This is a genomic window from Arenibacter flavimaris, assembly GCF_030291335.1.
Classification (GTDB): Bacteria; Bacteroidota; Bacteroidia; order Flavobacteriales; family Flavobacteriaceae; genus Arenibacter.
The window spans coordinates 288,358-519,043 of the sequence record NZ_JASWIM010000001.1 but is presented as its reverse complement, the minus strand read 5'-3'; the positions used below and the strand labels follow the sequence as shown (position 1 = coordinate 519,043).

Annotated in this window: 191 protein-coding genes, 1 tRNA gene and 1 pseudogene (2 of these 193 running past the window's edge); 82 read left to right on the top strand and 111 right to left on the bottom strand. The window is 40.1% G+C overall.

Annotated features, from left to right (window positions below; all coding sequences use genetic code 11):
- On the bottom strand, positions 1-682 hold the 5' portion of the coding sequence (locus QSE00_RS02055; RefSeq protein ID WP_110354396.1) for an acyl-ACP desaturase. Its footprint begins 317 nt before the window's first position; only the first 682 of its 999 coding nucleotides appear in the window; the start codon lies at positions 680-682; the stop codon falls past the left edge of the window.
- A 63-nt stretch (positions 683-745) separates the two neighbouring features.
- Positions 746-1,471 carry a metallophosphoesterase gene (locus tag QSE00_RS02050; protein ID WP_110354395.1) on the bottom strand — a complete coding sequence of 242 codons (726 nt, stop codon included), beginning with the start codon at positions 1,469-1,471 and terminating at the stop codon, positions 746-748.
- 408 nt (positions 1,472-1,879) lie between these two features.
- Between QSE00_RS02050 and QSE00_RS02045 the strand changes: the two genes are divergently transcribed.
- The gene (locus QSE00_RS02045; protein WP_286104704.1) at positions 1,880-4,432 is read left to right on the top strand and encodes an adenosylcobalamin-dependent ribonucleoside-diphosphate reductase; all 2,553 of its coding nucleotides are present in this window, start codon (positions 1,880-1,882) and stop codon (positions 4,430-4,432) included.
- 119 nt (positions 4,433-4,551) lie between these two features.
- The gene (locus QSE00_RS02040; RefSeq protein WP_286104703.1) at positions 4,552-5,499 is read left to right on the top strand and encodes a carbohydrate kinase family protein; all 948 of its coding nucleotides are present in this window, start codon (positions 4,552-4,554) and stop codon (positions 5,497-5,499) included.
- 19 nt (positions 5,500-5,518) lie between these two features.
- Here the strand turns inward: QSE00_RS02040 and QSE00_RS02035 are convergent, their stop codons facing one another.
- Together QSE00_RS02035 and QSE00_RS02030 are read right to left on the bottom strand one after the other, a co-directional pair.
- The gene (locus QSE00_RS02035) at positions 5,519-6,655 is read right to left on the bottom strand and encodes an ATP-binding protein (protein WP_110354393.1); all 1,137 of its coding nucleotides are present in this window, start codon (positions 6,653-6,655) and stop codon (positions 5,519-5,521) included.
- Complete coding sequence (locus QSE00_RS02030) at positions 6,652-7,425, bottom strand: SDR family NAD(P)-dependent oxidoreductase (RefSeq protein ID WP_286104702.1); 774 nt, start codon at positions 7,423-7,425, stop codon at positions 6,652-6,654. The genes QSE00_RS02035 and QSE00_RS02030 overlap by 4 nt, the downstream gene beginning before the upstream one ends.
- Positions 7,426-7,971: 546 nt before the next feature.
- Here QSE00_RS02030 and QSE00_RS02025 point away from each other — a divergent pair.
- The 20 genes from QSE00_RS02025 to QSE00_RS01930 all read left to right on the top strand — a co-directional run bounded on the left by QSE00_RS02025 (position 7,972) and on the right by QSE00_RS01930 (position 31,281).
- Complete coding sequence (locus tag QSE00_RS02025; RefSeq protein WP_110354391.1) at positions 7,972-8,973, top strand: AAA family ATPase; 1,002 nt, start codon at positions 7,972-7,974, stop codon at positions 8,971-8,973.
- An 88-nt stretch (positions 8,974-9,061) separates the two neighbouring features.
- Positions 9,062-9,928, top strand: a complete 867-nt coding sequence (locus QSE00_RS02020) for a DUF58 domain-containing protein (protein ID WP_110354390.1) — start codon at positions 9,062-9,064, stop codon at positions 9,926-9,928.
- Between the two features lie 5 nt (positions 9,929-9,933).
- On the top strand, positions 9,934-11,589 hold the full coding sequence (locus tag QSE00_RS02015) for a hypothetical protein (protein ID WP_286104701.1): 1,656 nt from the start codon (positions 9,934-9,936) through the stop codon (positions 11,587-11,589).
- Positions 11,590-12,588 (top strand): vWA domain-containing protein, encoded by a 999-nt coding sequence (locus QSE00_RS02010; RefSeq protein WP_286104699.1) that lies wholly within the window; start codon positions 11,590-11,592, stop codon positions 12,586-12,588.
- Positions 12,589-12,639: 51 nt separating this feature from the next.
- The gene (locus tag QSE00_RS02005; protein ID WP_110354387.1) at positions 12,640-13,677 is read left to right on the top strand and encodes a VWA domain-containing protein; all 1,038 of its coding nucleotides are present in this window, start codon (positions 12,640-12,642) and stop codon (positions 13,675-13,677) included.
- A 13-nt stretch (positions 13,678-13,690) separates the two neighbouring features.
- Positions 13,691-14,548: a tetratricopeptide repeat protein gene (locus tag QSE00_RS02000; protein WP_110354386.1), complete on the top strand. Its 858-nt coding sequence runs from the start codon at positions 13,691-13,693 to the stop codon at positions 14,546-14,548.
- Between the two features lie 5 nt (positions 14,549-14,553).
- Entirely contained in the window at positions 14,554-16,332 is a 1,779-nt protein-coding gene (locus tag QSE00_RS01995) for a BatD family protein (protein WP_286104698.1), read from the top strand.
- Positions 16,333-16,335: 3 nt separating this feature from the next.
- Positions 16,336-17,094 carry a tetratricopeptide repeat protein gene (locus tag QSE00_RS01990; protein ID WP_110354384.1) on the top strand — a complete coding sequence of 253 codons (759 nt, stop codon included), beginning with the start codon at positions 16,336-16,338 and terminating at the stop codon, positions 17,092-17,094.
- Positions 17,095-17,152: 58 nt separating this feature from the next.
- On the top strand, positions 17,153-17,449 hold the full coding sequence (locus tag QSE00_RS01985; protein WP_110354383.1) for a hypothetical protein: 297 nt from the start codon (positions 17,153-17,155) through the stop codon (positions 17,447-17,449).
- A gap of 81 nt (positions 17,450-17,530) precedes the next feature.
- Entirely contained in the window at positions 17,531-19,123 is a 1,593-nt protein-coding gene (locus QSE00_RS01980; RefSeq protein ID WP_110354781.1) for a SulP family inorganic anion transporter, read from the top strand.
- A complete protein-coding gene (locus QSE00_RS01975) occupies positions 19,123-19,974 on the top strand; it encodes a universal stress protein (RefSeq protein WP_286104697.1) in 852 nt (283 codons plus the stop codon). Before QSE00_RS01980 ends, QSE00_RS01975 begins: the two co-directional genes overlap by 1 nt.
- A 15-nt stretch (positions 19,975-19,989) precedes the next feature.
- Entirely contained in the window at positions 19,990-20,619 is a 630-nt protein-coding gene (locus QSE00_RS01970) for a carbonic anhydrase family protein (RefSeq protein WP_110354381.1), read from the top strand.
- Between the two features lie 119 nt (positions 20,620-20,738).
- On the top strand, positions 20,739-22,619 hold the full coding sequence (locus QSE00_RS01965) for a SulP family inorganic anion transporter (protein ID WP_286104695.1): 1,881 nt from the start codon (positions 20,739-20,741) through the stop codon (positions 22,617-22,619).
- 78 nt (positions 22,620-22,697) lie between these two features.
- The gene (gene pheS, locus QSE00_RS01960; RefSeq protein WP_110354379.1) at positions 22,698-23,717 is read left to right on the top strand and encodes a phenylalanine--tRNA ligase subunit alpha; all 1,020 of its coding nucleotides are present in this window, start codon (positions 22,698-22,700) and stop codon (positions 23,715-23,717) included.
- Positions 23,718-23,861: 144 nt separating this feature from the next.
- Entirely contained in the window at positions 23,862-24,257 is a 396-nt protein-coding gene (locus QSE00_RS01955; protein WP_286104694.1) for a hypothetical protein, read from the top strand.
- Between the two features lie 180 nt (positions 24,258-24,437).
- The gene (locus QSE00_RS01950) at positions 24,438-24,941 is read left to right on the top strand and encodes a GbsR/MarR family transcriptional regulator (protein ID WP_110354377.1); all 504 of its coding nucleotides are present in this window, start codon (positions 24,438-24,440) and stop codon (positions 24,939-24,941) included.
- Positions 24,942-24,954: 13 nt separating this feature from the next.
- Positions 24,955-26,091: an efflux RND transporter periplasmic adaptor subunit gene (locus QSE00_RS01945; protein WP_110354376.1), complete on the top strand. Its 1,137-nt coding sequence runs from the start codon at positions 24,955-24,957 to the stop codon at positions 26,089-26,091.
- A 25-nt stretch (positions 26,092-26,116) separates the two neighbouring features.
- Positions 26,117-29,254 carry an efflux RND transporter permease subunit gene (locus tag QSE00_RS01940; protein WP_286104693.1) on the top strand — a complete coding sequence of 1,046 codons (3,138 nt, stop codon included), beginning with the start codon at positions 26,117-26,119 and terminating at the stop codon, positions 29,252-29,254.
- A gap of 5 nt (positions 29,255-29,259) precedes the next feature.
- A complete protein-coding gene (locus QSE00_RS01935; RefSeq protein WP_286104692.1) occupies positions 29,260-30,672 on the top strand; it encodes an efflux transporter outer membrane subunit in 1,413 nt (470 codons plus the stop codon).
- Between the two features lie 18 nt (positions 30,673-30,690).
- A complete protein-coding gene (locus QSE00_RS01930) occupies positions 30,691-31,281 on the top strand; it encodes a TetR/AcrR family transcriptional regulator (RefSeq protein ID WP_286104691.1) in 591 nt (196 codons plus the stop codon).
- On the opposite strand, the gene QSE00_RS01925 is transcribed toward QSE00_RS01930, so the two are convergent.
- The 3 genes from QSE00_RS01925 to QSE00_RS01915 are packed head-to-tail and all read right to left on the bottom strand — an operon-like array spanning position 31,273 to position 32,952.
- Positions 31,273-31,776 carry a YciI family protein gene (locus QSE00_RS01925; protein WP_286104690.1) on the bottom strand — a complete coding sequence of 168 codons (504 nt, stop codon included), beginning with the start codon at positions 31,774-31,776 and terminating at the stop codon, positions 31,273-31,275. The two genes, QSE00_RS01930 and QSE00_RS01925, sit on opposite strands and share 9 nt — an antisense overlap.
- Positions 31,764-32,237, bottom strand: a complete 474-nt coding sequence (locus tag QSE00_RS01920) for a CYTH domain-containing protein (protein ID WP_286104689.1) — start codon at positions 32,235-32,237, stop codon at positions 31,764-31,766. Before QSE00_RS01920 ends, QSE00_RS01925 begins: the two co-directional genes overlap by 13 nt.
- A 22-nt stretch (positions 32,238-32,259) precedes the next feature.
- Complete coding sequence (locus tag QSE00_RS01915; protein WP_286104688.1) at positions 32,260-32,952, bottom strand: Rossmann-fold NAD(P)-binding domain-containing protein; 693 nt, start codon at positions 32,950-32,952, stop codon at positions 32,260-32,262.
- 60 nt (positions 32,953-33,012) lie between these two features.
- Between QSE00_RS01915 and dinB the strand changes: the two genes are divergently transcribed.
- Positions 33,013-34,110, top strand: a complete 1,098-nt coding sequence (gene dinB / locus QSE00_RS01910; RefSeq protein WP_110354369.1) for a DNA polymerase IV — start codon at positions 33,013-33,015, stop codon at positions 34,108-34,110.
- Positions 34,111-34,176: 66 nt separating this feature from the next.
- Here dinB and pyk read toward each other — a convergent pair whose 3' ends face one another.
- The 5 genes from pyk to QSE00_RS01885 form a co-directional block, all read right to left on the bottom strand.
- Entirely contained in the window at positions 34,177-35,619 is a 1,443-nt protein-coding gene (gene pyk, locus QSE00_RS01905; protein WP_110354368.1) for a pyruvate kinase, read from the bottom strand.
- Positions 35,620-35,623: 4 nt separating this feature from the next.
- A complete protein-coding gene (locus tag QSE00_RS01900) occupies positions 35,624-36,088 on the bottom strand; it encodes an IPExxxVDY family protein (RefSeq protein ID WP_110354367.1) in 465 nt (154 codons plus the stop codon).
- A gap of 175 nt (positions 36,089-36,263) precedes the next feature.
- Positions 36,264-37,007 (bottom strand): ribonuclease III, encoded by a 744-nt coding sequence (gene rnc, locus QSE00_RS01895; RefSeq protein WP_286104687.1) that lies wholly within the window; start codon positions 37,005-37,007, stop codon positions 36,264-36,266.
- Positions 37,008-37,015: 8 nt separating this feature from the next.
- Positions 37,016-38,266 (bottom strand): beta-ketoacyl-ACP synthase II, encoded by a 1,251-nt coding sequence (gene fabF, locus QSE00_RS01890; RefSeq protein ID WP_286104686.1) that lies wholly within the window; start codon positions 38,264-38,266, stop codon positions 37,016-37,018.
- A gap of 111 nt (positions 38,267-38,377) precedes the next feature.
- Positions 38,378-38,611, bottom strand: coding sequence for an acyl carrier protein (locus QSE00_RS01885; RefSeq protein ID WP_008269813.1), 234 nt, complete (start codon positions 38,609-38,611; stop codon positions 38,378-38,380).
- Between the two features lie 159 nt (positions 38,612-38,770).
- Between QSE00_RS01885 and purN the strand changes: the two genes are divergently transcribed.
- The 4 genes from purN to QSE00_RS01865 all read left to right on the top strand — a co-directional run bounded on the left by purN (position 38,771) and on the right by QSE00_RS01865 (position 42,932).
- Positions 38,771-39,340, top strand: coding sequence for a phosphoribosylglycinamide formyltransferase (gene purN / locus QSE00_RS01880; RefSeq protein ID WP_286104685.1), 570 nt, complete (start codon positions 38,771-38,773; stop codon positions 39,338-39,340).
- Positions 39,340-39,975: a ribonuclease H family protein gene (locus QSE00_RS01875; RefSeq protein ID WP_286104684.1), complete on the top strand. Its 636-nt coding sequence runs from the start codon at positions 39,340-39,342 to the stop codon at positions 39,973-39,975. The genes purN and QSE00_RS01875 overlap by 1 nt, the downstream gene beginning before the upstream one ends.
- 87 nt (positions 39,976-40,062) lie before the next feature.
- Positions 40,063-40,989, top strand: a complete 927-nt coding sequence (locus tag QSE00_RS01870; protein WP_110354362.1) for a PfkB family carbohydrate kinase — start codon at positions 40,063-40,065, stop codon at positions 40,987-40,989.
- Positions 40,990-41,033: 44 nt separating this feature from the next.
- A complete protein-coding gene (locus QSE00_RS01865) occupies positions 41,034-42,932 on the top strand; it encodes an amidophosphoribosyltransferase (protein ID WP_110354361.1) in 1,899 nt (632 codons plus the stop codon).
- Between the two features lie 1,386 nt (positions 42,933-44,318).
- Here the strand turns inward: QSE00_RS01865 and QSE00_RS01860 are convergent.
- Positions 44,319-44,909 carry a carboxymuconolactone decarboxylase family protein gene (locus QSE00_RS01860; RefSeq protein ID WP_286104683.1) on the bottom strand — a complete coding sequence of 197 codons (591 nt, stop codon included), beginning with the start codon at positions 44,907-44,909 and terminating at the stop codon, positions 44,319-44,321.
- 55 nt (positions 44,910-44,964) lie between these two features.
- On the opposite strand from QSE00_RS01860, the gene QSE00_RS01855 reads away from it, so the two are divergent.
- The 3 genes from QSE00_RS01855 to recJ are packed head-to-tail and all read left to right on the top strand — an operon-like array spanning position 44,965 to position 49,041.
- Positions 44,965-45,387 (top strand): OsmC family protein, encoded by a 423-nt coding sequence (locus tag QSE00_RS01855; protein WP_110354780.1) that lies wholly within the window; start codon positions 44,965-44,967, stop codon positions 45,385-45,387.
- 19 nt (positions 45,388-45,406) lie between these two features.
- Entirely contained in the window at positions 45,407-47,317 is a 1,911-nt protein-coding gene (locus tag QSE00_RS01850) for a peptide-N-glycosidase F-related protein (protein WP_286104682.1), read from the top strand.
- 5 nt (positions 47,318-47,322) lie between these two features.
- Positions 47,323-49,041: a single-stranded-DNA-specific exonuclease RecJ gene (gene recJ / locus QSE00_RS01845; RefSeq protein WP_286104681.1), complete on the top strand. Its 1,719-nt coding sequence runs from the start codon at positions 47,323-47,325 to the stop codon at positions 49,039-49,041.
- Positions 49,042-49,193: 152 nt separating this feature from the next.
- Here the strand turns inward: recJ and QSE00_RS01840 are convergent, their stop codons facing one another.
- The 3 genes from QSE00_RS01840 to QSE00_RS01830 are packed head-to-tail and all read right to left on the bottom strand — an operon-like array spanning position 49,194 to position 51,680.
- Entirely contained in the window at positions 49,194-49,970 is a 777-nt protein-coding gene (locus tag QSE00_RS01840; RefSeq protein WP_181422793.1) for a UDP-2,3-diacylglucosamine diphosphatase, read from the bottom strand.
- An 11-nt stretch (positions 49,971-49,981) separates the two neighbouring features.
- A complete protein-coding gene (locus QSE00_RS01835; protein ID WP_286104680.1) occupies positions 49,982-50,431 on the bottom strand; it encodes a 6-pyruvoyl trahydropterin synthase family protein in 450 nt (149 codons plus the stop codon).
- Between the two features lie 40 nt (positions 50,432-50,471).
- Entirely contained in the window at positions 50,472-51,680 is a 1,209-nt protein-coding gene (locus QSE00_RS01830; protein WP_286104679.1) for a CehA/McbA family metallohydrolase domain-containing protein, read from the bottom strand.
- A 196-nt stretch (positions 51,681-51,876) separates the two neighbouring features.
- Between QSE00_RS01830 and QSE00_RS01825 the strand changes: the two genes are divergently transcribed.
- On the top strand, positions 51,877-52,521 hold the full coding sequence (locus QSE00_RS01825; protein WP_286104678.1) for a 2OG-Fe(II) oxygenase: 645 nt from the start codon (positions 51,877-51,879) through the stop codon (positions 52,519-52,521).
- A 158-nt stretch (positions 52,522-52,679) separates the two neighbouring features.
- Here the strand turns inward: QSE00_RS01825 and QSE00_RS01820 are convergent, their stop codons facing one another.
- The 4 genes from QSE00_RS01820 to QSE00_RS01805 all read right to left on the bottom strand — a co-directional run bounded on the left by QSE00_RS01820 (position 52,680) and on the right by QSE00_RS01805 (position 55,928).
- Positions 52,680-53,156 carry a DUF4199 domain-containing protein gene (locus tag QSE00_RS01820; RefSeq protein WP_110354354.1) on the bottom strand — a complete coding sequence of 159 codons (477 nt, stop codon included), beginning with the start codon at positions 53,154-53,156 and terminating at the stop codon, positions 52,680-52,682.
- Between the two features lie 3 nt (positions 53,157-53,159).
- On the bottom strand, positions 53,160-53,930 hold the full coding sequence (locus tag QSE00_RS01815; RefSeq protein ID WP_286104677.1) for an enoyl-CoA hydratase/isomerase family protein: 771 nt from the start codon (positions 53,928-53,930) through the stop codon (positions 53,160-53,162).
- A gap of 150 nt (positions 53,931-54,080) precedes the next feature.
- Positions 54,081-55,415: an MATE family efflux transporter gene (locus QSE00_RS01810; protein ID WP_286104676.1), complete on the bottom strand. Its 1,335-nt coding sequence runs from the start codon at positions 55,413-55,415 to the stop codon at positions 54,081-54,083.
- 12 nt (positions 55,416-55,427) lie between these two features.
- Positions 55,428-55,928: a GNAT family N-acetyltransferase gene (locus QSE00_RS01805; protein WP_110354351.1), complete on the bottom strand. Its 501-nt coding sequence runs from the start codon at positions 55,926-55,928 to the stop codon at positions 55,428-55,430.
- A gap of 261 nt (positions 55,929-56,189) precedes the next feature.
- On the opposite strand from QSE00_RS01805, the gene QSE00_RS01800 reads away from it, so the two are divergent.
- Positions 56,190-56,987 carry a universal stress protein gene (locus QSE00_RS01800; RefSeq protein ID WP_110354350.1) on the top strand — a complete coding sequence of 266 codons (798 nt, stop codon included), beginning with the start codon at positions 56,190-56,192 and terminating at the stop codon, positions 56,985-56,987.
- 72 nt (positions 56,988-57,059) lie between these two features.
- Positions 57,060-57,136: transfer RNA gene (locus QSE00_RS01795), tRNA-Ala, on the top strand.
- A 329-nt stretch (positions 57,137-57,465) separates the two neighbouring features.
- Here the strand turns inward: QSE00_RS01795 and QSE00_RS01790 are convergent.
- The gene (locus QSE00_RS01790) at positions 57,466-58,377 is read right to left on the bottom strand and encodes a helix-turn-helix domain-containing protein (protein ID WP_286104674.1); all 912 of its coding nucleotides are present in this window, start codon (positions 58,375-58,377) and stop codon (positions 57,466-57,468) included.
- A gap of 188 nt (positions 58,378-58,565) precedes the next feature.
- Between QSE00_RS01790 and QSE00_RS01785 the strand changes: the two genes are divergently transcribed.
- From QSE00_RS01785 to QSE00_RS01720, 14 genes are all read left to right on the top strand, one after another.
- A complete protein-coding gene (locus QSE00_RS01785) occupies positions 58,566-59,303 on the top strand; it encodes a carboxymuconolactone decarboxylase family protein (RefSeq protein ID WP_286104673.1) in 738 nt (245 codons plus the stop codon).
- A gap of 7 nt (positions 59,304-59,310) precedes the next feature.
- Positions 59,311-60,375: an alpha/beta hydrolase gene (locus QSE00_RS01780; protein ID WP_286104672.1), complete on the top strand. Its 1,065-nt coding sequence runs from the start codon at positions 59,311-59,313 to the stop codon at positions 60,373-60,375.
- Complete coding sequence (locus QSE00_RS01775) at positions 60,372-60,857, top strand: cupin domain-containing protein (RefSeq protein ID WP_286104671.1); 486 nt, start codon at positions 60,372-60,374, stop codon at positions 60,855-60,857. The genes QSE00_RS01780 and QSE00_RS01775 overlap by 4 nt, the downstream gene beginning before the upstream one ends.
- A 64-nt stretch (positions 60,858-60,921) precedes the next feature.
- The gene (locus QSE00_RS01770) at positions 60,922-61,938 is read left to right on the top strand and encodes an alpha/beta hydrolase (RefSeq protein WP_286104670.1); all 1,017 of its coding nucleotides are present in this window, start codon (positions 60,922-60,924) and stop codon (positions 61,936-61,938) included.
- Positions 61,939-61,951: 13 nt separating this feature from the next.
- On the top strand, positions 61,952-62,371 hold the full coding sequence (locus QSE00_RS01765) for a putative quinol monooxygenase (RefSeq protein ID WP_286104669.1): 420 nt from the start codon (positions 61,952-61,954) through the stop codon (positions 62,369-62,371).
- Positions 62,372-62,403: 32 nt separating this feature from the next.
- On the top strand, positions 62,404-62,844 hold the full coding sequence (locus QSE00_RS01760) for a nuclear transport factor 2 family protein (protein ID WP_286104668.1): 441 nt from the start codon (positions 62,404-62,406) through the stop codon (positions 62,842-62,844).
- Positions 62,845-62,895: 51 nt separating this feature from the next.
- Complete coding sequence (locus QSE00_RS01755) at positions 62,896-64,524, top strand: carboxylesterase/lipase family protein (RefSeq protein ID WP_286104667.1); 1,629 nt, start codon at positions 62,896-62,898, stop codon at positions 64,522-64,524.
- Positions 64,525-64,568: 44 nt separating this feature from the next.
- Positions 64,569-65,723 carry an aldo/keto reductase gene (locus QSE00_RS01750; RefSeq protein ID WP_286104666.1) on the top strand — a complete coding sequence of 385 codons (1,155 nt, stop codon included), beginning with the start codon at positions 64,569-64,571 and terminating at the stop codon, positions 65,721-65,723.
- A gap of 474 nt (positions 65,724-66,197) precedes the next feature.
- Positions 66,198-66,467 carry a helix-turn-helix transcriptional regulator gene (locus QSE00_RS01745; RefSeq protein WP_286104665.1) on the top strand — a complete coding sequence of 90 codons (270 nt, stop codon included), beginning with the start codon at positions 66,198-66,200 and terminating at the stop codon, positions 66,465-66,467.
- 86 nt (positions 66,468-66,553) lie between these two features.
- Positions 66,554-67,759 (top strand): primase-helicase family protein, encoded by a 1,206-nt coding sequence (locus QSE00_RS01740; protein ID WP_286104664.1) that lies wholly within the window; start codon positions 66,554-66,556, stop codon positions 67,757-67,759.
- A 208-nt stretch (positions 67,760-67,967) separates the two neighbouring features.
- A complete protein-coding gene (locus tag QSE00_RS01735; RefSeq protein WP_286104663.1) occupies positions 67,968-68,927 on the top strand; it encodes a toprim domain-containing protein in 960 nt (319 codons plus the stop codon).
- Entirely contained in the window at positions 68,924-69,220 is a 297-nt protein-coding gene (gene mbpA / locus QSE00_RS01730; protein WP_286104662.1) for a mobilization protein MbpA, read from the top strand. Before QSE00_RS01735 ends, mbpA begins: the two co-directional genes overlap by 4 nt.
- Entirely contained in the window at positions 69,217-70,086 is an 870-nt protein-coding gene (locus QSE00_RS01725; protein WP_286104661.1) for a relaxase/mobilization nuclease domain-containing protein, read from the top strand. The genes mbpA and QSE00_RS01725 overlap by 4 nt, the downstream gene beginning before the upstream one ends.
- A 12-nt stretch (positions 70,087-70,098) precedes the next feature.
- Positions 70,099-70,572: a DUF6730 family protein gene (locus QSE00_RS01720; protein ID WP_286104660.1), complete on the top strand. Its 474-nt coding sequence runs from the start codon at positions 70,099-70,101 to the stop codon at positions 70,570-70,572.
- 115 nt (positions 70,573-70,687) lie between these two features.
- Here QSE00_RS01720 and QSE00_RS01715 read toward each other — a convergent pair whose 3' ends face one another.
- Positions 70,688-71,905 (bottom strand): site-specific integrase, encoded by a 1,218-nt coding sequence (locus QSE00_RS01715; protein ID WP_286104659.1) that lies wholly within the window; start codon positions 71,903-71,905, stop codon positions 70,688-70,690.
- A gap of 645 nt (positions 71,906-72,550) precedes the next feature.
- On the opposite strand from QSE00_RS01715, the gene QSE00_RS01710 reads away from it, so the two are divergent.
- From QSE00_RS01710 to QSE00_RS01700, 3 genes are read left to right on the top strand one after another with little or no spacing between them, the layout of a single operon-like run.
- Positions 72,551-74,761 carry a SusC/RagA family TonB-linked outer membrane protein gene (locus QSE00_RS01710; protein ID WP_286104658.1) on the top strand — a complete coding sequence of 737 codons (2,211 nt, stop codon included), beginning with the start codon at positions 72,551-72,553 and terminating at the stop codon, positions 74,759-74,761.
- Positions 74,762-74,808: 47 nt separating this feature from the next.
- Positions 74,809-75,756, top strand: a complete 948-nt coding sequence (locus QSE00_RS01705) for a SusC/RagA family TonB-linked outer membrane protein (protein WP_286104657.1) — start codon at positions 74,809-74,811, stop codon at positions 75,754-75,756.
- Between the two features lie 11 nt (positions 75,757-75,767).
- The gene (locus QSE00_RS01700; RefSeq protein ID WP_286104656.1) at positions 75,768-77,273 is read left to right on the top strand and encodes a RagB/SusD family nutrient uptake outer membrane protein; all 1,506 of its coding nucleotides are present in this window, start codon (positions 75,768-75,770) and stop codon (positions 77,271-77,273) included.
- A gap of 699 nt (positions 77,274-77,972) precedes the next feature.
- Here the strand turns inward: QSE00_RS01700 and QSE00_RS01695 are convergent.
- Both QSE00_RS01695 and QSE00_RS01690 read right to left on the bottom strand, forming a co-directional pair.
- A complete protein-coding gene (locus QSE00_RS01695) occupies positions 77,973-80,582 on the bottom strand; it encodes a sodium:solute symporter family protein (protein WP_286104655.1) in 2,610 nt (869 codons plus the stop codon).
- A 25-nt stretch (positions 80,583-80,607) separates the two neighbouring features.
- Positions 80,608-81,771 carry a n-acyl-d-glucosamine 2-epimerase gene (locus QSE00_RS01690; protein WP_286104653.1) on the bottom strand — a complete coding sequence of 388 codons (1,164 nt, stop codon included), beginning with the start codon at positions 81,769-81,771 and terminating at the stop codon, positions 80,608-80,610.
- 154 nt (positions 81,772-81,925) lie between these two features.
- Here QSE00_RS01690 and QSE00_RS01685 point away from each other — a divergent pair, with 154 nt between their 5' ends.
- Positions 81,926-82,639, top strand: coding sequence for a FadR/GntR family transcriptional regulator (locus QSE00_RS01685; RefSeq protein ID WP_286104652.1), 714 nt, complete (start codon positions 81,926-81,928; stop codon positions 82,637-82,639).
- A gap of 6 nt (positions 82,640-82,645) precedes the next feature.
- On the opposite strand, the gene QSE00_RS01680 is transcribed toward QSE00_RS01685, so the two are convergent.
- From QSE00_RS01680 to QSE00_RS01670, 3 genes are read right to left on the bottom strand one after another with little or no spacing between them, the layout of a single operon-like run.
- A complete protein-coding gene (locus tag QSE00_RS01680; protein ID WP_286104651.1) occupies positions 82,646-83,368 on the bottom strand; it encodes a creatininase family protein in 723 nt (240 codons plus the stop codon).
- Between the two features lie 6 nt (positions 83,369-83,374).
- Positions 83,375-84,358 (bottom strand): aldo/keto reductase, encoded by a 984-nt coding sequence (locus QSE00_RS01675; protein WP_286104650.1) that lies wholly within the window; start codon positions 84,356-84,358, stop codon positions 83,375-83,377.
- A 29-nt stretch (positions 84,359-84,387) separates the two neighbouring features.
- Positions 84,388-85,170, bottom strand: coding sequence for a phytanoyl-CoA dioxygenase family protein (locus tag QSE00_RS01670; protein WP_286104649.1), 783 nt, complete (start codon positions 85,168-85,170; stop codon positions 84,388-84,390).
- A 136-nt stretch (positions 85,171-85,306) separates the two neighbouring features.
- Between QSE00_RS01670 and QSE00_RS01665 the strand changes: the two genes are divergently transcribed.
- On the top strand, positions 85,307-86,158 hold the full coding sequence (locus tag QSE00_RS01665; protein ID WP_286104648.1) for an AraC family transcriptional regulator: 852 nt from the start codon (positions 85,307-85,309) through the stop codon (positions 86,156-86,158).
- Positions 86,159-86,234: 76 nt separating this feature from the next.
- Here QSE00_RS01665 and QSE00_RS01660 read toward each other — a convergent pair whose 3' ends face one another.
- From QSE00_RS01660 to QSE00_RS01630, 7 genes are all read right to left on the bottom strand, one after another.
- Complete coding sequence (locus tag QSE00_RS01660) at positions 86,235-87,383, bottom strand: sialidase family protein (protein ID WP_286104647.1); 1,149 nt, start codon at positions 87,381-87,383, stop codon at positions 86,235-86,237.
- A gap of 44 nt (positions 87,384-87,427) precedes the next feature.
- A complete protein-coding gene (locus QSE00_RS01655) occupies positions 87,428-88,198 on the bottom strand; it encodes a creatininase family protein (RefSeq protein ID WP_286104646.1) in 771 nt (256 codons plus the stop codon).
- 65 nt (positions 88,199-88,263) lie between these two features.
- Positions 88,264-89,169 (bottom strand): dihydrodipicolinate synthase family protein, encoded by a 906-nt coding sequence (locus tag QSE00_RS01650; RefSeq protein ID WP_286104645.1) that lies wholly within the window; start codon positions 89,167-89,169, stop codon positions 88,264-88,266.
- Between the two features lie 588 nt (positions 89,170-89,757).
- Positions 89,758-92,199 carry a TonB-dependent receptor domain-containing protein gene (locus QSE00_RS01645; RefSeq protein WP_286104644.1) on the bottom strand — a complete coding sequence of 814 codons (2,442 nt, stop codon included), beginning with the start codon at positions 92,197-92,199 and terminating at the stop codon, positions 89,758-89,760.
- Positions 92,200-92,439: 240 nt separating this feature from the next.
- Positions 92,440-92,943: a YybH family protein gene (locus tag QSE00_RS01640; RefSeq protein WP_286104642.1), complete on the bottom strand. Its 504-nt coding sequence runs from the start codon at positions 92,941-92,943 to the stop codon at positions 92,440-92,442.
- A 124-nt stretch (positions 92,944-93,067) separates the two neighbouring features.
- Entirely contained in the window at positions 93,068-94,123 is a 1,056-nt protein-coding gene (locus QSE00_RS01635; RefSeq protein WP_286104641.1) for a class I SAM-dependent methyltransferase, read from the bottom strand.
- A gap of 349 nt (positions 94,124-94,472) precedes the next feature.
- Positions 94,473-96,497 (bottom strand): helix-turn-helix domain-containing protein, encoded by a 2,025-nt coding sequence (locus QSE00_RS01630; protein WP_286104640.1) that lies wholly within the window; start codon positions 96,495-96,497, stop codon positions 94,473-94,475.
- Between the two features lie 388 nt (positions 96,498-96,885).
- Between QSE00_RS01630 and QSE00_RS01625 the strand changes: the two genes are divergently transcribed.
- The 4 genes from QSE00_RS01625 (at position 96,886) to QSE00_RS01610 (ending at position 101,346) form a co-directional block, all read left to right on the top strand.
- Complete coding sequence (locus tag QSE00_RS01625; RefSeq protein ID WP_286104639.1) at positions 96,886-97,392, top strand: RNA polymerase sigma factor; 507 nt, start codon at positions 96,886-96,888, stop codon at positions 97,390-97,392.
- On the top strand, positions 97,389-97,970 hold the full coding sequence (locus QSE00_RS01620; protein ID WP_286104638.1) for a hypothetical protein: 582 nt from the start codon (positions 97,389-97,391) through the stop codon (positions 97,968-97,970). The genes QSE00_RS01625 and QSE00_RS01620 overlap by 4 nt, the downstream gene beginning before the upstream one ends.
- Before the next feature lie 20 nt (positions 97,971-97,990).
- Positions 97,991-99,313 carry a serine hydrolase domain-containing protein gene (locus QSE00_RS01615; protein ID WP_286104636.1) on the top strand — a complete coding sequence of 441 codons (1,323 nt, stop codon included), beginning with the start codon at positions 97,991-97,993 and terminating at the stop codon, positions 99,311-99,313.
- Between the two features lie 182 nt (positions 99,314-99,495).
- The gene (locus tag QSE00_RS01610) at positions 99,496-101,346 is read left to right on the top strand and encodes a sulfatase-like hydrolase/transferase (protein ID WP_286104635.1); all 1,851 of its coding nucleotides are present in this window, start codon (positions 99,496-99,498) and stop codon (positions 101,344-101,346) included.
- Between the two features lie 116 nt (positions 101,347-101,462).
- Here the strand turns inward: QSE00_RS01610 and QSE00_RS01605 are convergent, their stop codons facing one another.
- Positions 101,463-102,041: a peroxiredoxin-like family protein gene (locus tag QSE00_RS01605; RefSeq protein WP_286104634.1), complete on the bottom strand. Its 579-nt coding sequence runs from the start codon at positions 102,039-102,041 to the stop codon at positions 101,463-101,465.
- An 83-nt stretch (positions 102,042-102,124) separates the two neighbouring features.
- Entirely contained in the window at positions 102,125-103,072 is a 948-nt protein-coding gene (locus QSE00_RS01600; RefSeq protein WP_286104633.1) for a L,D-transpeptidase, read from the bottom strand.
- A gap of 163 nt (positions 103,073-103,235) precedes the next feature.
- On the opposite strand from QSE00_RS01600, the gene QSE00_RS01595 reads away from it, so the two are divergent.
- From QSE00_RS01595 to QSE00_RS01585, 3 genes are read left to right on the top strand one after another with little or no spacing between them, the layout of a single operon-like run.
- Entirely contained in the window at positions 103,236-104,018 is a 783-nt protein-coding gene (locus QSE00_RS01595; RefSeq protein WP_110354339.1) for an MlaE family ABC transporter permease, read from the top strand.
- A 1-nt stretch (position 104,019) separates the two neighbouring features.
- Positions 104,020-104,802 carry an ABC transporter ATP-binding protein gene (locus tag QSE00_RS01590; RefSeq protein WP_110354778.1) on the top strand — a complete coding sequence of 261 codons (783 nt, stop codon included), beginning with the start codon at positions 104,020-104,022 and terminating at the stop codon, positions 104,800-104,802.
- Positions 104,803-104,806: 4 nt separating this feature from the next.
- A complete protein-coding gene (locus QSE00_RS01585) occupies positions 104,807-105,781 on the top strand; it encodes an MlaD family protein (protein ID WP_286104632.1) in 975 nt (324 codons plus the stop codon).
- Positions 105,782-105,831: 50 nt separating this feature from the next.
- On the opposite strand, the gene QSE00_RS01580 is transcribed toward QSE00_RS01585, so the two are convergent.
- The 3 genes from QSE00_RS01580 to QSE00_RS01570 are packed head-to-tail and all read right to left on the bottom strand — an operon-like array spanning position 105,832 to position 108,224.
- A complete protein-coding gene (locus QSE00_RS01580; RefSeq protein ID WP_286104631.1) occupies positions 105,832-107,052 on the bottom strand; it encodes a metallophosphoesterase in 1,221 nt (406 codons plus the stop codon).
- Between the two features lie 14 nt (positions 107,053-107,066).
- A complete protein-coding gene (locus QSE00_RS01575; protein ID WP_286104630.1) occupies positions 107,067-107,663 on the bottom strand; it encodes a CDP-alcohol phosphatidyltransferase family protein in 597 nt (198 codons plus the stop codon).
- 51 nt (positions 107,664-107,714) lie between these two features.
- Positions 107,715-108,224, bottom strand: coding sequence for a hypothetical protein (locus QSE00_RS01570; RefSeq protein ID WP_110354336.1), 510 nt, complete (start codon positions 108,222-108,224; stop codon positions 107,715-107,717).
- A gap of 350 nt (positions 108,225-108,574) precedes the next feature.
- Between QSE00_RS01570 and QSE00_RS01565 the strand changes: the two genes are divergently transcribed.
- Positions 108,575-109,429, top strand: coding sequence for an OmpA/MotB family protein (locus QSE00_RS01565; RefSeq protein ID WP_286104629.1), 855 nt, complete (start codon positions 108,575-108,577; stop codon positions 109,427-109,429).
- 464 nt (positions 109,430-109,893) lie between these two features.
- Positions 109,894-110,286 (top strand): DUF302 domain-containing protein, encoded by a 393-nt coding sequence (locus QSE00_RS01560; RefSeq protein WP_110354335.1) that lies wholly within the window; start codon positions 109,894-109,896, stop codon positions 110,284-110,286.
- 3 nt (positions 110,287-110,289) lie between these two features.
- On the opposite strand, the gene QSE00_RS01555 is transcribed toward QSE00_RS01560, so the two are convergent.
- Positions 110,290-110,745, bottom strand: coding sequence for a DinB family protein (locus QSE00_RS01555; protein ID WP_110354334.1), 456 nt, complete (start codon positions 110,743-110,745; stop codon positions 110,290-110,292).
- A 153-nt stretch (positions 110,746-110,898) separates the two neighbouring features.
- Positions 110,899-111,168 carry a hypothetical protein gene (locus QSE00_RS01550; RefSeq protein WP_286104628.1) on the bottom strand — a complete coding sequence of 90 codons (270 nt, stop codon included), beginning with the start codon at positions 111,166-111,168 and terminating at the stop codon, positions 110,899-110,901.
- Between the two features lie 251 nt (positions 111,169-111,419).
- On the opposite strand from QSE00_RS01550, the gene QSE00_RS01545 reads away from it, so the two are divergent.
- Both QSE00_RS01545 and QSE00_RS01540 read left to right on the top strand, forming a co-directional pair.
- Positions 111,420-112,262, top strand: a complete 843-nt coding sequence (locus tag QSE00_RS01545) for a universal stress protein (protein ID WP_286104627.1) — start codon at positions 111,420-111,422, stop codon at positions 112,260-112,262.
- Between the two features lie 216 nt (positions 112,263-112,478).
- On the top strand, positions 112,479-113,192 hold the full coding sequence (locus QSE00_RS01540; RefSeq protein ID WP_286104626.1) for an SDR family oxidoreductase: 714 nt from the start codon (positions 112,479-112,481) through the stop codon (positions 113,190-113,192).
- A 2-nt stretch (positions 113,193-113,194) separates the two neighbouring features.
- Here the strand turns inward: QSE00_RS01540 and QSE00_RS01535 are convergent, their stop codons facing one another.
- The 3 genes from QSE00_RS01535 to QSE00_RS01525 form a co-directional block, all read right to left on the bottom strand.
- Positions 113,195-115,945: a PD-(D/E)XK nuclease family protein gene (locus QSE00_RS01535; RefSeq protein ID WP_286104625.1), complete on the bottom strand. Its 2,751-nt coding sequence runs from the start codon at positions 115,943-115,945 to the stop codon at positions 113,195-113,197.
- 316 nt (positions 115,946-116,261) lie between these two features.
- Positions 116,262-117,602 carry an OmpA family protein gene (locus tag QSE00_RS01530; protein ID WP_286104624.1) on the bottom strand — a complete coding sequence of 447 codons (1,341 nt, stop codon included), beginning with the start codon at positions 117,600-117,602 and terminating at the stop codon, positions 116,262-116,264.
- Between the two features lie 425 nt (positions 117,603-118,027).
- The gene (locus QSE00_RS01525) at positions 118,028-121,147 is read right to left on the bottom strand and encodes a UvrD-helicase domain-containing protein (RefSeq protein WP_286104623.1); all 3,120 of its coding nucleotides are present in this window, start codon (positions 121,145-121,147) and stop codon (positions 118,028-118,030) included.
- Positions 121,148-121,266: 119 nt separating this feature from the next.
- Here QSE00_RS01525 and QSE00_RS01520 point away from each other — a divergent pair, with 119 nt between their 5' ends.
- A complete protein-coding gene (locus QSE00_RS01520; protein WP_110354327.1) occupies positions 121,267-121,875 on the top strand; it encodes a superoxide dismutase in 609 nt (202 codons plus the stop codon).
- Between the two features lie 561 nt (positions 121,876-122,436).
- On the opposite strand, the gene QSE00_RS01515 is transcribed toward QSE00_RS01520, so the two are convergent.
- The 3 genes from QSE00_RS01515 to QSE00_RS01505 form a co-directional block, all read right to left on the bottom strand.
- Positions 122,437-123,015: a uracil-DNA glycosylase family protein gene (locus QSE00_RS01515; protein WP_286104622.1), complete on the bottom strand. Its 579-nt coding sequence runs from the start codon at positions 123,013-123,015 to the stop codon at positions 122,437-122,439.
- Positions 123,015-123,686: a 16S rRNA (cytidine(1402)-2'-O)-methyltransferase gene (gene rsmI / locus QSE00_RS01510; RefSeq protein ID WP_110354325.1), complete on the bottom strand. Its 672-nt coding sequence runs from the start codon at positions 123,684-123,686 to the stop codon at positions 123,015-123,017. Before rsmI ends, QSE00_RS01515 begins: the two co-directional genes overlap by 1 nt.
- A 101-nt stretch (positions 123,687-123,787) precedes the next feature.
- On the bottom strand, positions 123,788-124,474 hold the full coding sequence (locus QSE00_RS01505) for a hypothetical protein (RefSeq protein WP_110354324.1): 687 nt from the start codon (positions 124,472-124,474) through the stop codon (positions 123,788-123,790).
- 203 nt (positions 124,475-124,677) lie between these two features.
- Between QSE00_RS01505 and QSE00_RS01500 the strand changes: the two genes are divergently transcribed.
- The 7 genes from QSE00_RS01500 to arfB all read left to right on the top strand — a co-directional run bounded on the left by QSE00_RS01500 (position 124,678) and on the right by arfB (position 131,947).
- A complete protein-coding gene (locus tag QSE00_RS01500) occupies positions 124,678-125,322 on the top strand; it encodes a thymidine kinase (RefSeq protein WP_286104621.1) in 645 nt (214 codons plus the stop codon).
- Positions 125,315-126,421 carry an alanine racemase gene (gene alr, locus QSE00_RS01495; protein ID WP_286104620.1) on the top strand — a complete coding sequence of 369 codons (1,107 nt, stop codon included), beginning with the start codon at positions 125,315-125,317 and terminating at the stop codon, positions 126,419-126,421. The genes QSE00_RS01500 and alr overlap by 8 nt, the downstream gene beginning before the upstream one ends.
- 145 nt (positions 126,422-126,566) lie before the next feature.
- A complete protein-coding gene (gene mscL, locus QSE00_RS01490) occupies positions 126,567-126,968 on the top strand; it encodes a large conductance mechanosensitive channel protein MscL (protein WP_110354321.1) in 402 nt (133 codons plus the stop codon).
- A gap of 232 nt (positions 126,969-127,200) precedes the next feature.
- Complete coding sequence (locus QSE00_RS01485) at positions 127,201-128,190, top strand: aspartate-semialdehyde dehydrogenase (RefSeq protein ID WP_110354320.1); 990 nt, start codon at positions 127,201-127,203, stop codon at positions 128,188-128,190.
- A gap of 118 nt (positions 128,191-128,308) precedes the next feature.
- Positions 128,309-130,468, top strand: a complete 2,160-nt coding sequence (locus tag QSE00_RS01480; protein ID WP_286104619.1) for a prolyl oligopeptidase family serine peptidase — start codon at positions 128,309-128,311, stop codon at positions 130,466-130,468.
- A 92-nt stretch (positions 130,469-130,560) separates the two neighbouring features.
- On the top strand, positions 130,561-131,535 hold the full coding sequence (locus QSE00_RS01475; protein ID WP_110354318.1) for an ABC transporter ATP-binding protein: 975 nt from the start codon (positions 130,561-130,563) through the stop codon (positions 131,533-131,535).
- 7 nt (positions 131,536-131,542) lie between these two features.
- Positions 131,543-131,947: an alternative ribosome rescue aminoacyl-tRNA hydrolase ArfB gene (gene arfB, locus QSE00_RS01470; RefSeq protein ID WP_286104617.1), complete on the top strand. Its 405-nt coding sequence runs from the start codon at positions 131,543-131,545 to the stop codon at positions 131,945-131,947.
- A 21-nt stretch (positions 131,948-131,968) separates the two neighbouring features.
- Here arfB and QSE00_RS01465 read toward each other — a convergent pair whose 3' ends face one another.
- The 9 genes from QSE00_RS01465 to pdxA all read right to left on the bottom strand — a co-directional run bounded on the left by QSE00_RS01465 (position 131,969) and on the right by pdxA (position 139,619).
- Entirely contained in the window at positions 131,969-132,667 is a 699-nt protein-coding gene (locus QSE00_RS01465; RefSeq protein ID WP_110354316.1) for a cyclase family protein, read from the bottom strand.
- 53 nt (positions 132,668-132,720) lie between these two features.
- A complete protein-coding gene (locus QSE00_RS01460) occupies positions 132,721-133,176 on the bottom strand; it encodes a 3-oxoacyl-ACP synthase (RefSeq protein ID WP_110354315.1) in 456 nt (151 codons plus the stop codon).
- A 54-nt stretch (positions 133,177-133,230) separates the two neighbouring features.
- Complete coding sequence (locus QSE00_RS01455) at positions 133,231-134,346, bottom strand: NAD(P)/FAD-dependent oxidoreductase (protein WP_110354314.1); 1,116 nt, start codon at positions 134,344-134,346, stop codon at positions 133,231-133,233.
- A 187-nt stretch (positions 134,347-134,533) separates the two neighbouring features.
- Positions 134,534-135,886, bottom strand: a complete 1,353-nt coding sequence (gene accC / locus QSE00_RS01450) for an acetyl-CoA carboxylase biotin carboxylase subunit (protein WP_110354313.1) — start codon at positions 135,884-135,886, stop codon at positions 134,534-134,536.
- Between the two features lie 91 nt (positions 135,887-135,977).
- Positions 135,978-136,463 (bottom strand): acetyl-CoA carboxylase biotin carboxyl carrier protein, encoded by a 486-nt coding sequence (gene accB / locus QSE00_RS01445; RefSeq protein WP_110354312.1) that lies wholly within the window; start codon positions 136,461-136,463, stop codon positions 135,978-135,980.
- Positions 136,464-136,496: 33 nt separating this feature from the next.
- Positions 136,497-137,492 carry a beta-ketoacyl-ACP synthase III gene (locus QSE00_RS01440; protein ID WP_110354311.1) on the bottom strand — a complete coding sequence of 332 codons (996 nt, stop codon included), beginning with the start codon at positions 137,490-137,492 and terminating at the stop codon, positions 136,497-136,499.
- Between the two features lie 174 nt (positions 137,493-137,666).
- On the bottom strand, positions 137,667-137,864 hold the full coding sequence (rpmF, locus tag QSE00_RS01435) for a 50S ribosomal protein L32 (RefSeq protein WP_031445940.1): 198 nt from the start codon (positions 137,862-137,864) through the stop codon (positions 137,667-137,669).
- An 8-nt stretch (positions 137,865-137,872) separates the two neighbouring features.
- Positions 137,873-138,406 carry a YceD family protein gene (locus QSE00_RS01430; RefSeq protein ID WP_110354310.1) on the bottom strand — a complete coding sequence of 178 codons (534 nt, stop codon included), beginning with the start codon at positions 138,404-138,406 and terminating at the stop codon, positions 137,873-137,875.
- 160 nt (positions 138,407-138,566) lie between these two features.
- On the bottom strand, positions 138,567-139,619 hold the full coding sequence (gene pdxA / locus QSE00_RS01425) for a 4-hydroxythreonine-4-phosphate dehydrogenase PdxA (RefSeq protein ID WP_286104616.1): 1,053 nt from the start codon (positions 139,617-139,619) through the stop codon (positions 138,567-138,569).
- A gap of 70 nt (positions 139,620-139,689) precedes the next feature.
- On the opposite strand from pdxA, the gene QSE00_RS01420 reads away from it, so the two are divergent.
- Both QSE00_RS01420 and QSE00_RS01415 read left to right on the top strand, forming a co-directional pair.
- Complete coding sequence (locus QSE00_RS01420) at positions 139,690-140,280, top strand: riboflavin synthase (protein ID WP_286104615.1); 591 nt, start codon at positions 139,690-139,692, stop codon at positions 140,278-140,280.
- A gap of 99 nt (positions 140,281-140,379) precedes the next feature.
- Positions 140,380-141,108: a DUF3784 domain-containing protein gene (locus tag QSE00_RS01415; protein WP_286104614.1), complete on the top strand. Its 729-nt coding sequence runs from the start codon at positions 140,380-140,382 to the stop codon at positions 141,106-141,108.
- 323 nt (positions 141,109-141,431) lie between these two features.
- Here QSE00_RS01415 and QSE00_RS01410 read toward each other — a convergent pair whose 3' ends face one another.
- Together QSE00_RS01410 and QSE00_RS01405 are read right to left on the bottom strand one after the other, a co-directional pair.
- Complete coding sequence (locus tag QSE00_RS01410; protein ID WP_353477429.1) at positions 141,432-142,526, bottom strand: acyltransferase family protein; 1,095 nt, start codon at positions 142,524-142,526, stop codon at positions 141,432-141,434.
- Positions 142,527-142,563: 37 nt separating this feature from the next.
- On the bottom strand, positions 142,564-144,375 hold the full coding sequence (locus QSE00_RS01405; protein ID WP_286104613.1) for a sodium:solute symporter family protein: 1,812 nt from the start codon (positions 144,373-144,375) through the stop codon (positions 142,564-142,566).
- Between the two features lie 83 nt (positions 144,376-144,458).
- On the opposite strand from QSE00_RS01405, the gene QSE00_RS01400 reads away from it, so the two are divergent.
- Positions 144,459-145,214 carry a sulfite exporter TauE/SafE family protein gene (locus tag QSE00_RS01400; protein ID WP_286104612.1) on the top strand — a complete coding sequence of 252 codons (756 nt, stop codon included), beginning with the start codon at positions 144,459-144,461 and terminating at the stop codon, positions 145,212-145,214.
- A gap of 372 nt (positions 145,215-145,586) precedes the next feature.
- Positions 145,587-147,395: a hypothetical protein gene (locus QSE00_RS01395; RefSeq protein WP_286104611.1), complete on the top strand. Its 1,809-nt coding sequence runs from the start codon at positions 145,587-145,589 to the stop codon at positions 147,393-147,395.
- Positions 147,396-147,521: 126 nt separating this feature from the next.
- On the opposite strand, the gene QSE00_RS01390 is transcribed toward QSE00_RS01395, so the two are convergent.
- The 20 genes and pseudogenes from QSE00_RS01390 to QSE00_RS01295 form a co-directional block, all read right to left on the bottom strand.
- Positions 147,522-149,117, bottom strand: a complete 1,596-nt coding sequence (locus QSE00_RS01390; RefSeq protein WP_286104610.1) for a fibronectin type III domain-containing protein — start codon at positions 149,115-149,117, stop codon at positions 147,522-147,524.
- Between the two features lie 74 nt (positions 149,118-149,191).
- Positions 149,192-150,556, bottom strand: a complete 1,365-nt coding sequence (gene pbfA, locus QSE00_RS01385) for a (R)-1-hydroxy-2-aminoethylphosphonate ammonia-lyase (protein WP_286104609.1) — start codon at positions 150,554-150,556, stop codon at positions 149,192-149,194.
- Complete coding sequence (locus QSE00_RS01380; protein WP_258364744.1) at positions 150,543-151,799, bottom strand: ComEC/Rec2 family competence protein; 1,257 nt, start codon at positions 151,797-151,799, stop codon at positions 150,543-150,545. The genes pbfA and QSE00_RS01380 overlap by 14 nt, the downstream gene beginning before the upstream one ends.
- 27 nt (positions 151,800-151,826) lie before the next feature.
- Positions 151,827-153,542 (bottom strand): alkaline phosphatase family protein, encoded by a 1,716-nt coding sequence (locus QSE00_RS01375; RefSeq protein ID WP_286104608.1) that lies wholly within the window; start codon positions 153,540-153,542, stop codon positions 151,827-151,829.
- A gap of 302 nt (positions 153,543-153,844) precedes the next feature.
- Entirely contained in the window at positions 153,845-155,326 is a 1,482-nt protein-coding gene (locus QSE00_RS01370; RefSeq protein ID WP_286104607.1) for a SusD/RagB family nutrient-binding outer membrane lipoprotein, read from the bottom strand.
- A 13-nt stretch (positions 155,327-155,339) separates the two neighbouring features.
- A complete protein-coding gene (locus tag QSE00_RS01365; protein WP_286104606.1) occupies positions 155,340-158,483 on the bottom strand; it encodes a SusC/RagA family TonB-linked outer membrane protein in 3,144 nt (1,047 codons plus the stop codon).
- Between the two features lie 233 nt (positions 158,484-158,716).
- Complete coding sequence (locus QSE00_RS01360) at positions 158,717-160,006, bottom strand: DUF5690 family protein (RefSeq protein ID WP_286104605.1); 1,290 nt, start codon at positions 160,004-160,006, stop codon at positions 158,717-158,719.
- Between the two features lie 164 nt (positions 160,007-160,170).
- Positions 160,171-162,672, bottom strand: a complete 2,502-nt coding sequence (locus tag QSE00_RS01355; RefSeq protein WP_286104604.1) for a heavy metal translocating P-type ATPase — start codon at positions 162,670-162,672, stop codon at positions 160,171-160,173.
- A gap of 73 nt (positions 162,673-162,745) precedes the next feature.
- Positions 162,746-163,309: a helix-turn-helix domain-containing protein gene (locus QSE00_RS01350; RefSeq protein ID WP_286104603.1), complete on the bottom strand. Its 564-nt coding sequence runs from the start codon at positions 163,307-163,309 to the stop codon at positions 162,746-162,748.
- 242 nt (positions 163,310-163,551) lie between these two features.
- Complete coding sequence (locus tag QSE00_RS01345; RefSeq protein ID WP_286104601.1) at positions 163,552-164,133, bottom strand: RidA family protein; 582 nt, start codon at positions 164,131-164,133, stop codon at positions 163,552-163,554.
- A 30-nt stretch (positions 164,134-164,163) separates the two neighbouring features.
- A complete protein-coding gene (locus QSE00_RS01340; RefSeq protein ID WP_286104600.1) occupies positions 164,164-165,378 on the bottom strand; it encodes a selenocysteine synthase in 1,215 nt (404 codons plus the stop codon).
- 52 nt (positions 165,379-165,430) lie between these two features.
- Complete coding sequence (locus QSE00_RS01335; protein WP_258364743.1) at positions 165,431-166,684, bottom strand: amidohydrolase/deacetylase family metallohydrolase; 1,254 nt, start codon at positions 166,682-166,684, stop codon at positions 165,431-165,433.
- Positions 166,685-166,728: 44 nt separating this feature from the next.
- Positions 166,729-168,405: a PQQ-dependent sugar dehydrogenase gene (locus QSE00_RS01330; protein ID WP_286104599.1), complete on the bottom strand. Its 1,677-nt coding sequence runs from the start codon at positions 168,403-168,405 to the stop codon at positions 166,729-166,731.
- A gap of 372 nt (positions 168,406-168,777) precedes the next feature.
- Entirely contained in the window at positions 168,778-169,473 is a 696-nt protein-coding gene (locus QSE00_RS01325) for a carbohydrate-binding family 9-like protein (RefSeq protein WP_181422792.1), read from the bottom strand.
- Positions 169,474-169,595: 122 nt separating this feature from the next.
- A pseudogene (locus tag QSE00_RS01320) lies at positions 169,596-170,613 on the bottom strand (LLM class flavin-dependent oxidoreductase).
- A 418-nt stretch (positions 170,614-171,031) separates the two neighbouring features.
- The gene (locus QSE00_RS01315) at positions 171,032-172,744 is read right to left on the bottom strand and encodes a DUF4998 domain-containing protein (RefSeq protein ID WP_110354291.1); all 1,713 of its coding nucleotides are present in this window, start codon (positions 172,742-172,744) and stop codon (positions 171,032-171,034) included.
- A gap of 27 nt (positions 172,745-172,771) precedes the next feature.
- Entirely contained in the window at positions 172,772-173,977 is a 1,206-nt protein-coding gene (locus QSE00_RS01310; RefSeq protein WP_110354290.1) for a DUF5000 domain-containing lipoprotein, read from the bottom strand.
- A gap of 37 nt (positions 173,978-174,014) precedes the next feature.
- Positions 174,015-175,943: a RagB/SusD family nutrient uptake outer membrane protein gene (locus tag QSE00_RS01305; protein WP_286104598.1), complete on the bottom strand. Its 1,929-nt coding sequence runs from the start codon at positions 175,941-175,943 to the stop codon at positions 174,015-174,017.
- A 115-nt stretch (positions 175,944-176,058) separates the two neighbouring features.
- The gene (locus tag QSE00_RS01300; RefSeq protein WP_286104597.1) at positions 176,059-179,559 is read right to left on the bottom strand and encodes a TonB-dependent receptor; all 3,501 of its coding nucleotides are present in this window, start codon (positions 179,557-179,559) and stop codon (positions 176,059-176,061) included.
- 167 nt (positions 179,560-179,726) lie between these two features.
- Complete coding sequence (locus tag QSE00_RS01295; protein ID WP_286104596.1) at positions 179,727-180,860, bottom strand: FecR family protein; 1,134 nt, start codon at positions 180,858-180,860, stop codon at positions 179,727-179,729.
- Between the two features lie 166 nt (positions 180,861-181,026).
- On the opposite strand from QSE00_RS01295, the gene QSE00_RS01290 reads away from it, so the two are divergent.
- Positions 181,027-181,608 carry an RNA polymerase sigma factor gene (locus tag QSE00_RS01290; protein WP_110354288.1) on the top strand — a complete coding sequence of 194 codons (582 nt, stop codon included), beginning with the start codon at positions 181,027-181,029 and terminating at the stop codon, positions 181,606-181,608.
- A gap of 96 nt (positions 181,609-181,704) precedes the next feature.
- Here QSE00_RS01290 and QSE00_RS01285 read toward each other — a convergent pair whose 3' ends face one another.
- The 14 genes from QSE00_RS01285 to QSE00_RS01220 all read right to left on the bottom strand — a co-directional run bounded on the left by QSE00_RS01285 (position 181,705) and on the right by QSE00_RS01220 (position 200,663).
- Positions 181,705-183,111, bottom strand: a complete 1,407-nt coding sequence (locus tag QSE00_RS01285) for a c-type cytochrome domain-containing protein (protein WP_286104595.1) — start codon at positions 183,109-183,111, stop codon at positions 181,705-181,707.
- A 5-nt stretch (positions 183,112-183,116) separates the two neighbouring features.
- Complete coding sequence (locus QSE00_RS01280; RefSeq protein ID WP_110354285.1) at positions 183,117-184,061, bottom strand: beta-propeller domain-containing protein; 945 nt, start codon at positions 184,059-184,061, stop codon at positions 183,117-183,119.
- 26 nt (positions 184,062-184,087) lie between these two features.
- The gene (locus tag QSE00_RS01275; protein WP_258364742.1) at positions 184,088-185,533 is read right to left on the bottom strand and encodes a DUF1501 domain-containing protein; all 1,446 of its coding nucleotides are present in this window, start codon (positions 185,531-185,533) and stop codon (positions 184,088-184,090) included.
- Positions 185,533-188,508: a PSD1 and planctomycete cytochrome C domain-containing protein gene (locus tag QSE00_RS01270; RefSeq protein ID WP_286104594.1), complete on the bottom strand. Its 2,976-nt coding sequence runs from the start codon at positions 188,506-188,508 to the stop codon at positions 185,533-185,535. The genes QSE00_RS01275 and QSE00_RS01270 overlap by 1 nt, the downstream gene beginning before the upstream one ends.
- Before the next feature lie 596 nt (positions 188,509-189,104).
- A complete protein-coding gene (locus QSE00_RS01265) occupies positions 189,105-189,749 on the bottom strand; it encodes an HAD family hydrolase (RefSeq protein ID WP_286104593.1) in 645 nt (214 codons plus the stop codon).
- A 27-nt stretch (positions 189,750-189,776) separates the two neighbouring features.
- Positions 189,777-190,781 (bottom strand): Gfo/Idh/MocA family protein, encoded by a 1,005-nt coding sequence (locus QSE00_RS01260; RefSeq protein ID WP_286104592.1) that lies wholly within the window; start codon positions 190,779-190,781, stop codon positions 189,777-189,779.
- Positions 190,782-190,919: 138 nt separating this feature from the next.
- Positions 190,920-192,695, bottom strand: a complete 1,776-nt coding sequence (locus tag QSE00_RS01255) for a purple acid phosphatase family protein (protein WP_286104591.1) — start codon at positions 192,693-192,695, stop codon at positions 190,920-190,922.
- A 68-nt stretch (positions 192,696-192,763) separates the two neighbouring features.
- Positions 192,764-193,582 (bottom strand): glycerophosphodiester phosphodiesterase, encoded by an 819-nt coding sequence (locus QSE00_RS01250; RefSeq protein ID WP_286104590.1) that lies wholly within the window; start codon positions 193,580-193,582, stop codon positions 192,764-192,766.
- A 57-nt stretch (positions 193,583-193,639) separates the two neighbouring features.
- On the bottom strand, positions 193,640-194,923 hold the full coding sequence (locus tag QSE00_RS01245; RefSeq protein WP_286104589.1) for a DegT/DnrJ/EryC1/StrS family aminotransferase: 1,284 nt from the start codon (positions 194,921-194,923) through the stop codon (positions 193,640-193,642).
- Positions 194,924-194,952: 29 nt separating this feature from the next.
- Positions 194,953-196,047, bottom strand: a complete 1,095-nt coding sequence (locus QSE00_RS01240; protein ID WP_286104588.1) for a sialidase family protein — start codon at positions 196,045-196,047, stop codon at positions 194,953-194,955.
- A gap of 54 nt (positions 196,048-196,101) precedes the next feature.
- Positions 196,102-198,675: a glycoside hydrolase family 2 protein gene (locus tag QSE00_RS01235; protein WP_110354276.1), complete on the bottom strand. Its 2,574-nt coding sequence runs from the start codon at positions 198,673-198,675 to the stop codon at positions 196,102-196,104.
- A 10-nt stretch (positions 198,676-198,685) separates the two neighbouring features.
- The gene (locus QSE00_RS01230; protein WP_110354275.1) at positions 198,686-198,919 is read right to left on the bottom strand and encodes a hypothetical protein; all 234 of its coding nucleotides are present in this window, start codon (positions 198,917-198,919) and stop codon (positions 198,686-198,688) included.
- Between the two features lie 18 nt (positions 198,920-198,937).
- Positions 198,938-199,153: a hypothetical protein gene (locus QSE00_RS01225; RefSeq protein WP_110354274.1), complete on the bottom strand. Its 216-nt coding sequence runs from the start codon at positions 199,151-199,153 to the stop codon at positions 198,938-198,940.
- A gap of 1 nt (position 199,154) precedes the next feature.
- On the bottom strand, positions 199,155-200,663 hold the full coding sequence (locus QSE00_RS01220; RefSeq protein ID WP_110354273.1) for a sodium:solute symporter family protein: 1,509 nt from the start codon (positions 200,661-200,663) through the stop codon (positions 199,155-199,157).
- A gap of 476 nt (positions 200,664-201,139) precedes the next feature.
- Here QSE00_RS01220 and QSE00_RS01215 point away from each other — a divergent pair, with 476 nt between their 5' ends.
- The gene (locus QSE00_RS01215) at positions 201,140-204,553 is read left to right on the top strand and encodes a SusC/RagA family TonB-linked outer membrane protein (RefSeq protein WP_286104586.1); all 3,414 of its coding nucleotides are present in this window, start codon (positions 201,140-201,142) and stop codon (positions 204,551-204,553) included.
- 30 nt (positions 204,554-204,583) lie between these two features.
- On the top strand, positions 204,584-206,278 hold the full coding sequence (locus QSE00_RS01210; RefSeq protein WP_286104585.1) for a SusD/RagB family nutrient-binding outer membrane lipoprotein: 1,695 nt from the start codon (positions 204,584-204,586) through the stop codon (positions 206,276-206,278).
- 249 nt (positions 206,279-206,527) lie between these two features.
- Here QSE00_RS01210 and QSE00_RS01205 read toward each other — a convergent pair whose 3' ends face one another.
- The 19 genes from QSE00_RS01205 to QSE00_RS01115 all read right to left on the bottom strand — a co-directional run bounded on the left by QSE00_RS01205 (position 206,528) and on the right by QSE00_RS01115 (position 225,505).
- Positions 206,528-206,734, bottom strand: a complete 207-nt coding sequence (locus QSE00_RS01205) for a YgaP family membrane protein (protein ID WP_110354270.1) — start codon at positions 206,732-206,734, stop codon at positions 206,528-206,530.
- 20 nt (positions 206,735-206,754) lie between these two features.
- Positions 206,755-207,060, bottom strand: coding sequence for a carbohydrate kinase family protein (locus QSE00_RS01200; protein ID WP_110354269.1), 306 nt, complete (start codon positions 207,058-207,060; stop codon positions 206,755-206,757).
- 109 nt (positions 207,061-207,169) lie between these two features.
- Positions 207,170-210,367 carry an efflux RND transporter permease subunit gene (locus QSE00_RS01195; RefSeq protein ID WP_286104584.1) on the bottom strand — a complete coding sequence of 1,066 codons (3,198 nt, stop codon included), beginning with the start codon at positions 210,365-210,367 and terminating at the stop codon, positions 207,170-207,172.
- Positions 210,368-210,578: 211 nt separating this feature from the next.
- Complete coding sequence (locus tag QSE00_RS01190) at positions 210,579-211,658, bottom strand: efflux RND transporter periplasmic adaptor subunit (protein WP_286104583.1); 1,080 nt, start codon at positions 211,656-211,658, stop codon at positions 210,579-210,581.
- A 166-nt stretch (positions 211,659-211,824) separates the two neighbouring features.
- Positions 211,825-213,129, bottom strand: a complete 1,305-nt coding sequence (locus QSE00_RS01185; protein WP_110354266.1) for a TolC family protein — start codon at positions 213,127-213,129, stop codon at positions 211,825-211,827.
- Positions 213,130-213,227: 98 nt separating this feature from the next.
- Positions 213,228-213,857 carry a DUF2202 domain-containing protein gene (locus QSE00_RS01180; RefSeq protein ID WP_286104582.1) on the bottom strand — a complete coding sequence of 210 codons (630 nt, stop codon included), beginning with the start codon at positions 213,855-213,857 and terminating at the stop codon, positions 213,228-213,230.
- A gap of 226 nt (positions 213,858-214,083) precedes the next feature.
- Positions 214,084-214,221 carry a hypothetical protein gene (locus tag QSE00_RS01175; RefSeq protein ID WP_181422789.1) on the bottom strand — a complete coding sequence of 46 codons (138 nt, stop codon included), beginning with the start codon at positions 214,219-214,221 and terminating at the stop codon, positions 214,084-214,086.
- A 72-nt stretch (positions 214,222-214,293) separates the two neighbouring features.
- Positions 214,294-215,751, bottom strand: coding sequence for an NAD(P)/FAD-dependent oxidoreductase (locus QSE00_RS01170; RefSeq protein ID WP_286104581.1), 1,458 nt, complete (start codon positions 215,749-215,751; stop codon positions 214,294-214,296).
- A 192-nt stretch (positions 215,752-215,943) separates the two neighbouring features.
- The gene (locus tag QSE00_RS01165; protein ID WP_110354264.1) at positions 215,944-216,681 is read right to left on the bottom strand and encodes an LOG family protein; all 738 of its coding nucleotides are present in this window, start codon (positions 216,679-216,681) and stop codon (positions 215,944-215,946) included.
- Positions 216,681-217,802, bottom strand: a complete 1,122-nt coding sequence (locus QSE00_RS01160; RefSeq protein ID WP_286104580.1) for an ABC transporter permease — start codon at positions 217,800-217,802, stop codon at positions 216,681-216,683. The genes QSE00_RS01165 and QSE00_RS01160 overlap by 1 nt, the downstream gene beginning before the upstream one ends.
- A 68-nt stretch (positions 217,803-217,870) precedes the next feature.
- Entirely contained in the window at positions 217,871-218,977 is a 1,107-nt protein-coding gene (locus QSE00_RS01155; RefSeq protein ID WP_286104579.1) for an ABC transporter permease, read from the bottom strand.
- Between the two features lie 10 nt (positions 218,978-218,987).
- Positions 218,988-219,722 carry an ABC transporter ATP-binding protein gene (locus tag QSE00_RS01150; protein ID WP_286104578.1) on the bottom strand — a complete coding sequence of 245 codons (735 nt, stop codon included), beginning with the start codon at positions 219,720-219,722 and terminating at the stop codon, positions 218,988-218,990.
- Positions 219,723-220,634 (bottom strand): ABC transporter ATP-binding protein, encoded by a 912-nt coding sequence (locus QSE00_RS01145; RefSeq protein WP_286104577.1) that lies wholly within the window; start codon positions 220,632-220,634, stop codon positions 219,723-219,725. It abuts the gene before it with no gap.
- Positions 220,635-220,686: 52 nt separating this feature from the next.
- Complete coding sequence (locus QSE00_RS01140; RefSeq protein WP_286104576.1) at positions 220,687-221,583, bottom strand: HlyD family secretion protein; 897 nt, start codon at positions 221,581-221,583, stop codon at positions 220,687-220,689.
- A 22-nt stretch (positions 221,584-221,605) separates the two neighbouring features.
- Complete coding sequence (locus QSE00_RS01135) at positions 221,606-222,871, bottom strand: TolC family protein (RefSeq protein ID WP_286104575.1); 1,266 nt, start codon at positions 222,869-222,871, stop codon at positions 221,606-221,608.
- An 86-nt stretch (positions 222,872-222,957) separates the two neighbouring features.
- Positions 222,958-223,560 carry a TetR/AcrR family transcriptional regulator gene (locus QSE00_RS01130; protein WP_110354257.1) on the bottom strand — a complete coding sequence of 201 codons (603 nt, stop codon included), beginning with the start codon at positions 223,558-223,560 and terminating at the stop codon, positions 222,958-222,960.
- Positions 223,561-223,804: 244 nt separating this feature from the next.
- On the bottom strand, positions 223,805-224,821 hold the full coding sequence (locus QSE00_RS01125) for a c-type heme family protein (RefSeq protein ID WP_286104574.1): 1,017 nt from the start codon (positions 224,819-224,821) through the stop codon (positions 223,805-223,807).
- Between the two features lie 19 nt (positions 224,822-224,840).
- Positions 224,841-225,113, bottom strand: coding sequence for a heavy-metal-associated domain-containing protein (locus QSE00_RS01120; RefSeq protein WP_286104573.1), 273 nt, complete (start codon positions 225,111-225,113; stop codon positions 224,841-224,843).
- 47 nt (positions 225,114-225,160) lie between these two features.
- The gene (locus tag QSE00_RS01115) at positions 225,161-225,505 is read right to left on the bottom strand and encodes a rhodanese-like domain-containing protein (RefSeq protein WP_286104572.1); all 345 of its coding nucleotides are present in this window, start codon (positions 225,503-225,505) and stop codon (positions 225,161-225,163) included.
- Positions 225,506-226,055: 550 nt separating this feature from the next.
- Between QSE00_RS01115 and QSE00_RS01110 the strand changes: the two genes are divergently transcribed.
- The 4 genes in view from QSE00_RS01110 to QSE00_RS01095 are tightly spaced (at most 44 nt apart) and all read left to right on the top strand, a layout consistent with a single transcriptional unit that may run on beyond the window.
- Positions 226,056-227,279 carry a hypothetical protein gene (locus QSE00_RS01110; protein ID WP_110354252.1) on the top strand — a complete coding sequence of 408 codons (1,224 nt, stop codon included), beginning with the start codon at positions 226,056-226,058 and terminating at the stop codon, positions 227,277-227,279.
- Positions 227,280-227,299: 20 nt separating this feature from the next.
- Positions 227,300-227,995 (top strand): formylglycine-generating enzyme family protein, encoded by a 696-nt coding sequence (locus QSE00_RS01105; protein ID WP_286104571.1) that lies wholly within the window; start codon positions 227,300-227,302, stop codon positions 227,993-227,995.
- A gap of 44 nt (positions 227,996-228,039) precedes the next feature.
- Positions 228,040-230,382 carry an alpha-glucuronidase family glycosyl hydrolase gene (locus QSE00_RS01100; protein ID WP_286104570.1) on the top strand — a complete coding sequence of 781 codons (2,343 nt, stop codon included), beginning with the start codon at positions 228,040-228,042 and terminating at the stop codon, positions 230,380-230,382.
- 1 nt (position 230,383) lies between these two features.
- Positions 230,384-230,686, top strand: partial view of a dihydrodipicolinate synthase family protein gene (locus QSE00_RS01095; RefSeq protein WP_286104569.1) — the 5' portion only. The gene runs 630 nt beyond the window's last position; 303 of the gene's 933 nt are visible here — the first part of the coding sequence; the start codon lies at positions 230,384-230,386; the stop codon falls past the right edge of the window.

Below are 230,686 nucleotides of genomic sequence, written 5' to 3'. Positions count from 1 at the left end.
TATCGGCAAAGGCCAACATCATCTGGCTTGGGTCGTTTTCAAAAATCACCTTAACAAATTCCCTATAGGCCAAATGATGGCGCATTTCATCTCCAGCAATAATGGTACACATTTTCCCAAGAAGCGAATTACCACCCTTTTTGCACATTTGACCCACCCTTTTGTGTGATATATTGGTGGCCAACTCCTGAAAAGAGGTATAAACAAAATTCTTATAGGGATCTCTATCGGTTCCAATATCAAAACCATCGGCAATCAAATACTGGGTAGTAATTTCCACCTCCCTCATATTGACCCTTCCGGCCAAATAAAGGTATTTATTCAGCACATCGCCATGCCTATTTTCCTCAGCCGTCCAATGACGTACCCATTTGGACCAACCATTCTTGTTTTCTCCGTGCTGATCTATTCCTTCAACATCCATTAGCCAAGATTCGTAAGTAGGGAGTGCCTCCTCCGTAATCGTATCCGCCACTAAGGTAACCCATAGATCATATCCCAGTTCCTTGGCTTCCTCACGTATCTGATTTACGTGATCCATAAAGCCTTCACTTTGTGTATCCGGTAAAAAATCTGTGGGTTGCCAAATGTCCTGTATAGGTATAAGGTACTGGTCTATAAAACCATCCACCTTATCCTCAATGGACTTCATTACTTCTATTCTAACGTTCTTATTAGACATTCTTCAAATTTTATGTAAATATCCTTAATAATCTTGATAATCCGTCCCTACGGACTGTAAAATTTAGTTTCTTCCCATTTCGGAGGGATAAAACAAATACACCGGATCACTTTGCCAGTATTCCTTAGATCCAACATCCATAATAGTCAAAGGACCTCTGAAGGCCGCCCCTGTATCTACATTCCAAATATTGGCAGCATTCTTCGGAGTTGTCCTCCCAATCCTTGTCACCGGCGTATGGCCAATAAAAATCTCCCTATAATGTGTTAACCTTTGAGGATAAAATTTATCCTCTTCAGTCAGTAATGGATCCAATGACAAGGCCATTTCCCAAAGTGTTCTATCCCAATAATAGGTTTTGGAAAAATACTCGTGGCCCACACCCCTTAAGTTAGTAAATCCCGCGTGGATATACAAGCGATTTTCAGTGTCCAGAATATAATTCTCCAAATTATCGAAAAATTGTATGTGGGCTTCCTTTATTTTATCGTCCACCAACCGATAAGAATTTTGGGTAGCACTCCCTCCATGTTGCAACCAAAGTGTATTATTCTCTCCACTTTTCAACCAATCATTGCAAAGTTCATCGTGATTTCCCCTGATAAACGAGCATTTGTGGGTCTGCCTAAGCTCCATTAAAAAATTTACCGTATTCACAGCATCACTCCACCCATCCACATAGTCCCCCAGAAATATAAGGTGGTCACTAGGACTCACTTTTGCCCTTTCCAATACCTGCTCCAAAGCCTTTAACCCAGAATGAAGGTCTCCGATTACCAATGTTCTCATTTTACAAAAATCGCAAATACCCCTCTAATATCCATGGTAAAAAGAACTAAAATTTAGATTAACCAGGATAATTTAAGTACAAATCCGGATCCATTGTAACCCCATACCAATTGGAAGCGCTTTGATCAAAAATCAACCAGGTAGAAACATCTCGTCCAAAATTTAAATCCTTCCCATTTCCAGATCCAGAATCCCTTTAAAATGATAGGTTAATAAAATTAAATTAAAAAAAAGTATAATTTATTTGTTAACTTTTTACTGTTAATAATTACCTACTTTGTTGATTTTAAGTATTTAAACTCAATTTTCTTGCAAACTTTCATGATAATTATCATGTTTTTCCTTCCATTTTTTTTAATACTTTTGTTCTTTATTCCAATTGTTACAACAACCCTTAAAAAACATTATATGCCAACTAAAATCGCCCAAGGGCCACAAAAGACCTACAGTCAGGAAGAAGCCTTTAATGCTTCTTTAGAATATTTTAAAGGTGATGACCTTGCGGCCAGGGTATGGGTAAACAAATATGCCCTAAAAGATTCCGAAGGGAATATTTATGAGCTCACCCCTGATGATATGCACCACAGGATAGCCAAGGAGATTTCCAGAATTGAACAAAAATATCCAAACCCCCTTAATGAAGATCAAGTTTTTAGCCTGATAAAAAACTTTAAATATATAGTCCCCCAGGGTAGCCCAATGGCGGGTATTGGCAATCCTTTTCAAATTGCATCCCTGTCCAATTGCTTTGTTATAGGCAATGACGGCCAGTCCGATTCCTATGGGGGAATCTTGAAAATAGACCAGGAACAGGTACAGCTTATGAAACGCCGCGGTGGAGTTGGCCACGATCTATCCCATATACGGCCCAAGGGGTCGCCCGTAAAAAACTCGGCCCTGACCTCGACCGGCCTTGTACCGTTTATGGAAAGATATTCCAATACAACCAGGGAAGTGGCCCAAGATGGCAGAAGGGGGGCCTTAATGTTATCGGTCTCCATAAATCATCCTGATGCGGAAGATTTTATAGATGCCAAAATGGAACAGGGTAAAGTAACGGGAGCCAATGTCTCCGTTAGAATGGACGATGATTTCATGAAAGCTGTTGAGAGTGGAAGCCCTTACACCCAAAAATTTCCTGTCCAAAGCCCCAACCCCAGAGTTTCCAAAACTATAGATGCCCAAAAACTTTGGGGCAAAATAGTCCACAACGCTTGGCAATCGGCAGAGCCCGGTATTTTGTTTTGGGACACCATTATAAAGGAATCCGTACCGGACTGTTATTCAGATCTGGGTTACAAGACAGTGTCCACCAATCCCTGTGGCGAAATTCCACTATGTCCTTATGACTCCTGTCGCTTGTTGGCCATTAACCTCTTCTCTTATGTGGATCAACCATTTACAGACAAGGCGACATTTAATTTTAAACTATTTAAAGAACATATTGCGGCAGCCCAGCGTATTATGGACGATATTATAGACCTTGAATTGGAAAAGGTAGATGTGATCCTGGAGAAAATAAAAGCCGATCCGGAATTGGATGACACAAAAGCCGTGGAATATAATTTATGGACCAACATCAAAGAAAAGGCCCAGCAGGGAAGACGAACAGGAATAGGCATTACTGCCGAAGGAGATATGTTGGCGGCACTTGGCTTGCGTTATGGAAGTGAAGATGCCAACAAATTTTCAATTGAAGTACACAAGACCATTGCCCTGGAAGCCTATAGGGCCTCTGTACATACGGCCAAAGACAGAGGAGCCTTTGAAATTTTTGATGCCGAAAGGGAAAAGAACAACCCCTTTATCCTAAGACTAAAGGAAGCCGATGATAAACTGTACTATGAAATGTTGGAATACGGCCGAAGAAATATTGCGTTATTGACTATTGCACCTACAGGCACCACAAGTTTGATGACCCAAACCACCTCCGGCATTGAACCGGTTTTCCTACCAGTATACAAACGCCGTAGAAAAGTTAATCCCAATGACAAGGATGTCCGCATTGATTTTGTGGATGAAGTAGGGGATTCTTGGGAAGAGTACTTGGTTTTCCATCATAAATTTAAACAATGGATGTCCGTCAAAGGAATTGATACCGAAAAAAATTATTCCCAAGAGGAATTACAAAAAATTGTAGAAAATTCCCCGTACTACAAAGCTACCTCCAATGATGTGGATTGGTTGAGCAAAGTCCGTTTACAAGGTGCCGTTCAAAAATGGGTTGACCATTCCATAAGCGTCACCATAAACCTTCCGAACGAGGTATCGGAAGAATTGGTCGGCAAACTCTATTTGGAAGCTTGGAAAGCCGGGTGTAAGGGTGTAACCGTTTACCGGGATGGTTCCAGATCCGGTGTACTGATCTCCAATGAATCAAAAAAATCGGATAATGAGGAATCCCTTACCCATTTCCCCACAAAACGCCCCCAAATTTTAGAAGCCGATGTAGTGCGACTACAAAACAACAAAGAAAAGTGGATCGCCTTTATTGGCCTGATCAACGACCAGCCCTATGAAATTTTTACCGGTATGGCCGATGATGAGGACGGTATTTTAATTCCTAGATGGGTAAACAACGGTGTAATTATAAAAAGTAGAAACGAAGACGGCTCCTCCCGATATGATTTTCAGTACAAGAACAAAAGAGGTTACAAAACAACCATAGAAGGACTATCCCATAAATTTAATCCCGAATATTGGAACTATGCCAAATTGATTTCCAGTACGCTACGTCATGGCATGCCAATAGAAAAAGTGGTAGACCTTATCAATAGCCTACAACTGGATAGTGAATCTATCAACACTTGGAAAAATGGCGTTGCAAGAGCGCTCAAAAGATATGTAGCCGATGGCACGGAGGCCAAGGGTCAAAAATGTGATTCCTGTAATTCAAAGAATCTGATTTACCAAGAGGGATGTCTTACATGTAAGGACTGTGGTTCGTCCAAATGCGGGTAAGCCATTGCAAACACCAGTTAAATTCTAAAAGTTACGTCCCCAAATTCATACATTTGGGGACGTTTTTAGTATTACTGCATTTTTCTATCTATTTTAGATAGATCAATTAAAACCAAAGGATGAAAAACGTTTTCTGTATAGGGGAATTATTAATAGATTTTGTAGCGGAAAAGCAAGGTAACGACCTGGCAAAAGCCAACAATTTTACAAAAAAAGCTGGTGGTGCCCCGGCAAATGTGGCCTCGGCAATATCCAAACTTGGAGGCAAAAGTTATTTCATTGGATGTGTTGGCAAAGATCCCTTTGGCACTTTTTTAATCAATACCTTAACAAAAGGACAGGTGGACGTTTCCCTGGCACAGCGGTCCGATACTTTTACTACCCTGGCCTTTGTTTCGTTAGCAGAAGATGGCGAGCGCGATTTTGTTTTTAGCCGTGGAGCGGACAAAGAATTAACATACGATCGCCGCCTTAGCAAACTATTCAAGGATCAGATTGTGCATTTTGGGGCCGCCACCTCCTTTTTGGGGGGCAGTCTGGAGGATGCTTATTTGCGTTATCTTCAAGAAGCCACAACCAACAATAGCTTTATATCCTTCGATCCTAATTTTAGGGCAGATCTTTGGAAAGGAACAGAAAACATTTTTGTACAAAAATGTATCCCTTTTATTGAAAAATCCCAACTCTGTAAATTTAGTTTGGAAGAGGCACAATTACTTTCCGGAAAGCAAAACATAGAGGAAGCATGTTCTTTTTTGCATCAACTGGGCACCAAAATCATTACGGTTACACTAGGTGGTGAGGGTACCTATTTAAGCACGCCTTCAATTCAAAAAATAATTCCGAGCATTAAGGTAAGTCCCGTCGACACCACGGGTGCAGGCGATGCATTTATTGGATGCTTGTTGAAACAACTTGCCCTGGCCACCAACTTGGACACCCTTTTGTCCAATTCCGGACCTTTGGAAAACATGGTACAACTAGCCAATAAGGCCGGTGCAATTACGACCACAAATTACGGGGCCATAGAACCTCTGCCCACGCAGCAGCAATTGGACCAGTTATAAATATTATGGCCGATAACCCCTAATTATACTTCATCTTCCTAATGATGCGAAGGGATTCTTTTATGGATTGATACACCGGAAGGTCGTACTTTTTCATTACCGGCTTGGCATCTTCCATAATATCCTTGGCTTCCTCAAAGCCATTGACATAGCAAATTAAAAACGTATCGGACAACAAGTCCAAGTCCTTTTCCTCATTTGGGGTCAAAGGAACTTTCTTTTCAATTTTCTTAAGGATTGCCACATTGGTGTTATATATATGATGTAGCGTTTTTTTATCGTATAAGGGAGGTTCAAATATCAAATCGCTTTGAATGGTATAGGTGCCATTATCAGAAAAGGTTATTACCACTTTTTCCAACGGATAATATTTTTGTTGGCTGCTTAACCCCAGCTGCACATATTCTATGGTAGTAAAGGAATTTTCATCATAAGTTATCGTAATTTCATCAAACTCCGAAAAAAACAACTTCACCTGTTCATTGATCAATTCAATATCCACACGGGAATAATAGGTTTCATCCTTTACTTTTTTCTGATGCCCCGCCCAACAAACTACAAATTGCTCCTTAAAAACCTTATAATTACTGGTCAGATCCTTATGCCTTTCGTTTAAAAAATCGATTACGCCATCCAAGGTAAGTTCAATATTGTTTTTGGCATGCTTTTCAATGGTTGCCACAACATCTGCATTTACATCCGTCAACTCAATCCCATAAGCCTTTGGCATACTTATGCTGCCGTCCCTAAAAAATACCGATCCCCCATAATACTTCCAGATATTTTTTCGCAATGAACAAACTTTCCCATTCGACCTGATAGTTACCAAGCCAACCACTTTGCCCATAGGCAAATGCGGAAATGGAATATTTTCATAAGTAATCCGTGGGGGATTGTCCAAGTAGGCGTTTACTAGGTTCTGGATCTTGCTGTCATCAAAAAAATCGACCCCCACAATTTCATTGTCTACATCCTCTACCCCAATTACGATAAAGGAATTATTCTGAGGGTTGCTATTGGCAAGAGCACAGACATGTTTCAAAAATTTGGCCTTCCCCTCCCTTTGTCCTATATCTATAAAACGCTTTTTATCATAAAAGCTATTCTCATCATTATGGGCCAATAGGTTTTTTACGAGCAGGCGTTTATTGATCATAATTTCTTATTGACAATAGTAGCACTCGCTTGTGCCGTAGGCAAAATTAATAAATCTGCAATATTTACATGGGAAGGCCTGGTAACCATAAAATGGATAACATCCGCAATATCTTCAGGTTGCAACGGCTCATAACCCTTATAAGTTGCCGAGGCCCTGCCATTATCGCCCTTAAACCGGACCTTACTGAATTCCGTTTCCACCAATCCCGGATGAATGGCCCCAACCCGAATACCGTATTTGTTTAAATCTATTCTCATCCCCTGGTTCAAGGCATCCACAGCGTATTTACTGGCGCAATACACATTGCCCATGGGATACACTTCCTTACCCGCAATGGAGCCAATATTTATAATATGGCCCGACTTCTTCTGGATCATTTTCGGCATTATGGCCTTGGAAACATATAAAAGGCCCTTGACGTTAATATCGATCATTGCCTCCCAATCATCCACACTTCCTTCCTCTATGGAATCCAGGCCATGGGCATTGCCTGCATTATTGATTAGAATATCAATATCGGAAAACTCTTCCGGAAGGGAAGCAATTGCTTCAAAAACTGCTTTTTTATCCTGTACATCAAATTCCAAAGTAAAAACCTTCGTATGTCTGGACAGTTCCTTTTTAAGCTCGCTCAGGCGCTTTTCCCGCCTGCCGCAAATAACTAAATTAATCCTATTGGAAGCAAAAAGTTTGGCGGTTGCAAGTCCTATTCCGCTTGTAGCCCCCGTTATAAATGCTGTTGGTTTCTCATTACTGGTAATACTCATAAAATTAGCTCTTTATTTTATTTCCGTCAATGCGGTTGGTCCGCATTTAAAACGTCCTATTGTCTTATTCCCCTAGCCAATTGAAAAAAAAATTCCCCCAAAAATGGGCTATAGCCAAGGCCTTCATTACCGCATCCGTCAGATTGGAAAAGGAGGCAATTTAAGGCCAAATTGTCCATGAACTATTTCTGCAGAATAAGAGGTGTTTTCATAAACCGATAAATTGCCAAGTGAGCCATAAATATCAGCTTAATTGGCAGTGGTATTCCTCTGTACCTTTGAACGACCAGTTAATATAGATCCTTTCCCTGCAGCAAGCCCGCTACCTCAATTGCCACACGTAATTGTACCTATAAGGAATTTAAAATAAGATGTTTTATTTTTCATATGTTTGTGAAATTATGAATAATTCCCTTAAATAGTTCATAAAACTGGACCCATTGCTTAACTTTTAACCATACATTAACAGCCAATAACTAAATAAATTTTCAATTTGCATCCACTTTTGGTGTTAACCATTGTAAACAAAACAAAACAAAGGATTATATGGAAGAAAATACTTCGGTAGATATCAGTGCCGTGAACGAGAAAATTGCCCAAGAGAGTGCTTTTATCGACCTACTTATTTTAGAAATGAACAAAGTAATCGTAGGACAAAAACATATGGTGGAGCGATTGCTTATTGGACTTTTAGGGCAAGGCCATATTCTATTGGAAGGTGTTCCAGGTTTGGCAAAAACCTTGGCGATAAACACCTTGGCGAAAGCAGTACAAGGAAGCTTTAGCAGAATTCAATTTACACCAGATCTTCTGCCGGCAGATGTTGTTGGTACCATGATCTACAATATGAAATTGAACGATTTTTCCATTAAGAAAGGGCCCATATTCGCCAATTTTGTTTTGGCCGATGAAATTAACCGTGCCCCTGCCAAAGTGCAATCGGCCCTTTTGGAAGCCATGCAGGAAAAGCAGGTTACCATAGGTGATGAAACTTTTGTGTTGGACAAGCCTTTCTTGGTTATGGCTACACAAAACCCGGTGGAACAAGAAGGAACTTACCCCTTACCGGAGGCGCAAGTGGATCGATTTATGCTAAAGACAGTTATAGATTACCCTAAACTTAGCGAGGAGCAATTAATTATCAGACAAAACCTTAAGGGCGCATATGAAGAGGTAAAACCCGTTGTTAGCGTTAAACAGATTCTCAGTGCCCAGAAGGCGGTAAGGGATGTGTATATGGACGAGAAAATTGAAAAATATATTCTCGATATTGTTTTTGCCACCCGATACCCGGAAAAATATAATTTAGAAAGCCTTAAACCTTTGATTAGTTTCGGAGCCTCGCCAAGGGGTAGCATCAATTTAGCCGTAGCTGCCAAATGCTACGCCTTTATAAAAAGAAGGGGCTACGTTGTTCCGGAAGATGTAAGGGCAGTAATCCATGACGTTTTGCGCCATAGGATCGGTATTACCTATGAGGCCGAGGCAGAAAACATTACTTCGGAAGAAATAATAAACAAGATCGTAAACGAAATTGAAGTACCTTAATCAGTCTACAGTTATCCGACTACAGCTTATGGACTTTAATCCTTAAAACTGTACCTGAATACTTTTTACTGCAAACTGCAAACTGAAAATGGATACCAAGGAATTATTAAAAAAAGTTCGCAAGATCGAGATAAAGACGAGGCGTCTTTCCGACCATATTTTTGGAGGGGAATACCATTCGACTTTTAAGGGTAGGGGTATGACTTTTAGCGAAGTACGCCAATATCAATTTGGCGATGATGTTAGGTCCATAGATTGGAACGTAACCGCACGCTATAACGAACCCTATGTAAAAGTATTCGAGGAGGAAAGGGAACTTACCATGATGTTAATGGTAGATGTGAGTGGTTCAGAACTTTTTGGCACCAGCAATCAATTTAAAAAGGAAGTCATTACAGAAATTTCCGCTACGCTGGCATTTTCGGCACTTCAGAACAACGATAAAGTTGGACTCCTTTTGTTTACGAATGAAGTGGAACTTTACATTCCCCCTAAAAAAGGAAAAAGTCACGCCCTTAGAATAATACGGGAATTACTGGAGTTTACGCCCAAGAGTACTAAGACCAATTTGGGCGCTGCGCTTAAATTCCTGACCAACGTAATGAAGAAGAAAGCCATTGTTTTTGTACTCTCGGATTTTATTACCGATGATTACCTACAAACCTTGCGTATTACTGGTAAAAAGCACGATCTTACCGGAATTAGGGTCTTTGATGAAAGAGAGGAAAACATTCCCAATATAGGCATGGTGCAAATGCAGGATGCCGAAACGGGAGCAATTCAATTGGTAAATACCCAATCCAAAAAGGTAAGGTTGGCCTATGGCAAACACTATAGTGAGCGTGTTGCCTATTTTCAGGAAACTTTTACCAAATCAGGTTGTGGCGTATTGAGCTGTAGGGTAGATGAAAGTTATGTAAAGAAATTATTGGGCTATTTTAAGAGAAGAGGTTGATTTAAATGAGGAACTTAAATTTGAGCATTATAAATAGTTATTCGTATTTTTTGCGATATATTGCATTGTGTCTGCTATTTGCTTCGACACATGGATTTTCCCAGAACACCCCCACCATTGTGTCCGGGGTGGATACGACCTATATAAAGATTGGTGAGCAGATTAATTTTAAGGTCACCGTGGAAACAGATTCAACCGCCCAGGTAATCTTCCCGGAAGGCCAAACCTTTTCCCCTCTGGAAACCGTAGAGACCCTAAAGACCGATACCGTTAAAAAATTGGATAGGATGACCTTACAGAAGATCTATGCCCTTACCCAATTTGATTCAGGCTCCTACACCCTGCCAAGACAACAGATTATGATAAACGGAAAACCGTTTTTCACGGATTCCATAAAAATTGATGTTGCTACAGTACCGGTAGATACCTTGGCACAGAAGATGTACGATATAAAGCCCATTATCAATGTGGAAAAATCCAACGGGGCACTTTGGAGAATTCTCCTTTGGGTACTAGGTTTTTTGATACTGGCCGGGGCGGCCTTATATTGGTTCGTTTTCAGGAAAAAGCCATTGAGCGAAGAGGAAAAAGTAGCCCTATTGCCTCCTTTTGACCGTGCTATCCTTGGTTTAAAACAATTGGAAAAATCAAAATATTTAATCCAGGACGATTATAAATCCTATTATTCCGAATTAACGGACATTGTTCGTTCCTATCTGGAAGAAGATGTTCATGTCACTGCATTGGAAAGCACTACGGACCAATTGATAGATAAATTGGAGATGATGAAGGATGCTGGTCAGTTGAAACTGGACCAGGAGACCATACAACAGTTCAAAAAAGTTTTACAGACCTCCGATTTGGTGAAATTTGCAAAATCCAAGCCAGAGTCCTCCGTAGCCGAACAGGATAGAAAATCTGTGGAGCAGATTGTAATCAAGACCAAAGAGGCCATTCCGGAGCCCACTGAAGAGGAATTGTTGCAACAGGAAGAATATTTGGAAGAGTTGGAACGCAAGAAACACAAGAAAAAATTGGTGATCATTGCTGTCACTACGGTCCTTGTGCTGTTATTTTCAACTGTAGCGGCAATAGGTTACTACGGATTTGGACAGGTAAAAGATACGGTTTTGGGACACCCGACCAAAGAATTATTGGAAGGGGAATGGGTACAAAGCGATTACGGTTACCCACCCATTAGTCTATACACCCCAAAAGTCCTGTTGAGACAAGCCGTAAAACTCCCACCAGAAGCCAAAGCTTCTATCAAGGAAATGCAGGGATTTGCCTATAGGAGCTCCATTGGACTGTTTACCATTGGTGCCACCTCCATTACCCTGGCACAACCGGAGGAACCTGATTTTGAAAAGGCCTCCGAACAGATATTGAAAAATTTTGAAAATCAGGGCGCCAAGAACATCACTACCAAGCAAGAAGCTTTTACTACCCTCTCAGGGGTTAAAGGGGTTAAACTGTACGGAAGTGGAAAATTTGCCGTGCCCGAATCCAAGGAATTGATCTCCGGGAACTATGTGGTCCTATTTTTTGGCGGTAAAGGTTTTCAGCAAAATATAATCTTGACATGGTTGGCAGATGACAATTATGCAGACCAGATAGTAGACCGAATTTTGAACTCAGTAGAAGTAAAAACGAGCTTATAGATGTTTGAGAATATTTCCTTTGCGAACCCACAGTTTTTCTGGTTGTTATTATTACTTCCAGTGGCAATGCTTTGGTATTTCTTTAAAAGAAAGGAACAGACCGCTTCTTTAAAAATTTCGAGCATCAAGGGCTTTCCCAAAGGCAGCATATTGCCCAAATTAAAACCGGCGTTGTTTGTTATGCGCTTGTTGGCATTGGCGGCGATCATAGTTGCCATGGCGAGACCACAGACCGAGGATATCTCCACCAGGACCAAAACTACAAAAGGAATCGATATTGTTATGGCCATCGATGTTTCCTCAAGTATGTTGGCAAAAGATCTAAAGCCGTATAGATTGGCAGCGCTTAAAAAAGTAGCGGCCGATTTTATTAACGAAAGACCAAACGATAGGATCGGCTTGGTGGCTTATGCAGGCGAAAGCTATACCAAAACACCTATTACTAGTGATAAATCCATAGTTTTAAGGGCTTTGGACGAAATAACTTATGGGCAATTAAATGATGGAACAGCTATTGGGATGGGACTTGCCACCTCGGTAAATAGACTGAAAGAAAGTAAAGCCTTGAGCAAAGTAATAATACTACTCACGGACGGAGTAAACAATTCGGGGTTTATAGAGCCCCAAACTGCCGCAGATTTGGCAGTGGAATTCGGCATCAAAACCTACACCATTGGTCTTGGGACCAATGGAAACGCCATGTCTCCCATAGCATATAATGCCGACGGATCTTTCCGATATGGAATGCGGGAAGTGGAAATAGATGAAAGCCTTTTGAAATCTATTGCCGAAACAACCGGCGGGCAGTATTTTAGGGCTACCGACAACAAAAAACTAGAGGCTATTTACGAAGAGATAAACAAGTTGGAAAAAACTGAGGTAGAAGAGTTTAAATACTACAAATACGAAGAAAAATTTAGACCTTGGGTCTATTTGGCAGGGGTTTTGCTCTTGTTGGAATGGCTGGCAAGGAACACCCTGTTCAGGAGTTTTATCTAATAACAAGGAACTAGGTTTCCGGGGAATTGATTTAAAAAGGAAGAATACAAAATGATTCAGTTAGACGAAAAATCATATTTATATCTGTTATCCATCATTCCAGTGATGGTAGTTCTCTTTGTACTCCTTCAAATTTGGAAAAAAAGTACACAAAGAAAATTTGCCGATCTTTCTCTTTTAAAGCGATTGACTCCGGACAGGTCCAACTTTAAATCCACCTTAAAATTAATTTTTATTTTATTGGGATTAGCCTCTTTAACCATGGCCTTGGTCAACCCAAAGATCGGAACCAAATTGGAAACGGTTAAGAGGGAGGGGGTCGATATTGTATTTGCCGTAGACGTTTCCAAAAGTATGTTGGCCGAGGATATAGCCCCCAATAGATTGGAAAAAGCAAAACGTTTGGTCTCAGAAATCATCAATCAATTGGCGAGTGACAGAATTGGAATTATAGCGTATGCCGGACAGGCATTTCCCCAACTTCCCATAACAACCGATTACGGGGCTGCCAAAATGTTTTTGCAAAACATGAATACCGATATGCTTTCCTCCCAAGGAACGGCCATTGACCAAGCAATCGAATTGGCATCGACCTATTATGACGATGAGGAACAAACCAACCGTGTGCTTTTCATTATCTCGGACGGAGAAGACCATTCCGAAGGCAATGTGACCAATGCTGTTGAAGATGCTACCAATGAAGGAATAAGGGTTTTTACCATTGGGGTAGGAAAAACAAAGGGAGCTCCCATACCCCTTAAAAGAAACGGTATTGTTGAAAGCCTAAAAAAAGACAGCCAAGGTGAAGTGGTCATTACAAAATTAAATGAAGAGGTACTTCAAGAAATCGCCGACGAGGGCAATGGGGAATACATAAACGGGGAATACACGGAAGAAGCGGTTGCCTTCATCAAGGAGCAATTGAACCAGATGGACAAGAAAGAATTTGAGGCCAAACAATTTGCCGAATACAAAGATCAGTTCCAATGGTTTTTGGCCGCAGGGCTTTTATTCTTATTTTTAGACATTTTTGTCCTGGACAGGAAAACCAAATGGCTTAAAAAATTGAATCTGTTTAACGAGCGATAAGCGTAGAAGGATTATGAAAAAGATAGCATTTATCATTATATTGATCGGAGGCCTTGTCCAAGCTCAGGAAGTGGATAAGGAAAAAGAGAAATCCCTTAAAATTGCCAACAATTTTACTTGGGAAGGAAACAAAGACCTTTCCGAAAGTGATTTTGTAAATGCCGAAGCCAATTATAGGAGGGCCATCTCCAAGAATGCGGAAAGTAGTATTGCACCCTATAATTTGGGAAATGCCTATTATGAAAACGAAACCTATAGCGAAGCCTTTGGCAGGTTTAAGCAGGCAGGAGAAAATGCCACCAACAAAAAAGACAAGCACAGGGCCTACCATAACATGGGCAATGTCTTTATGAAGAACAAAGAGTACCAAAAAGCGGTAGATGCCTATAAGGAAGCTTTGAGAAATGACCCTACGGATGAGGAGACCCGTTACAATTTGGCTTTGGCCAAGGAAATGCTGAAAAAACAGCAGGAAGAAGAACAAAAAAACGACCAGAATAAGGACGACCAGAACCAGGAAGACCAAAAAGATCAGAAGGACCAGAACGAGGATAAAAAGGAAGGGGACCAGAACGAAGACAATAAAGGAGACCAAAAAGAGGACCAGGACGACAAGAATAAAGAGGAAGGTGATAAGGGAGAAGAAGAGAAAGAAGACAATAAAGAAGGTGAAGGAGAGGATGAAGAGAAAAACGACGAGCCTTATAAGGCAGAAGAGCAGAAGCAACAACAACCAAGGCCTAACCAATTATCTCCCCAACAAGTGAAAAATTTGTTGGAGGCCATGCAGAACGAAGAGAAAAAAGTACAGGAAAAAATTGATGCACAAAAAGTAAAGGGTGCAAAAATTCAAAATGAAAAAGACTGGTAATACACGTGAACATTAAAAGATACATATCGTTATTTTCATTGTTGTTCCTCGGCCTGTTCTTGCATGCCCAGAATAATGAAACCGTTACCTTCGAAATGAATCTCAGCAAGGATGTGTTGGGCATTAACGAACGTCTCAGGGTAGACTTTACCATGAACAGGGATGGGGATAATTTTGTTCCTCCCGATTTTGAGGGGTTCAGGGTACTTATGGGACCATCACAGTCCATTAGTTCCTCCTGGGTAAACGGAGTAAGGAGCTTTTCCAAAACATACACCTATACCTTGGCACCTACGGCAAGGGGGAAATTCACTATAAAGCAGGCCACCATTGTCATCAAGGGGGAAACCTACAAATCGCTCCCCAAGGAGGTAGAGGTTACCGCTGCCGTTGAAAGACCGGACGGTGAAAAAACGGTGGATGATGTTGCCGATGAAAGTTTACATCTAGTAGCCGAAATATCCAAAACCAGCCCATATTTAAATGAAGCGGTTACCGTGGTATATAAACTATACGCAAGTCCTTCCATAGACGTAACCAACTTTAGGGCGCTGGACAACCCAAAATACAACAATTTTTGGAGCCAGGATATTCCGGTCACCAAATACGATGTACAGAATACTACCTATGACGGCAAATCCTATAGATCCGTAATCTTGAAAAGGGTAGTTTTATATCCACAGAGAACGGGAGAATTGGAAATTGAACCGCTTTCCCTGGATGTAAGTCTTCAGGTCCCTACCAACAAACGGGATTTCTTTGGAGGAAGAATATTTGCCCAAACCAACAAGACCGTATCCGCAGGCAATAGGACCATTAATGTGAAACCTTTGCCTACACAAGGCAAACCTGCCGATTTTAGTGGTGCAGTAGGAGAATTCCAATTTTCGGTGACCACCAGTAAAACGCATCTTAACGCATCCGAATCCCTTCAGGCCAAAGTAGCCATAAGTGGTAAGGGAAATTTAAAACTTTTCGAAATTCCAAGTTTGAATCTCCCAAGTTCCTTGGAAGTATATGACCCGGAGTTCAATGAAAGTGTTCGTACTACCCTATCTGGTATGGAGGGAAATGTAAGCAATAGCTATACGGTTGTTCCTACATTTAAGGGCAAATATCCCATTCCCAGTATAGCCTTTAGCTTTTTCAACCCAAAGACTGAAAAATATCAAACCCTAAGCTCCGGAGAAATTATGATCAATGTTCTGGAAGGCCCCACTAGCGCAGCCGCAGACAACAATGGTCCTATTTCCCATAATAAACAAAGGGTTGTGGCTACGGGAGATCAATTTGTATTCAATAAGATAAAACCAAATCTATCAGCCATCAACAATCAAAACTTTTTTGGGTCTACCAACTTTTTTCTTTGGTTGCTGCTTCCGGTTTTATTAATTCCCCTGGCAATCTTCCTTGGTAAAAAAAGAGAGGCCATTGCCAGTGATGTGGAAGGAAACAAAATTAAACGCGCCAATAAACTGGCAAAGAAATACCTTTCCGCAGCCAAAAAAGCCTTAGGATCCAAAGAATCATTTTATGTGGCCTTGGAAAAGGCGCTGCACAATTATTTGAAGGCCAAACTTAAAATAGAGACATCAGAATTCAGCAAGGATAAAATAGCCTCTTTATTAAATGAAAAAAATGTGGACGAAACTACCAGGGAGGGTTTCTTAGGCTTACTACAAAATTGCGAAATGGCTAGATATAGCCCATTCTCTGATGTCCAAATGCAACAGGATTACAATAAAGCGAGCGAGGTTATTTCACAACTCGATAAACAAATTTAAGAAATGGTACGTGTATTAACTATTTTAACCTATTTGGTATGTACCTTGGGATTTTCCCAAAACGAACAACTGTTTAACGACGCTACTACATTTTACAACCAAGGAGAATATACAAAAGCTGCTAACAATTATTTAAAGATATTGGAAAATGGGGAGCATTCGGCAGAACTCTATTTCAATTTGGGAAATACCTATTACAAACTTAACAAAATTGCCCCCAGTATCTATTACTACGAGAAGGCGCTATTATTAAAACCAAATGATAGCGACATTAAGAATAATTTGGCCTATGCACAAAATATGACTTTGGATGCCATTGAGCCCCTTCCCCAGACCGCAATTTCCAAATTGTACAAAAAATTTATTACATATCTCTCATTTGACCAATGGGCCTATGTGGCAGTTGGCTTTATGATGCTCTTTGTATGCTGTTATATCGCCTTTTATTATTTCACATTTTCTTCCCAAAAAAGAATAGCCTTTATATGCAGCCTTATTTTTCTTCTGTTGACAGTGCTGGCAGTAATAGTGGCCTATTTACAATTCTCTAATTTTCAATCGGAACAACCTGCCATAGTTTTTTCGGAAGAAGTTGGCATTAAATCCGAGCCCAACGATAGAAGTCAGGCCATTTTTAATTTACATGCCGGTACCAAGGTAAATGTACTGGAACAATTAAATGACTGGAAAAAAATTGAAATTTCCGATGGCACCACGGGTTGGATTCCAGCAGAGGATATAAAAATCCTTAAGGATTTTTAGTATTTCTTTAACGTCTAATAAAACCGTTGGTGTTATATTTGCCATAAGTTGTAATTCTATGAAAGTTTTTGCCCGTATACTTTTACTATCCCTTTGGCTATTTGCCATAGTGGCTCCGAGCGCAATCACTTTACTAGATGTTGACAATCCCGTTATTGTTACCAACCTTAACGAAGAGGAACAGCAGGAAACGGGTAAGAAATCTCCCTTACAGGAGAAATTCGTTAACGATAGTTCCACAGATTTTTCTTTAATAGCCCTGTCCCAAAAATCTACAATGGGTATATATTGCCCCATGGGACATATTAACTTCACCCAAAAAATTCTACTACCTCCCCCTGAACATATTAGTTAATCCTATCAGTTAAGTTAAACTTTTTCGATTAATTAAAACGTGTCCTTGATTTCCATTAAGGACCAAATTATTTTTTTATATATGTTCAAAAATTTTAAAAGCGACCTTCCCGCAAGTGTCGTTGTATTCTTTGTTGCGTTACCCCTTTGTTTGGGTATTGCCCTTGCCAGTGGGGCCCCTTTATTTTCAGGTTTAATTGCCGGTATAATCGGCGGTATTGTTGTTGGAGCGCTAAGTGGCTCCAAAATTGGTGTTAGTGGACCAGCCGCTGGTCTGGCCGCCATAGTATTAACGGCCATTGGTGCATTGGGAGGTTTTGAAAACTTCTTGGTCGCGGTGGTACTGGGTGGAATTATTCAGTTGGTATTCGGAATTCTAAAAGCTGGAATTATTGGATATTATTTTCCTTCATCTGTAATTAAAGGTATGCTGACAGGTATAGGTATTATTATAATACTAAAACAAATTCCTCATTTTTTTGGTTACGATCCGGACCCCGAAGGGGATTGGGCCTTTTTTCAAGTAGATGGAGAGAACACCTTTTCAGAAATCCTAAATACCGTAAACAATATTAGCCCCGGAGCAACGCTGGTAGCCATTGTTGGTTTATCCATATTATTGTTATGGGATAAGGTACTTTCCAAAAAAGGAAAGATTTTCCAGCTTATCCAAGGGCCTTTGGTTGCCGTTGCAGTAGGCATCATATTTTTTGTTTTAACGCAAAACAGTACCTATTTGGCAATTTCTTCCGATCACTTGGTAAGTGTACCAATCCCAGAAGATGCCGCTTCTTTTTTCGGGCAGTTCAGTTTTCCAAATTTCGCGGCAGTAACGAACCCTGACGTATGGATAACCGCATTTACCATTGCTCTGGTTGCCAGCCTTGAGACACTATTATGTGTTGAGGCCACCGATAAGTTGGATCCTGAAAAAAATGTTACACCGGCCAACCGCGAACTGCTTGCACAAGGTACGGGGAATATTATATCCGGATTAATTGGAGGCCTGCCCATTACCCAAGTAATCGTTAGAAGTTCTGCCAACATCCAATCAGGTGGAAAATCAAAACTATCCGCTATATTTCACGGCTTCCTATTACTTATTTCGGTTATTCTTATTCCAAAATTATTGAATATGATACCTCTTTCTGTTTTAGCGGCCATACTCTTTGTCGTGGGCTTTAAATTGGCCAAACCGGCACTTTTTACGAAAATGTACAAATTGGGTTGGAAGCAGTTTGTGCCATTTTCGGTTACCGTATTTGGTATCATTTTTACAGATTTACTTGTTGGCATAAGTCTTGGCCTTGTGGTAGGCATTGTGGTTATCCTATTGAAAAGCTATCAGAACTCCCATTTTCTTCATATGGAAGATGTAAGTAATGGAAAGCACAGGATAAAAATGACCCTTGCAGAAGAAGTAACCTTTTTTAATAAAGGTGCCATTCTTAAAGAATTGGATAGCCTGCCAAGGGACACCTATCTAGAGATAAATCTCCTAAAGACAAGATATCTAGATCTTGATATTATTGAAATTCTAGACGATTTTTCGGTTAAGGCGAAAGAGCGCAATATAGACATTCAACTCATCTCCAAGCGCGGGGTAGTTGAAAACCCGCTAAGTTTTACAGAGTTCTTTAAAACAAGACCCAAATCTAATTTAAGTTTAAGCTAATGGACACGAAAACAAACAAACACAAAATAGCTTTATTCACGGATTTACAAGAAGATATATCCTGCCTATTAAAGAGTGCCATTAGTTTAGCCCACATGATCAATGGGGAAATTGAAGTGTTTACCGTAACAAAGCCCACGGCGGTTATGGAGAAAGAAAATCAATTATCGGCCATGCGCTCCTTAAATCGTGAATATATGCTGGCCAATAAACGTATGAAGGACATATTATCGCCCATAATTAAAAATTACGGGGTACCTGTTAATTATTCCAGTACCTTTGGCAATATTAGAAATGAGATTGATAGGTATCTACACGAAAATAACCCTGACGTAATAGTTTTGGGAAGGCACAAGAGCAAACATTTTAATACGGCTGAAAATAGAACCATAAACTTTGTCCTAAGTGTTTTTAAGGGCACTGTCTTGATCGTTCCACATGACAAAGGCCTGGAACCAGGTATGAAGATAGGCATAGGCTCCATAAATTGTTCCGAAACATTATTTAATGGGCCTTTTACAGAAGAACTCTTTTTACATGCAAAAGGTGCTATGAAATCGTTTAACATAGTTGAATCTTCAAACGATCTACCACAAACTGAAAATTCATTAGGGCTCAAGACCATTCAATATGTCTTTGATCTGAATGAAAATACAGTAAATAATCTTCCTGTCTATTTATCCAAAAGTAATATCGATCTCTTGTTTTTGGATGGAGTAAATAAGGAAAAAGAAAATCTTTCCAGACTGTTGAATATATATGATATGGTAAGAAAATCAGATATTAACCTTTTGGTAACCGGGGAAAAACACACCCATTACAGTTTTAACACAACACTAAAAATCGCATAATTAAAATAGATAAATATGAAAGCACATACAAGAGAAACCCAAGCAACAATGACACCGAACAAGGCGTTGCAATATTTGAAAGAGGGCAATCAAAGATTTCAAGGTAATTTAAAAGCCAATAGAAACCTACTGGAACAGGTTAACGATACAAGTGAAGGTCAATTTCCTTTTGCAACCATTTTGAGTTGTATCGATTCCAGGGTTTCTGCCGAATTGGTCTTTGACCAAGGTCTTGGTGATATTTTTAGCATTCGAATAGCCGGTAACTTTGTCAACGAAGATATTTTAGGGAGTATGGAGTTTGCCTGTAAACTAGCAGGAACCAAACTGATCGTTGTTTTGGGCCACACAAGCTGTGGTGCTATAAAAGGAGCTTGTGATCATGCAAGATTGGGTAATCTTACCGCATTGATCAATAAGATAGAACCTGCAGTAGAGGCAGTTACAGAGCCTTCCGATGAGAATTTAAGAAATTCCAAAAACCTTGATTTTGTAGACAAAGTGGCTGAAAAGAATGTGCATTTAACTATGGACAATATACGTAAGCACAGCCCTGTTCTAACTGAAATGGAAGAAAATGGCGAAATAAAAGTTGTTGGCGCCATGTATGATGTTTCCAATGGTGAAGTTGTTTTTTACGAATAATACCCCAATGACAAAGAAGGCCAATGTTATCAAATTGGCCTTCTTCCTATTGAAACCAAAGGTTGGTTTCAATCTTTTGTAACTATTGCTTAAACTAACCTAGCATTAAATTCAATATTATGAAAAATCTTTTTTCAAATTTTAGAGGAGACCTTTTTGGTGGCATTACAGCAGGTATTGTAGCTCTTCCATTGGCTTTGGCCTTCGGTGTAAGTTCCGGACTTGGACCAAGTGCCGGACTGTACGGAGCAATATTCATCAGTTTTTTTGCAGCACTTTTTGGAGGAACCAACACTCAAATATCTGGACCCACAGCTCCAATGACCGCTGTAAGTATGGTGGTTATTGCAGGTATTGTGGCACTTAATGACGGTAGCATAGAAAAGGCACTTCCCGCCATTCTTATTGTGTTTTTATTGGCCGGCCTTATGCAAATTGGTCTTGGGCTTATGGGGATAGGTAAGTACATTCGCTACATCCCCTATCCTGTAGTTTCCGGTTTTATGACGGCAATTGGGGTCATCATTTTGGTTACCCAAATTTTACCGTCCATAGGGTATTACCCAAAAGAGGACGCCGAGTTTGTGTCACAATACAAACCCCTGGCTGAAGAAATTATCTTAGAAAACATTCTCAAGGAAGAGGCAGGGGAAGGCATATTGGTTTTGGAAGATTTTGAGGAAACCATAGCACGTTCAGAGGAAATTACCCAAGATGATATAAACAAAGAAGCCAGCACCTTGGCAAAAACTGAGGCATCAGGGGTTTTCGGCACTATAAAAGTCCTTCCCAGGGCCATGCAAAACATCAATTGGCTGGAACTTATCCTGGCCCTATCAACAATTGCAATTATATACGGCTTTAAAAGAATTACCACTGCCATCCCAAGCGCATTGGTAGCCCTTATCGTTGTTTCGGGAGTGGCATACGGCTTTGGACTCAACTATCGTCCTATTGAAGAAATACCTAGTGGTTTCCCAGTGCCCAACCTTGAAATATTCACCGCATTTGAACTCGGATCGGTAACGCCATATATCTTTACAGCCCTAACATTGGCCTTATTGGGGGCCATAGATTCGCTTTTGACGTCTGTAGTAGCGGATAACATGACCAAAACAAAACATCAACCCAATAAGGAACTGGTAGGTCAGGGTATTGGCAATAGTATAGCCGCTATTTTTGGAGGAATCCCCGGAGCCGGAGCCACCATTCGTACAGTGGTAAATATAAATGCTGGGGGGAAAACCAAATTATCGGGTATGGTTGCAGGTGTACTGTTATTGATCATTCTCTTAGCTTTGGGACCAGTGGCGTCGCAAATACCAGCCGCCGTACTTGCAGGAATATTGGTGACCGTTGGTATAGGTGTAATGGATTATAAAGGTTTAAAAGCCATACCAAGTTTACCTAAGGACATGAGCCTGGGTCCCATTAAGTTAAGTTCTGAAGTTATTATAATGCTTGTGGTACTTGTTCTTTCCTCCGTATGGAATTTGGTATATGCCGTAGGCGTTGGTCTAGTAATTGCCTCTTTGATGTTTATGAAAAAAATGGGGGATCTTACCGCAGAAAGGTCCGATGTAAAAACCTTGGAACATGAAAAAGGATGGGCAGATGAAGCCAATTTCCCGAAACATTTGAAAGAAAAGGTTTTTATAAAACATATTAAAGGTCCTCTATTCTTTGGTTCCACAAGTGAATTTCAGGCTTTGGCAAACCAAATTCCAAGAACGGCACAGACGGTTATAATTCGTATGGACCGAATGCAGTATATGGACCAATCCGGTCTCTACACCTTGGAGGATGTACTTATAGATTTACTTAATTCCAAGATCGAAGTATTATTGGTAGATGTTCTGGATCAACCACGTTACATGATGGAGCGCGTAGATCTAATACCTGATTTAATACCAAAGGAACACATATTCAACACTTTTGATGAATGTATTGCGTACTTAAACAAAATGCCAGTTGAACAAAAGGTGGAGGCTTTGGCTTAGGTTCTTATCCAATTTATGACGAAATATGTAGTCGGTAATGCCGTAATTATCTTAAATTTGCGGCATTAGCCGAATAACATGATCGATACCATAAAAAAGCATATAACCGAGGTAGAAAATTTTTCTTCTACCGATATGGAGGCCATAGAGGCATTCCGAATAAAGTACCTGGGAAAAAAAGGGTTGTTCAATCAATTTTTTTCTGATTTTAAAAATGTTCCCAACGAGCAGAAGAAAGAGTTTGGACAAACCGTAAACCTACTAAAAACCGCTGCTACCGAAAAAGTAAATGCTTTAAAGGAAGCCCTTGAAAACAAGAAAGAGGAAAAAGGAATTTATGGGGACTTAACCAGACCGGGAGAGCCCTTGGGACTTGGAACGCGCCATCCGATCTCGATCGTTAAAAATCAGATCACCGACATCTTTTCCCGAATTGGGTTCAATGTTTCCGAAGGACCGGAAATAGAAGATGATTGGCATAATTTTACCGCTCTAAACCTTCCGGAATACCATCCGGCAAGGGATATGCAGGATACGTTTTTTATACAAACCGATCCTGATATTTTGTTGCGTACCCATACCTCATCGGTGCAAGTGCGCTATATGGAAAATAACAAACCTCCCATAAGGACTATTTCCCCGGGCAGGGTTTACAGGAACGAAGCTATATCCGCTCGCTCCCATTGCTTTTTTCATCAGGTAGAGGGACTCTACATAGACAAGGATGTGTCTTTTGCAGATTTAAAGCAAACCTTACAATTTTTTACGACCGAACTATTCGGAAAATCCAAAATAAGGCTAAGGCCGTCCTACTTCCCATTTACCGAGCCCAGTGCCGAGGTAGACGTTTACTGGGGACTGGAAACCGAAACGGATTACAAAATGACCAAGGGTACCGGATGGTTGGAAATCATGGGTTGTGGTATGGTAGATCCCAATGTACTTACCAATTGTGGTATCGACGCCAATGAATATTCCGGTTTCGCTTTTGGCATGGGCATAGATAGAATTGCGCTATTGCTCCATCAAATTTCGGATATTCGACTATTGAGCGAAAATGATGTACGCTTTTTGGAGCAGTTTAAAAGTGCTTTTTAAATGAAATCACGGCATACCGGCCAATGGGACAATCCTACATATAGAGCACCCTTTTTTGGAAAGGTGCCTACCTTTAAAACTTAGTATTAATAAAATTTCATCAACTACTCTAGTTGGAAGGATGCTGAATTATTTTCTGTACAATTGAAAAAAGATATAGAAATTCCGATCGCGAAAAACGTTCATGTTGCCATTGTCCCTGAATGGAACGATGAATTCCTGGAAAAAAATTGGAATGCCTACCTCATCAACGATAGGGACAGCAAGATTGAAGCTGTCATAGCTGTTTCAAATGGTTACGAAGGAGACCGTAAAACTTCTACCATGAGACATGGACTAGGCGATATTCAGGCCAAAAACTTTCGAAAAATTGAAATACTCCAAGAAGATTTATTGGCCTTCAACAATGAATTCTTTGTTACTTTTTTCGCCGATGACAAACTATACGAAAAGCGCTTCCTTTTCGAAAAGAATTCTATAAGTGAAGCCAAACTAGGGCCTATTCCGGTTATGGAATTGGAGGGAATACTGGCCAAATAGACCACTAATAATTACTACAGAACTCCCGGGCTCCGAATAAGCCCTTAAGGTCTCTTATCAATTTAACAAAACTTTAATTTCGTTTAGTTCGGTTTGTTCAGAACCAATAAGTATATTTGCGCCTTATTTTACTGAATACAAATAATTTTTGTTCCAAAAACAGTAATAAAGCTATTCAAAATGAAAAACAACATCTGCAAACAGAAAATGGCCCTGGTTGAAAAACTGGGCGTTCATTTAGAGGGCAGAGAGCAATTGGCTCCTGTTGCTGCACGTATTATGGCATATATAATCCTAACTGGAAAGAAAGGATCCACTTTTGAAGATATGGTAACTATACTATGTGCAAGTAAAAGTACAATTTCCACACATCTTAATCATTTACAAGATTTAAATAAAATTGAGTATTACACAAAGACAGGAGACCGTAAAAAGTACTTTATAATCAATAAAAATACAATTATTCAGCATGTAGATAGAATGATCAGCCATTGGAATGCAGAAAGGGCCATCCATTTAGAAATTAAAGCATATAAAGAAAACCAAAACAAATTAAAAATTGAAAATGACGACGAAAAGTTCGATTTAAGCTTTCATAATGATTACGTCAAGTTTGTAGATGAAGCTACATCTTCAGTTAAAGAATTAAGAGAAAAATTAATTAGCAACAAATTCCATATCTAAACTCAACTAAAAAATGAAGAATAATAAATTATATACCATTCTAGGACTAAGTTTATTCTTAGTTATTGTGAGCTGTGGCAGCAAACAAGAAAACGCTGCTGCGGCACAACAAGCCCCGCCATTACTACCTTTTCCGGTATCACAAGTGGAACATAAGACCGTAACAGGATATATAGATTATCCCGCAACCATTGAGGGTAGGGTAAACAGTGATGTAAGGGCCAAAACCTCGGGATATATTGAAAAAGTATACGTAGATGAAGGTCAAAAAGTAAAAAAGGGACAAGTGCTTTTTAAATTGGAAACACAAGCTTTAAATCAAGATGCGGTTGCGGCAAAAGCACGTGTTAATGTAGCACAAGTGGAGGTAGACAAATTGATCCCCCTTGTAGAAAAAAACATTATTAGTCCAGTTCAGTTGGAAACCGCCAAAGCCAATTTAGCACAGGCCAAGGCCAGTTATAGCGGAGTTTCAGCAAACATTGGCTATGCCACCATTAAAAGTCCTATTGATGGTTATGTTGGTGCCATAAACTTTAGAGAAGGTGCCTTAATAAGTCCAAATGACGCTACCCCGCTAACAACAGTTAGTGAAATTGACCAGGTATATGCATTTTTTAGTTTCAATGAAGCACAATACATAGACCATTTACAAAATTCCGAAGGAAAAAGTAAAGCAGAACGTATTAAAAATTCCCCAGATTTAAGTCTGGTTTTGGCCAACGGTAAAATTTATTCGGAAAAAGGACGTATTCAAACCAGTACAGGCCAAGTAAATCAAAGTACCGGAACCATAAAAATTAGAGCCGCTTTTAACAATCCAAACGAAATCTTAACCAATGGAAATAGCGGTAAAATAAGATTCCCTATAGAATATAAAGACGCTATAGTAGTACCTCAATCAGCCACTTTTGAGCAACAAGGAAACATAATGATATTTAAGCTTGGGGCCGACAACAAGGTAGAAACTTCCATTGTAAAAATAAAGGGAACGGTAGGTAACTTATATGTTGTTGACTCTGGTGTAGATGACAATGACAAAATTATAGTATCGGGTGTAGGCAAACTAAGAAACGGAATGGCCATTATCCCTCAAGAAACTTCTTTTGAAGATGCCATTCAACCCGTAGCAACATTATTTAAAAACTAGTCCCCAACTAACAAAAATAGTAGCCATGTTAAAAACATTTATTGAAAGACCCGTTCTTTCAACGGTAATCTCTATTATCATAGTTTTACTAGGAATTATAAGTATTACTAGCTTACCCATAGAGGAATACCCGGATATTGCGCCACCAACTATTAAAGTTACTGCCAATTATACTGGAGCCAATGCCGAGACCGTTTTGGAAAGTGTCATTATTCCAATTGAAGAACAGATTAATGGTGTGGAAGGTATGACCTACCTAACCTCTACCGCATCCAATACAGGTGCTGCAGAAATTACCGTTTATTTCAATCAAGAAATTGATGCAGATATTGCAGCCGTCAATGTGCAAAACCGTGTAGCAAGGGCAACCCCTTTATTACCTCAAGAGGTAACCCAAACCGGGGTAACAACACAAAAGCAAGAAACGAGTGCATTAATGTTTATTTCCATGTATTCTGAAAGCGAAGATTATGATGCTACCTTTATTCAGAATTACCTTAAAATTAACGTTATTCCGGCAATGCAGCGTATTAGTGGTGTTGGAGATGTTAGTGTGTTCTCACAACAGGACTATGCCATGCGAATCTGGCTAAATCCAGAAAAGTTAGCATCTTATGGTTTAATTCCTTCAGATATTTCTGCAGCATTGGCAGAGCAAAATTTAGAAGCGGCCGCTGGTTCCTTAGGTCAGAATAATGGCGAATCGTTTTCATATACATTAACCTATAGCGGACGTTTTAAGGACGAAAGCCAATACAGCGATATTGTAATCAAAGCATTGGGAGACGGGGAGTTTTTACGTCTAAAAGATGTTGCTACCATTGAACTGGATGCACAATCCTACGCGGCGAATGCGATGAGCAAGGGCCATCCAGCCGTGTTCATGGGAATCTTTCAAACAAAGGGTTCCAACGCCCAAGAAATTATTGAGAATATTAAAGTTACTTTGGAATCGGTTAAAAGTGACCTTCCTGAAGGCTTGGACATTTTTGTACCCTACGACACAAGTTTATTCTTAAATGCGTCTATTGATAAGGTAGTAACCACCTTATTGGAAGCCTTTTTATTGGTTTTCTTAGTGGTATTTATCTTCTTACAAGATTTTCGTTCTACGCTAATTCCAGCAATTGCAGTACCGGTTTCCATTATTGGTACCTTCTTCTTCTTGAATGTTTTTGGCTATTCCATCAACTTATTAACACTATTCGCCTTGGTACTTGCCATTGGTATAGTGGTAGATGATGCCATTGTTGTTGTTGAAGCTGTTCATGCCAAGATGGACAACGGGGAACACAATCCCAAAAAAGCGACCCTAACAGCCATGAACGAAATTTCAGGAGCCATTATTTCAATTACCCTTGTAATGGCTGCGGTATTTATTCCGGTGACATTTGTAACGGGGCCAACAGGTGTATTTTATGAGCAATTTGGTGTTACCTTAATTATTGCCATCCTTATTTCTGCAGTAAATGCTTTAACATTAAGCCCGGCATTGTGTGCCCTATTACTAAAAGGACACAAGGGGGACGAAGAATTAAAGGGAAAAAGTCCTTTAAAACGCTTTTACACTTTATTCAATCGTGGCTTTAATGCCACAGTAGATAGATATGGTAAATCACTTCAGTTTTTATACAAAAGAAAATTTGTTTCTGTTTTACTATTGATCATCGCGGTTGTTGGTATTTATTGGGCATCAACAACAACTCCAACAGGTTTTGTCCCTAATGAGGATAGAGGGATTATTTTCGCAAATATTGAATTACCACCAGGGGCTTCTTTGGATAGAACAGATGCCGTTGCAAGAAAATTATTCGACAAAATAGACGGTATGGATGGTATTGTAGCCGTTAACTTTATTAAAGGTAGAAGTATAATTAGTGGATCGGGAAGTAACTTTGGGTTTGGGATTATAAAACTTAAGGATTGGGGCGAACGTAAGGATGAAGCCTTATCTGCACAGGCCATTACAGGAAAATTATTTGGTATAGCAGCCACTATTCCTGATGCCAATATTATTTTCTTTTCACCACCTAGTATCCGCGGTTTTGGTAACTCCGCAGGTTTCGAGATAAATTTATTGGATAAGTTTGGAGGAGAGTTTTCGGATTTGGATAAGGTTAAAAATGATTTTACCATGGCCTTAATGCAACGGCCGGAAATAAAATACGCAACCTCTGCATTTAATACCAATTACCCCCAATACGAAATGGAGGTGAATGTACCCTTAGCAAAAGAAAAGGGAGTTTCCATAACCAGCATCTTTTCCACGCTACAAGGATACATTGGAGGAATTTATGCATCGGATTTTTCACGATTCGGAAAACAATTTAGGGTCTACATACAGGCCTTACCAGAAGACAGGGCAGATGAAAGTGCCTTGAACAGTATGTACGTGAGAACCAACACGGGGGAAATGACACCAATTACACAGTTTGTAAATCTAAAACGTGTTTATGGACCCCAATCGGTAACGCGTTTCAACTTATTTAATTCCACCAGTATCACAGGTGCAACAAACCCCGGATTTAGTACAGGTGATGCCATTAGGGTTATTGAGGAGGAGGTTGCAAAACTTCCCAGTAATTATACCGTTGCCTATTCCGGTTTAACACGCGAAGAGGTGAATGCAGGAAACCAAACCACCTTTATTTTTATATTAAGTATTCTATTTGTGTATTTCTTATTGAGTGCACAGTACGAAAGCTACTTATTACCATTTGCAGTAGTTTTATCATTACCCTTCGGTGTATTTGGCGCCTATATAAGCACGAAGTTTTTTGGACTTGAAAATAATATTTACTTCCAAATTGCCTTAATCATGCTAATAGGATTGCTGGCTAAAAACGCCATCCTAATTGTAGAGTTTGCATTACAAAGACGAAAAAATGGCGAGAGTATTGTTGATGCCGCTATCCACGGAGCCAAGGCCCGTTTACGTCCAATATTAATGACCTCATTTGCCTTTATCCTAGGATTAATGCCATTAGTATTGGCAAATGGCGTAGGGGCAGAAGGAAACAATTCTATTGGTACCGGTGCTGCAGGAGGCATGCTAATAGGAACCATTTTAGGTGTCTTTGTAATCCCAATACTATTTATATTATTTCAGTGGCTACAAGAAAAAGTTTCTAGTAAACCCGCAGTACAAACTTTAGAAGATTAAGAACAATGAAATCAATTATATCACATAAAAATTTAGGTAAAGGCACACTTTTACTATTAGTTGCCATCACATTACAAAGTTGTTTTGTTGCACGGGATTATGTAAGGCCGGAGATAGAAACCAAAGCGCTTTTTAGAACCGAAAACCTTCCAACAGATAGTGTTTCCATAGCAGACCTATCTTGGAAAGATTTGTTCAAAGATCAATATCTTGAACAATATATAGAGGAGGGTCTGCAAAACAATATGGACATTCGAATCGCTATTCAGCAAATGATAGCTGCCGAAGCCTACGCAAAACAAGGGAAAGCAGGTTATTTGCCAACATTGAGTGCGGGTCCCAACTATACCCATCAGGAATATTCAGAGAACAGTCAGTTCGGTTCTATATTTAGTGGAGGTTTGGACACTTACGATATTACTGCCAAGTTATCTTGGGAAGCCGATATTTGGGGAAAAATAAGAAGCAATAAAAGAGCATCACAGGCAGATTATCTACAAAGTGTTGCTGGACATCAAGCTGTAAAAACACAATTGATTTCCAACATTGCAAATACCTATTACAACCTATTGGCTTTGGATGCACAGTTGGAGGTAACAAAGCAAACCATAGCAACCAGGAAAAGTGGTGTTGAAACCATTAAAGCCTTAAAAGAAGCCGGACAAGTAACCCAGGTGGCAGTAGACCAAAACATAGCGCAGTACAATAGCGCCAGAGCCCTACAAATAGATATTGAGGCCGCTATTTTCAAAGCAGAAAATACATTGAGCATTTTACTTGGTAAAGCACCCCAAGAGTTTGAAAGAAGTAGATTGGACAATCAAAGTATTGATCAGGAAATAGAGCTGGGTGTACCTGGGAGATTGCTAAGAAACAGGCCGGACGTTATGGCTGCAGAATATGCCCTAATTAAAGATTTTGAGTTGACCAATGTGGCCAAAAGTAGCTTCTATCCTTCCCTGACCCTAACTGCTTCAGGAGGTTTGCAAAGTTTGGAGTTAGACAATCTACTTAATGCAAACTCACTATTTGCAACAGTAGTTGGCGGATTAACACAACCACTTTTAAACCAAAGAAAACTAAAGACACAAAAAGAAGTGGCTCTTGCGAATCAAGAAAGTTCCTTCTTAAATTTTAAGAAAACCTTATTGGTAGCAGGTAGCGAAGTGTCCAATGCGTTGTTTTCGTATGAAGCTGAAACCAAGAAATTCGAGTTTAGAAAAAATGAAGTGGAAGCCTTGCGCAAAGCAGAAAGTAATTCTGAAGAGTTGTTAAAAAATGGTTACGCCAACTATTTGGATCTGTTAACAGCTAGACAAAGTGCATTGAGTGCCGAATTAAATCTTATTACCAATAAACTATTCCAATTATCGGCTACAGTAGAATTGTATCGCGCCTTGGGTGGTGGCTGGAAATAGAAGGCAAATTTACAGGCCATGGAGAATCAGGAAGAATTTTTAGAATTTGCCATTTCCAAATTTTTAAAATTTGGAAGCAAACGATTTACCCTGGATGACCTGGCCCATGAAATGGGCATCTCAAAAAAAACGATCTATAGGTATTTTTCGAGCAAGGAAGAAATTGTTCAGGAAAGTCTCAAATACCTATTGACAGGTGTACAGACTGAGATAACAGAGGCAAGAAAAAGAGAAAAAAACAACCCTATCCAAGGTGTTATTTCAATTTACCGGATAGGGTTGAATAATCTTAAAAAGTTCAGTCCGTCATTTTTATTGGGTTTACAAAAATACTATCCACGTGCCAATGAACTATTCAATGAATTTAGGGTAAAGGAAATACATGATTGCGTTTTTGATCTGTTACAACAGGCTCAAATTAAGGGGCAAATAAGAATGAACGTCAATTTGGAACTAACTTCCCTATTATATTTAAACCGACTGGAATACGTGCTTTTTTCAAGCAACAATCTCTTTGACAAGTACAGCAGTACGGAACTTTTGGAACATCTTGTCATTAACAATCTTAGAGGTATAGCAACCCAAGCTTATGCCTCCAAACTATCTTAGTTTATATCCCTTTGCTGCCCACCATGGGTGTATTTCTATCGCCAAGCGTCCTGACTTGACCATGGGGTCCATATTGGCCAGACTATCTGCCATTTCTTGGGTCGGCACATTGTAGATGGTAATACCACGTATATCCCCATTATCACCAAAAGGACCGGAAATATCGGCATAGCCCTGCTCGTACATACTTCCCAAATGGGCTAAATGCAAGGCCTGTAGACTATCTGCCTCTGCCTTGGATTGGGAGCGATTTGGACCACTCTTTAAAAAGGCTATAAAATATTGCTGCATCAAGATGGTGTCCATGGTTTTTTCATCTATATAATTGAAAGTCTGAAACCCTTGTGCTTCCAAACGCTTCTTCAATTGGGCCACGGGAAGCTCTGATTCAGCAAGTTGCTGGTCTATTTTTACACTTGCCACCTCTCCCGAGGCTTTACAGGAAAATAACAGTCCCAATAACAAAATAACACATAAGAACCTTATTTTTTCCATGTCTTAAAAGGGTTTTTGCTCAACTGTGAATTGTAATATTTGATATCTGCCGTAACCTCCTGTCCTAGCCAACTTGGCTTTAAAAAGTCCTCAGCCTCGTCTTCCAATTCAATTTCCGCAACTATCAATCCCGAATTGTCCCCTAGGAATTCATCCACTTCATAAATGTGCCTCCCTACTTCAATATAGTACCTCACCTTATCTATGACCCCAGGTTCCGATAATAGTATCAAGGCATCGGCTTCTTTGACAGCTATTTCCTTTTCCCATTCAAAACGCGTGGTTCCACTTTGGTTGCCCTTTCCCTTCACTGTAATAAACCCCTTGTCTCCCTTGATTCTGACCCTTACAGTTCTTAGGGGGTCCGTATTTAAAAACCCTTGAACAATTCTTTCATTTTTAATAGCGTCCGATTTGAAATCTTCCGACTTCACTAAAAATTTTCGCTCTATTTCTATCATTTATAAAAATTGGTTAACTAGCTCACTTTGAAAGTTCCTGGTAAATATTCCTAATTTCATCGGACTGGATTCTTGTTTTTTCATAGTTATTGTTGGCCAACCAAACCATGGCAGTAGCAATAACTTCTGGATCTATGGATCTATATTTTTCCAAAGGTCCTACAAGTATATAATCAAGAACTTTCATAAACTGTTTGGCAATCCATTCCCCTATCCGTTTCTCGTCCCGCTTGCCACCTATCAACGATGGCTGTAAAATATAGGTGTTGGGGATGCCACACTTTAAAACAGCCTCTTCCATTTCCCCTTTTATCCTATTGTAGTTAACACCGCTTTTGGAATTGGCTCCCATAGCAGAGATGACCAAAAATGTATTAATACCTTTATCCCTACAAATTTTGGCTGCCGTAACAGGTATCCCAAAATCTATTCTCCTGTACATTTCGGTATCGGGGGTTTTTGCTTTGGTAGTACCAATACAACAAAAGACCTCATCCGCTAGAAAATCATTCTTATAACTTTCCAATGTAAGAAGGTCTACTATATGCTCCTCCAATTTTGGATGGGAAAATCCAATACTGCTTCTGGTAAATAGTTTTATTCTTATATAGCGTTCATCCTTGAGCAACATCTGCAACAAAAACCCTCCTGTTAAGCCAGTAGCGCCCAATATAATGGCGGTTTTCTCCTTTAATCCAAATTGTTCCTTACCCATTTAGGATGTTTAACATTTTAGTTGGGGCCATATAGCGCCAACTTGTTATAAATTTACGTTATGAAATTGGATTTCCCACAACGAAAAATAATCCATGTGGATATGGATGCGTTTTACGCCTCCGTGGAACAAATGGACAACCCTGCTTTAAAGGGAAAGCCTGTGGCAGTTGGCGGGGCCGAAAAAAGGGGGGTGGTTTCGGCCGCCAGTTACGAGGCCAGGAAATTTGGGGTGCGCAGCGCCATGAGTGGTTATTTGGCCAAAAGGAACTGTCCTGACCTAATATTTGTACCACCTCGTTTTGAACGTTATAAAGAGATTTCCCTTAAAATTAGAACTATTTTTTTCGATTATACAGATTTGGTGGAACCCCTTTCCTTGGATGAGGCCTATTTGGACGTAACCACCAATAAAAAAGGCAATCCCTCGGCTTCGCTTATAGCAATGGAAATAAGACAGCGCATTTTTGACGAAGTGGGCCTTACCGCATCGGCAGGAATATCCATCAATAAATTCCTGGCCAAAGTTGCCAGTGATTACAACAAGCCCAATGGTCAAAAAACGGTGAATCCAGAAGAAGTTATATCTTTTTTGGAAGACTTGGAAATTAGAAAATTTTATGGTGTAGGGAAAGTCACGGCCGATAAAATGTATCATCTCGGTATTTTTACAGGGAAGGATCTTAAGCTGAAGTCTGTGGAATTTCTAAAGGAGAATTTTGGCAAAAGCGGGGATTACTATTACCATGTAGTTAGAGGAATACACAATAGTGAGGTAAAACCCAATAGAATCCCGAAATCGGTGGGTGCGGAACGTACATTTGAGGAAAACCTGAGTAGTGAGGTCTTTATGCTCCAGCGGTTGGAGAATATTGTCACAGAATTGGAAAAGCGCCTAAAGAAATCAAAGTTATCAGGAAAAACGGTTACCTTAAAGATAAAATATAGCGATTTCACCCTTCAAACACGGAGTAAGACCCTTCCCTATTATATTGCTGATAAATCCTTGATATTGGAAACTACCCAAGAATTGCTCTATCAAGAAAAATTGGAAAATTCCGTGCGTCTATTAGGAATTTCCCTGTCCAATTTAAATACGGAAAAAAATGAACCCTTGGAACAAAAAGAACTTACCGTACAACTAAAATTCGACTTATAGCGATAAAAAAAGACCTGTCCGGTTAAAAAACAGACAGGCCCTATAAAATATGGTCGGAATTAAGTTCTAAAAATCGCAGCTTTCTATTTGTGATACACGTAGGGTATTTACCATACCTTTATCCTTTATAGGCATGGCCGCCAAACTTATCAGCATATCCCCTACCTCTAAAAACCCTTTCTGACATGCCATCTTATTGACATCCTCAATTGTTTCGTCCGTAGACACGTATTTATCATAATAAAAGGCCTTTACTCCCCACAACAGGTTAAGTTGCGTAAGGATCCTCTTATTGGAGGTAAATACCAATATATGGGCCTTAGGTCTCCACGCCGATATTTGAAAAGCGGTATAACCACTATTGGTCAAGGTAGATATTGCCTTGGCCTTAATTTCATTGGCCATATTGGCGGCATGGTAACAAATGGATTTGGTAATATATCTATTGGTTCTAACCTGTGGTGGCTCATGTGGTACCTTAATCAATTCTGAATTTTCCACACTTTCCAGGATGCTGGACATTTTTTGTATAACCTGAACAGGATAATTTCCAACGGAAGTCTCCCCGGAAAGCATTACGGCATCTGCACCATCCATTACCGAGTTGGCAACATCATTCACCTCCGCACGGGTAGGGGTAAGACTTGTAATCATTGTTTCCATCATCTGGGTGGCAATAATTACCGGTATTCTCGCTTTTTTGGCTCTTAACACCAATTGTTTTTGAATTAGGGGCACCTCCTGAGCCGGAACCTCCACACCCAAATCTCCTCTAGCAACCATCAATCCATCACAATAGGCAACAATCTTATCAATGTTCTCTACTGCTTCCGGCTTTTCAATTTTTGCAATAATTGGAATTTTGTGCTCAGAATGTTCCTTGATAATATTCTGTAGGTCTATTAAATCCTGACTAAACCTTACAAAGGAAAGTGCTATCCAATCCACATCTTGTGATACCGCAAAAATAGCATCCTTAATATCCTTTTCCGTTAGTGCCGGTAAAGAGATGTTGGTGTTGGGTAGGTTCACCCCCTTTTTGGACTTCAAAGGCCCACCTTGGATCACTTTAGCCCTAACTTCATCTTTGGAATTGGTTGAAATTACTTGGAACATTAACTTTCCATCATCCAATAAGATTCGTTCACCCGCTTTAACATCTTTTGGAAAATTGGTGTAGTTCATATACACCTTCTCCGCATTTCCTTCAAAAGGTTTCCCTGTAACAAAAGTTATTTCGTCCCCTGGGGCAACTACCACTTCACTGGCCATTACCCCAACCCTTAATTTTGGTCCTTGTAAATCGGCCAGAATAGAAGTATAAGTACCCAATTCCTCGTTCAACTCCCGGATCATCTGTATACGTTCTGTAACGTCCTTATAATCGGCATGGGAAAAGTTTATCCTAAAGACATCCACTCCAGCCTCAATCATGTCCTTAAGAACACTCTTCGTACTAGTTGCTGGTCCTAGGGTTGCTACTATTTTTGTCTTTTTATTTATTGGCATTATTTTAAAATATTAAATTATTTTTAGATTTTAGTTTACTTGCATCCACTAAATAGGCCGTGATGACCTTCGGGATAGTTAGTACAGACTTTAAAATTGTTTCTTCCACATCCAATTCGTCGTGTTCTATTTTTAAAAAATAGTCCACATCCTTATATTCAGGAACCAAATGATATTTTGTGAATGTTGGCTGATCCTGAAATAGGTTTCCTACACTAGACACTTCTTCCTTTACATCATTATTACTGACAAATGTGTAATTGCGATCATTTACTTCGTCTCTCCAATCAAAAATTGGGAAAGAGCCACTTTGCGATAAATCCAAATCGTTCACAGACCTCTTCAACTTCGTTTTAAGACAAGAATTAAGTGCGTATACCAGCATAAAATCTTCTATACTGCTGTGCAAAGCGATTAAAGTAAAGGTTTCTTCATAAAAATCTTCCGAAATTTTGTGTATCGCTGCCATACTTTCCGTGAAAGCCGTAAATATAGGATTAATAACGAAACTAGCCTATCCATTCCAAGTATAAAACGTTGTTCAGACTACGAAAACGTTGGAGTTTAATAAAATTTTAGAACCCTAAGCCAATTGTCCGGTTTTCTATCCAAATTTTAACATTGATCCGTTAATTTCCGGTTTTTCACTCATTGGATTTGTCCATTTTATCCTGTAAGGCAAAATAAGCTCTTTTGGAAGCCCGTTCTTCTGCCTTTTTTTTGGAGGTTGCCCTAGCTTTGGCCACAATTTTGCCCCCAATGGACAATTTAACGGCAAAATGTTTAACAACATCATTTCCCGTGTCCTCGTAAATATCGTAATTAAAGGATTTTTTTTGTTTTTGGCACCATTCTATTACCAAGCTTTTATAGCTTATAACCTTACCCTCCAATTGTTCAATGTCCACATAAGGTTCTATAATTCTTTTGTTTATAAACTTTTCACAGTATTTATACCCTCTATCCAAATAAATGGCCCCTACCAAAGCTTCAAAAACATTTCCGTGGATATTGTCGCCAAAGCGCGATTTAGGAATTCTACTCTCCACAAAATCGATTAGTCTAAGATCCTTCCCCAGTTCATTGAGGTGCTCCCTACTTACAATTTTAGATCTCATTTTGGTGAGGTATCCCTCGTCCCCGTCCGGAACAATACTGTATAAATGTTTGGAGATTATGGTTCCCAACATGGCATCCCCTAAAAATTCCAGACGCTCATAATTCATTGGGAAACCCGCTTTATCCTTCCTGTTGGCGGAACGATGTACGAACGCTTTTTGATAAACCTCTAGGTTTTTGGGCTTAAAACCCAAAATTTTTTTCATTCCCAAAAAAAAATCCCCATCCTTTTTTGAATGGGAATTAAATAAATTGGAAAGAGCGTTCATAATATGAATTAGCTAATTTTTTTAAAAATTACACATGCATTATGCCCCCCAAATCCGAAAGTATTGCTCAGTGCAACATTTACCTCTCTTTTTTGTGCCTTGTTAAGGGTAAGGTTTAATTTAGGGTCGATATTCTCATCTACCGTAGAATGGTTAATGGTTGGGGGTACCAAACCATGTTCCATGGCCAAAATGGAGGCAATGGCCTCAATGGCGCCTGCAGCACCTAAAAGATGCCCTGTCATAGATTTGGTAGAATTTATATTAATGTCGGGCGCATGCTTTCCAAAAACTTTGGATATGGCCTTTAATTCGGCTACATCACCTAAAGGTGTAGAGGTTCCATGGGTATTTATACTATCCACATCCTCTGGTATTAACCCTGCATCCTTTAAACAATTCTCCATTACACGTACCACCCCAATTCCATCCGGATGCGGTGCCGTCATATGATATGCATCACTGGACAGTCCACCACCAGCAACTTCGGCGTATATTTTAGCTCCTCTTGCCTTGGCATGCTCATATTCTTCAAGTATCAAAGCTCCCGCTCCTTCCCCAAGAACAAAACCGTCCCTTGTGGCATCAAAAGGTCTGGAAGCCGTTTCAGGGCTTTCATTACGAGTGGAAAGTGCATGCATTGCACCAAAACCTCCCATTCCGGCAATGGTTACCGCTGCCTCACTTCCCCCAGTGACCACCACATCACAATACCCCAAGCGAATAGTGTTCAAGGCATCGATAATAGCGTTGGCAGAGGATGCACAAGCCGATACTGTAGTGTAATTGGGACCCATAAAACCATGTTTTATAGAAATATGTCCAGGGGCAATATCCGCAATCATTTTTGGGATAAAGAACGGGTTAAACCGTGGTGTACCATCACCCGCCGCAAAATTTAGAACTTCGTTCTGAAAGGTTTCCAATCCCCCAATACCTGCTCCCCAGATTACTCCCGTCCGAAACTTATCTATCTTGTCAAGATCCAATCCTGAGTCCTTTATGGCCTCATCGGAAGAAATAAGCGCATATTGGGCAAACCTATCCAACTTACGGGCCTCTTTTCTATCAAAATAATCTTCGGCATTATAGTTCTTTAATTCGCATGCAAATTTTACTTTAAACTTCTCTGTATCATAATAAGTAATAGGGGCCGAACCACTTTTTCCGCTCTTCAGGCCTTCCCAATACTCTTCTATATTATTGCCAATAGGTGTCAAAGCCCCTAGACCAGTAACTACAACTCGCTTTAATTGCATTGAACTAAAATTTTGTTTAACTTCTTAAGTTAGGTGTAAATTAAAAAAAATTATCCATGCAGCGTCTTTACCACATGGATAATTTTGAAACTTGTTCAAGAAATCATAAAATTACTTGGCTTCTTCTATATAACTTATAGCTTGACCAACTGTAGCAATGTTTTCTGCTTGATCGTCCGGAATTTGAATATCAAATTCTTTTTCGAACTCCATTATCAACTCAACAGTATCCAATGAATCTGCCCCTAGGTCGTTGGTAAAGCTAGCCTCGGTTACAACTTCGTTCTCATCAACACCTAATTTATCTACGATGATAGCTTTTACTCTTGATGCAATGTCTGACATAATAATATCGGTTTTAAAAATTTAAATTGAAGGCAAAAATAAAAAACTTTGGTTTAATAACACTATTTGTCGTTAAAATGTGATGTAATTTAATAAAATTAAATACAAGAGTACTATTTTAGCCCAAAATAATTTTCTGCCATAACCCCAAAATAATACATGAAAAGGATTGTCCTATTTGCTTCCGGATCTGGTTCCAACGTTGAAAATATAGAGCAGTATTTTCGTAAAAACCTTGAGGTATCCATAAGCTGTGTGCTATCCAATAAAAAGGATGCCAAAGTTTTTGAAAGGTGTAACCGATTAAATTTGAGCGCCTTGTACTTCAACAGGCATTCCTTTTATGGTTCGGACTGCGTTCCAAACATCCTTAAATCCCTAAACCCAGACCTTATTGTTCTGGCAGGATTTCTGTGGAAAATTCCAGATAATCTTATAAGCAGTTTTCCCAATAAAATTATTAACATTCACCCCGCATTACTTCCCAAATACGGCGGTAAAGGAATGTACGGTATGCATGTACATGAAGCGGTAAAAAACAATAATGAAACGGAAACGGGCATAACCATTCATTATGTAAACGGGAATTATGACGAAGGAGCCATCATTAAACAGGCCAAGGTTGGTTTGGACCCTACCGACAGTCCGGCGATGATAGCCGAAAAGGTGCATCGTTTGGAATATGAGCATTTCCCTAAGGTGATAGAACAGGTTTTAATGGAAACATAATGGCCAAAAAAGATAAATTCTACACCGTTTGGAAAGGAAGTCGACCGGGAATATACACTAGCTGGAAAGACTGCAAAGCGGCCATCACCAACTACAAGGGGGCACAGTACAAATCGTTCACAACATTTGAGGCTGCAAAAAAGGCCTACAACGGCAAGTATGAAGATTATAAGGGCAAAAAAATTACTTCCTCCACGCTCAGCAAGGAACAAATTGATAAAATAGGTAAGCCCAATTACCATTCCATATCGGTAGATGCCGCCTCAAGTGGTAATCCAGGTATTATGGAATACCGAGGGGTAGATACCAAAACCAAAAAAGAGCTCTTTAAGCAAGGGCCGTTTAAGCAAGGCACCAATAATATAGGCGAGTTTTTGGCCCTGGTACATGGACTGGCTTTTTTGAAGCAACAGAATAGCGATAAAATAATTTATACGGATTCCAAAACGGCCATGAGCTGGGTCCGAAAAAAAAGCTGCAACTCCAAATTACCCGAGACCCCCGAAAACAAAGTGGTATTCGATTTGGTTAGGCGCGCCATTTCCTGGCTCGAAAAAAACACTTACAGCACAACCATAGTTAAATGGGAAACCAAGGCCTGGGGTGAAATTCCTGCCGATTTCGGAAGAAAATAGGAATATCATCATTTTTTAAAATTTGATTTCCAATGCTGTGGAATTGGCAGTTCAAAAACATATCTTTGCTGCAAATTTCGAAATTTAATGGGCAAACTTTTAATCGTAGGAACCGTTGCATTTGACGCTATAGAAACCCCTTTCGGCAAGACCGATAAAATTTTGGGAGGGGCAGCCACCTTTATTGGTTTGGCCGCTTCCCAATTTAAGGTGAAATCGGCCATTGTTTCTGTAGTAGGTGAAGATTTTCCGCAAGATTATTTGGATCTTTTAACCAAAAAAAATATAGATATCTCCGGCTTACAAGTCATTAAAGGTGGCAAAACCTTCTTTTGGAGCGGCAAATATCACAACGATCTTAATTCCAGGGATACCTTATCTACCGAACTGAACGTACTTGCCGACTTTGCCCCGGTAGTTCCCGACAATTTTAAGGACGCGGAGGTGTTGATGTTGGGGAATTTGCATCCAGACACCCAGCTGAGTGTAATTAATCAGATGGCAGAACGACCAAAGTTGATAGTATTGGATACCATGAACTTTTGGATGGACCATGCCCTTGAAGAGTTGAAGGAAGTTGTAAAACATATAGATGTAATCACCATTAACGATGAGGAAGCCAGACAGCTGACCGGAGAGCACTCCTTGGTAAAAGCGGCTGAAAAAATACAATTAATGGGCCCTAGATTTGTGGTGATTAAAAAAGGGGAGCACGGAGCTCTGCTATTTCATAAATCCCAGGTGTTTTTTGCACCAGCATTGCCATTGGAGGAAGTTTTTGATCCAACAGGTGCGGGAGATACTTTTGCAGGAGGTTTTGCCGGATATCTGGCGGAATCCAAAAACTTAAGTTTCAACAACTTGAAGAGTGCGGTTATACACGGTTCCAATTTGGCTTCCTTCTGTGTTGAACGTTTTGGAACCGAAAGAATGGAACAATTAGATAAGAAAGAGGTCAACAACAGGTTGCTCCAGTTTAAGGAGCTTACCCAATTTGATATTGAATTACAATAAATATATGCCCTAATTTTACAGGGCATTTTTAATTTAGAGCTACCATGAGCGACGCTATTAAGCATGAATGTGGAATTTCCCTGATTCGGTTATTGAAGCCGTTGGAATATTATCAAGAAAAGTACGGTTCTGCCTTTTACGGGGTAAACAAAATGTACTTGATGATGGAAAAACAGCATAACCGTGGCCAAGACGGTGCCGGGTTTGCCAGTATTAAGTTGGATATGGAGGCGGGCGAACGGTATATGAGCCGTGTACGATCCATAGACCAACAACCCATACAGGACATCTTTGCCCAAATAAATGACCGTATCAATACTTCATTCAAGGAAAATCCGGAATATATCAATGATGTAGCCAAACAAAAAAAGCATATTCCTTATATAGGGGAAGTACTTTTGGGTCACGTGCGATACGGAACCTTTGGCAAAAATAGCATTGAGAGTGTACATCCCTTTTTAAGACAAAACAATTGGATGCACCGAAACTTGATCGTTGCCGGAAATTTTAACATGACCAATGTCAACGAACTTTTTGACAACCTTGTACAAATTGGGCAACATCCCAAGGAAAAGGCCGATACCGTAACGGTCATGGAGAAAATTGGACATTTTCTGGACGATGCCGTTGCACAGCTCTATAAGGATATTAAAAAAGAAGGCTTTAACAAGAGAGAGGCCTCTCCATTGATCGCCGAAAGACTAAATGTTGCCAAGATATTAAGAAGGGCAGCCAAAAACTTTGACGGAGGTTATGCCATGGCCGGTCTTTTGGGACACGGTGATTCCTTTGTTCTAAGGGACCCTGCTGGAATTAGGCCTGCATATTACTACAAGGACGATGAAATAGCAGTGGTGGCGTCCGAAAGGCCGGCAATTCAGACTGTCTTCAACGTTAACTTTGAAGACGTTAAGGAATTGGATCCCGGGCACGCCATCATCATCAAAAAAAATGGCAAGGTCAAAATCAAGAAAATTTTAGAACCTACCGAAAGAAAAGCCTGTTCTTTTGAACGTATTTATTTCTCCAGAGGAAGTGATAAGGAAATTTATCAGGAAAGAAAAATGTTGGGGAAACTACTTTTCCCACTGATCCTGAAATCAATAGACAACGACATTAAAAATACCGTATTCTCATATATTCCCAATACTGCAGAAACTTCCTTTTTCGGAATGGTAATCGCGGCACAGAATTATATGAACAAGAAGAAGGAAGAGCAGATTCTTTCTATTGGCAGAAAAATTACACGGGAAGAATTACACGAGATTTTGGAAGTTAGGCCTAGGATAGAGAAAGTGGCCATAAAAGATGCCAAATTGCGGACCTTTATAACCCAGGATAGCAGTAGGGATGATTTGGTTGCACATGTCTATGATATCTCCTACGGATCTGTGAAGGAAAATGACAATTTGGTAATCATAGACGATAGCATCGTTAGAGGAACAACCCTTCAAAAGAGTATCCTTAGAATTTTGGACCGACTATTACCTAAAAAAATTATAGTGGTCTCTTCCGCACCACAAATCCGTTATCCTGATTGTTACGGAATAGATATGGCAAAACTGGAGGATTTTGTAGCATTTAAAGCGGCTTTGGCCCTTCATGAAGAAAGGAACTCAATGCACCTTGTGGAGGAAATCTACAAAAAATGTTTGCAACAAACCAACTCACAGGATTCTGAGGTTGTAAATTACGTTAAGGAATTTTATTCCCCTTTTACAGCAGATGAAATTTCCGATAAAATTGGGCAATTATTAAGTCCGCCCGATATCAAAGCACAAGTTCAGGTCATTTATCAAAATATTGAAAACTTACATGAGGCCTGTCCTAAAAATTTGGGAGATTGGTACTTTACCGGCAATTATCCTACTCCTGGGGGTAACAGGGTAGTAAACCGGGCATTTATTAACTTTTTCGAAGGTAAGAACGAACGCGCATACTAAGCATTTCATCGATGAAGGGTAGGTTTTTATGCACTTCATCGATGAAATACACTCTTTAACGTCTTTTTGATCAAAAACCTGCTGTGCACATGTACATTAGTAGTGCCATAGCATAAGTAGGTTAAGTTCATGGTAAGATTTGGGGCAAAAAAGGTGGAGACTTCTCCACCTTTTTTATTGGTACCAATCCTACATACAGCCCCCTCCGTATTACATCCTATATAAATTACTGTTTATCGAATAGGACGTATTTCAACTTATTAAAGAGACATTCATCTAAAACCTTTTTCCCGAAGCTTATATTACTATACTTTTGGAGGACCATAGCATAAGTAGGTTAAGTTCATGGTAAGATTTGGGGAAAAAGGTAGAGCTATGCTCTACCTTTTTATTTTTGGTCAAATCTGTAAAGATCAACTGTAATTTCCAATACCTTATTTGTGGATTCCAATAGGATCAGGAACAATTGTTGTGTTTATGAAAAAAAGGGATTAATTTGATCAGTCGTGTTTTTTTGAGCAACAGTTTTAATTAATAGGAGCAATTTAGTAAAACCAATGATTAAATTATTCTTTCATTTTACTCAAGTGGTTTTTATAGTTTTTTAATGGTTTTCGTGAATCTTCGATTTCTTTGCTTGTCCAATGAAACCGACCTAGGAGGTTCATGAATACCTTATTATAAAATAAAAAGGCAATGAATAAAACGAAACAAAAGAAAAGACCCTTCTTCGCTAGGTGGTCCCTAAAATCTCTGGATTTTAAAGACCGATGCCATGGCCTAAATTATTTCCAAGGCTTCAATAATTCTTAACGGCCATGCCATCTCCACGACGGAAGAAGAACGACCAAACCATAGACCTTGAGGGCAATGCCAAAGGTTTTTAATAACGGAAAATGACTTATCCCCACATGAAGGTTGACGCAACGAAAGGACTGGCCTATTTTCAATTTACTTAAGTGGTTATTATTGCCTGCCTTCGGCAGACAGGTTTTTTATAGGTTTTCGTGAATCTTCGATTTCGTCTTAAATCAAGTGGTTTTCACATTGGAAGGTGGAAGGCGTCCATAGAGCATTTCACCCAAGTGAAAGCGGCCTGGACGCCGGGGCAGTGGAAAGTGCGTAGATTTAAAGAAATTTAAAATCAGCCTAGCGTTTTTTGGTTCGTTTTTTGGGCGATGCAAAAAATGAACAGAACACAAAAATGAGATAGTAGATTATTTCTTTTTCTAATTCACACACAACTTTTGGGATTGATCCTTCCAATAGCCTCACATAGCGCCATAAAAGTGTACAAACTATTCCGTAAAATAGCCAGCCCGGACCTTCGAAAGTCGATTTGGAATTGATATAAAGCCATCTACATCGCAACAAATAATATTTCCCCTAAATGTGCTTTCCCTTTTCCCATCCATATTTTTCAAGATACTGCTCACCACTCTCTATTGCACCCTCCTCCAAGCTGGTAGCCATGGTATCGTTCCAACGATTTAAAAAGCCGAACAAGGAAATAACCCCCAGCATTTCCACAATCTCTCCTTCGTCCCAATACTTATACAGAGCCTTCTCAATTTTCGGATTCATGGTATTAGGTATTTGGGAAGCCGCCAATGCAAAGTCTAGCGCTGCCCGTTCTGCCTCTGAGAATGCAGAATGTGTCCTGTATTCCCATATATTATCCAGTTGTTCCTGTTCCGCCCCATATCGTTCTGCAGCACGTATAGCATGTGCTTGGCAATAACGACATCCGGTGGCGTTACTGCTTACCCAGGCCATCATTCTTTTCAATGCGGAACTAACCCTCCCTTCATTTGTCATCACCGCCATATTCAAATTTATAAAAGCCTTGGAAATAGCAGGCCGATGTTGCATCGTCAATACAGAATTGGGACAGAAACCCAACGTTTCATTAAAAAATTCGGCCAACTTTTTAGTATCGGCATCATGTTCGGAATCTAAGGGAGCTACAAGGGACATGGTTCGTGAATTATGTGTATTTTTGGCCTATAAAAGTAACGAAAAAAACACCTCCATGACAAATCAAATCACTACCAAATGGCTTGGTAATATGGCCTTTGAAAGCAATAATCCCTCAGGGAACAACCTAGTTATAGATGTAGCACCTGAAAATGGGGGAGAAGGTATGGGCTATAGACCAAAAGCACTCATGCTGACCGCTCTAGCCGGTTGTTCGGGACTGGATGTGGCCTCCCTTATTAAAAAAATGAAATTGGAGGTTGAAGAGTTTAAAATTGAAACTATTGCCAACCTAACGGAGGAGGACCCCAAATACTATGATAAGGTGTCAATAGAATATCATTTTAAAGGCATCAACCTGAATGAAAAAAAATTGCAGCGTGCAGTTGACCTTTCCGTTGAAAAATATTGTGGAGTAATGGAAATGTTCCGACACTTCTCAAAATTGGAGATCAAAACATATTTCAATAAAGAATAATTACGCTTACCATTTTCCCATGACCAAAAAAGTACTATTCCTATTAAGTGGTTTCTTATGGCCCCTTCAAAATGTTCAAGCCCAAAATACGGAAAACATTATTTCCCACAATCAGGAAACCATTGTTACCGATCCCTCAAAGGGGGAAAACAGTTATAAGCGATGGACTACCTTTCCTTCCAAGGATAAGGAAATAAGACAAATTTGGCTAAATCTTACTTTTGAGTGCCCGGACAATATGCGCTGCGCGGATTGGGATTATGTGGACCACATTAAAGTGAGACCAAAAAATGACACGATCAGTTATGAGATTGCCAGAATGCTGACCCCATATGGAGGAAGATTTCAAGAAGATTGGCGATTTGACTGGAAGGTGGACATTACCGATTTTAGCCCCATTTTAAGGGATAGCCTAGAAGTAGATTATATACATACAGGCTACGAAGACAATAAAAGCCGCGGATGGAAAGTTACCGTAGATTTTGAAATTACCTACGGAACACCTGTTGCCGAGCAACTGGCCTTACATAAAATCTACGATGGCAATTACAGCTATGGGGATAAAAGCAACCCTATAGAAAATCACCTGCAACCCATATCCCTAAAGGCCCACACCAAATCCACTTTCGGTAAAGTAAAAATTCATCAGACAGGACACGGAATGGATGCCAATGGTTGTGGGGAATTTTGTGACAAATACCGGGAAATTCTGAACAACGGCAATGTGATCGATAGAAAACAATTATGGATGGAATGTGGAGATAATCCTTTATATCCACAAGCCGGAACCTGGATCTTTGACCGCGCCAATTGGTGCCCCGGTTATTTACTACAGCCAGATGAAGTGGAATTTAAGCTAAATGCGGGTAAGGAATATACCATTGATCTCAATATGGAGCCCTATGAAACGGAAAAGCCCAGTGCCAAGGAGCTTTTAGTTGCCTATGTATTGGAATATGGAGAAATAAATGCAGAAAATGACGTTAGTTTAGTGGATATAATATCTCCTTCCAATGAGAAAATCCATAGTAGAAAAAATGAAACGGGAGCTTTAGCGGTTATCCGGATAAAAAATAATGGCAAGGACAATTTGAAATCCTTTGTGGTCAAGTATTACTTGGAAGGGCAAAAGCCTAAAAAATATAATTGGAATGGCAATGTGCCATTTGGGGAAACTGCCTTACTAACATTACCTGAAGAAATAGTCGGTGATAAAGAATCGGCCCGCTTTTTTGTGGAATTAAAAAGGCCGAATGGCAAAAGGGATGGATTTATAGCGGATAACACCAAGAGTTCGGTCTACACCAGACCCAATATTTTACCGGAATCCTCTATTATTTATTTTAAGACCAACAACAAACCGGGACAGAATTCCTATTCCGTTTCCAATAGCTTTGGAAAAGAGGTGTTTAAAAGGGATAGTTTGGAACTTAAACCAAATACCGTGTATTTGGACACCCTAACGCTACAGGAGGGTAACTATACATTTAAGATAACCGACAAGGGAGGAGATGGACTTGAGTTTTGGTTCAAGGCAAAAGATGGTAATGGAAGCGTTAAACTTTTGGATACCTTAGGGCAGGCCATAAAACATTTCAATTCCGACTTCGGGAGCCATATAATTTATAACTTTAGGGTAAAACCCGGTGTTGGCTATCATTTGGACAACGAACCGTCCATTAACATGTTCCCGGCAAGAACCCAGGGCCCGGTAACGTTGGATTATTTTGCCAACCACGAAAAAGATGTACAGGTCATTATTACCCAGCAAGAGGATGAGAGCAAAATAGTGGAGACCCATACTTATTTAGGTTTTAAAAAAGGTATTTTTACTTACGACCTCTCTTATTTGCCCAAAATGCGCTACTATCTCAAAGTTGTTGTTGATGGCCAAGAAGTATTCAAAAATAGAATTAGGCTAAAGGAGTAATTACCATGCGATGGACCATTAAACCAAAACCCGAACAAGCACAAATAGATGCTTTGGCAACTGTGTTAAATGTGGAGGATTTGGTTGCGCAACTATTATTGCAGCGGGGTATAGCCAACTACGATGATGCCAAAAGGTTTTTCAGGCCCCAGCTTTCCCATCTTCATGATCCCTTCCTAATGAAGGATATGGACAAGGCTGTGGAACGGATCGAAAAGGCTATAGCCCAAGAGGAAAATATTTTGATTTATGGGGACTATGACGTGGATGGAACTACAGCGGTAGCCCTGGTATCCTCCTACTTGGAAAGTTCGTATTCCAACATAGCCACCTATATTCCGGATCGCTACAGTGAGGGCTATGGAGTCTCCTTTAAAGGTATTGATTTTGCCGAGGACAATGGGTTTTCCTTAATAATTGCTCTGGATTGTGGTGTTAAGGCCATTGACAAGGTTGAATATGCCAAAGAAAAAGGCATCGATTTTATTATATGTGACCACCATAGACCTGGAAATACATTACCCGATGCGGTAGCTGTATTGGATGCCAAAAGAGCGGATTGCTCCTATCCTTATGATGAATTGTGCGGTTGTGGGGTGGGGTTTAAATTGATTCAGGCATTGGGAAGCAGAAAAGGGGAAACTATTGAGGATTTAGTTCCCTATCTCGATTTGGTGGCCACAGCCATAGGTGCGGATATTGTCCCTATTACCGGAGAAAATAGGGTGTTGGCCTATTGGGGACTTCAAGTAATCAATCAAGACCCTAGAGCCGGATTCAAGGCTATCATCAATCAGATAAAAAAACAGGTACTTACCATTACCGATGTAGTTTTTATAATTGCACCACGTATTAATGCAGCAGGAAGAATGGAGCACGGGCAACACGCCGTTAATCTGCTAAAGGAAACCGATTTGGAACGTGCCCAATTTTTTGCCACCGAAATAGAGAAATACAACACAGACCGAAGAAACCTGGACCAGATCATTGCCCAAGAGGCACTGCTACAGATCCAAGAAAACAAAGAAGAAGAAGGTTTTACTTCGGTCGTATATAATGAAACCTGGCATAAAGGGGTGATAGGAATTGTAGCCTCGCGCCTCATTGAAACCTATTACAGGCCCACTTTGGTCTTTACAAAGAGCGGCAATAAATTAGCGGCCTCGGCCAGATCTATTAAAGGTTTCGACGTTTATGAGGCCTTGGAAGGTTGTTCGGATATCATTGAACAGTTTGGCGGGCATATGTATGCTGCCGGACTCACCTTACTTGAAGAAAATTACGAAGCCTTTAAATCCAAATTTGAGGAGGTGGTTGCCAACACCATGGATCCAAAGCTGATGTCTCCAGAAATTATGGTGGATGCAATTATCGGCTTGGATCAAATTACTCCGAAATTAATGCGCATCATTAAACAATTTGCTCCTTTTGGTCCAGGAAATATGACCCCTGTCTTCATGACAGAAAATCTAAACGATACTGGTTATGCAAAAGTAGTTGGCCAAGAAGGAAAACATTTAAAATGTAAACTTTTTGACAAGAATAATGGCTCCAAGAGGTCGGCAATTGACGCGATCGGATTTAATTTGGGCAAACATTTACCTACAGTATCAAGTAAGACCGTTAGTGCTGTTTTTACAATGGATGAAAACGAATGGCAAGGTAAAATAGCCCTTCAAATGAAGTTAAAGGACCTAAAAGAACACAATAGTTATCATATTTAATTTATTGATGCCTGTTGGGCATCAATAAAAAACAACTTTAACAGGCCCAAACTACAAAATATAGTAGCCCATTCCTTACTTTTTGAGCGTGCAGTAAGATAGGTTAAAAATATTGCGATCTTTCTGGGGTGTTTTATATAATCCGTTCCGTTTCAGCTCTGGGAAGGATCAAATTTTTTAAGGGACAAGCTAGAACCGTCAAACTCGCCATAAGTGAAATAGGAAATCCAATCCCCCAAATTTACGTAGGTAGATTTTTCGTTTAAAGGTATTTCCAATGGCAGGTGCCGATGTCCAAAAACAAAATAATCATAGTGCTGCTGCTCCAGTTTTCTCCTGCAGTACAATACTAGCCATTCGTTCTCCTCACCCAAAAATTTTATATCCTCATCGCCGGAAATCATTTTGTTCTTCACTGAAAGATACTGGGCCAATTTTACCCCAAAATCTGGATGCAACCAATTGTAAAGCCATTTGGATACTGGGTTGGTGAATACCTTTTTCATCCGTTTGTATCCCTTGTCCCCAGGTCCTAGACCATCCCCATGCCCAATTAAAAACAACTTTCCGTTGAGAAGAAAGGATTGAGGTTGGTGATAAACAGGAATATTCAGCTCCTCTTCAAAATAGCCGTTCATCCATAAATCATGGTTCCCCACAAAATAGTACACCGGAATGCCCGAATCTGTGATTTCCGCCAATTTCCCAAAGGTACGGGTAAAGCCTTTGGGCACTACCGTTTTGTATTCGAACCAAAAATCAAATAGATCCCCTAGGAGAAAAATAGCGGCAGCATCTTCTTTAATAGTATCCAACCACGCTACAAACTTCTTTTCCCTTGGAAAACTAAGCTCCTTGCTAGGAGCCCCCAAATGATTATCACTGGAAAAGTAGATTTTTTTGCCCGCGGGAACATCAATAGTTTTCATCCAGGGCCTTTTTAATTATCTGAAGCATACCATTCCGCAAAAGAAGAGTCGGTTTCTTGAAGCTTTAAAGAATGTAGGCTGATATTTTTTGGCAACCTGGCCCTAATTCTATCTGCAAAATCCAAAACCATATTTTCACTGGTAGGTTGATAGTCGGCCAGTATTACATTGTGCCCCCTATCCATTAGTTCCTGGGCCAATTCCACATGCGGGGTATTTTTATTAAAAACCGTAGCGTGATCAAATTGGTCCACAATCTCCTCCTTCACAATTTTCTTTAAATCGCCAAAATCGATAACCATTCCCAGTTTTACGTGGGCAGTATCGGTAATAGGCCTCCCAATTACCGTTACGGAAAGCTTATAACTATGGCCATGTACATTTCTACATTTACCATCATAACCGAACAAGGCATGTCCAGTTTCAAAATTAAACTGTTTGGTAATACGAATGTTGCCCATATTATTTATTTGGACTGCAAAGGTAATTTATTCTACGAAACTAATCGTTTAGATAAGGCTGGGTCCAAGCAGTTTCGTATTTTATATCCTCTATAGGGTTTTCCTGTAGCTTGGTAGAAGTAATTTTGCTCCTTACAAAGAGTATGTCATCCGTAATCTCAAAATTGGTGGCACTGCCTTCCACAGTCTTTAATTCCTTGACCTCCGTCTCCCCTTTTAGACAGCCAAGAAAGGTTATGGTATAGTTGACCCCTGCTTCCGGTTCCACTTCCACCTTTATATTCTTATCGTCAATGTCCAAGGTTTTAAGGGTAACCCCTGTGGTGGAATAAAAATCGCCCCTTTCCATGGCCTCTATCAATGCCGGAGCCGATAAGGTATCGGACTTCACCACTACCCATCCCCTTCCGGAATTGCTCCATTTTCTGCCCCATTTATGGTAACTATGGGAATCATCGGTCGCCAATCCATACATCAGGGGCTTTCTGGCCGCTATATAGGATATGTTGATCTGATCCCACATTTCCTCAGTAGAAATATGGGTGGAATCTCCCATATTGTGCACCGCGGGATGTCCGTTGTACACTTCAAAAAAGCGCTCTCCCTTCAACGATATCATATCTTCAAGGCTTATGCTGTAATAAAAATTGGGGTGATTAATGTGCGGCATAATAGGAACTCCCGTTTCTTTCCTTTGTTTAAGTACTGCATCCAAGTTGTTTTGCATTACTTCAGAAATACTATTCCCTCCCTGGGGGTCTATTTTTTCCTGAATATTTGTAGCGTTCATATGTACATGCTTACCCTCGAACCTATCCGTTATTTCTTCCGAATGAATAACCAAAAATTCCTCGGGTTTTTCAAAAAGATCCCTATACTCGGCATAGGTCTTTAACTTTACATGTACTTTTCCAGAGTCCGTTTTATAATCTACCCAATCCTCCCCATAGGTTGCCAAATAGTTCTTAAAGCTATTCTGATAAATAGAATCTTCCCTAACCTGTACCCATTTTTCTTCCATAGAAATAGTATTATGGTCCGATAAGGCTATAAATTGGTAATCGTTGGACCTGTACCAATCCAAAATAGTCTCAGGAAACTCATCCCCATCGCTCCAAAAGGAATGGGTATGTAAATTCCCTTTATACCATTTTTTATTTGTAGCTTCTTTGGTACTTTTATTTTTATCACCGCAACTTCCGATCAAAAAGGTTAAAATCAATACAATACAAGGTAAAATATGTCTCATTTTTAGGTTTGTTTGGAAATTAAAGCACAAAAGTTACTGAAAATGTATTAAAAATCAGGGATTAAGTCAATAATCAACAATAAATATGACAATTATATAATATTTCGGTTCGGGACAATTAAGATCCACTTTACACACTGTGTGAAACCAATTGCATTTTGGTCTATTTTTGTCCGATTTTTAAATTCAAACCAACTTGGCCGAACTATTTGAACAACTGGAGTTTAAGGAGAATCCACTTTTTGAAAAAGTGATAGAGGATATCCTGTTGCAGAAATACAGTATTGTGGACGAATTTTTCTCGCAGGAAGATGTAGCCCAATTGCGGGATTCCCTACTGACCAAATATGAAGAGGACCAGTTTAAAAAAGCAGCGATCGGGAATCGTGCCAACTCATTGATTATAAAGGCCATCCGCGGTGATTTTATCCTATGGATGGATGAAAGCAGTAAGGATGTCCTGGAACAACAATTTTTTCTAAAGATTAATGAATTGGCCAATTATCTGAACAAGACCTGTTTTATGGGAATCCTGTTCAAAGAATTCCACTATGCCATCTATCCTGAAGGTACTTTTTACAAAAGACATTTGGATACCTTTCAAAATGACGATAGGCGTAAACTCTCCATGGTGTGTTATCTAAATGAACCAGACTGGAAGCCGGAAAAAGATGGAGGGGAATTGGTCCTATACTTACCTAGGGAAAATGGTGAAGAGGCAAAACATATTACCCCCTTTCCGGGAAGGGTCGTTATTTTTGAAAGTCAGGAATTGGAGCACGAGGTAAAACCTGCCCATCGCGAACGCCTGAGTATTACTGGCTGGTTAAAGACCAGGTAACCAACTTATCTTTTATATCTTCTATTGTTTCTAATTCGATTTACGAAATATACCACCAATAAAACCAAGGCTAGTAAGGGGAAAACAAAGTTCCCGTTTAAAAACGATAAAATATCCATTGCAAAAGTTTAAAATAATAAAACGGTGAACCTTACCAGTTATTGCTTCTTTACAAAAAACGCCACGATCGCCGATGTAACGATTCCCATGGTCAATGCACCAAAAAGACTTTGAAGTATATAGCTTTTCAAATTAAAATAGCTCTCCGCGGCCTCTTGATCCATTTTTCCCGAATCCACCACAAAATTAATGATATTTGTAAAATATTCCGGAGTAATGTAGGTATTGGTAATATATTGGGTTAGCGGACTTATCAAGGCGATGATCACACTTAAAATAATACCACTGATAAATCCCTGTTTCCAATTCATTTTACCATTATAATCCACTTTTCTTTTGTCCAATAAGGCCAATACATATACTGCAATGGCTATAGCGGCAAAAAAATTGGTATAAATGGCGTGCTTTTCAATTAGTACATCGTGCCACCCCATAGATTTCTCAAAGACCATCCAAAGTAGGGTAGCCAATGCAAAAATAATGGCCCATTTAATTTCAATACGGAACTTGCTCATAATCTATTTATTTTTAAATTTATCCAATGCTTTCTTAGTTTCTTCAGAGATTGCCAAACGCCCTGTAATTTCTGCCCGGTTGGTTAGTAAGGTCTCCCAATGCCCGGTCCCTTCCCAAAGTACTTTTTTCCATTCCTCCAAAGCCTCCGGATTATACTTGGCCAATTTTTCAGTAAATATTTCCAGCTCCCTATCCATTTCTTCCTGTTTATCAAACACCTTGGAAAACAACCCCTTTTCCTGTGCCCAATACGCAGTTTTCCATTCATTGGGAGAAAGCGAGAGTTCAGACAGTGCGGCAACCCCAATTTTTCGTTGAACCGCTGGTGCAATCACCAAGGGTGCAATGCCTATGCTTAGTTCGGATAAGCGCATAGAGGCGGCCTCAACGGCAAATACATAATCGCAGGCAGAAATAATTCCAACCCCGCCACCAACGGCCTTACCCTGCACCCTTCCCACGATAAGCTTTTTACAGGTCCGCATGGCATTGATAAGGTGTGCAAATCCGCTGAAGAGTATTTTCCCCTTGGACAAATTGTCCACTTCCATTAATTCATCAAAGGAAGCCCCGGCACAGAAAGCCCTATCCCCTTCAGATTTCAATACAATTACAGATACCTCCGTATTATTGGATAATTCCAACAAAGTATCTGTGAGTCTTTCCAATAGTTCCAATACAAATGAATTACTGGCAGGGTGTCCAAATTCTACCGTGGCAACCCTATTTACAATATTGGTATATAAACTTCCATTTGATCGGGTAGTGCCCATTTTGTTATAGTTTGTTGTTATTATTCCCAAATTTTTTTCCCGTGTTCCACATCTATGGACTAAAAGACTAGATGCCCCAAATACAAAGTCTATCTGTACCTCAGCTTTTTACCCTTTGTAAAATACAAATCTTAGGGTAGTATTTCAAATTTACACGTTTTGAAGAAGCGGGCGAAACTTTCGCCTAAATTTCCATACCAAAGCCCCACCCCTTATTATCATCCAAAGGGTAAAAGCAATCCAGATTCCATAAAGGCCCCATCCCAGGAACTTACCAAGGAAAAGCACAGGAACAAAACCAAGGAAAGTAGCCGTCAATAAGACATTTCTAAGGTATTTCATTTCTCCCAAACCTTTAAAAAGTCCGTCGAACACAAATGCCACCATATTCATTGGAATTCCAAGAATAAGGATAAAAAATATGGAATAGAAAGCTTGCAATACCGTTATGTCATTTGAAAATATACGGCCAATAGGCCTATAGAACAGGAAACCCATAGAAGCAAGTATCAAACTAATAACAAAACCGTACAACATTATCTTTTTTGCCAATTCCCAGAGTCCGTCGTAATTTTTGGCCCCCAATAGCTTACCGCCCATAATATTCCCGGCGGCACCATAGCCATCAATAAAAAAAGCAGAAAAAAGCCAAAGGTTTATAGCAATGGTATGTGCCCCAATATATCTGTCCCCCAAAGCGGTTGCCTCCCTTACCGCCAAAATCAGGGCAATGTTTAAGGCCAGTGCCCTTACAAAGAGATTCAAACTCATGACCACCAACCTACCCAATTCCGGATGAAGGGGAAATGTAAGGGCCAAACTGATATCTGTTTTCGTAATCAGCAGTACAAATGCCATTAAAGCCATAATACCTTGGGCAATTAAACTGGCCCAAGCCGCCCCTTCCAAATACATAGGGGTAATTATCCCTTCCACGCCATAAACCAAAATAAAATCCAATACTATATTTAAAACAGCCCCCGTAATGGCGATCAACATAGGGTAATAGGTATTCTGTAAACCTCTAAAAATGCCCATAACAGCAAATACAAATAGGGTTAGCGGAAAACCCCAGACCCGTATGGAATAATAAGAAATACAGAGTTCCAGAATTTTGCCGGAGGCGTTGAGCAAAACAAATATTTCCTCCACTACAAAAACCGTGGAAAGGAGGATCACAATACTTAGCAGAATGTTTAAGAATATGGCTTGTGCCGGCAGCGTTTTGACCCTTTCCAACTTCCCAGCACCCAAATATTGGGAAATTATAGCAGAGATGGCACTACGCGTCTGACCTAATATCCAAATCAACATGGACAAAAATGAACCTACTATTCCGGCTGCCGCCAAGGATTCCATCCCATCTTGGGGTATGTTGCCTACAATGGCCGTATCGGTTATGGAAAGAATTGGTTCGGCTATACCAGCAATAGTAGCGGGAATGGCCAGGTTATTAATCGTTTTAAAATTTATTGGGGTCTTCAAAAACAGAATATTTTATAAAATTAATTCATAACAGTAAAAGGGAAACCTACTTTGTTTGGTGAAATAGATATCCCCAACAGCCTTGTAACCCCGTGCCCGATATAATTTATTATTGCGGCCATTTTTACTGAAAGTATCAAGCCTAACAGAAATAAACCCACCTTTACGGGCATAATCCTCTGCGAAATCCATTAATTCCTTGGCATAACCCTTTTTTTGTTCTTGCGGATCCACTGCCAAACGGTGAATATAAATATTGTTTTTATTGGGCGTTAACCAGCTAATTGAATCATATTCTTTATCCATGTGCGTAGACACTACAATTGTTCCAATTATTTTATCATTTTCCTCCAAAACATAAAGTTCCTTGCGGGCAACATCCTTTTCAAAGGCTTCCCTTGAAGGATAAAACTCGTTCCATTGATAAATGCCCTGATCAATCATGCTTTTTGAGCAGGCCTGTGTAATAGTAAGAATATCGGGAATTTCCAATAACTTTGCCAATCGAATCATGCACGGTTCAATTTAATTTGTAAATTTATGCTATTCATGAACAATTGAATTATTAATAGGGAAAGAATTACCCTATTTACGATAACCAAAATGTTGAATTTCGCCATGTCTGACCAACAAACAAATAGAGGCGTTTAAAACAATTAATACTGAACTTATGAAATGGGCCATGACAGTTTTGGATGCTTACCGAAATGATTGATATGGCCAATTATTCCCGATAGTTATAGGGATGACCAATAATTAAACAAATTTAAACCGATGAAAAATATCCTAGTTCCAATTGGAACCTCTGAAAATGCCCATGAAACCTTACAGTATGCGGTTGATTTCGCTACCGAATTTAACGCCAATATTTATGTAATGGAAGTATTTAGTGTAAGTTCCAGTGCCAGCAGTTTGGCCAATATTAGGGAAAAACTTGATGAACGTACCAAGGAGCACATGAAAGGGGTTATTGACAAGGTGAATGCGAGGAATATTAATATAAAGATAGCTACCTACAACGGTGACATTGTTGATGGACTTAAAGATATTGATAGGGATTTAGGGATTGATCTGATCATTTTGGCACCAAGAAGTAATGACATCCAAGAAGAATATTATCTAGGAAACACCTCCGGAAAAATTGTAAAACAAACAGATATACCTACCCTTATTGTACCAAAAGGGACTGTTTTTAAACCGTTTAAAACAATATTGACAGCCTTTAAATCGGGAGTATTAAAGCAGAAGAGTATTTTAAACCCCTTGGTTGAAATTAAGAAAAAATTCGAATCCAAAGTGAGTCTTTTATTTGTAAAGACCCCGGGCTATACCAAGGATGATCTTAAAATAAACATGTCTTTAATGGGTCTAAGTTCTGAACTTACCCAATCTGAAAACCCATCTACCTATTTAGGGGTATTACAGCATTTTGAGGCCAAACATCCGGACTTATTATGTGTATTTAGGAGAAAAAGGGGATTCTTTAAAAAATTATGGGAACGGAACACTATTCTTAAATCGGAATTTTATGCCCCGGTACCTGTTTTGGTCCTAAGTGTAAAGAAAGACTAAGAAATTTGGAATTAGCTGAAATTGTGCTTTGATTATGTTGGAAAAAGTATTTTCTTTGCGGCAGCCAAATTTGGGGGATTAGCTCAGCTGGCTAGAGCGCTTGCCTGGCAGGCAAGAGGTCACCGGTTCGACTCCGGTATTCTCCACCAAGTTTTATAGGGCTTCAAGAGTTTTTGACTTTTGAAGCTTTTTTAATTTGCACGCAATTTGCACGCAAAACAGATTATTATTTAAGCTTGGTACAAATTGGCTTAATTTGATATTTCTTCACTATCACATTCGGTAATTTAAGTCCCATAAAAGGTTAATTAACGAAACTACCAAAAGAGAACACAAATGGGACACTATGGGAATAAGTCTTGTGATTTTATAAAGTAGTCCCTTTAAAAGGCCGTTTTAAGGGACTCATTGTTTGTTATAGTGGTTCCAATGTAATAGAATTTGTTTTCTGTACGCCTTATTCGAAACTAATCAAAACTCAATTCAGCGTCCGAAACTCACTTGGCGAATGCCCTACCCGTTGTTTAAAGAGCCTTGTAAAATGCTGTGGATATTTAAATCCAAGTTCATAGGCAATCTCACTTACCGATTTATTGGGGTCGAATACCCGTTCTTTAGCCTCTTCGATCAATTTGTTCTGAATGTATTCCTGAGCGGACTTCCCTGTCTCTTTTTTAACCAAATCCCCAAAATAATTGGAAGATAAATGCAACTGGTCGGCAAAATACCCCACCGAAGGTGTACCGTGTTTTTGAGGTTTATCAGATTTGAAATAGGTGTTCAATAAATCGTTAAACTTTTCCAAAGAACCTTGGTTTTCCAGTTCACGGGTCAGGAATTGGCGGTCATAGAAACGCACACAATAATTCAAAAAGAGTTCGATGTTAGCAACTATCAATTTTTTGCTGTGCTTATCTATGGTTTGTTCCAATTCAAATTGAATCTTTTCCAACAAACTCAAAATCACTTTTCGTTCTTTGGCCGAAAGGTGAAGGGCCTCATTGCTTGAATAGGAGAAAAAACTGTAGCTATGTATTTTCTTCCCCAGTTCTGTGCCCAACAACAAATCGGGATGAAATAGCATCGCATATCCCTTGGGTACGTAATCCGGAGCGAAACCGCTTAGTTCGATGGTCTGGTCTGGAGCCATAAAGACAAGGGTCCCCTCATCATAATCATAGGGTTTGCCCCCATAATGCATTTTGCATCCCTTGGCATCCTTCAAGAAAATAGCATAGCAGTTATAATGGAAGGCATCATAATCTTTGTTCTCATAGCCTTCCTTGTTTACGTCCTCAAAATCAACAATACCCACCAAAGGGTGCAACACCTCTTGTTTTCTCAAATTAAGGTAATCCCCTACGGTATCGATGTACAGTACATTTTTCATTGACCTCTAATTTTTGTTAAAGATAAGCCATTGATTACCAGTAATTCAAACGGTTATTGTAAAATCCGTAATAGTGGTAGGTATATCCGTAATTTGGGTAAGCCATTTAGGTTTTTATCCTACTACTTTTGTGTAGAACTTAAACGGCCAATAAAAATAGCTTAAAATAGAAATCAATAGTTAAAAAGATGAAACAGCTGAAAACAATTGTTCTTACGATAATGACTACCGTGTTTCTTGGAGTTACCAACAACATGATGGCACAATCCGATACTGGCAGTGCTATGAACTTGGATACAAAACAAAGTGCTATTATTTCAATTGCTTCACTGACTGCGAAAGGCGATTTGGAGAAACTGGAAACGGCTTTGGTGGATGGTCTGGAAGCAAACTTGACCATAAACGAAATCAAGGAGGTCATGGTGCATCTGTATGCCTACTGCGGATTTCCACGGAGCCTACGGGGATTACGGACTTTTATCAAAGTATTGGACGAACGCAAGGCAAAGGGTATTGAGGACCCAACAGGTGCGGAAGCTTCCCCTATTGAGGATTCGCAATCCAAATACAATCGGGGCAAAGCGAATCTGGAAGCATTGGTAAATATGGAGTTGGATGGCCCACCGGCCGACTATGCACAGTTCACCCCCATTATTGAAGTCTTTTTGAAAGAACATCTGTTTGCCGATATTTTCGATCGGGACATTTTGGACTATCAGCAAAGAGAACTGGTCACGGTTTCCGTTCTGGCAACGATCGGCGGAGTAGAACCCATGCTGCGTTCGCATATGAACATCTGTTTGATACAGGGCATCACACCGGAACAATTAAAGGAATTGGTCCATGTGGTCGGAAAAAATGTAGATCAGACAAAAATCGAATCGGCCAAAAAAGTATTGAACGAATTATTGGAATCTAAAAAATAGTAAGGAAATGAAATATATAGGATTATTTATTTTAATGAATATGCTAGCATTAAATCAGACGATTACGGCACAAAGCGAGAAAAACCCCTTTACCTTGGTATATGAGGGAGCAATAACAGAAAATGTAGATGGAAAAGTCAACATACATCCTGTTACGTACAAACTAAACGGATTGCAAATTGCGGCAAACGTTTATACTCCTGCCAATTACAATGATGCCGAGAAATATCCAACGGTAGTCGTCGCCCATCCTAACGGTGGGGTAAAAGAGCAGGTAGCTGGTCTGTACGCGCAGCGATTGGCGGAAGAAGGCTATATTACCATTGCGGCCGATGCCGCTTATCAGGGTGCCAGTGGCGGTATCCCACGCAACGTGGACATCCCTCAAAACCGAATTGAGGATATTCACGGTATGGCGGATTTTATTTCCCAATACCCCGGGGTCGATAAGGCCGAACTCGGTCTACTGGGCATCTGTGGCGGGGGTGGTTATTCCTTAAAGGCGACCCAGTCCGACAAACGGTTTAAAGCTGTTGCAACATTAAGTATGTTCAATTCGGGCGTGGTTCGCCGAAACGGATTTATGAACTCACAATTGAATACTATCCAAGAACGATTGAAGCAAGCATCGGATGCAAGAGCTCAAGAAACTGGCGGAGGAGAAATAATATACGCGGCAAATGGCCCTATGGTTACAGATGAAGAAGCTTTGGACAAAATTCCATTTGACCTCTATCGTGAAGGGTATTTGTACTACGGAAAAACCCACGCACATCCGAATTCGACTTTCCGTTATACGATGAGCAGTTTATTGTATTTAATGACATTTGACGCAGCTTCGAATATGGATTTGATAGACCAACCCCTATTAATGATTGCAGGGAGTAAAGCGGATACCTATTATATGACTGATGAAGCTTTCAAAAAAGCCACCCACGCAAAAACCAAAGAATTATTCCTTATTGAAGGTGCATCGCATATAGAAACCTATTGGAAGCCTGATTATGTGAATCAAGCAGTAAACAAATTGGTGGACTTTTACCAAAACAATCTTTTAACCACGAACCTATGAACGGCAAAAATCTTTTAGCGATTATATTGATCGGAACGCTGATATTTTCCTGTAAACAAGCAGCCGATAAAAATCAGGCCATCGATGCATATACACAACAAGAATTGATTTTCCCGAAAGGGGAAAAAGTCACGAACAACAATTTCATTGGCGATGTTTGGGTGCACATGCAAGTGAGGGCCGATAGTGTGAACCAAAATTCGGTTGGAACCGTAACGTTTGATCCCGGGGCAAGGTCCAATTGGCATTCGCATCCCAACGGACAAATTATAATGGCTTTGGATGGCGAAGGCTACTATCAGGAAAAGGGAAGTGCGAAAAAAATCCTTTATAAAGGCGATGTGGTCAAATGCCCTGCAAATACTCCTCATTGGCACGGGGCAAGTGCCGATACCGAGTTTATCCAAGTTGCCATAACAAGCCGTGTCGACGGACCTACGGAATGGCTTGAAGCCGTTACCGATGAAGAATACATGAATTAGAAATCGATAAAAACAAATGAAACACTCAAAAGCAACAATTCTATCCATTGGCATCTCGATGGTCATGGTAGCCAACACAATTGCCCAAAAAGAGCCCATGGTCATTCAAGATCAGGGCAGTTTTGCGGTCGGCGGCAGCGTTATCGAGAATCCAGGCACCTTCGATGCCATCAAGAGGACTCCCGAAGGCCAGACCTTTCATGGTGACCATGCCTATATTTTTTATCAGATTCCTGTGAATGCCCGAAAATACCCCTTGGTCATGTGGCACGGGTTTGGCCAGTTTTCAAAAACATGGGAGACCACGCCGGATGGACGCGAGGGCTACCAGAACATTTTTCTGAGGCGCGGTTTCAGCACCTATATCATGGACCAGCCCAGACGGGGAAGGGCGAGTAAGAGTATGTCCGAAGCAACGATAACCCCGACGCCCGATGAGCAGTTTTGGTTCAACATATTTCGGGTCGGTGTTTGGCCCGATTATTTTGCCGGGGTACAGTTTGCCCAAGACGAGGAAACGCTTAACCAATATTTCCGTCAAATGGCGCCCAACATTGGTGGATTCGATACGGAGGCCATTACCGATGCCGCATCCCAACTTTTTGATAAAATAGGCAATGCTATTCTGGTCACACACTCGCATTCAGGAGGATTTGGTTGGGTGACCGCCATGAAAAACAATAACGTCAAGGGCATTGTCTCCTATGAACCCGGATCGGGTTTCCCTTTTCCCGAAGGGGAAGTGCCGGCACCGATTGAAAGCTCCGCAGGGGCCCTTGAAGCGGTTGGCGTGGCGAAAGAAGACTTTTTGGGGCTGACCAAAATCCCCATTATCATTTATTATGGAGATTTTATTCCTGAAAAATACGACACCAATCCCGGAACGGACGGCTGGCGTGTACGCCTTGAAATGGCGAGAAAGTGGCGTGACGCAGTTAACAAATATGGGGGTGATGTTACCGTAGTTCACCTTCCAGAAATCGGAATCAAGGGAAACACCCATTTCCCATTTTCAGATTTAAACAATGTGGAAGTGGCCAACCTGATGTCGAAGTGGTTAAAGGAAAAAGGACTGGACTAAAACTAGAGAAAGTATGGGATTTCCAAAAATAAGTTTGCTTTTTCTGTTGATGTTTTTGTCCATCAATTCCTATAGTCAAGAATCTAATCCCGATTCCACCCAAAGTAAAATGATGGTACGAATCGCTGCGATTGAAATCGATTCCAGTTATATCAATGAATACATTGCTATTCTAAAAGAAGAAGCGGAAGCATCGGTCCGACTTGAGCCAGGGGTCATTTGTATTTATCCGATGTTTCAAAAAGAGCATCCGACACAAATCAGGCTCTTGGAGGTTTATGCCAACAAAGAAGCCTATGAATCACATTTACAAACTCCACATTTTAAGCACTATAAAGAGGCAACGCTAAAAATGGTCAAAGACTTAAAATTGATTGATATGAATGCCATTGACACTGAGTCCATGCCCGATATTTTTAGAAAATTGAATTGAAAACGGAATTATAATTTTTAAGAAACAGTCAAATGAGAACATTACTGATCGGAATCTTTTTAATCGCAATAAGCGCAACCTCCTTCGCGCAAGAAGCAACCATTCAACAGGAAATCAAAGAACTCTCCGAACTAAAATGGCATTGGATGGCCGATAAAAATGCCGATAGTCTGGCTGTACTTTTCCACGACAAGGCCAAGTTTGTGCATATGGGCGGTACCTGGGGGAAAGACCGTGAGGTGGACATCATAAGAAGCGGTCGCATCCATTACAAGAAGGTCGATATCCATGAAGTGATGGTAGAAGTGCTGAATGAGGGCACCGCTATCCTTTGGAACCGAATCACCTTGCTGGCCGTAGTTGGCAGAAACGAAGTGACCAACCCTTTTATGGTGACCGAAGTATATGTCAAAGAGAACAACGATTGGAAATTGGCCGACTTGACATTTAGCAAGCTTCTCAGTAGGGATTGATACTAAGAGTGGTTGTCAAACAATTTGCATCATGAATTTAATATTAGAAAAATGAGAATATATATTTCAGCATTTGCTTTGATCTTTAGCTTGTCATTATCTGCACAAGAAATTGTTGACAACGCTACAAAAGTAAAAACCGAATTGGGTGTTATTCGTGGTGTAAATGAAGGTGATGTTGATAGTTTTAAGGGAATTCCTTATGCTGCTCCCCCGGTAGGAGCGTTTCGCTGGCGTCCCCCACAACCCCTGACCCCCTGGGAGGGTGAACTGGATGCAAGTGAATTCGGTTCAAATTGTGCCCAGTCAGGTTGGGGCGCAGCCCCGGGAACCATTAGCGAAGGCTCGTCAGAAGATTGTCTATTCTTAAATATATGGCGACCGACAAATGCCACTGTTGAATCTCAAATTCCGGTAATGGTATGGATCCATGGCGGAGCTTTCGTTGGTGGTAGTGGCTCTAGTCCTGGCAATGCAGGAAATGAATTTGCCAAAAAAGGGGTTATCCTGATCACGATCAACTACCGTTTGGGGCGGCTAGGCCATTTTGCATTCCCTGCTTTAAGTGCTGAACATCCTGGGGAACCAAAAGGCAGTTACGCCTTTATGGACCAGATTGCGGCACTTCAGTGGGTTAAAAAGAATATTGCTGCCTTTGGGGGTGATCCAGATAATGTAACGATTTTCGGTTTTTCTGCTGGTGGGGTATCGGTGCATTCACTCATGACCATACCCAATGCGAAAGGTCTTTTCCATAAAGGCATCAGTCAATCTGGGGGCGGAAGGGACGGCGTTCTTACCGCACGGCCCATCAGTGAAGAAAATGCGGATTCCTTCTACAAAGTTTCTGCTGAAACCATTGGTGTCAACTTTGCCAAAAAACATGGAATAGATGGTACGGATGCCGAAGCCCTTACCAAGCTTCGTGCCCTGAGTGTTGAGGAAATAGTGGACGGAGGCCAAGAAAATGATGGCGAAGGAGGTCCTAGAATCTATTCCGGACCGATTTTGGACGGCAAATTGGTGACGGAAACTGCCGAAAGTGCTTACAATGCCGGTAGACAAATGCAAATACCATTGATCATAGGGTCTAATAGTGCCGAAATAGGGGGTAGTTTTGTCAACAACAGTAAAACAAAAGAAGAACTGTTTTCACTTTTTGGCGATTTTATGGAGGAAGCGAAAGCGGCCTATGATCCTGATGGCGGCAAAGAATTTGAAGAGGTGATTATCAAATTCAATACCGATTGGATCTGGGGCGAACCCGCACGTTTTGCCGCCAAGTCTTTTGTCAAGCAGGGAGAACCTGTCTTTATCTACCATTTTGGTTTTGTACCGGAACCTATGAGGGAAAGAATGAAATACGGTGCCGGACATGGCTCCGAAGTGGGATATGTATTCAATAATCTTGACACACGTTGGGGCAATCCCGAGACTACTCCAGAGGATAAAAAAGTGGCCGAAATCATGAATGCCTATTGGGTAAACTTCGCCAAAAACGGAAATCCTAATGGAGAGGGATTACCAAACTGGCCCGTTTACAACCAAGCCGGTGGTGCCATCTTAGATATTGAATTAGATGGTGAAGCAGTTAGAAAACCAGATCCAAGAAAAGCGAGATTAGATGTCATTGAAAAGGCCTTTGAATTAAGGACTCAATTGCAATCACGGGGTATTTAACGGGAAGTACAAGAATTAAGAATTGAAAAATAGGAGTAATTGCCATGGATAATAAGATTGAAAATTCAAATTTGGACAAAAAAGTAATCAAATCGGTCAATAGAAGGGATTTCCTCACAAAATCAGCACTATTGGGGGCAGGAATTGCAACCACCCCATTGACATTTGCCAATGCAAATAATTCATCAGGAATAGAGGTTATCAAAAACCCTGTTCCCAACAAAGAAATACGAATGTTGGGGACGCTTGAGGTCTCGGCAATCGGGCTGGGCTGTATGAGTATGAAAAGTGGTAGCTACAATCCACCACGGGACACGAAGGAAATGATACCTGTAATCCGTGGTGCATTTGATCTTGGCGTTACCTTTTTTGATACAGCCGAGGTGTATGGGCCTTTTACTGATGAGGAACTGGTTGGTGAAGCCCTGGCGCCTATACGTGACCAAGTGGTCATAGCAAGTAAATTCGGATTCGAATTCTCCAATGGTAATAGAGCCGGTCGCAACAGTAAACCTGAACATATCAAACAAGCGGTCGAGGGGATGTTAAAACGGCTCCGAACAGATCGTATAGATCTGTTGTATCTACATCGCTTAGACCCAAATGTTCCTATAGAGGATGTTGCTGGAACTATTAAGGATTTAATCAAGGAAGGCAAGGCACTACATTTTGGTCTATCGGAAGTTTCACCTACTACGATACGAAAGGCTCATGCAGTACAACCCGTTTCGGCCCTTCAAAGTGAATATTCCTTGATACAACGTGCCCTTGAAAATGAGGTCATCGATACCTGTGGGGAACTCGGTATCGGTTTTGTGCCATGGGGACCCGTTTGTCGTGGATTTTTAGGTGATAAGTTCAACGAATACAGTCGTTTTTCCGAAGATTCTAGATTTGTGGCGGTTCCTTATTTTACACCAGAAGCAATTAAAGAGCACATGGAGGTACTCGTACTTGTTCGCGAGTGGGCACGTAAGAAAGATGCCTCTCCAGCTCAAATAGCATTGGCTTGGGTCATGGCGCAAAAACCCTATATCGTACCGATTCCCGGTACCACAAAATTGCACCATGTGAAAGAGAATGTGGGGGCACTTAATGTTACTTTTTCCGATGCTGAACTGAAGGAATTCCGTAAGGCGTTGGAAAAAATAGAATTGGTCGGGGTGCGTGGACCGGAAACGGCTTTGGTTGACCAATAATAAATATGGCTTTAAATCCATTCCGATGAAAAGCTCTAGTCCAGTTCCCTAAAACCAACGTTTTTTTAAAACAGTATTTTTCAGAAGAATGAAAAGCTTTCTTCAAATAGTTTTAAAGTGTCGGACTACACTTGAATCAATCCGAACATTAAAATCTCCCTTTGTAAAGTAGATATTTTCCAATTCTTTCAGTTTTAATTGTTGATAACCCCGTTTTCCTTCATTAAACCGCTATTTGGCAATGTTAAAAACAGTTCCATTTGGTATCAAACGGAACCAAGTAAAATTAATGGCTCTTGAACCGTATTTCGTTTGATGGTTTTTAATCTAATTTACTGTATATCAATTATTTGTGAATAACTATTTGTTGTTTCCCACTTCTCTGTTTGCCCATTTTCATACATTTATCCCATAACAATATTGAAAGAAAGCAAAAGCGCTTTTGTTCATTTCACATCCCTAAGAAGAAACAAAATGGACAATTTTTTAATACTCGAACGGCTAGACCGTTTGGAAAGACTGTTGATCGCCAATAAAGAGGTATTGACCTTCGAGGAAACCTGTGACTACACGGGTATATCCAGGAGCTATCTGTACAAACTTACCGCTGCGGGAAATATCCCGCACTCGAAGCCCAATGGGAAACTGATTTTTTTTGAAAGGAAAAAAATCGTTGATTGGCTGCTCCAGAACGAACGGAAATCCATACAGAAAATCGAAACGATAGCGGAAACTGTTCGTTAGGTATTGCCAGACATTATCATTTCCGGATTTTTTATCAATTCACTGCAACGCCTTGGGAATCCCCTTGGTGTTCAAAACGTCATTCTATGAAAACAGTACCGTACTTACGAGTAGGCACTTCGTACTATAAACTGGTGCAGGCACCAACCATCGCCGGACATTTCAACGAGATCCTGGTGCATTGGAATATCGAGACCATACGTCAGGACCATGGAAAGGATTACCTGAGTAAAGTACCGAAGTACGATGGTTTTACCTGTATCCCGAGCCATATCGATTTCAAACAGGAATATCAAGGTTTCTATAATACCTATTCTCCGTTGCCTGCCATCCCCAAAGAAGGGGAATGTAAAACGTCATTGGCTTTCATCGAACACATTTTCGGGAAGCACCAGGAACTGGGACTGGATTATCTACAATTACTGTATGCAAAGCCGGTTCAGGTATTGCCCATTCTGTGCCTGGTCTCCAAGGAACGTTCCACGGGAAAGAGCACTTTTCTGAAATGGTTGAAGGCCATATTCGACAACAACCTGACCTATCTCACCAACGACAGCTTCAGCAGCCAGTTCAATGCGGATTGGGCGAACAAACTGCTCATCTGTATCGACGAGGTACTTTTCAACAAGGAAGAGCTTACCGAACGCATCAAATACCTGAGCACGACCAATATCAATAAACTGGAGGCCAAGGGAAAGGACAAACGGGAGGTGGAGTTTTTTGGCAAGTTCATCCTCTGCAGCAACAACGAGGACAACTTTATCAAGATCGACGGGAACGAGACCCGTTTTTGGGTCTTGAAAATACCAGTACTCAAAAAAGAGAAAACGAATTTCCTTCATCAATTGATATCGGAAATCCCAGGTTTCCTGTTCCATCTACAACAAAGACAATTATCGACCGAGCACGCCACTAGAATGTGGTTTACCCCAAAACAGATAAAGACCCCTGCCCTGAAAAGACTGGTACAGAACAATCGAAACCGGGTGGAAAAAGAACTTGCAACGATTCTTTTGGGTGCCATGGAACAGTTCGATAGCAATGAAATACACCTTTGCCCTTTGGATGCATTACAGTTGTTGAACAGGACACGAATAAAGACAGATTTGACACAACTCAGAAGATTGCTAAAAAGGGACTGGAAATTGGAGAACAAAGACAATTCCCTGAGCTACCAAAAATTGGTCATCTGGCAGGATGCTTCCATGCAATTGCTGGATGCCAAGGGACGCTATTTTACCGTGGAAAAATCCTTTTTGCTTGACAATTTCGATGAATCGATGACAGATTGAGCTGTTACTAATACCTATCGATGCTTAGGCTGTCATCATTATATCATCATTTGTTCATCAAAATAAAAAACGATGACAGGAAAACAAGGAAAAAATATCAAAACGATGAATCGATGAAGAAAACGATGCTCTGAAAACCTAAATAAATAAAGGCTTTCCAATGGTTTTTCATCAAAACATCAAAAATTTTCCTAAAACTATTTGGCTTATGAAAAAAGAAAGAACAATCAACTTATCGTGTGAAAGAGCCCTTAACGTTTGCATCGTTGCCACGATGGCAAAGTTAGGGCACTTTCCGACCAGATCGAACGAGAAAGAAGCTTGGTTCCTGAGCCCTTTCCGCACAGAAACGCAAGCCTCTTTCAAGGTAAGCAAGAAACTGAACAGATGGTACGACCATGGAGCGGGAAAAGGGGGTAATGTGATCGACCTGATCTGTGAGATCAATAAATGCCCGGTCAAGGAAGCTTTAAAAATAATCGAACAGGACCAGACCTCTTTTTCTTTTCAGCAGCATCCGACTTTTAGAAAGGAAGAAGACGGGCCTAAGATAACAATCACCAAAATCAGAGAGTTTACCCATTTTGCTTTGAAAGAATATCTGAAATCCAGGAATATCGAACTGAAAACCGCCTTGAGGTATTGTAAGGAGGTGCATTACAGTTTTAAGGGAAAAAGCTATTTCGCCATCGGTTTGGAAAACGCTTCAGGAGGATGGGAACTGCGGAACAAATACTATAAGAACTCCAGTTCGCCAAAGGACATCACCCATATCAAAATCGGAACTAACAAGCTCATCATCACCGAAGGGATGTTCGACCTGCTATCGATTCTTGATTGGAATAAAAGCTTGGAACTGGAATATGATTTTCTGGTATTGAACTCCATAGCCTTTATCCAAAAAGCGATGAAGATCATGGAGGATTATACAGGTATCGAGCTCTATTTGGACAACGATTCAACAGGGAAACGAACGATTAAAAAGCTGATAAAATATTCTAAAAACTGTAAGGACAGATCAGGACTTTATACAGGATTCAAGGATGTCAACGAATGGCTCATACATAGGACTAAAAAGGGACTTGGGCAGGAAACGCAAGATGTGTTTTTGTTGCCACAAAAACAAACTTGCTTTGCTCCCGATGGTTGCAAAGAAAAAAAGAAATGAAAAGGACCTACATCAAATTCCGGTGTTCCATTTACGAGAAGAAGCTGCTCAGAAAAAGGGCGGAACGGGCAGGTCTTTCCCTATCCGAATACTGCCGTAGTTCCGCTTTTGGAAATCCCATCATCGAACGTCTGACAGAGCAGCAGATGGCCCATTATAAAATGTTGGTCAAGTACAAGAACAACTTTACCAGTATCGGTAATATGTTCAAGAAACACAATCCAAAACTGGCCAGCGAGGTCGAGAAATTGGCAGAGGAAATACGCACACATCTTTACAACTTCAGGAAATGATAGGAAAAGGAAAAGCCATCGCGAACACGGGAGTATGCATACAATACGGATGGAACCCACAGAAAGATGCGGAAGTGGTCTTTGGCCAACATCTGGCAGGGGACAATGCGAACCAGGTCACCGAGGAGTTCAGGTTGATCCAGGAACAGAACACTCGTTGCCAAAAGAACACCCTGAGTTTCATACTCAGCCCTACCCCAGAGGATGGCAGGAACCTGGACATGGAGCAACTAAATGAACTGACCCAAAGGTTCATCAAGGAAATGCAATTGAGGGAACACCAGGCCATCGCTTTCGTCCACAGGGACAAGGCACATACCCATGTGCATCTGTACGTGAACCGGATAGGTTTCGATGGCAAGGCCTACAATGACAGCTTTATCGGCAAGCGAAGCCAGTTGGCGGCCGAGAACGTCGCCAAGGAAATGGGGCTGACCACGGTCAAGGAGGTGCAGTTCGAAAAAGAGATGGATTCCATACATACCCGTCTTGAGATAAAGAACATACACCAAAGGGTCATGGAGGAACAAAAACCAAGAACCCTCGATGATTATATGAAGGCCATGAAAGCGCAAAATGTGGAGGTCATCCCTAGTATCAACAAAGCCAACAAGTTGCAGGGGTTCCGATTAGAATACCAAGGGCACAATTTCAAGGCGAGCCAGGTGCACCGCTCCATGTCCGGAGGGAAGATCATCGGGCAACTTTCACAGAATAAAGGCATGGGAAATCCCATAGTGGCCGGCAAGTCCGTCCAGATATTGGGGAAAGCCATGAAATTGGGCACCAACCTTGCTGCCAGCATTGCCAAAAATGCAATAAAAAAAACAATCAAAAGGGCCATCGATATGGGAATCGGATTTTAAAAGAAAAATACAATGGGATATAAAAAATTGGATGAGATCATGGAACTACTGAATGATGAGCTCGACGGGTTCAACAGGTCGTTGGACAAGCTGGAGAAACTGACCATGAATGTGGACAATATCAAAATAAGGTCGGATACTTCGCAAATCGAGTATTTGCTCAAGGAACATCTGGATTCGGCGAAGACAAATAATTCCAAGCTTCAAGAATCCGTTACGAATATTACCGAGCAGATTTCAAAAGCAAGATTGATTCCAAAATCACAACTATGGCTCCACTATTCGATTTGGATAACTTCCTTGATTATTATCGGCTATTTAGCTTTCAAAGTATCTCAATTAGATGATACGAAAGAAAAGGCCTTTACCGAGGGTGAGCAAGAAGTAATTTTAAACCTAAAAGGATATTTTGACCAAAACCCAGAGCATTATCAATCGTACCTAAAATGGATAAAAAAAGAGGATAGAGTTCCAAATCAAGAGTAGGGTGCGCCCTATGGGATTTTTGCTTAACGCTTATCTGCCGGAACACTACAAAAATTCCACAGGATCCAAACGCAGTTAAGTTATGGTAAGATTTGGGACAAGCCAAAAACCTATTCTATAGCTCAACTAACTTTTTATTATAACTATCAAGTATATCATTTGGCAAGGACTTCAAGTAAATTTGAGTAGTTGACAATCGATTATGCCCAAGCATGGCGGAGATTGCTTGTAAAGGAACATCTTGTAACATGGCTTGAGTTGCGAAGCTATGACGGGATACATAGGATGTCAACCGTTGTTCTATATTACATTTGTTGGCGATTTCTTTCAACCCTTTATTGTATCTTTTTCTAGCCCATACTACATCTTTATATTGAAGCTCGAAGGTCTCTCTTTTAATTATTGGAAATATATACTCTGATTTTTCTTTATCCTTGAGATAGTATGAAAGTATCTCCTTAAGCTGGGGTGTAATACTGATATCGTAGGGCTTATACGTTTTCTTTCTCTGGAATTTGATACGACGATCAATGATATTCTGAACCTTTAAAAAAGCCAGGTCCATAAACGAAATACCATAAAGCATATAGGATGCCAGGAAGAAGTTTCTATAGTGAAATAAACTATCGGTTTTTTCTAATTTTAAAAGCATTATAGATTTCATGCTATTGATATCAAGAGCTCTTTTTTCGGTGGGGGTCGTCTTAATTCTGTAATGGGTAAAGGGGTAAGCTTCCCTTGAAACAACATCAGATTTAATAGCCTTATTAAAAATTGCTTTTATTGTTCTCATATATGCCGAAAGACTGTTAACGGAATTCCCTCTGGAAAAATGCCAGCTTTCAAATCTTTTAAGGAAATCATAATTAACTTCGTTGAATTTGATATCATTCCCACCATTAAATCTTTCCAATACCTTAGTCACGGCATAATATGTATTGGCATTACCGAAATGTTCCGCCCTCTTTAGATCCTTCACGATACTCTTACTATATTCTAAAAATGAATCGAACGAAGCAGTTTTTACAATTTTGCTTTTGAGCTGAAGAATTGATAAAAAGTTGAGCTCATCTTTTTCATAAAGCTCATTTACTATGTCTACTGCTCGAGTCTTTTCTTTCAAAAGCTGATTATTCAATTTGCTAACTGATGAAGTGCCTTTAAACGCTCTTTTTATTCTTTCGTTTTTATCGTCCCAGTATTCTTTTTGAACAGATTGTCCCAAACTTATCGATGTAGTTTTGCGTAAATGACTCAAACGTAAAATAATTGGGTAAGAGGTATCTTTTTTTTGCCTCCGTGTATCTAAAGAAAGTTTTACATTGGTGTTCATGAAAAATAAAGGTAAGAAAAATTTGCACGCAATTTGCACGCAGATTCTTGAATTCAATTGATATCAAACAAATTCATATTTACTTATATATCTGATATACAATTATTTATGCATTAGTTTGATTAGTTATGGTAGCCTAATCCTTATTCTGGCAGGCAAGAGGTCACCGGTTCGACTCCGGTATTCTCCACCAGTAAATTCAGAGCTTCAAGAGTTTTTAACTCTTGGAGCTTTTTTTATTTGCACGCCAGACTTGGGCAAATCGAGAACCGGATGGCTTTTAGTGCTTTGTTCAAAAATTTGCCACTATCTATTCATTAAGATCATTAAGATCTCCTATTCCACTATAATGTTATACATAAAACAAAATCACCCATGACAATATGGTTTATAGTTTACTGCTTACCTACCTAGTACTAATATTATTATTTGATTATTGGAGGTTTTGATTATGCCAAACTGTCAAAGATTGCTGTAATCTAACTTAACAGTGAATTGCATAAAGACTATTAAATAGCACAGTTTAAGGAGTATATCTTTAATTAGACATAGAAAATTTAACATAAAAAAACAATGCAAAATTTGTGGAACACTAGTTTTTTATTTAATATTGAATTATGTAATACATAATAACAAACTAATACAATGAAACAAAAAACCAAAATTCTTAATCATTCATTGATTTTAATGACATTTTTACTCTTTTCAAGAGTATATGGTCAGGAAAGAATAGTTAGGGGAACCGTTTATGATGATTTGAACCAACCTCTGCCAGGAGCCAATATATTGGTAAAGGGTTCAACCAATGGTGTCCAAACTGATTTTGATGGAAACTTTTCCATAAATGTTGACGCAGGAGATACTTTAGTGATAAGCTACCTGGGATTCTTATCAAAGGAAGTTCTGACGGAAAATCAATCCGTTGTTTCTGTTATCCTATTAGAAGATACATCACAACTGGATGAAGTAGTGGTTGTTGGATATAATTCTCAGAGCAGAAATACACTGGCCACTTCTGTATCAAAATTGGACACCAAAATTTTGGAAACATCTACACGTTCAAATGCAGCCACGGCCCTCCAAGGAACCATTGCTGGGCTCAGTGTGGTTAATAATAGTGGTCAGCCGGGATCTACCCCATCAATAGTATTACGGGGTGGAACCACATTCAATGGAGGCGGATCTCCTTTAATATTGGTTGATGGTGTACCTTCAAGTTTTTATGGTTTAAATTCTGATGATATTGAATCCATAGAGGTGTTAAAAGACGCAGCTGCAACTGCCATATACGGAGCTAGGTCAGCAGACGGGGTCATTTTGATAACCACAAAAACTGGCAAAATAGGAAAGTCGAGTTTCAATTACCACTCTCGTTATAGTATTAACCAAAAAAGGGAAACAGCGGACTATCTTAAGGCTGCAGATTTTATTAGATTTAATAGACAGGCCGTTGCATACTATAATGAGGCTTCGGGCAGAAACAATTATGATGCTACCTTTTTGAATGGTCCAACAGCTTTTGGTACTGGTAACAATACAACTGATTCCCCTTTCACCACTCAGTATTTGACTGATGATAATCGCTATTTGTTAAATCATCCTGGATGGGAGACAATCTCTGACCCCCTAGATTCTTCAAAGCAGATATTATTTCAAGAAAATCGCTTTGATGATCTTATTTATCAAAACAGCTATTCAACAGATCATTATGCATCTTTTGACGGTGGAAATGAAAAAGGCAAATTTTATCTAGGACTTGGTTATTTAGATAATGATGGTATTATCCTGGAATCCGGCTTTAAAAGATATTCGGGAAAATTAACAGGGTCATATAAGGTACGCGATAATCTTGAGGTCTCTGCCACGGTCAATTACATTCATTCCAATTTGAATAACAGCCCGCTTGGTTCAAATGATTTTATTTTTAGAAGGTTTGCAGGTCAAGCACCTACCAACAGGATTTATATAAATAATCCTGACGGCTCATTAAGTAGCAACTTAAGTCCTGGAACCAATTCAGGTTTTGGAAACCCCTTGTATTATGTAAATAAATATGTAAGAAAAAATTTGGAACAAAGATTATCGGTAGCTCTAGCCCTAGATTGGGATCCCATAGAGGATTTACGTTTTACGCTAAGGGGAAGTTATTTCACTATCAATAATCACAATGAGGCTTTCAATAAAGCATTTCTCTCCGGTGGAAACTTGAACACCTCTAGAAATGCTAGTGCCAGCTTGGAAAGGACTTTGAGAAACCAATTGACAGGTTTGGTAAATTATAAGAAAACCCTAGGTGAAAATCATAATTTCAATCTACTATTTGGGGCGGAAATTTATAAGAATAATGAATTCTTATTCTCTGCAGGGACAAGGAATTCGCCAACGGATTTGATAACAACCTTAAACGCTGGCAGCGAGGCGAACGGTATTCCAAGTTCATCGGAATCCGACGATGTGTTAACATCTGCTTTTGGACAGCTAACCTATAATTATAATCAAAAGTATTTGTTGGGACTAACTTTCAGGAATGATGGTTCCTCCAGGTTGGGCAATGACAAATTTGGCTTTTTCCCAGGGGCATCTTTTGGCTGGAATTTGCATAACGAAAAATTTTATAAAAATACCCGTCTTGCCAAAGTGGTCAACAATTTTAAACCCAGGATTAGTTATGGTGTTAATGGTAAGGTTTCGACACTTGGCCTCTATGAGGTATATGGAGCCTATGGGTCTCAGGGTATATATGATGGACAGACAGGATATGCTAACACGGGTTTACCGACCTTAGATTTAAGATGGGAACGGTCTACTACTTTAAATACAGGATTGGACTTAGGGTTATTCAATAATAGGATTTAATTATAGGGGAGTATTTTGTGAGGGATGTAAAGGATAAAATTGCGGATTTGACATTACCTATCTGGACAGGATTCAACTCCATTACCACAAATAATGGTACTCTTAGAAATAAAGGTTTGGAACTTACCCTAAATACTAAATTAATCAACAGTGAAAATGTACATTGGAACCTATCAGGTACCTATTCCAAAATAAGGTCTTATGTGCAGAAACTTCCGGAAAATGACAACGAGCTTAATAGACAAGGAGGAACGCAGATTTATGATCCCGAAAAGGGAGAATTGGTTTGGGTAGGTGGATTGCAGGAAGGACAGCGTTTAGGATCTGATGTTGTTGTTGCTTATGTACAAGACTATATATATCGAGATCAGGCCGAGGTGGATGAACATGCAAATAGGGAAGATGTATTACTTCCCAATCCAACCTTAAGATTTCCTGGCGATGTTGCCTGGAGAGACATTAATAATGATAATGTCATCGATTTTCAGGATCAAAAAGTGATGGGTAGAACGACGCCTGATTTTATAGGAGGATTATCCTCTTACTTGACCATAAAGCGTTTTAATTTTTACGTTAAAACCGATTTTGCCTTTGGCCATCTCGTTAGAAACCTTGCTAGGGAAAGGGGATTGGCACAAAACCAAGGTAACCTAAACTCCTATACCGAATTATTGGATTCCTGGACACCTGAAAATAGGGATACTGACGTACCAAGGTTTGTGTTTATTGACTATCAAAGGAATATTTTGAGAGGTAGTTCACGACTTTGGGAAAAGGGGGATTATTTGGCTATCAGGGAAGTGACTTTAAGTTATGATTTGGATACCAATCTGTTGAATGATAATTTTTTAAAAGCGATGAAAATTTATATCACCGGCTCCAATCTGCATTATTTCAAAAGTACCACAACGCCAACACCTGAGCTTGGTGGATTAAGGGCAGGAGATTTTCCCATGCCAGTAACATTCACCTTGGGAATTGATATTACTTTATAAAAAAAAACATTATGAAAAAAATACTATACATTATAAGTTGTTCATTGATACTTGGTTCTTGCCAACAAGAATTGGATATAACATCACCAAGTACCTTAACCTTTCAAGGGTTCTGGGATTCCGAAGATGGTGTGCGGGCAGCACATACAGGTCTTTATTCAAATTTTAGGTCAAACGCCGGTAATTTTTGGATCATGGGGGAGGTTAGAAGTGATATATATGGCGGTAATACCTTCGAAACACCGAGCAATGTGGGTTATATTGAATCCAATATTAGTTCCACAATTGTACCATTTGACAATTGGGCTGGACTATATACCAGCATACATAGGTTGAATGATTTCATAGCAAATGCCCCCAACATTGTTTTTGACAATCCCAATGAACAGTCACATATGCTCGGCCAAGCCTATGGCATACGGGCATTTTATTATTATACCCTTTTAAAAACTTGGGGAAAAGTTCCCATTTCCATTGAACCACTGATTAATGTTGATCCGGCAAATATGAGTAAAGCAAGGTCTTCTAAAAATGAGGTGATGCAATTAATAAAAGAGGATTTGGCCACTTCACTATCATACTTTGGTTCAGATGGATCTTATTGGAACAATAAACGTATTTACTGGTCAAAAGCGGCCACTTTAGCTTTGAAAGGTGATGTGTACATTTGGTCTGGAAATATCTTGGAAGGTGGAAATGCCGACTTTGAAGAAGCTATTGTTGCGCTCCAGCAAATTGCAGGCTTGAATGTTGCCCTTGAAACTAATTTTGCAGACGTTTGGGATTATACAAATCAGGAAAACAATGAATTTATCTTCAGCTTTGATTACGAGCAAGATGAAGCAACAAATTTTTACAGTCTTTTGACTGGGCGAGGTACTGAAATTCAACCCCAATTTGATCAGTATGGAAACTCCATGAGCGATTTTACCGTAAATGGGAATAATCGATACGGTCCTTCTGAAAAAATGTTACTTGCTTTGGACGACCCCTTGGATAGTAGAAGTACCGAAACTTTTATAAAGCTCTACAAAGATGATAATGGTGGTGCAGGGTATCCAAATTACGACAGCAATGCTTATGCCGGAGCAATGACCAAAAAGTTTATCGGTACTGTTACCGCAGGAGCTAGGCTTACAACAAACGATATCCCTTTATACAGGTATGCCGATGTCCTTTTGTTGATTGCGGAAGCTAAAAATTTATTGGGAGAAGATCCTTCAGCTGAAATAAATGCTGTTCGTGCCAGAGCTTATGCAGGCAATTATGACAATGTAGTTCATGGGTATACCAATGCATCCAAGTCTGAAAATACCGAAGCCATTCTTGAGGAAAGGTTTAAGGAATTTGCAACAGAAGGAAAAAGATGGTGGGATTTGAGAAGAGCAGGGGATAATTATGTCATTGATAACAACGACTATATATCCTCCAACGAAAGTTACCTGTTGCAATTGCCAATTTCGATTGACATGATAGGTAGAAATCCGTTGTTGGAGCAGACAGAAGGGTACCAGTAGCTTCCTGGATAAATCTACCAAGTAAAGATATCATGAAATCATCACCGAATTTTGGACTTATTATCTAGACTCATTAGTTGATTGAATATGGAGCATTGAAAGATGGAAACAATACAGCTGATTATAAAAGTTAAAATTGTGGTTGAAAAACTGATAAAGGAATTGAAGTTGGGCTTGGAATAATTCAGATTTTTCACTTGGGCAAATTAATAGAAAAACGATTGGCCAATAATGAACAACAGAATCCGATAAAATTAAACATTTAAAATATTTTTGTCCGTTGCCATATCTATAACTTTCAGCACATCGGAAGCTTTCTTCAAGGGGCTATAAGTTAAACAATATGCATATAACCCATATTTGAAGCAGTTAGTTTAGTTAATTTGAGTTAGTCGAAAAGGGAAGGTGTAATACCTTCCCTTTGTGATAATGTTCATTTGGTTATAAATTTCCAACCCTACCCATTAAGGATTCAAGATCATTTTATAGGGATGTTTCCTTGCCCTGCAAACTTTATCCAAGTAGAAAGGGTTTTGGTCACTTTCTGGAGAAGATAGGAATAACTTTGGATATGCTTCCACAACTCTGCTTGTCCTTTTTGACCATCATATTTGTGCCCCCTTTGCCACATAGCTTAACGGGAATATATGGGCAGGTAACACTTAAAAAGTGAACTCCTTTTCTTTTTGAATTAGTAGTCTAGGAATTCTTATCCTTTATAAGGAGACTGAAGATATAACCAAGAATAAAACAAGTGCCGACACCGATCAACGAGTACATCAGAAAATTAATGGATGTGTAGCTGACCACATACCACAAAATTAGGGTACTTAACAGAAGACCGATCAAAGCACCTTTGGGGTTGGCACGTGTGCTGAGCATTCCCAACAGGAACATACCTCCCAATCCCCCAGTGAACAATCCTAAAAACCTATAAAACTGATCCCAGAGCGATTTGATATTGGAATTGGCCATCCATAGGGCAAGCAATACCCCAAAAATTCCAGCAAACACTGTTATAGTTCTAGCAATCCCCAGTAATTTTTTATCAAATACATTTGGGTGAAACCTCTTGTATAAATCATTGCAGAAGGCCGTAGAAACTGAATTTAAGCTGCTACTGATACTGGACATGGCCGCGGAAAAGATCCCTGCTATCAATAAGCCGGATACACCCATTGGAAGTTCTTTCACAATATACCAAGGAAATATGGAGTCATTATTGACAATAGCCGGGGATAGTTTTGCGGGCATTTCCGAATAAAATATGAACAATAAGGTCCCTATCCCAAAAAAAATGATCGTGGCAGGTAAGGTTAGCAATACATTTGTATAAAATGTTTTTTGTGAGTCTTTCACGCTGCTGCTTGTCAAGAATCTCTGCACTACAGTTTGATCGGTCCCTTGCGTGACCATGGCAGAAGCCAAGCCTCCTATAAAAACCACCCAAAATGTGGGCTCCGTAAAATTAAGGTCAAAATTTAAAATGTTGAACTTTTCCATTTCCGAGGAATAGACCAACATTTCTTTGAATGAAGAACCCGTATGTATTAGAATCCAGATGATGGCCACTATACTCCCCCCCATTAGAACAATCACTTGCATCACATCGGTCCATATTACCGCCTCTATACCTCCAAAAGTGGTATAGACCACACATAGTACACCCATTATGAGGATACATATTTCAACTGGGATAGCTGTAACAATCGATATTGCCAAGGATGGCAGCAATAGTACTATCCCTATTCTTCCCAGCTGAAAAAGAATAAAGGAAATGCTTCCAAGAGCTCTGGCAAAATAATTGAATCTTCTCTCTAAATATTCATAGGCCGTTGAGATGTTCAAACGATTAAAAAATGGAATGAATACGTAGGCTATTAGGGGTGAGATAGCAATCCCTGCAATGTTCAGCATAAAGAATGACCAATCCGTTGTAAATGATTTTGCGGGAATCGCCATAAAAGTGATGGCACTCAACAAGGTGCCAAAGACACTTAACCCTGAGGCCCACCATGGAATTCTACCCCCTCCAAGGAAATAATCTTCCGTTGATTTTTGTTTACAGGCAAAATATACCCCAATAAGTAGGGAAACCAACAGATATAAAATTAATACTATATAATTGAGGAAACCAAAGGCATGGGTGGCGTCCATATCTTCAAACATATATACCTTTGGTGTTCGAATTCCAGGAGAGACCTCGCCAGAAACAAGTAAAAAGCTATCATCTTTTTTAACGCCAAGCGAAGTGACAGGTATTTTAATATCCAAAGAATCGAAAACAAACCATTTATGGGTTATGGTATTATAGGCCAATACTTCATTGCTGAACCCTGGGTGGTTTAAAAGGATCTCTTCTTTTTCTTCTATCAAGGTTTCTACTATGCTGTCATTTTTGGCCGACTTTATTTGTATTTCCAATTCTTCCAGTTTTTGGAACAGTATTTCATCAGACCCACCATATACCAAGATATGCATAGACCCCGATGGCTCGGCAGCTGCACCCATGACTACTCTTTTGGAACCCTTTACGAGTAAGTCGCCTTCATTATTCCATATTTGTTTTTGAATGTCATAGGAGAGAAAACTTTTGGGAAACGTGGATATTTGTTCCTTACTTTGGTTTCTCCCACCTATAACGAAAATACTTTTGGAACCAGATGTTTCCTGTACGGCCATGGAGTGCAACGATCTTGGCTCTCCTGGAAAATCCAGAAGTTTTTCCCATTGAACTTTTTTCTGAAGATTTATTCGGTAAAAGGAATTTGTGCTCGAATCAGTATTTAGACCTCCTGCAACGTAAACATACCCATCTACATAAACCGCTTTGGTGTATGCCAAGGGTTCTGGAAGATCTGGATAACGGCTTAATTCAATTTCTTTTATGGATGAATTATAAATGACCAAAAAAACCTTATCACTTGTAATGTCTTCATTGTTCCCCCCAATCAATAAAACACCATTTGGAGTGGATACCGAGGCTCCGTAGGCTAATGGTTCTGGTAAAGATCGTGTAGAGCGTTTCCATATACCATTATCCAACCAATAGATGGAATCATACCATTTTTTTTGGCCTCCCTCCCATGGAAGGGCTTTGGGGAAGTTGGCACCACCCGCTACAATGACTATGTCATCATATACACCACCCATCATTCCGGCATAGCCCATAGAATTGTTCCCACTATCCAAAGGAGGAATTTCAGACTCAAGATTAACCTGTAAAGTTGAGATGTTCTGTGAGAAAAGTAAGCGGATACTGCAGAATAAGATAAGAACTGATAAACGAGGAGGACTATGTAATTTCATTGGAATCTGATTGTGCCTTGTATATTTATAAATTGGAGTTCTCTATCTGCTCAAAACATTTCCAGCATTGGTATAAGGACCTCGGCACATGAAAACATCCTTTCCATTTCCCTCCTTTTAAAGTATTCAAAGACTTTCCTTGTCTATTAAGATATCCAAACCACTCGCCATTATCTGCGTCAGGAAAGTTGTTCCATGTATAGTTATGAACCTTTTGGTACCATTTAAAAACTTTTTCATTACGGGAATGTTGGTAGGCTTTGGCCAAAGCCACCAATGATTCTAAATGCACCCACCACAACTTCTGGTCCCATTCCAACTGTTGTAACGGTTTCCCTTTGGCATCCATAAAATAGAAGATACCTCCATACTTTTTATCCCAGCTATATTCCAATATATTGAGTATAACCTGGGTTGCCTTTTCAATTAGATCAAGGTCGTTTTTCCTGGCACCTATATCAATCATGAACCACATGGCCTCAAGACCATGGCCTGGATTTAATAAGCGGCCATTAAAACTGTCTTCCAATTTACCTTTCAGGCTTACATATTCATAAATAATCTCGGGTTCCCCTTGTAAAAAATCACCCATTACCTCCTTAATACTATGGTTTATGGTTTTTTCAACTTCCTCCGGATCCAATACATCTTCGAGTTCCAAAACCAAGTTGGATAGTATCATTGGTAAAGCGAACCCTTTGAGGGGCCTTATGCCCGTTGATTTCTCATAAACCCCTTTAGGAGCATCCTTTTTTCTAAGAATATTATGATAAGTTTGATTAGCGAGAGATTTTATTTTCCCATCACCTGTAGCCCTCGCATACTGGCCAAAAGCTATGGCGGCAAAACAATCAGAAAAAATATTGTAGGGTTGTACCAAGGGTTGACCTTCTTCGGTTACGGAAAAATAAAAATTTCCATCGCTGTCCATACCATATTCTCTAATAAAATCAATCCCTAACTTCGAAATTTCCAGCCATTTTTCATTTTTTTCCACATTGTTGTAGAGCATTGAAAACGTCCATGATTGCCTACCCAGAAGCCATATAAATTTATCGGTATCGTACACTTGTCCCTTTCTATCCAAACAGGAAAAGTAACCACCGTTTTGACGGTCAATAGAATACTTTTGCCAAAATGGAATTACGTCCTTCAGCAAAGCATCCTTATAAATTTTTGAATATTTCATCTTAATATGTAATACATAATACGAATATATAATTTTTTTAGTATATTCGAGTGTTTTTTTTAACAAAACACTTTTGATTTCGGAAAAAAGTATAACATTAGTACATTTGTTACCGGTCAATTTGTAAAAATTGATAAACTAGATTTATTTTTTTATGAAGAAACGCACGACAATACAGCCTATAGAAACATCCTCTTTAGTAGATAAAGTAGAGGCTCGTCTGTTGGAATATATAAAAGAAAATCAACTCCAAGCTGGGGATGCTATTCCAAAAGAGCTGGATTTCGCTCAATCTTTAGGGGTAAGTAGAACCGTTGTACGGGAGGCAATCTTGAGGTTACGCACCTTTGGTCTTATCGAATCAAAGAAGCACAGGGGTATGATCCTTACCAATCCAAATATTATGGATAGCATCCAACGAATGATGGACCCAACCCTGTTGGCATCGGACACGCTTAAGAATTTGTTCGAATTGCGACTGATCATGGAAATGGGAATGGCCGACTTTCTTTTTGAGCATAAAACTGAGAAAGATATGGTGGAATTGGAAAAAATTGTGGTGGCAGAGGAAGAGACTTCGTTTGAGAAAACGGTATTCTCCATGGAAAAGGAAATAGCATTTCATGGGAAACTCTATGAAATGTCCAACAATGAAACCATGAGAAAATTCCAAAACCTCCTTCTACCGGTATTTGAATATGTTTATTCAAACCGTTCCTTGGAAAAGGGCTATAAGTACTCCAGTGGACAATTTGTAACACACAGAATGTTGATGGACAACCTGAAGGTGGGTACCCCTGAGACCTTTAGAACAGCTATGAGAAGACATTTGGAGCCTCACTTTGACCAAATATTCAAAAAAATATAAAAGTGGCTAAATGGATTTTATCAGCCATTGGATAATATGTTGAAATAGGATCTCTGCATTATGCTTGTCGTAATTTCGTGGGTCATCCCCTAATATCCCAAAGAGCACATTGTCTCGGTCGCGTCTGTGAACTCCTTTGCTGTTCCCGTCCATATCATTGGCGGGGAAAAGTTCTTTGGAGGGTAAGTTTTGCAATTTTACCAATTTGGGATGCATTTCTCCTAAAATTGAGGTTTCAAAAATGGCCCCATGGTCTGCCTCCATCCCAGCCGAGGGACAGTCGGAAATAGAAAATATTCGCAATTCCATCAATTTACCCATGGTTCTCCATTCCTGTTTTAAGGCATCCAATGCCTGTAATTGCTTCAAAGAAAAGTGCCCAGTAAAAATTACCGCTTTTTGTACGCCACTTGCTTCCAAGCGGGTCAATGTAATTTTCAATATTTTACGAAAAATTTCCTCTTCCTCAATCAGTATGGTAAAGGGATGATGCCATATACTGGCCGACATACCATAATAGAGCGGTGGCAAAACAAGTCCCCCGGTTTTATAAGCCACCCTAAGGCAAATTCCATGGGAAGTTAAACCATCTAATCCTATGGGCAGATGCAATCCATGCCATTCAATGGCTCCCAACGGAATAAATACCAATGACCGCTGGCCCAGGGCCTTTTCAATTTCGAGTGGATTTAATCTCTCTATTTGCAACTGTTCAAACTGTTCTGTCATCGTTTATTAACTATAAAATTCATGTTTCCATCGATGGGGCCTCAACATGTCTACAAGTTTTGGATTAAATTTCATTCCATCCGAAATGGCTATATTAAGGTCAACTTCCTTTTTGTTGCGCATTCCCGGGATGACCACAGAAACTTCCTTCGGGTATAAGGAATACCGCAAGGCTGCTTCTGCCAATGATTGATAATTTGGGGTGCATATTTTTTTTATCTCCTCAACCCTGCGCAAGGTTTCCTTGAACCTATCGCCTCTGTACATTGACCGCCTCTTATCGGTTTCAGTCCATTCCTCCCTTGTGTTTTCCATCCAAGTGCCCGTCAAAGCACCGGAATCCAATGGTACTCTGACTATAATGGCCGTTCCAGTTCTATGACTTTCTGGGAAAAGGGCATCTGCAGGCTCTTGTTCAAACATATTGAAAAGAACTTGTATGCTATCCACCCAACCGGTTTTTGCCAGTTCCAAGCCTTGTTCAGGTCTAATATCGGCCAATGACACGCCAATTTTATCAATCTTTCCTTCAATTTTAAGCGTAGTAAGTGTTTGTAGCCATTCTAAGTTGGTAATTCCATCCTCAAACCATAAGTGAAGTTGTATCAAATCCAATCGTTCCGTCCCCAATCGTTTTAAACTTCCTTCAACAATTTCCTTTATATGCCAATCGGGGTAGCAATCCATGATTGAATGATTTGGTTGTTGGCTTTTGGATTCGATTTTATCTAGCAAAGGGGTGATCTTGGTGGCCACATAGATTTTTTCGGAATTCCATTGGCCCAATGCTTTTCCAATGACTCTTTCACTATGTCCGTTTCCGTATGCAAAGGCGGTGTCTACAAAATTAACTCCATTTTCAAAGGCATACAAAAGGGTTTCTATGGAATTTTTGTCATCTACATTTCCCCAAGTGCCTCCCAATTGCCAACCACCAAAGCCAATTTCACTTACTTTCCAATCCGATCTTCCAAATTTTCTATATTCCATTGGGTCAACGCGCTAAGAATAATTGGGGTCTATATCTTTTTGTCCTCGGCCAGTTCTTTGGCCAAATGTTGGGCATAGGTTTCATGGGCAGCTTTGTCCTCTTTCGCTTTCTCGGCGTAGTAAATAAACCCTAGGGCCTTTCTAGTACGTTCACTTGGATTGCCATCTGCTCTATGAATCGTCAACGAATGGTGAACCAGTAAATCACCAGGCTGTGTTGGGAAAAATACTTCATTGGCAATGTCATTGGGACACCCAAAATCCATTATACCCTGGGAAAACCCCAAAGTACCGGTTCTGCCATGACTACGGATCCCGTACATATGGGAAGATTTTACATACCTAATGCAACCGTTTTCTTCATCCACCGGTTCCAATGGCATCCACATGGTGACGGCTTCATTAGGCGTCAGCATAAAATAGTAACCATCTTGGTGGGGAGGAGTGGGCTTCCCTATTCTGGAGGGCTTGTTGAAATATTGCATGTTTTTACCCACCACATTGTCATCCAACAAAACGGATGCCAATTTCTCGAATCGACTGCCAAACACCATATCAAAGAAGAAGGGGTCGTAATCAAATAGTTTCTGCAACTGTTTTAGCGTATCTTTGTGGTCGATATCCTCATAGTATACTTCTGTGGCTGGCATAGCGCTGACCTTTGTTCTGATAAATTCCTGGATTTTTTTATTGACCAATTCAATTTCATCCAGCTTAAGAAATTTGGGGAACAAAATATAGCCGTCCCTTAAAAAGTCTTGCCTTAGCTGAAAGCAAAAAGTCTTATCGTTTAAAATTTCCGTGGGTTTCATTTTACGGGGATTAAAGTTGTTTTTACAAAGTTGGGTAGATTGGAACCGTTGTGCTACATCAATATGATGCAATATTGCCACTATATTAACTTAGTGTATATAAAAAATGGTATATTAATGTTATTTTTGAGGCAATATGAAACCCCTTTATCAAAAAATAGAAATAGAGAAAGAGCGGCTATTTGTTGTAAAAAACAATAAGGTTCCCCGTTTTGATGGCCTTTTCCATTTTCACCCCGAATTTGAACTTACCTATATCCATCAGGGCTGTGGACAGAGCCTTGTTGGAGACCGGATGGTACCTTTCAAAAGTGGAGATCTGTTTTTTTTGGGCCCCAATCTGCCCCATTCATGGGAAAGCGCACATCATTTTAACCAGCCCTCCCAATCCTTGGTGATCCAATTGAACCGAAACTTGTGGAAGGGGGATTGGTTGCAGGGAGAAGAACTTGCTGTCATGAACCAGCTTTTTAAAAAATCATTGCGAGGTATAAAATTTACGGGTGATGGCAATTCCCTCATCGCCGAGAAGATGTTTCTAATATCCAGGGGTTTGAATCCAATGAAAAGTGTTGTGGAAATCCTTTCCATTTTTGAGATACTGGGTAGAAGCTCCTCTAATGAATATATAACAAGCCCGGCCTATTTACCCAATTATAGGGAGAATGATTATGTAAAAATTAATACCATATATAATTTTGTACATTCCAATTTTAATAGGGAAATTTCTTTGACCCAGATAGCTGGTCTTGTTAATATGACCAACCAAGGGTTTTGCAGGTATTTCAAAAAAATGACCAGAAGGACCTTTTTTGTATATTTAAATGAATACCGTACAGGATATGCTTGCAAGCTTTTAGGTAAAGGCCAGTTGAATATTACGGAAGTGGCTTTTAGAAGTGGCTTTCAGAGCATTTCCAACTTCAATAAACAATTTAAGTCAGTAATAGGTTACAGTCCCAGTGAATACGTGAAACATTTGAAGTAACCAAAAAACTAGACTTGAAGAAACTTAAAATCACATAAAATCCTGTACAATATTGAAATAACGTATGATAAAACTATTAGGATTTCACCTTTCCTTTTTTTGAAGGTTTTTTCCATTTGTCCTTTCCTTCAGTCAACCATTTTAATGAAAAGCTTACAAACCCATTTTGAGTGTAATCATCTTTTTCAAAAAACAAACCAATATCGCCATTCTCTAGAATGGTCATAGAGGAGTAGGCGGAACCACCAGTATAAATAGTTTTACTGTGGGTCCAAGTTTTACCCTCATCATAGCTAATGTGAACTGTCATATTTACTCTTTTGTTGGCCGATTTTGCATTGGAAAAAAGAAGACGGTTTTTATTATGGCCATTTTCTATGGAAGTATATCGAATAATACTAGCGTTACAGGCGGGGTCTACCAGTTCAGGTACAGGTGAAGTGACCCATGTTTTCCCATTATCGCTTGAAATATGCACATAACGCATTCCTGCCTTGCTGACCCTTACATTTACCATCCAACGTCCGTCCGCTAACTCAACTATCTTTGATTCATCCCCGGGAACAAGGGTTTTATCTATAAGGTTCCAGGATTTTCCATGATCATTACTTTCAATAAGATGTAACCCATTTTGTACGTTAACCAAGGTGTGCAAAAGCTTTCCAGACTTTGTTTGAATACCTCGACCTGAGGTAATGAACTTGTGGTCATTATGCCACTCGGGCTTGGCGATTTGAGAGGTGATATCAATAGGTTGACTCCATGTTTTCCCATTGTCTGAGCTTTTTACCATATGCAAATAAATAGCGTCTTTTTCCTTGTTCAAGTCCATATAATTGTAGAACAATAAAATTTGCTTGGTATCCCTGTCAACAATCATTGAGGGGTCTGATGCCGTTTGACCTAGAGGGAAGTCGACCACGGTCTCAATTGGTGACCAAGTCCTCCCATTATTACTGCTCCTTCTTACTACAATATTGATGTTGGGATTGTATTTAACATCGTTACAGGAAGGTACCCGCTCATCAATTGCCGCTATGATGTCACCATTGGGAGCCGTTATAATAGAAGGTATTCTGTAACAAGCTACTCCTTCCTTCATGGATGAATTAAACAAATCTTGATATACTTTCACACCTTCGGAAATCTCATGTTCTTCCTTTTGTGCTACTGTAAAAAATCCGGAAATCAAGAATAATCCAATGATAATGTTCTTCGTTTTCATATATTTTGGGTATTTATTATGTAATGTTTTTTATTATTATGATATTACTCATAAAAATCCTCCATATCACTATGATAAAGCTCTTCCAAGAATTCACTTATATTTTTAACGGAATGCTGAAAAAATAGCTTTCCTTTACCTGGGTTGGCGTTTCTTGGGTTGCCAACTCCAGTATCTTCAGTTACTTCTGTCCATTTTCGTTGTGCTTTGACCCACCCTTGTTTTAGCCCTTTTAATTTAAATGATTTGGCAGAGCCGGACCCTGCTTCCATTAGTGGTAATACCAATTCTGAGGAAATGTGCATCATTACTGAGGTCTCCAGTTCACCCGCGTGATCCCCGGGCTCTTCAAAATAAATGTTAGCATCCAAACTACGCCACCAATTAAGTGCGCACACGAACACTTTGGGAAAATTTAAGCTCAACTCCCTAATCATTTGTTTAAAATCGTTTCCCCCATGTCCATTTATGATAACCAGCTTGTGAATTTCATGAAAATCCAGTACTTGCACAATGTCTTTAAGAATTGCAAACTGGGTACTCGGATTGATGTTCATGCACAACTTAATATCCATTTGCCCGGTATTTACCCCATAAGGAACTGTGGGAAGCACAGCCAGCCTGACTCCATTTTCCCAAGCCAGTTTGGCGCTTTCAATTGCGACACTTTCGGATAAAATGTTGTCAGTGGCATAAGGCAAATGGAAGTTGTGGGCTTCTGTAGCCCCCCATGGAAGTACTGCTAAGGAATACCCGGTCTTTTTAATGGATTTCCAATTATTTTCCGCTATAATATATGGTCTAGGACCTCCCATTTGTAAAATTTTAATGTTCTTTTAGGAATCGATTTTCTTGATGCTAAATCCGAATTAAGATACTATCATTTTAGTTTACTCAAGTATGGTGTGATACCAAGGATTTGTAATTCTTTATTAATTTCTTCAATTTGATGGTCTGTAAGTGTAATATGCGGAAATCTACTAGGTCCACAATCTATACCGAGTACTTTCATGAAAGATTTAGCGGTCCCGTTGAACCCTCCCTTGGCATTTAATAGATCTACAAACCTCATGGATTTCTGTTGTAAGGTTGCTGCAAGATTATGATTACCATTCTTAAAGGCATTTAATATGGATAGATATAATGGAGCTAAATGATTGTAGGTACTGCCTACCCATCCATCGGCACCAAAAGGTAGGCTGGCAAGAAAAATCTCATCAAACCCAAATAGGATATTTGCGCTGCCATTATTAAAGTCTTTGGCATATTGATAGTCCACTATATTGTTATTGGTGAACTTGATTCCTCCAAGATTAGGTATTTGGGGGGTGGCCAATTTAAGGAAATCTACCATTGAAAATGTGGCTCCGGATAATTCAGGCAGGTGATAATAGTAAAAGGGAATTTTTGGGGCGCAACCCGCTATCTCTTTACAATATTCAACCAATTTTTCTAAGCTTGACAACCTAAAATAAAATGGTGCAATGGCTGCAATACCGTCTACCTTACTGGCTGAGTGCACTGCTAGTTCCTTGGCTACGTCTATATTTGTATGCCCCACATGATTTATTACAAAAAGGTTTTGGGATTTCACTTCTCCCCATGCGTTTGTCAATGTCTTTCTTTCTTCTGTAGTGAGGGATGCAAAGTCTCCAGTTGACCCATTGATAAAAGCACCCTTAACTCCATTCTGTATTAGGAATTTCCCATATTGGGGAATAATGTCTAGGTTTAGCGATTTATCCTCGTGCATTGGGGCGTAAGTAGCCGCAATTAATCCATTCATATATTATTATTATGTATTACATAATGCTAATATATATAAAATCATTTTATATGGCAACTTATTTTTTATTATTTCTTTTTACAGACTCATTTAAGATGCACAGTCCAGGGCCTTTAAATTAGGGCATTTTGGATTATGAGTGAGATTCAATTCTACCAAGTTAAGACTCCAGATATGGTCCTATAAGACGCATATATTATTATGCTTAAGAATGAATGTGTAAAGGGGTTGAATAAAAGGGTGGTTATTGAAGATTTATTTAACGCTGTTCACCATTGTGTAGTTATGACATCGTCTTATTATCAACCTTTCTCAATTAAACATATAATTACTTGCTTTCTAATAAAGAAAACTTTTTGAAATAAAAGGTATTAAACCTCAGGGCAAGCCTGCCGACAAAGGCAGGCCCTGAACCCAATAATAGGAATCGACCCTAGGGTAGAGGTATTGAACCTAGATCCCGCCGAAAATGGCGGGTTTAGTTCAACTTGCAATTTTAAGTGCGTCTTACGGACTTCTCAATATTGAGTTTCACTAATAAAAACCGTTAAACCAATAGCGTTTTTTTACCCCAAACATTTAGTCATCTTACATCCTATTGCGTTCCTCTTGGGATCCCGTTTCCCGTTTTCTAGTTTCCTTTACTTTTTTATTCCCGAAGGGAAAAGAATAGGTTAGCTGAAATACCCTTTCGGACCAATCGTTATTACCATAGGTCTTTATGCCCAATTCGGGCTGGTCGTATTCCCATTCTATGATACCGCTAGTGGCAGTGATATCCTGTATACTGAAGGTAAGGGAACTCTCGTTCCTAAATTTCTTGCTGATCCCAAAGTTAATGTAATGACGCAAGTACTGCTCTTGGTCTCCGGATATGTACGGACTCATATACCTGCCATCTATGTTGGCGGTCCATGAATTCCCCAGTTCAAAAACGTTGGCCAATTGGGCCGTAACGGTAAATAACCCTTTTTCAAAAGGTAGGGGACGGTTGGAGGCATCCTTTACTTTCTTATAGGCACCGTCCAAATTCCAATTCATTTTCCACATCTTACTAATTTTTATGGGGAAGCTCATATTTAGTAGGAACCCGTCCATCCGATCAAAATTAATGGGGATACTTGTCTGCAGGTTCTTTTCCTTATCAACCGTGTTATAGAAAGCGATGGCACCCTTGGTCCTGTTTATTTCCATCGAGATCAAAAAAGAACCCTGGTTGTATGCCAGCCTTACCGCATTGGTAAACGATGGCCTAATCCGCGTGTTTGAAGTGGCGAACAATGACGGGTCTATTAAAACGTAGTAACCCGCCAAACTAAAATAAGACGGACGCTCAATACGGCGGTTAAAGGATAAAGTCAGCGACTTGGTCGAATCAATAGCATAGCTGGTCCTGACGACCGGAAAAATATTATTGTAGGTAACGCTAAAGTCGTTTTCTCCAACGGTATCGTCAAGTTCATAATTATAGTGCTCCAGTCTAAGGCCCAGATTACTTTCCCATTTCCCGTTCCATTGTTTATGAAATGAAGCATAGGCAGCCAAAACCTTTTCCGCAATATCATCGTTCATTGTGAATGCTTCGTCCACTTCCCAAACACCAGATGTTCTGTTCCGGATCTGTGATTCGGTGTTGGAGTTATTAAACGTGCCTTTGAGACCTGTTTCCCATTTGTTGCCCGCTTCGGACTCCCATTCAAAATCGGCCTTTGCCGTTTTGATTTCAAATTGTGATTCACGACCTACTTCTGTTCTTTCAATAGCTTCCGCAGAATCAAGATTGGAAAGTACGGAAGAATTTTGCACATCCAGTGTCACCCTATCCACATCGATATTTAAAGAAGCATTAGCTCCTATTTTTCGAAAATAGTTTAGATTTATAAAGGTGTTGCTGTTAGGATTGTCAACATCAAGGAGGAATTCCGAATCGGTATTGGGCACCGAATTTATTGAACCACTTGACCTACTAGTATAATCATGCCCCAGTTCATTATTTTTGGAATACCCAAAAAGCCCCCCCACAATGTTGTTTTTATCAATTTCAAAATCGGCCCCCAATGTAAAGCCCAATGAATTACTGCTAGGATTTTCAAATTTCAACTTGTTCTCGTAATAGTAGTAATCTCCCTCATAATCATATTCCCTAAAATGATTTATCAATAACTGGGGAGATCTGCTATGAAAGCCAGTGGCATTGCCATAAATGTTCAAACTGTTGTTGCGATAATTAAAGTCGGTACTTCCGTTTAATTTTTCCCTTTGTCCAATACCAGCGGTAAAACTAGCGTTACCGTTAAAACCATAAAGATTATTTTCCTTCATGACAATGTGGATAATACCGGCGGCATTATCAGCATCATATTTGGCCGAGGGCTGATGTATAAGTTCTATACGATCAATGCTTTCTGCACGCATACCCTTTAACTGCTGTATCAAGTTGCTCTTGGGTACGCGTGATACCCTGTCGTTTATCATAATCAGCACCTCCCCCTTATTGTTTAGACTGATGCTGTTCGAATTCTCCTGTACCATTACCCCAGGTGCCTTTTGAAGCACTTGCAGGGCATTGTTACCACTAAAAGTAGGCAGGGACCCAACATTCAATATCAACCTATCGCTCATTTGCTGGAATAAGGCCTTACGCCCAACCACCTGAACGCCTTGCAACTGTTCGCTCATAGGCGATAATTGGATATTTTCCGTAGAATGCTCTTTTAAATCGGTCAGTGCTATAGATCTGTAGTAAGGCTCATATCCCAGGAGGGAAATATTGAGTAAATAATTGCCAACTGCCAATCCTTCCACCGCGAAACGACCCTCTGTATCGGTAGTAACCCCCTTCACCAATACAGAATCCCGTTCTTGCAAAAGAAGTACATGTGCAAAGGGCATAGCTTCCTCATTCTCATCATGAACTTTGCCTGTCAGCGAAGCGTTCTGTGCATTTAAGACCTCTCCTGCTCCCATAAGCAGAAGGACCAACACTAAACCATAATTGTTGAGTTGACGCATTGTGTGTATAATTTTCATTTTTTATACATTAAGTGAAATTTGAATGCTCCGGCGCCTGTCTATCGACAGATGGCTCTACCCTTAGGTATAGACTTTGGGGAAGTGCTATGGATCCTAAAACACTATGATCGTAGGTGGGGAAATGAAAATATATCACTCCCACCTTTATGAATCAATGTTTGTACAGATGGTTTATTAAATGGGTGTAAACCGTAATCCAAGCAAGCTCTTGCCAATATTCATTGTTGTGGAGCACTTTTAACTATCTGTTTTTGCCAAGGGTGAATGATGTTCGTGAACCATTTTCCATCCATTGTTAGTCTTTACGAACAACAATGTTATTTGGTCATTAACCACCACTAGTTCCTCTCCAAATTTCAAGTGAAAATCCGAGTGAAAGGTTAAATTGGCCACATCGCCATAAACGGCAATTTGTAAATCCTTGGCATCGAACTTTACTACCTCGGAAACAGCACCAAAAACACTTCGTTCATGAGCTTCATTGGCAGCACCCCCATTTCTTGGTTCTCCATTTTTGAATTCCGTAAACTTGGGACTATAGGCGTGGAAGGAAATTAATTTATCCATATCCCCATCTTTAATACTTTGTGCAATTGCACCAAAAGTCTCCATCACTTCTTGTTTCGCCTCCGGAAACTCATCATTTATCAAATCGATCCTATCTACTTCTGCTCGTTGTGCATATCCTGAAATTATAATTCCGAAAATCATAATTATTGAAAGTGACATCTTAGTATTCATAATATTATATTTATATGGTTAATAGTTTATTTTTTATGTGTCCGATATTTGCCAGTAAGGATTGTTTTAATCCTTATTGGCATAAAATCAAAATGGTTGTATCTCCTGGCAAGAATAAAAAAATCTAGGCCCTTGCCTCCAAAATCAGATTAAACGGTGTTTCCGTAGCTCTTTTAAACCTAGTAAACCCTCCTGCGGTTGCAACTTCCCGTAAGCGTTTTTCCCCTGCCTGGGCACCTAGGGCAAGACCTACCTCCTGGTTTAAGGAACAGGGTGTACATAGTGTAGTGGAAAATGCATAAAAAGCTCTCCCGACAGGGTTAAGGTTTTCCTCCAAAGTATCATTTGCAAAAGGTTCCACGATCATACAGGTACCGTCCGGTTTTAAGGCTTTTTTTACATGGGCACAGGCGCCAACGGGGTCGCCCATATCATGCAGGCAATCGAAGAAGGCAATAAAGTCGTAATCGCTTCCAGGAAAATCCTTGGCCAGGGCCACTTCAAAAGAAATATTGTCCAAACCAGCGGCGGCGGCACTTTCCCTAGCATGTTCTATAGATTTAGGATGATAGTCATACCCTATAAAAGTGGAGTTGGGATAGGCCTTGGCCATAATAATAGTTGACGCTGCATGGCCACAGCCAATATCCGCTACCTTGGCCCCACTCTTTAATTTGGCCTCAACACCGTCCAAAGATGGAATCCAGTGATTCACCAAATTATTCTCATAGGATGGACTGAAGAATTTTTCGGTACCGCAGAACAAACAGGTACTGTGATCTCCCCAAGCAACGCCTTCACCCGATTTAAACGCTTTTTCCATCTTGGGTGCATCGTTGTAGACCGATGTAATGGCATAAAATGCTCCGGTCATGAAAACAGGACTTTCTTCATCGCCAAAAACAGCGGCCTGTTCAGGGGTCATTGAAAAGCTATTGGTAGTGGCATCATAGCTTACATACCCCGATGCCGCCTGGGCCGATAGCCATTCGCGGACATATCTTTCCGCCGTATTTGTTTCATCGGCCAATTCGGTCGAATTCATCGGCCCCAATGCCGCCAAAGATTTGAAAAGTCCCAATTTATCCCCCAATAAGATTAAGGGTCCATTGGCAGCAGCTCCCATTTCGGTAACTACTTTTCCCAGTAACTCGTTTAATTTTGCTTCATTTAATTCCATAGTTCTAATTTTAAGTGAACAATTACTATTATTTATGAAGGGGAACTATTTTTTACTCCAACACTTAAGTAGGATTCTTATCCAAATTCCCGCCCGATGCTAACGGGGTTTTATTTGGATTAATTGACTCTTAAGATTAGGATAATTTCTGCGGAACGGACTTTCGCTTTTACACTAAAAAGAAGGAATATTTCCACTGATCCCACAATTAATCCTCTACTTAAAAATTGATGTGGTCAAAGATGGATATAAACGTAAAGTGCTGCTTAACAGCTATGTTGCAAACTTGTTAAATTTTTGTACAGGCCTTCAACTTATGGTGCGCAACCTTTAAAAAATGTTGAAAATCCTAGTTGGAGCTATTAATTTCTGAAGAAGTTTTTATAGGTATCCCTATACTTGAAAATCCAACTTTATCATAAAGACTTATGTATCGTGGATCATTTCTAAGCGGGGCAAGAAGTGGCTCCTCCCTTAACCAGGTCATTTCAACCTCATGCCTCTCGTACGACCTTTGTAGCCATTCAAAGGTCTTCTCATAATTTTTTTGAGTACTATAAAAGAGTGCTATAAACCATGCCGGACTACCGGAAGAGCGATTTTCATACTTGCTTTCCAACTCCACCAAATATTTAGAAGCATCTACAGTATCACCATCCATTTGGGCATAGACGGCATTAAGCCACATCAAAATTGGTGGATAGTCCGGAAATTGGGTCAGTAATTTATGAAGTTGTTTTTTTGATTTTTGATATTCCTTTAGATAGTAATTAAGTTTAGCGGACTCCCTTAGGTAAAACCAATTATCACTATGCAAAGAATAGGTATTGTTTAAGAGCTCCAAAGCTTCTTCAGTTTTTCCAAGAAAAAATAAGGCTTCGGCCTTGAAGAAGAAAAGAAAGCCACTTGATGAATCGGTCAAAATAACTTCATTCATTGCATTGAGGGCATTTTGATACCTTCCTGTTTTTATGGCATAATCTGCATTGATAGAGGGTGTATTGTCTATGAAGGAATCCTTCAAAATTCTTTGATAATACTTCTCTACCTCTTCAAAACGCCAATCGTAAAAAAAGTACCCACTGTATAATTCTTCTTCTACTTCCTTATTGGTCGGATCTAATTTCAGTGCCTTCTCCAGTAATTTTTTTGCATTTCTCCAAGCTTCTTGTTCATCATATATGCCCCAGACCAATCCTCCGAAGCTCCATACCGTAGCCTGGCCTCTATAGGCATCTATAAAATTCGGGTCTATAGCGATAGCCTTTTCATATAAGGCAATAGCATTGGAGTACGATAGTTCATTGGCCTTATTCTTTTGAAACTCGGCTTGAAGGTAATAGGAATAGGCCTGTTTACTTTTTGTGGGCACTTTTTGAATATTATCAAGCTCATTGTCGGCAATAACAGCATTCATGTTGGCGGCAATACCTTCTACCACTTCGGTCTGCATTTTAAAAATTTCATCACTTCTCCATTCCCTTACGTATTCTTCCGACCATAAGTGGTCGTTGGTTCTACTGTCTATCATTTGCAGGTTTATTTTGATTTGTTCTCCTGAAATCTGAAGATTGCCCTGCAAGAGGTTGGTCACCCCCAATTCGGTCGCAATTTCTTGGGTAGACCTATTCGTTTCCTTGTATTTTATAGTAGATGTAAAGGGAATAACTTTATCAATGGAATTAATTTTGGTAAGTCTAGAGATAACGGCATCTGTCATTCCATCACTAATATATTCCAGATTTGGATCTCCCGTCCAATTTTTAAAGGGCAGTACGGCAATAGATTTTTCCTCAATTAGGTTTTCCATTCCTTTGGTTTCAACATTTTTCTTTGAAGTAGTACTATAAAGAAAAAAGGCCGTTGATACTACTGCAATTAGCAAAACAGACAAGATCAATGATTTATTATAGTTTCCCTTTTGTCTTTTTGATAGGGCAACGTGGGATGGCATTCCTTGGTTTATTTCTAAAATGGATGGTTCACTCCCCTCAACAAGTTCATTGGCATCTCTGGATTTTACCTCCCCTGGGGTATACCCGTAAAACTTATGGAAAGAAGTGCTAAAGTATGTGGCACTGCTGAACCCCACCCGATAAGCAACTTCTGAGGCCGTAATATTCCCTTCCCTTAACAGTTCCAAAGCCCTCTTTAATCTGTATTCCCTGATGAACTGGCTTGTAGAGACCCCAACCATTTTGTGCAGTTTGCGATGTAGACTGGAACGGCTCATTCCCACCGCTTGGGCAAGACTATCCACGCCGAATTGATCGTTATTTAAATGCGCCTCAATTTCTTTGGTAAGTTTCTCAACCAAAGTACCTCCCATTGATTTTTCTTGGAATTCTTTGTCCAAATTATTGTCCGAACTCATTTATATATTCAATTTCTTTAGGGGAAGTAGTACAAGTTAAGCAATTTTAAAAAAATTTGAGGAGCAACTTTAAGGCAACTAACCCAAAGTTCTGCATTAACCCCCTTTGAAGCCCCTTAAAAAATTATAAATTCTTACAAGTAATGGACCTCTTACACCGGTCTTATGACCACTACTATCCAAATACCGAACACCTTTAATTCATGAAGGATATACTTAGGTAACCAATTTATATTGCCACCGGTAAAAATGGAGTTTGGGCAAGCTGGCAATAATAGTTGTCATGGACGATCTGACTTCAAATTGGAATATGTCTGAAACATTTAATGGATAAGTTGTCATATTTTTAAGACTCCTGTAACTAAAGTAGTAGAGACAAGATATAAGAATGGGCAAAGAACTTGAAAACACTTTTCTGGAGGCATTGGAACAAAATCAACAAAAGTTACTTAGAATTTGTTCCGTTTACGCCAAGGATGCCGAAGATACCAAAGACCTTCTTCAAGAGGTACTGATCCATATTTGGCAATCAATGCCCAATTTTAAGTCCAACTCCTTACTATCTACCTGGATGTTTCGCATCACCTTGAATGTTTGTCTTCGTTTTCGTTCCAAGAAAAGCAAGAAACAAAAACGTTTCCTTCATATGAATAGCATTGCCATGGCAAACCTTCCATCCGAGAGGGAATATAATGAACAGCCAACGCAACTGGTACAACTAAGAAATTGTATTAAAGTACTAAACGAAGCCGACAAGGCCGTGATTACACTCTACCTTGAAGAGCTCCCCTACAAGGAAATTTCAGGGATACTTGGTCTCACGGAAAATTCAGTAGCAGTTAAGGTAAAAAGAATTAAAAAGAAATTGTTGAACTGTATAAACCAAGTGTCATGATGGAAGATGAATTGATAAAGATTTGGCAGACCTCCCCAAATCAGGAGAAGATAAAATTTGAGAAATCAAGATTGATGCTGGATGTACAGTCGAGCTTAGACCACTTTCATAAATCAATAAAATATAGGGATATAATGGAAACAATCCCCGCAATTTTTATAATTCCATTCTTGGTCCGTATTGCTTACACTATTCCCTTTACGCTTTCAAAAATTGGCGTAATTTGGATTATACTTAGCATTATTTATATCATTATTAGGTTGCAAATTACAAAAAGACATAAACCAAGTGCCTTTACCGAAACATACCATGACTATTTATATAAAACAAAGGCGTATCTCAACATACAAAAAAAGCTATTGGACACCGTTTTGTTCTGGTATTTTTCACCTATTGCAATTGGGGTAGTACTATTCTTTGTAGGATCAATTACAGACATGCAAGAGTTGTTTTTAAAGCTTACCCTCCTAATCGGGCTAGGGATAATTGTTTATTATTTGAACAAAAGAGTGGTTAAAAAACAAATAACCCCTAGATTGAAAAAAATTGACGAACTTATTCAAGTAATGGAAGAGTAACGACTACTAAATTAAAGAAGATGAAAAATTTACTACTATTGATCACCATTGTACTAAGCACAAACTTGTCCGCCCAGGATTTCGACAGGCAAAAAATGGACAGTCTTTTCACCCTTATCGAATCCAATAAAAAAGGCATGGGGAGTATTTCCATTTTTGAAGAAGGAAGGGAAGCCTACCAGCATTCGTTCGGCTATGCCAGCAAAGAAGGGAATATAAAGGCCACAGATAAAACCAAATACCGTATCGGCTCCATTTCCAAAACGTTTACCGCCTCCATTATCATGAAATTGATCGAGGAAGGCAAATTAAGTTTGACCACCAAGCTTTCGGAATACTATCCGGAAATCGAGAATTCCAAAGAAATAACTATAGCACAATTGTTAAAACATCGGAGCGGTATATTCAATTTTACCAATGCCGAAGATTTTACATCCTGGATGGAACAGCCTATATCAAAAGCAGATTTGGTTAAAAAAATAGCAGCAAATGGGAGTGTATTTGAGCCCAATGCCAAATTTGAATATTCCAACTCCAATTATGTGCTGCTTTCCTTCATTGCGGAAAAAGTAGAAAATAAGGCCTTGGCACAGCTGATAAAAGAGATGGTGTGTATGCCCTGCGCCTTGGAAAACACCTATTATGGCTCTAAAATTTCAACAAAAAATAATGAAGCGAAGTCCTATATTAAATCCAGCGAATGGCAATTGGCCCCTGAATCCGATATGTCCATTCCCCAAGGTGCCGGTGCCGTTGTTTCCACCCCTCAGGAACTAAACAAATTCTTAAACTGCCTTTTCAACAATAAAATTGTTTCGGAGAAAACGGTGCAAGCAATGATGGAAATCGAAGATGGCTATGGCCTAGGGATGTTTCAAGTCCCATTCTATGATAAAAAGGCTTATGGACACAACGGAGCAATAGACGGTTTTCAAGCCAATGCCTACTATTTTCCAGTAGAAAACGTGTCTGTGGCATTTACGGCCAATGGCCTGGCCATGCCCATAAATGATATCATGATCGGGGTATTGAGCATCTATTTTGGAAAAGAATACAGTCTGCCTGAGTTTAAGGAAACAAAGGCCTTGGACCTAAAGTCGGAAGATTTGGATAAATATCTCGGTGTGTATTCGAGTCCAGGTTTTCCTTTAAAAATAACCATAACCAAAAAAGATAATATACTTATAGGTCAGGCTACCAATCAACCTTCATTTCCCTTAGAAGCCTATGAAACTGACAAGTTTAAGTTTGAGCAGGCCGGATTAGTATTGGAATTTAGCCCATTAGACCATAAAATGATATTGAAACAGGGAGGTGGGAAATATGAACTAAGCAAAGAGTAGTTTCTGCCAGTTTTAAGACGCTACAAACAACAGCTAAAAAGAACCAATTTGTGGAAAAATCGATTATAGATCAAAATTATTTTCTGAGCAGGTATAAATGATGTTTATCGATGGCCCTGGAAAGTCTATAATATTCGTTAATTTAAGGTCCTGATACAAAGGCAATTAATCCAGACCCAAAAATGACAAAATATCCAAGTCCCAGAATTGTGGCATTAATTTTAATGATGGTTTGTTTAAGTCTAGTACAAGCTCAGGAAAGACCTAATATTCTGTGGATTACCAGCGAGGACAACAGTGCTTTTCTGGGTTGTTATGGTGACGAATTTGCCAATACCCCCAATCTTGACAAATTGGCAAGTGAAGGTTTTTTGTACACACATGCCTATGCCAATGCTCCGGTTTGTGCTCCTGCCCGTAACACCATTATTTCGGGCATCTATGCCAATTCTGGCGGGCACTCCAATATGAGAAGTAATTATCCTAGGGGTAAGCATGTGAAATTCCATGTGGAAGCCATGCGGGAATTGGGATATTATTGCACCAATTCGGTTAAAACCGACTACAACACCAATGTTGATAAGGAAGTATGGGATGAATGCAGTTCGGATGCCCACTATAAGAATGCGCCAGAAGGAAAGCCTTGGTTTGCCATATTTAATACCACCATTACCCATGAAAGTAAAATTCACGAGCAGTTACCTCTAAGTGAGTTGGGTCATGACCCCAAAAAAGTCCCTATTGCCCCTTACCATCCGCGTACCCCGGATATGGAACGCGACTGGGCACAATACTATGACCGTGTTCAACAAATGGATGCTTTTGTAGGCGAACGATTAAAAGAATTGGAAGACTCTGGAATGGCCGATAATACCATTGTTGTTTATTACGGTGACCATGGCGGCGTATTGGCAAGAAGCAAAAGATATGTGTACGAGACTGGTACAAGGGTACCTTTTATTGTGCGCATCCCTGAAAAATATAAAAATTTCTGGCCTGCCAAGGAGCCTAATTCAAGAATAGACCGTTTGATCAGCTTTGTTGATCTGTATCCTACCTTACTAAGTTTGGTGGGAGCGCAAATTCCGGAACAGTTACAAGGAGAAGCCTTCTTAGGAGAAAACATAAGCCCCGATCCAAAATATGCATATATGTTCCGTGACCGTATGGACGAGTGGTACGATATCAGCAGGGCGGTTAGAAGTAAAAAATACCGCTACATCCACAATTACATGCCACACAGAATGTATGCTTTGCCAATAGAGTATTTGTTCAGGGCCAAGTCCTTGCAATCATGGCAAACAGCCTATGAGAATGGTGAATGCAACGAAATTCAGAGTGCCTTTTGGAATTCGAAGCCAGTGGAAGAATTATATGACACAGAAAACGATCCATGGGAAATAAACAACCTTGCCAACAGCCCAAAATACGCCGATATTTTAGAGGAAATGCGTACAGCCAACCGCAAGTGGATAATAAAAATTAAAGATACCGGGTTTATGCCCGAGGATGAACGCACCATAGAAGCAAAAGATCAGGCTATTTTCGATTTCTTTCAAAGTGGTGGGGTACCCATAAAAGAAATTATTGAAGCGGCTGAGCTGGCCTCCTTGGGCAAGGTTGAAAATAAACAAAAGATGGTAGAATTCCTTAAATCCAAAGAATCTGCAATCCGCTACTGGGGCGCAACGGGTTTGCTCCTCCTTGGGGAAAAAGGAAAATCTGAAATTACCGCTTTAAAAAAAGCCGTTGATGACCCTTCGGTGAGTGTAGCAGTGGTAGCTGCAGAATCGCTGTACAAACTTGGGGAGAAACAAGAAGCTTACAAGGCTTTTATAAGGGCTTTGAAAACCGACCGTGAATTTGCCCAAACCCAAGCGATGAATTCAATTTATTTGATAGATGACAACAGCCAATTGCTAAAGAATGAGGTATTGGGAACACTACAGAGAATGAAGACCGCGGATCGTAACAAATACAATTACCGGGCTGCCATGAACTTGGTGAACAAATGGGAATTGGTCCTTAATTAAAGGAAGCCAAAATAGAATACCCAGCTCATTAAGTTTAGTGAAAGTTACAACTCATATTCTTCAGATAATGGTCCCTTCTTCCCTCTAACCCAAAGGATCATCGATTCCTTGGCAAACTATTTTTCCCTTTTTGCCATCCTTTCAAGTACATGGATAATTTCCAAGGGCCCCATTCGTTGAGTATAATTTGCCTCAACATGCGCTGCTTCAATGATTTGGTTAGTATTGATTATGAAAGTAGCCGGAACCGGTAAGGTTTTTAAACCCTCACCATTCAATACCGTTAAATCCCGACGCTGGTGGTAATCCTCTCCCGGATCAAATTGAAGGTTGTACGCTTTTATCACATCCTGATCAGCGTCACTAAGTACTTCGAATTCAAGTTCGTTTTTTTGTATGGCCGTCAATGCATCATCTGGCCTTTGGGGACTAATGGCCAATAAGGTGGCCCCAAGCGACTTAATCCGAGGTAAATAATTCTGTATTTCCCTAAGATCCAGATTGCAAATAGGACACCACTCCCCTCGATAGAACTTTATAATTACAATTCCTGATTTTAACGCTTCATATAGTGATACTTTTTTACCAAAAGCATTGGGCAAGTTAAAATCGGGCGCCCTATCTCCCACAGAAAGTCCTTTTACTTCAGCGGCATTGGCAATGACCAACTTTTGGAAATCTTGTAATTCACCCATAACATATTGTTTGAAGTGCAAACTAATAAAAAGTATGATCAGCCTACAACTATAAATAATAATTTACCAATAATTTGGGAAGACTACTTATAAATATTCTCTAGTTCCCTTTTTTCACCCTTATCATCCAAAATAGTTAGATCGTATCGTATTTGGATAGGGGTATTTAAGGGGGCGTGGTAATAAATAATCCATGCATCGGATTCGGCTACACCTATACAACCGTTGGAATATGCCCTTCCCAGGGTTTCTGGATTGGTGGTGGGATGTATCATTTGCCCATTGCGAATACCATTTATTTCTGTTTCAATCCATGGGATAATAGGCATTATGGTAGTTTTTTTATCATCTCTTTTAGTTACATAAAATCGCTTGCCGGTCACCGGATTATAAAAATGAGGGTTCCGCTCCAACCTCACTATTTTCCCTTTTCCGGTTTTGGTCCTTAAATCGGTTATTCGGTCTCCCATGGCCAAATATCTTTTTCTGTGCTGTCCTACCCGTACTGGGAAGGTATATAACAGCAGGGAATCTTGATAAATGCGAAGCTTAAACTCTGGAATGTTTACGTCTATCCAGGTATGTGCCATATCCCGTATATGCTTCTGCCCCTCAACAGTATCTGGAATCAACAAAGAATCATTGGCCTTTAGAACAATCATTTTACTTTGGTCATAAACAAAGGAATCCAATGACATCTGCCGGTAATAATCCGTATTTGCCAAGGTGTCCATTATCCACGGATTGGCACGGACCAAAACATGCTCGGACAAAGCATAGGGCACTAAGGAGTCGTACCTATTCGCCAAAGAATCCATAAACTTAAAATAATGGCCCACTGTAATATCCTTGGTAACATAAGCCAGAAGAGGTTTGGCTTTCTCTGGAATATTATTCTGCGCCTCTACCCTTTTTGCTGGGGTGTTGGACTTTTCAATGGAAGTATTCTTTGGTGAAATAGGTCGATTGACATTACATGAAACTATCAAAAGAGCTAATACATATAGAAAGATAATATTGGCTTTAATCATATGGGTAAAGTTTGATTCGGATTAAATCAAAGCTAATACGCCTCATGGGATTATAAAATGATAATGGTCACACCCTTTCCCCCGGTATATGACATTCCTCATTTTAAGCCCCTGGCTTTCATGCTATCTTTGATGAAATAGACCCTTACAAAGGGATTTGGGTATGGGCAACACATCTACATTATTTAAAGGGCTAAAAGAATTTTTCATAGAGATTGGGGATCTCTCCAATTTTGCCACCCGGTTTTTTAAGGAAGTACTAAAACCTCCTTTCGAGTTTAAGGAATTAATGCGGCAATGCTATCAAATGGGAAATAGATCCCTGGTCCTGGTAACGATTACAGGCTTTATCATTGGTCTGGTACTTACCTTACAATCCAGACCCACTTTGATTCAATTCGGAGCCGTTTCATGGATGCCCAACATGGTAGGGATCTCCATAGTAAGGGAGATAGGGCCCGTTATTACCGCCCTGATCTGCGCTGGCCGAATAGCCTCAGGGATAGGGGCAGAATTAGGTTCTATGCGGGTAACCGAGCAAATTGATGCCATGGAAGTATCGGGAACCAACCCATTTAAATATTTGGTAATAACGCGGATAATGGCCACAACTCTAATGATACCCATTTTAGTCATATACGGGGATTTGGTAGCCCTATATGGATCGGCACTAGTAGAGAATTTAAAGGGTGATGTTTCCTTTCAACTCTATTTTAATACGGTTTTCGATGCTTTGTCCTTTAGTGACCTGGTACCGGCCACCATAAAATCGTTCTTTTTTGGATTTGCAATAGGATTGGTTGGATGTTTTAAAGGCTATTATTCCAAGAAGGGAACGGCAGGCGTTGGGGTAGCAGCCAATACGGCTGTAGTAATGGCATCCCTACTTTTGTTTGTGATCGATTTTATTGCGGTATTTATTTCCGATATTTTTTATGAACTTTAATATGACGGACCCAAACCAAATAATAACTTCAAACGAAACCCTCCCTCGGGGAAAAGCGGTTATTGAGATCAAAGACCTATATAAGAGTTTTGGGAACAATCACGTCCTGAACGGATTTAACATGACCCTTATGGAAGGGGAAAACCTAGTGGTCATGGGTAAATCGGGCTCCGGTAAATCGGTCATGATCAAATGCCTCGTAGGGCTGGTAAAACCCGATAGAGGAACGGTCAAGGTTTTGGGCAAGGAAATAAATGCTTTGGACCAGAAAACCTTGGACGAATTGCGTTCGGATATCGGATTTCTTTTTCAGGGGAGTGCCCTTTACGATTCCATGACGGTCCGTGAAAATTTGGAATTTCCCATGCGTAGGCACAAAGAAAAATTGGGAGCGGTTACGGATACCGAACCCCTGGTGCGGGAAGCCCTGGAAAATGTTGGATTGGCTCATACCATGGATTTAATGCCCGTAGAGTTATCGGGAGGTATGAAAAGAAGGGTAGCCCTGGCACGTACCCTGATACTTAAACCAAAAGTTATCCTCTATGATGAGCCTACCAGTGGTTTGGATCCCATTACCTCCAAGGAGATTATAGAACTTATGCGTTCCATTCAAAAGAAATACGGTACTTCTTCCCTGATCATTACCCATGATGTGGACTGTGCCCGCGTAATTTCTGAGCGGATGATACTTCTGGTAGATGGTATAAATTATGCGGAAGGTACCTATTCACAATTATCGCAATCTACCGATCCAAAAGTGGATGCGTTTTTTAAAAAATAAGCATATGGCAAAGACTAAATTAGAAAATATGAAACTCGGAGTATTTGTAGTCTTCGGCACGGCACTACTAGTCGTTGCTGCCTATTTAATTGGGAACAGACAGAATATGTTTGGAAAGACCATTCCCGTAAGTGCCATTTTTAAAAATGCCAACGGACTTCAAAATGGGAATAATGTGCGTTTTTCCGGAATAAATGTAGGTACGGTGAACAAAATTGAGATGATCAACGATACCACCATTCGAGTGCATATGATCATTGAGGAAAAAATGCAAAATCATATTAAAAAAGATGCCGTAGCTACCATTGGTTCCGATGGACTTGTGGGTAGTATGCTCATCAATATTGTACCGGGGGAAGGAAAGACAACCCATATTGGCCCGGGGGATGAATTGCAGTCCTATAGCAGGGTGGCCACCCAAGACATGCTAAACACCTTGAACCAGACCAATGAAAATGCAGCTTTATTAACACAGGATCTGCTAAAGGTCACTAGGTCATTAACGCAAGGCAAAGGCACCTTTGCTAGGCTGCTCAACGATTCCCTAATGGCCAAGGATCTACACCAAACCATAACCAATTTAAAACTGAGCAGTAATGAAGCCAACAAAATGATCCGGGAAATGAACCAAATGGTAAAGCAGCTCGATTTTGAGAATAGCGCTGCAGGGGTTCTCCTAAAGGATTCCATTTCCGGCAATAAAATGAGGAATGTAATTTCGCATCTGGAAAATTCCAGCCTAGAGATCGAAAATATGTCCAAGAACTTAAATTCGGTCATCGGGGATATTAAGACTGGAAAAGGGGCCATTAATTATTTGGCCACAGACACCGTATTGGTACGGCAGCTGGAAACCAGTATGGAAAACGTTACGGAAGGAGTGAAAAACTTCAATGAAGTTACGGAAGCCTTAAAACACAATTTTCTCACTCGCGGCTACTTCAAAAAAAAAGAAAAGAAGGAGAAAAATAACAGATAAGTCTCCAAAATACCCTTAAAGTCCTGGTCAATTAAAGCTAAAAGGCCGTTTCACCCTTCGTTATCAAGCTCTATAAATGTAATTTCCGGACGCATCCCCAATCGGCCAGGAAAACCCATCCAGCCAAGTCCTCGACTTACGTATAGAAATTGAGGGCCCAAGTCATACAGCCCTGCCCAATGTTTGTATTTGTATTTTATAGGACTCCATTCCCTATTTTTAATGTTGATCCCTGCTTGCATTCCATGGGTATGCCCTGAAAGCGTAAGGGCTATATTGGTCTTATCCAACACTTCCCCACTCCAATGCGATGGGTCATGGGACAATAAAATCTTATAGTCGATACCATTCACTTTCCGAAGGGCCTTTTGTAGGTCCCCATATTGCTTAAAAGGTGGGTTCCCCCAATTTTCGACGCCCACGATCGCAATTTTCTCCCCCTCACTTTCAATACATTCGGCTTCATTCAGTAAAAGTTTAAAACCAATTTTGGAATGAAAATCTTTGATATCCTCAAAATTGCTTTTCCGCTCTTCCTCAGATTCCCATTTGCTATAATCCCCATAGTCGTGATTTCCAAGCACCGAATATTTACCCATTTTGGCGGAGAGCTGCCCTAAAACTTTCTCCCAACCATTTAATTCCCAGGCATAGTTGTTTACCAAATCGCCCGTAAAAAAAATGAAATCCGGATTTAATTGGTTTATGGTTGTAATGGCGCGGTCCAGTATATGATAACGATAATTGAAACTGCCCAAGTGAAGATCTGATATTTGAACTATACGCAATCCACTAAAGCTTGAAGGAAGCAAATCGGATTTAATAACCACCTTGTGTACCTTAAACCTATATACCGCCCTGAAGACGGCATATACAATAACGAAGAATGGCAAAAAACCAAAAAAAACGCCCACTAAAGGAATGATCAGCAAGGATTTCTCCCCTGTGATCAAAAAATTTGAGAAATAAAGTATGGAAATAACAACTACAAAGATCAACTTGGGAATAAAGGACGAAACCGTTAATCCATATAAGGATGAAATAAGCAGTTGTTTTCTATAAGGGGATATACTTTCCAATCTAATTTTCAACACCAAAATAGAAATAATGAGCCCAATGGTAAAAAACCAAAAGGCGATATAAATAGTTTTCTTAATGGTAGAAGATTCAATAGGCTCCATGATAGATTTAAGCCAGTAGAAAGCCAAGGCATCGATCAATAAAATGGCAAAACACAAAAGGACTATGGCAAAAAAAGTGTAGGATCGCATTAATAGGGGTTTTACTATTGGTTATTGTTATTCACAAGCCGTCTTTTATCCTTCAACGCCCAGAAATAACCTTTTACATCCTCTACCCAGTTATCATACATAAAGATAAGTGTAATTTCCTCAACAGTTTCCAATACTCCCACAACAATCATGGTATAAAATAACCAATATACGGGTCCAAGGAACAACAGCCATAAAATAAATACCCCTTGGGTAATGGCAGATAACTTGGCCAAATACGTATGAAAGGCGGTGGCTTTGCCGTATTTCGCAAAGGCAATGGCCATCTGAATCAGGTATGGTACAAATACAATAATTATAAGTAGATAATTTTCCTTGATAAACGTATTTTCAAAAAAGTACAATCCTACCAACCCAATAATAAGGGTCACTTGATCTCCAAGAGAATCGAGTTGTGAGCCCCTGGCACTTGTTATTTTCAACTTTCTGGCCAAAAAGCCATCAATGGCATCCGTACTGTAACTTATAAGCAACATCCAACTAAACCATTCACGTTCGCCAACCAAAATAAGGCCTAGTAACAGGGGTACGGCCATAATTCGATAAAAGGAAAACCAGTCGGCTATATTGAAGTTTTTAAAATTATACATAATTATTCATGCGTTTTTGATATCCAGAAATCAGAAACCCTATTGCAATATTTACAACTTTAATAACGGATTTAATTTTTCAATAATTTCACCCACGTACATGGGAGTTTCATCCAAAATAGATTCTCCCGTAAAGGCATCAACCCCTTCCATTTTGTAGGAGCCTTTGCCCGAGGTGGTTAGGACAACCATCTTATCCCTGTAATTCATGGTTCTGTCCATAAATGATTTAACCGCTGAGGGTGGCTTCCAATTCTCCCAGCTGTGGATCAATAATAGGGCATCATAGTTACTAGGATTTACACCTACCAATGCGGAGACATCCATAACCTTTATATATACCGACTTCGTTTTATAATAATCCACAATGGAGGTAGTAATCGCATTTTTAAATTCACTTCCCTGAGTGGCCAAAAGCAATTTGGAATTTTCCCTGGGAGAATTTACCTCGTATTCCTGTACATGATCCATAGCGTATTCATTTTGATACCAAAACATAAACACCAAAAAGACCAAAGCAATCGATAATAATACAAGAAGTATTTTTCTAATATTTTTCATAGAATTCTTTCTTTTAATATCCCGGCCATAATTGAGAAAAAAGTAAAGCCGATTCTTAATCCTTCTAAATAGTATTATAGGCAGCAGCCTATAATTCCTGCTAAGGATCATAAAGCTATGCCTTAAGCCTGCACCACCCTATGACCATTGTCAGTTATGCATGCAAAGCATACCATAAGTTTAGTAAGAGGCAGTTCCGGTTCAAGGAACCACTATGACGAAGCATTGTGAAGAAAGAATACCGTAACCAAAAAATAAAGGGCCATTGCCCTACATGACATATATCATTGGACACCTTTTAAATTGTGTCTTTCTTTATGGAACAACTATTATCCATAAAACTTATGACTATGAAAACACTACATCTCTATATATTGGCGCTTACCCTTTTTACCTCCTGTGTAAGTCAAAAAAAATATACCGCCATGCAAGACCGGGCACTAAATTGTGAAAATGAATTAAATACCAGTATGAACCAAAACAATTTACTGGAAGCCGGATTGGCCAACGAAAAAAACAAATCCAAATCCTTGGAGCAACAAATGGAATACTTCAAAAGTACCAATACAGATCTATTGGCCCGACTATCCGATCTTTCCGTTGTGAGCAAATCAGGGGCAGAAAGCATTAAAAAATCTTTGGAAGCCCTAAACGAACAGAATAAATACATAAAGAACCTTACCAGTAGCATGCAGCGAAAAGATTCCATTAATTTGGTGTTGGTGATGAACTTAAAAAGATCCTTGGACAATTTTGAGGATGAGGACATTAATATTGAGGTAAAAAAAGGAGTGGTCTACGTCTCAATTTCGGACAAAATGCTTTTCCGTTCCGGAAGCTATAACATAAGTAACAGGGCAGAGGAAGTGATAGGCAAAATTGCCAAGATTATCAATGACCATAAAGAACTTGATATTTTAGTGGAAGGGCATACGGATAATGTTCCCATTTCCACAGACTGTATGACCGACAACTGGGATTTAAGTGTTGAAAGGGCGACCTCCATTGTTCGGTTAATGCAAACTAAATTTGCGGTACAACCTATAAGAATGACCGCTGGGGGCAGGTCTGAATACGTTCCAAAGACTACCAATGCAACGGCAGAAGGCAGGGCAATTAACCGCAGGACAGAAATTATCATTTTACCCAAACTAGATCAATTCTTTGAATTGCTGGAACCCCCAACCACAAATATCGAGGGATAGGGAAATGAATAAAAGACTTAATAAAAAGTAGTAATCCCGATTCCTTTATCAAAAAAACAAGAAAAAAGCATCGAACTGATCTATGTCATTTCTTTTTTAATTCGATAACGATATTTTAGTACTAGTAAAAAAGCATTCGTTCATTGAAAGAAATAAAAATAAAGTTTCTAAGCAGTAATGCCTTAGCGACCATACTCCGGAGCTAAAGTAACTTCTTGAGCCTTATTACCCATCCCCTTGTAAGGATATTACAAGTGTAAATTTCCCCATCGGGATTGGGTAGGTGCAAAAGTGCTACCAAGGTCCGGACATAAAGGATTGGGATATATGGATATGCCAATCCTTTTTTTTATAAAGTCCAAGTAATAAAGGGCCTACTATACCTTTTTACGGCATAGACCCATTTAAATGGCTTAAAAATCACTACCTTAAATACTAGATAAAAACACATTAATAATTTTATTATGGAATATTATTTTAATAAAACAATTGGAAATATACCCTTCGCGCAAGCCATCGAAAAAACCAAATTGGCCCTACAAGAGGAGGGTTTTGGGGTACTGACGGAAATAGATATGAAAGCTACCCTAAAGAAAAAATTGGACGTAGATTTCTATAATTATATCGTTCTGGGTGCTTGTAACGCCCCATTTGCCCATAAAGCTTTACAGGCCGAAGATAAAATTGGCACTATGTTGCCCTGTAATGTAATTGTTATGGAAAAGGAACCTGGACTTGTTGAAATTGCAGCGGTAAACCCCATGGCGTCCATGCAGGCGGTAATTAACCTGGATTTAATGGATATTGCGGATGAAGTGGGGAAGAAATTAAAAAGGGTGGTAGAAAAGATCCATTGAATGCTAAGATCCATATTTTTTAAGGAGGACCATTTGACCGGAATGGTGTATGGTGTGGGATACAATCCTCCCAAAAGCCTCCGCCTTTGTCTTGGTCCCAAACTCCTTGGTGGTAACTGTGGTCTCCCAATCCTCCTCCTGTTGTTTTTCCAACACCGATTTAAGCATTTGATAAGAATATTCCACATATTCCAATAATTCGGTCCTATTGGTCCACTCTCCTGTATCCTTTTGGGCAATGACCGTTTTTGCAATTACCTTTACCTCCTGTGCCCCAAATACGTTCTTGGCAAAAAGCAATTCAACATCCCCAATATGCCTTATAAGAAAACCAATACTATTGGGCGCAGGCAATAACCTTTTACTTAGATCATCTTCCGTTAGGTTTGATAATTGGTTGGAAAACCGGGTCCGGGCTTCTTCCCATAATTCAATGAACAGTTGTGTTTTTGATTTCATTCAAAGTAATTTTAAAATATTCATTTAAAGTAAAAAGTTACTGAAATGATGCGGTATAAATAAGTGCCTGGCCAAAACAAATGGTGGATACCCAATTTTTAAACTTTTATATATTTTATGTAGACATAAGCCATGTTATATTTTAAGGAATGCTTAGGCAATGGCGGTCTCAGTACTACCCTCACTATGTAAGTTAGGGCTTAACCTGGATAGAAATTTAAACTGTCCGATTGGATATCCAATTCTCCAAAGTTCTTGCTTTACCTGTTCCAAAGCAATAGGACTATAATAAAGAATAATGAGCTTTCCCGTGTCAATATCAAGGTCAATTACCCTAATATCCATAATTCGGCTAAGGTTGCGGAGAATGATCATCTTGTCCCTATTAGTGATTAGGCTGCCAATTTTTGCTATAGCTTTCATGAAGGTATGGTTTTATAGATCCCAATGACTACTAATATACAATTGCAAATTATCCCTCGAAATGATACATATCAGTTAACCTATATTTTTTGATTACATATAGCCTTGGGGTTTCACCAAAAATTCCATTTATCACCAACATTACAATCAAATCACCAATTGCACAACAGCTAAGCACTCCATTACTTATGACCAATATCATATTTATTATCAACAATAGCCTTTAGATTTAGCTTTTAAATAAAGATACAATGAAGACGATACTCTATGCTACTGATCGAAGTGAATATACCGTGCCTGCTTTAAAATACGCCTACCAGATAAGCCGAAAATTAAATGCCACCTTATTGGTACTTTATGTTCACGAAATGGAACCTTTACGCGTTTCCGTTTCACGTCCGGCAGCCCAAATTGAATACCACGTAATCAAAGAGCAGACAGAGATTTTATCGTCCTATTGTTCCAAGCATTTAGGCGTTCCCGTGGATAATAAGGATCTACAAGCGGAAGTCATCCACAACGATTCGGTAACCAATGGGATTCTGGAAAAAACCAAGGATGTTGCAACCGATATGATAATTATAGGCAGAAAGGACAAACATACAGATCGAGGTCTTTTTGTGGGCAATATTGGAAAGAGACTTCAGGAAAAAGTACCATGCCCCCTACTAATTATCCCCAATAATACCCCAGACAAGCCATTAAAGACTATTTTGTACGCAACGGACTTTGAGGAAGCGGATATTTTGGCGCTAAAAAAATTGGTCCCAATGGCAAAATTACTTGCCGCTAAAATACATGTAGTTCATATATCCACTGAAAAAGAATATGCAGGAAAAGAGCAGATGGAATGGTTTAAGGATATGCTAAAACAAGTGGTTGACGATAGCAGCATAGAATTTGAGTTGATTTTCTCTGACAATATACAGGATAAGCTAAAAATACATGCCAAGACTATTGGGGCCGACTTACTAGTACTGTTGGAGCGGGAGGAAAAAGGCTTTTTTCAAAAAATATTCCATATTAGCTTAGTGGCAAAAATGGAGGAACATATAGGCATCCCTTTATTGAGTTTTAACGAGCCCAATTTATAAGGGTTACCACCAAAATGATTTCGTTAAATACAAAACGTCCGTAAAGAGACATCTACAGTATTACACCGCCCAGAGGTTGCTACTACCTGCCTAAGCCCACTTATCCATTAATTTAGTATGACGTTTTGTTATGAAGCACCCGGTTTAAGAAAACAATAACGCTTACTTTTTTATTTTCTCCCCTTATAATTTTAATTTCACCTAAAACTAAACAGCATGAATGATTTAAAAAACATAGTAGCCTATATTACAGGGGGCTCCAAAGGAATAGGATTTGGAATAGCATCCAAATTATTGAAAGCGGGAATGAAAGTGGCCATTAGTAGCAGGCAGTTGGAAAATGCCGAAAAAGCGGCCAAAGAACTTGGCCCTGAAGACATGGTACTTGCCATAGCCTCGGATGTATCAAATATAGGTGATGAAAAGGCAGCGATTAAAAAGATCTTGGATAAGTGGGGAAAATTGGATGTAATGGTGGCCAACGCAGGAGTTGGACATTTTGCTCCCATAGATCAAATTTCCGACACTCAATGGCACGAAATGGTAAACACCAACCTAAACGGAGTATACCACTCTCTCAAGGCTTCCGTTGAGGCACTAAAGAAATCCAAAGGTTATTATATTACTGTGGCAAGTTTGGCCGGTACCAATTTTTTTGCGAATGGCGCTGGCTATAATGCCACCAAATTTGGGGTAGTAGGCTTTACTCAGGCCGCTATGTTGGATTTAAGACCCTATGACATTAAGGTCTCCACCATAATGCCAGGTTCCGTAGCAACTAATTTTAATGGACATGAACCTTCAAAAGAGGATGCATGGAAGATACAACCAGAAGATATTGGCGAATTGGTTTTGGATCTTTTACAAATGAATCCAAGGACCTTGCCCAGCAAGATAGAGGTTAGACCTACACGACCAGATAAAAAATAGGGCTACACTTCTTTTTCGGTAAACGGCACAACAGGATTGCCAATTTCAAATATTAAAGTTTTTAAGGATTCCATAAAATGGGCAATAGTTTCTTGGGTAATGGAATTATCCTTGTTTCTACTGCCCTTTTTTTCCTTTACGGCAAATTTGAGAAGACCCGAACTTAAATTTTTAAAAGATATAATCCCTGCCTCAATAGCATCAATAGGCTTCATGCTGTTGTACATTATAGTATAACACAGCAATTGAAAAGCCTTGCTATAGTTGTAATCCTCAATAGCGTCTTCCCATGCAACAATTTCAACTTGGGAACTGGTGACAGTTCCTGTTTTATAGTCGATAATTCTAATGACCCCATCCTTTTCATCTATCCGATCCAATTTTCCTTTTAGGGCTACAGGGAAATCCAAGCCTGGAACATTAATATCCATTCGTAGTTTTTCTTCAACCCCCAATATCCTAATTTGATGTTGCGCCACTTCTGCCATTTCCAGTTTAAGAAAATTTTCCACATACCGCACTACTACATTATATGCTATTAAATTTTTTCCTCTGGAAATATCGCCATCGGCAAAGCTTTTGGCAAAATGGCCAATCACTAGAGGCCTTACCTTCTTTTTCATTTCCAAAAGCATGGATTCCTTCAAATAGGTATTTATATAGGGCCTATAGAGATCTTCCAAGGTATCGTGAACAATTGTACCAAAGGTATTGTTGGCAACGGTTTCCTCTACCTCAAGAACATCGTCTATTCCCAATAGGTTCCTCTTATAAAAATCTATTGGATTCCTAATATAGTTGCTCAGGGAGGTAGGAGAAAATCCTTTTGCAGCGTGCGTCTTGATCAAATCCATAAGGCTTTTATCCTTGGATATAGTTTGTAAGACTTTAAGAGAAGGGGCAATTTCAGGTGCCGCGATGATCTCGGTAATATCCGCCAATTTATTTTCATCCGTTAACAATTGGGTCAACAACCTACTCTTTTCCCCGCCTTCCAAAACATCTGGTTCTGTATTGTACAACAAGTAGATGTTTTTTGCCCGTTGCAATAAGCGATAAAAGTGATAGGTGTAAACGGCGTCCTTTTCCTTATAGGTAGGAAGTTTGTAATACTTTTTTAGATCGAAGGGGATAAAGGAATTATTGGACTTACCGGAAGGAAGTATTCCTTCATTGACAGAAGTAAGAATAACGGTTTCAAAATCGAGCACCCTACTTTCCAACATTCCCATTATCTGTAAGCCTTCCAAGGGCTCTCCTTGAAAGTCCAAGGTTTCGTTCCTTACAATTTCCAAATAAAGGCTTTCCAAGGATTTTAGGTCATTGACAAATGAATATTGCTCTACCATGTCCTGAAGCTGGTTGAACAGGGAGTAAAATTTATACAAATACTCCAATCCGAAGGAGTCTTTGCTTTGGGTAAACCTTTCCCTAAGAATTTGGATAATTTGATGGCATTTATGTAAAAAAACAGTTCCTGGGACCTCCTCGCGAAAAAAAAGTAAACTTAGCAAATCCTCATTTCCTTCCCCTAAGGACCGTAAATTATCAGTCGTTATAAATGCCCAATTCTTTGTTCTAATAGCTTCACTTATAAGGTTAGCCTTATTTTGCTGATTTTCAGTACATAAGATCTGGATGTAAGGATGAGATAAAAAATCCAACACCTGCTGAAAATACCAGCCCTGGGAATCCTTTTTTATATGTATGGAAAGGTATTGGGAAAACAAACTGGCCAAAGGAGTATTCTTCAAGGGATATCCCATGGTAATGTTTACCGTATCCAATTCCGAGGGGATGGAATTTAAAACAGGATTCAACAAAGTTTCATCCCCTAAAACTATTGCAGTGTTTTTAAGTAGGTTGTTATCCTGTTTCTTAAGTTGTAACAAAAGGTTACCTACGTACTTGGCCTGGGAAACGTTTTTAGGTACCCCTATAATTTTAATATCCTTTTCGGATAAATAATTGCTTTCCACGCCCTTTAGCGTCTTTCCTTTAAGCCAGGGCCAGGTATTTAAATGTTGCCTAATAAAGTACCCGGCGTCATGTATGGGATCCTCCACAAAATAGCTGTCCCCATCCCAATAAATATCCGCTTTGGTCTTGTCAAGAATTTGCTGAATAATATACGATTCCGCGGTATTTAACGCATTAAAACCAATGAAAATATGTGTGTTGTTCTGGTTATTGCCTAAATAATCCTTCAGCTGTTCACAGGCCGTCCGATAAATTAGACCCTGATGTCCCAAGTTTTGGGCTTTTAGCAAATCGTTGAAAGCGTTATAAAGTGGTTCAAGATTATTCCAGAATTCAATGTAATTCGTTATTATCTCCGATTTTTCTTTTTGTAATGACCAATGATTAATTTCTTGGATATTGGCCAAATAAGAAAATATATCCTTGGTATCTACTAAATATCTATCTATTTCATTAAAATCCTGTAACATGGTCTGTCCCCATTTGGAAAAGGTATAAAAGTTATCCTTTTCTGCGTATTCCATGGACGAATAAGCCTTATAAAGGGTAAAAAGTTGCTCCATACTGGAAGCCGTCTGTAGATTGGATATTTGTTCCACAAAGCCTTCAATACTGTATATTTTTGGCGAGAAAATAGTTTTATCGGCTGTATCGGCCAATGTTGTCCTTAAAATAGTTCCTGCCCTTTTACTGGGAAGTATTAAGATCAGGTCGTCTAAGGAGTCATAGGATTGTAATAAATCATCAACTACCTGTTGGAGAAAGCTTTTCAACTGATTCTATTTTATTTTAAATTAATAGGCAGACCCTTTAGGGGCAGGCAGTTATAATTGTCGTGGCCAAAATCCCCACAGTTACCAACAGGTTTCCCGTTTTCTAGGGCACCTGCTGCAATACAGTTGTCTGCAATTACAGGGTAATTTAATTATAAAAAATAGAACCGAGGCATGCAGTCCGTACTAACATTAAAAATATAATAATTTTAGGTTGGGATAATAATTTTAGCCATTTATCCTTGAACTTTTAAAAACAAAAAAAGCCCCGCTAAATAGCGGGGCTTTTCGTTATAGTTTTAAAACTACTTGGAAATTACTTTACCAAGTTGATTTCAACCCTTCTGTTTTGTGTTCTTCCAGCTCTAGTATTGTTAGTAGCGATTGGCTTATCCTCACCGTAACCTACAGCAGATAATCTAAACTCTTCAATACCTTTTTCTACCAAGAAAGATTTAACTGAAAGTGCTCTTGACTCAGATAATTTTTGGTTCAAGGAAGCACTACCTACACTGTCAGTATGACCTTCTACAGTAAATTTAGCAGTTGGATACTCTTTAAGGATAGTGATAATATCAACCATTACAGAAGTAGATTCTGCTTTGATGGAAGATTTACCAGTATCGAACAAGATTGTTCTAGCATATTCGTTCAATTGCTTCTGAACTTCTTCAGTAACTTCAGGACAACCTTGGTTAGCTACAGTTCCAGCAACATCTGGACATTTGTCATCTTTATCCAATACACCGTCACCATCTTTATCTTGGTAAGGACATCCTTTGTTAGCAGCAGGACCAGCTTCATTAGGACAAGCATCATCCTTATCGGCAACACCGTCACCATCAGCATCTGGACAACCAGCTAAAGCAGCAAGACCAGCTTCGTTAGGACAAGCATCATCCTTATCGGCAACACCGTCACTGTCAGCATCTGGACATCCGTTCATTTCTTTGGAACCAGCTTCGTTAGGACAAGCATCTTTGCTATCCTCTATGCCATCACCATCAGCATCTGGACATCCGTTGAAAATTTCAAGACCAGCAACTTCTGGACAAGCATCATCCTTGTCGTAGATTCCGTCACCATCGGTATCAGTTCCACCAAATTTGATAGCAATACCTGCCATATGTTGGAAATGTTTGGCCAAGTAATCTTCGAAAGCATGCTTGTAACTAGACTGTAATGTAAGACCTATATTCTCAGTAAACCAGATGTTAAGTCCAACACCACCATTTACTGTACCAGCACCTACTTCGTCTATCCAAGTATATCCACCACCTATTTCGATAAATGGATCGATTACTGTACTTTTTAAGAAATTATATTTTATTGTACCATCAACAGCATAGTGAGACAAATCGTCAACGCTTGTATCCCCCAATTTGTCAATTCGGTTCAAGGAACCTCTTGCCCCAATTGAGAAGCCGCTACCTACGTACTTGGAAACTCCAACATAGGAAATTGATGGAAGTATGTTCCAGTGGTCTGTTGCATTAAAGAATTCATTCCCAAAGCTACTATAATCTTCGGTAGGGTAAACGTCGATTGCGTTAGCTCCGAAACTTACTTGCCATGGGTTATTCTCGTCTTGCGCTTGTACGTTGTTAAAACCTACAAAAAGTAAGGCAACAACCAATAATTTGCTAAGATGTTTCATGTTCAATTTTTTAAGTTTAAGTGTTTATTAGCTGCAAATGTAAGTTGTTAAAAATTATTAACAAAATCATTCTCTTAATTTTTTTAACGTATTTCATACCAAAAAAGACGCATTTAATCGATATTTCATACTATCCCCACCTTGGCAAAAATAGTTATTGTACAATCCAAGTCCAAAAAACCATTAGCTATAAGACCTTGTAGGCAACTTCTTGCTTTATCTTTAAACAACATGGAAAGAATAATCCGATAAGATAAATAATTTATTATGGCATCAAATTGATGAATTTCCACCATAATTGGATACCATCTAACATAATTTTGGGCCAATAAATAACAGGAGTCCCAATCTATTATACCGCAGTGAGCGCATTAAAGACCAAAAACGTCCTATTTAAACTTCTCCAATCACGCCTTTAGCACCCACTAGATAAAGTCTAGGGTAATATCATCATTGATATAGATAAGGATTTTGTTTTCAATTTCATATCCCATTGCTTCCAGAGCGTCTGCATAGGAATAGATTTGCTCATGGTATGCCGGATTCCTTTTCCCTGTCTTATAATCTATAATGGTAGCCTTGTTTTCCTTAATGACCAGCCTGTCCGGGCGAAGTACCTTTCCATTTTTGGTTAGGATGTCCTGTTCATTCTTTATAAGGTTTCCCTTAAGAAAATAGCCGCATAACTTTGGGTGGTCAACAATGGACTTAATCCTTTGTTTCATCAAAAGACTGTCTCCATGGGAAAGATCGCCGTTTCTAATTAGCGTGTCAACAGCTCCTTCAATATCGTCATTGGTCTCAATTAATCCCATTATATGATGGAGCAAATTTCCCTTGCTAAGTGCTGTTCCCCGCTCCGTATCCCAAAGTGCGCCCGCTTTGGTCAAAATTCTAAATCCGGGTCGCTCCTTATAAGTGTATAAATGGATTATCTTTTCCTGATGTTCCCCTTGGCCGGAGGAATCGTCTTGCATTTCAAGGTCTCCGAATCGATAAGAGGTCTTGGCCTCTTCCCAAAGCCCCTTCTCCTTTAAATAATGTATAAACAATCCGGAATAATAATTTGGTTTATGTTCTCCCTTTTGGGTCAGATCTTTCTTGGAAATAACATAAAGACCCTTAACCGCCCTGGTCAGTGCTACATACAATAGATTAAAGGCGTCCAATTCCAATTTATGCTGTTCTTCGTTATAAATTGTTTCCGCAAGAGGACCATAACCTATAACCTCCTGTTTTTTGTTGATTAGTATTTCCTCAAAACCTTTAAACGAGATCGGGTTTACGGGCAGCCATAATTTTGCATCCCTTTCTTCATATATATTGGTATTGGCAAATGGAAAGATTACAATAGGAAACTCCAATCCCTTGGATTTATGAACGGTCATTATTTGAACGGCATCCACATTTTCGGGAGCGGTGATGCTTAAACTGTCCTTTTTCTTCTCCCAATACGCCAAAAAGACTTGGGTATTTGCCCCCTCCTTTTGTTCCACTTCCAAAACAACGTCCAGAAAGTAGGTTATATAGGCGTCCGAGCTGTTTGCCAATCCAAACTTTTTAATGGCATATTCCAAGCCATCATAAACCGAGGATTGACCTATAATATCTATATTAAAGCCGTAAGTTCCCAAGAGTAACTGGGGTACATTATTAATATTGGCGTTTATAAATTGATGTCTATTTTCAAGCTCTTCAGAAAGAAAGCTCAGTATTTCATAACACCTTTCCATCTCCTTTGGCTGTAGGCTAAAATGCAATAAATTAATCAGGAACCTAACCTTTGGATTGCTATTTAACAACAAAGTTTCGGACGAAATGATAGGAATATTGCCCTGCATTAGAAAATCTGCCAACAAGATTCCATGTTTCTTCTTACGGGTAAGTATACAAACATCCTTTAGGGAATAGTTCTTTTGCAAAACCTCTTCCAAGGTTTTCATTACCAAATTACAGTATTCCCCATCTTCCTCGTGGGATTCCTCGGTATCAATAAAGGAAAGTTGTACCAAACCTCCTTTTTTGCTATTGTACTTTTGCCTATTGCCCTCTACAAACAATTTGTTATATACGGTATTCTCCAAAAAGGGGCTGGTAATCGTAAAAAAATCATTGTTGAATTTTATTACCTCTTCATGACTCCTGTAATTTGCGGGAAGATTTTTCGTGGATGGCGGAAATACAAACGGATTTTCCTTTAGGTTTATCAGGTTCAGAAACTGTTCCGCCTTGCCCCCTCTCCAACGGTATATGGCCTGTTTGGCATCGCCTACCAAAAGCAAGGAACCTATTTTACCTTGATCGTCCTGACTCTCCAATGCATTACCTATTAAAGGAATTAGGTTGTTCCATTGCATTTCGGATGTATCCTGAAATTCATCCACAAAATAATGACGATACTTCTCCCCTATACGTTCATAAATAAAAGGTGCCGGCTGGTCTTTTATTTCTTTGGAAATAATACTATTAAAAGAGGAGATGGGCAATAGGTCACGCTCCCTTTCCAGAGTTTTTATTTCATGTTGAATGGCACTGAGGACCGTAAGGGGCACTATATTATTATATCCGTTCTTAACCAAGGACAAGGCATTATAATGATCCTTAATCTCGTTGAACAGCGAAATAAACCTTGGGTGAAGTTTATCCAGAATATCTTTAATGCCTTGTGGACAGGTCTTGGCGTAAAGGGGATCGGTTTCAAATTTTTGTTTCCAACCGGCATTGAAATCCATTTTTAGATCTCCCGAGGCAATTTTGGCTATAAATTTTGGGAAATAGCCCGATTTAAAATTATTGAATTCCAAATTGTTATCCTCTATTATGGCAAGGGTCTCCGTGGCCCACGCCACTATTTTTGTCTCATGGGACTGTATTTGAAGCAACAATTCCTTTTTTAAACCCAAAAAGTCATCAATACCCTTGTCTTCAAGTTTTTTAAGGTGGGGAGCCTGATTTTCATTGAACAATAAAACCCCTATCTTTTGTAGGTCGATAGCTATATCCCAGCTTTTATCGTCATCAATTTTTTCCAAGGCAAAATCTATCAACACTTTGGTCAATTGCGTATCGGAACCCGCCTTATTGATAAGTTTGGCAATGGCTTCATCCAGTAATAATTTGGTGTCCAGAACCACCTCAAAGTTTTGGGGCAATTTTAAATCTTTCGCAAAAGTCCTTATAAGCCTATGGGTAAATTTATCAATGGTGGAAACATCAAAAAAGGCATAATTATGCAGTATTTCCTTCAGAACTCTTTTGGACCTATTCCGCAGCGTTCTTGTATCAATTCCCAATTCTTGGGAGATATCGGCCAGCATGGAAGGAATCTCAAATTCATCGGAGGTTGTGCCAAAAGCAAATAGACTGCCCAAAATTCGCTGTTTCATTTCGTTTACCGCCTTGTTGGTAAACGTAATGGCCAGAATACTGCGGTAGTTTCTATTAAAATCCGAAGAAAGGATGATTTTCAAATACTCTTTTGCAAGCGTATAGGTCTTGCCAGACCCAGCGGAGGCGTTATATATTTTGTAAGGGGCGTCCTGCACGGTATTTTAGTCGCAAAATAAGCAATATTAAACAGTTCTTAACAAATTATTAGTTGAATTTATGTCATAAAACCGTAATTTTGGGAAACAACATTTTTTAACATAAAAACGAAAACATTATGGCTTTTGAATTACCTAAATTACCTTATGCGTATGACGCTTTGGAACCACATATTGATGCCAGAACCATGGAAATACACCATACCAAGCATCACAACGGGTATACTACCAATTTAAATAATGCTATTGAGGGAACAGATTTGGCAAAAAAATCCATTTTGGATATTTTGTCCAACTTGGACATGTCCAATGCCGCTGTAAGAAACAACGGAGGAGGATTCTATAACCACTCATTGTTTTGGGAAATAATGTCTCCAAATGGTGGTGGGCAACCTTCAGGGGAGCTTGCTGATGCAATAAACTCGGCTTTTGGTTCTTTCGAATCATTTAAGGATGCCTTTTCCAAAGCCGCAGCCACCAGATTTGGTTCTGGATGGGCTTGGTTATGTGTTCATAAAGGAGGAAAACTGGAAATATGCTCTACTCCAAATCAGGACAATCCAATTATGCCTGGAACCGGATGTGACGGATTTCCAATTTTGGGCTTGGATGTATGGGAACATGCCTATTACCTCAATTATCAAAATAGAAGGCCAGACTACATCAACGCCTTTTTTAACGTAGTCAATTGGGATAAAGTAGCCGCTGCCTACAAGGCCAACAAGTAAGGGTTACCAATAACCATTACGGAATAAGCAAAGGCTACATTTGGCCTTAGTGATTATTTTCGGGTGCTTTTTCAAAGCAGTCGATGGAATAAATTTAAAGTCCGCTCGTCCAAAATTGGACAAGCGGACTTTTTTTTGTATCCTAAAAATAGAAAAGGGTGGAGAAGCCTCCACCCTTTTCGTCCCAAATCTTACCATAAACTTAACCTACTTATGCTATGGCGATACTAAAATACTGGTATTGTGAGAAATAACAAAAATAATTATGACTTTTTATCGACGATTTTTTTCTATGATGGTAAAGAATTATCGTTAAAAGGAGCTAAAAAACAGTTAAAATACTGATTTTCAGCAATAAAAAAGGCGAAGCTAAGCTCCGCCTTTTTTCCCCAAATCTTACCATGAACTTAACCTACTTATGCTATGGTCCTCCAAAAGTAAACCAAATGAAGTGGCGTAAAAAAGGTTTTAGATAAACGCCCCAATTATAGGTTAAAATACTTTTGGGATAGTATTCCAGAGAAGAAATTCTGAACAAATGAAATATACACTTGAAGATAATCAGGAATGATCAAGGATTCTTTTAACCCTTTCCTGAAGTATGGGTATCACCTCCTGCTCGAACCACGGATTTTTTGATTGCCAAAACCTATTCCTGGGAGAAGGGTGTGGCAAGGGAAAGTATTTCGGTAAAAATTCGCGATAGCCTTTTACGGTTTCTGTCAAGGTTCCTTTAGCAGTCTTCCCAAGATAATAACCTTGGGAATAGGTCCCAATTAAAATAATAAGTTGCACGTTCGGCATACTTTTCAGTAAGGCGCTGTGCCACAATGGGGCACATTCCGGTCTAGGGGGCAAGTCCCCTCCTTTACCTCTGCCGGGATAGCAAAATCCCATAGGTACCAGTGCTATTTTGCTTTCATCATAAAAAACGGTATCCGTAATATTGAGCCATTTCCTCAACTGCCGACCGCTAGGGTCATCCCAAGGTATTCCAGTTTGGTGTACCTTGATACCCGGTGCTTGGCCAATGATAATAAGCTTGGCATCGGGATGCGCTGCAACCACAGGTCTAGGTCCCAACGGTAAATGGGACTTACATACCTGGCAACTTCTTATTTCAGATAATAGTTCTTCCATTATTTTTTGCCTGCCACCACAATAACGATCTCTCCTTTGGGTGGATGGTCCGTATAATGCTGCAAAACCTCCTTCACCGTACCCCTTATGGTCTCCTCATACATTTTTGACAACTCCCGCGAAACGGATACCAATCTATCCGGTCCAAAATAAGTTTCAAAGTGTAACAAGGTCTTTGCCAATTTATGGGGCGATTCGTAAAAAATAATTGTTCTAGGCTCTTCGGCCAATAAGGTCAATCTGGTTTGCCTCCCCTTTTTAACGGGCAAGAAACCCTCAAAAACAAATTTATCGTTCGGCAGTCCGCTATTTACCAGAGCAGGCACAAAAGCGGTAGCACCGGGCAGGCAGTCCACTTCTATCTTATTTTCCACACAGGCACGGGTAAGCAAAAAACCGGGATCTGAAATGGCAGGAGTGCCCGCATCCGATATCAATGCGAGATTTTCTCCAGACTGCAAGCGCCTTACAATACCTTCCACCGTTTTGTGCTCATTGTGCATATGGTGACTTTGCATAGGGGTATCGATGTTGTAATGGTGCAATAATTTTCCACTGGTACGGGTATCCTCGGCCAAAATAAGATCCACTTCCTTTAGCACCCTGATAGCGCGCAATGTAATATCTTCCAAATTACCTATAGGAGTAGGTACAATATATAATTTCCCCATTAATTCTATTAAACACCGGCTTTGTGAACAACGGCTGGTGGCAAGTGACAAAAGTACTGAAAATCCATATTAACGATTTCCATTATTGTCCCTAAAAATTCTTACGCAAATTTACGGGCAATTACGTTCATAAACCGCTGTTCATATTCTTCCTTTCCTTCCCAATTATTATAGTCCGGCTTTACCATGTTTGTAATGAAGGAAATAGATCTCTCTTCACTGTCAATGGTGCTCAACTGGGACAAAACCCTGTTGTAATCTTCCATATTATTATTGAAGAGATGCTTTACAAATGCCAAGCGATCGTTCAAATCCACTTTCAATACCTTTTTAGCACTATTTTCCACAGGTTGGGCGGTGCCTACCGCTTTCACTGTTTTCACCTCCTTGGGCGTAAATAGATCCTTATCATTTTTGATAAGATCCGGTTTGTTGGTAAATTGGGATAATACCTCATCGATAGTGGTGGCTCCGGGCATCTCCGAGACCATATCCTTTATGGTATCTATACCTGGAATAATTATATCCTCCTTATGCGGGTTACTTTCTGGTACCGAAGAATTTGCATTCAGCACGGAGTTGGCCATGGTTTCAAATTTTGCCGCAATGGCATTCTTGGAGACATCTATCTCTACCTCATTCAATTGTTCCTCAATATATTTAAGGACCGCCAACTTTTCATATAATTCCTTGGCCGTATCATATAAGGCCGAGTAATCGCTTAAGTTTCTCGAAGTTATTATTTCAGTTGATAATTTTCTCAATTCCTCTTTTAGTCTCTTTTTCATCTGAATATATTTTAAAATTAGTAGGGCCCCGATTGGGACAACAATATAGCAATTCCTTACAGGTAATAAATGGATGGTTAAAAAACGAGTAATCAAGATTACCAACTTCTACCAACATTTATACCAGAAGGATTATTTTTTTTATAATTTTATGCCTCCTAATAAAAAACGGAAAACAAATTACTTTCGTCTAAAATTACAAAATGTTTCTCGAAAATACTGTTAACCCTAAAGAACAATTCGGTTGGATCGAAGTAATCTGCGGTTCCATGTTCTCTGGTAAGACCGAGGAACTGATCCGAAGGTTGAAAAGGGCCAAATTTGCCAAACAAAAAGTGGAAATTTTCAAGCCCATGGTGGACAAAAGATACCATGAGGAGATGGTAGTCTCACACGATGCCAATGAAATAAGATCTACACCTGTACCTGCAGCGGCCAATATTCGACTTTTGGCGGATGACTGTGATGTAGTAGGGATTGATGAAGCCCAATTCTTCGATGACGAAATTATTACCGTATGCAATGATCTGGCCAACAAGGGGATAAGAGTAGTGGTAGCCGGATTGGACATGGATTTCAAAGGCAATCCGTTTGGGCCTATGCCGGCTTTAATGGCCACAGCCGAATATGTCACAAAAGTTCATGCCATTTGCACTCGCACCGGTAACCTTGCCAATTATAGTTTTAGAAAGGCCAATAACACTAAAATGGTTTTTCTTGGAGAAACCGAAGAATATGAACCCCTTAGTAGGGCTGCATACTACAAAGCTATGTTAAAAGAAAAAGTGAGTGCCTTGGAAGTTACTTCGGAGGAAGTAGTGCCTCCTCAAAAAACATCGAATGACTAAGGTCGGAGAAACCGTTCTGGAAATTGACCTCAGGTCCCTGGAGCACAATTATCACTATTTAAGAACCAAGATAAATCAGGACACCAAATTCCTTGGAGTGGTAAAGGCCTTTGCCTATGGAAGCGATTCAATTGCCATTGCCAAAAAATTGGAATCCCTTGGTGCAGATTACCTGGCCGTAGCCTATACTTCGGAAGGGATAGCTTTAAGAAATGCAGGAATTGAATTACCTATCCTAGTACTTCACGCGCAAGAGGTAAGTTTTACCAAAATGATAGAAAATTGTTTGGAGCCCAGTCTATATTCAAAATCCATTTTCTCCTCCTTTTTAAAAATTGCCAAAGAGTTGGGCCAAAGGGACTACCCCGTACATTTAAAATTCAACACCGGTCTTAACAGATTGGGACTAGGGGAGAGGGATATGGATTTTATCATAAGGTCGCTGGAAGGAGCAGATCAGGTAAAAATCAGCTCCCTTTTTTCACATTTGGCCGCTTCCGAGGATATCAATGAAAAAGATTTTACATGCTCCCAGATTAGCCAATTCGAAAAAATAAGTTCCGCAATAATTTCTAAATTAAAGTACAGCCCCACTAGGCACATGTTGAATACCTCTGGAATAATTAATTACCCTGAAGCACAGTACGACATGGTAAGAAGCGGTATTGGACTTTATGGGTATGGAAACGAGGCCTCAGAAGATGAAAAGTTAATTCCTGTTGCCACTCTTAAAACAATAATATCTCAAATCCACAAGATTGCACCCCATGAAAGTGTTGGCTATAACAGGGCATTTATTTCCAATACTTCCAAGGTTACCGCAACATTACCCCTAGGCCATGCGGACGGAATAGGCAGACAATATGGTAACCGTATAGGTAAGGTATATATACAGGGAAAACCCGCTCCAATTATTGGCAATGTTTGTATGGATATGATTATGGTAGATATAACGGGGATTGATTGCAAAGAGGGCGACGAGGTCATTGTTTTTGGCCCGGATCACAGTGCAGAAAACCTAGCATCTTCCGCCAAAACCATCACCTATGAGCTTCTCACCGGTATTTCGCAGCGGGTGAAACGCCTTTACATTGATTAGAATTTAAGGGTTCAGGTTTATACCAGAGGTTAAAACTAGAATTAAAAAGATATGTTCACTGTACCCAACATTTTTATTTAACATTTTGTTAAGACGTCTATTTGGGTTAAATTGCAGATAGTATTAATCAAATAAAACACTAATTATGTTAAAAGAATTTAAGGATTTTATTATGACAGGCAATGTCATTGATTTGGCAGTTGCTGTATTGCTCGCCGGGGCTGCAGGCTTGGTCGTCAGTGGATTTGTCAACGATATCATGATGCCAATTGTAGGCTTTTTTACGGGAGGTGTGGATTTCTCCGACATGCAATATGTTCTTTCCGAAGCTGTCGTCGCCGCGGACGGAACGGTTGAAAAACCAGCAAGTGCCATTCGTTATGGAGCTTGGATCAATTCTATAATCAATTTAATTATTGTTGGTTTTGTTTTATTCTTGATCGTAAAGGCCTACAATAAAACCAAAACCCCACCGGCACCACCAGCACCAAAAGGTCCAAGTCAGGAGGAACTTTTAACACAGATCAGGGATTTACTGAAAAAATAATTTTTTATAAAAGCATTGTGTACTTGGACTTGAGATAGAAGTACAACCGCTACACAACCAACTAACCAACAAAAACCGTCAGCTAGGATTCGCTATCCAAGTTGACGGTTCTTTTATTTTACAAAGTTATTTTTGTAACAATTTGTTATATTTTTAATATATTCCTATTTATGTATTGTTTAATAGCCTATATTCAGTACATTTGCCCACTGAAATTTTAATCATAATAGTAATGAAAGTAGCTGTAGTTGGTGCAACGGGAATGGTCGGGGAGGTAATGCTAAAAGTATTGGCAGAACGTAATTTTCCAGTAACGGAATTATTGGTAGTGGCCTCGGAAAGATCTGTAGGTAAAAAGTTAAGCTTCCAAGACAAGGAGTATACCTTAATTGGGCTGGAAACTGCGGTTGCCGCCAAACCGGACATTGCCATTTTTTCAGCCGGAGGGGATACTTCCTTGGAATGGGCGCCAAAATTTGCCGCTGTAGGTACCACGGTAATAGACAATTCCTCAGCCTGGCGTATGGATCCCACCAAAAAACTGGTGGTTCCGGAAATAAACGCCTCCGAATTGACCAAAGAAGATAAGATTATAGCAAATCCAAACTGTTCCACAATACAGATGGTATTGGCACTTTCCCCCCTTCATAAAAAATACAAGATGAAAAGGGTGGTCGTCTCTACTTACCAATCGGTTTCCGGAACCGGGGTAAAAGCAGTACGGCAATTGGAAAACGAAATTGCAGGAATACAAGGGGAAATGGCGTATCCTTATCCCATTGGGAAAAATGCATTGCCCCATTGCGATGTATTCCTGGATAATGGATATACCAAGGAAGAAATGAAATTGGCCAGGGAGCCTCAAAAAATATTCAACGACAGAACATTTTCCGTAACTGCTACGGCTGTTCGTATCCCAACGGCCGGAGGTCATTCAGAGTCGGTCAACGTTGAATTTGAAAACGATTTTGACCTTTCGGAAGTAAGAAGGTTGTTGAGCGAAACACCAGGAATCGTTGTCCAGGACAATACCGATACCAATACCTACCCTATGCCCATATATGCACATGGAAAGGATGATGTATTTGTAGGCCGTATTAGAAGGGACGAAACACAGGCCAATACCTTGAACATGTGGATCGTTGCGGATAACTTAAGAAAGGGTGCAGCCACCAATGCGGTACAAATTGCCGAGTATTTGGTCCAAAACCAACTAGTTTAATAGAATCCATATACCAAAACCCTTCAATCCCTAAAGGGTAAATGAAGATGTTAAAACCTTTGCAACTACCATTTGCAAAGGTTTTTTTATGCTATTTTTGGTTTCTGAACGGCCTTAAATGAAAACATTCATATTGATCCCACTGGCTGGAATACTGATGCTAGCCTGTGAACCTGCCCAAAAAAAAGATACTGTCATTTTGAAATATCCAAACACAAAAAAAACCGATTCAGTAGATACCTATTTCGGAACAAAAGTACCGGACCCATTCCGTTGGTTGGAAGACGACCGAAGCCCCGAAACAGAAAATTGGGTCCAATTACAAAACGAGACCACTTTTAACTATTTGGACAAAATTCCCTATAGAAGAGAACTAAAAAAACGTTTGGAGCAATTATGGAATTTTGAAAAGTTGGGATCTCCGTTCAAAGAAGGCGATTACATCTATTTTTTTAAGAACGATGGTTTACAAAATCAGAGTGTATTGTACCGTAAAAAAGGAGATGAGGGACAGGTAGAAGTTTTTCTGGATCCGAATACCTTTTCCGAAGATGCCACCACCTCCTTGGCGGGTATAAATTTTTCAAAGGATGGTTCCATAGCTGCCTACTCCATATCCGAGGGTGGAAGTGATTGGCGAAAAGTAATTGTCATCAATGCGGAAGACAAGTCCATTGTTGAGGACACCCTAGTTGACATTAAGTTTAGTGGTGTTTCCTGGAAGGGAAACGAAGGCTTCTTTTACTCCAGTTATGACAAACCCAAAGGAAGTGAACTATCTGCCAAAACCGACCAACATAAACTTTACTATCACAAACTTGGGACTCCCCAAAAGAGCGATGAGGTGGTCTTTGGCGGTATTTTATCGGAAAAACATAGATATGTTGGAGGTTACGTTACCGAAGACAATAGGTATCTAATAATTTCGGCCGCTGTTTCTACTTCTGGGAACAAATTGTTCATAAAAGACTTGACGCAACCGGAGAGCCAACTGAGGACCATATTGGATTCTACGGATAGTGATAGCCATATCATAGACAATGTGGGATCCAAATTATTCATATTGACCAATAGAAACGCGCCCAATAAAAAAGTAGTAACCGTGGAAGCAGATAATCCAACACCTGAAAATTGGAAGGATCTAATTCCAGAAACACAAAATGTTCTTTCTGTGGGCACTGGTGGAGGTTATTTCTTTGCAGAGTACATGGTAGATGCCATTTCAAAAGTATATCAATACGATGACCAAGGCACAATGATACGTGAAATTGCACTTCCAGGACTAGGAAGTGCCGGTGGTTTTGGAGGAAAAAAGAAGGCAACCGATCTTTATTTCACCTTTACCAATTACAATAGCCCGGAAACCATTTATAAATTGGATATAAAAACCGGTAATTACACCGTTTATTGGAAACCTGAAATAGACTTCAACCCAGAGGACTATGTATCCACACAAGTATTTTACCCTTCCAAGGACGGAACTAAGATACCAATGATGATTATCCATAAAAAAGGATTGCGGTTAAATAGCCAAAATCCTACCATTTTATATGGTTACGGGGGCTTTAACATAAGCCTTACGCCGACTTTTAGTGTTATAAATGCCGTGTGGATGGAGCAAGGCGGCATCTATGCTGTGCCCAACCTAAGAGGTGGAGGTGAATATGGCAAACAATGGCATGATGCCGGTATTAAAACCCGTAAACAGAACGTCTTTAACGATTTTATTGCTGCCGCCGAATATTTAATAGCCGAAAAATATACATCATCGGACTATTTGGCCATTAAGGGAGGTTCCAATGGTGGGCTCTTAGTGGGTGCCACCATGACCCAAAGACCAGATTTAATGAAGGTGGCCCTTCCCGCTGTAGGCGTTCTGGATATGCTACGGTATCACACATTTACCGCTGGTGCCGGCTGGGCTTATGATTATGGGACAGCTGAAGACAACTTGGAAATGTTTAATTATCTGAAAGGCTATTCCCCTCTGCACAATGTTCGGAAAGGGGTAGCATATCCGGCTACCTTGATTACCACGGGCGATCATGATGACAGGGTGGTACCAGCCCATAGTTTTAAGTTCGCTGCGGAACTGCAGGATAAGCAGACAGGGGACAACCCTACCCTAATACGAATAGAAGTAAATGCCGGCCATGGTGCAGGCACTCCTATTAGCAAGACCATTGAGCAAAATGTGGATATTTTTGGATTTACCTTGTTCAATATGGGCTTTAGAGAACTCCCGAACAAGGGAGTTTTAAAAGATTTTAAGGATTAGTTTAAAAAAAATCGATAATTTTGTTCTAGAGTCCGTTTCTTTTAGAAATGGACTTTTTTTATACCCTCTAAGTGCATTTATAGTTTTAGCCCATGTTACAAGTCAATTCCCTTTCGTTTGCCTATGATAAAAAACCGATACTTACCAATATCAGTTTTAAGGTAGGTAAGGGAGAACATATTTCCATTGTAGGTGAAAGCGGTTGTGGTAAAAGCACCTTGCTCAAAATTATTTACGGTCTTTTGCAGCCCCTGCAAGGCAACATATTCTGGGGAGAAAAGCAGGTGATGGGCCCCGATTTTAATTTAGTACCCGGGGAATCCTTCATGAAATACCTTTCCCAAGATTTTGATTTAATGCCCTTCACCACCGTGGCTGAAAACGTAAGTCAGTTTTTATCTGTTTTTTATCCAGAAGAATTAAAGGCAAGAACCACTGAATTATTGGAAATGATAGACATGGTCCCCTTTGCAAAGGTCAAGGTAAAAAACCTGAGTGGAGGGCAACAGCAAAGGGTTGCTTTGGCCAGGGTTTTGGCGCAAAAACCTGAATTACTTTTGTTGGACGAACCCTTCGGGCATATTGACAATTTTAGAAAAAATCAACTTAGAAGAAATCTCTTTGAATATTTAAATAAAGAGGGGATTAGCTGTATCACCGCTACCCATGACCACCAAGACATTTTGCCCTATGCCAAAAGAATCATAGTAATCAAGGATCAGACAATAATGGCGAATGCCAATACCCGAGATCTGTATAACAACCCGAAAAATATTTATACCGCCAGTTTGTTCGGGGAAGCCAACCTAATACCCATAAATATAATAAAATCTTATGGAGATTTGGAGCGAAAAATCATTGTATACGCCCATGAATTTAGGGTCTCAAATAAATCTGGAATTCCAACCATTGTTGAAAGATGCTATTTTATGGGCAGTCATTTTTTAATTGAAGCCATATCAGGAGCGCAAAGAATACGGTTCAATTCCGAAGAAGCGCTAACCATCGGTAAAAAGGTATTCCTAAATATTGCCTTGGAAACCATTAGCCAACGTCTAAAACCATAACATACCATTGAATAGGGAAGGAATCATACAGGAACTAACATTTAAAGCAGTGCGGAGCAGTGGTGCCGGAGGACAACATGTAAACAAGGTTTCCTCCAAAGTGGAACTGACCTTTGATCTGGAAAATTCCAATTCCCTGACCGAAACGGAAAAAAACAGACTTCTCAAAAAACTGTCGTCCAAACTGAGTAAGGAAAACATTCTTTTAATGCAATGTGAGGAAACCCGTAGTCAGCATAAAAACAAGGAACTGGTCATCAAAAAATTCCTGGAAACCCTCGAAACCAACCTGGTAGTTCCAAAAAGACGAAGAAAGACCAAACCCAGCAGATCGGCCATCGAAAAACGATTAAAAGGCAAAAAAAAAGCGGCCCTAAAAAAAATAAACAGGAGCAAACCCAAGCTGGATTAGTCCCCGGGTAACAACCTAATGCTACCCCTCCCCAAAAACAGCTACGGCCCGGACAGGGGATCCGGTACCGCCCCTGATTTTCAAAGGCAAACCTATAAATCTAAAGCGCCCTCGACCAATCAGGAGCTGCAAATTGATCATATTTTCATAATGCGTAAAGCCCATTTGTCCGCAAATATGATGTACCTCTTTATTGGATACCCCTGGAATACCAGGAGACATCATTTCCACGCCAAATGCAGAAATGCCATGCTCTCCCAACCAACGTACCGCAGAAGCACTTAGTCCCGGACCACGGCCCCAGTTGGCACTTCCATAAGTTCGTCTATAATGATCGGTATAGATCAAAACCGTATCACCTTTTTTTATTTCCGTGTTGCCTTTGGAACAAGCCGATAGCAAATCTGCCGGTTCTATTAATTGCATTAGGCCCTTATGGGACAAGTCCAAACAAATTCCCTCCGTATAGAACATAGTGAGCGGCATGGTGTCTATGGACTGCCCCCTAAATTCACGTGCCATATGGCTAAGGGAATCCACGTGGGTGCCAGTATGTTCGCTCATATCCAACTTGTAGACACTTGGGGATACCGTGTTGGCATCGGTAATCCCGTCCCATTGTTCATGGGAAGCATACATCTCCATCTTAACCTCGGGAAGGCTCTTATACACCGCCATTCCAGAAAATATTTCCTGACTTAGATCAATAATTTCAACCATAATGAGAAAATAATACTTTTAAAACCAAATACTTCCCTCTGCAGCTCCAGCAACTACCCGAGCTGCTGTATTACCATTTGCCTAGTATTAAAAACAACCATATCGCCCACAGTTTTCCCCAATAACAATTTCCCTATGGGGGTATTTGGTGCAATGGCAAAATAGGACACCCCATTTATCTTCAACTCCCCCGCACTTATCCCTATATAATAATTTTGTTGATCGGTAAACACCACACTGCCCAATCCCACTTTTGACAAACTCGCTTGTAGCGGTATCTTTTTAAACAACTCCTGCAACAATTGTGCTTCCGCCAGTTGATTGCCCAACTTTTCGCGTTCCAATTGAATCATAGCCCTTCCCGTTTCATGCTTATCCCCGGCACTACTTTTGGTCTCGGAGGTCAAAGCTTCCTGTAGGGAATCGATGTTGCTATTGATACGCTCCAACCTCTTCCCTATAAATACTTTACAAAACGCATATAATTGTTGTTTTACCGAAGAATCCATTCAGAATAAAATTTTTTAAATTACGGCGGATTTTAGCCCATTGAAACTTTAAAACTACTTCATCAAATTAGCCAATTCCTTACCAACCAAACTACCAATGGCAATTCCCATCCCTCCCATTCGCACCCCGCAATATACATTTTTGCCCAATTGCTTTACAATAGGCTTCTTTTGTTTGCCCATTCCCATAATACCGCTCCATCTTAGGTCTATGTCAAAGGAGGTATTGGGCAAAATGACTTTATGTAGTATATGCTCCAGCCTATTCTGGATCAGGGCGGTCTCGCCAAAGGAGCTAGTTTCCTCACCCTTAAAATCGAGATTTCTCCCCCCTCCCAATAAAATTCGATTGTCTATATTCCTAAAATAATAATACCCTTCCTCCAAATGAAAAGTTCCTTTAATATTCAGGTTGTTTATAGGTTTGGTAATCAGTACCTGAGCTCGGGCCGGGCGTACCGTTTCCCCAATTAATTGGGAGGCAAAACCATTGGTTGCAATGAATAGTTTGTGGGTCTTAAATTCGAAATGATCGGTTTTAACAGCAACGTGATCCATATTCTCTACATAGCCTTCCACCCCAATGGCATTTAAGACCGTAACACCCAAATTCTGCACTTTATCCAGTAAAGCCTTCATCATTTTACCGGTGTTGATCTGCCCTTCAAACGGGTTTGTGATATAATACTTCTGGATCCCCTCAAAATTAAAACTATTGGGATGTACTTGAAAAGAGTCTGTCTTAAATACCGGATTCAATAATGAATTCACCCATTCCAAATTGCCCAGGCAATCTTCAAATAGCTCCTCCTGTTCCTGGAAATAAACTTCATGCCCTCCGTGGTTCTGATAATCTATTTGTTCATCACCAAGGTTCTCCCTAAGTAACTGTATCCCCTCCAAGCGCTTTTGCACCAATTGCCGGACTTCCTCCTCCGAATGCATTTTTAAATCCGATAAAACCTCCGAAATACTGCCAAAACAGGCAAATCCAGCATTTTTAGTACTGGCTCCTTGTGGCAGCAGTCCTCTTTCCAAGACTAAAATCTTAGCTTTAGGGAATTGCTCCTTTAAATACACAGCACAATTAAGCCCCACTATTCCGCTGCCTATAATAGTGTAGTCTATATTGGACAACCAAGTTTTATATTCCCAATAACTTAGGTTCATATAGGGTAGGTGCATTTATGATCAAGGTAACAAAAGTGCGATAAAGGTATTATTAATTTAGATACGAATAATTAATGGTGAAGGGTCCATTCAATAATCCTTTAAACTAAAAAAGCGGATTAAACTGTTGGTTGCCCCCCAGTTTAATCCGCCTCTTCCAAGAAATAATTGTGTTGTTAAAAGCTTATTATTCCGCCGGTTGTGGTGCCATTACAAAGTCTTCCATAAACTTTGTGGTATAATTCCCGGCCAAGTAGTCCGGGTGATCCATGAGCTGTCTATGGAATGGAATGGTGGTCTTAATTCCTTCTATTACAAACTCATCCAGCGCACGCTTCATCTTATTGATGGCCTCCTCCCTGGTTTGGGCCGTGGTAATCAACTTTGCAATCATGGAATCATAATTGGGCGGTATGGTATATCCACTATAAACATGTGTATCCAATCTAATCCCGTGTCCCCCTGGAGTGTGCAGGGTGGTAATCTTTCCTGGAGAAGGTCTAAATCCGTTATACGGATCCTCGGCATTTATTCTACATTCAATGGAGTGAAGTTTTGGAAGATAATTTTTCCCTGAGATGGGGACTCCACCTGCCACCAAAATTTGTTCCCTAATAAGGTCATAATCTATTACCTGTTCTGTTATGGGATGTTCTACCTGTATCCTGGTATTCATTTCCATAAAATAGAAATTCCGGTGTTTGTCCACTAAGAATTCTATGGTGCCAGCTCCTTCGTACTTAATATATTCTGCTGCTTTTACAGCCGCTTTCCCCATATCGTCCCTCAGCTTATCCGTCATAAAGGGGGAAGGAGTCTCTTCCGTTAATTTTTGATGACGACGCTGTATGGAACAGTCCCTTTCCGAAAGGTGGCAAGCCTTTCCATACTGGTCCCCTACAATCTGAATTTCTATATGACGTGGTTCCTCGATCAACTTTTCCATATACATTCCACCATTGCCAAAGGCCGCTGTAGCTTCCTTTACGGCACTGTCAAAAAGATCCTCCATCTTCTCTTCGGACATTACGGCACGCATTCCCTTACCTCCACCACCAGCAGTAGCTTTGATCATAACGGGATATCCCATCTTTTTAGCTACCTTTTTGGCATCGGCTACATCTTTAAGCAGACCATCAGAACCTGGTACACAAGGTACACCAGCCTTCTTCATGGTTTCCTTTGCCGTGGCCTTATCTCCCATCTTGTCTATGTGATCACCTGTAGCTCCAATAAATTTGATATCGTGCTCAGCACATATTCTGGAAAATTTGGAGTTCTCCGAAAGAAAACCATATCCCGGATGAATAGCATCTGCATTGGTAATTTCTGCCGCAGCTATAATATTGGGAATCTTCAAATAAGATTCACTACTTGGGGCAGGACCAATACAAACCGCCTCATCCGCAAAACGAACATGCAGGCTCTCTTCATCGGCCTTAGAATATACCGCAACCGTTTTAATACCCATTTCCTTACAGGTCCTAATAATCCGTAGCGCTATTTCCCCCCTATTTGCAATAAGTATTTTTTTAAACATCTTTTGAAATTTTAAATTTTGTAATCTAAATTTTAAATGGTTCGGACTGACCAGAGAAAATTGTCATCCGACATTTAACATTTAAAACTTCTTATGATGGATCTACCAAAAATAAAGGCTGATCAAATTCTACAGGTGAACTATCATCTACAAGAACTTTCACAATGGTCCCGGACACTTCGGATTCAATATCATTGAATAGTTTCATGGCTTCTATAACACAAAGCACATCCCCTTTACCAATGGTATCGCCTACCTCAACAAAAGAAGGTTTATCAGGTGAAGGTTTTCTATAAAAAGTACCGATTATAGGCGATTTTATGGTAATATATTTTGAATTTTCATCAGCTTCCTTTTTCACCTCTACCTCCACAGAAGGAGAAGCGGCAGGAGCGGCAGCCATTTGCTGTGGCATATGGCCCCCCATAGGAATTTGCTGTACATAAGTTGGTTCTGTGGTATGACCAGCTGCCCCGGTTCGGATGGTGATCTTTATATCTTCCATCTCCAATTTTACTTCACTAGCCCCAGATTTGGCGACAAATTTAATTAAGCTTTGAATTTCTTTAATATCCATAGAGTTCGTATTAGTTTATAGGTTGCGACAGATTTATGAATTGTATGCCCATTTTAAATAAATGGAGCCCCAGGTAAAACCACCACCAAAGGCTGCAAAAACCAAATTATCACCTTTCTTGAGCTGTCTTTCATAATCGCTCAATAAAAGTGGCAAGGTTGCGGAAGTGGTATTTCCGTACCTCTGTATATTCATCATTACCTTGGAATCTTCCAATCCCATTCTGTTGGAAGTGGCGTCTATAATTCTTTTGTTGGCTTGGTGGGGCACCAACCAATCAACATCCTCGTGCGACAAATTATTTCGTTCCATAATCTTTGCGGCGGAATCGGCCATATTGGTCACGGCAAATTTAAAGACCGACTTCCCATCTTGGTAAATAAAATGTTGTCGGTTTTTAACGGTTTCCTCCGAGGCAGGAAGCAAGGAGCCACCTGCATCCATTTTAAGAAAATTTCTTCCTACGCCATCCGACCTTAAATATTCATCCTGAAGACCTAGACCTTCGTTATTTGGTTCAAAAAGTGCTGCACCGGCACCATCCCCAAAAATTATACAGGTGGTTCTATCGGTATAGTCAATAATAGAGGACATTTTATCCGCACCAATAAGCAATACCTTCTTATATCGTCCAGATTCTATGTAACTGGCAGCCGTGGACATTCCGTATAAAAAGCTGGAACAAGCAGCTTGCAAATCATAAGCGAAGGCATTAGTTGCTCCAATTTCCGAAGCCACATAGGCAGCAGTTGCAGCAACCATCATATCTGGAGTTGCAGTTGCAACAATTATTAGTTCGATCTCCTTGGGATCCAATTTTTGCTTTTCCAGAAGTTGCTCCGCCGCTTTTATGGCAAGATAGGATGTACCTAGCCCCTCCCCCTTTAAGATTCTCCTTTCCTTGATACCGGTTCTTGTCGTAATCCATTCATCATTGGTATCCACCAAAGTTTCCAAAATCTTATTCGTCATTACAAAGTCTGGCACATAAGACCCTACAGCAGTAATAGCAGCTGTTATTTTGCTCATCTAAATTTGATTTTTATCAATAAATCTTCAAAAACAATTGAAAATTTGTGAAAATTAGTGATTTTCTGTGACTTTAAGTTTAAAAACACCTTGTTTTTGAATTTTACCTCACCCTCATAAAAAAACTCCCACTCTTAAGAAGTGGGAGTCCAAATTATATTGTGCCTAGGTGATTTATGCTACTGCTTCCTCAGTTTTGTCGATCAAAACCTCCCCACGGTAGTATAATTTACCTTCATGCCAATGAGCTCTGTGAAACAAATGCATTTCTCCAGTAGTTGGATCTTGTGCTACAGTAGGAGCTACCGCCTTATAGTGCGTTCTTCTCTTGTCTCTTCTGGTTTTGGAAATTTTTCTTTTAGGATGTGCCATTATGAAACTTATTTATCCGTTAATAATTTTTTTAAAGCGTCCCACCGGGGATCGATATCTTCTTTGTTTTCCTTTGTATCTTTTGGTTGGAGTTCTTCCAGCCTGTCCAACACTTCTGATTGTAAAGTGCCGTCCAAAACCCCAGGATGAACCTTTTTGAGCGGAACCGACAATACCAACATTTCATAAACATATTGTGCAATATTGATTTGGTATTCACTATGTGGAATAATCAATATTTCATCATTGTCATTGTTGTACTCATCACCAAACTTAACAACCAATTCCAAATCGGCCTTGATTTTTTGATCATAAGGTTCGCTAGTTAGATCACAATTAACATTTACTGTTCCCCGTGCCTCCATTTCCAACTCCATCATGGTACTCATTTTATTCAAGGTAACGTCTAATTTAATATCCGCAGCATTGAATTCATCATACTCAAAAGACTCAAAGAACGTATTCTCTATAGTGTACTCAAACTCGTGTTTTCCCTGTTTCAGTCCCGAAAAAGGAATAATAAACTCCTTATGCTGCATCATGATCCACACTGGTTTTAACGTACCCGCCGCAATAAAGGCGGGTGCAAAGATACTATTATTTTGTAAAAAGCCAACAAATAGACCGAAATAAATATATTCCGATTAAATTTCCATAATTCAATGATATCACGCCGAGTAGCGCCCCCATATTTAGGTAAGCCTATCCCTGTCTTTTTAATTTATGTTTCTTTAAAGGATTCCCAGTTAATTCCTTATATTCCTGTCTATTTTTAAATATATGGAGGGCCGCAAATACTGCTTCCTTGAAAGAGCTATTGTCAGCAACACCTTTACCTGCAATTTCATAGGCTGTTCCGTGGTCTGGGGAGGTTCTCACTCTATTAAGGCCTGCGGTATAGTTTACCCCTTTCCCAAAAGACAAGGTTTTAAAGGGTATTAGTCCCTGGTCGTGATAAGCGGCTAGAATAGCATCAAAATTTTTATAATTGTCAGATCCAAAAAAGCTATCAGCGGAGTAAGGCCCAAAGACCAAATGCCCCTTTTCCGACATCTCTTTAATGACCGGTCTCATAACCTCATCATCTTCCTTACCTATTACACCGTTATCTCCGCTGTGGGGATTAATCCCCAACAATGCGATCTTAGGTTTCCTAATTCCAAAATCCATCTTAAGGGAATTCGAAATGGTGGCAATTTTAGAGCGTATCAATTGCGGTGTAATGCTGGCTGCAACATCCTTTACGGCAACATGATCGGTAAGCAAGCCCACCCTTAAACCATCGGCTACCATGAACATTAAGCTTTCTCCTTCCAATTCCTTGGCCAAATAGTCGGTATGCCCTGGAAATTTAAAATCCTCGGCCTGTATATTGTTCTTATTAATAGGTGCCGTAACCAGAACATCTATATCGTTATTCTTTAGGGCCGCTACTGCCGCCCTTAAAGACTGTATGGCATATTTTCCACTTTCAGGGGTTGGCACCCCAAAACTTACGACCGGAGTTTCCTTCCATACGTTCACCACATTTATCTTTCCATCAATTGCTTTGGAAGCATCCTGTATGCCATTATAATTAATTTCCAGTCCCAACTCCGATTTTTGGTGGGAGATGGTTTTATTGGATGCAAAAATAACCGGTGTGCAGAAGTCCAACATCCGGGAATCTTCAAATGTCTTAAGTACCACTTCGCACCCAATCCCATTTAAATCCCCAATGGATATCCCCAATTTTATTTTTCCAGTTTCCTGCATTTTGTCTCTTCGTTTAATATGAAATAAACCCTTAAATTTACAACACAAAACTACTTAATTAAAACGACACATGTTTACTGGGATTATTGAAACTTTGGGAGAAGTAATAAAATTGGAAAAAGAGGGAAGCAATCTTCATATTACCTTAAGATCTAAGATTACCCAAGAACTAAAAATTGACCAAAGTGTTGCGCATAACGGAGTATGCCTTACCGTCGTAAAAATTGCAGCTGATCAATATACCGTAACCGCCATTGAGGAGACCTTGGAAAAAACCAACTTGAACGATCTTCGTGAAGGAAACCTTGTAAACCTGGAACGTGCCATGGTACTAGGGGCCAGATTGGACGGACATATTGTACAGGGACATGTGGACCAAACCGGGGAATGTATTGATATTAAAGAAAAGGATGGCAGCTGGATTTTCACCTTCAGTTATAATTCCCTACAGAATAATGTCACCATTGAAAAGGGATCCATAACCATAGACGGAACCAGTTTAACCGTAGTTGGATCCCAGAAAAACAGCTTTAGCGTTGCCATAATCCCTTATACTTATGAGCATACCCGGTTTGGAAGTTATACAATAGGAACAAGGGTCAATCTGGAGTTTGACGTAATAGGAAAATATGTATCCAGGTTATTGGAACTCAGAGGATAAAAACCAAAGGATTATAGTAAAGTTTTCAATTTAACAAGATTGATTTTAAAAAAATTTATACTAATTTACTCCCCTACAACACCTTAAGGTTTAATACTTATGCTTTATATACTAATTGGAATTGGCCTTCTTTTTATTGGCATGGCATTTCTTGTTACGGAAAACAATTCGAAATATCTCCTCTCTGGCTATAACACCATGAGCGAGGAAGAAAGAAAACAGGTGGATATAAAATCGTACATCCCATATTTTAAAAAGTTTCATTTGTTGTTGGGGTCCTCGTTTATTATTATCGGTCTCATATTGCACTATGCCATTGGAGAAAGTGCCAGTGGAATATTTATAGGTGTTTATCCCATACTTGCCTATCTCTACTTCATGAGGGAAAGCAATAAATACTGGAAAGGGTCCAGCAACAAATGGAATAAAATTGGCCTTTATGTCCTAGCGGCAACCTTGATTCTTGTAGTAGGGCTCCTTGCCATGGGTTTTAAGGAAAATAAACTAATCATTGAACCGGATGCTGTCCAATTTCAGGGCAGTTACGGGGAAACTCTAAATGTGTCGGATATAGCATCCGTGACCCTTGTGGACCATTTACCTGAAATTACCTCAAAAACCAACGGATTTGCCCTTGGAAGCATCAGGAAAGGATATTTTAAGACTGGTGTTGGAGAGGAAGTGAAATTGATATTGAATTCCGACAGCAAAACATATCTGTTGTTTACAAAAACAAATGGAGGGAAAATTTACTTTTCCGCAAAGGAAAATACGAGCACTCAAATTTATAATGAACTAAAAAAAGTATTTCCGGAACAGATTGAATAAGATTGGATTTCTTTACCCAAGATGATTGCATCATTATTGGCGTGGCTAAATATATGTGTTGAAGACCATATTATTTTAAAGATTGAAAATCGTACAGGATTTGAGGTTTTGTTTATGCGGTTTACCCGTTATTAAATTAGTTTAAAAGGAAGTGTTTATGGCAATGGAAGTCGACCAAAATCTACTTTATGGGAGTTCGACAACTAAAAAGAACAGCCACCCTGCCAGCCAGAGACGGACTCTCCCAAGGTGGGATAAATAGGAACACCTATCTTGTTAAAAACATTCCAGAGACTTGGCCATCCCCAAGTTACTACATCTAGTTAGACTTTTATAAATATTTTTTTTCTGTAGAGAATATATCCCAATAACACATACAAAGAGACCAATGAAAGCCCATACAGAAATGAAGAAGTTTCCATTGACCAAAAATCCTGAACATATACGGTATTAAAAAGCCAGCCTTTTAGGGAAGTGTCCCCATTCACTTTTACCAAACCCATAATTTTACTTGTGAAACTGGAAAGAAAATACAGGACAATGGCATTGGCTCCGGCATATTTAAATATACTGCCAAACTTAATCCCCTTAACATCGGAGAAGTAATATATTATAGCCAAAATTATATTGGCCCAACCAGCTGTTACCATTACAAAGCTACTGCTCCACAGGGCCTTGTTTATGGGGAAAAACAAATCCCACACATAACCCACCAACAACATTGCCAATCCAATACCGAACAGGAGCATTTCCTTTTTAGCCCACTTGGAGCGCAACATTAGACCTGTAAAGATCCCCAGTATAGCGGTAGCTATGGAAGGCAAAGTACTTAACAATCCCTCGGGATCGTAATCCGCTTTATAGCTGTGGCTCCCAAAAACAAGGACATCCAAATAATTGGCCAAATTGTTCGGGGCTCGTTCAAAGGTGGGTGCCATTCCATTGACAGGAACAAAACCCAATAACAACCAATACCCAATTAAAAGAAAGGCACAAATACCAACCAGTGTTTTCCAACTAAAATTGATAAATAAAATCGAGGCAAAGAAGAACACAACACCAATACGTTGCAACACTCCTGGAAATCGAATATTTTCGAAATCCTTAAAGAAAGGAAAGTGTATGGTAAAAGCCCCTAAGAACAACCCCAATCCAACTAGTTTCAGGGCTCTAATCGTAATTTTTTTATAGGTCTTGGAATCTACCGCTTTGTGTTGATATGCAAAAACAATGGAACAGCCTACGATAAACAAAAAGAATGGAAAGACCAGATCCGTAGGAGTATATCCGTGCCATGGAGCATGCATAAAAGGAGCGTACACATGGGACCAGGTACCGGGATTATTTACCAAAATCATAAGGACAATGGTAAGTCCCCTAAAGATATCCACGGAAATTATTCTATTCTGTATATTCATTCCTGCCTGGCGACAAACCAGCTATTTATTATATATTCTATAGAATATGATCCTTCATTTTGTTCCAAGCCCGTGCCAGCAAAAATCCGGACACCACGGCCACACCGGTCAAAATAAGGGCATTGGTAGTTTTTCCATATATCCAATACCCAGTGGCAAACATGCAGGAGTAGATTAATACACAACCTAGCAACATGGCAGTGATACCTGCAGGTACACTCCATTTTTCCTTAGTGTTCACAATCTCTACGTTTTCGTCCTTCGCATCCTTGATCACTTTGGACCAACCCGGCCCTCCTGGCTGAATTTTTTTGTAAAAATCCTGCAATACCTGTTTGGATTCTGGCTGTGTCATATACGTTGCTGCCAACCAAATAACCGTAGTAACAACAACCACAAAAGGATATTCTGCCCAATCTGGGAAAACACCTGTTTCTGCGGCAAATAAGAAAGGTCCAACAGCCGTTAATTTTAATATAATGGAGATGATTCCCGATGCAAACATGGCCGTTATCTCACTCCAAGCGTTGATCCTCCACCAGAACCATCTTAAAATAAAGATAAGTCCGGTACCAGCACCAAACACCAACAACACTTCAAACAACTGTAAGGCGTTTTGTAAGAGTAGGGCCAAAGCAGCGCTGAAGACCATTAATATAACGGTGGATATTCTTCCAACAGCCACCAATCTTTTCTCGGAGGCATTGGGATTTATCTGCTGTTTGTAGAAGTCATAAACAATATAGGACGATCCCCAGTTCAATTGGGTAGAAATGGTACTCATATAAGCGGCTATCAAAGAGGCCAAAACCAAGCCCAATAATCCACTGGGCAATTTGGTCAACATGGCGGAATAAGCCAAATCATGTCCTAATTTATCTACTGCAACATTGGGGAAAGCCTCATGGATACTAGCAATGTCCGGGTAGACTACCAAGGATGCCAAAGCTACCAAAATCCATGGCCATGGACGTAAGGCATAATGCATAATATTGAAGAAGAAAGTAGCACCTATGGCATGGTTTTCGTTTTTGGCCGCCAACATACGTTGGGCTATGTATCCACCACCTCCTGGTTCCGCACCAGGATACCACGAACTCCACCATTGTACCGCCAAGGGTATTATAAATAAAGTAATTAAGGCATTGGTATTACTAAAATCGGGTACTATAGCAAGTTTATCTGCTACATGCTCATTCGCCATTAATGCTGTAATACCCCCAACTTCTGGGATGTTCACCAAATAATAGGCTGCTCCAATTGCACCGCCCATAGCTACAAAGAACAATAGAAAATCGGTATACACCACCCCTTTAAAGCCACCTAAGGCACTAAAAGTCACGGTTATCAACCCTGCGCTCACCACGGTTACCCAAGGCTCCAAGCCCAACATTATACCCCCTATCTTAATTGCTGCCAAGGTAACGGCAGACATGGTAATCACATTAAATATAACGCCTAAATAAACCGCCCTGAATTTTCTTAAAAAGCTTGCCGGTTTACCACCATAACGCAATTCATAAAATTCCAAATCCGTATTTACATTGGATTTCCTCCAAAGTTTGGCGTAGACAAAAACGGTGAGTAGGCCGGTCAGCAGAAAAGCCCACCAAACCCAGTTTCCAGAAACTCCGTTGGTACGAACAATATCGGTCACCAAGTTGGGCGTATCCGTAGAAAAGGTTGTGGCCACCATAGAGAGGCCCAACAGCCACCAAGGCATGGTTCTGCCGGAAAGAAAATATTCCGAAGAACTGGCCCCCGATTTCTTGGAGACATAGATTCCGATAAATAAAACAATTGAGAAAAAAACAACAATAAAAGTGTAATCTAGGGTACTTAATTCCATCGGTTTGGCTTAGGTTTGAGAATTAAGATCTAAAGATAAATTTTTTTGGGATACTTTTGCCCTTTGTTCGCCAAATGTCACATATGATTCTCTTAACAACATCAGATATAACCACAACAGCATGGGTACTTGCCTTAACCGCCGCATTTGTGATAGGAATTTCGAAAGCCGGTATCAAGGGAATCGCTATCATTAATGTTACTCTAATGGCATTGGCCTTCGGAGCCAAGGAATCTACTGGATTAATTGTGCCTTTACTAGTTTTGGGAGATGCCTTTGCCGTTATGTACTACAACAGGCATGCACAGTGGAAGTATATTGTAGCCTTTTTGCCTTGGATGATTTTGGGCATCCTTATTGGCACGGCCGTAGGAAAGGATTTGCCGGAAACCACCTTTAAGATCAGCATGTCCGTTATTATATTGGGAACGGTTATAATGATGTATTGGTGGGATAGAAAAAAATCCAAAAACGTTCCAACCCATTGGGCATTTGCAGGATTTATAGGAACCATGGCGGGCATTACGACCATGATAGGCAATTTGGCAGGAGCCTTTTCCAACATTTATTTTTTGGCCATGAGGCTACCAAAGAACGAATTCATTGGAACCGCGGCCTGGCTCTTTTTTATAGTAAATATTTTTAAACTGCCCTTTCATATTTTTATCTGGAAAACCATTACCCCTGAGACCCTATTAATTAATCTTAAATTGGTTCCTGGAATTGTTCTCGGAATTATAGTAGGGGTACGATTGGTAAAAATTATTAAAGAACAATTCTATCGCAAGATGATTTTGATCCTTACCGCAATCGGCGCATTTCTCATTCTCTTCCGGTAAAGAAAAAAGCTGGTGCAGTGCACCAGCTCCTCAACTAGACTAACTCAAACTAATACTAACTCAAACTTTTCAAGACAAAATTCGTATTAAAAACCCATCTAGAAGTTAACTAAACTTCAAGCTAACATTACTAAAAATAAAAGCCTCCACCATCCCGACTATAAGAGTATTATCCAACACCCTTAGTACCAGTTGTATATTTTATCCATTTCCTGATAATTATCATATTCTAAGAACCTATTTCGTATAAAATTTGTCGATTCACATTTGGACTGCACTGCTACGGGAAGGCACCCCATGTGTAAAACCTCTGACGCGTTATCATTGCTGACATAGGAACGGTGCAACAGAAAATAAAAAACATTTAAACGTATGATAAAACATAACTTTCATATTCCAGTTATGGGAATTGGGTTTACCATAGACACACCTCTAAAAGTTTCCCACCTTGGTATAGATTCGGTTATTTCTTTGGTAGATGACATCCTGATAGAGAAATTAAGGAAAATGTACTGTGAAAAATTTGAACTCTCTTATCAGGAAATTTCAGATAAATTGGAAGATTTTAGAGCCAAGAGAATCACCAGTTATCTCAACTTGATCAATGATGCGGCGCATAAAAAATTTGCAGACCTAATTAATTCGGCCCATAGCACTGGTAAAGAAATAAAAGAATACGTAGCTCTTCTGCCAAATGCTTCCCAACTAAAGGAAGAGTTTGAAAAGCTCACTTCCAACGAATTCAATGCCGCTGAGATTAAAAAATGGTTGAAAGAGAATTTAACCATGGGTAGCGTCGATGTAAATATTATGACCAAGGTGGACAAGGACAACTTTATTAAAAATGACAAACTGTCCACAGAATATAATGATGCCCATGCTGCGTTACGCGGATATGCCTGCAGCAAACTAAATTCGTCCGTAATTCTTTCTGCAGGGATGAACCCTCGATTATACAGTTATTTAGAAAATTTTGATGATTTTTTTCCTGATGAAAACGGTAATATTAAAAAGAAAATAGTCTTAAAGGTAAGCGATTATAGGTCTGCCTTGATCCAGGGTAAGTTCTTGGCCAAAAAAGGAATTTGGGTGTCGGAGTTTAGGATAGAATCCGGTTTAAATTGTGGTGGACATGCCTTTGCAACGGATGGTTATCTAATGGGGCCTATTATGGCCCAGTTCAGGGATAACAAACAGGCTTATATAGACGAAATACATGCCATTTTAATTTCTGCACTTAGCAGCAAGGGCCGTGAAGTACCCAAACAAAATCTATCCTTAAAAATAACCGCCCAAGGAGGTGTAGGTACCGCTGAGGAACACCAATTTCTACTGGATCATTACAAGGTGGATTCCGTAGGTTGGGGGACCCCGTTTTTATTGGTTCCGGAGGCCACAACAGTGGACAAGGTGACCCTAGATAAATTGGTTGTTGCCAAAGAGGAAGATTTGTACTTAAGTGATATTTCCCCATTGGGAATACCCTTCCACAACCTACGTGGAAATACCAAGGATTTGGAAAAGTTTAAAAACATAGATAAGAATAGACCAGGAAGTTCCTGTCCCAAAAAATTTGTAGCCTTGAACAAGGATTACTCCGACAAGGGTCTCTGTACCGCCTCACGACAGTACCAACATATCAAAATTAAGGAACTGGACGAACTAGGTTTGTCCGAAAAGGAATACACTGAAAAATTTAATAAAATAACAGAGAAATCATGTACCTGTGTAGGCCTTGGCACTTCTGCCCTTTTGGCCTATGGTTTGGATACCAAAACCGAAGGATCGGGCGTATCTATCTGCCCAGGACCCAATATGGCCTATTATTCCAAAATAATGACTTTAAAGGAAATGGTGGATCACATTTACGGCCGTGACAATGTTATTTCCAGAACTGATAGGCCCCATATGTTTATTAAGGAATTGGGGATTTACCTTGATTATCTTAAAAATAAAATCGAGGAATCCCGGGAATCCATGAATAAGAAACAAGAGAAATACCTATTGACATTTACCCAAAATTTAAATGAGGGCATCACCTATTACCAAGAACTATTTGAAAGCTTAAAAGGAACATTTGAAAATGAAAAAGATGGGGTTCAAGCGGCATTGGCCCAGGGATTAAAAACACTGGAAGGTTTTAAAATGGAGATTGAGGCTCTTTCTTTATCGGAGGTGTAACAATCCTAGCAATTATTTGTCGACAAAATGAAATCGGCGCCCTAAATAGCTCCTTCAATCCTAATCGGTTCTAGTTATAACTTGAACTTCATAGGGTGCCTTTGTAGTCTATGAACCCTAGATAAATTATTTATTGGTCTTAAATGTAGCGGTAGTTGACCAGTCGCTCCAATTTAAATTTTGGTCCCGGTAACGGACCCTCCAATAATAGGTGGTGTTCGGTTTTAACCTATTAGTTTTTTCATCGGTAAGGTCGTCATCCTTTTGCCTATTTTCCTTGTAGTACCAATTTTCAAATTGCTTCCAGCTGTCAAAAATGGGCTTTTCAAAGTCATTGCTCTCTGCAACCTGCCAATGTGAGGCTGCATGGAATGCATTGCCGAAGCTGCTAGTGAAATCTCCGGCTTTCAGGGTGGTTCCGGTAAAATTAACCGTTTCGTTATTGGGCGAGATAACACTGGGCGCCCCAGGCTTTCTTTCTCTTTTATAAATGACTAGGCTATCCCTAAGTTCATTTTTACGCTCCAACTCTTCATTCCCCTGGCTAATTCTCTTTATGGTAAACTTAGGGTCTTCCTGACTGGCATCAACTTCCACCATCACAAAACCATACTCGTCCTGGGTTACCGTAAATTCATCGTAATCCCTTCCTTCAAATTCTCCCCAATTATCAATGGCGCCACCTGCGGAAGCAACGTTGATCCATAAGTGTTTATGATCTTTGGACTGTCCTCTTGAATAACCGTGGGTATGCCCAAAAAAGTGGATACTGGGCTTCCCTGTCTTGGTGGTAAACGCCTCCAAAAGTGCAATTACTTTTCCTGTAAAATCCTCTTCTCCCGGAATCCACAGTTCCGATTTATGGGGATGGTGCAACTGAGCAAAAACGAAATCCACCTCTTCGTTCTTAGCCGTTTCGTCCAACAGCTTCTGCAACCACTCATACTGATCCCTACTATTGTTGTAACCGTCATTGGAATTGAGCCCAATAATCCTGGTATTGCCATAGTCCTTAAACCACCAATGCTCCGCATAGGCAGGCGTACCGTTTTCAGGCAAGCTGAAGTATTTAAAATAGAATACCGAATTTTTTTCATGATTCCCCAAAACTGGATACACTGGAACTTCTGAAAACAACTTTTCGGCTGGATTAAAAAAATGCTCCTTCCATTGGTAATATTTGGTGCCATTCTCCACCAAATCGCCAGGTATCATCACCATGGCCAAATTATTGGGAAGCTTGCCCCCATACTCCTTTTGAAAATATTGCAATATGCCATCATTTACGACCTCGGAAAATTTATTGGGGTTGTTATGGTCTATTTGCATATCGCTCATAGCTACGATTTTAAAGGATTCATGGTCACTGGCAAAGGGAGGGGTTTTAAATTGAAAAATATCCGAAACCATTTTAGCTGTTTTTACACGGTAGTAGTATTCTGTAAAGCGTTGCAGTCCCTCCAATTTGACCTCATGAATACGGGATTCACTAAAATTGATATCGTAGGCCATACCTTTGGTCTTTTTGCCCAGCTTGGGTGTTAAACCCCATTCAACCACACTTTCTTCGCCCATGGAAGTTTCCCACATAATTTTAATGGAATTGGGCTCGGCATCCTGCAGGTAAGGTTGAACCAAAAATTCTCCATTTACATTTTGGGCATCTCCAAAGAAATGAAATGCCATGGCAAAAAACAGTATTGCAGTACTCTTAATGTTCATTTGTTAATTTATATTCCAATAGTTAATAACTAAAACAATCGTATTCAAAAGACGTAGTAGAGCGGTTATTTCTATTACGCATGCACCAACGCCAAGCTTTCGTCGAGAATATTTAACGCAGCATCCAGTTCTTTTCTACTTATGGTAAGTGCCGGTGATAATTGTAAAACATTGCCGGCAGAAACCTTAAAGCTTAAACCTCGTTTTAAACATTCGTACATGACCACTTCGGCCTCATTTATTGCCTTTTCCTTGGTTTTCTTGTCCTTCACCAATTCTACCCCCCACAACAATCCCATACCTCTGATATCACCGATAAGGGGATATTTTAATTGTAATGCTGCTAGGGATGTTTTAAGGTAGTTCTCATCTGCCTTGACCTTGTCCAATATTTTTTCATTTTCCAAAAAGGTAATGGTACCAAGGGCTGCCACAGCACCCAACGGACTTTTTTCATGGGTATAGTGCCCTAGGGATATATCGCCAAACTTGTTGTATTCGTCCCTAGTGATAATAGCGGCCTGTGGAAAAATACCTCCTCCCAATCCTTTGCCAATACACAATATATCAGGTTCAATTTCATAATGTTCAAAAACAAACATTTTACCAGTTCTGCCAAGTGCTATTGGAATTTCATCCAAAATTAGTAATACCCCATATTTGGTGCATAGCTCCCTAGCCTTCTTCCAAAATGCTTTGGATGGCAATTGAACATCCGTATTCCTTATAGTTTCGGCAATAAAAGCGCCAATATCGCCTTCCTTGGAAAACACATATTCCAAATATTCCAAACATTTATCCTCGTTGTCCTCAAAAATTCCACGGTAAGTAACAGGTGGTGGAATACGTTCCACTCCTGGCATTAAAGGCCCCATAGATTCCCTGAAGACCGCTTCCCCTCCAACGCTGATAGCGTCTAAGGAAGCCCCATGAAAAGAATCCCAAAAAGACACCACCTTAAACCTGCCAGTGACGGCCCTCGCCAATTTTAACGCTATCCCAATAGAGGAACTTCCATTAGGTGTTAGAAGCACCCTGTTAAGATCGGAAGGCATAAGAGAGGCCAATTTCTCGGCAAAATCAATGGCAGGAATATTCGTATAACGTCTTGGGGAAAAAGGCAAAACCCTTAATTGATCAATAATTTTTTCAATGAGTTGTGGATTGGCGTAGCCCACTTGATGCACATTATTGCCATGAAAATCGAGATATTTTTTTCCCGAGATATTCTCAATATAGGGCCCCTCACAACTTTGTAAGACATCCAAACATGGAGTGGACATGGATTGGTGCAAAAAATATCGGGCATCCCGTTCCAAAATTTCCTTGGTCTCCACACTTATCTGGGAGTCCATCCAGGCGGCACGTGCCGGAGTAAAATTGATATCCCCTTCTGTTTTTTTGTTCTGGGCAACCATTCCCGAATTATCTTGCTTCATAAGGTCCGTATTTTGCTATTATTTCTCGTTCTTTTGTATTGTCGTTCAGGATATAGATATCATATTGTCTTCCTTGGTTATACACCCGGACCACAATATGACCGTTCTGACTTTTATATTGATCCAATTTATCTCCTATCACATCTTTAAGAGGTTGTAACATAACCGTTGAAAACAAATCCCGCTCTCCAGGATATAAGGCCTTGGAAGTTATTCTTCTTAGCACCTCCTCTCCCGGATGGTCCGATGACCAATTTTGTTGGATCCATACCCTTGGTCTAAGTGTTCTTACAAAGAATACATTTTGGGAATCCCTGTTGCCATGATGGTTCAAGGTGGCAACATCCACAGGACCAATCACTGGTGCCACGTGCGATTCCAAGGAATTTAAGTCCGTTTGTCCCAAGGCATCGATACCGCTAATATCTCCCCCGGTAAAATAATTGAACCGGCCATAGGTAATTTTTAGACATGTGCTTAAAGGATTTTCACCGGGATAATCCCCTTTGGTAAACAAAGAATAATAATCCTCGTTTTCACCAGTCCATATATCGCCATTAACGGCAATATTACGAATTTCAAAATGGGGATATTTATTGGGGGATTGTTTTAGATGGATTTGATTGATAGCCCCAGGCTTTAAGGCTTCGTAAATCATCCCATCTTCCTTGATGTGATAATCCATATAATTCCAATACTCCTGCAATGTTTCTATAATACTATAAGAATCGTTCGCTTTTATTTTCTTTTGTACCGCTGTATTCTTTAAATCGATTGGATAATTACTTCCGCGGTCCAAATGGGTTTTAATAGGCAATAAACTCCCTACTTCCATCATTCCTGTTAAGCCATACTTTCCTTTCGGGTGCCGTTTCCTTTTAACATCCATCTCCCCGAAATGATCGTCATGGTAATGCGTTATTAGTCCGTAATCCAGTTGCAAGGTTTTATTTTTTGGAAAAAACTGATGAATATAATCCACAATCCATTGTGGTGCAGTTTTGGAATTATCGGGTTTTTGTACCGCATTTCTGGCAGATAAAGTTCTAGCATGGGTTTCGGACATGTCGCCTGCATCCACCAAGAGCGTGGTCGCATCTGGAAAAACAAAAAAAGCGGCATCCCCCCTACCTGTATTTATATGATGAATATCCATCATCCCCTCTTCCCACGCGGGTAATTGCCCTCCTTTGTCTTGGGCCGTTACCAGTATCATGGGCAAAAGAAGGAATATGACCTTCATTGATAAACCTTTTACCGTTATTTCCAATTACTTTAGTATTGATGTTGATAGCACTTGTTTAGGAATGGTCTTAGTTTGATAATCCACGTTCAACCATCCACTACCGCCTCCATTAAACCATACCACTTGTAGGGGGTAGTTTCCAGGCTTTAAGGAAATACTGCCATTCTTTTCGATCACCCCATGATCCCCATCATTGTCCACGATCAATTGATTATTTACCCATAATTTACTACCATCATCGGAATTGGTGTAGAACACATAAGTGTCTTCTTTTTCAATTTGAATATTTGTAGTGAATCTCACTACAGTGTTGTCACGGATTTCCTCCTTTACCTCATCCGAGGTAATTTCAAAACAGCTTCCTCTGGCATCCGGTTTTTTATTTTCCAAAGTGGGGATACTCGTTAAGTTTTCCAAATAAAACACCTCATAGGAAATGGGTGCTGCCCTTGTCCTATTTTTTATTCTAAAAAAGACTTCAGAAACGGTACTGACAATTTTCCCATTCATAAAAATAGCGCTTTTAACCACCACATTTTCAGAAGTCTTGACAGGCTCGGTATATAAGGCGGAATTAAGGTTGGGCATGGAACCATCTAAAGTGTACCTTATTTCTCCTATGGTATTTGGATTTTTTATAATAATACTTGTAGAATCATCAAACAAACCCCCAGCCCGTTTATAGAAATCGGCAGGAGGTAGTATCGTTGGTTTCATGATCCTTTCCGTAATTGGATAATCATCTCTAAGATCATATCCCTCAAAAGCATTCTTTACGGGTTTGCCTATCCAGGCCATAGGCCTTTTTATCCCCAAAGCAAATGCGACCGTTGCAGCATTGTCATATTGGTATACCGGGTATTTAAGTACATGGTTCTTCTTGACCGATTTCCCCCATAGGATAAAAGGGATTTCTATTTCCCCCAAAGATTCGCCTCCATGGCCTTTCCCTAATCCTCCGTGATCTGCACTTATGATAACCAAGGTTTCATCTGCCATTCCAGATGCCTTTATAGCTTCCATTACTTCAGCAAGCAATTCATCCGCTTTTTCCACGGATTTGTAATATTCAGGACTTCCATGGCCATATTCGTGTCCACCATGATCCACATGATCAAAGTGGATAAATGTGAAGGTTGGTTTTTTATCCTTAATATAGGCACTGGCCAAGGCTGCAGTTTTATCTTCATTTTCAGGGTTTATGTCATAATCCACAGCCCCTTTTTCAAATAAGCGCCCAAATCCGGTCCAATGATAAATAGCTCCAATTTCTGCATCTTCCCGATTGTCGTTAATCAATTGAAAAATAGTAGGAAAAAGGAAGTCTTCACTTTGGGTAATTGCCGGCAGTATAAAATTGTTTTTCTCCCAGCTATTGGAAGTAATCCCATGCTGCTCCGGACCCGCACCCATAATCATGGAAGCCCAGTTGGTGCTGGAGCTGGTTGGCAACACCGCCCTGGCGTGCATGCTGGATGCCCCTTCACTTATTATCCCATCAAAGGTTGGAGTAGTTGCTTTATTCAGTCCATCGGGACTTAGTCCGTCAAAACCAATAACTACAACATGCTTTACTAAGGGGGAATTTTCACGGTCTTTTTTGGCACAGGACCAAAATGAACCCGATATGATCACAAATACTATTGTTTTAAGCAATAATTCCTTGGTAAAAACGCTATGCAAGTTGCCCGAAATAGCCGAAAACAAGGTGCTTTTTAGTACAATACTGGCTTTGCTCATTTTGATTGGTTTTAGATTTTGATTAATGAAAAAGTGTAAATATCATGTGACTAAGTTAAGTCAAAAAGTTAATAATATTAAATTTTTGTAACTATAACTACAATTTTTATATAAAACATAAAATTCTCGATCCCATACCAAATACATTTTCTTCTCGTCATAAATGCCGGTTCCTGGTCCACATAAGAGTCAAGGCCATAGCGAAAATCCGCTATGGCCTTGAACCAGTTATACATGGACTAAGCTGTTGTAATGCTGATCATTATCCACAGAAAGCCATAAAATCCATTTGGTTTCTGAAATTATTTCAACCACCAAGTAATTTCACGAATCTTATCGTTCCCAGCCCCAAACTGTCTTTCAATGGCAGCAGCAACATTTGCCGTATTATTGTTGTACTCAGAATTAGGGTAGATCCATCGGGTTGGAGGCGTGGCTCCCGGCAGTTGTGCAAAGGCAGGGAATCCTGTTCTTAAATGATCAAAATAAGCTCTCCAGCCCGTTTGCAAAAATGACGTAAAATACTTCTGGGTCAAGATAAGTTCCAACTTTTCGTCAGTGGTAAGTCCATTGTCAAATGCTACCTCAGCCCCCATAAGATAGGTATCGGCATCCGTTGGCTCCACATAAGTTTCAAAATTCTTGGCATAGGTATTATAAAAATCGAAAGATGATTTTACCCCATTTTCATAATGTTCCTTGGCATCGGTAGCGATCCAACCACGCACGGATGCTTCTGCCAATATAAATTCCAATTCCCAATACCCCATAAGGTTATGCGGCTCAGTGGTGGGGTCTGTGGTGTATCTCAAGTTTACCTTGGAGACGTCTCCTGCAGCCGCCTTGTCGTTTACTTCTGCATAGGGAGCTAAGGGATCACCGCCTTCATAGGCCATAAAATCATCAATGGCCAATCCTGCCTCCTTGGCATTTTTGGTCTGTCCGCAATAAATGAACAACCTTGGGTCCTGTCTGTCCTGAAGCCTTTCGATAAAGGTAGAGGACATGTACATACCCGATCCATAACCACTAGAGTTAAATTCTGTATACCTACTCCCTTCCTCGTCCAAAAACACCAACTGGCCGTTGTCCTCATTAGACATCATTATAGGCTCATTATTGTAGATACTGGCAAAGGAACTTATTATGTTCAAGTCTGCGTCGCCCACCTTTTTGGAAAGGGTCATAAGTACCTTTAATCTAAAGGAATTGACCAATTTTTGCCATTTGGTAGTATTTCCGCCAAAAATAATATCACCCGCAATAATGTTGGTATTTCCTTCCAAAAGATCATTGGCTTCCGACAATTCCTTTAATATCCCCACAAAAACTTCTTTTTGGGTGTCATACTTGGGCAAATACTGCTCTTCGATTTCTCCTTTAAGGGCTTCGCTATAGGGAATATCGCCAAATGTAAGGGTTAGGTTATAGAAGTAATATGCCCTAAAAAATTTGGACAAGGCTATATACTCGTCGCTTTCAATACGCTCTGCCTCCTGCATCATTTTGGTAGCCTCCCCCAACATATTATAATCATCAAAACCAGCGCGGTCCCAGTTATAGTATTGGTTGTTGTTTTCACCATCGGTCTGCACCAAAATACGGGAGGCATATAAAGCTCCGGTACCATCAACCTCAAATGCATTACTTGCAATATTGGTCAATAACAATTGTGGGTGTGTTTCACTAACATTATTTGGGTTGTCGTTTAAGTCCGTAAGGTCCTGACATCCGCCCAGAGACATCAATACTGTTAATCCGAATAAAATTCCTATTTTTTTCATTGTGTGTCTTTTACTAAAATTTAACATTAACGCCTATACCAATGTATCTAGTGGAAGGATCCTGTAGATTGTTGTCGTTCCCAAAATCCGGATCAATGATATCTGCCTTCTTCCATACCAATAAGTTATAGCCGCTAAGGGTTACATCAAGATTTTTTACGCCGTGTATATTGGCCAATTCCGTGATATCATATTTAAAGGAAAGGGTTCTTAGTTTAAAAAAGCTCCGATCGAAAATATTGGCAAATTTTTCGTTTTCCTTGTAGGTCACAGCTGCCCTATACGGATAGTTCTGTGACCAGGTCTGCCAGCTCACCGCAGTGGTATTCTGGGCATAGGTCCTAGTATCGGAAATAACATCCCCATTTACGTCCTGCACCAAGTCCCCTCCTGTAACCTGTACCCCGTTCGGAACATAAACCGGTACTCCGGCCGCGTATTCTGCATCCCTATATTCGGTAGAATTGGGGTGCTTGCCGCCCCACCACATCTTTTCTACGGTCAAGGAACGGATTAAACCTCCCCATCCACCGTCTATACCAACATTAACGGTCAGGTTCTTGTACTTAAAACTATTCTGAAGCCCTAGGGTCCAATCCTGATCGTTATGTCCCAACAGTTGTGGAAAATTATCCTTGATCGGCAATCCATTGGCGCCCAAAATCAAATCCCCATCCGCTGACTTCTGCCACACGGTTGCGTAATAGCTGTCCGCCCTATCGTTCAGTCTTAGATTATTATACGTGGTATTATCCCCGTATATTTCCGTGATTTTCTGAACCTTTCTACTCCAGTTCGCGGTTATATTCCAACTAAAGTTATCCGTAAGGATTGGTTTGGCATTAAGCACCACTTCCAGACCATTGGTAGTATATTCATTGCCATTTACCTTTCTGTTTTCAAAACCCGATGTGTTTGAAATTGGCAAGTCTATGATCTGGTTGGTGTCCACCACGTTATAATAGGTAAGATCCAATGCCAGCCTGTTCTTTAAAAAAGCAGCACTTAGACCAAATTCGAAGGAGTTTGAACTTTCGGGCTCTATATTGGAATTCACCAAACCATTAGGGTATTGCAATTTTATATTTCCTCCAAAAACACCACTATTGGTATAATATGATTCTGTACTATAAGGATCCAAGTCACTGGAAACCTGTGCCCATGAACCATAGAGCTTTAAATAATCCACGGCCTTGGGCATGCTGACAAAATTGGACACCACCGTACTTAAGGACACGGATGGATAGAAGTAAGAGCGATTTTCCTTAGGTAGGGTAGAAGACCAGTCGTTTCTTGCCGCAGCTGTTAAAAACACTGCATTGTAAAGATCCAGTCCCAAAGTGGCATAGACACTATTGGTCGCCCTTTCCTCTACGTAAGTAGTCGCCGCCACATTGCCACTGGTATTGTTGAGGCTATAAACAAAAGGAACTACAAGGCCATCGGTTGAGTTATATTCCTGTTGATATTTTCTATAAAAGGTAGAAGCACCTGCGTTGACGTCGAAGGAGATATCCTCGGTCAAAGATTTGTTGTAGGAAGCCAAAACATCATAGTCTACGGTAAGTCTTTTGGAGTTCCACGTCTTATAGTCACCTTCCCTGGCATCACCATAATTTAAATAGGTCTTGGGACTTTGTCTGTCCTCAAAAATATCCTGTATTACAGCTGAACCTCTTCCTTGCAGGTTTAAGCCTTCGGCTATATTGTACTTCAGCACCATCTGTGCATTGATCAGATCGGCATCGTATTTCTGGTTCAGTTCATTGGCCGCGAAATACACGTTATTGTACCAGGCATAGTTAAAGTTGGCCTGTCTATAGCCTTCCTGCCCGGGAACATACATATGCTCCTTTAATTCTTGACCGTTGACATCATCGCCCATCCAAATAAGAATGGTATACATATGGTTCTTTGGTCCATACCCATGTCTTGGATAGTTGGGGGAATACACCTTATTATAGGACAACTTACTGTCCAAGGTAAGTGATTTGGAAAGGTTGGTGGTAGATTTAAAAGTCAGCCCTCCCGTTTTAAGACCGGAGTTGGGAACCCTATCCTTTTGATCCGAGTAATTACCGGACAAGCGGAACGACCCCTTTTCGGATTTGCTCGCGATTGCAAAATCCGTACTGGAAATATAACCGGTTCCCATAAAATCCTTTAAGTTATCGTGATATTCCCAAGGGGTTGGCACTCTGGAATAACGGGATTTATCGTCATATTGGGTACCATAAACATCACCCCACCAAGGAATGGTTTCCCCAGTAACATTATCCAATATAGGACTGTTCCATTGGGAGACCAAAACTCCAGGTTCAAATTTAGGTCCCCAGATCATATCCCCATCCGAAATACCTCCGTCCTTACCATCCCAGAATTCATATTTACCGTTAGACCCATTCCCATACTCTGTTTGGGTTTCCGGAAAAACAGTGAAGCCGGCAGATATCATGGTATTATGTGAAACAGTTATTTCCAATCCGTCTACCTTGGCATTTTTGGTAGTGATCAAAATAGCGCCATTTCTACCCCTTGATCCATAAAGTGCAGAAGCTGTTGTTCCCTTGAGCACATTTACATTGGCTATGTTATTGGCGGAAACATCGTAAAAGTCGGTTTCAACCGGTATCCCATCAATTACGATCAAGGGCGATTTACCCCTTAAGGAAAATGATGGCTTTTGAAATAACCCTGTGGGATTGCTTACGCTTAGTCCTGCTACCTGGCCAGTAAACAAATTCCCCACATTGGGAGCATTTATTTCCTCTATAATCTCCACATCCATTTTTTGGGTGGCATAACCAATCTTCTTCTCTGCCCTGGTAATCCCCAATGCCGTTACAACCACCTCATTCAATTTTTCAGAATCGGGAAGAAGTACTATTTCCGCCGATGTTTTTCCAGAAGTGGGGAATTCAGTTGGAATATATCCTATATAGGAAACCAGCAGAACATCATTTTCCGAATTTAATCCAATTTGAAAATTTCCATCAAAATCTGTAGCTACACCTTTGGAACTACCTTTAATGACTACCGATGCCCCTGGTAAAGGCGCACTGTTTTCATCCAAAACCTTTCCCGTAAATATTCCTTGGGAATGGCCTATGATACATGCAAAAAAGGCAAATACCATAACAATACTTGTTTTGTTCATTCTTTTTAGTTTGTGATTTTTAATTATTTAGTGAGCGCAAATATCCTAGGCGTAGGTTAACTAAACCCTCAATAAATATTAAAAGATTGCAATGAAATACCACTAATTGTTAAATGAATGTTAACCGTATAACTTAGGACAAGAAAATGAATGAAAAAGTACTTAGGATGGGTCTAGAGAAATTGATCCGTAGCGATAACAAAAAGACTGATGGTAAATTAACAGGAGTAAACTTATACTTCTGCCAATAGAACTTCCGACTTTTCCACCAATAAATTATTCTTGTATTTCCTTTTAAAGTAGAAAAGTGAAACCAGGGTAATAATAGTCCCCAAAACGGCGATTAGATAAGTGCTGGTCATGAAAAAATTGAGCCAAGAAAGCTTACTTTGACCAAAATTCTTGTACAGTAGTACCCCCATGCTACCTAAATAACCAAAGGCATCCGCAATATATATAAGATAACCCGCATTGCCCTTTATCCGAAAAGTGGCAATCATACGATCGAAAAAGATACAGTTAAAAGGTACATAACATATATAGAGCCCAAAGCCTACACTGATCATCCAAAGAATAGGTGAAATTAAGGCCATTTGAAACAATAAGGTTGAAAGACCAATGGCTATAGTACCAAAAAGCAATAAGTAATGATAGGAAACAAAGGCCTTATAATTGTTTTTGATAACGCCCAAAGAACCTATGATTACCAAGACCAATATGGCAATGGGCAGTTCGGATATGGTATATATGGCTGCGTCTCCCTCATACCCCAAAGCATCCCAGATCTCCCTTGAAAAATTATCCCTAAAATCGCGCAATGCCGTTAAAAAAGTGTAGAAAAATACCAAAATTATAATCGGGAACAGGAACGCAAGAAAAACTTTCCTTCTGTCCTTTCCTGTCATAGGTTTACGTTCTGTTCTAAGTTCCTTATCCTCCTCTGTAGGTTGGGGGATTTTATTCAACAACCATGCAAAAAATACAAATGGAGCCAAAAAAATGCCCCCTGTAACAAATGGCATCCAAAATTGGGAAACCTGCCAATTTTCCATAACCAAAAGACCAACCGACTTTACCGCTCCGCTGGATACTATAAAACTGGAACATAAAATCACTCCCAAAAATTCAGTAAACTTTCTGCCTTCCAGATATGAAAATACAATTCCCCATACCATTCCCAAGGGAAGACCATTCAATAACATAAATATAAAATTATAAGGGGGCGGAGTTATGGCGAACAATAAAAGACTTGCCTCAGCTGCAAGAATAAGGCCCAAAAGATAGTATATTCTCTTATTGGCCTGTAGCTCAGAAATTACTTTGATCCCGATAAATTTGGAAAGCATGTATCCCAACACTTGGGCAATGATCAAAATTATCTTGTAATCCACTCCGGCAAAGGACAGGTCTTCAAAGGTGGCCACGGTAAATGGCTTGCGAAAAGCATACATGCAGAAATATGTACCAAAGGAGGCAAAGGCCCCATAAAGTAAAAACGAAATATCTTTTTTTACTAGCTTCAAAAATGTTGGCGGTTGGTTGTAAAATTTTTCAAAAGATAAATATTAAAAGGCAATTTTTCCCTCTTTTTAAGTTTAAATGAATTTTTTATGGTTATTGGAAGCTTATGCCATGATTAAAATAATAAACCGCGGTATATTTTATCCATTTTTAGCAATAGGCCGGATCAAGAAATATCGGCATTTCTCAATCTAAGGGCATTGGCGATTACGGAAACCGAACTAAAACTCATGGCCAAAGCTGCGATCATGGGAGATAAAAGTAGCCCGAAAAATGGATATAGCACCCCCGCCGCAATAGGTACGCCAAGTGTATTATATACCAAGGCAAAAAATAGGTTTTGCTTAATATTCCCCATCACTTTTGCACTCAGGTTCCTAGCTTTTACAATTCCCTGTAAATCTCCTTTAACCAAAGTAATGGAGGCACTTTCAATGGCCACATCGGTACCGGTTCCCATGGCAATACCAACTTCGCTCTTCGCCAAGGCAGGAGCATCGTTTATACCATCGCCGGCCATGGCCACTTTTCTACCTTGATGTTGTAAGCGTTCCACCTCATTAAGCTTGTCTTGAGGTAGCATCCCTGCTTTAAAATCGGAAAGATCAAGTTCCTCTGCTACAGCCTTGGCTGTATCATAATTATCCCCTGTCAACATCAATACGGATATTCCTAGGGATTGCAATTCAGAAATGGCCCTTTTACTGGTTTCTTTAATTCTATCTCTAATCACAATAAATCCAACCGTACTATTATCCACAGAAATCATGGAAACCGTTTTGCCAAGCCGCTGCTGCATTTTCACCTTATTCATAAGCTCTTCAGACATTGTGGCATTGACCTCTTCCATCATTTTTTCGTTCCCCAATGCCACCTTCTTGGCATTGATTATTCCGGTGACACCTTTCCCTGTGACCGAATTAAATTCTGACACCTTCAATATTTCCGCTCCTTGTTCCTTCCCGTATGCAACCGTTGCTTCTGCCAAGGGATGTTTGCTCATTTGATTGAGTGATATAACATATTGCAGCACTTCCCCCTCTTTGTATTCCTTGGAAGTGACCACTACACTTTCCACGGATGGCTTTCCAGCTGTAATTGTTCCTGTCTTATCAACTATTAGCGTATCAATTTTGTTCATCTTCTCCAGAGCCTCTGCATTTTTGACCAATACCCCGGATTGAGCCCCTTTACCTATTCCCACCATGACAGACATGGGGGTGGCCAAGCCCAAAGCACAGGGACAGGCTATGATCAATACGGCAATGGCATTTACCAAGGCATAGACATATTTGGGTTCAGGACCAAAAATTGCCCAAATAATAAAAGTAATTACAGAAACCAATACCACCACGGGAACAAAATATCCCGATATCCTATCTGCCAATTTTTGAATGGGAGCCTGACTACGACTGGCCTTATTGACCATGTCTATAATTTGTGCCAATAAAGTGTCCGAACCTACTTTCTCTGCCTTCATAACAAAGGATTGATTTCCATTTATAGTTCCGGAACTAACTGGATCACCTTCCTTCTTATCTGCTGGAATGGGTTCTCCGGTAATCATGGATTCGTCCACTGAGCCCATACCCTCATGTATGACGCCATCTACAGGAATTTTATCTCCTGGTTTAACCCTGAGAAAATCACCTATATTAATTTTATCAATAGCAATGACTTCTTCTTTTCCATCTACTACCTTGATGGCTTTGTTAGGTGCCAATTTTAATAACTCTTTCACTGCATTGTTGGTCTTACTATGGGCCCTTGCCTCCAAAAGTTGCCCTAACAATACCAAAGTCAAAATTACCGTGGCAGCCTCAAAATATACATGTACCGTGCCATGATGGGTTTTAAATTGGGAAGGGAAAATATCGGGAAAAAGCATCCCAAACACACTAAATAACCAAGCAACCCCCGATCCGATGCCAATAAGGGTAAACATATTTAAATTCCATGTCTTTATTGATCGGTACGCCCTTTCAAAAAACATCCAAGTGGCGTAGAATACGACAGGAAGGGAAAGTCCGAACTGTATCCAATTCCAAATTTTCATGTCCACATAAGCATACAATGGGTTATTGGGGACCATCTCGGACATGGCAATAAGAAATATGGGCAAGGTAAAAGCAAGGGCTATCCAAAATTTCTTCAATAATTTTTTATAGTTTTTCTCCTCTGCCGAAACATCTGCCTTTAGGGGCACCAAGTCCATTCCACAAATCGGACAGGAACCTGGTTCATCCTCGATTATCTCAGGATGCATTGGACAGGTATATTGGGTAACGGCCCCAATACTCGTCTTTAACTCTTCCACCAGATCCATTCCACAAACGGGGCAATCCCCCGGCTGGTCATAGGTCTTATCGCCCTCACAATGCATAGGGCAATAAAAGGTCCCAGTACCCTTAACATTAGGTGTTTTTTTTGTGGACCCATGATGTTCATGTTCCTCCCCGGGCATAGAGATACCATAGGCACCACCATCATCTTCCAGAGCCTTTTTAAAGGTAGACAAGGGTATATGCCCGTCCATTTCAATTGCAGCTTCGGCCTTTTCCAAATCTACAGTTGCCCGAGTAACGCCATTCACTGTATTTAAGGTGTTCTCTACATGCGACCTGCAACCATTGCAAGTCATCCCATGTATCTTATAGGTGTGTCTCATCTCCATACATTTTAATTCTTAAGTAAAAATAGTCATATTGACACGGAACACTTTTTAGAATTATGGAGATTCCTTACATAATTTTGTCCAGCGGTTTTCTATCCCATTGTTGTAATTTTTTATACGCTCCCATAGACATGCCGGTGACCGACTTAAACTGTGAGGCCAAATGGCTACTGTTCCTATAATTCAAGGTGTACCCTATTTCTGAAAAATTGAGTTCATTCATTTGGATGAGTTCCTTTGCCCTTTCAATTTTTAGATCGATATAATATTTCTCAATGGTTACACCTTCCTTTTTACTGAACATTTTACTAAGGATAGAGTAATCCTTGTTTAATTTTTTGGACAAGTAGGTGGACATGTTTTCTGCTATATCATTTTCTCCGTTATTGATCGTATTAATTAATTCGATTTTAATGTTTTCAAGGATCATATCCGATGTATCCTTAACCAATTCGAAGCCATTGTTATTTAGTATACCTTCTATTAAGGCATCATTAATATTTGCGTTTTCCTCATAAACGATCTCTCCTAATTTTATAGATAAAATGGTAATCCCTACCTTGGAGAACTCCTGTGCCAAAAGGGTTTTACATCTATCGCAAACCATATTTTTGATTAGAAGTTTTTTCATCTGTCAAAGATTTGAAATTTGGGTTTAACACAACCTTTTGGTTGTGGACTTTACCACAAAACTATCATATATAAATATAACAATTTTCCCCTTCCAAAGCTGAAAAGGGGAATTCACAAGCATTCCTAGAGTTTTTGCTACAAAAGGTAGTTACTTCCGGATCCTAAATATCTTAATAGGCATCCAAGGCAGATTGCATTGTGATGATTGAAAACAAGAAATACTGAATTTTGGTATCATTGTCAGTCGGGCATTACCTCTACGATCATTTCGATCTCCACGGCAATATTCCCGGGAAGGGATCCCATACCTACAGCGGCACGGGCGTGCTTTCCCCTATCTCCAAATACAGCCACCATTAAATCTGAATATCCATTGATGACTTTGGGATGGTCTGCAAAATCCGGCCCTGCATTTACCATACCTAAGACCTTGACCACCCTAACTACCTTATTTAAGTTTCCCAATTCTGATTTTAACACGGACAATTGATTAATCCCCGTAATACGAGCGGCCTCATAACCTTCCTCTATGGTCAAGTCTGTCCCTACCTTGCCCTCAATATTTTCCCCATTACTTTGCAAGGGCCCCTTTCCCGAAAGAAAAATTAGATTTCCTGAGCGAACGGCATTTACATAATTGGCTACTGGTGCACTGGCCTCCATTAAGGTTATACCCAGTTCCTTAAGTTTCTCCTCTGGGTTATAGTCCACTGGAATTGCTGGTGTTTCCACTTCAACCGATGTCACTTCATTTTCATTTTTTGTGTTACACGAAAGGCACATTAGAGCCATTAATGGGACTAAAAAATACTTGTAATTCATACGCTTTCCTTAAAAAATAATTTCTATTTATTATACATTTACCAACACCTCCTTAAGGCGCTTGGCTACTATTCTTTCCTGGCCCGGATCCATCATCCAGGTAGTTATGCCTATAGTTTCCTTGTCGCCCACCGTTGCTATGGCAGGGTGCCCTTCCATTAGCTTTTTTCGGGCTTCCTCCGGACTAATCTTAACTAAATTGCTATCCCATTTAATTCGTAGGGAAGGAACATGATTCGCATAAGGTGGCACGTGTATTTCTGTCTGCACACCTTTTACGGATAGGGCGCTGTCGCTAATTAATCTAATTTGATTTTCCCAAAGTTCCCATTCCTTTTGATGATCCTTGGCCAAATACATTTCCAAGGCCACCAGCATCCCTAGAACTTCTTCCTTATTTACTTTCATCCCCCTGCCAATAGTACTTCCACGTGGAGGGGTATGTATTCTTGCCGCTTTAATGAGATCTCTTTTCCCCAACAATAATCCGGCACTCTGAGGCCCTCTAATTCCTTTTCCGCCTGAAAATGCCACTAAATCGAACCCCATCTTGGTAAACTTGAATAAGTTCTCCACTGGGGGTACGTCTGCGGCACAATCAATAAAGGTTGGAATGTTGTGCTTTTTTCCAATAGCTATGAACTCCTCATACTTAATTTCCCCATTGTCGGTATTGGCATTCAAAAACCAGAGCATTGCCGTATTTTTGTTAATGGCCTTCTCCATTTCCTTTTTCGATTTAACAACGACTATTTTGGCGCCAACGTTTAAAAGGGCATGGGTATAACCAATATTATGGCCTTCCTGTATTATTACCTCGTGTTTTAGTCCTGTAGTATCCGGGAGTTGGGCGGCGATTTCGGAGTCCGTTCCAGAGATTACCCCTGCCAGCCCAATGGACATGGCACCGAAGGCTCCAGAGGATACTGTGGCATATTCGCACTGTAACAATTCTGCTATTCTTTCACCTACCTTGTCCTGTAGCTCATCCAAATCTACATATTCCGTTGCGCCAAATACGATGGCCGATGTAACCTCTTCGGACATTAGGGATCCGGTCATGGAAGTATAGGTTCCGGCTGCATTGATAAATGTACGTATCCCCAGCTCCTTGAAAAAATTCCGTTTCGCCGGTTGGGTAACTGAGGCGCCGAGCAATTGTGGTGTTAACAGTCCAGTACCTACCAATCCACCCATCACAGGAACACTGGATAGCGTTTTTAATAATTTTCTCCTACTAAGCATAACTTATTTTTTTATAGATTAATCCAATTAAATGCATTTCCCATATCTGGGCTTATTTCGCATTCCACATTGGTCTGGAAATACCATTAAGATCCCAAACCACATCCCCCTCCCTTAGGGTCAGCTCACATTCCAATTTTTGATTGCCCATTATTTTTTTCCCCTGTGTATCAATAAACCCAAAATTCCCTTTTCGCAGGTTTAGAATTGTTAGGTCTGCCACGGCCCCAACTGTCAAGTGTCCCAAATCCGTGCGTTTAATATACTGTGCCGGATTCCAGGTTGCACATTCAATTACCTGCTTTACCGGCATGCCCATATTGAGAAATTTCGACATTATATTGAGGATATCCTTCATTCCCCCGTTCATACTTCCGGTATGAAGGTCCGTGCTTATCGAATTAGGTAAAAAACCTTGCTTAACGGCTGGTACGGCTTGCTCAAACACAAAGCTGCCACCACCATGGCCAACATCAAATATGACCCCTCGTTTTTGAGCCTCAAAGACATACTTCCTTACCTTGCCATTTTCATCCACCACAGGGGTCCTACCTTGTACATGGGCATAGGCATGGGTAAAAATATCTCCTGGGCGAAGTTTTTCCATGAGCAATGTTTCCAAGGACAACTCCGGTTCACTACCTCCAAAATCGATCATAACCGGGATATCGGCCATGGTACCCGCTGCCACCACCCTATGTACAGGTTCCCAATCAAAACCACTATAATGGGCCAATTTTACCCCCACTATGGTCCCCTTGTGCTGGGAGGCAACAAAGGCCGTCATTTTAGGATTCATATCCTCTATATTTTGCTCAATGGCACCTCCCTTCATGCCCGATCCTATAATATTTAAGAAAGACAATACCCGTGTTTTTGAGTTATCTATCGTCTGTGCCTTAAAAGTTTTAAAATTCTTCCAACCGGCACCACCTACATCAACAATAGTGGTAACGCCACTCCTAAAGGTAAATCCATCAGGGGGCAAAGCACTAAAACTATTGCTCAAGTACGCATCCTCCTCGGTCCCAAAAAAATTGTGTCCGTGAATATCCAAGAGTCCGGGAGCAACAATTAACCCTTGGGCATCAATCACCGATCTGGCTTGGTTTTCGGGAATTTTGGAATGGACTTTTGCAATTTTTCCATCTTTTATGGCTACATCCATTACGTGGTCCAAATTGTTCTTTGTGTCTACCACATGCCCACCTTTAACCAAGATGTCGTAATCCTGCGCCCTAAGCGAAATAGTTGTCAACAACAATAAAACAATGGCCCAAATCTGTTTTTTTAGCATATTTTTCATTTTTTCAATTATTATTTAATCTTTGATATTAATGGTGCGAAATCCTATAAGCCCATTCTTAAGTTTGAGACTTCTTTTTCGGTAACCGCATCGGCATCATTTCCAAAATTTGATCTTAAATAAGTAAGCAGATCCGCTATCTCCGCATCACTTAAAAAACTATGCTGTGGCATTACCCCATTAAAGACCTCATCATGTACTACAATGGAACCTTCCATACCTTTTAAAACAATATTTATTAGCCTTTCCTTATCCCCGGTTACCCAATCTGTTCCGTTGAGTGTTGGAAACCTACCTGTTGCCCCTTTACCATCCTTTTGATGGCAGGGACTGCAATAGGTGTAATAGGTCTTTTGTGCACCAGTGAATTGTTTGGGCATAAGGTTATCCTTAATTTCATCCGGTGTTCTAATGTGGGATAATAATTTTCTTTTTTCCATTTCCGCTAATTGCTCCTGACCGAAATTATCTTTATCACCCTCAAAAACGATCTTCCATATCTTACCTTTAACCGAATCTGAAATATACATACTATCGTCTTCCCCAAAAGCAATACCCATAGGCCTGTATTTGGCATCGTTAACGCTGGCGATGGTATCAACTACGGCGAAACCATCCGCAAAAACTTCCCAATCGCCTGAAGGCTTACCGTCTTTGAACGGAACAAATCCAACAAAATATCCAGATTGGGGGTAAGGCGCCCTATTGGTAGATCCATGAAAGGCTATAAAAGCTCCATTTTTATACCGGTTTGGCAACTTATCCCCATCATAAAAAACCAAATCGTTGGGTGCCCAGTGCCCTGGAAAGCCCATTATGGGATCATCAAAGTCCTTACATCTTCCAACTATTTTGCCATCGCCTCCATATTCGGGCGACAGTACTTTCTTTTCCTGCATTTGATCATAATAACAATAAGGCCAGCCAAAGTCTGAACCTTCCGTTACTCTTATAAATTCTTCGGAAGGGAGCATGGCGCTATCCCAACCGGAATAAATATTTGAAAACAGTCTATTTAAATCGTCCCGACCGTGCATCACTATATATAGGTTACCATCCTCCGAATTCCAATCCATTGCCACTACACTGCGTATCCCTGTGGCATATTTGTATCCATCCTTTTGGGTCTGGCCCAACTTGTTGGCATCGAAACGCCAAACACCTCCATGATCCTCCAGTTGTGGGCATGGGTCCATACCTGGAGCCCTAGGGGTTCTTTTAGGGTTTTGACAAGCGTTGGATGGAGCTCCAAAAGGCACATACATATGGCCCTCATTATCAAAAGCAATGGGCTTTCCTATATGCTCGTGCTTGCCATGTCCATGATCATCGGTCATTACAATTTCCATTTCCCCTTCAGGTATTAATGTTCCCGGTTTTAATTTATAGCGATAAATGACCAATTCCGAACTAAAATATAGGTAGCCATTATAAATCCTCATAGCCGTGGAATAACTCCGTTTTTGTAGCGAACGATATGCCCCAAATTTTTCTATCACATCTGCCCTGCCATCATTATTTTTATCCTGAATTACAACTATACCTCCCTTTTCATTGGAATTTCTTAGTTTACCATATAGTAGCCCCTCATCTGATACCGCAATATGCCTCACCCTTTCCTCTATACTGTCTACGACCACAACCGCTTTAAAGCCTTCAGGTAAAAAAAGGCCCCCACGGGATGGTTGTAATTCACATTGCACCAAAGTCAAAATAGGCACAACACAAAAAATTAATTTTTTGATTCGCGGGGAAATGGGCATTGATTATGTAATTTATAAACCAGTGATTGACTCTCCAAAATGGGCAATTTTGTAAAATCCCTATTAATCCCTATGTATGGACGGGAACTCTTGTTTTACCCTATAATAACATCCTCGGCCTGCATGTAGATCCTGCCGTTAACTCTTTAGGATGTGTTCGTACACATCTTAAATTTAATAATACTTTGGATAAATCTCCCTTTTTATTTCCAATATTTAACAATTATATTGCCTAAATCAAAAAAAAGTGCGGTTTCTGTTGAAAGTTTAAAAAATATCTCTCCAAAATATGCTGTTCCCCAAAGTGACCTACAATCACCCGGATATTGCTTATTGAAAAATTAATTGGCCAAAAAATTCTGGCCTGTGATAATCCGGCTTTTCAGTTCCAACCGGATTCCATGTTAAATAATGGCGTTGGGAAGTAGCATCGCCACACTTATAAAAATTTGCAGTACTCTGTAAGCCCTTTAATTTAATTTCAGGATTATGGTTCAGGATCTCAGCAGGTATGATAATGGTCATTTCCCAAGTGAAGTCGCCCGTTTTTTCTGCAAAGGTTTGGGTTCCCAAAGAACTTTCTACTTGGATTAGATTCCCAATGGTCTTGGGGTCCACAAATTGACGCTTTCCTCTACCGGGACCATAAGCCAGATGAACCGTACCTATACAATTAAACTCAAAATTGTAGTAATTTCCATTCCCTAAGGGGTCAAAGAAAAATTCCACACAACTGTCACGGGCCACAGGACCATTGGTCTCTTCAACATTGGCCAAAATGTTTTTTTCCCTAACATAGTATTTTAGCCAAATGGCATTATTGCTATGGGCTATCCTAAAATCTACATCGGGGTGGTATGAAAACTTATCCCAGTTAATTAAATCCACATGCTCCAACGCGGCATACTGTTCCAAGAGTTGGGACACCTTTTCCAAACCAACTTGTCCGTTATATTCAATTTCCTTGACCTTGAGCACTTTATCCTGACTGTGTATTTCAGATTTGCAGGCCAATATAAGCCCCATGAACCATATTATTAAATGTAACCTCTTCCACATTTATAACTTATGTAATAGAACCACAAATTAGTTAAAATTTGTCATCCAGACTTCATGATACCAAAAATATGGCTTTTACAAAACCAAATTCACTCATCTTTAAGAAGGCTACTCAAAATTTCATAGGACCTTAGGCGGTCCTGATGATCAAAAATATGGGATACCGCCATTATTTCATTGACCTGGGTATTTGCTATAAAATCTGAAAGTTGTGCTTTTATGGTTTTCTTGGATCCTACAAAACTATAGTACATCATCTTTTGTATTTGGGCCTTTTCTACCTCATGCCATAAACCATCCATACTCCTTACCGGTGGCGGCAATGGTTTTCTGGTATTCCTAATAATTCCCAAAGCCAATTCTGAAGGCTTGTCTCCAAATGTTTGGCCTTTTCATCGGTTTCTGCAGCAATAACGTTAACACAGGCAATAGTGTAGGGTGCAATACATTGTGCCGAAGGTTCAAAATTGTAATGGTATAATCTTAAGGCCTCATGTAAATGTGTAGGGGCAAAATGACTCGCAAAAGCATATGGCAACCCTTTGGATCCGGCCAATTGAGCACTAAAAGTACTAGACCCAGTAAATACAAGGGCACGTTTAATCCCTCCCCGGGAATGGCCCTCACCGCAGCATTTTTATTCTCCTTGGAAAAATAAGTCTGTAATTCGGCTATATCATTTGGAAAATCGTGCACGGTCTCTGTTCTATTTCTTCTTAAAGCTTTAGCCGTTAGTTGATCTGTTCCTGGCGCCCTTCCCAAGCCTAGATCAATTCTCCCTGGATAAAGTGTCTCCAAGGTACCAAATTGTTCCGCTACAATTAGGGGTGCGTGATTGGGTAACATAACTCCACCGGAGCCTACCCTGATGGTTTTGGTTCCCTGGGCAATATGTCCTATTAAAATTGGCGTGGCGGAACTCACCAAACTTTCCATATTGTGGTGTTCGGATATCCAAAACCGCTCAAAACCTAAAGTTTCCGCATGTTGAGCCAATTCCAGGCTCTTGTGAATAGACTGTAAGGGTGTTGCACCTTGAGCTACGGGTACCAAGTCCAAAACTGAAAATTTTATATTGCCTAAATCTGTATCTATTTTCCCTTCCATTCCGTCTGTCTTGTATTGAGATAGTAAGAGTATTAGTCGAAAAACAATAGAATAACTTAAAGCAAAATAAATTTGTGGGGCCAACTATTGTATAAACGATTAAAAATCAAGTGCCCCTACCTAATTTCCAAGGGCGTTATTTTGAACCTAGCCCACCAATTATTGGGTGAATTTCAATGTCTTTAGTTTCATATCATAATTGTCTTTTAGCCACTTACCATTTATCAAAGCTTGGTTCAACCTAATTATTTTAGGTGAAGAGCTCTTTACCATTTCTTTTCCAACAATTGGTTCCCTTTCCATAAATACCACATTAATGGGTATTTATTTCCATTCATGGACAAAAAAAAGAGGTAAGGAGTTTAATACCCCTTACCTCTAACACTACTAACTAACTTAACATCAATCTCTTAAAAATCTAAGGCAAAGGCTTTATTCCTACCCCGAAAAAGGTCATTTCCGTTAATTGTGCCCCAGAACCGGCCACAGTACCTGTAACTCTATATCTCACATAGCGAAAAGAGGGTCCTGATGCCACATCAAATTCAACAATTTGATTGTTCTCTCCATCAATTGCTCCCCTATACATCAATTGCCATCCTTTGGCCTCAAATTCCGCAGCATCGCTAGAAGCCGTTTCCGCACCTGAGATATCGTTAATGCCCCAAAGCTCTACCATGGTAGGATTGTTACCTGCATAATTGTTGGGGTCACGTAATCCTAACCTACATTTTCTAATCTCTGCGGTTACCCCAAGATCCAAGGTAAAATGATGTGGTATCGAATTTTCACCGGAATGATATCCTTGAGAATCGCTACCGCTCCAGCTCTCATCCCCATCAAATAAGTATTGAACGGGATTGCCGCCATAGGATGTTCCTGGATTATCGCTAGGCATCCCGACCATAATTATGGAACTTTTATCCAACTCCAGGGCCTGTGTATCCTGTCCCCAAAAAGTTAGTTCGGTTAATTGAGCCCCACTGCCTCCGACCGTACTGGTAACCCTATATCTTATATAGCGCACCATTGGCCCGAAAGGAATGTTGAACTCTACACTTTGTTGGTTCTGGCCATCTACAGGAGTACTATGTAGCAATTGCCATCCTTTGGCCTCAAATTCTGCGGCATCACTAGAGGCGGTTTCCGCTCCAGTAATATCGTCTATCCCCCAAATTTCAACATGCGTAGGGTTGTTTCCTGCATAATTATTGGGGTCCCTAAGATCTAACCTAGCCTTTCGCACCCTAGTAGTTACCCCTAAGTCTACCGTAAAATGATGGGGTATTGCATTTTCCCCTGAATGATAGCCGTGGGAATCACTTCCACTCCAGCTACCATCCCCATCGAACAAGTATTGTTTAGGGTTTCCTCCATAGGAGGTCCCCGGATTATCGCTGGGCATTCCTACCATGGAAAAATAACTACTTTCCAATTGGTCATATGGGGGTTCGGGCAAGGTCTTTTCTATTTTGTCCAAGTAAATGGTATCAAATCCCATAAGTCCGGAAGAGACCGCGGAAATTATTTCAAATTTTCCCAAAGGCTTCCAATCTGTTAATAATATTGAAGAATCGTCTGGATAAACAGTATCCTTAGTTATTCCACCAGCATTATTATCATAGGCTATTTGGGTGAAAATAACGAATTCGGATTCTGCCTTGCTCGCCCAATTGGCATAGGTTTCCTCGGCAACATCAAACCCGGTCAACCTTCTGGGTATTTGGCTGGACCTAAATAAATCACCTACCGTGGACCCCTTTATGATTTGGTCAACAGATTTATTTCCCAAGGGATCCTTGGTAAAGACTTTAAACTCATAACTATGTTCGGCAAGACCATCCACAATTATTTCAAACTCCTCTTTAAGATCCCCTTCAATTTTAAATACCCTGGATTGATCTTCCCATTGTACGGTAACCTCTTTGGAATTTCCCAAAAATCTAGTGTCACCAATTATTTTAATACGCTTATAGCCAATTTCCGTACGTAAAGAATCCAATTTACCAGCATATATTTTTTCGCCCTGAAGATATTCCTCGTGAATAGACTCCATATCCCCTCCACATGCCATTAACGTAAGTCCCAGTAAAAACACTAAAGACCCTAATTTTATTAATTTTGTCCGCATAACGTTTATCTTTTAAAATTATATGTATTATTCAGTAATTTCTCCCCAAAAAGAGAGTTCACCAATTACTGATACTATTTGATCGCCCCAAGTAGCAATATTCTCTATTCGTATATAGCGCACCTCCACTAAATTTTCCACGTCAAATTCGAAATCCTCCCCTTTGTTCTGAAATTCTATATCTTCGGAGGTAACTTGCCCAATGGGCAGACCGGATGGTTTAAAGGAAAAACATTCTTTAAGCAATGTCCAACCTGCGGTTGGATCGGCTGCATCATATGGAGGCAAATTATTGATATCCTTAGTCCCGTAGATTTTAAAATGCTTGGGGTTACCATGCTTATAAAGTTCACTACCGCCTCGTTGGTATAGTTTAAACCTACTCAATTTAACCGTAGTCCCAAGATCGATGGTAAGGTAATGGGGCAAGGGTTCAAAGTTGGTATGCCCGCAATTCCATTGATCGCTCCAACGCTTGTCCCACATTTGGCTTGCATTAAAGCCATACTCACTAAAACTTTTATCGCCCTGGATTTTAAATATTGAAAACTTTTCCTTGTCCAAGAATTCATCGGGAATGGGGGTTACTTCAAAATAAACGGTATCCGATATATTTCCCCACTTATCCTCAACATAAACCCCAAATTTCGATTTTACACTTTCGTACCCCCTAAAGCTATATTGTCCTTCGGGTTGACTGGTAAAAAAGGATTCCCTGTATTCATAATCGCCCAATTGTTCATTGAATTTTACGACATTCAAGGAAACCTCAGCCCTGGTAGGGTTTTCATAGCTCACCTTTACACCGCCGTAATCCACTTCTCCAACAAGGGAGGGCAAAATAGACTGGACAGGTGGGTCTAAAGGAGCAATACTAATATTGACAACTTCGGATAAATTTTCACTCCTGTCTACGGCAAAAACATCTACATCATAATTTCCAACCTTTCCGAAGCCCTGGATTACCAAGGAATCCATTACAGCTGAAACCTTTACTTCCCTTTTATTGCCCCTATCGTCCTTAAAATTGGCCCGTACATACAACACATCCTCATCGCTTGGCGCAGTAAAATAAACAACCGCCCCACCTGGGTGGTTTATAACATTATCTATTACAACCTTATCCGGCGCTTTGGTGTCTGTTCCGTAAGGGTGTTGTTTATCTTCTTCCTGACACCCAAAAAATAGTACAACCCCTATAAAGCAAATCATTAAATCTATATACTTTTTCATGTCCTTTAAATTATTTTTAACCTTTATAATTATTTTTTTACCAGCCTGGACTTTGAACCAAGTTTGGATTTCTAAGTAATTCGCTTTGGCTAATTGGCCATAAATAGTCCTTTGTTAAGAAATCTCTGAAAAAGATGTTCTTTACTTGATAAAATCCATCAATACTCGCAGAATTAATATTCCATCCCCTAATCGGCTTGGCAAAATAATCTTCTGCAAGTTTCCATCGACGTAAATCCCAATAGCGTTGACCTTCAAATGCTAGTTCTATTCTTCTTTCTTGTTGAATGATTTCCCGCATACCGTCCTTTGTTGTTGGCTTATTGGGTTTATTGGAGTGTTGTGCCCACGTAGTCACAAGATCTGAACCTTTGTCCAAGCCCGCCTTGGTCCTTACCCTTTGTATATATTCATATACCTCCCCATCCGGAGCTGGCTTAACTTCATTGGCCGCTTCTGCATACATTAGATATAAATCGGCTAAACGGATTATGGGAAATGTATAATCCACAAAAGTGGTTACATTTTTGGTTACAATAGTCTCATAACCAACTAGTTTCTTTGTAAAATACCCGGTAATGGAATAGATTTCAAAACCATTTTTCCCAGAAAACTGCCCTAACTTGGCGTTCAGGTGCGGTAAATCTTCAGGATCCTCCGTCTCCATTGAAAACCATTTACCCCCATCAAAGCCCACATAAGCATAAAACCTAGGTTCCCTGTAGGTATGCAATTTTGCTGTAGTATAATTGTCCTGTAAGGTATATTTATGGTCTTCCACCAGTTGATCCTGAATAGTAATAGTGTTGTACCTATCGGCAAAATCCCAATCATTGTCCTCTTCTATGGGCACACCGTTTACCGTATAAAAATCCTCAACCATATTTAGTGTAGGAGCATGGGATTTTTTGGTGTCCCCAAATTTTGCATTATGATCCCCGGTCCAACGCGGTTGGCACCACCTTTGTAAGGAACCAATTGAATGTTTATCCACTCCCCAAATCAATTCTGAATTAAATCTATCGGTTATAGTGGTCCTTAAGGTTAGCTCTTCCCTTAATTCCGGACTGATCTGCCCAATAGGCAGCAAATCGGTAAATTCATATAATGCATGTCCTGCGGCTTCTGCCGATTCAATGGCCTCTAAACAGGCTTCTTTAGCCGCTACCCATTTTTGTTCATCATAAACTGGGTTGACCAAATTATTTCCATTTTCATCCACAAAACCGCTAAAGTCAGAATTGCCATTGAACAACGGACTTGCCGCCAGCATTAATACCTTGGCCTTAATAGCCCTTGCAGCTGGATTGGTAAGTCTGCCGTTTTCGGTATGTATTTGTGTGATTTTTTCAAGCAGGTCCCCACTTTCAATGACCTCATCCAAAAGTCCAACAATATAGGCGGTTACTTCGTCTACCGAATTACGTTTTACCTGGGTTTCTTCCGTTGTGGCATCTACCGGTATATTTTCATCAACAATGGGAATAGGCCCATACATTCGCATTAGCCAGAAATGGAAAAATGCCTTTAAGGTTTTGGCTTCTGCTATCCACCTGTTTTTTTCCGCCACATTTAAACCAGGGACGTCCTTCAAGTTCTCCAAAAATATATTGCAATCGCGAATGGCCACAAACATGTTGTACCCACCTCTTCCTCCTTCCCAATAATTGAGATAAGGCTCCGTTACGTTTTGCAGCCCTTTTGCCAAACGTGCACTGGTAACATTGTTAACATAAAAATCCTGTTCTCCGTAATACCACACTTCATCCCCTGCCAACAAAGCAAAATTTTGTTGGGTATCTGCATGATTGGGAACATAACTATAGCAAGTGAACAAAAACTGTTCTGCTGAAATTCTATTATTGAAGGCTATCTCTATGGTAGCCAAATTGTCTGGGACTATATCTAAATAATCGTCACAGCTTAATGATAGGAAAACCCATATCAATACTATATATTTTTTCATTTGTTTCTTTTTATTTGTTTTTATGGTCATATCTTCCTGTGTTGACACAGGCGAAGTTTGCCAAATCCATTGGTGATAATCTCCAAACAGTTGCGGCAGATGTCATAATATTTGTTTAGAAATTTAAATTGACCCCTAGGTTAAATACTTTTTGAATGGGATATCCCAATCCATTTCCGCCCATTTCCACATCCCAAAGTTTAAAATGGCTAAAGGTCAACAAGTTGGTCCCACTTAAATATATCCTCATGGATGCAATTTTAGCTTTCGAAATAAAGGTGTCCTTATTAAAGGTATAACCCAGTTCTACCGACTTCAGCCTTAAAAAATCGCCATTTTTAAGAAACCAGGTACTTCTTCTATTATTGTTGTCCACCACCTGATCTGACAATCTTGGCCATGCTGCATAAATATCCCTATCGTCTTCCGACCAATGGTCGTCTGCCCAAACCTGCAACAAGGCATTGTTTCCATTTTTGGAGTTCCAATTGGAATCTTGGTTATTGGAATCGTTTATATCTATAAAAGGTGCTGTTTTGTAACCGTCTATAAAGAAGGAAGAACGCGCAGAACCCTGAAAGAAGAAAGAAAAATCCACATTCTTATATCCTACAGATGCTCCAAAACCATAAATAATTTCAGGTGAATCGGGAAATCCAATTGGCACCTCATCATTGCTATCTATCACCCCATCTTCATTAATATCCTTGTATTTAATGTCGCCTGGCATATATTCGCCAAAAGTTTGAAAAGGAGAATTTACTATATCCGCCTCATCTACGAATAATCTTTCCGCTATATACCCATATGGTTGATTTAGGGAGTTTCCTATCCTCGATTTCCAAGGAAGGCCGGCCCCAACATAATCAAGTTCTTCATAAACATCGAACTTACTGGTAGCATAGGTGAAATTGCCCCTTGCGGAAAGCCAAAGCCCATTTGCAAAGCTTTCCTGATAATCCAGGGTTCCTTCAAAACCATCCGAAGAGGCTTCCCCGATGTTGGCCCTTAAGGGTGCTTGGAGACCCATAGAGGATGGCACTTGGGAACGGTCCATAAGTACATTGGTCCTCTTTTCCCTAAAATAATCCCATTGAAAATCCAACTTGTTGAACAATCCCAATTCAAATCCAATATTTGTCATTTTGGCTGTTTCCCAAGAAATCTGGTTATTGCTATATCTATTTATGCTTATCCCATTTCGTTGGTAAAAATAGTCCTGACCAAAACTTACGCCCCTACCTCCATCGTTCATATTCACTTGTGAGATATAGAAGAACCTGTCATTTTCATTTCCTATGGCATCGTTCCCCACTAGGCCATAGGTAGCCTTTAGTTTTAGTTTATTGACCACCTCTTTGACAGATTTCCATGCCTTTTCATTGGAGACGACCCATCCTAGACCCATTGATGGGAAAAACCCATATCGTTCTTGCTTTGCAAAACGTTCGGAACCATTATATCCGAAATTAAATTCCGTAAACAACCGACTATCATAAGCATAGGTAAGCCTTCCGGAAACACCCATATTTCTATAGGGCAAAGATTTTTGTAGATTTCCTGCGTTGGCAATTTTCTGTTCCCTCATAATCCCTACCAACATTGCTGTTGTGGTGTGTTTCTGATTAAAGGTCCGGTTATAGTTTATGGCTGCTTCCGCATAGAAGGCAGTAGCTACGTCCTTATTACCTTCATCGTATTCCAAGAATTCCGATCCGTCATTTGGGTTCAAGGCAAATAATGAATATTCGTCTATTTGTGCATCATAACTCGCTAGACTGTAATAAAAAGGCCTATAGCCACGACTAACATTGAAGAAGGATTCGCGGGTAGTATTCCCCATAGCGCGGGCGGACAGGCCCTCGGTTATAAATTCCAAATCCTGTTTGATTTCCACTGAAGCCAGTATTTTACTTCTATTCTCTTCTTTGTAGCCCCTAACCATATCGGCATAGGCATTCAGGTAATCACCATTTTGTCCGTCATTACCAAAAAGAATATGTTGTGTATTGGCATATTGCGCATCCGGTTCGTAGTACTTTGGATAAAGTACCGGATTGGTTTGCAAAGCCTTTCTAAATAAGGTTTCGCCCCCATCGATCGGACCATTGTAATCATCAAAATTTGCACTGAACCGAACCCCTACCTCCGTGGTCCTGGTAATATCTATATTTACATTGGAGCGTAGGGAAACATTTTTAACATTGACATTATTATTAAAGTTGTTTCGCTTATCGACCTTAAGAATTCCATTGTCCGTATTTAATGTTGCAGCCAGATAGTAACGAGCTATCTTACCTCCACCACTAACGTTAAAATTAAAGCGATCATTAAACGTACTTTCCTCGAACATTTCATCGAACCAGTCTACGGCAGGATATACCATTTCATTTCTGTTTAGCTGCTCCGTTTGTCTTATTTTTTCCAAGGAATAGGCACGCCCCCCCAATGGATCCCTTGTCCTAATGGCTTCGTTGTGCAATTTCATATAAGTAACCGGGTCTGCCAATTCCAAGGCCCTTGTGGGGGTGGACAAGGTCCTCTCATACCTAAAATTCAACTTGGCAGGGCCTTCTTTTCCTTCTTTGGTATTTACCAAAATAACACCATTGGCACCCCTTGCTCCATATAGGGCCGTGGCCGTGGCATCCTTCATAATGGAAAAACTGGCAATATCATCTGGTTGCAATCGCGCCAAATCCGTGGCGGTCAGTTCAATCCCATCGATTAGTATTAGGGGCGACTTTTTATATCCAAATGTAGTAACCCCCCGGATAAAAAATTCGGCATTGTCACGACCGGGCTCCCCACTTCTTTGGTAAGAGATTATACCGGCCATACGACCCGCCAAGGCGGTAGTTAAATTGCTACTCGGTATTTTTAATTCGCTTGGATTTATTGTGGAAACCGAAGCAATAACACTTTCTTTCTTTTGCTTGCCAAAAGCCACTACGGTTACCTCTTCCAATTCATCCAACTTAGATTCCAAAAAAACATCCAATGTTTTTTGCCCTACATATTTAATCAATTGCGTTTCCATTCCAATATAGGAGAAGGCGAGCATTTGATCTGGCTTTACGGCAATGGAATATCTTCCGTCAAAATCCGCTATAACCCCTGCAGATGTTCCTTCTATAATAACGGTGGCTCCAGGCAGAACATTCCCATCCAAATCTGAAATCTGTCCTGTAAGTTGTTCTTGTAATGGAACAATAGTATTTGCTTTCGGTTGTTCCTCGGGAACACTTTTCGTGGAATCTTGCCACAATATAATTTGTGTCCCCCGAAGTTTGTAAGAAGTGTTTGTATTCCCAAACATTAATTTTAGCACTCGATCTATATGGCCTTTGGTAATTTTCAAAGACACTTTTCGTTGAAGGTCCACATGTCTGGTTTTATATACAAACTTGAACTTCGTACTAAACTCAATATTATCTATAACCTCTTTGATAGCTGTATTCTCTACATCCAAACTTACTTTGGTCTTTTGGGCATAGCTATCATTAGCGTGTAATCCCAAGAATGCAGTAATTAATAATAATGCGGTGAGTTTCATTCTTAAGTCGAATTTCAACAAAGTCAATCCCAACCTAAGTCGGTTAAAAAGTTTTTTCATAATTTTAATTGTTTTTATAGTGGTTGGCTAATAATGGCACGATCACATATGAATGCCGGGAAATGCTCTAACATTTTCCGGTTTTTTGTTTTATATAAAAGTGCCGGGATTTATAATTTTACTTCATAGGCATTGATATTTGATTTTAGGTTGATTCTCTATTGTTACTATTTTATAATTACTTTATTATCTACTATACTATATTCAATCTTGTGGGTTTCATTAAAGTATCCAAGAACTTCTCCTATATCTACCTTCTCAAAACTTGCATTGAATACCTCATTCCCCAATTCTTTGTTCAAATTGATGATTTCCACATTATAATGGCGTTCCAGTTTTTTTAATATTTTATCGAAAGTGAGCTCCCTAAAGACCAAATGGCCCTGCATCCAATAGGTGTACAAGGACGTATTTACCTCTTCAACACTTATATTCTCGGAAGCAAAATGGAAGGACCCTTTTTGGCCCGGGGTGAGGTCCACAGCACCGTGATCGGGTCTCTCCTCCTTCTTTAGGCTTACCTGTCCATGGACAAGGACTACCTCAATATTCAGGTCCTCATGATAGGCAGAGATATTAAATTCCGTTCCCAATACTTTTACATCCAGCCCATCGACATTAACAATAAACGGTCTTTCCATATCCCTTTTAACATTAAAATAGGCCTCTCCTGTTAAAAAGACCTCCCTATCACCATCAGTGGAGAAATTTACAGGATACCTAAGGGAACTACCGGCATTTAGGAACACCAAAGTCCCATCAGCAAGTAATAATTTAAAGGATTTCCCATTGGGAATATTGATTGTGTTGTACACTAAATTTTTGGCGTGGTCCAAATTGGTATAACTAATTTGATCCTGCTTTTGGATTCCCACAACATTGCCATCCACAGTTTTTACCTCTGCTGTAGCATTAATATCTATAGATTGAACAGTGCCATTCCCTATTTCAAGGGTTATAGATTCGTTCTTGGGCACAACTACAGCTTCCTTTGTCAAGAAAAAAGAATTATACTCGAATAAATATCCAACACCAAGTATTATAGCGATTACGGCAGCGTACTTCATCCAAATGACCCCAAGCTTTCTTGTGGGCTTCTCCCTAGTTTCGATTTCCTTGATCACCTTGTTATAAGCCTCGTCAATATTACTTTTGAGTGAAATAAGGTTTAAATCGTGATAATCGCGAACGTAGGCCTCCAGAATGGATTTATTGTTGGGATCATTCACCCAATCCCGAAGTTGATCAACCTCCTTTTCAGTAATAGTTCCGACAAGAAGTTTGGAAATTTTTTTCTTCATTTAATTCCTCCAATTTTTTGGCACATAATAAAACGGTTCAGTTAGGCCGAGGTATGCTTTACCCAATTAATACTATCAATATTTACAAAACCCTTAAAAAAAATGTTTTTTTTTTTGATATTCGCACCGAAATAGGCTAAATACTAATATTTTACCACAGGGCGAAATGAACGAAAATAATGCGGTAATTGCTTTAAAAAATGGGGACAGGGGCGCATTTAGGTATCTCTTTAATGCCTACTACGATCGCCTTTTGGCCTATATTACCACTTACACACAGAACAGGATACAGTCTGAAGACATTGTACAAGAGGCATTTATTGATTTTTGGAACAACAAAAGCAAATTGGATGAAACCAAATGCCCAAAAAACTACCTATATGCCATAGCTTATAATCGATATATTGATACTGTTAAGAAGACTAAAAAACAGGAAAAAATTCTAAGGGATGTTTGGGAGCAAGCACTAACAAACTGCATTGAAGAAGATTCCGAAGCTATGGAAAGACGTGTCAAAAGAATGAAAAAAATAATTGAATCCTTACCCCCTAAGTGCAGGGAAATCATCATTCTGAATAAAATGTACGGGTTTAAATACAAGGAAATAGCATCAATCAAAGGAATATCCATTAAAACTGTAGAATCACAAATGCGCATAGCCTTCATAAAAATAAGGGAGGCCAAAAACGGTAACGACCTCATCTTATTTTTAACATGGCCCCATACCAATATCATTATGTATAACTGATGAAAATATGGTATTTCCCAACTACTTTACCAGACGTAATTTGTTCACTTCCCCATTATTACCCTTATGATAACAATATATAATTATTATTAAATTTCACTCCCGCTCAAAAATTACGGTGAGACCGGGGTTTTGATCTTTTAATAGCGTTATGGTTTCATTGGATACTTCGGACTGCCAGAGGTATAATTTCTTTAATCTGGATAATTTAGGCACAAGGTCCAGGACACCTTTGGAAACTTTTGTCCCATAAAGGTTAAGCGATTCCAAATTCTCCAATTTAGATAAGTGTTTTATCCCCTTATCGGTTATTTCATTACCCCTAAGGTCCAACTTTACCAGATTTTGCAACAATCCTATTTTTTCCAGGTATGCGTCTTTCACCTGCGAATTGCCTAGGTTAAGCCAAACCAAATGCTCCTTCAATTCCAATAGGCTGTCCATATCGGAAGCTTTAAGATCATATTCACTTAAACTAAAATTGGCCTCCAAAAAATAATTGTCCTTCATCAAAGGATTGATTACAAAACCATGACGAACCAAGGAATCAACGATAGAGCGATTGGGCGGGGAAACCTTTTTATTGAAAAGATTGTTCTTATCCAACCCTAAATAATTACTCACCAAAGAACTTACTGCGTTTTCCGTATCCAATTCGGTTACAAAACCATTCTGCGGGGCTCCTATTTTAATCCACCATTTTATGAGTACTACTTCCTGATCCGTAAGCGGTAACTTTCCTTCAGATGGCATAAAATCGTCGTGTTCCGATGGGAGGGTAATTCTTCTAACCAGTTCACTCTCCAAGGCATCACCTGGGACAATGGTATTTTCACTTTCACCTCCCACCATCATTTTCACATAAGAGGTAAGCACAAGACCTCCCTTATTTTTTCCCTCGTTATGGCAGCCAACACATTTAGATTGCATCATTGGCAGCACCAAATCAAGAAACACATCTGCAGAATCCAATACCGTGACTTTTTCACGAGGCTCCACCTTGGAAGGCAATCCGGCCAGATTCCTAACTGGGTTGGGTGCATATTCCAATAAATAGGTAGAACCATGGGTCAGGTTCCCACCCAAGTGCCCAGTTAACAATAGTAAAAGCCCAACCATAGAGACCATTATCCATTTTGGAATGGAGAGTGAATTACTCCATTTCTTATTGATAAAGTAACATCCAAAGGACAATAACATTACGGCAATCCCCCCCCACTGATGCCAGAAAAGGGTATCCTCATCATAACCACCACTTAGGGACAGGAAATAACCAAAAATCACAGCTAAGAATGCACTAAATGCTCCCATAAGCCACATCAACGGAAGATAAATTCCCAAAGGCCTAAATTTAGGCCAGTATGTAGCCAGTTGCGCCATAATGGCCATGATTAGAAAACCTATGGGGAGATGCACAACTACAGGATGAAACCGTCCAAAAAACAAAACAACATCTGGTGGGCTATCCAAAATACCCCCATTCAGCAAGAAGATAAATCCCATTTATACTATTTAAGTGGAGTACCATTTATGGGCCTTCCATTAGTGGTCAATATTTGAAAATGATGTACCCTATGTCCTTTGTAATTCCAAACCATAGACTTATCCGGTGCCAACTCAAATAATTTAATTCCTTTTTGAGCCCCATAACTCGCAATCACTGTATTGCCATTGGGTAATCTTTGTGCCCCGCAAGGGTCAACAAAAGGTGCTTCTTGTAAATCGGAATTGGTTACTTTCCAGACTACCTTGCCATTGGAATCAAACTCCACCACCTTGTTCCCATGGGTCAATGTAACCAGGGTATTTCCATTATCCAAGCGAATGGCTGTAAAAGGCCAATTTTCAGCTTCCCTTCCGCCCAAATCTTCCAAATCTGTATTAAAGACATTTACCACTTTCCCATCAGGTTGGTATTCCTTAACGGCAAAGGCCAATAAATGAGGCACTAAATAATTGCCATTGGATAATTTCCTGGCCATTCTAGTCTGCATATGTACATTATCCGTTTCGGGTTTAAGTGGTACGCTATTTACCACTTTACCCTTTTTATTAACCTCTATTATTCTTGGATCCGATCCGGATTCGGTAATCATGGTATTGCCATTGGATAAACGCAGCGCGGTTCCCAATTCCATGGATTTCTCCGCTCTGGTATAGGTAAAGATCACCTTTTTTTTCTTGTTGTACTCACGTACTTCATCTGCCCAACAAATAAGGATATTGCCATTGCCTAAGACATAGCCATCCCTAGCACTCTTTTTCCCGGAATCCCAGATTTCCTCTCCATTTTCACCGATAATCCCAGTAAAATTTGGTCCCGCTATAAAAAATGAATGCTTAATTTCATTTTCATTTATTGACTGGTGTTGGGGTGTATGTACAGTAGCCTGACCTGCCAAAAATAGTGGCGAAATCATTAAACACAGTATTCCCTTGCTAAAAATATTCATATGTACAAATCCAATTATAACTTCATTTAGGTCAATATATCCTTTACTACGTTACCGTGAACATCGGTCAACCTCATATCACGGCCACCAAAACGAAAGGTCAATTGTTTGTGGTCCAATCCCAGCAAATGCATAATGGTAGCATGTAGGTCATGCACTGTAACTGCGTTTTCTATTACCCGATAACCATATTCATCGGTCTTGCCAAAAATAGTTCCTCCCTTTACTCCTGCTCCAGCCATCCACATACTGAAAGCGGACGGATTATGGTCGCGCCCATCAGACCCCTGTGCAAAAGGGGTACGGCCAAACTCTCCCGTCCAGACTACCAATGTTTCCTCTAACAATCCTCTTGATTTAAGATCTTTAAGAAGTCCGGCTATGGGCTGGTCTACCGCATGGGCATTTCTTTCATGGCCTACTTTTAAGTTGCTGTGCTGATCCCACCTATCGGCTCCAACATTGGGGCATGTAAGTTCTACAAATCTAACGCCACGTTCTATCAACCTACGGGCCAAAATACATTGGGAGGCATATCCCCTAAGATGTGGGTCATCGGAATCCATGCCATATAATTTTTTGGTAGCTTCCGTCTCCTCTTTGAACTCGGTGAGCTCAGGAATGGAAGATTGCATTTTATAGGCTAGTTCATAATTGGAAATAGCAGATTCCACTGCATCGGCTTCTCCTATCTTTCCAATCAAGCTATCGTCCATTTGCTTTATAAACTGTAGTTTTTCCTCTTGAAGGTTATTGATGCTTTCCCTAGGATTGATATTTGCCACAGGTTCCGGACCTGCCTTAAAAACAGAGGCTTGGTACGAAGCAGGTAAGAATCCATTCTTAAAATTATCCAATCCACCTGGGGGAATTAGACCTCCGTCCAAGACCACGTAACCTGGAATATTCTTGTTCTCACTTCCCAGGCCATAGTTCATCCAAGCTCCCATACTTGGACGTCCCTGCAAACCACTGCCGGTATGTAAGAAATAATTGGCATTGGTATGTTCAGGGAAATTGGAAACCATAGATCTAATTAAAGCAATGTCGTCTACGCAGGTAGCAATATGTGGAAACAGATCGCTCACAGGCATACCACATTCTCCATATTGTTTAAAATCCCAAGGGCTTTTTAATATCTTGCCCACATTGTCGAACTGGGTGGCATCTACCTTAAATTTCTTTCTTGGATCCTCCCCATTCTCCTTGGCTAATCGGGGTTTGGGGTCAAAGGAATCTACTTGTGATACACCCCCATCCATATAGAGAAAGATAACATTTTTCGCCTTGGGCAAATAATGTGGTCCCAAATAAAGATTGGAAGTTGTTTCATGAGATCCGGATCTTTTGCAGCCCAATGACATAGTGCCGAATAAACTCATTAATGCCAATGAACCGAAGCCCCCAGCTGATAGTCCCAACATTTCCCGACGGGAAATAACTCTTGGTTTAGTATTGTGATGATGGCCCATTAAATAAGATATATAAATTCTTTTAAATTAAAAATGCTATGGCAATACTCTTTCCATAGTTCCATTTCTGGTTTTTCCTTACCATCCATTTTTTCTTCCATCTCCTGCAACATCCCAAAAAAATCGGAGGCTTTTTTTAACTCCTCCCTGCTTGCCAGTCGAGAAAAAGCCTGCATATAGATCCACTGTACTTTTTCCTCAAAATTGGCCAGCCCCTTTTCCATCAATTTCCCCGCCATAATTTCGGCCTGTTGTGCAACCAATGGATCGTTCATTAAAATCAAGGATTGCGAAGGCACATTGGTGACGTTCCTTCTGCCAAAAGTACTAAAGGGAATAGGTCGATCGAAGGTCGTCATCATAGGCTCCAAGAAATTTCTCCTTACCTCCAAATATATGCTCCTTCTCCCTTCCCCATCTATGGGCCCCGATTTCCCCGGCCTACCCCGTCCCTGCATAAACGCCGTTAAATGGGTGGGCACAGGAGTTCCGTACATAGTGGAATCCAAGCTTTCGGAAACAGCCAATATTCCATCTCGAATGGCTTCTGCCTCCAATCTTCTTACCGGAAAAGAGGCCAAATAAATATTGTTGGGATCCGTATTTGCAAGCGCATCACTTCTCTCAGTACTTCTCGTAAAAGTCTCTGAGGTAACAATGGCCCTAATCAATTTTTTAACGGACCATCCTTCTTGTTGAAACTTAACAGCAAGGTAATCCAACAGTTCCGGGTGTGAAGGTAATTTTCCCTGTAGACCAAAATTATCAACGGTCTCTACAATACCCTTACCGAACAGATGGTGCCAAATCCGGTTCACCATTACGCGGGAAGTCAATGGATTATCCTTGTCCAACATTACCTCTGCCAGCTCCAAACGGCCACTTCCTTCGGATTTAAACACAGAATCGCCCAAAGACAATACCGATAAAAATCTTCTAGGAACATGTTCTTCCGAGGGCTCCTTATAGTTACCTCTATTAAAAATAGGACTATTTATCCCGTAACCATCGTATATCCCATTAACAAAGGATACGTTTTTTAGACTTTTGGCCAATAGCCGGCTACTATCTACAACCGCTTTCAGTTCAGGAAAATTAGAAGTCAACTTTCCCTTCTTCAAATCATCATTAATCCTTAATACCTTGAAGGGAGATACCTCCAGGGACGCCCAATTATCCTGTGATGGTTGTTTTGTAATATTCTTTTCCAAATCCAACGGCCATTCCCCGTCATAAGTCACTGCGTATTGAGCTTCAATAAAAGCATCCTCCGTCAAATTATACCTGTGGCGGTCATGGGTTCCGGGTAAAATTTCAATGTATGCTTTTCTACCCTTCCAAGCCCGTACATTAAATATAAAATTATTCCATTCCTCTGTATTCACCCTTTGGTCCATTCCACCATAAATTGGATTCTGGATCAATTGAAAATTGTCTATTATAATTCTGATACTACTGTTTTTACCAAGTGCCCTAACTCCTATAAAGTCTTTTTCCAAAATAAAATTGGGGGATCGTAAAGCCCCAAAAATACCCATCCCCATTGACCTGCTAGAAGCTTTACCTTCGTCCAAGCCAAGCAATTTTCCTGTGGCCGGATCCACGATGGGATTCCCTAGGGTCGACTTCTGCCCAAAAGCAAAGCCATCACTCGTCCAACCATCAAAGTCCCGGCCTCTAAAATCGCCAATGACAGTATAGGACATTGCACTGGTATTTATCGTTGTGTTCTGGGCATATTCAGTATTAATATAGCTGTTTTTGGCCCTGTCCCATTTTCCGGCCACCAACTTCCGCATGTAGGAATTCAGATTTTCTATTTCCTGGGCGGCCAACTTTTTATCTTTACTTAGATCGGCAGGGACGGGGGAAAACCTGGTACTTTCCATTACCCCATATAGGGCATAATAATCCGCCGCAGTTATGGGGTCAAATTTATGGTCGTGACATTTTGCACAGGAAACCGTCAACCCCTGAAAAGTCTTGGTAGTAACGTCGATCATATTATCAATACGATCTGCCTCATCCTGGCGTACATCCACTGGACTATGGGTGCCTTCACCCATAACATAAAAGGTAGTGCCCAGCCTAGATTCCGAAACTCCAGTTTCCTTATTTTCCCTAGTCGTTTGCAATAAATCCCCTGCTATGTGTTCCTTTAAAAATTGATCGTAGGGCACATCTTCATTAAAAGCCCTGATCAAGTAGTCCCTATATTTCCACGCACCTGTTATGGCATAATCAAACTCGTGACCCTTTGTTTCTGCATACCTCACCAAATCCATCCAATGTCTTGCCCATCTTTCCCCGTAGGCCGGTGAATTTAAATAACGATCCACCATTTTTTCGTATGACACACTACTCGTATCCAAAAGAAAATTTTTAACCTCTTTAGGGTTAGGGGGTAAGCCGGTAAGTAAATAGGATACCCTTCTTATAAGTGAGTTTTTAGTAGCAGGGGGTACTTTTTCCAACCCTTTTTCATCCAGTTTCTTTTCTATTAAAAAATCAATGGCCTTAGAATCCGATAAGGCAATTTTCGTCTCAGGTCTAATGAAAGACCAATGATCTTTCCATTCGGCCCCCTGATCTATCCACTTGTTCAAAAGAGCCTTCTCCCTGTCGGTAAGTTTTAGATTGGTCTCCGGTGGCGGCATTACTATGGCTGGGTCTTCATTATAAATCCGCTGTACCAATTGGCTTTTGGACGTCTTTCCTGGCACAATGGCATGACCTCCTTCTTTTAAGGCTGCGGTGGCTCCCTCATAAGTATCCAATCGCAATTCCGCCTTTCTGCTACTTGGATCGGGACCATGGCACAAATAACAATTCTGTACCAATATAGGCTTTACATGAAAATTAAAATCCACCACTTTAGGCAGAGGTTCGGAGACCTGTTGCGATCTGTCACAGGAAATACATAAGTTGCCCAGCGTACAAATTAAAACCAGAACCGTTATTCTGCTAAAAAACATTGTCAAAATTTTAGAGGGAAATTCAAATATACGGATCCAAAGTATTAGAATCAACTATTTAAATTGCAGGGGCAGATATTAAATGTACCCTAAAAAGGCTAATGGCTCCCCTCTTGTAACGAAGAGGGGAAAGAAAGGGGAGTTTGAAATCTCGAGCCGTAAACCCATACCTTATCTATTGTCCCCTCCCAAAGACCTGGGCTATCAATCCCTTCCGTATCCTGCGCAGCCAGCGGAAGATCCACCTTCCCTTATCCAAGGGAAGGAGCCCCTGCTGTCGTCATTGTCCGCCCATTATAGCTACTGGATTATCTCTTTTCCCCTGTGCCTTTGAGCTACTTCTCCTCGTCCCTGAAAAGGGACTCTGTCCAAGTGACTAAGCTAGTCATTTCGACCGCTAGGGAGAAATCACACAACTAGCTAAGCCAACACATTAATTGGGCATACAACGTCCTTGCTCATAATAAAACTGATGAAACTTATATAAAAACGTTGCCTGCCCAACCCCTCCCAATAGAGGGTTCCATCATGGTGACCGCACCCTACACGTTGGAAGGTTAAAGCGGATTCAACAGGTACATCCAACCATATTTGGATTAAAGCAAACCCTTTAAATCTGTAATTTTATTAATACTATGATCGGGATTGGGTACATCGCCAAATCCGTATGTGGCAAAAACAAAAGGTATTCGGTTCCCTTCGGCAGCGGTATAATCCCCCAAAGTGTCCCCAATATATATGGGTTTGGCCAGTGTATTTCTTTCAATGACCATTTTTATATTTTCGGCCTTGGACAAACCTGTATTGCCCGAACATTCAAAATCCTTAAAATAGTCCCCTAGTCCATGAAATTCATAAAATGCCTCGATATATCCAGCCTGGCAATTACTCACAATATACAGTTCGTACTTACTCTCCAAGACCTTCAAAATTTCTTCCAATCCTTGGTACAGGACTCCTCCAGATTTCTTTATGTCGTTCACCTCCTGTATATAACAGCTGTTCATGACCTCGTCTTGCTGTTCTTTGGAAAGGTATGGAAACAGTTTCTTTCCTACCAAGTCGTGCTGCATTCCAAGAATTCCTTGTATATCTTCCTCTGAAATAGGATTTTTAATACAATCGAAACCATTCAGGGCCGTATGCCATGCCTTGATACTCATTGGCATAGGGTCCCAAAGGGTACCATCCAGGTCAAAAATGATGTTTTCAATATTATCCCTTAATTCACTCAGCGCCATTTTTAAAAGTTTTGAATACTATGGGTACTAGATTAAATTAACTACCTGGCCCGTCTTGGCCGATTTATAGGCCGCATCCACAATGTCCAGCACCATTTGTCCTTCCACAAGTCCAGGAACCGGTTGTTGCCTAGTTTTTATACAATCCACAAAATACTCCATTTGACGGGTATAGATAATTTGGTCGCAGTGATCTTCCCTTTTAGGAAGCTCTGGCACTGTTGTTACCGTACCTTCCCCATCCTTCATTTTTAAAAATGTAGGAAACAGATTGGCATATCCCTTGGTACCGAACAGGCTGGTACTTGCTTCCGGTCCGTCCATATGGGGATGCCACCATCCACTTTCTATTATACTTTCAGTACCATTGTCCCAAGTAATGACCAAAATACCCGTATCGTCCACATCGTAATCTCCAAATTCCGTTGAAATTCTGGCATAGACCTTAGCTGGTTTGGGATCGCCCAAAATATACCTGACGGCATCAATGGCATGTACCCCCATGTCTGCCAAGGCACCGCCCCCTGCCAATTCTTTTTTGGTAAACCAGCCGGAAGGGCCCCAATTTTCATGTATTCCATAGCCTTTGGTCTTAAACACTCTTCCTATGGTTCCCGAATCCACGGTATCCCTGATATAACGGGTATCGGTATCAAAACGCCACATATGCCCTACCATCACCAATTGGTTATGTTTTTTGGCCACCTCCGCTATTTTCCTGCCTTCATCCCCACTAATCCCCATAGGTTTTTCTAAAAACACATCCTTGCCATTTTGTAAAAATTCTATGGCATAGGGTGCATGAAATTGATTGGGAGTGCTTATAATTACAGCATCCAGATCATCCCTTTTCACAAGGGATGAAATATCATTAAACGCCTCTTCTATATTGTACTTCAGGGCGAACTTTTGGGCATTTTCAAGATTTTTGGACACTACTGCCACAATTTCAACATCGGCTAAGGTTTGTAGTCCACGAGCGTGATAATCCGATATAAATCCTGCACCAATAAGGGCTATTCTGGTTTTCATCTGTATAAAATTTTATAATTGATTAAATAAGAAGTAATTACAAAATACACTAACAGCTGTAACTACTTCGGTTTCACATAAGCTTATTTAAATAATATCGGTATGATATGTTTAAAAAAGTTTATGCCCATTGCATTATTACTTTTTTATTAAAAGTTCATCAACAATCTCTCCGTTCTGGTTATAGGTCGTGTGTTTCAAAGTTTTATCGGTCAATGTCATATATTGATAAAATTGGCCTTCCTTGAACCTCTTTTCAGCATAAGGCTCTTCCCCAATATCATCATGATTACCATTGGTCCCGATAGATACGGCATATACGGTTCCATCTTTAAACGAATCCACAACCTTGCCATTATTTATTGGCTTTGAACGCATATAATAATGGATATGGCCACCCATTACCATGTCAACATGGTAGGTATCAAAAAGACCTCCCCATTCTTGTTGAATATCCAAATAAGGTTCTTCAAAATTAAAGGGGGGGAAATGAAACATGACGAATTTCCAAATGGCATTGGAATTCTTCAATTGTTCCTCTATCCATTGGGTTTGGACCTCATTAGGCTGGGTTGAATCGATCATCAAAAATAAAGCATTGCCATATTCAAAAGCGTAAGTGCTTTCAGGATCCACTTTTTCAGGTCCATTTTTGGGCAAACTAAATAATTCATAATACATCCAGGCTCCCAAACCATCCTGCCTGTCGTGATTCCCGGGAACGGGCATTAAGGGCTTATTGGAGAACACTTCTTTGGAATATCCAAAAAACATGTCCCATTCACTACGGTAAAGTCCGGTAGTCACAATATCTCCTGCAATTGAATAAAATGCCGTTTTCGGATGTCGGAGGTCCGCATCATTGAGCATTTGTGCCCATTTGGGATCCCTATGGGTATCCCCAAACCATATAAATGAAAACTCCCCCGCATCCTTGGCTTCCGTCTTAAAGTTTCTAACGGAAGACCATGACTGCGCTTCTACTGAACCTACACGATATTCATAGGTAGCTCCAGCTTCCAAATTATTCATATTGGCTGTAAATCGATTTATATATCGATCATTGAACAACATTTTATCTTCCATACCCGCTACCGAAGCCTTTAAGGAAAGGGTGTCGGATGTATTTTTCTTCCAATACTGTACACTGCCATCTTCCACATTGGTATTGGTTCTCCATTGCACATCCATAGAGTTGCTAGGGTCCCCGCTCCAGGTAAGCGTGATCTGATCTGGCTGATTCGAAGATGGGAAAATTGTTTTTCGAAATGCTCCTTCTACATGTGCTTCCCGGGCTCTTCCCCTAACCGTAGTGAACAATACCTGACCTTCCAGTTCTTTGGGCAGGGCAGTAATTTTAAGGTCGGACCAGTCATGGTAGGTAAATGCTCCCTTTTTAAAGATTTCCAAAGAATATTCTTCTGGATAGCGTTCACTAATTACAAGTTCCTCATTGCCATTCCTTGGCCCTACGGAAATAAAATAGACGACCCTATCCATGTCGAACCCTGGGATTCCCAAATTAACCCAACCTGCGTCAAAATCCTTTTGCCATACTTCATAATCGTAGACCTCATTTTTTACGATTTCATCGGTCTTTACAAAACCGCTTTCCTTAAGCCAAAAAGGTGCTTCATGATCAAGATGTCTCATCAAGGAAACCGTTACCGGTACGTTTACCTTAAAATATTGGTAACGGGAAGCCAATGTTGTTTTCTCGCTATCGGTCAAAAATTTAAGCATAAAAGTATCGTCAATGGCATCGTAGTCCTTGGGGTCCACATTTTCATACAATCTGGTGATTACCTTATCCATTACGTCTTTTACAGAGGTCTGGCTCTGTTGTTCTTCCTTTTTGGTTTCGGAGCAGGAAAAACATAAAAAAATAGCGGACAGAATTAAATATCTTCTCATTGGATTACAATATTTATTTGGATTCTTCAATATTAATTGATCAGTGTTTATGATATTTAACTTGGTGACTAGTTCGCTTTTGATAAAGCATCCAGCATGATGGCCAAATGATCTGTCAAAATAAAATCTACCCCGGCATCCAACAATTCCTTAACACGACCTTTCTCTTCCGAATGAAAATAATTGATGCGTATCCCATTTTCCTTCAGCCTTTTAATATCCGCCAATATATTTTCATCGTCCCTACTACTTTTTATTTGGAGAAATGTGAAGCCTTGCTCTATGGTTTCTTCAATATATTCGGCACGAGTGGACAAGCGTTCCATATTGCATATCATAATATTTGGATTTATCTGCCTTACCCCTCTTGCCGCCTCCTTTCCACAGGCAATGACAGCCTGATGGATTCTGTCTGCAGCAATCACGGCCTCCGCTGTTGCCGCACCTAAGCGTTCATCCCCTTTTAGATGGATATTAAGCCAAATATTCCTTGGCATTATTTCCAAGGCCTCTTTTAAGGTAGGAACCCTTTCATTCTTAAACTCTTTGGATTTCCACTTGCCCGCATCGAGTTTTTTTATTTTTCTCAGCCTAAGTTTCCTTACCAGACCACGACCATTGGTGGTCCTGTTTACCTTATCATCGTGCATAATAACCAATTGATCGTCCTTGGTCATTTGAACATCCAATTCTATCATCTGCGCGCCCAATCGAATTGCTTCCCCAAATGCTGCCAGGGTATTCTCGGGATGCGCTTCATTGGCACCCCTGTGGGCACAAATACCCTTTTGCGGCATGCTAATATTTTCTGGAACAAACAGTGCATCCTGAGAAAAAACAGGGGTTGCCCAAGAACACAGAAGAAAAAGACTCATTACTAATTTCATCGATGTAATATATTTCATATTATAGGAAATTGTCTTTCGGACGACAAGCCTATTTCCTTAACCCATCAATTCCTCGGCATGGGTATAAATCTTTTTTATAGCCCTGGCCACCAAATCCATATCAGCCTTTGTTCCCATTAACACCTTATGGTGCAGACAAACCGATTCCTCCTTAAAAATACGTTCACAGACCGGTAACGAAAACCTTTTGGGATCAATAGCCTTCCAATAGGCTTCATTCAATTTATGTCTGGAAGGTTTTGTATGCGGCACGTATAGTGAACAATTATTTAAAGGCTCATAACAGGCATCCACTACTATACCCAATTCCGCCTCCAAAGCAGATCTAAACTTCTCTACAGGCAAATTCTTGAACTTGCTGGTATTGTACCGAAAAGCAAAATTGAAATAAGCCTTTTTGGTTTCCCTTTCATCTCTTTTTAAGGGTGTCACCCCTTCTATTTCTTTTAGAAGCGTATTTAAATATGCCCCATTCGCGTCTCTATTGGCATTTTGTTCTGGCAATCTTTTTAAGCCTTCCACTAGAATAGCTGCTTGAAATTCGGTAATCCTGTAGTTACCGGACTGTATAAAATTACCGTCATCACCATAATCCCCTATCCCTTTATCTGCCCCAATAAGCGAATCTTCCTCCGGTCTACGGCCAACATTTCTTAGGGCATCCAATTTTTCAGCTAAATCAGTATCATCCGTGGTAACGGATCCTCCTTCACCAGCGGTTAAATGTTTCGATAATTGAAAGCTGAAACTACCTACGTTCCCAATACTTCCAGCCTTTTTACCTTTCCATTCACCTCCATGTTTATGGGCACAATCCTCAATAACATAAAGATTATGTTTTTTGGCAATGGCCATTATCGCATCCATATCCGCAAAGGCACCATACAGGTGTACTGGAATAATGGCCTTTGTTCTAGGGGTAATGGCCTTTTCAATTTCTTTTGGATCTATACACCAGGTATCCTCACAAATATCGACCAATATGGGAGTGGCATTTACGTCTATTACGGTGGCAGCAGTAGCTTGCCACGTTAGGCCCGGTACAATTACCTCATCACCCACGCCGACACCCAAGGCTTCCAGCGCAATTTGCATGGTTACAGTACCGTTTACAGTACAAATAGCATGTTTTACCCCTGTATATTCTGCAAAAAGTCTATTGAACTCCATTTCCTTTGGCCCATTATAGGACCAAACTCCACTATTCAGGACCTCTATTAGGGCAACTTCCTCTTCTTTCCCCCAAACGGGCCATTTAGGCCAAGGACTTTTATTGGTATCACGACACGGGTTACCGCCATTTATTGCTAGTTTTTTCATAGTCAATGGTTGTTATTGAATGTTTTCGTTTATAATTTTTTAGGGTCCAATACTAGGTGTTTCACGGTCTTCCTATTCCATGTGTACACTATATGTACCATTCCATCGGGGGTTTGAATCAGGGTAGGATAGGAATATTCCTCTCCCTTTTTATCGGTTGTTGCCGTTAATGGTTCCAAATCCAACACCCTTTCCCAGCTTTTCCCGTCTTTGGAAATGCCTACACTCAAGGGAACCCTATCCTCGGATTCTATGGTGGTAGGATTGTAGATCAAAATATGCCGTCCATCCCTTAATGTTATGGCATCAATTCCTGAGTCAGGATTGGGAAGATCCGTAGCAGTCATTTCTGTCCAGCCAAATCCCCCGTCATAGGACCAGTTTTGCCCTATTGCCCCCTGGTATGTTCTACTTAATAATTGGATGGTATCGTTACCGTGATCAAGGATTGCCGGTTGTATGGCCTTAAATGTTTTCCCATCGTTTAAAGGGGCCGATTTAGTCCATGTTTTCCCAAAATCAGTACTCCTTTCCAAATAAATTTTATGCCCTTCTGTTTCACTTTCTGTACTTGACGGAGATAAAATATCCCCATTGGACATGGTAACAGGTCTATTCTTTATAGGTCCCAAAATACCTTCGGGCAATTTAATAGGGGCAGACCAACTAAGACCGTCGTCCCCGGATGTTTTATACATTCCCCACCAATATAAGGGGTCTGGACCTACTTTGTAAAAGAGTATCAAAGGCTTATTTTGGGGTTTAAAGAGAACAGGGTTCCAACAAGGATATCTAATCCCATCTTCCTCCTCGCCATTGGCCACTTCAACCGGGGTGGTCCATTTATCCTTAATTTTTCTAGAAACCCAAATACCTACGTCATTGTTTTTTTCTTCTGTTCCCCCGAACCAGGAGGCCACGAGTGTTCCATTGCTGATGTCGATGGTTGGGGCGTGACATTGGGGGGTTAGTCCTTGGCCAATGGGGTAAATGTACTCTTCCAAGGTAATGGCAGGATGCTTTCCGGGGGTATCCGGTACATTTTCCCTCCCCTTTTCCTTACAGGATACAGTGGTTATAAGAAGTACTAGGGCAAGCAAATATTTCGTACAAATTGACATCATAACAGTTATTAAACCTCAGCAAATCAAAATTAGTAAGGGATATAGTTCTTGCGATTATTTTAAATTCCACCCCTCCACCTTCAAGGTTGCTTCGGCCGTCCCTATAAAATTGGCACAAACCGTACGCTCTTCCCCTGGTAATAGGTTTATAAAATTATCTTCCCAGAAAATGGGCAGTATAAGTTCCCCACTCTTTTTATCCAATACTTTTAGATTGACCAAAAATGCAATATGATCACTGTTGTTCTTAAGTTCTACCTTAATATTTTGTTGATCTCCGTCCTGCTCAAAATAATGTAACTGCTCCAACTGTACTTCTGGCAGCCCATTCAAAGGTGTAAAGTCTGCATATACCTTACTGGGAGTATGAAACGCAAAGGGACCCAAATCGGCCTCATAGTCCAAGACCTCTTCTTTTTTGGAGAGCCAATAAAAATTATTTCCAATTTCTGAACCTTGTTCATCCAACAAACGAAGATCTACAAAATAAGTAGTTGTAAGCCCTTTCAGATCTCCTAATGCCAAAATGGATTTTGAGGAATCTGGATCCATTGTAAATTGGACCTTATTTTCAAACAAGATTTCCGACCCAATGGAATATACTCTAACATGGGCTGATAAATTTTCTACCGGCCTAAGGTGATCATTAACGGCATAAATTTGTTTATCCCCATAATTATATATAAGTCCTAAGGGCAAACATGCCTTTTGGGTTGCGTAAAACGCAGCTGTTGGGTTCAGGTAGTAGTCGTACAATTGCCAATACATCTTAGGCCAGGCCGCATTGAGCATCCATTGGATTATCCCTGTGGATTTCTTTTTATGTACCTGAAAGGCCTCGAACATAGGCCGCATAAGCTCATAATTCATGGCTTGGGCCTTTTTGTCGAACTCCTCCAAGGAGCTTGGAGCCCCATATTTTTCTTCAATAGCCTTTGTAAACCTACTGAGATCGGCAAACTCATAGCGTCCACAATGGAAATTCCAAGCCTCCCCTATGGGCCATAATTGCTCCGAGGGAATCATTTTTTTTAGACTTTCCAATTGGGGTATTTGGGCTCCTGGACCCGTTTCAGTATTAAATCCATAAGCGCCACCAAACTTGGTGTCCGTAAACCAGTATACCGGAGCTGTATAGGCATAGGGGCCCAACATTTTTACTCCAGACGAGCCACTGATCTCACTAATAACATCTTCACTACCAATAACATGTTGGTCGCTTCCCACTCCACCTGTAGAATTTAAATATGGCCTCGTGGGGTCATATTTGGCGAAAGTGTCTATATATCTTTGTTCCAATTCCGTAATCGGTACCTTGTCACTGGCAACAGTCCACACAAAGATACTGGGATGGTTTCTCAGCCATATCACCTGATCCTCCCAGGCCTGGGCAACATGGGATATATGCTCTGGCTTATAAACGCCTCCAAAACGCTCATTGACGGGCACCCCCATATGGATCTCATGCTCCCAATGACAGCTCCAACCTACCATTAACAATAAACCATGTTCATCGCAGAGGTCGTATAATTTGTGGTCCTTGCCCCAGAATCCTTCCAAACGAATGCAGTTTAGATTCATTTGTTTTACGTACTTCACTTGTGCCTCGATGCTTTCATCCGTATCCATCAAAAGCATATCATCTGTCCATCCACCGCCTTTGATCAAGACCTTTTGTCCATTAACCTTATAACCGCGGTGTATATCATTTAACCAGTAGTCCTGTATATCGCGAATACCAAACCTCAGATTGGTTTCATCCAAAACCTCCTCCTTGGCAACAAATTTTAAATCCAAATCGTAGAGATCAGGATTCCCCAAATTAATAGGCCACCAAAGTTTTGGTTCCTTAAGATTAAGTCCTACAAACTCCTCACTGTCAAAAATGATCAGCTCTTTATTCTTTGGAGCCAAGCTTATATTTTTCTGGAATACCAAAGCGCCAATGGTCCCTACCAATTTCCCGGAAATTTCAGTATTGGAATGGTTCATCAGTTCTGCCGAAACGGTAATATCGGCCTCTTTCAAGGTTTCCAAGTCAACCTTGGTCTGCACAAAGGGTTTTTCAATTTGTACCCCGCCATGTAGATGCAGGGTCACAGGCCTAAAAACTCCCATATCGCCATCCGGCGGGGCAGGATTCCAATCCACAAAGCCTATGCTAAAATCGCCGGGTTGGGGTGGAATTACCTCAATGGCCAAAATATTGGACCCACCTTTGATATGTGTACTTACATCAAAAGAGGTAATGCGGAATGCCCCATCTATAGCAGTGGCATCGGCAATGAGTTGTCCGTTTAGCCAAACATTGGCCTTATAGTTTATCCCATCAAATTTTAAGCTGGCAAACCCATCGGATTGCTCCTTTGTAAGTTCAAAACTGGTAGTGTACCACCAGGATACTTTAAACAAGTCTGTTGGGATGGTCTTTAAATTCTCCCCAAAATAGGGGTTCTCGTAAACCTTATTGGCCACCAAAGTGCTCAAAACCGTTGAAGGAACTACGGCCGGAAACCATTTTTCAGAAATTATGGCTTTGGTCGAGATTTCACTCCCCTTTTCCGAAACTTTTTTTGAACTTTGGATTCTCCAATTGTCCGATAACTTTATCTGGAAGGACTTTTGCATTATCTATATTTTATTGTTCCTTCTTGGATTTTAATTTTTTTATGGTACTTTTTGCCTTCCACATCATTCCTCCGCCAATAGATATTAGTATTAAACCAGCAACCATATCGGTCATATGTTCTATAAAGGTTTCCGTATAGATCATTGCAAAAAGCACAATAACCCCAAAAGCCATAATGAAAAATCCAAGAGCATTGTTAATTTGAGCGGCCTTTAATCCCGCATTGATTTCATTTGTCTCCATATTTTTATTATTAAGGGGTTAAAAATGATTATAGATCGATGCCAAAATACAAAGTACGGCAATAGACCATAGTTTTAAATTGTTCCACCAGTGACGATCTTCCTTGGCAACGCCCTGGTAAACATACTCTGTAGGCAATAACAACACCAATAGACCTATTAGCGCATACAAAGAAAGAAATATCATTTTTGCAGTTTCTTGCGAAACACCGGAAAGCCAGTCAAAATTGAACATATTACAGTTTTTTATTTTCCACTAAAATTTTAGAACTAAACACCAAGCCTTTAAGTCGTTCCTCGGAATGCTTCTTGGTAAGCAAACTAACTACTACATTAATTATAAACCCTAACAGAAAGGACCACCAGGAAATATATAGAAAAGGATCTTCAATGGTGAAGAATTGCTCCTTAAATACATTTAGGTAAATGGCAAATCCAATACCTATGACCAATGCCGAAAGTCCTCCCCATTCTGTTGTTCGTTTCCAGAATATACCCAATAGGAGAATAGCGAATATTGGTCCTTGGAAATAAGACATAAAGGTTTGAATGGCCACGTAAATTCCAGGGAAATCACTGCTAATTGGTGAGGTTGCCACTCCAATAAGTAACAGCACCAAGGTCGTGATCTGCCCTACCTTTAAATAATGTTTGTCATCCGCCCCTTTTTTGATAAACGGCTCGTATATATCTTTTGTAAACAAAGTGGCCGTTGAATTCAGCAACGAATCCACGCTGGACATAAGCCCCGCAAAAAATGCGGCGAACATTAGTCCTACCAAACCAGGTGGCAGAATGGATTTGATCATCATTGGAAGTGCTTGGTCCCCATCGGCCAATCCGGGATGGACTACGACTGCCATAAGCCCTGGAAACAAAACCAAAATGGGGATGAACATTTTAAGGGCAGATCCAAAGATCATACTGGCCTTTGCGTGCCATTCATTCTTGGCAGTAAGACATCGCTGTACAATAGACTGGTTTCCAATCATGTATGCATTGGCCATTACAAAGGTTAGGCCGAACAATATACCCGTCCAGGGAAAGGGCGATTTTGTATCCTGCGGTTGAATAATATCGAAGTGATTGCGATACTCTGGTCCCATTGTTGCGATTTTATCTACCATATTATCCCAACCACCAACTTCGTAAAGACTAAGAAAAACTAGGGCAAAACCTCCTATGAACATTATAACGAACTGTACTACATCGGTCATAATTACAGCGGTAATCCCTCCAAAATAAGTATATAGACCAACCACCCCCGCGGTAGCCACGATTGAAATCCAAATGGGCCACCCCATAAGAACATTTAATAGCACCGCACTAGCCCAAAAAAGAACTCCCAAATCCAAGGCAAAAAACAGGATCCAGGTTACCGAGGCTATGGTCCTTACCTTTTGGTTATACCTTCTTCCCAGGTATTCCGGTATAGTGTACATGCCCCCCCGCCAGAAATAAGGAATAAAAATAAATGCCGCCAATAACATGGCCGGAACAGAACCTACCCAATCGAAGTTGCCAACGGAAATACCATATCTATATGCCTGACCGGACACCCCAACAAAATCCAATGCCCCTATATCCGATACAACGATAGACATACCAATAGCCCAAAAAGGCAAGCTTTTACCTCCAAGAAAATAGTCTTCGGAACTATTGACAAATTTCTTGAAATATAGCCCTAACAATAACATTCCTATTATATAAGCTATTACTATAAAATAATCTATCCCTGCTAACATTGTTTGGCATTTTGGTTAATTACCTACAAATTAAATTCAAATAGAGATGATTGAATAAGTAAATCTTATTGCATTTGCATGGTATATTGACATAAGACCTAGTTTTTTGACTTATTTATTGATAATTAAGTTAAAATTATAGCAGTTTCTGCAAGTAATGATGTATCCCTCCATCAATATTGATATAACTTGTCCCTATCTTATATGTAATAATACTGCTATAGAATATTGCTACCAATTATACCTATAAAACGGTCTGCCATATCAACTCTCCAAAATGGTACCGTTTACGTTAAAGAAATATTCTTGCTCAAAATCAAACATATCTTAACCTAAAATTTTCAATATCATAATATTGACACTAATAGAGTTAAAATTCCATAGGTATCTAATAATATACTATGCTTTTTGTCGATTATTTTACAATAGTTTTGTTAACGAAATGCTAATTACTCAACCAATTAATACAAATGAATATGAAAAAAAGCAGCTTGAAATTTTTGACTTTCCTTTTGTTCAGCATGATTTCTGGAATCATGTTGGCACAACAAGGTGTAACCGGAGTCGTCAGCAGTGATGATGGCGAATTGCTCCCAGGGGTATCCGTGGTGGTTAAGGGAACTACCAATGGTGTTACCTCTGATTTTGATGGTATTTACAATATTACAGTACCTAACAGTAGCGCTGTTTTGGTATTCTCCTATTTGGGAATGGAAACAAAGGAAGTAATAGTAGGTAACCAAACGACCCTCAATGTTACTTTGGCAACTTCATCAGAACAATTGGATGAAGTAGTCGTAACGGCACTTGGTATTACCAGGGAAAAGAAATCACTGGGGTATTCCGTTAGCGAAGTAGGTGGTGATGCTTTGGACAATGTGCCACAAGAGAATGTTTTAAACGCTCTTTCGGGCAAAGTGTCCGGGGTGAATATCAACTCTACCGGTGGTGCAGGTTCTACTGTAAACATAAATGTTAGGGGTGCTGCTTCATTATCCAGTGACAACCAACCATTATTTGTTATTGATGGTTCTCCTGTAATTAATACAGCTAACAACATTACTGAGATAGGTAATGATAACAAAGTGGATTACGGTAATGCTATTTCTGATATCAATGCAGACGATATTGCCAGTGTTACTGTTCTAAAAGGTGCCAGTGCAGCGGCACTTTATGGTTCTAGGGCAGGAAACGGGGTTATATTAATTACAACCAAGTCTGGGAAATCAAAAAAAGGATTGGGAGTAACTATTAATTCCAGTACTGTTTTTGATATTCCTAGTCGTTTCTTAGATACCCATACTAGGTTTGCGACAGGTTCCAGACCTTATACCGAAGATAATTTCCCGGCAAATTCCTATGGTGCAATTGTCATTGGCGAAACTTCTTCAGCCTGGGCCGGTCCTGAACTGGACAAAGGCATCATGGCAATTCAATGGCCTTACAGTGCTTCTGAAATTGCTAGTGGGGTTCCTATTCCAAGGGAATTGAAGTCGTACAACAATCCAAAGAATTTCTTTCAAACGGCCATTACAACAACCAATAACATATCTATCCAGGACAATACGGAAAGAATTAGTTATAGGTTGTCCTATTCGGATTTAAAGAACAAGGGAAATATCCCTAATACCGATTTAAGCAAACATAGCATCAGTTTAAATTCATCATTAAAATTAAACGATAAATTTACGGTTAGTACTAGTCTTAACTATACAAAATCCGGTGCAGACAACAGACCTGTTGGTAACCGTGGTGCCAACGCAATGCAGGCAGTTTACGAATTGAACCCACATATTGATGTGCGCCAAATGAAGGACTATTGGTTGCCAGGATACGAAGGCATCTACCAAAATTCACCTTATAATTTTGGGGACGATCCAACAGAAACTGAATGGAACAATCCTTATTTCTTAGCCTATGAGAATAACAACGGTTTTGAAAGAAACAGGTTTTATGGCAATGTAAAGGGAGATTGGAAAATCACCGATGATCTAACGGGGATGGTTCGTTACAACATGGATGAGATTAACGAAGTACGAGAAACCAAATTGTCTAAAGGATATACTGGAGACATGAATGGGGCCTACGGTATCAACAAAATTTTCACTAATGAAACCAATATCGATTTCTTATTAACTTATGCCAAAAGACTGGAAGGATGGGATTTCTCAATATCCGGAGGTGGTAACAAAAGGGTAGTAAAAGGAAACGATTTGCTAAATTCCACAATAGAAGAAGGATCTGGACTTTTAACACCAGGTTTGTTCACCTTATCCAATATTGCCAACGACAATTTAGTATACTCTTATAGGAGTTACGAAAAACAAGTGAACAGTGTCTATGGATTGGCCAGTATTGGTATTAAAGATATGTTCTACATAGACGTTACCGCAAGAAATGATTGGTCCAGTACCTTGCCAGATAATAACAACTCCTATTTTTACCCTTCCGTATCTACTAGTTTATTGGTAAATAGGCTTCTTGGTTTTGGCAATGGGGTATCCTTATTTAAGCTTCGTGCAGGTTATGCTGAAGTAGGTAACGACACTGATCCATACAGACTACAACCTACCTTAAGTGGTGGTACCTCATGGGGATCAGGATCTCTGTTATCCGTAGGTTCTACGCTACTTAACCCAGATTTAAAACCAGAAAGTATTAAATCGTGGGAAGCAGGGGCTGATTTGGCCTTCTTTAACAATAGGCTAAGTATGGATTTTACCTATTACACTGCCGATAACGAAAATCAAATTTTTGGAATTGCTCTTCCTATCTCCTCAGGATATAGCTCCAAAAACACCAATGCCGGTCTATTGAGAAGTACTGGTGTAGAGGCTGGTTTAAATGCCAACATTATAAACTCTAATGATTGGCGTTGGGATATGGGCTTCGTATTTAACAGGAACCGAACCAAAGTAATTGAATTGGCTGAAGGTATGAATTCCATTACGTTTTGGACCGATGCCCGTGGTGGTGCCATAACCTGGGTTGGTGAAGAAATAGGAAATATTTTTGACGCTGCCCTAGTGCGTGTTGATGATCCTAACTCTCCCTACCATGGTTGGCCTATTATTGACGATTCCGGTTTTGAAAACAGTGACCGTACAAGGGAGGATGCAGAAGGAAACAGGGTTGCTCCAATTATTGGAAACTTTAACCCAGATTTCACCTTAGGGATGACCACATCGGCCTCCTACAAGAACTGGAGCATCTCCATGAATTTTGACTGGAGAAAGGGCGGACAGTTTGTATCGCAAACTCACAGGTACGGTGAATCTGATTTACATACCCAACGATGGATTGATAAACTTCACAATTTTAATGACATTACCGATGTACCTGCCTATTTAAGAGACAATGCAGACCAATTCTTATCAGAAGATGGTGAATTCTATGTATTGGTAGGTGGCCCTACAGCAAGTGATGGTGGATATCCATTAACTGAAGGTGGCATTACATTGAACGATGGTGTATTTATGCCGGGTGTTCAGGGGGATTACGATTCAAATGGAAATTTTGTGGCAACAGCGGAAAACCTAGGTGGCCCTGGAACTGTAATTACAAGATACCAAGATCACTACGGATGGGATTTTACTAGAAATGCAACTTTTGATTCTGATTTCCTAAAATTGAGAGAAATTTCACTTACTTATTCCGTGCCCAATAAACTTATTAAGCAAGTTGGACTTCAAAATCTAAATGTATCTTTATTTAGCCGAAATATTATCCTTTGGACCAAGGCCGATATAGGAATCGACCCCGAGATGGCTTTCCAGCACGAATCAAGCACACAAGGAAGTAGTGGTATTCAATTTAAGCAAGGTATTGAGCGCTTTAACGTAAGTCCATTTACCATTCCAATAGGTTTCAAACTTAACGTAAGTTTCTAAATAGGCACTTTAAACAAAAAACAAAAAATCATGAGTATAATAAATAAGATATTTAAACTATTTCTCGTAGTTAGTCTACTGTCCGTTACTTCATGTGACAATGACCTTACAGAAATTAACCAAAACCCTAACGGGGTAGATCCCAGCCAAGGCAATCCAAGTTTTCTTTTAACGCAAGTGATGGTGAATACTGCTCTGGACGTTGGTAATAAAGGTTATAGTGGAGAACTATCTGCCTTTGTGCAATACACTCAAAAAGATTCTTGGGGCAACAACAATTACGATTGGGATGGTAGTGGATGGAACACCTACTATGATAACTTGCGTAGTGCCAAATTAGCGCTTCAGCGGTCTCAAGAATTAGGTTATACCTTACATACGGCCATTGCCCAAATTTTAATGGCGCAGAACTTTGTTACTTTGGCAGATTACTACGGAGACGTACCTTATTCTGATGCGGTACAAGCTGACGAGGATGTTATTTTACCAACTTACGATTCCCAAGAAGCAGTTTATAAAGGAGCTATTGCTGATTTTGTGGCTGCTGCAGCTTCAATATCCAGCAATATGGGTAACCTGGAGGCCTTTGGTGCCAGCCAAGATATTTTCTTTGGAGGCGATGCCGAAAAATGGATGAAATATGCCAACTCTTTGGCCCTACGATATTACATGCGATTATCAGAGAAAGACCCATCTTATGCGCAAGCAGGCGTAACGGCCACATTGGCGAAACCCTTGATCAGCAGTGTGGATGAAGAGTGTGCATTGGCCTATACCGGTACATCTGGTTCAACTGCTCAGCCAAGTAACAGCTCAACAGGAGGTGCATCGAGCTTCAATCGTGTTAAGCCTTGTACTACTTTTACCGATAGATTACAGGAACTTAATGACCCAAGGGCCAGCATTTGGTTTGCACCTGTTGCAATTCCAATTAAAGTTGTACCTGCCGCAGAAGTACCTGGTGGAGAAGATGATGTAGTTGTAGATGGAGTACGTTATATCAATGAAGAAACCCTTGCAGAAAATGGTTTAAAAATATATGATAAAACTACCTGGAAAGCCGATCGTTTGGCCGGATTAAGTTTGGTAGATACCAGTAGTACCTATGTGGGTATCCCGGTATCATATCAAGGATCAGAGCCATATACTTATAACTTGAACCCCAACCCGGTACAAGGTGGAGGCAACGTACATGTTTCCTTAATGAACGATCAGTTTAGAGAAGCTAGTGGTGAATTCTTAAAAGCTAGGGTTTTGTCCTATGCAGAAGTTTGTTTCTTAAAAGCTGAAGCTGCTCTAAAAGGTTGGGGCTCGGATGCGGAAGGAAATTACAACAAAGGAGTACAAGCATCTTTGGAGACATGGGGAATTGGTGGAGAATATGATACTTATATAACCAATCCCGATGTAGCCTTTAATGGTACTTTGGAGCAAATCATGGAACAAAAATGGATTGCCAACTTTGCTACCGCTTCTGAATCCTATTTGGATTGGAGACGTACTGGCCTTCCCAATCTTCAGACAGGACCTTTTGCCCTGTCGTCCGTAATCCCGGTTCGTTTTCAGTATCCTGATGAAGAAAGAAATATTAATGAAGCTAATTACAAGGCAGCACTATCTTCATTGGAAACAACCAGCCACACAAACGATGTGCCCGGAAAATTCGAAAATGATACACCTTGGTCCAAACCATGGATTCTACAGGGAGTTACAAAACCTTGGTAATCCCAGGCCTCAACAAAGGCAATTGCCTTTGTTGAGGGAATTACAAATAGAATTGAGTTTTTTTATTGAGTTTAGAGTTAGTTTAAAATGCCCTGGGAAAACCGGGGCATTTTTTGTTATATCCCTTGCCTATCAAAAATTTTACAAGAAACGATACTTGATACCAAGGTCATCCATCAATTACAATTCCAAAAACATACAACAACACTCCCCTCCTGGACACCAACCAAATGCCTGGAATTTGGGCCATTAAACGGTACAGCTATCCCCTTCTTTTTTTACCCCCAATTTGAACAAAATCTTTTCCATAAGGCACCATTGGGTAAATGCGGATTGAAAAAGGTTTACCCCAACAAAGACGGTAAACCACAACCAGTTGATGTTTACGTAAACGGCCAATACAACACTAATAACTATAAAAGCCCCGGCAATTGCCCTAATATATCTGTTGATCATAATACTATTTTTAAAGGTTATTAAATATACTTTTCTATGGGAACCACTGCAGCCCTTATGGGGTTGTTGGTTTCCAAACCATTGTTGAATTCAGAGATAAGTTGAAAAAGCGTTTCAATATTTTCTTCTGTAGTAAAGGAGAAAAACATGGTTGACCCCACGCCTCCTTTTTCGCTTGGGAACCAATTTGACGCCATTAACATCGAAGCAGGGTTTTTATACCCATCAATATCAGAACCACTGAAGCTTTCAATATTGGCTTTTTTAAAGAGTTGTAGAATTTCCTTATCGTACTCCTCCACAACAGTTACTATGAGTAATTTCATAACTCTATATTTTTAGTTTCAATTGTAATTTTCCCTTTATACCCCGTTGAGCCATAGCTTCCCTTATTCCTTAACAGGAACCTCTTCGGCTACATTCTAAGAACCCTCCTTATTTATAGTTCTTCCTTTCTATCATATAATACACCAAAGGCACTACCAACAATGTGAGTACCGTGGAGACAATGGTACCTCCCATCAAAGAAATGGCCAAGCCTTGGAAAATAGGGTCGAATAAAATTACGAACGCCCCGATTACCACGGTTCCTGCTGTTAACAAAATAGGAGTGGTCCTCACGGCACCAGCTTCTATTACCGCCAACTTTAAGGGAATACCCTCCGCCAATCTCAGATTGATAAAGTCGATCAACAACACCGAATTCCGGACCATAATTCCCGCCAAGGCAATCATTCCTATAAAGGAAGTTGCTGTAAAAAATGCATCCAACAACCAATGCCCCAATACAATCCCGATCAAGGAAAGCGGAATGGCCACCATCATGACTACCGGGGCCTTAAAATTCTGGAACCACCCCACAATCAATATATAAATGATGAAAATTACTCCTAGAAAGGCCAATCCAAGATCCCGGAATACCTCCAGGGTAATCTGCCATTCCCCATCCCATTTTACGGTGTAATTATCCTCAAAATCGGGTTGCTTTATGTAGAGTTCATCAACGGAGTATCCCTTTGGCAAATTCATGGCCTTTAATTTATCGGTCATCCCTAAAATAGCATACACCGGACTTTCCAGTTCCCCGGCCATATCGGCAAGGACATAGACCACCCTCTTTTGGTTTTTTCTATAAATGCTCTTGGCCCTGGTAGTTTGCTCTATAGTTACCAAATCTGCAATTGGCACCATATTGCCATTTCCTTGTTGGGATTTCACCTTCAGTTGGGCAATATCCTGGATAGTGGATTTTTCCTTTTCCTCCAAGGCCAATATCAGGCCTATTTGGTTGGAAGCATTTTCATCATATAGATTGGTCACCGCCCTCTCTGATAGGGCCATATTCATAGTTTGGGCAATTTGCGCGGGTGCCACCCCATATAACATTGCCTTTTCCTTGTCTATGATAAGCTCATATTCCACCTGGTCGGCTTCTACCATCCAATCTACATCCACTACATCCGGGGTATTTTTCAAAATTTGCTGAACTTGATCCGCAATATCGATCTGTGTATCGTAATCAGGGCCATATATTTCCCCAACAATGGTAGATAAAACCGGAGGTCCAGGCGGTACCTCAACAATCTTGACATTGGCATTGAACTTCTCCCCAATACGTTGAATCTCTGGACGTAATAAACTGGCTATCTCATGACTTTGGGCAGTTCGGTCTCCCTTATCCAATAAATTCACCTGAATATCGGCCATATTACTTCCTCCCCGCATATCGTAATGACGTACAAGACCGTTGAAGGTTATTGGTGCGGAAGTACCAACATAACTTTGGTAATTTACCACTTCCGGACGGGTGTTCAAATATTGGGCAATCTCCCTGGCCACCACTCCGGTACGTTCCAAAGTAGTACCTTCGGGCATGTCTATGACCACCTGAAATTCGTTCTTATTGTCGAACGGCAACATTTTTACTGCCACCGATTTGGTAAAGAACATGCCTATGGAACCCAATAGCAACAAGAAGGTAATTCCCAAAAACAACCAGCGTTTCTTTTTGTTTTCTATCAAAGGATTTTCAAATTTATGGTACATCCTATAGATAAAAGTTTCCTCCAAAGGTTTCTCTACCTTTTCCTCACCTTTTTTATCCTTCTCCCTAAGAAATATATACCCTAGGTATGGCGTAATCGTCAAGGCCACAAAAAGAGACAACAACATGGCAATGGAAGCGCCAATGGGCATCGGCGACATATAGGGCCCCATGAGGCCGGAGACAAAAGCCATGGGCAATACGGAAGCAATAACTGTAAAAGTGGCCAATATAGTTGGGTTGCCCACTTCATTAATGGCATACAACGCAGCCTGTTTAAACGGCAAGCGTTTCATTTTAAAATGCCGGTGCATGTTTTCCGCAATAATAATGGAGTCGTCCACCACAATACCCGTTACAAAAACCAATGCGAACAAGGTGATACGGTTCAGGGTATAGTCCAACAAATAATAGCTCAACAAGGTCAAGGCAAAGGTGATGGGTACCGAAAGAAAAACCACCAATCCACCACGCCACCCCATGGCCAACATTACTACAAAAGTTACCGCTATTATGGCACCAATAAGGTGCATCAACAATTCAGATACCTTATGGGAAGCCGTTTCCCCATAGTTTCGGGTCACCTCCACATGCACATCATCTGGAATTAGATTCTTTTTTAAATGATCTACTTTCTCCAAAATAATATCCGAAATATTCATTGCGTCAGCACCTTTGCGCTTCGCTATGGAAATGGTAACGGCAGGATATTCGGACTTATAGGTTTCCCCTTTTTCACTTCCCTTGCCAAAACCTAATGAAACGTATTCCTTGGGAATTTCGGGGCCATCCTGTATACTGGCAATTTGCTTCAAATAAATGGGACGGTTTTGTTGTACGCCTACCACCAAATTTTCCACATCGGTAGCAGTTTCAAGGAATTTACCAGTGGTTACCATAAATTCGGTATCATTCTTATCAAAAGTACCTCCGCTAATTTGTTGGTTATTGGCTTTGATCATTTGGGCTACGGACAAAAAATCCAATCCGCTCTGCGCCAATTTATCCTTGTCCAGTACCACCCTTAATTGACGGTTTCGCCCACCAATTCTCTGGGTGGCGGACACATCGTTTACTTTTTCAATTTCATCCGTAAGCTCCTGGGCAATTTGCTTAAGTTGATAATCGTCGTAATTTTCACTCCATAAGGTAAGTCCCAACATGGGAACATCATCAATAGCCCTGGTTTTAATTAAAGGGAAGGTAACGCCTTGCGGCATTTCATCCATATGTTTGTTGATCTCGTTCTGGAGTTTAACAAACGAACGCTCAATATCCTCTCCTACATAAAACTGTACTATGACCATCCCCTGCTCTTCCATGGAAGTGGAATACACGTATTCTACCCCCTTAATATTGGAAATTAACTTTTCAAGGGGTTTTGTTACCCTGCTCTCCACTTCGGTGGGACTCGCACCTGGGTAGCCCACAAAAATATCGGCCATGGGCACATCTATCTGTGGCTCCTCCTCCCTTGGTATCAAGAACGAACTGTATACCCCAATGACCATGAACACGATCATTAGAAGGACCGTTAACTTGGATCCTATAAATGCTTTGGCAATTTTGCCTGCTAATCCTTCTTTCATCTTTATCTTTTGTTTTTTATTTGGGCGTTACCTTCGCATGAAGTTCATGCCAGCATGGTCCTGTCATATGCCTACAAGGCCCTGGAGACCTCGCAGGAATGCTCAGGCCGGGCTTTTCGCTTTTACTCCAGTCCTTGATTGCGCAAATCCACAAAAGGCCTGGGGTAAACGCTGCAATCCCTAACGCATACCTATTTTTATCAATCTTCAGTTATTGGATACTTATTTTGGCTCCATTGTACAACTTCCCCTCTGCCGATATTATGTAATCTTCCTCGGCAGAAAGTCCCGACAAAACCTCTACGTTATCGCCATAAGTCCTCCCCAACCGCAACCAGCGTAAAAGCGCCGTTTTGCTTTCACTTACCGTATACACCCCGTATAATTGTCCGTTTTGCACTACTGCCTCTAAAGGAATAAGCACTCTATTGGTGTTCGCTTTTTTAGCTGTTGGAAATTGTACAGTGGCGTACATTCCAGAAAGTAAATTGGAGGTGGACTCTTTCAACATTACCTTGACCATATATTGACCACCGGTGTTTTTGGCTGATGTACTCACTTCCGCTACTGTTCCCTTAATGGATTCGTTCAGGGTCTTTATCAATACGTCCACTTCCGAACCCGATTTGATCTGTAGGATTTCCGATTCCGGTACCATTGCCAATACCTGAAAATTGCCCGGGCTTTCTACTTCTACCAAAGGCATCCCTGGATTTGCCATATCCCCAACCTTTATAAATTTGTTGGTGACCACTCCGTTAAAGGGGGCACGTATATTGCTATAGGAAAATTGGGCGTTCACCTCATTTTTCATTTGTTTGGCCCCTTCCAATCTGGCCTTGGCCATGTTATAGTTGGCCGTAATATCGTCCAGTTCCTTTTGGGAAGCACTGTTTTCGCTAAACAAGGCTGTATACCTTTTATAATCCTTTTCAGCATTGTTAAAAGCAGCGGTCGCTTCAGTAATACCGGCATTTACCTGGGCCAATTTGGCGGATATATCTGCATTGTTAATACTTATCAATTGCTGCCCCTTCTTAACTTTATCCCCAACCTGCACGTAAATTTTATCTACATACCCCATCATTCGGGTACTGATATTGGCACTGTTCACCGCCTCTATCTTTCCGCTAACAGATAGGAACGGACTGCCATTCCCTTCGGAAACTGTGCTCACTTTAACGGCCACGGCAGGAGAATTGTCTACCTCATTTTTTTTATCATCGCTCCCACAACTACCAATCGTTATGGAGAGGATGAAGAGTGCTACTATGTATAATTTTGTTTTCATATGTAGTTATTTATTGTTTTTGAACGGTCATATGTAATTCGCATACCTTCAATCGTCTTTGCGACCAGTTTTTGGTTATGCCCATTTCATGATTTTCCTTTAATTATTTAATGTTGAATGCAAGTATTCCTATTTATGGTTTCTTCTATTGATGAACTGTAGGCTATTATTCCTTGGTTAAAAACTTTACATAGGCCAAGGCGTAATTATAATTGAAAATAGTGGTGTAATATTCCAATTTCTTCTGGGAAAATTGGGTTTCGGTATTTAATAGGTCGGTCGTTTTCTCCAAGCCTTGCTTAAACCTATTGGTACGTATACGGAGGGATTCTTCCGACTGTTGCAATGCCAAGGATGTAAGCTCCAAATTGTTTTTGGCATCTTGAAGCATTCGCATGGCTTTATTCAACTCTACCTGACTCTCTGCCTTATATTGATGTAGTTCCAATTTGGATTTTTCAAATTGGGCCCTACTTTTTTGAACCTTTCCAAAACGTTTGCTCCCTTCAAAAAGATTCCATTTTAATTCTGCCCCGATAAGATAGCCGTTCGCATCGCCCTGAAAGACTTGATCATCGTGCAATTCATAGGTTCCAAAGGCATTTAAGCTAGGAAGGAAACTCATTTTATCTGCCCTGTACATTTGTTGGTATGCCTCACTGGATAAGGACATGGCTTGTAGGTCTTTTCTATTCTCGGGCAATCCTTCCGTGTAAATATCACTGACCATTAGGGTCAAGGAATCCGTTGGTTGCAAAACAGCATAACTGTCATCGTTCATCAAGACGGATAGGTAATTGGAGACATTATGGACATTGCTCTTGGCATACTGCAACTGATTTTCTATTTCGGTAACCCTAACCTCAACTGCCAAAACATCGGATTTTTGAAGGTATCCCTGCTTAAAACTATTATCGGCCAAACGTTTATTTTCCAAAGCTGCTTTTTTCGCCTCTTCCAAAACCTTTACGGACTTGTAGGCCAATTGTAACTGCATATACGCCTTTTCAACCTCCAAGTCTATATAATCATTGGTCCTATCGGCTTTTAGCTCAACAGCATTCAATTTGGCCTTGGCGGCCTTCCGCTGAAAAATGCCATCTAGGTTTATCAAAGGCTGCTGTACTTGGATACGGGTTGCATAATCCTCGATCTGATTCGGATTATTCAATAAAAGTGGGTTAAAATCGGCCTGGGTCAAAATTTCCTGGTTCAATTTGGAACCAAATGCCATCAAAGGATTAGTGGTGGCAATAGCCGTATGGGAAACACTTATATTGGGCAAAATCACCGCATTGGACTGATTAAAATCTCCTTTGGCGGCCAACACATCCTGTTGGGATATTCTTAGGGTATTGTTGTTTTCCCTCACTCTGGTCAACACTTCCTCCTTGCTGATCAACACACTTTCCTGAGCGTGCATAAAGGACAAGGTTCCCAAAAATGATAGTATGTATATGATATTCTTCATGTTTCAATTTATTTAGGACAAAATTAGGCGGAGTAAAAGGATTGCACAGTAACTAATGTTACCGAGAAAAAAGGCTACTATAATTCAAAACACGAGGTTTATCTACCACACTGTTCCAGACTATCATTGATTATTAGAGTATAGTCTGCCTGGGTTAAATACTTGGGCTCATAAGTATTCCCCGAAAGTTCAATGGCGTTGACAAAACTCCTGAGATGGTTACGGGAACCGCATTGTAGGCTTTCAAATACTTTTATCATGGCACTGTTGGTTGTGGCATCGATAAAGTTGGCCAAATCCACAATGTCCAAATCTTCGATGTTGGCACCCACCTCCAAGGCATTTTCCCTATTTTCACTGCCGTAATCAACAAACTGATCATAAAGTTCTTGAATGTCCGGGTTATTAAATTCCCCATATGCCAAAAGGGTATAGGAAATATTGTTTTGGTCCAAAAGGCCTCTAACGGCATTCATATGGCTTTGTTCACTTTTCTTGATATTCGAGAATTGATTTATTTCCCATAAATTCTCCAAATAGGTGTAGGTATCCCTTGCCAACTTTTCCTCTTCCAACATAAACAGTAATGCAGCGCTATCTGCATTAGTGAATTCTGTATTTTCCAGATCTCCTGCCAAGGTATCATCATTGTTACAAGAGAACAGCACCAAAAGGAACGGCAATCCAAAAATGGATAGATAGGTTCCTATTTGTTTAAAAAGTTTCATTGCCCCAGTTTTACGTTCATAGCAATATCCAACATATTAAACAGATACACAGCTACTTAAGTTACACAGGCCATGTATTATAAAACTTATAGAAAGTCCAAATTTATTTGGAGAAGGTTCTAAATTTCAACAGGGGAAAAGATAAATTACAAGGTGACAATTTTCCTTTGCCCAGGTTAGATTGCTTTTTACTGTTCTGTGAAAAATTTTTATGGTCCGGGATAATTCAATTCACCTTTCTGGTGCCTCCATGCCCCCCTGCTACGATCAACATTATTTTTATGCCCAACCAAATGAATTTAAAGAATTGGATTATTGGGTTCATCATATAAAAGCGCTTGGATTTTGATATTCTACGTGTCATCTTTAAAATTTTTGGGTTAATGGGTATTTGTAATTGCCCTAAGGCGTCCCTATCGTTGATTGGCAATAACCTTTATTCCGGGATCAACCACCAGAAAGGTTTCATCTTGGCCTTGTACAAAAAGGCATAGTGCAAGGCCAATTTAAGCCAATGGCCGGCCAAACCAATTTCTCCAAATGTTTTCCCCAATTGCCGACCTTGGGTATCCGGATACTTATTATAATCGGGAACTATTGGGAAAGTAGTTATACTTATACCACTGCCCTTGGTCATTCCATAACCTGCAGAGGCTATACATGCGGCACCCATATTACCCATAGATCCCCGATGATGCAGGGAGGGCTTGCCATTCCTTATGGTATCTATAATATTATCGGCTACCAACTTTGCGGTTATGCCAGACGGCATCCCAGTCCGCGGAGGTGATGGGGAAATAGCCGTACCATTTTTACTTAGTCTGGGTTTTGATATAGCATGTGGAGGAGCAAAAGCGATGCCCGGGGCAAAAATATTGGGATAGGAAGGATTCTGATAGGTCTCGGGCCAATCCTGAACAGACCATTCCTCATAAGGTTTAGGGCTGTAATCGGCATCTACGATCATAAAACCTCTAAACAATTTTTCCGTAATATCTTGGTTGTCCTTATCATAGGCCTTAAAACCATGGCCCGCAAAAGCCGGGATGAGCATGGCAAAATCGTAAGTTTCCGTGTGATACTCACCATCCAAGGTTTCATAATGTGCCACCCCATCTTCAATTTTATTTACCCCGGCACCAATGATCCATTTTATGCCGCGATCTTCAAAAACCATTTCTACCATTTCGCTCGACTTCATAATATTGTTGCCATAGCTCAAAAGCATCCCATCCATTCCAAAGTCTCCCAGTTGTGGCTCGTTGGCAATCCAGATCAATTCTGCATTTTCCCGAACTTTATGTCGCCTTAATTCCTGCTCTACATTTAAAATATACTCAAAGGCAGCACCTTGGCAAGTAGACTTTGCATGGCCGGTTCCAATCAGTATTTTGGCCTTTTTACCCTGCTTCATCTGTTGTATTAAATCGTCAAGAGCCTTCCAAGCCTGGTTGGCGTGATGGTAGGTACAAACGGAATAGGCCTTGTTGGTGCCGGGCACTAGACCCTCCGTCATATCGAAGGCCAGTTTGGGTCCTGTTGCATTGATCAAATAATCATAGGTAACTTTTTCCTGTATCCCTTTTTGATCTTCCGTAACATATTCCACCATAACAAAAGGTTTTTCCACTTCGGTATCCCCTTCGGGATGAAAGGTGACCACCTTTGCCTGTTTAAAACCTATTTTTTTCTTTTTGTAAAGAGGGGCCAAGGGAAAGATAATATCCTTCGGTTCCATTCTTCCAATTCCTATCCAAATATTGGAAGGGATCCATTGGTAATTGCTATTGGGAGAGACCACTAAAACTTCGTGTTCTTTGGGGAGTTTTCTACGGAGGTGCGCTGCGGCCACATGGCCAGAGATTCCAGCACCCAAAATGACTATTTTTGACATTGCGATTGGATTTATTAAAGATAAATTTAATACTTCGCTCAAATACTTAACATGATTATTATCAGCATATTAAATATTATTACGAATATAAATTTGAGACTTTAATATGATTTCCACAGCAACATTTGTTACAGAGAAATTAGCACTCCATTTCAACAAATGGTTTCTGAAAAAAATCAATCCCTACAATGCTTATTCCTCTCCAAACCACCATTTAGGTCTTTGCGGTTTTTTAACTAATTTAAACCTTTCAATAGCGTGGATCTTAATGTGTTCTGCCATTTCCTCCACCGAGTCGGTTACGAACAACAACTCCATATCCTTTGGACTTATACTTTCATTCTCGGCCATGATCCGTATATGTTCGCAGAGTTCTTTATGATATTCGGATCCAAAAATGACCACGGGGAAATTTTGGATCATCTTGGTTTGGATCAGGGTTATGGATTCGAAGAGTTCGTCCAAAGTCCCCATGCCCCCAGGCATAACTACAAAGGCATAGGAATACTTGATCAACAAAAACTTCCTTACAAAAAAATACCTAATGTTGATCCATTTGTGTAGATAGGGGTTCGGTTTCTGTTCAAAGGGCAAAATTATATTACAGCCTACGGAATATCCTCCCGCTTCATAGGCCCCTTTGTTTGCAGCTTCCATAATACCAGGCCCCCCTCCGGTCATTACCGTAAATCCCATATTGGCCAAAGCGGCACCCACCTCTTCTGCCTTTTTGTAGAAAGGATTGGTATTGTCAAACCTGGCAGATCCAAAAACCGTTACACAGGGGCCTATAAAGTGCATTTTCCTAAAAGCCCTGATAAAGCTGTATTGAACCCTAAAGGTGAAAAGCAATTCTTTAAACCTGGAGCGTGGTCCGGATAAAAAGCGTGATTCTTCTGGTTGTAAACGGTTGTTGTGGTTGTTTTCCATTAACTTGTTTTTTTATAACTGATTACCGCCAAAGTATTCATGGCAATGGCAAATACCAATGTTTTGATAACTTGCGGGTAAATATCTGAAAGTCCGGCACCTTTTAACATCACCATTCTCATTACCTGAACAAAATATTTTATAGGGTTGAATTCCGTTAACAGTTGTGCCCATTGCGGCATACTTTCTATAGGGGTAAACAACCCGCTCATAAGGATAAAAATAACCATAAAGAACCAAGCTATAAACATGGCCTGCTGTTGGGTATCGGTAAAATTGGAAATAAAGAGGCCCATCCCCAAAATCACCAAAATGTAAATAATGGTATAGAGATACATTAAGCTTAGGCTTCCAACTATTGGAATGTGGAACAACAGTTTGGAGATAATCAGGCCCACCGTCAACAAGACCATACCCAAAACCAAAAAAGGAAATAATTTTCCAATAATAAACTGGTGTTTTTTTATCGGGGTAACATTAATTTGCTCCAAAGTACCTATTTCCTTCTCCCGAACAATGTTCATTCCAGATAGGAAGAGGGTAATCATGGTCACCAAGAGAACCAGTATTCCGGGCACCATAAAAGTTTTATAATTTAAGGTCTCATTATACCAAAAGGAAGGGATGGTTTCAATATCCTGCGGCTGGTTTCCCAAATTGTTAAACAGGAATAATTCCACTTGTGCCTTTTTATTGAACTGTTGTACAATTTGATTGATATAAACATTTTCTACTCCGGCAGCGGCACCATCTATGGCATTGATTATAACGGACAGATCCGCTTTTTTATTCTTAAGCAATTGCTTTTCAAAATAGGACGGAATCTCTAAAATCACATCCACCTTCCCTTGCAACATTGCCTTACTCGCTAGTTTTTCCGATGGAAATTGGGACACCACATTGAAATAGGAGGAGGCTTCAAATTTTTCCGCCAACCCCCTAGAAAAAGAAGTATTATCATTATCAACATAGGCAAACTTTATATTTTTCACTTCAAAAGTTGCCGCATTGGATAGAATGATCAGTTGGATCAATGGCAAAACAAAAATAATAGGGAGCATCGCCTTATTTCTAAAGATCTGTTTAAATTCCTTTTGGATGATATAGCGGATGATGTTCATATTCTGTTGTGTAATACGTATTTAAAAAAGTGGGTTGTTTAGGGCCTTAACTACCGGCCAAATTTCTTTCACTCCAATCTTATTTTGTATTTTTTTACGCTCAAGACAATAAAAAATATGGTCATCCCAATCAATATTAAGGTTTCTTTCCAGACATAGGCCAGCCCCACTCCTTTAAGCATAATTCCTTTTAAAATCATTATAAACCATTTGGCAGGAATTATATTACTGATCAATTGCAAAGGCAAGGGCATACTCGAGATAGGAAAAATAAATCCCGACAATAAAATAACCGGCAGCATGAGCCCCATTAAAGAAATCATCATGGCCGTTTGTTGTGTGGAGGATATTGTGGAAATCAAAATCCCGAGCGACAGGGCATTTACTATAAATAAGGTACTCTCCGCCCCCAATAAAAACAGACTGCCCTGCACTGGCATTTTAAAAACAAAAATGCTCAAAAGAATAATAACTGCAGCGTTTATGATGGAAAGCAAAATATAGGGAACCACCTTTCCCACAATAACTTGAATTGGGTTTAATGGAGACACCAACAAAATCTCCATAGTTCCCAATTCTTTCTCCTTGGCAATGGATATTGAGGTCATCATGGCCGATACCAACATTAATATTATAGTCATAACCCCCGGCACAAACATATATACACTTTTTAGTTCCGGATTAAACACCATTCTTGTTTTTGGCACTATTTGGTAAGGAAGATTTAGACCTTGATTTAATTCCTGTTGGTAATTCTTTAAAATAGACCCTACATAATTGCTAATGGTATTCGCCGTATTGGGGTCCGTAGCATCGGTAACAATTTGAACGGTAGCTTTTTTTTGGGTGACCAGGTTCTTGCTAAAATCCTTTTCAAAATTGAGTACTGCTTTTATCTTTCCTTTTTTAAAGGTAGATTCAATCTCATCTTCATGGTCTATAAACCCCTTAATGCTAAAATATTTTGAAGTCGCTATTTTATTTATGATCTCTTTGGTATTTACATCTTTGGAATGATCCAAAATGGCGATATCCACATTATTGATCTCGTTGGTTATGGCAAAACCAAAAAGCATCACCTGCACTATGGGCATGCCGAACAAGATAAACAGGGAACGCCTGTCCCTTAAAATATGGTAAAATTCCTTTTTGATGAATCCTATAAATCTGTTCATTTCACCCTTATTATTCTATGTTCCTCGCCAATTTTAGGAATACCTGGTTCATGGAATCCACTCGAAATTGACTTTTAAGATTCTTTGGTGTGTCCAAAGCTTCAATTTTCCCCGCCACCATGATGGATACCCGATCACAATATTCGGCCTCGTCCATATAATGGGTAGTTACAAAGATGGTCACCCCCCTATTGGCCTCCCTATAGATCATTTCCCAAAATTGGCGCCTGGTAATGGGATCGACTCCGCCCGTGGGTTCATCCAGAAAAACAATTTTTGGATTGTGGAGCAGGGCAACTGAAAAGGCTACTTTTTGCTTCCATCCCAAGGGGAGGGAACCTACTAGGGAGTTGGTCATATCGTGCAATCCCAATTCATTTATCATAGTCTGGGATTTTTCTTTGATATCCTTAGATGACAAGCCATAAATACCGCCAAAGAAGACTATATTTTCCTTGATGGTCAAATCATTGTACAGGGAGAAACGTTGGCTCATATACCCAATATTCCTTTTTACCAGTTCGGCCTCTGTAAGCACGTTATATCCGGCCACGGTGGCGGCACCATGTGTAGGTTTGGAAATACCGATCAACATTTTCATAGCCGTTGTCTTTCCGGCACCATTGGCTCCCAAAAACCCAAAAACCTCTCCTTTTCCCACCTCAAAAGAGATGTTATTGACTGCGGTGAAATCCCCAAACATTTTGGTCAAGTTCTGAACCTGTATCATATTATCTTTTGCCATCTATTCTTGTGCTTTTGATAGATCCATAAAAGTATCCTCAATAGTTGCAACGGTCTCTTTAACCTCAATCCCCTTATGATGTCTTTCCTCCAAATACTTGCTTAGATCCATTGGCCTAAAAGCTTCGGACTTAGGAGTAAAATGTAGGTATTCTCCAAAGGGATAGGCGCTATGGGTGTCTGGATAAATTCTTAAGTCTTGTATTAATTGATAGGTGTTGGAACTACGTACCTTATAAATTTTCTTTGGGAACGAAGCAATAATTGCCTCGGGTGTGTTGATCTGCAGTATTTTTCCATTGGTAATCAGAGCAATCCTATCACAAAGTTCGGCTTCGTCCATATAGGGCGTAGATACCAAAATAGTGATGTTTTTTTGCTGTAGGCGTTTTAACATCTCCCAAAACTCTTTACGGGAAACGGGATCTACCCCTGTGGTAGGTTCATCCAAGAACAACACCTTGGGTTTATGGATCAAAGCGCAGCAAAGGGCCAGTTTTTGTTTCATCCCACCCGATAATTTTCCTGCCCTACGATCTTTAAAAGGTTCTATTTGGATATAAATGTCCTTGATCAAATCATAATTCTCCTCTATAGTAGTTCCAAAAATAGTAGCGAAAAAAGTAAGATTTTCCTCAACAGTAAGATCTTGATACAAAGAAAACCTCCCCGGCATATAGCCCACATGACTTCTAATATCCTTGTACTGTTTTAGCACATCATACCCGGCAACGGCAGCATTTCCCCCATCTTGGATCAGTAAGGTGGTCAAGATTCGAAAGAGGGTGGTCTTTCCGGCACCATCCGGACCGATCAAACCAAACAGTTCCCCAGGTGCAACCTCAAAGGAAATATCGTCCAAAGCTGGTACATTGGCGTAAGATTTACTGATATTGTTTAGTATGATCCCCATTGTATCTTGCGATATTCAAAAATTGTTTAGGCCTTGTTTTAGCTTGCTTATTTTATTGTTCCGTACTGGAAATCCACATTTCCGCAGGCATCCCTATTTTCAGACTACCATCATTTTTAACCTTGACCTTTACCGCATACACTAGGTTTACACGCTCTTCCTTGGTCTGTATGATCTTGGGGGTAAATTCTGCTGATTCCGAAATCCAGCTAATCTCACCGGGGTATGATTTCATCTCCTCTCCTGCATCGATTTTTACGCTTACCTCCTGCCCAATATGTAGGTTGGCCAACTGATTTTCACTGATATATACCCTTAAGATCATATCTTCCAGATTGGCAATTTTATATAAGGGCTTTCCAAAGGCAGTAATTTCATTAGGTTCGGCATATTTTACCAGGACCGTGCCCTTTACAGGGTTTTGAATGATGCTTTTATAGATCTGATCCTCAATTTGACGTATTTGTATTTCAATACTTTTTACCTCATTAATAATGGGCGAATTTTGAGTCTCCACACTTTTGATCTGCTCTTTTATAATGTTGATCTGTCCATTGATATCATCCAATTGTTTGGTAGTTGCGGCTTTTGCCTGCAATAGGTTCTCTATCCTAGATTTATCATTTTGGGCCACTTTTAATTGCTCCTTAAGAACTTCGCGTTGTGATAGCACGTTTCTGGATTTTGAAAAAATAGTGTTTTTGAAAGCCAACAATTGGTCGCGCTTTAGGGAGAGCTGAACGGTGTCTATAACCCCAACAACCTTATTTTTGCCCAGCACAGTGCCTTCCTCCGCATCCAGGAACAAAATTTTTCCATTGGCCTCGGCGGAAATAGTTATTTCCGTAGCTTCAAAATTACCGTAACCATCTGCCTTGTCCCCGTTGCCGGAGCATGAACCCAAAAGGCTTATGAGAAGGCTTGTCAATATTAAATATGGATGTTTCATTTTATTCAGGTATTGTTATATATCAGTTATTGTAATAGCTTCCTTTAGTAATTTCATATTGAATTTGGTGCAATAGCAATTGAGTTTCATGTAGGTTTAGATTGCTTTTTGCCTCATATAAATTCGTGAATTCGATAATATAGGCCGATGCCGTAATTACACCGTTGTTCAATTGTGATTCCGCCGTTTTCAAAATATCTTCTCGTAACGCTATAATCTCATTATCCGTGGAAATCAGAGCATCGATCTTATCAATTTCGGACTTGAGTGTTACCAATTCCAAATTGTTGTTCAATTCAAAGGTCTCTTTTTGGGTATCTATTATTTCCTTGTTTAATTCAAGGGATTGTTTCTCGGTCTTGGTCTTGTTCCAATCAAAAATGTTCATATTGAGTTTTAGACCTGCCATATAGAAAGTATTAAAAGAATTATCCAACATATTTAGCCCAGGATTTCCGTAACCGCCTTGTGCAAAGGCATTTACCTTAGGAAGGTTTGATTTTGAAATCAGTTTTAAGGAGTAATCGATCTGTTCCTTTTGAAGGTCGAAAAGCTGAATCTCGGGTCGTTTAGGTTTAACCTCCGACATAAAAACCTCCGGACGTAAAAGGTTCACAGCGGAAGATAATTCCCTGCCAATTAGCAAGGACAGCCGTTGTAACAAATCCGATTTATTATAGCTCAACTCTATGTATTGTTGTTTTAATTTAAGGAGTTCTGCTTCAAGTGTCTCTTCTGAAGACGTCAACAAGGTGCCGTACTTTACACCGGCTCTCACATCTGCTATTCGAGCTTTTAATTGCTCTTCTTTGGCTTGGAGTAAAGCCTGGTTTTCCTGAAGCAATAAGACCGAAAGGTAGATAGAATTCACCTGGCTTTTTAAACCGTACAGACTCACCTCCAACTGTTGTTGGTTTACTTTAGAGGCAGCCTCCTTCACCTTGGAGGAGGCATTGATCAAACCCCCATTGTAAATCATTTGGTTTACATCCAAAGTGGCGCGATATTGGTCCTTATTGGGAGGTTCCACCGATACATTCGGAAGCTGTATCGGCAAACTTGTTACGTCGGACTGGTATGTGGCCTGGGCATTTAAATCAAGTTTGGGCAAAAACCCCGTTCTAAGGGCGTCAATATCCAGTTGTACCTGCTTTTCCAATAAGCCAGATTGTTTGGCCAACGGATAGCTCTCGGCAACAAGTTCAAAACACTCCTCCAACCTAAGGGTCTGCTGGGCATCAACAACAAGAGGTATAGTGAATATATATATTAAAAAAAGTCTTTTCATGTGTTTTTGTTTATTAATTTTCAGTGGTCACATGCAACATTCAAATAGTCATTTTCCCCGTTCGTTTAAAATTGAGTATGAATGTTTCATTTTTTAATAGAATTAATTAAAAGCTCTGGAATCAAAATCTTACGTTCCTGCATCATGGACTTGAATTTTTCTTCATCCAAGTTCAATATTCCACGGACCAGGCCTGTCCCTACAAATGAAAAGGCGGTCAAGGAAAAAAGGTTTAACAACAATTGTTTGGGATCTATAGGCTTTATTATTCCCTTTTCAACTTCCTCCGCTATCTGCTTTTCAAAGAGTATAGGGTTGGGGGCTATCTCGGAGCCAAAAAATAAGTTGGTAAACTCCGGGTTATTGTTTATTTCCTGGATAAGAAAGTTGGGTAGGTATGGATTTTCCAATACGAAGGAGATATAGCTATCCGTAAAATCCCTGATTTTTTCAAAAACAGTTTTATCGGAATTGAAGACCTGATTGATATGGGGAGCAAACTTTTCAAAGGCCTGCCTAAAAACCGCCTCGAACAATTTTTGCTTGCTCTTGTAATAGTAGTGCAGCATGGCCTTGTTAATTTTTGCCTCATCCGCAATTTCCTGCATACGCGCACCTGCCATACCTTTCTTTTGGAAGATGCTAATAGCGGCCTTTAATATATTTTCTTCTGTACTTTGATCTTTCATTAACTAAATAGTTTAACCAAATGGTTAACAAATGTACAAATTTTTTTGACCCCACAAGGACAGGGCCTCCAAATTTTAGTTGTTTAGCTCAAATTCATACATTTATGAAATCTATTTTAAAAGGATTTTTGGGCATCAAATTGCATATATTCCTAAAGATTTCTCTGCCCGATATCACTATTGGTAAATTTCCTTTTCCAGGAATAGGGACTTACAACCTATAGAACTTCAGAACCGAATAGGTCTACTTATTTTTGTCAAAAACCACACTCCATATTCCGCGGACCTCATTTACATTATAGCCAACGGCCATATCTTCCGGGTATAATTTTCTTAAAGTGGCCATAGTAGCAGGCTTCACCTGTTCGTTGGGTTTTCCATGGCATTGGAGACACATGGTATTGGTAGTTATGGGATAATAGACCGTTACTTCTTCGTTTCCAGGAACTACTACCGGATCTACTTCGATACCAGCGGCAACCTGCTCTTTAAAAGTAGCGATATACCCCAGCTCCTCTTTGTTGGCCTTGTTAAGTGGATTTCTAGGTTTATCGGAAACCCTTTTTATCTGGGCATTGTTCATAACAGAAATACTATCTGTTAATTCTATGGCCCTAAGGTTACAAAATGCTACCGCCCCCTCCGTACCTTTTTCCTGTATGGCCTTCATTAGATTTTTTCCCAGCGCAGCTTTTGTGGCCAGGGCATAACCAAGTCCTATATCGCCATAGTCCGTTTGTAACCCATGTTTGGAACCTGGGCCCATTCCATTTCCCATACCTTTGCCTTTGCCCATTCTTCTACCATGCTCCCTCTGAAAATGGTCATCGAACCATTCAGGTTGTGCAATTTCATAGTCATACATGTATTCAGCAATCAGGCTAATGGTTTCTTCAGAATAGGGTTGATAGGGCATTATCCCAAATCGATTTAGTGCACCGGGCATTTTGGATTTTTCCTCCTGTGGATCATTAATCCAGCCCACAATAGCTTCTATAAACTGTTCCTTGGTCGTTGTTGAATCGATATAGTGCTTCTTAATGGCCACCATGGGAGGCGCAATCATGCTGACTTCGGATGCTTTAGGATTGTGGCATAAATAGCACTCTGTTTCAATAATCTTTTTACCTGGATGTATCTTTTCCTGGTCGGCCGATGAGCTCGCTACCTTGCTTTCTAAAAGTTTGTTTTCCGTTTTTTTTGCCTCCTTACAGCTTACCAGGGTCATTAAAAGGATTGTAAAGAAAGATAGATACTTCATAAAGCTCATATTTTTGGATTTATTCCTTCATCATCCTTCCGGAGGCACAACTAAGTAAGGATTTGGCCTTATCTCCCAAGCCATTTTTGACACCAACAGTGGGATAGCCCAAAGCCTTAAGTACATCCCTTAGTTCTTGGGTAGCCATAACGTTGTTGGATTCAAAAGATACAGTGCCGGAATTAACATCCACCATAACCTCTGAAATATCGTCCAATTGCGACAATTTGGTGGTTATCGTTTTAGCACAACCGCCACATTTTATATTTTGAACACTGAGTGACAATTTCATATATTCAATTTAACCAATTTTTTCTAATTATATAAGCAAAGTGGATATTACCTCCATCTCATATATCCACCCTTCAGGTCATATATTTTTTCAAAACCCATGCCTACCAACTTATGTGCAGCTCTCTGACTCCTGGCACCCGAACGGCAATACAGATAAACAGGTTCGTCCTTGGACATTTTTTCACAGTACTTTTCAAAGCCTGTAGCATTGAATAGATCAACATTTACGGCATTCTTAATGTGTCCGCTACCATATTCATTGGGCGTACGAACATCTATAAGTTGTACTTTTTTACCCGCTATGGCCGCTGAAAATTCAGCCTGATCCAATATTTCAATTTTATCCGATTTCTCTTTGCTTGTTCCGAAAAGTGTACCAAAAATAGACATATTTTTTTCCTTTAATGAGTTATACCACAGTTGTTTAAAAAAGGAAACCGCCACCTTTTACAATGACCGTTTCCTTAAACAACCAACCAAAACATTTATACTGTAAAGATAGTACGGACATATATTGTCCACAGCAACTTTTGTTACACTCCGTCTTTATCACATAAAAAAATTCACACTTCCCAATAGAATAGATAGGATTCCAGAGTATAGCAAATAAGCCCCTGTAACCAACAATAGGATATAAAATGTAGACTCCATATAGGAGTCGAAATTGCTTTTGTCACCTAATTCTAGCTTAATAAGACATACACTTTACAATGACCATATAATATATATTACTTATTGTACATTATATATTGCCCCAAACTAATATTTAATTGGTTTTATTGATTAAAATGAGTTAATATTATTTCATTAATGAAATGAAGGAAGAATAAACGCGCTTAATAATCCATGTTATAGAACAACCTAATATAGAATGTAATCTGGAATTAAAGATAAAATCATTTCGACCAAAACTTCAAATGCCCACAAATAGGAAATAGTCATGTTTAAATATCCTTTATTGCCCTTGGTTACGGTTTGCATCCTTTTTGGAACCCATAGCATATTCGCCCAAAAAGTGAATGAGTTCCCCAAAAGAACGGACCCCCTTTATAAAAAGGTTGAAATGTTTGATAAATTAATGCTGGGCAATCATTGGAACGAAGGGGCCATAATGCAACATGTCATCTTTCCTCCGGCCGGACTGGATCGTCCCATTGTGGGTTCCCAAGCCGATTGTCTTGATCCCACCTCCGAAATGTTGGCCGCATATTCACATAAATATGCCATTACAAAAGACCCTAAAGACCGGAAAATAGCCAATGACATATTCGAAGCCGTTTTAAAACTCGAAAAAGTAACAGGTGTAGAAGGATTGGTTGCGCGTAGTTTCAATAGGACCAACGAACCCCTTTGGCACGAAGAAGTTATGTGGTATCACGAATGGCACCAGTCAACCTCCCTGCCAGGCTATAGATGGTTGGGCGATTTAAGTGCCGATAAATTCACTTCGATTTTCTATGGTGTGGGAACTTTCTGGGAACTATGTGCCGATGACGTGTACAAAAAGAAAGCGGCAGGATTGCTGGACCGATTTATAGGACGGGTAGTGGACAACAATTTTAAACTTACGGATCTAGACGGAAAAATGACCTTGTGGGGCAACTTTTGTCCCAATCTTCCGCACCAAGAACTCAACTCCTTGGAAATGTTGGCTGCCCTTAAGGTAACCTATCATATTACCGGAAAGGAACGCTACAATGCCGCTTACCACATGCTTATAGATCGCTACCATTATGACGACCACCAAATTAATTCCAAAATATTATTCCCTGAAGAATGGCGAAATGTAGGGGACGACTACCACGCAGCCCGTTCCCTCTATATGATTATGCGTTTAGAGACCGATCCCAATCTACTCAATAAATACCGAATGAATTTAAACCGACATTGGTACGATTGGAAGGATTTGGAATTTACTTGGGAAAGCAACATCTGGTTTTTAATGGTCTATAAAGTACTTACAGGGGAGGATGTTTTTACCGAAGAGAAAAAGCAGGGTATAAAAGATATGTGGGGATTTGACCGGAACACAAAAGAATTTAAAATTCCACAAAAAGATGGTAGTTTTAAAATGGTACGTTCGGAGGAAGAACGCACCGCAGCTGCCATGATCCGTAATTATTGGTTTGGCAGGTATTACGGTATAATTGATGAAAAATGGTAATCACAAATAATAGGAAACGTATGAAATCTTGTTTAACACTCCTAACTTTCTTAGTACCTATACTTTATCTGGTAGGGCAAGAAACGCCAACTCCTCCCGAAGGAATGGTTTATGTTCCCGCTGGAGAGTTTATCATGGGAAGTACCTATGGCGATCCGGATGAGAAACCTCAACAAATTGCGAGCACCAAAGCATTCTTTATAGATAAATACGAAGTTAGTAATGCCGAATTTGCCAAATATGACCCAACTTTTAAGTTCCCTCCTGAAAAAAAGAACAATGCCGTATTTGTCACCTGGTCAAAGGCCAATGCTTATGCTCAATGGGCCGGTAAACGTTTGCCCAGCGAGAAAGAATGGGAAAAAGCGGCAAGGGGTATAGATGGCCGTGTTTTCCCCTGGGGAAATACCTATGACAACACCTATGTAGTCTGGGACCAGAAAAAAACCCGCGGTACTTCCATTGCCAAACCAGCAAGTCCTTATGGTTGTTATGATATGGCCGGGAGTGTATGGGAATGGACATCGGACTGGTATAAACCCTACCCTGGCAATACCGTTCCAATGGAACAATATGGCGAAACCTATAAAGTAATGCGGGGCGGATCCAATTTTAACAACCACTCCTTTATCCGTACCTCACAACGATATTATGTGTTGCCGGAAAAAATACACGTTTACCCTATTGGAATCCGATGTGTAAAGGACATAGATTAGAACATTGTGCTCATAAAAAAATATTAATAAAAATGTCCAACATAATGAAAAGACAATTAAAATTTTGGCTGGTATTTCTTAGTATTTCGTGTATACTATCTTGTGAAAAGGAACAGCAAAAAACCTTGGACCTTTCCCAGGCAAACATTGTAATATCGGCCAAGATTAAAGCGCCTATCCAGGAAACGGCCGTTAACATTCTAGTGGAGGAAATCAATAAAAGAACCGATCTACGACTCGGATCAAACAATAATTGGAATTCCAAGACGACCATTGCCTTGGCCTTGGCTAATGAAAACGAATTGTTCGGAACAAAAGTTCCGGCCCGGGATAATGAAAATACCCCAGAATTAAAAAAGGAAGGATATCGCATTTTCCACCAATATAATGGCGATAAGAATACGCTTTGGGTCATTGGGGCAGATGAACGGGGTATTCTTTATGGCCTTGGCAAACTACTGAGAACCGCTAAAATGGGTAAAAACCGAATAACATTGAGCCCCAATATTGATTTTTCAGAAGCACCGGAATACCCCCTTCGCGGACATCAATTTGGGTATCGGAATACCGCCAACTCCTGGGACGCTTGGACCGTAGAACAGTTTGATCAACATTTTAGGGAACAGGTTCTTTTTGGGGCAAATAGTTTTGAAAACATTCCATTTCAGGAAGCCAGTTCAAGTCCCCACTTTAAGGTAGATCCGCAAATCATGGAAGTGGAACTAAGCAAGATATGTGAAAAATACGATGCCGAGTATTGGGTCTGGACCCCAGCACCGCATGACCTGAGCATTAAAAATGCCCATGAGGATGGACTTGAGGAGCAAGAGGCATTTTACGCAAAATGTCCTAGATTGGATGGTGTATTCGTTCCGGGGGGCGACCCCGGTGAAAACCATCCTGCCCAGCTTATACCCTATCTAAATGACCTGTCCAAGATATTGCACCAATACCACCCCAATGCAGGAATATGGGTTTCCTTACAAGGTTTTAACAAGGAAAAAGTGGAATACTTCTTTGATTACCTGGAAACCGACAGTCCCGATTGGCTAAAAGGCATTGTCTATGGTCCCAGCAGTCCACCTATAGATTTGGAACGGGAAATGTTACCGAAAAAATATTTGCACCGATTTTATCCCGATATAACCCACACCGTTAGATGTCATTATCCCGTGGAGAATTGGGATCAGGCATATGCATTGACCCTGGGAAGGGAGCCTATCAATCCACAGCCCCTCATGTACACCCAACTTTTCAATAGGGATACCCCATATACGGATGGCTTTATTACCTATTCCGATGGTTCCCATGATGATGTAAATAAAGTTCTTTGGAGCCAATTGGGTTGGGATTCCAAGAAAGACCCCAAAACTATAATCCATGAATACACGCAGTTTTTCTTTGGGCCAGAGGTGGCGGATAAAGCGGCCAAAGGCATATTCGCCCTAGAAGAGAATTGGGATGGACCCATTTTGGAAAACAATGGAATAAAAGAAACTTTGGCATTGTGGAAAGGCTTGGAAGAAAACAACCCCGATCTGGCAAATAATTGGAGATGGCAACAATTAATAATGCGCGCCTATTATGACGCCTATATTCAAGACCGTCTTGCCTACGAAAAAGGCTTGGAAGAAGAAGCTTATGAAATTTTGGCCAAGGCCAATACCATTGGGGCGGATAAGGCGATGAACGCTGCGCTTCAACACATTAATAAGGCAGATACCGAATTGGTTTCCCAAGACCTGAAGGAAAAGGTTTTTGAATATGGCGAGAAGCTATTTCAATCCATTGGCGCACAGACCAGCGTAGAAAAATATCAGGCAAGGAGTGCGGAAAGAGGTGCAATATTGGATTTTATAGATTACCCCCTGAACAATAGATGGTGGTTGGCCGACGAATTTAAAAAAATTGGCGCTTACAAGTCTGAAAAACAAAAATTGGAACGGCTGGAATTTATCAGAAATTACGAAACACCAGGTGCAGGAAGCTTTTACGACAATATTTCCAGTGCCGATGCACAACATGTAACCTCCAAAACCGATGATGCCATAGACTTTCTGTGGGAAAATGATGGTTTAAGCAGAAAGCGACTCTCTACCCAACTATTCCAATTTACCCCCACCTTGGAGTACCATGAACTGGATACGGACTCCAATTACCTTCTCCGAGTTTCCGGTTATGGCGAAGCACTTTTAAGAGCAAACGGTAAAAGGTTAAAACCTACCAAATACGAAAAAGATTTTGAAGAATTTAAAGAATTTCCCCTACCTAATAATTTGATCAAGGACGGCAATCTAAAGATTAGCTTTGACAAACCCGATGAAGAACACCTGAACTGGAGAAAGCAATCCAGGGTAACCGATGTTTGGCTTATTAAACAACACTAATATGTTGGCCGAAAAAGAACTTTACCCCCTAAAAGGAATTGTTACCGTACTTAACACTCCTTTTACAGCATTGGACACCATAGACCCAATAGCATTGAAAAATAATGTGTTGCAGGCGGTAGAGGCTGGGGTTGCTGGTATTTTGGTACCCGCTATGGCTGCGGAAGTTTATAAACTATCGCAAACGGAGCGACTTAGAATGCTAAGTTTAGTCTTGGAAACCGTAGGCGATAAGGTTCCTGTTATAGGTGGTGCAGGGGAACAGGACCTATCCAAAAGTAAAGAGCTCCTAAAGGCCTATTTG

What these genes read in the sequence shown, in the direction of transcription:
- QSE00_RS02050 (WP_110354395.1), bottom strand. Translation starts at nt 1,471, where the DNA reads ATGAGAACATTGGTAATCGGAGACCTTCATTCTGGGTTAAAGGCTTTG.
- QSE00_RS02045 (WP_286104704.1), top strand. Translation starts at nt 1,880, where the DNA reads ATGCCAACTAAAATCGCCCAAGGGCCACAAAAGACCTACAGTCAGGAA.
- QSE00_RS02040 (WP_286104703.1), top strand. Translation starts at nt 4,552, where the DNA reads ATGAAAAACGTTTTCTGTATAGGGGAATTATTAATAGATTTTGTAGCG.
- QSE00_RS02035 (WP_110354393.1), bottom strand. Translation starts at nt 6,655, where the DNA reads ATGATCAATAAACGCCTGCTCGTAAAAAACCTATTGGCCCATAATGAT.
- QSE00_RS02030 (WP_286104702.1), bottom strand. Translation starts at nt 7,425, where the DNA reads ATGAGTATTACCAGTAATGAGAAACCAACAGCATTTATAACGGGGGCT.
- QSE00_RS02025 (WP_110354391.1), top strand. Translation starts at nt 7,972, where the DNA reads ATGGAAGAAAATACTTCGGTAGATATCAGTGCCGTGAACGAGAAAATT.
- QSE00_RS02020 (WP_110354390.1), top strand. Translation starts at nt 9,062, where the DNA reads ATGGATACCAAGGAATTATTAAAAAAAGTTCGCAAGATCGAGATAAAG.
- QSE00_RS02015 (WP_286104701.1), top strand. Translation starts at nt 9,934, where the DNA reads ATGAGGAACTTAAATTTGAGCATTATAAATAGTTATTCGTATTTTTTG.
- QSE00_RS02010 (WP_286104699.1), top strand. Translation starts at nt 11,590, where the DNA reads ATGTTTGAGAATATTTCCTTTGCGAACCCACAGTTTTTCTGGTTGTTA.
- QSE00_RS02005 (WP_110354387.1), top strand. Translation starts at nt 12,640, where the DNA reads ATGATTCAGTTAGACGAAAAATCATATTTATATCTGTTATCCATCATT.
- QSE00_RS02000 (WP_110354386.1), top strand. Translation starts at nt 13,691, where the DNA reads ATGAAAAAGATAGCATTTATCATTATATTGATCGGAGGCCTTGTCCAA.
- QSE00_RS01990 (WP_110354384.1), top strand. Translation starts at nt 16,336, where the DNA reads ATGGTACGTGTATTAACTATTTTAACCTATTTGGTATGTACCTTGGGA.
- QSE00_RS01985 (WP_110354383.1), top strand. Translation starts at nt 17,153, where the DNA reads ATGAAAGTTTTTGCCCGTATACTTTTACTATCCCTTTGGCTATTTGCC.
- QSE00_RS01980 (WP_110354781.1), top strand. Translation starts at nt 17,531, where the DNA reads ATGTTCAAAAATTTTAAAAGCGACCTTCCCGCAAGTGTCGTTGTATTC.
- QSE00_RS01975 (WP_286104697.1), top strand. Translation starts at nt 19,123, where the DNA reads ATGGACACGAAAACAAACAAACACAAAATAGCTTTATTCACGGATTTA.
- QSE00_RS01970 (WP_110354381.1), top strand. Translation starts at nt 19,990, where the DNA reads ATGAAAGCACATACAAGAGAAACCCAAGCAACAATGACACCGAACAAG.
- QSE00_RS01965 (WP_286104695.1), top strand. Translation starts at nt 20,739, where the DNA reads ATGAAAAATCTTTTTTCAAATTTTAGAGGAGACCTTTTTGGTGGCATT.
- pheS (WP_110354379.1), top strand. Translation starts at nt 22,698, where the DNA reads ATGATCGATACCATAAAAAAGCATATAACCGAGGTAGAAAATTTTTCT.
- QSE00_RS01950 (WP_110354377.1), top strand. Translation starts at nt 24,438, where the DNA reads ATGAAAAACAACATCTGCAAACAGAAAATGGCCCTGGTTGAAAAACTG.
- QSE00_RS01945 (WP_110354376.1), top strand. Translation starts at nt 24,955, where the DNA reads ATGAAGAATAATAAATTATATACCATTCTAGGACTAAGTTTATTCTTA.
- QSE00_RS01940 (WP_286104693.1), top strand. Translation starts at nt 26,117, where the DNA reads ATGTTAAAAACATTTATTGAAAGACCCGTTCTTTCAACGGTAATCTCT.
- QSE00_RS01935 (WP_286104692.1), top strand. Translation starts at nt 29,260, where the DNA reads ATGAAATCAATTATATCACATAAAAATTTAGGTAAAGGCACACTTTTA.
- QSE00_RS01930 (WP_286104691.1), top strand. Translation starts at nt 30,691, where the DNA reads ATGGAGAATCAGGAAGAATTTTTAGAATTTGCCATTTCCAAATTTTTA.
- QSE00_RS01925 (WP_286104690.1), bottom strand. Translation starts at nt 31,776, where the DNA reads ATGGAAAAAATAAGGTTCTTATGTGTTATTTTGTTATTGGGACTGTTA.
- QSE00_RS01920 (WP_286104689.1), bottom strand. Translation starts at nt 32,237, where the DNA reads ATGATAGAAATAGAGCGAAAATTTTTAGTGAAGTCGGAAGATTTCAAA.
- QSE00_RS01915 (WP_286104688.1), bottom strand. Translation starts at nt 32,952, where the DNA reads ATGGGTAAGGAACAATTTGGATTAAAGGAGAAAACCGCCATTATATTG.
- dinB (WP_110354369.1), top strand. Translation starts at nt 33,013, where the DNA reads ATGAAATTGGATTTCCCACAACGAAAAATAATCCATGTGGATATGGAT.
- pyk (WP_110354368.1), bottom strand. Translation starts at nt 35,619, where the DNA reads ATGCCAATAAATAAAAAGACAAAAATAGTAGCAACCCTAGGACCAGCA.
- QSE00_RS01900 (WP_110354367.1), bottom strand. Translation starts at nt 36,088, where the DNA reads ATGGCAGCGATACACAAAATTTCGGAAGATTTTTATGAAGAAACCTTT.
- rnc (WP_286104687.1), bottom strand. Translation starts at nt 37,007, where the DNA reads ATGAACGCTCTTTCCAATTTATTTAATTCCCATTCAAAAAAGGATGGG.
- fabF (WP_286104686.1), bottom strand. Translation starts at nt 38,266, where the DNA reads ATGCAATTAAAGCGAGTTGTAGTTACTGGTCTAGGGGCTTTGACACCT.
- QSE00_RS01885 (WP_008269813.1), bottom strand. Translation starts at nt 38,611, where the DNA reads ATGTCAGACATTGCATCAAGAGTAAAAGCTATCATCGTAGATAAATTA.
- purN (WP_286104685.1), top strand. Translation starts at nt 38,771, where the DNA reads ATGAAAAGGATTGTCCTATTTGCTTCCGGATCTGGTTCCAACGTTGAA.
- QSE00_RS01875 (WP_286104684.1), top strand. Translation starts at nt 39,340, where the DNA reads ATGGCCAAAAAAGATAAATTCTACACCGTTTGGAAAGGAAGTCGACCG.
- QSE00_RS01870 (WP_110354362.1), top strand. Translation starts at nt 40,063, where the DNA reads ATGGGCAAACTTTTAATCGTAGGAACCGTTGCATTTGACGCTATAGAA.
- QSE00_RS01865 (WP_110354361.1), top strand. Translation starts at nt 41,034, where the DNA reads ATGAGCGACGCTATTAAGCATGAATGTGGAATTTCCCTGATTCGGTTA.
- QSE00_RS01860 (WP_286104683.1), bottom strand. Translation starts at nt 44,909, where the DNA reads ATGTCCCTTGTAGCTCCCTTAGATTCCGAACATGATGCCGATACTAAA.
- QSE00_RS01855 (WP_110354780.1), top strand. Translation starts at nt 44,965, where the DNA reads ATGACAAATCAAATCACTACCAAATGGCTTGGTAATATGGCCTTTGAA.
- QSE00_RS01850 (WP_286104682.1), top strand. Translation starts at nt 45,407, where the DNA reads ATGACCAAAAAAGTACTATTCCTATTAAGTGGTTTCTTATGGCCCCTT.
- recJ (WP_286104681.1), top strand. Translation starts at nt 47,323, where the DNA reads ATGCGATGGACCATTAAACCAAAACCCGAACAAGCACAAATAGATGCT.
- QSE00_RS01840 (WP_181422793.1), bottom strand. Translation starts at nt 49,970, where the DNA reads ATGAAAACTATTGATGTTCCCGCGGGCAAAAAAATCTACTTTTCCAGT.
- QSE00_RS01835 (WP_286104680.1), bottom strand. Translation starts at nt 50,431, where the DNA reads ATGGGCAACATTCGTATTACCAAACAGTTTAATTTTGAAACTGGACAT.
- QSE00_RS01830 (WP_286104679.1), bottom strand. Translation starts at nt 51,680, where the DNA reads ATGAGACATATTTTACCTTGTATTGTATTGATTTTAACCTTTTTGATC.
- QSE00_RS01820 (WP_110354354.1), bottom strand. Translation starts at nt 53,156, where the DNA reads ATGAGCAAGTTCCGTATTGAAATTAAATGGGCCATTATTTTTGCATTG.
- QSE00_RS01815 (WP_286104677.1), bottom strand. Translation starts at nt 53,930, where the DNA reads ATGGGCACTACCCGATCAAATGGAAGTTTATATACCAATATTGTAAAT.
- QSE00_RS01805 (WP_110354351.1), bottom strand. Translation starts at nt 55,928, where the DNA reads ATGATTCGATTGGCAAAGTTATTGGAAATTCCCGATATTCTTACTATT.
- QSE00_RS01800 (WP_110354350.1), top strand. Translation starts at nt 56,190, where the DNA reads ATGAAAAATATCCTAGTTCCAATTGGAACCTCTGAAAATGCCCATGAA.
- QSE00_RS01790 (WP_286104674.1), bottom strand. Translation starts at nt 58,377, where the DNA reads ATGAAAAATGTACTGTACATCGATACCGTAGGGGATTACCTTAATTTG.
- QSE00_RS01785 (WP_286104673.1), top strand. Translation starts at nt 58,566, where the DNA reads ATGAAACAGCTGAAAACAATTGTTCTTACGATAATGACTACCGTGTTT.
- QSE00_RS01780 (WP_286104672.1), top strand. Translation starts at nt 59,311, where the DNA reads ATGAAATATATAGGATTATTTATTTTAATGAATATGCTAGCATTAAAT.
- QSE00_RS01775 (WP_286104671.1), top strand. Translation starts at nt 60,372, where the DNA reads ATGAACGGCAAAAATCTTTTAGCGATTATATTGATCGGAACGCTGATA.
- QSE00_RS01770 (WP_286104670.1), top strand. Translation starts at nt 60,922, where the DNA reads ATGGTAGCCAACACAATTGCCCAAAAAGAGCCCATGGTCATTCAAGAT.
- QSE00_RS01765 (WP_286104669.1), top strand. Translation starts at nt 61,952, where the DNA reads ATGGGATTTCCAAAAATAAGTTTGCTTTTTCTGTTGATGTTTTTGTCC.
- QSE00_RS01760 (WP_286104668.1), top strand. Translation starts at nt 62,404, where the DNA reads ATGAGAACATTACTGATCGGAATCTTTTTAATCGCAATAAGCGCAACC.
- QSE00_RS01755 (WP_286104667.1), top strand. Translation starts at nt 62,896, where the DNA reads ATGAGAATATATATTTCAGCATTTGCTTTGATCTTTAGCTTGTCATTA.
- QSE00_RS01750 (WP_286104666.1), top strand. Translation starts at nt 64,569, where the DNA reads ATGGATAATAAGATTGAAAATTCAAATTTGGACAAAAAAGTAATCAAA.
- QSE00_RS01745 (WP_286104665.1), top strand. Translation starts at nt 66,198, where the DNA reads ATGGACAATTTTTTAATACTCGAACGGCTAGACCGTTTGGAAAGACTG.
- QSE00_RS01740 (WP_286104664.1), top strand. Translation starts at nt 66,554, where the DNA reads ATGAAAACAGTACCGTACTTACGAGTAGGCACTTCGTACTATAAACTG.
- QSE00_RS01735 (WP_286104663.1), top strand. Translation starts at nt 67,968, where the DNA reads ATGAAAAAAGAAAGAACAATCAACTTATCGTGTGAAAGAGCCCTTAAC.
- mbpA (WP_286104662.1), top strand. Translation starts at nt 68,924, where the DNA reads ATGAAAAGGACCTACATCAAATTCCGGTGTTCCATTTACGAGAAGAAG.
- QSE00_RS01725 (WP_286104661.1), top strand. Translation starts at nt 69,217, where the DNA reads ATGATAGGAAAAGGAAAAGCCATCGCGAACACGGGAGTATGCATACAA.
- QSE00_RS01720 (WP_286104660.1), top strand. Translation starts at nt 70,099, where the DNA reads ATGGGATATAAAAAATTGGATGAGATCATGGAACTACTGAATGATGAG.
- QSE00_RS01715 (WP_286104659.1), bottom strand. Translation starts at nt 71,905, where the DNA reads ATGAACACCAATGTAAAACTTTCTTTAGATACACGGAGGCAAAAAAAA.
- QSE00_RS01710 (WP_286104658.1), top strand. Translation starts at nt 72,551, where the DNA reads ATGAAACAAAAAACCAAAATTCTTAATCATTCATTGATTTTAATGACA.
- QSE00_RS01700 (WP_286104656.1), top strand. Translation starts at nt 75,768, where the DNA reads ATGAAAAAAATACTATACATTATAAGTTGTTCATTGATACTTGGTTCT.
- QSE00_RS01695 (WP_286104655.1), bottom strand. Translation starts at nt 80,582, where the DNA reads ATGAAATTACATAGTCCTCCTCGTTTATCAGTTCTTATCTTATTCTGC.
- QSE00_RS01690 (WP_286104653.1), bottom strand. Translation starts at nt 81,771, where the DNA reads ATGAAATATTCAAAAATTTATAAGGATGCTTTGCTGAAGGACGTAATT.
- QSE00_RS01685 (WP_286104652.1), top strand. Translation starts at nt 81,926, where the DNA reads ATGAAGAAACGCACGACAATACAGCCTATAGAAACATCCTCTTTAGTA.
- QSE00_RS01680 (WP_286104651.1), bottom strand. Translation starts at nt 83,368, where the DNA reads ATGACAGAACAGTTTGAACAGTTGCAAATAGAGAGATTAAATCCACTC.
- QSE00_RS01675 (WP_286104650.1), bottom strand. Translation starts at nt 84,358, where the DNA reads ATGGAATATAGAAAATTTGGAAGATCGGATTGGAAAGTAAGTGAAATT.
- QSE00_RS01670 (WP_286104649.1), bottom strand. Translation starts at nt 85,170, where the DNA reads ATGAAACCCACGGAAATTTTAAACGATAAGACTTTTTGCTTTCAGCTA.
- QSE00_RS01665 (WP_286104648.1), top strand. Translation starts at nt 85,307, where the DNA reads ATGAAACCCCTTTATCAAAAAATAGAAATAGAGAAAGAGCGGCTATTT.
- QSE00_RS01660 (WP_286104647.1), bottom strand. Translation starts at nt 87,383, where the DNA reads ATGAAAACGAAGAACATTATCATTGGATTATTCTTGATTTCCGGATTT.
- QSE00_RS01655 (WP_286104646.1), bottom strand. Translation starts at nt 88,198, where the DNA reads ATGGGAGGTCCTAGACCATATATTATAGCGGAAAATAATTGGAAATCC.
- QSE00_RS01650 (WP_286104645.1), bottom strand. Translation starts at nt 89,169, where the DNA reads ATGAATGGATTAATTGCGGCTACTTACGCCCCAATGCACGAGGATAAA.
- QSE00_RS01645 (WP_286104644.1), bottom strand. Translation starts at nt 92,199, where the DNA reads ATGAAAATTATACACACAATGCGTCAACTCAACAATTATGGTTTAGTG.
- QSE00_RS01640 (WP_286104642.1), bottom strand. Translation starts at nt 92,943, where the DNA reads ATGAATACTAAGATGTCACTTTCAATAATTATGATTTTCGGAATTATA.
- QSE00_RS01635 (WP_286104641.1), bottom strand. Translation starts at nt 94,123, where the DNA reads ATGGAATTAAATGAAGCAAAATTAAACGAGTTACTGGGAAAAGTAGTT.
- QSE00_RS01630 (WP_286104640.1), bottom strand. Translation starts at nt 96,497, where the DNA reads ATGAGTTCGGACAATAATTTGGACAAAGAATTCCAAGAAAAATCAATG.
- QSE00_RS01625 (WP_286104639.1), top strand. Translation starts at nt 96,886, where the DNA reads ATGGGCAAAGAACTTGAAAACACTTTTCTGGAGGCATTGGAACAAAAT.
- QSE00_RS01620 (WP_286104638.1), top strand. Translation starts at nt 97,389, where the DNA reads ATGATGGAAGATGAATTGATAAAGATTTGGCAGACCTCCCCAAATCAG.
- QSE00_RS01615 (WP_286104636.1), top strand. Translation starts at nt 97,991, where the DNA reads ATGAAAAATTTACTACTATTGATCACCATTGTACTAAGCACAAACTTG.
- QSE00_RS01610 (WP_286104635.1), top strand. Translation starts at nt 99,496, where the DNA reads ATGACAAAATATCCAAGTCCCAGAATTGTGGCATTAATTTTAATGATG.
- QSE00_RS01605 (WP_286104634.1), bottom strand. Translation starts at nt 102,041, where the DNA reads ATGGGTGAATTACAAGATTTCCAAAAGTTGGTCATTGCCAATGCCGCT.
- QSE00_RS01600 (WP_286104633.1), bottom strand. Translation starts at nt 103,072, where the DNA reads ATGATTAAAGCCAATATTATCTTTCTATATGTATTAGCTCTTTTGATA.
- QSE00_RS01595 (WP_110354339.1), top strand. Translation starts at nt 103,236, where the DNA reads ATGGGCAACACATCTACATTATTTAAAGGGCTAAAAGAATTTTTCATA.
- QSE00_RS01590 (WP_110354778.1), top strand. Translation starts at nt 104,020, where the DNA reads ATGACGGACCCAAACCAAATAATAACTTCAAACGAAACCCTCCCTCGG.
- QSE00_RS01585 (WP_286104632.1), top strand. Translation starts at nt 104,807, where the DNA reads ATGGCAAAGACTAAATTAGAAAATATGAAACTCGGAGTATTTGTAGTC.
- QSE00_RS01580 (WP_286104631.1), bottom strand. Translation starts at nt 107,052, where the DNA reads ATGCGATCCTACACTTTTTTTGCCATAGTCCTTTTGTGTTTTGCCATT.
- QSE00_RS01575 (WP_286104630.1), bottom strand. Translation starts at nt 107,663, where the DNA reads ATGTATAATTTTAAAAACTTCAATATAGCCGACTGGTTTTCCTTTTAT.
- QSE00_RS01570 (WP_110354336.1), bottom strand. Translation starts at nt 108,224, where the DNA reads ATGAAAAATATTAGAAAAATACTTCTTGTATTATTATCGATTGCTTTG.
- QSE00_RS01565 (WP_286104629.1), top strand. Translation starts at nt 108,575, where the DNA reads ATGAAAACACTACATCTCTATATATTGGCGCTTACCCTTTTTACCTCC.
- QSE00_RS01560 (WP_110354335.1), top strand. Translation starts at nt 109,894, where the DNA reads ATGGAATATTATTTTAATAAAACAATTGGAAATATACCCTTCGCGCAA.
- QSE00_RS01555 (WP_110354334.1), bottom strand. Translation starts at nt 110,745, where the DNA reads ATGAAATCAAAAACACAACTGTTCATTGAATTATGGGAAGAAGCCCGG.
- QSE00_RS01550 (WP_286104628.1), bottom strand. Translation starts at nt 111,168, where the DNA reads ATGAAAGCTATAGCAAAAATTGGCAGCCTAATCACTAATAGGGACAAG.
- QSE00_RS01545 (WP_286104627.1), top strand. Translation starts at nt 111,420, where the DNA reads ATGAAGACGATACTCTATGCTACTGATCGAAGTGAATATACCGTGCCT.
- QSE00_RS01540 (WP_286104626.1), top strand. Translation starts at nt 112,479, where the DNA reads ATGAATGATTTAAAAAACATAGTAGCCTATATTACAGGGGGCTCCAAA.
- QSE00_RS01530 (WP_286104624.1), bottom strand. Translation starts at nt 117,602, where the DNA reads ATGAAACATCTTAGCAAATTATTGGTTGTTGCCTTACTTTTTGTAGGT.
- QSE00_RS01520 (WP_110354327.1), top strand. Translation starts at nt 121,267, where the DNA reads ATGGCTTTTGAATTACCTAAATTACCTTATGCGTATGACGCTTTGGAA.
- QSE00_RS01515 (WP_286104622.1), bottom strand. Translation starts at nt 123,015, where the DNA reads ATGGAAGAACTATTATCTGAAATAAGAAGTTGCCAGGTATGTAAGTCC.
- rsmI (WP_110354325.1), bottom strand. Translation starts at nt 123,686, where the DNA reads ATGGGGAAATTATATATTGTACCTACTCCTATAGGTAATTTGGAAGAT.
- QSE00_RS01505 (WP_110354324.1), bottom strand. Translation starts at nt 124,474, where the DNA reads ATGAAAAAGAGACTAAAAGAGGAATTGAGAAAATTATCAACTGAAATA.
- QSE00_RS01500 (WP_286104621.1), top strand. Translation starts at nt 124,678, where the DNA reads ATGTTTCTCGAAAATACTGTTAACCCTAAAGAACAATTCGGTTGGATC.
- alr (WP_286104620.1), top strand. Translation starts at nt 125,315, where the DNA reads ATGACTAAGGTCGGAGAAACCGTTCTGGAAATTGACCTCAGGTCCCTG.
- mscL (WP_110354321.1), top strand. Translation starts at nt 126,567, where the DNA reads ATGTTAAAAGAATTTAAGGATTTTATTATGACAGGCAATGTCATTGAT.
- QSE00_RS01485 (WP_110354320.1), top strand. Translation starts at nt 127,201, where the DNA reads ATGAAAGTAGCTGTAGTTGGTGCAACGGGAATGGTCGGGGAGGTAATG.
- QSE00_RS01480 (WP_286104619.1), top strand. Translation starts at nt 128,309, where the DNA reads ATGAAAACATTCATATTGATCCCACTGGCTGGAATACTGATGCTAGCC.
- QSE00_RS01475 (WP_110354318.1), top strand. Translation starts at nt 130,561, where the DNA reads ATGTTACAAGTCAATTCCCTTTCGTTTGCCTATGATAAAAAACCGATA.
- QSE00_RS01465 (WP_110354316.1), bottom strand. Translation starts at nt 132,667, where the DNA reads ATGGTTGAAATTATTGATCTAAGTCAGGAAATATTTTCTGGAATGGCG.
- QSE00_RS01460 (WP_110354315.1), bottom strand. Translation starts at nt 133,176, where the DNA reads ATGGATTCTTCGGTAAAACAACAATTATATGCGTTTTGTAAAGTATTT.
- QSE00_RS01455 (WP_110354314.1), bottom strand. Translation starts at nt 134,346, where the DNA reads ATGAACCTAAGTTATTGGGAATATAAAACTTGGTTGTCCAATATAGAC.
- accC (WP_110354313.1), bottom strand. Translation starts at nt 135,886, where the DNA reads ATGTTTAAAAAAATACTTATTGCAAATAGGGGGGAAATAGCGCTACGG.
- accB (WP_110354312.1), bottom strand. Translation starts at nt 136,463, where the DNA reads ATGGATATTAAAGAAATTCAAAGCTTAATTAAATTTGTCGCCAAATCT.
- QSE00_RS01440 (WP_110354311.1), bottom strand. Translation starts at nt 137,492, where the DNA reads ATGAGCAAAATAACAGCTGCTATTACTGCTGTAGGGTCTTATGTGCCA.
- rpmF (WP_031445940.1), bottom strand. Translation starts at nt 137,864, where the DNA reads ATGGCACATCCTAAAAGAAAAATTTCCAAAACCAGAAGAGACAAGAGA.
- QSE00_RS01430 (WP_110354310.1), bottom strand. Translation starts at nt 138,406, where the DNA reads ATGATGCAGCATAAGGAGTTTATTATTCCTTTTTCGGGACTGAAACAG.
- pdxA (WP_286104616.1), bottom strand. Translation starts at nt 139,619, where the DNA reads ATGCAGGAAACTGGAAAAATAAAATTGGGGATATCCATTGGGGATTTA.
- QSE00_RS01420 (WP_286104615.1), top strand. Translation starts at nt 139,690, where the DNA reads ATGTTTACTGGGATTATTGAAACTTTGGGAGAAGTAATAAAATTGGAA.
- QSE00_RS01415 (WP_286104614.1), top strand. Translation starts at nt 140,380, where the DNA reads ATGCTTTATATACTAATTGGAATTGGCCTTCTTTTTATTGGCATGGCA.
- QSE00_RS01410 (WP_353477429.1), bottom strand. Translation starts at nt 142,526, where the DNA reads ATGAATATACAGAATAGAATAATTTCCGTGGATATCTTTAGGGGACTT.
- QSE00_RS01405 (WP_286104613.1), bottom strand. Translation starts at nt 144,375, where the DNA reads ATGGAATTAAGTACCCTAGATTACACTTTTATTGTTGTTTTTTTCTCA.
- QSE00_RS01400 (WP_286104612.1), top strand. Translation starts at nt 144,459, where the DNA reads ATGATTCTCTTAACAACATCAGATATAACCACAACAGCATGGGTACTT.
- QSE00_RS01395 (WP_286104611.1), top strand. Translation starts at nt 145,587, where the DNA reads ATGATAAAACATAACTTTCATATTCCAGTTATGGGAATTGGGTTTACC.
- QSE00_RS01390 (WP_286104610.1), bottom strand. Translation starts at nt 149,117, where the DNA reads ATGAACATTAAGAGTACTGCAATACTGTTTTTTGCCATGGCATTTCAT.
- pbfA (WP_286104609.1), bottom strand. Translation starts at nt 150,556, where the DNA reads ATGAAGCAAGATAATTCGGGAATGGTTGCCCAGAACAAAAAAACAGAA.
- QSE00_RS01380 (WP_258364744.1), bottom strand. Translation starts at nt 151,799, where the DNA reads ATGAAGGTCATATTCCTTCTTTTGCCCATGATACTGGTAACGGCCCAA.
- QSE00_RS01375 (WP_286104608.1), bottom strand. Translation starts at nt 153,542, where the DNA reads ATGAGCAAAGCCAGTATTGTACTAAAAAGCACCTTGTTTTCGGCTATT.
- QSE00_RS01370 (WP_286104607.1), bottom strand. Translation starts at nt 155,326, where the DNA reads ATGAAAAAAATAGGAATTTTATTCGGATTAACAGTATTGATGTCTCTG.
- QSE00_RS01365 (WP_286104606.1), bottom strand. Translation starts at nt 158,483, where the DNA reads ATGAACAAAACAAGTATTGTTATGGTATTTGCCTTTTTTGCATGTATC.
- QSE00_RS01355 (WP_286104604.1), bottom strand. Translation starts at nt 162,672, where the DNA reads ATGAGACACACCTATAAGATACATGGGATGACTTGCAATGGTTGCAGG.
- QSE00_RS01350 (WP_286104603.1), bottom strand. Translation starts at nt 163,309, where the DNA reads ATGAAAAAACTTCTAATCAAAAATATGGTTTGCGATAGATGTAAAACC.
- QSE00_RS01345 (WP_286104601.1), bottom strand. Translation starts at nt 164,133, where the DNA reads ATGAATTACAAGTATTTTTTAGTCCCATTAATGGCTCTAATGTGCCTT.
- QSE00_RS01340 (WP_286104600.1), bottom strand. Translation starts at nt 165,378, where the DNA reads ATGCTTAGTAGGAGAAAATTATTAAAAACGCTATCCAGTGTTCCTGTG.
- QSE00_RS01335 (WP_258364743.1), bottom strand. Translation starts at nt 166,684, where the DNA reads ATGAAAAATATGCTAAAAAAACAGATTTGGGCCATTGTTTTATTGTTG.
- QSE00_RS01325 (WP_181422792.1), bottom strand. Translation starts at nt 169,473, where the DNA reads ATGGGGCTTATATTGGCCTGCAAATCTGAAATACACAGTCAGGATAAA.
- QSE00_RS01315 (WP_110354291.1), bottom strand. Translation starts at nt 172,744, where the DNA reads ATGCGGACAAAATTAATAAAATTAGGGTCTTTAGTGTTTTTACTGGGA.
- QSE00_RS01310 (WP_110354290.1), bottom strand. Translation starts at nt 173,977, where the DNA reads ATGAAAAAGTATATAGATTTAATGATTTGCTTTATAGGGGTTGTACTA.
- QSE00_RS01305 (WP_286104598.1), bottom strand. Translation starts at nt 175,943, where the DNA reads ATGAAAAAATATATAGTATTGATATGGGTTTTCCTATCATTAAGCTGT.
- QSE00_RS01300 (WP_286104597.1), bottom strand. Translation starts at nt 179,559, where the DNA reads ATGAAAAAACTTTTTAACCGACTTAGGTTGGGATTGACTTTGTTGAAA.
- QSE00_RS01295 (WP_286104596.1), bottom strand. Translation starts at nt 180,860, where the DNA reads ATGAAGAAAAAAATTTCCAAACTTCTTGTCGGAACTATTACTGAAAAG.
- QSE00_RS01290 (WP_110354288.1), top strand. Translation starts at nt 181,027, where the DNA reads ATGAACGAAAATAATGCGGTAATTGCTTTAAAAAATGGGGACAGGGGC.
- QSE00_RS01285 (WP_286104595.1), bottom strand. Translation starts at nt 183,111, where the DNA reads ATGGGATTTATCTTCTTGCTGAATGGGGGTATTTTGGATAGCCCACCA.
- QSE00_RS01280 (WP_110354285.1), bottom strand. Translation starts at nt 184,061, where the DNA reads ATGAATATTTTTAGCAAGGGAATACTGTGTTTAATGATTTCGCCACTA.
- QSE00_RS01275 (WP_258364742.1), bottom strand. Translation starts at nt 185,533, where the DNA reads ATGGGCCATCATCACAATACTAAACCAAGAGTTATTTCCCGTCGGGAA.
- QSE00_RS01270 (WP_286104594.1), bottom strand. Translation starts at nt 188,508, where the DNA reads ATGTTTTTTAGCAGAATAACGGTTCTGGTTTTAATTTGTACGCTGGGC.
- QSE00_RS01265 (WP_286104593.1), bottom strand. Translation starts at nt 189,749, where the DNA reads ATGGCGCTGAGTGAATTAAGGGATAATATTGAAAACATCATTTTTGAC.
- QSE00_RS01260 (WP_286104592.1), bottom strand. Translation starts at nt 190,781, where the DNA reads ATGAAAACCAGAATAGCCCTTATTGGTGCAGGATTTATATCGGATTAT.
- QSE00_RS01255 (WP_286104591.1), bottom strand. Translation starts at nt 192,695, where the DNA reads ATGAGAAGATATTTAATTCTGTCCGCTATTTTTTTATGTTTTTCCTGC.
- QSE00_RS01250 (WP_286104590.1), bottom strand. Translation starts at nt 193,582, where the DNA reads ATGAAATTAGTAATGAGTCTTTTTCTTCTGTGTTCTTGGGCAACCCCT.
- QSE00_RS01245 (WP_286104589.1), bottom strand. Translation starts at nt 194,923, where the DNA reads ATGAAAAAACTAGCAATAAATGGCGGTAACCCGTGTCGTGATACCAAT.
- QSE00_RS01240 (WP_286104588.1), bottom strand. Translation starts at nt 196,047, where the DNA reads ATGATGTCAATTTGTACGAAATATTTGCTTGCCCTAGTACTTCTTATA.
- QSE00_RS01235 (WP_110354276.1), bottom strand. Translation starts at nt 198,675, where the DNA reads ATGCAAAAGTCCTTCCAGATAAAGTTATCGGACAATTGGAGAATCCAA.
- QSE00_RS01230 (WP_110354275.1), bottom strand. Translation starts at nt 198,919, where the DNA reads ATGGAGACAAATGAAATCAATGCGGGATTAAAGGCCGCTCAAATTAAC.
- QSE00_RS01225 (WP_110354274.1), bottom strand. Translation starts at nt 199,153, where the DNA reads ATGTTCAATTTTGACTGGCTTTCCGGTGTTTCGCAAGAAACTGCAAAA.
- QSE00_RS01220 (WP_110354273.1), bottom strand. Translation starts at nt 200,663, where the DNA reads ATGTTAGCAGGGATAGATTATTTTATAGTAATAGCTTATATAATAGGA.
- QSE00_RS01215 (WP_286104586.1), top strand. Translation starts at nt 201,140, where the DNA reads ATGAAAAAAAGCAGCTTGAAATTTTTGACTTTCCTTTTGTTCAGCATG.
- QSE00_RS01210 (WP_286104585.1), top strand. Translation starts at nt 204,584, where the DNA reads ATGAGTATAATAAATAAGATATTTAAACTATTTCTCGTAGTTAGTCTA.
- QSE00_RS01205 (WP_110354270.1), bottom strand. Translation starts at nt 206,734, where the DNA reads ATGATCAACAGATATATTAGGGCAATTGCCGGGGCTTTTATAGTTATT.
- QSE00_RS01200 (WP_110354269.1), bottom strand. Translation starts at nt 207,060, where the DNA reads ATGAAATTACTCATAGTAACTGTTGTGGAGGAGTACGATAAGGAAATT.
- QSE00_RS01195 (WP_286104584.1), bottom strand. Translation starts at nt 210,367, where the DNA reads ATGAAAGAAGGATTAGCAGGCAAAATTGCCAAAGCATTTATAGGATCC.
- QSE00_RS01190 (WP_286104583.1), bottom strand. Translation starts at nt 211,658, where the DNA reads ATGAAAACAAAATTATACATAGTAGCACTCTTCATCCTCTCCATAACG.
- QSE00_RS01185 (WP_110354266.1), bottom strand. Translation starts at nt 213,129, where the DNA reads ATGAAGAATATCATATACATACTATCATTTTTGGGAACCTTGTCCTTT.
- QSE00_RS01180 (WP_286104582.1), bottom strand. Translation starts at nt 213,857, where the DNA reads ATGAAACTTTTTAAACAAATAGGAACCTATCTATCCATTTTTGGATTG.
- QSE00_RS01175 (WP_181422789.1), bottom strand. Translation starts at nt 214,221, where the DNA reads ATGACACGTAGAATATCAAAATCCAAGCGCTTTTATATGATGAACCCA.
- QSE00_RS01170 (WP_286104581.1), bottom strand. Translation starts at nt 215,751, where the DNA reads ATGTCAAAAATAGTCATTTTGGGTGCTGGAATCTCTGGCCATGTGGCC.
- QSE00_RS01165 (WP_110354264.1), bottom strand. Translation starts at nt 216,681, where the DNA reads ATGGAAAACAACCACAACAACCGTTTACAACCAGAAGAATCACGCTTT.
- QSE00_RS01160 (WP_286104580.1), bottom strand. Translation starts at nt 217,802, where the DNA reads ATGAACATCATCCGCTATATCATCCAAAAGGAATTTAAACAGATCTTT.
- QSE00_RS01155 (WP_286104579.1), bottom strand. Translation starts at nt 218,977, where the DNA reads ATGAACAGATTTATAGGATTCATCAAAAAGGAATTTTACCATATTTTA.
- QSE00_RS01150 (WP_286104578.1), bottom strand. Translation starts at nt 219,722, where the DNA reads ATGGCAAAAGATAATATGATACAGGTTCAGAACTTGACCAAAATGTTT.
- QSE00_RS01145 (WP_286104577.1), bottom strand. Translation starts at nt 220,634, where the DNA reads ATGGGGATCATACTAAACAATATCAGTAAATCTTACGCCAATGTACCA.
- QSE00_RS01140 (WP_286104576.1), bottom strand. Translation starts at nt 221,583, where the DNA reads ATGAAACATCCATATTTAATATTGACAAGCCTTCTCATAAGCCTTTTG.
- QSE00_RS01135 (WP_286104575.1), bottom strand. Translation starts at nt 222,871, where the DNA reads ATGAAAAGACTTTTTTTAATATATATATTCACTATACCTCTTGTTGTT.
- QSE00_RS01130 (WP_110354257.1), bottom strand. Translation starts at nt 223,560, where the DNA reads ATGAAAGATCAAAGTACAGAAGAAAATATATTAAAGGCCGCTATTAGC.
- QSE00_RS01125 (WP_286104574.1), bottom strand. Translation starts at nt 224,821, where the DNA reads ATGAAGTATCTATCTTTCTTTACAATCCTTTTAATGACCCTGGTAAGC.
- QSE00_RS01120 (WP_286104573.1), bottom strand. Translation starts at nt 225,113, where the DNA reads ATGAAATTGTCACTCAGTGTTCAAAATATAAAATGTGGCGGTTGTGCT.
- QSE00_RS01115 (WP_286104572.1), bottom strand. Translation starts at nt 225,505, where the DNA reads ATGTCTATTTTTGGTACACTTTTCGGAACAAGCAAAGAGAAATCGGAT.
- QSE00_RS01110 (WP_110354252.1), top strand. Translation starts at nt 226,056, where the DNA reads ATGTTTAAATATCCTTTATTGCCCTTGGTTACGGTTTGCATCCTTTTT.
- QSE00_RS01105 (WP_286104571.1), top strand. Translation starts at nt 227,300, where the DNA reads ATGAAATCTTGTTTAACACTCCTAACTTTCTTAGTACCTATACTTTAT.
- QSE00_RS01100 (WP_286104570.1), top strand. Translation starts at nt 228,040, where the DNA reads ATGAAAAGACAATTAAAATTTTGGCTGGTATTTCTTAGTATTTCGTGT.